Raw genomic sequence first — 230686 nt, 5'->3', positions numbered from 1 at the left:
TCCTGAGTTCACATGTATGGAAATCTATGTAGCGTATAAGGATTACAATTGGATGATGGATTTCACAGAGCAATTATTAGAGCACTGTGCAATTGCAGTAAACGGAACTTCTAATGCAACATTTGGTGAACACGAAATTGACTTTAAAGCGCCATATAAACGTGTAACGATGCGTCAATCAATTATCGATTTTACAGGATTTGATATTGAAGGTAAATCGGAAGACGAATTACGCGAGGCTGCAAAAGGAATGGGCATCGAGGTTGATGAGACAATGGGTAAAGGAAAACTTATTGACGAAATCTTTGGTGAAAAATGTGAAGGAAATTACATCCAACCTACTTTCATTACAGATTATCCAAAAGAGATGTCTCCTTTAACTAAACAACACCGTGATAATCCAAACTTAACGGAGCGTTTTGAATTAATGGTTTGTGGGAAAGAAATTGCTAATTCTTATTCAGAGTTAAATGATCCTATCGATCAACGTGAACGTTTTGAAGAGCAATTAAAATTATCGGAAAAAGGTGATGATGAAGCCATGTTTATCGATCAAGATTTCTTACGTGCTTTAGAGTACGGTATGCCTCCAACGGGTGGTTTAGGAATCGGAATGGACCGTTTAATCATGTATTTAACAAATAATCCTTCGATTCAAGAAGTTTTATTCTTCCCTCAAATGCGTCCAGAGAAAGCTGCTCCGGCATATGAATTAACGGATGAAGAAAATGCAATCATTGCGTTATTAAAAGCCAATAATAATATGGAATTAGCTGAGCTAAAAACGCAATCGGATTTAAGCGGAAAAAAATGGGACAAATCCATGAAAAACTTAGCCAAATACAATTTAACGAAAGTAAATGTAAACGGTGATTCAAAAACTGTTGAATACTTAGGAGAATAAAATAATAGAAAACCCTTTCATCTATTTATATAAAAAGCTACTTTCAGCCTTGTGCTGAAGTAGCTTTTTTGCTTTCATTATTTTTAAGAATTATTCGAATTCAGTACGAGTTACATCGACTGAATTTCGATTCAAACTATCTTCAGAAGGTTGTAAAACGTTTTTATCTATGGCAATTGTATCCTCTTCTATAATCGTATACGTTGCTTTATTTTCTTTGTATTTACAGCTAATGAATGATAAGAATAGTCCTGCGAGTAAGATCTTTTTCATTCTTTTTAATATTTTTATTCAAAAACACAAAGAACGTACCATTATACACGGGGATTCAAATCTTTTTTGTTAAAAGAATAAATGAGATAGAATAAAAATGGTAAAATAAATACACTTCCTAAAAGTAATGCCCACCCTAACAATGCAATGGTTTTTTCAGAATGTTGAATATCCATGACTGATAAGTACGTTCCATCTTTAAACAAAACTAAATTTGGAAAATGTGAATAGGATACAGCAAACAAAATCATCAATACAATAAAACTCGCTAAAATTCGAATGGTAATATCATATCGTTTTTCAATAGCATAGTATAATGCGATAAAACTTAATGTCGCAAGACCAACCGCTACATAACCATACCATTCACTAAATATCCAACGCAATAAAGGTACATCTTTCCAAATCGAAACAGCAAATACAATTCCACCCGTGATAAAAATGGCAACTGAAAATTTCTTTGCTAATCCTCTCAAATGAACGGTATCTTCTTCATTTTCGACTGAATAAATCGAATAAACTGCTGCTAACATTCCACAAATCGCAACTGTAAAAATACCTACTGAAACATTAAACCAGCTTAACCATGAAAAGATATAAGCTGATAAAAAATCTGTTGCATTCGAATCGATTGTACCAGATACAGTGGCAGCCGCAATTATACCTAAAAAGAAAGGCGTAACCATACTCGAAAAGGTAAAAATATGGGCATACAGATTATGCCATTTATCTTTAATAACATCATAATTACGAAACGTAAACGATGTTCCTCGAGCAATAATTCCCAATAGCATAATGGTTAGAGGAATATGAAGGTAATTGGATAAATCAGCATAAATTTTAGGAAATCCAACAAATAAGATGACAATCGCAATGATTAACCACATATGGTTCGCTTCCCAAATTGGTCCAATCGAATTATACATAATACGTTGCGTCTTTTCCTTAAAATCGCGTGAAGAGAAAAATTCAACAATACCTGCTCCAAAATCTGCACCTCCAAAAATCACATACATTCCTAGAGCAGTCCATAAAAATGCAATTACTACAAAAATCATAATTAGTGTTTTTCAGGGTTATAATTAGGATCGTTGGGATCATATAATTGAGCGACCATCTGAATTTGTCGATTCATTAAGAAAACCAAAACAATGGATAATGATACAAATACCAAGGTAAATATATAAAATGAGTATTGGATTCCTGGCATTGGAGTAATCGCATCTACAGTACGCATAATTCCGTATATTATCCACGGTTGACGTCCAACTTCTGTAACCGTCCATCCAGCTTCTAAAGCGATATATCCAAATGGTGTTGCAATCATAAACAATTGATACATCCATCTTTTATTCAGCCATTCTTTTTTAAAGAATCGAGCAAATAAATATACAACTGCTATTCCCATCATCAGCATTCCAAAAGTAATCATGATTTGAAAAGCATAGTGAACAATAGGTACAGGTGGCCATTCGTCTTTAGGAAATTCATTCAATCCAAGCACTTCTTGATTAAAATCAGAATGAACCAAGAAACTCAATACTCCAGGAATTTTTATGGCATACTTTACGGTTTCATTCGCTTGATCAACAATTCCACCCAATACAAAAGGAGCACTTTTTTCTGTTTCAAAATGCGCTTCCATAGCAGCCAATTTAATAGGCTGACGTTGAGCAACATCTTTTGCAGAAATATCTCCACTTAGTGGAGCAAGCAAAGCAGCAATAACTGCCATCGACGCACTAATCTTAAAAGCTTTTTTATGAAAGGCTATATTTTTTCCTTTTAAAATCAAATAAGCATGCAATCCCGCAACAGCAAAACCCGTTGCACAAAATGCAGCGATGGTCATATGTAAAGCTTGGGAAAACCATGCTTCATTAAACATAGCTTTTATAGGGTCAATATTCAGATATTCTCCATTAATATAATCAAATCCTGCAGGCGAATTCATCCATGCATTAGCAGCAACAACTAAAATTCCAGAGGATAATCCTGAGATTCCTACAATTACACCACAAATCCAGTGAAACCATTTATTGAATCGATCCCAGCCGTAAAGAAAAAACCCCAAAGCAATAGCTTCGATAAAAAAAGCTGTTCCTTCCAAAGAAAAAGGCATTCCGAAAATTGGCCCAGCATGTTCCATGAATTTTGGGAACAATAGCCCTAGCTCAAATGAAAGCATTGTTCCTGATACAGCTCCTGTCGCAAATAGAATTGCAACACCTTTACTCCATGCTTTAGTGAGTCCTTTATACAAGGCATCATTTGTTTTTAAATACTTATAATGGGCAATAGCCATCATAAAAGGCATAACCATTCCAACGCATGAAAATACAATGTGAAAGGCGAGCGAAAGTGCCATCTGACTTCGCGCCGCTATAAAATCGTCCATAGTTTAAAACGTTTTTTGTTGTTATTTGTGTTGCTTAAAGTTAGAAATAAAAAAGGCATCTCGTTTCCGAAATGCCTTTTAAAAAATATGATTTTAATTATTTTTTTCCTGTCGCTGGGATTAACCATTTGAAATCATAGCTTTCTTCTGGAATAACAATTCGAGAAGAAATACGTTCCATTCGTGCTGGGAACTTTAAAATATAATCTCTTGCTTTTTCTGCTTCATCATTTAAACCAGTGATATTTTCAATATCCCAAATTTCAATTAATTTTTTCATGATGTCCACATAATCCTGAGCGGTATATACTCCAATTCGTTGTGCAGCATCCGAATAAGGTTCAAATAAATTTCCTTTGGTTTGTCCTGCTTCTCTTAAGAAGTGTGCAGGCATCACAATTTTTAATTTGAACATATATTGCACCGCTAACATCATTTCTGATGGATCCACTTCAAAAATACGTCGTACAAACTCAGAATAAGCTAAGTGGTGACGCATTTCATCACCAGCGATAATTTTACACATACGTGCTAATTTTTTCGCACCATAGTCTTTTGCAATTTTTGACACATTATTATGTGAAATATAGGTCGCTAATTCTTGAAAACTTGTATATACAAAGTTACGGTAAGGATCATGAGATGTCCCAATATCAAACCCATCATTGATTAAATGCTGTGTTGAAATTTCAACTTCACGCATATTTACTCGCCCTGATAAGTAAAGGAATTTATTTAATACATCTCCGTGGCGATTTTCCTCACCCGTCCAATGTCTAATCCATTTTGCCCAACCATTTTCTAAATACTTCCCCTCTTCGTCAACAACACCTTGCATATTTAATAACCAAGATTCATAAGTTGGTAATGCTTCTTCTGTAACAGCATCTCCGATTAAGGTAACCCAAAAATCGTTTGGTAAGTCTTTAGAAACCTCTTGTAATTCTTTGATCTCATCAAAAAATGAATCAGTCTGAGAATTAGGTAAGAAATCCGTTGGCTGCCAAATTTTTTCAACTGGAACCAAGAATTTATCCATGAAAGAATCAACATCTTTTTCAAGAAGTTGCATTACTTCTAAACGGATATTTTGTATTGACATAATTTATTATTAATAGATTATTTTAGATTTTACTGCACGCTCTGTCAATTCAAACAGCTCGTCAAATTTATAATCACTTACCTTTAATGGTTGGTGATACTCTATGGTAACATTTGTTCCAATATGCAATGGAAAAACACCCCATTTGGTAATTTCCCATGTATTATTTAACGTTACTGGAACAACATAAGCTCCTTTAGCATATTTTGCTAATACTTTTAACCCACTTTCTTTAAATGGAATTGGGGTTCCATCTTTACTTCGCGTTCCTTCAGGAAATATAATTGCAGAGTAATTATTTTCTTGAATATATAACGCTAATTTTTTAATGGCATCTATTGATTGTTTACCATTACTACGGTCAATCAAAGCAGACCCTCCTTTTTGTAAATTATACGAAATACTTGGTAAACCTTTACCTAGTTCGATTTTAGAAATAAATTTTGGGTGTAAATCAGCTAAATCATATTCCAATGGCGAAATATCATACATACTTTGATGATTCACCACAAAAATGATCGGAACACCCTTAGGTAAATTTTCTCTTCCCGTGTATTTATAGGTTGTAAATAACACTTTGGTACAAGCTACTAATAGACCATTCATCACTTTTACGGATTGATGATGAGCACTGTAGCCTCCTAAATTATACGCTAACCATTGCACTACGTGCATGATTAATAACGTTAAACCATATAAAACATAAAAAATGATCGTGAATGGTATTGCAATTATCTTTTTCAATGTTAATTTTTCCTCAAAGTTAAGTAAAATATAATCTTTTCAAATGATGAATTTCAGAAGGTTTTCCTAATTTTTATCCAAAATTAATAAGCTCTGATTTTCGGCATTATAAAAGGCAATTTGATTTTTTGTAACCTGCTTAATAATAATTGTTTGCTTTAGCAAATCCTCTAACGATAGCGTTACCCCTTCACATGATTGATGTGTTGCTATAATGTTAAAAAAGTGAATCGCAGGATCAATTCGTTTATAATTTGCAGAAACCACTTGACAACCATCGGTAAGAACAACTTTTTCAAGCGCTTCTTCAAAATAAATTTTTGTCGCATTTTTTGGATGACTCCATTTCCCATCCAAAACATCTACTCGTGTGGATACAGCCGGAGAAGTTGGAATTGTAACTGATGAAGTACAAGCTGCAAATGCAAACAAAAGTGCTAAAACAAAAAATTTCATGGAATTAATGTATTCTGAAACGAAAATATAAAAATTTGATATTAAACCCTAATATCCACGATCAATTATCCACCGATTCTTTATTTTTGCACACAAAGCAAAGAAAATGGCAAATACTAGAAAAGCTGAAGTATACACGGATATGAATGGAAATCGAAAGGTAAAAATTGAGCGCAAACCCACCTTTTATAAAATTTATGATTTAATAGAAACGGACTGGGACATTCAAGATGGCTTATATGAATTAGACTTTTTCGAAACTCCAAGTGTTGAAATTCAATTAGAAAAACCTGTCATCAACTATAAGCAATTAAGCGAGAAAGGGCGCAAAGCATTACAATAAAAAACACCTGTTAATGGTGTTTTTTTTATCAATACAATATAAAACAAAAAACCCACACTTAAAAAGTATGGGTTTTAATTTTGATCAGTGATCCAGTCAGGATTCGAACCTGAGACCTACTGCTTAGAAGGCAGTTGCTCTATCCAGCTGAGCTACTGGACCAATCCAAAATTCTATTACTAAAATTCGTCGGGGTGGCAGGATTCGAACCTGCGACCTCCTGCTCCCAAAGCAGGCGCGATGACCGGGCTACGCTACACCCCGAGGTGTAAAAAATTCAAAAAAAGCGGAGAGACAGGGACTCGAACCCTGGCATCGGTTTCCCGATGACAGATTAGCAATCTGCTCCATTACCGCTCTGGCACCTCTCCTAACTCTTTCGAATTATATGTTTATCTACGTTAGATTGTGATCCAGTCAGGATTCGAACCTGAGACCTACTGCTTAGAAGGCAGTTGCTCTATCCAGCTGAGCTACTGGACCAATCCAAAATTCTATTACTAAAATTCGTCGGGGTGGCAGGATTCGAACCTGCGACCTCCTGCTCCCAAAGCAGGCGCGATGACCGGGCTACGCTACACCCCGAATTCTCGTAGATAAATAAACTTATTTTTTAATGAACTACTGCGGAGAGACAGGGACTCGAACCCTGGCATCGGTTTCCCGATGACAGATTAGCAATCTGCTCCATTACCGCTCTGGCACCTCTCCTAACTTAGCTTCAAATAACAAGCGTTACTTGTTGTAAGCGGTTGCAAATATAGAACGGCTTTTCAGTTTACGCAAGTCTTTTTGAAAAAAAATTTAAAAATTTTGGCGTAATTTTGGCCCTACATTAGCTAAATTACAAGTAAAGAAATGAATGTTAAAGGATTAGTGTTTTTAGGAATTTTATCAATTTTTTCACTTTCCAGCTGCGGAAGTTCGAAAAACATTCCTCAAAAAGTCATTACGAAGATAATTCGTGATACAGTTATCGTAAATTCTAAAACTGACCAGTACGAAATGACTCGTGCGGCAAAACTAGAAAATTACAAAATCAATAGTGATAATTATCCTGCTGTGGGGCAAGACGAGCGTACAAGATTCCTTGTGTTGCATTATACAGCCTTAGATAACGAAACATCGATGCGCGTTTTAACGCAACAAGAAGTCAGTGCTCATTACCTAATCAATGACATCGACGATGATCAAATCCATTTATTAGTGGATGAAACAAAAAGAGCTTGGCATGCTGGAGTAAGCAAATGGAAAAATTTAGACAATTTAAATTTCACTTCTATTGGTATTGAAATAGTCAATCAAGGTTATACTACAAATGCTGGAGTAAAAACACACTATCCTTACCCTGAACATCAGTTTAAAAAAGTGGGTGCATTAACGCAAAACATTGTTAAACGCTACAATATCTTACCAATCAATGTGGTTGGACATTCTGATATTGCGCCTGGTCGTAAACACGATCCAGGTCCACTTTTCCCTTGGAAACGCTTATATGATGAATATGGCGTAGGTGCTTGGTACGAAGAAGCCGATAAACAAAACTTTATCACAACTGCTCCCTTTATTTTTGATGGCGAAATTATAATTAAAGAATTTCAGACAGAATTAAAAAAGTATGGATATGATGTACAACCAACCGGAATTTGGGATGAGCAAACTAAAAAAGTGACACAAGCTTTTCAATATCACTTTAATCCGATCAAATATGATGGAATGTTGGATGTTGAAACATGGGCTATAATTAAAGCTTTAAACAAAAAATATAATCCGTAAATTTGAGGCTCCTATTCTTAGGAGCTTTTTTTATACAAACAACACAACAACAAAAAATGTCAAGTTACATTTACATCAAAAATTTTTATCTTGAAGAGATCCAAACAATCGCTCAAGAATATTTTAACGCCAATTACAACGAAGATTCTCAACTGACAGCTGAGATTTTAATGAAAAATTCAAGAACGCACTTTATTCAATTCAATGAAGACTTAGCCATTGAAGAATTGCTCGATTGGATCAATACTTTTCATTTAAACACTCCAACCAATGAACGTACTACCATCATAGAAGGTTACCTTACCATGCCTTCTGTCGAATATAAGTTTTATTATATCGAAAATGATCTATACGCCATCACATCGAACAAACAAACGTATAAAATTGAAGAGTTGGAAGAATTAATACCTGTTGAACCACATGGTATAGCCTTCGCAAAGACCAATATTCCCGCTAAGAATATGCATTCTATGGGAAAAGTACAGTTTTGCGTACCAAAAAAGAAATGGTGGAAATTATGGTAAAGCAAATGAATTAACACAGGATATATATGAAAAATGCGTTGACTTTAATGTTGCTCCTTTGCATGATTTCATTCACACGAGCACAATTAAGCCACACAACTTATGAAAATAATGCAACTGGATCGAAATTGATTTTATCTGCTAACGGCTATTTCCAATACAAAACTTTTGATGGTATGTTCTATCAATATTTAAGAGGAAAATGGTCAATGGAAAACCAAAACTTAATTCTTTCCGAATCCTATTTTGGTGAACAATCTGAAAATAAGCATTTTATTTACAAAGCACCAAAATTTGAATATACCATTGGAAAAAGAAGAACAACTTTAAAAATCAATGAAAATCAATTAATTTTAACCCATCAAGAAATAATGCCTCCAAATGCTGGCTTTCAAGCCAATTTGGATGAACAATTTCTTTTGATTAAAGAATAATTTAAGATGAAAATAAACCAATTAGTACCAATTATTTGGACAAAAGATATTCACGCGACAACGACTTTCTACAAAAAGTTAGGATTCAAAATCAATGATGAAAACGATGAATTAGTGTGGACAAACATGACAAATGGGGATATCGAAATCAATATCGCTAATCCAGAAGCGGCGGCTGATTTCAAAAAACCTCAATTTACAGGAACATTATATTTTAATGTTGAAAATGCGGATGAAGCGTGGGAAGAATTAAAACACAACAAAGTCGTTTACGAAATCGAAACGTTTGATTGGGGAATGCGCGAATTTGCCATCGAAGACAATAATGGTTACATCTTACAATTCGGGGAAGCCATCGAATTTGACTACGGAGACGAAGATTAATTCAAGATAAAAAATTAAATTCATCGTATTCTTTCCTACATTTGGAGAGAATACGATTTTTTTATGCAGAAGAATTACACTGCCGACCAACGATTTGATAAAATAGATTTTACAACTTCTCCTCTATCTTTCGGTGATTTTGAGCAATGCCACTTTATACAATGTAATTTCAACGGAGTTGATTTAAATGATTTTAATTTCATTAATTGTGAATTTGTTGAATGTAATTTGAGTTTAGCTCAAATCAATGGGACTACCTTTCAAGAGGTGAATTTTACCAATTGTAAAATGATGGGTTTCAATCTGGAAACGAGTAATAAATTTGGTTTAAAAGTCAAGTTCAATCAGTGTATACTAAATGATTCTTCCTTTTACGAAGTTCAACTTCCTAAAACTCATTTTAAAGATTGTGCGTTAGAACATGTCGATTTCGCTTACGCTGATTTTTCACAAACCTTCTTTGAAAATTGCAACTTGAAGAATGCGATTTTTGAGCAAACCAATTTAGAAAAAGCGAATCTAATCTCGTCTTTCAACTTTTCTATCAATCCAACGCAAAACAAAATCAAAAATGCTAAATTTTCTAAAGAAAATTGTTTGGGTCTATTGGATATTTTTAACGTAAAAATCGAATAATATTCTTGTTTATAAGTCTTTTTATTTTAACGGTTTCTAGGTTTTAAAAAACGATTATAAAAACTTAAATTGCCCGTCTATCCTCTATTTTAGCATGTATACGCTAAGATTTTAATTATTAATCATTTATATGTTAGACGGTTCAAAAATTTCATCCATTTTACAACGTTCACCAAGTGTGGATTTGCTAAAAATGCGAAATAGAGAATTGATTTTAGTCTTTTTGGCGGATCAATTCGCAGAGAAACATCGCATTTTATCTTCAGAGATTATACATTCTCGTTTAACGGATTATTTGGAATATCGTCAAGTTGAAAATGACGAAGAAACAGACATTCAGGTTTTTGATTCATACGAATTAAAGGCTAAAAAATACATTACCGATTGGACCAATCGTGGCTTTTTATCCAACTTTCAAACCGAAAATGGAGAAGTTTTTTACGAACTTTCTTCCCATACAAGTAAAACGTTGGATTGGATCAACAGTTTAGATAAAGACGAATATGTCGGAACGGAATCGAAATTCAAAACCATAGTAACCCAACTGAAGGAATTGGTCGAATTATCAAACGATAACAAAGAACAACGTTTAGAAATTCTTGAAAATCGTAAGAAAGAAATCGAACAAGAAATGATGCATTTACGTTTGGGTGAATCGTTAAAAGTATACGAAGATTTCGAGATAATTCCACGTGTTAATCAAATTACACAAGCAGCAAAGGAATTACTTTCTGACTTTAAAGAAGTGGAAGATAATTTTAAAACCATTACAAAAGAAATTTACCAACGTCATAATGAAGGAACGTTATCAAAATCTGAAATTTTAGATTTTACGTTTAACGCTTTGGATAGTTTAAAAGAAAGTCCACAAGGAAAAAGTTTTTATGCCTTTTGGAATTTCTTATTGAATCCTTCGCTTCAAACCGAATGGGATAAATTAACGCAAGAGTTGTACGCTACCCTATCGCAAAAAGAAATTGAAATTCAGGATGCTTATCTAAAAAATATGAAAAAGCATCTGCACGCGGCTGGACAAAAAGTGTACAAAGCCAACGATAAAATGGCGGATAAACTGAGTAAAGTAATTCGAGAAACGCAAGTTTCCAATGCAAAAGCCACGAAGAAAACGATTCAGGACATCAAAAAATCATTGATTAAAATTAGTCAACATAAAGAATCGCCAGATATTTCGTTAATCGTGGACGATGGCATTAATATCCATTTGCCTTTTGACCGTAAGTTAACGATGGAACAAACCCAAGAAGTAATTTATGATGCGCGTCCAAAAGTTGCTGAATCAGATATTTCAAAATCAGAACATTTAGAAAAGATTTTCAATAAATACGCAATTGATAAACAAGTGATTCGTGAACGTATTAACGAACAATTAGCGACGTATTCTGAATTAGATTTAAATCAAATCATTGAAAATTCAGGTGGTTTACAAAAAGGTTTACCCGAACTTTTTGCTTTTATCGCATTAAGTAACGAGTACAATCACGACAAAAACGATGCAGAATTACAAGAAATTGTATTCAACAAAACAGAACAAAAATCAATACAAATTCCTACAATTACCTTAAAGCATGAGTAATTTAGAACAACATATCAAACCCTATTCTAAAGCGATTGTAAAGCTTTTAAAACAGCCGATAGAGAATCATCAATCCCTTTGGCAAGATGTTTTAAACTACCAAGTGGAGATTCAAAATTACTTGAATTTAATTGGATTAGAATTGGTGGTAAAAAAAGACGAAGGATTTGCTTATTTACGCGAATTAGAAGACCGTGAAGGCAATACTTTAGGTCTGGTTTCGAAACGTAAAATTGGATTCGAAGCTTCGATTATCTTAGTGGTTTTACGCCAAAGTTTAGAAGAGTTCGATCAAAATCCTACGCAATTTGATGTAAGTGAGAAATTCATTACGCATCAAGAAATCAAAGAAGAAGTCGAATTATTCTTACCCGAAACATACAACAAAGTCAAACTTTTAAAAGATTTAGATCTTAACATTCGTCGAATTGTGGATTTAGGTTATTTAAAAGAAATTGATAAAAACGAATTTGAAACTAAATACCAAATTCATCGTATCATCAAAGAAAAAGTGTCTCTGGACCAATTACAAGAATTTAAAAACAAATTAGAGGAATATGTTGAATCTATTTAGTACAACTTCCGAAGAATCGGGATACAGACTGCAATATATGGAAGTTTTCAACTGGGGAACTTTCACCGATCGCATATTCCGAATTCAGCCCGAAGGGAATAATTCGTTGTTAACGGGAGCCAATGCTTCTGGAAAAAGTACGTTTATCGATGCACTTTTAACCTTGTTGGTTCCGGCAAAAAAAGACCGTTTTTATAACCAATCTTCTGGTGTCGATAAAAAAGGTGACCGTACGGAAGAGACCTATGTGTTAGGGAATTATGCCCACATTCAGCGTGAAGGTGATTTGGGTACGATGACGAAATCGTTGCGTGATAAAAATACGTACTCGATCATTTTAGCACATTTTGATAACAAAGACGGAAAGAAAATTACGATTTTCCAAGTGCGTTGGTTTTCAGGTGATGAGTTAAAACGTACGTTTGGAATTGCGCACGTTCCTTTATTAATCGAAAACGACTTTTCTCATTTCGATCAAAAAGGAAACTGGAAAAAGACACTAGATAAAAAATACAATTCAAATTCGACAAAGAAAAAAATCGAATTGATGGACGGTCCGATTGCCTATGGTGATCGAATCTCCGATTTATTTGGAATGAAATCTTCCAAATCATTAACGCTTTTCAATCAAGTGGTTGGTGTAAAGGTTTTGGAAGATTTAGACGAATTTATTCGTACCAATATGTTGGAAGAATGGAACGCTGAAGCTGAATTTTTACAGCTGAAAGAAAGTTTCAATACGTTGATGGAAGCCAAAATTAATATTGAAAAGGTCAAGGACCAAATCAAATATTTAGAGCCGATTAACGAACACGCCAACAAAATCATTGAATTAAACGGAAAGCTGGAAACCTTAAATCATTCCAAAGAAACTGCCGTTTATTGGTTTGCACAAAAAGGGTTACACTTAGCACAAGAAGAATTAACAAAAGCCAATACTTCTTTCCAAGGATTTCAGCAAGAGTTGGATAAATTAAAAGAAAAAGAAACATCGTTAAAAAATCAAGAAACGAATTTAACCGTTCAGATTAAATCAGATGATATTGGGAAACAATTGGAACAAATCAAAATTGATTTGGCTCAATTGGAAAAATCAAAAGCTGTGATTGAAGAAAAACGTCAATCATATAATACTTTGATTCAGATTTTAGGTTTAATTGAGAATCCAACTGCGGAAGAATTTAATCAAAACATCTCGCGAATTGCAGAAATCAAAAATGAAAGCAATACAAATGTTGAAGTTTTACACGAAGAAATTCGTCAATTAAAGAATCAGGCGGATCAAATCAAAGCGGAAGTTACGCAAGCTCAAGAAACCATTGATTTTTTAACGAAACATCAAAATAATATTACTGGAACAATTGCGACGGTTCGTGATGAAATTGTACAACTTACCAATGCGACACAAGCTGAAATTCCTTTTGTTGCTGAATTAATTAAAGTTAAAAATCCAAGTTGGGAAACAGCAATTGAACAAATATTAAATCAATTTGCACATCAAATTGTAGTTCCTGAAAAATATTTGACAGAGGTCGAAAAATACATTCAATCCAATCAATTAGAAGCATTTGTTCAGATTTTAGCGTACAAAGGATTTACCTCGATGGAAGGTTTGAAACCTGCTGTTGCAGATAATCATTTGGTGAATCAGTTAGAGTTTAAAACGGAAAGTATTTACGCCAAATGGATCAAAGAAACGATCGAAGAACAATTTGATTTTGTTTGTTCTGATGAAATCATTTCCAATGTAAATACCGTTTTAAAAGAGGGAACGATCGTTTTTGCGAATGGAAATATCCAAAAAGATGGACGAACTGAAACCAAGCGTAAGGAAAACTTTGTTTTAGGTTGGGAAAATACCTCTAAAATTCAAGCGATTTATCAAGAATTAAAAGAGTTTGAAGCAGAATTTGAAGCGAATGAATTGTTGATCCATGAAACGCAAAAGAAGATTCAATTCATTGAGAAGATCAAAGAAACGATTTCGAAAGTAGAAAATACTTTCACTTCTTACGCGATTATCGAAACCAAAGAAATCGAGGAAGAAATTGCTCAAAAACAACATTTAATTGATGTTTTAAATTCAGGTTCCAATCGTACGGAAGGTTTACAAAACGAATTAGAGAAAGTTCAAGCAACGTTGAAATTATTGTCTGAAAAGGAAATTCATAATCTAAACCGTGAAACCTTTAAAGTGGAGACTCAAATTCAGCAGATCCAAAAAGAAATCAAACGTAACGAAGAGATCTTAAAAGCGTTGGATGTAGTTTCAATTGATGAATTCGAAGAAAAACATCAGGATTTACTAGCGATTGATTATTTCTCGATTAAGCTGAAACAAACGGAATTCCAGAAAGAATTAGAAACGCAAATCAAAAGTTTTGAGTATTCGAAACGATTAGCGGAAGATAAAATCAAACAGAAAATCAACGAATTCAAAAATCCAAAAGAAGATATCATCTTAAAATACAAGGATTGGCGTTCGGACGCTTCTGCTCTACCCGATTCGACGCATTTGGAATTGGTTTCGGAATACCAAGAATTCTATCAGCGATTAAGCGAAGATAATTTACCACGTTTCGAAACGAAATTTGAATCGTATTTACAAGAAACGATCATCAATAAAATTGGAGATTTCCGAATGTTCTTTGAGAATTGGGCTGAAAATATACAGGAAAACATTGGTTTATTAAACGAATCACTTGCTGAAATTGATTACAACACAAAAGAATATACAACCTATATTCAATTGGTTGCGAATCCACATTATGTAGCCGAAATTCAAGATTTCAAAGCATTATTGAATCGTGCGATTGCCAATGGAAATGATGCGTTGATGTTATTTGAAGAAAAACGTGACCATTTTAACGATCATATCGCGCCTTTAATCAAGAAATTAAATAAAGAAGAATGGCGTTCGAAAGTGATGGATGTACGTTATTGGTTTAATTACAAAGCCGAAGAATTCCGTCGTGATACGAACGAAAAAGTAAAAACCCACGAACATATGGGAGCGCTTTCTGGTGGAGAAAAAGCCCAATTAACATATACGATTTTAGGTTCGGCAATAGCCTATCAATTTGGATTAATGCGAAAAGACAAAGCAAATACGTTCCGTTTTATTGCGATTGATGAAGCATTTAAAGCTCAAGATGAAGATAAAGCGAAGTATCTATTGCGTCTATGTGAGCAATTGAACTTACAATTATTGGTGGTTACGCCTGCAGATAACATCCATATTGTAGAAGATCATATTTCGTTTGTGCATTATGTGGAAAGAAAAGAAGAAAAATATTCGTGGTTATACGATATGCCCATTACGCAATACAAAGCCCAAAAAGAATTGTTTGATGTGATGGCATAAATACAACACCAAATCAATTCATATTGATAACATTAAAGCTACCACACAGGTAGCTTTTTTTATTGGAATTGATGATAAAATATTCATCCTAATATCAATCAAATTTTAACGAATTTCGTTAATTTTACAACAACACTAATTAATTATTCTAATATTAAAACTTATGGATCCAATTTTACTGATTAACAACTACTCTCAACTCCTAAAAAATAAAAAATCAAAAGAATTAAAAGACGTATTGAATCAATCGTTAGCCGCAAATTTTGATGACATCACTTATGATTCGAAGATTGCAGGTGAATTAGCACGTGTTTTTTTGGGTTATAATGCACAGCAACTGTATGCTATACTCGTTTTAGGAAAAGGTGAATTTAATGCAACAACTGCTAAGACAATGAAATACTTCATTGCGCCGTTTGCCTCATTTAAAGTAGAAGCAAAAAACACTTTACGATTAGTTGATTTTTCTAATCCCAATGAAATTAGTTTCGAAGCGTATCAAAAACGTGTTGAAATGTATTTAAAAAATTGCAATCAATTTATTGATGAACAATTAGACGCTGGGACGATGGTGCAGTATTTTGAAGTAAATATTCACAATTTTAAAAAGAATGCAAAAAACAAATGTGTCTTAGGATTATACAACGAAACGGAGAAAAATAATAAAAATCGTATTGATTTAGTTACCATAAATGATGCCTATATGGATGTGACTCGACCTGTTCCTCCATTCAAACCCTCATTTTAATGGAATACTTTTATTTTTTCGTGAGTTATTTTAGCTTATTATCTCCATTGATTTTAAGTTTAGGAATAATTTCATGCTTATATTTCAAATTTAAACCCCTTGAGATAAGAACAGTTGGAATATTTTTCATCTTTTCCTTGATCATTGATATTTGCAGTCGATATTTTGGTTTCAAAGTAGGAAACAACTTATTCTTTATCAATTGTTATAACACCATCGAATTAATTTTTCTGTTTTTAATCATTAGACAAAACAGCCAGAAAATTCATCCGATAATTTATGGGGTATTCATTTTTATTTTAGGATTTAATAGCTATGAATTTTTCACGACAGAATACCTTGATCATACCCAATATCAAAATTATTCCAATACTGTAAACTCCATATTTTTATTAATATTATCCTTGTCCCAAATGGTTCAGGAATTAAAATCGGATAAAATTGAATTTTCGAAGAACATATTTGTATACCTCAGCATATACTTAGTTTTTAGAACCTTTCTAAACCTTCCGATTAATTTCATCATTAATTACGATGATTTTTTAATTTTATTGATTTGGTTGATTAACATACTTAATATCTCTTGTTTTTACGGTTATTTATTATCATACATATGGAAAAATGGCAAAACCCTCAAGTAATTTTACTTTGGATTATTATAACGCTATTCTTACTGATTATCCTAGTCGTATTTATCAGTTATTTAATCAAACTTAATTTTAAAAAGACAATTGAAAAAAATGAAATTGTTTTTCAAGAACGATTAAAAACCGAAAAGCAATTAAAAGAAGCAATTATTATTACCCAAGAGAATGAACGAAAAATGATTGCATCCGAGTTACATGATCAGATCAGTAATAAACTGAATTTGATTGTATTAAAATTAAACACTTTAGAACCTGAATCTTATCCGACAGAATTAAAGATTATTCGGGATGACCTTAAAAATTTAATTAAAAAAAATCGGGATTTGACCCATTATTTATTTCCAGTGGAGATTGATAATTTAGGCTTAATGCTTTGCTTAAAAGAAATGTGCTATACGAGCAACGAATTTTCTATCCGTTTATATGCTTCTGAAGAAATTCATTTCCCTTCAAAATTAGTGGAACATCAATTATATCGTGTGATTCAAGAATTTATAACCAATTCAATAAAACATTCCCAAGGAAGTGAAATCACTATACATCTTAAATCCATAAAGGAGAAACTGTATCTTAGAATTGCGGATAATGGGGTTGGTATTGATTTAACGAAAATAAATCATGGGTTGGGTATTAATAACACTGAAACACGTTTAAGTGCTATTGATGCACATTATAAATATAAATCAGCTCCAGGTCAAGGGACACGTTTAATCATCAGCTTATGAATGAAGTCATAAAAATTGGAATTTTAGACGATGAAAAATTGTTGGTAGATGCGATTAGTACTCTTTTATCTCTTAATCCAACTTTTCAAGTATGTATGAAGAATACTAATCCAATTGAATTTTTAGAAGAATTAGAAAAACTAGAACAAATCCCTGATCTTCTTTTATTGGATTTAAACATGTCTCCTATTAATGGATTAGAAGTATTAGATCGTATACAAGAAAAAGGAATAGAAATTAAAATTTTAGTGCTTTCATCCATGTATAATCCATCCATGTATGGGTATATGATTAAATATGGTATTTCTGGTTTTTTACCGAAGTATACCGATAAAGAAGAACTATTTGAAGCCATCGAACAAATACATATGAATCGATTTTATTTTAATGAAGGAAATCAAAAACTCATCAATGAATTTCTTCATTTAAAAAATAAAAAAGATAATCCGTGGAGTATGATTTCTTTAAGTGAACGAGAAATCGAAGTCTTGCAATTAATTTGTAAAGAATATTCAACTAAAGAAATCGCAGAAAAATTATTTATCAGCACAAAAACTGTTGAAGCGCACCGTGCTAAAATTATGGAAAAAATAGGATGTAAAAATGTGGTCGGGATGGTTACTTATGCGATTCTAAATGGGATTTACGTTATAACAAATACTTAAAACCACTACTAAGGGTTTTCCCTAATTAACAAAATGGTTGTTTTCCCTCAAACATTTCAATAAACCTTTTCCTAACTTTGAAATAGAATAAAAGAATGAGAAAAAACAAACCTAAACCTAACGACACAATTTATCCTACTTAAACCTATTCCTTATAAAAAACACATGCGCTGTGTTAAAGAAATTAAAAACCTAGGATTTGTTCAAATCCTAGGTTTCCCCATCCGATCTAAACCAAAAATATTATCCTAACTTACTTATTGAGCCATTCGTTCCGGAATGGCTTTTTCATTTTCTTTTGGTTTACTTTTTGTTACTTCACTACACAAAACACTAAACCTTATGGATTTACATTCAGGATTACCTTTTTGGGTGATTAAAAATGAATTTTTCAATCTATACCATCCCCTACGCAAAAACATAAAGGTCGATGTAGCCATTATCGGTTCAGGTATCACAGGTTCTCTCGTAGCACACGAATTGTGTGAAGCCGGTATCGAATGTGCCATTTTTGATAAACGTACGATTGGCACAGGAAGTTCAGGAGCATCTACAGCCCAATTACAATACGAAATTGATGTGCCATTATCCGAATTGGTGAAGAAAGTCCCTGAAAAAATTGCCATCGATGCCTATTTTAATTGCTTACAATCCATTACAGATATCGAAAATGTATTCAAAAAAACAAAAGTGGATGCGGATTTTGTTCGTGTGCCAACAGTTTTGCTAGCCAGTAATAAAAAAGGAGTTGAACTTTTAGACCGTGAATATGAAATCCGTACAGAAGTAGGTTTACCGGTCAACTATTTGGATGCAAAAGAATTAAAGGAATACCAAAATATTGATGGAATTGCTGCTTTACAGAACGATACTTCTGCGATGATGGATGCCTATAAAGGGGCAATCGGTTTACTTCAATACCATCAGAAAAAACATGATTTAAAATTATTCACCCATACTAAAATAGAAGAGATTCAAGAATCTAAAAATGGCTGTGAATTAACCACAGAACACGGACATAAAATTTCGTGTCAATATGTAATTGTAGCTAGTGGTTTTGAAGCGGGTCAATTTCTTCCTAAAAAAGTCATGGATTTACTTTCAACCTATGCAATTATTTCTCAACCCATGGACGAAAAAATGATTTGGCCACACAAAAGTTTGATTTGGGAAACAGCCGAACCTTATTTGTACATGCGAACGACAACGGATAATCGTTTGATTGTCGGTGGGGAAGATGAAGAATTTTATAATCCAGAAAAACGAGATGAGCTATTGCGAGATAAAATTAAAATCTTAGAACGTAAATTTAAAAACCTATACCCTGATATTGATTTCATTACCGAAATGGCGTGGTGTGGAACATTTAGTGCAACAGCAGATGGTTTACCTTATATGGGACCGTATAAAAAAGGTGATCGCAAACTATTTGCATTAGGTTACGGCGGTAATGGAATCACCTTTTCTATGATTGCGGCTCAAGTTTTGACCAATATAATTTTAGGGAAAAAAGACCAACGATTAACAACCTTCGGTTTCGATCGACCTTCTAAATAAATGCTTATGCCATTGATCTCAACCAACGAAAATGGAATCTACTGTGCCCAAGGTGATTTTTACATCGATCCTTGGCGACCAGTCAACAAAGCGTTAATTACTCACGCCCACGCCGATCACGCACATTGGGGCAATAAAAAATATTTATGTCATCGCTATACCGAACCAGTGATGCGCCATCGTTTGGGAGCCGACATTGTGGTAGAAACGGTGGATTACAACCAAGAAATCACAATCAATGGGGTAAAAATCTCGTTTCATCCTGCTGGTCATGTCATTGGTTCTTCTCAAATTCGATTAGAATACAAAGGAGAAATTTGGGTGATTACAGGCGATTACAAATTGTACGATGATGGAATATCAACCCCTTACGAACCGGTGAAATGTCATCATTTTATTACGGAATCCACGTTTGGTTTACCCATTTATCAATTTGAATCTCCATTAAAAGTATTCAAAGAAATTGAAGAATGGTGGAAAGAAAATCAAACCAAAGACCTCAACACGATTGTCATGTGTTATTCTTTAGGAAAAGCACAATCGATCTTAAATTCAATTGATAAAGAAATTGGACCAATCTATGTTCATCCTGCGGTATATAATATTAACCAAGCATTTGAACAAGTAGGTTTTCATTTTGAGGCATTACCCATTGTTCAAGAAACCGATAAAAACCAAATCAAAAATAGTTTAATCATATGTCCACCTGCAACCGATGGTTCAGCTTGGCAAAAGAAGTTGGGTCCAGCACGCAAATCATTTTGCAGCGGTTGGATGCAAGTACGTGGCGCTCGCCGTCGTCGTGGCGTAGATAAAGGATTTGTTTTTTCCGATCATTGCGATTTTAAAAGTTTAAATGAAGCCATCAAAAATTGTGAGGCTGAAAATATTTATGTAACCCACGGTTACGAATTACAGTTTACCAAATGGGTGAATGAAGAATTAGGCTTAAATGGTCAAGTGTTGCATACGTTGTTTAATGAAAACGAAGAAGAATGAGAAAATTTGCCGAATTATTTGATGCATTAGACAGCACAACTAAAACCAATCAAAAAGTGGAGGCATTGGTCCATTATTTCAAAACGGTCGATCCAGATGAATTGCTTTTCGCAGTCGCTTTATTAATTGGAAATAAACCCAAACGTGCATTTAAAACTACCATTTTAAGGGAATGGTGTTCCGAAATTTCAGGGATTCCGCTATGGATGGTGGAAGATTCGTATTATGTGGTCGGCGATTTAGGAGAAACCTTAGCGTTATTAATACCAAAACACGAAAATACATCATCGAATAAATCCCTGCGTGACTATTTTAATGATTTAACGGAAGCGAAAAACTGGGATGAAGCAGAACAGAAAGACTATGTCTTAACCCATTGGAATCAATTAAGCGATACCGATTTATTCATCTTCAATAAATTGATTACGGGTAATTTCCGCGTTGGAGTTTCAAAAACATTAGTTGTTCGTGCATTGGCGCAATATCTCAACCAAAAAACCTCAACCATTGCGCATTTAATCATCGGGAAATGGGATCCATTGCAAACCTCATTCGACGATTTATTCAATGAAAATGCAGTCGAAAGCAAAGAACATCTGCCCTACCCTTTTTATTTAGCCTATGCTGTGGAAGATTCTTTTTTTGAAACCGAAAAGATTGAGGATTTTATTTTAGAGAAAAAATTAGACGGTATTCGTGGTCAAATCATTGTTCGTAATGAGCAAATTTACATATGGTCGCGCGGGGAAGATATTTTGACCGATAAATTTCCTGAGTTTGATGAACTTAAAAATCAATTACCAAACGGTACAGTAATCGATGGTGAAATAATTCCATGGAAAGAGGGAGAACCTTTGCCATTTAGTGTGATGCAAACGCGAATTGGACGAAAAAACATCACCAAAAAATATTTGGAAGAAGCACCTTTGGTTATGGTTTGTTACGATCTCTTAGAAAAAAACGGTAAAGATATTCGTGAATTACCCCTAACACAACGACGCTCATTTTTGATTGAAATTTTAAAAGAAATTAATTCACCTTATTTGTTGCTGTCCGATGAAATGCATTTTGCCGATTGGGAAGAAGCCAGAGCATTTCGGGATGCTGCACGTGATTACCAATGCGAAGGTTTGATGATTAAACGCAGCCTATCGCCTTACGAAGTGGGGCGAAAAAAAGGAAATTGGTTTAAATTTAAAACCCAACCGTTGAGTATTGATGCGGTTCTATTGTATGCCCAAAGTGGTTCGGGACGACGATCTAATCTGTTTACCGATTATACGTTTGCCGTTTGGGAAGGTGATCAATTGGTGCCTTTCGCGAAAGCCTATTCTGGATTAACCGATAAAGAAATCACCAAAGTCGACCGATGGATCAAACGCAATACCATTGAAAAGTTTGGTCCCGTTCGCAGTGTACAACCCGAATTGGTGTTTGAAATAGCTTTTGAAGGAATTGCAGAAAGTACACGACATAAATCAGGTGTTGCCGTTCGATTTCCACGAATTTTACGATGGAGAGAAGATAAATTAGCCAATGAAGCCAATACCAAAGAAGATTTACTAGAAATGCTTAAACGATACGGATCATGAAAAATAATTTTGCTGATGTTTTTTATTACAACCAAAATTGGAAACCTCATCCGTTTCAGAAACAAACGTGGAATGCCATTCAGAAAGGTGAATCGGGTTTATTGAATGCACCGACGGGTTATGGAAAAACATTTGCCATTTGGTTCGGAATTTTAGATTTCTATTACAATCAAACGCTTAAAAATAATCCCAAAAGAAAAGGTTTACACACGTTATGGATTACGCCTTTGCGTGCCTTATCCAAAGAAATTTATTTGGCGACCAATCGGGTATCTGAAGAACTAGACTTAGATTACCGTATTGAATTAAGAACTGGTGATACTTCTTCTTCGGCTCGTCAAAAACAAGTCAAAAATTCGCCTGAAGCCTTAATCACCACACCCGAAAGTGTTCATTTACTTTTAGCGACGAAACAATGGCGTAAATTCTTTGAACATTTGGAATTTATTGTGGTGGATGAATGGCACGAATTAATTGGTTCCAAACGTGGGGTAATGATGGAATTGGCGATTCAAACGTTGCGAACGATTAATCCAAATTTGAAAGTGTGGGGAATTTCAGCGACCATTGGCAATTTAGAACAAGCCAAAGAAATTTTGATTCCGCATCAAGCATCCACATTAATTAAATCCAACATCAAAAAGAAAATCGAAGTCAATACCATTTATCCAGATAATTTGGAAAAATACCCGTGGTCGGGACACATGGGAATTAAATTAATCGATAAAGTGATTCCAATTATTTTAGAACATCAATCGACGTTATTGTTTACCAATACGCGCTCACAAGCGGAAATTTGGTACCAACAATTGATCACCCATCATCCTGATTTTGCTGGTCAAATTGCATTACATCACGGATCTTTAAGTGATGAATTGCGCCTTTGGGTAGAAGATGCCTTACACGAAGGCATTCTAAAAGCGGTTGTTTGTACGTCGAGTTTAGATTTAGGCGTCGATTTTCGTTCCGTAGATTGCGTGATACAAATTGGTTCTTCAAAAGGAATTGCGCGCTTTTTACAACGTGCAGGACGTTCGGGTCATCGACCAGATGAAACATCAAAAATCTATTTTCTTCCGACTCATTCGCTAGAAATTATGGAAGGTTCATCCATCAAATATGCTTTAGAAAATCAATTCATCGAAGATCGATTGCCCTACATCCGAAGCTTCGATTTATTGATTCAGTATATGATGACGATGGCCGTTGGCGAAGGATTAAATCCTGATTTATTGTATAATATAATTCTTCAAACACACGCGTACAACAGTGTAAGTAAAGATGAATTTATGCAATGTTTACATTTATTGACGCAAGGTGGAAAATCGTTAACAGCTTATGAAGAATTTCATAAATTGGAAAAAGACGAAGAAGATCATTTATACAAACCCACTTCCCGTAAAGTCGCGATGCAACATCGATTATCGGTCGGAGCAATTGTTTCTGATTTGATGATGAAAGTGAAAATGGCGGGTGGTAAATATTTGGGTTCGATTGAGGAAGGATTCATCAGCCGATTAAAAGAAGGGGAAGCTTTTTGGTTTTCGGGACGACCATTAGAGATTCAGCAAATGAAATTCAATGAAGTCATTGTTAAGCCTTCAAAAAAGAGTAAAGGAACGATTCCGTCTTGGCGAGGGGGTCGAATGGGAATTTCGAGTAATTATGGACAAGCAATTCGTCATATGTTTGATGAAATGGATCAACGCATATCAAAAAAATACGAAGAATTACGCTATTTACAACCGTTGTTTCAAGAACAACAGCGCATCTCCTATTTGCCAAAAGAAAATGAATTATTAGTCGAATACATTCATACAAAAAATGGGTATCACTTCTTGTGTTATCCTTACGATGGAAAATTGGTACACGAAGGAATGGCGGCCATTTTAGCTTATCGCATCAGTCAAATCCAACCGATGACGTTTAGTATTTCGTCCAACGATTATGGTTTTGAATTATTAAGTGATCAAGAATTTCCGATTGAAGATTATATTTTCGAATTATTCAGCATAGAAAATCTTTCGGAAGACATTGCCAATGGGGTAAATTTGGAAGAAATGGCACGTCATAAATTTCGAGATATTGCGAGTATTTCTGGTTTAATTTTTAACGGATATCCTGGAAAATCAGTGAAGACCAAACACCTACAAGCCAATGCTTCATTATTCTTTGGAGTATTTCAAGATTATGAGCCTGAAAATTTATTATACAAACAAGCATATGATGAAGTTTACGATTTTCAATTGGAACGTCACCGTATGCAAAAAGCCTTCGAACGTATTGATGCTCACGAGATAATTTTAAGAAAACCTTCTCAATTAACTCCATTTGCATTCCCTATCTTTGCCGAATCTTTCCGCGAACGTTATTCGAACGAGGATTGGGAAACGAGATTAAAACGATTAAAGGACGAAATGATCAATGGTTAATTTTTTTGAATGGAAACACAACCACACTAAACTACACTTTCTTCCCCAAAAATTAGTACATCTACCCGATCACCAGACGTTGGTGATTGCCGATTGGCATTTGGGAAAAATTACGCATTTTCGTAAAAATGGTGCGTTTTTGCCGCCTGTCAATAACTTAAAACAAATCCACGAAATACAAGGTCTGATAGAACAACTTCAAATCAAAACCGTGATTTTGTTGGGTGATGTTTTTCATAGCGAGTTGAATTCGGATTGGTTTGATTTTATTGAATTTTTACAAATCAATCATCACATTCAATTTATCCTAACCAAAGGAAATCACGATATTTTACCCCAAGCTTTCTATCAAATTGAAAATTTGGAAGTCGTGAAATCCTACCCAATCGATGAGGTGATTTTTTCGCACGAAAAAATTAAAATTGCTCCCCATCAAGTGAATGTGATTGGACATCATCATCCTGGAATTTCGATCAGAGGACGTGCCCGACAACATTTCAAATTGCCTTGTTTTTACTTTGAAAAACAAACGCTAATTATTCCTGCATACGGCGAACACACAGGATTATTCTTGTATCAAAAAACGGAAGAAAATCGCATCTACCCTATTTTTGGTAACGAAATCATCGAATATAATCCGTAAATTTACAAGACGAAAACCTTATTGTAATGAAAAAAACAATCGTATTGAGTTCAATCGCCTTAACCAGTTTATTAGCGTCTTGTGCAACTCAAAAAACGGAATCAAATGCTACGAAAGTGGAAACAACTGCAAACGAATTTAAACCGCAATATTACTCTGAATATACATTAACAACCGATTTATCGCATTTATCAGCCAACGAAAAAGAAGTCGTTAAATTAATGATCAAAGCCGCTGATATTATGGATGATTTATTTTGGCAACAAACTTATGGAGCTAAAATCGATATTACCGATGCGGTAAAAGGAGCAGAATTGGATTATGTCAAAATCAATTACGGACCTTGGGATCGTTTGGATAATGACAAACCTTTTTTACCAGGCGTTGGACCGAAACCAGCAGGTGCTATGTTCTATCCACACGATATGACGGCTGAAGAATTTGAAGCTGCGAACTTGGCGGATGGAAAATCGAATTATACGTTAGTAAAACGTAATCGTGAGGGGAAATTATATACGATTCCTTATCACGTGAATTACAAAAATCAATTGCAAAATGCAGCCGGTTATTTGGTGAAAGCTTCTGAACTAGCAGAAGATGCAGGTTTGAAAAAATATTTACAATTGCGCGCAGCTGCTTTATTGAATGATGATTTCTATCCAAGTGATTTAGCGTGGATGGATATGAAAAATTCAAATTTAGACATCGTCATTGGACCAATTGAAACGTACGAAGATCAATTGTTTGGGTACAAAGCGTCATATTCTTCTTATGTGTTGGTAAAAGATGTCGAATGGTCAAATAAATTGGCAAAATTCGTTCAGTATTTACCCGAATTACAACAAAATTTACCGGTTGATGCCCAATACAAAACGGAAAAACCAGGTACAGATTCAGATTTAAATGCCTATGATGTGATTTATTACGCGGGAGATTGTAATGCCGGTGGAAAAACAATTGCGATCAACTTACCGAATGATGAACGCGTACAATTGGAAAAAGGAACACGTCGATTACAATTAAAAAATGCCATGCAAGCGAAATTTGATCAAATCTTAGTACCAATTGCCAATGTTATGATTGATGAATCCCAACAAAAGAACATCAAGTTTGATGCATTTTTCTCGAATGTCATGTTCCACGAAGTAGCACACGGATTAGGTATTAAAAATACCATCAACGGAAAAGGTTCAGTTCGTGAAGCGTTAAAAGAAACGCAATCAGCTTTAGAAGAAGGAAAAGCGGATATTTTAGGCTTATACATGGTGAACCAATTGTTGAAGAAAGGCGAATTAGAAGGAACACAAGAAGATTATTTTGTGACGTTCTTAGCTGGAATTTTACGTTCAGTTCGTTTTGGCGCAAGTTCAGCACACGGACAAGCGAATATGATTTGTTTCAATTACTTTGCGGAGAAAGGTGCCTTTGAAAAGACTGCCAATGGACGTTACAAAGTCAATGTCGCGAAAATGGAACAAGCCATGAACGGCCTTTCTGGATTAATCTTAACGTTACAAGGAAACGGAGATTACGAAGGCGTAAAATCTTTAATGGCAACCAAAGGAAAAATTGGTGCGGATTTACAAAACGATTTAGATAAAATCAATGCATACAACGTTCCGGTCGACATTAAATTCAAACAAGGATTAGAGGTTTTAGGTTTGAAATAAACTAAAATTTATATAAATATAGAAAAAGGCAAACCGTTGGTTTGCCTTTTTTAATGTTTAATTAAATGAGATCCTGAAACGAGTTCAGGATGACTTATTCTTTGTGAAGCTGAACCCGTTTCAGCTTCGCATCATATTAGATTCTTCGACAAGTTCAGAGTTACATCTTATATATTAATTTATAATAAATCACCTTTTTTAAACATTGAAAAAACTAATTTTTCATTTGGTATATAACCTCTATGTTGTGTTGAAAACCACTCGTTATTTTCTTTACTTAAAATAAATTCACCAACAATTCCGAAACGATAATGTACAACAAAAACATAGGACAAATCAATGGAATAATAATGATCTATTGTAGAAGTTTTGAATAGTCTGAAATCAACAGAATCAGTAGGAATATCAATTAAGAACTCTACATTTACCTTTAAAGAATTATGTACAATTTTTGTTACATAAAGTTTGGCCTATTGCTCAAAAATTTGAAATTGAATTAGAATATCAGTCTTCAACAATTAGGAAATATGATTTCGATTTTGTTGGAAATCAATCTATTTTCAAAATAAAACAATTAGTTTGACTAAAGAGGCTTGCGGAAATCCTGTAGCAATCGAAAAAAAGTTTAGAGTAAAAGAAGAAAAATCTTCTTGCTGTACGCCAAATTCTGGTTGTTGTTAAGAATATTTTATTAATAATACACACACAGAAATATCACATTTAATTGTTATAAAACGAATAAAGGCAACCTATTAAGATTGCCTTTATTGCTTAAAATGAATAACGGATCAATAGTTTAAAATTTCTTCCCGGATTAGACATTCTTTGCATTATAGGCAAATCCGCTTGGTTTTTATAATTAAAGTTTAAATGAGATTGATAATAGCGATTTAATACATTATCAATCTTAAACACAACAATTATCGGCTTTGCAATTTGAAAGCTCGAATTAAAATTGATTAAATGATAACTGGTGGATGTTTTTTCACCAAAAGAAGTAGCGATACATTGTTGACGATCGACGTATTGATGTTCTAAACTTGCATTCATCCATTGGTTGCGATAGATTAAATTGATTCGATTTTCGAATGGAGGTGTTAAGGCAATTGCTTCATTCCAATCTTTATTTTTTGTATAAATTGCATTCATCGAGCCGTTTAAAGACCAATGCGTATTGAATGTTAAATTCCAATTGAAATCAAATCCAAATTTATAAGCATGATCTATATTGACAAATTGCTTTACCGAAGTGGTTTGTTGATTTTGAATAATTTGAGTTGATTTTGCAACAATATAATTTTTTAAAAAGGATTGAAAACCATTTACTTCAAATGAAAAATAATCCAACCAAATGGAATTTATTGCAAATGTATTTTTATAATTTAAATCCATTTGATAGTTAATTTCTGGCAATAAATCTGGATTTCCTAAATAGTTGGCTCCATCCATCCCAACAGGGTGTAAATTTATTGTACGTTCAATCATATCACCTGTTCGAACACCTCGTCCAACTTTAAAATTTAATACTTGTTGAGGTTGTATCAAATATTGATAACCAATCGTTCCACTAACTAAATAATCGTTTGGTTTTAGGTTTTTATAATAATGTAGAAATAAATTGGATGGATGCTGAATTTCTAATTGATTTCGATCAATTCGTGCTCCAAAATCAAATTGATGTTTTGCATTTAAACGATAATTTCCTTGTATAAAAAGTCCTAAATTAGTGTTTATACTTTTTTGCCAAATATCGTTATAGCTTATTTGTGTATTCATCACATTTCGAGTTTCTTTTTGTCCATTTCTGGCTAAATAAAACCAATCGAAACCAGTGTATAATTGCAATTGATTCATTTGCCATATTCCTTCAATTTTACCACCTATTGTTTGACTTTCGACATCGGTAATCACTTGCATCATTTTTGCATTTGGACGATTTAAATTATGCATTTGATGCTCTACAAAACTGGCATAGGCACGCGATTGAATCTCTTGTAATTTCGAATCTTTTATAATTGTTTTACCTATAAAATGAATAATCGAAGTATCATCAAAACTCGTATCCATTGGCAAAGTTGGATGAGCGATATCGCGTCCAAATTGTTGCTGAAAACCGATTTCATATCGACTTAAATTTTTAGTACTTAATCCAATTTTCGTAAAATAATCTTGTGAACGATAACTACTTGGTATCGTTGTTCCTTGACCATCTTTATAATGATCAAATGTTTGATAATTATAACCACCTTGAAAATCCCAACGATTATGGGTATAACCTAAGCGCGCATGCGTCGTATTCCCTAAACCATTGCTTTGTAAACCAGTCGCTAATTCACCATTCCAACCATTTTCTGACTTTGATCGATGAGAAATTAAATTAATTATTCCGCCTGAAACTGGTCCAAATCGCATCGAATATGGCCCTTTAATCAATTCCACTTCTTGGATTTGATTTAATGATAAATGGGTAGTAATTGGATCCATACGATTCGGACAAGCATTCATCGCTTTTATTCCACCATCCAATTGTACATTTAATTGTTCGTATTGATTGGCTCTAAAGTTGGGATCAATCGCATATTGACTACGTTTGATTAAATGAATTTCTTGCTGTTTAGAAAAAATTTCATCCGCTGTAATGATGGGATGATCTAAAGTATGAGATGAATTTTTATGAGTAAAAATAGAAACTTCTTCTAAATTTATAGATGTAGAGATACTGTCATTCTGTTGCGCTTTAGCCAATAGCGAAGTGCAACAAAAAAAACTAAGATATATTTTTTTCATTGATATTTGATTTTAAATTTTTGAATTGCATAATGTTAAAACATCACACAATGGGTGGTTTAAAATCAAGTGGTAGAGAAGTTGAAGTATAGAATTCTTGGTAAAAATATTGGGAATACTGCACGAAAGAAAAGGGATGATTCAATGATATTGCTGCAATGTCATCTACAATCCAAAAGATATGGAAATAAACAATTTTGGTTTCTTGTTCGTGATGTTCGTGAGCATAAAAATCACCTATTTTCTTTAATTGACATTTTCCTTCACAATGCAATTCTGGATGAGCTGTATTCACACATAAATATTCCACAAAAACTTCTTTGTCTAGTGTATAAAATAGCAACGTTAATGGTGTAAACGCGCTGCGTACCATCACGGCTAAAAACAATAAGATATAGAAGAATTGACGAATCAAGAAATTAAATTTTGAGCAAAAATAAATTTTGAAAATAGAGTAAAAAATGATTGATATTAGAAAGCCAGAACATATGGTATTTCTGGCTTAATTTATAATCATTCGAGTTAATGCATTGCCTTGATTTCATTTAAAAAATCAACAATGTCTTGCCCTGAATAATCGGCCATACCAAAAGTGGTATGCGCTATATTTCCTTCTTTATCCAAGATAATCGTTGTGGGTAGACTGCCTTTAAACAATTCTGAAGGAATTGCAGAATGCGGATAATAGACGGGCAAATTCAATTTTTTACGCTGCATAAATTGATGCGCTTTCTCTTTTTTGCCTTCTACTTCTAAAGTTAAAATCATCACATCATCATCGGCTTTAAATTTGTCGTGTAACACCTGAATAGATGGCATTTCTGCAATACAAGGCGGACACCACGTCGCCCAAAAATTTAAGAATACGACTTTTCCTTTTAAATCTGCTAACGAAATAACTTCACCTTGATCATTGATCAGCTGAAAATTTAGGTAATTTTTATTCGTTGGTGGAATTTCTACTGTTTCTAAATCAGGTTGAAAAAGCCCCATTTTCATTAAACCTTGTTGAAGAAAAGCTTTTGCATCAGTTGAAAATAGTAAGATCAATGCAAGGGATACAAAAATTAGATTTGATGTATTATTTTTTAAGATTTTCACAATTTTATTCATTTGATTGATTGATTTGATGTTCCCATTCGATACCACTGATATCGATTAAACGGATTGTTTTGACCAATTTCGCCTTATTCGAATTCACTGTAAGGTCGGCTTTCGCACCTAATGGAATGATTATGCTATGTTTTCCTGGTTTAATTTTAGACACATAATGGTTATGGATATTTTTTAATGGAAACTGAGCCAAATCTTCTCCTTTTAGTTCTTCGATGATTTTATTTTTTGCATCCAACAATTGTATGCCAATCAAAAACGAACCATAAACATCAGCACCTTCAGTTCGATAAACTTCAAACGTCACCGTAGTAGACGTTAGGACAACATTAGATAGTTCTAGCTTGGGCTTTACAGATTTGTTGTGTAATGTACCATAAACGCCTCCGTGAAAATATTGATTGGTGTAAAGTGTTAATCCAAAAATAAATAATGCTCCAACTAATACGACTCTTTTGGTAAATATTTCAGGTAAATAACCTGAGCATAACCATTTGAATATTTTTGAATCCATGAGTTGTGGATTTTTATTCAAGAAATAGTGATCCAATGAATAATAACCACTTCCTGATAGAAATAACGCAAATCCTGAAGCGATTCCAAGAACACCAATTTGCCATTCGTCTAAACAAGTAGTACCGATCCATCCCGAACCCAATAAAATTCCCATCGCTAATCCGAAAATTCCAATACTCATTAAACGGGTAAAAAGGCCGAGTATAATGAATAGTCCAACGATAGCTTCCACGATGGTAAAAGAAACCATTGCAAATTGCAATTGATCGGGATGCAATACCAGATGCTCAATCAATGGTTTTATACCTAAAGCATGGGGTAAAAAATGATTGAATTTCTCCCCGATATAACCTGCTTCGTTAGGGATTAATTTATTGTCTAAAATTAATCGGCGCCAAAATGCCGAAAAATAAGTCCAGCCGATCACTAATCGTATCGCTAGCGTGAACAAACCAGCCGATTGATAATGCTGATTTAAATTTTTCATATTGCTTGTTTTTATAGTTGTTAATATTTTTTGATCTCGAAAATATTAAGCAACTACATAAATCTTAAGGCGCTGATAAAGAATGTAAAACGGAGGACTATTATTTTTTACTCCTCCTAAAGGTATGGATTTAAAAACTTGTGTTGAAGTAGAAGTGAAATCGAAAGATGAATAAAATTCAAATGTAGATTTTTTTTGGATTTCTACTGCTGATTGTTGTTTTTCTTGTAATGGCGTAAATTGACAAGATGAAACGGTCTTAGATTTATTTAATGGTTTTTCTACCGTTAAACCCAACTGATCAAATAGCGCATCTTTTACGGTACAAGATGAAAGTGAAAAACACACCAACAGCATCCAAATATACTTTTGGATAGATGGTAAGAAAAGAAATGTTGATGTATTTTTCATGTTCAATCACTTAATAGATAAGTTCTTGTATTAAGATTAAACCCGCGATTACTAAGATAAAATAACCAAAAATTGGTTTTAATTGAGTCGAAGATATGAATTTTGAAAGATAATTCCCAATGATAATTCCTATGACAGATAATCCCGTTAAAATGCCCAATAGATTCCAATTGAATGACGAAAATTGTTGATAATCACTTCCGAAACCTACAAATGAATTAATAGCGACTAAAAATAACGACGTGGCAACAGCATTTTTCATTGGTACTTTGGCTAAAACTACTAAACCTGGGATAATTAAAAATCCACCTCCAGCACCAAATATTCCTGAAATCATTCCTATTATAACACCTTGAATCACCAATAATTTAGTATTCTTCTCCATCTTTTTCCCACAATCAATACAATCTTCTTGCTTGTTTGTTATCATACTATAGGCTGCTAAAATCATTACCACAGCAAATGCAATCATCAACAACAAATCTTTTTCAACAACTCCGACAAATGGGATTTGAAATTGAGCCGGAAGTTGTGGCATCAAAAAGCGTCTTGTAGCAAACATGGAAAACATGGAAGGTATTCCGAAAATAATAGCAATACGATAATTCACTAATTTATTTTTAATCTTAGGATAACTTCCTATTATCGAAGTAATACCTATGATAAACAATGAGTATGAAGTGGCTTGTAAAGGATTAAGTTCAAAAAGATAAACTAAATTAGGTACTGTTAAAATTGAACCTCCACTTCCCATTAATCCTAATGTTATTCCTACAAAAATAGTAATGATATAACCTATAGTTGTTGACATTTTATCTGATTTTATACTTCAAATTTCCGTCTATTTTTTGAGTTGGATTGTTACATTTGTTACAGAAGTAACTAATAAAGAAAAACGGTTATTCGCACGCGAACAACCGTTTTAAAATTAACCAATTATAATATATTTTATCGGGATTAATGAGGTAACTTATCTCTTAATACACCATATAAAAACGTTCCTAAAATTGCACTAGCAATAACAATTAACATAGGGAAAACTCCTGCACCTACCAATACAAAGATTGGCCCTGGACAAGCACCAACTAAAGCCCAACCTAATCCAAATAAAGTACCACCAATTAAATAACGTGGGATGGATTTTGTTTTAGGTGAAATGACAATAGGTTTTCCATCAATATCGTTTGCTTTATTTTTTTTCAATAATTGTGTTCCGATTAAACCTACGACTAATGCAGAACCAATAAATCCATACATATGGAAAGATTGAAAATTAAACATTTCATAAATTCTGAACCAAGAAGCTGTTTCAGCTTTATACATAGTAATTCCGAAAATTGCTCCTAAAAGGATATAAATTATACTTCTCATCGTTCTAAAAAATTAAAGGGAATAAAAGGTGAGTCATAATTAAACCACCAATAAAAAATCCGATGACAGCGATTAATGATGAAATCTGTAAGTCACTTAATCCTGAAATTGCATGTCCAGATGTACATCCACCAGCATAACGTGTTCCAAACCCAACCAATAATCCACCAACAATTAATAATCCAATATTTTTTGCTGTTAGATTTTCAAAAATTTCTGTCGGAGAATAGGCTTTACCAGCACTAGCAAAACCTAATTCATTCAATTGCTGAATCGTTTGTTCTGAAATCGCAGGGATTTGATGATCGGATAATAAATGTGCTGCAATAAATCCACCCAAAACAGCGCCTACCAGAAATAAAAGATTCCATTTTTGTGCTTTCCAATTAAAGGCAAAAAAATCACACGATTTTCCAGCACCCATTGCTGCACATATCGTTCTAAAGTTGGAAGAGAATCCAAAACTTTTTCCTAAATAAATTAACAATAACATAATTATTGCTATTAATGGTCCACCAATATACCATGGCCATGGTTGAAATATAATTTCCATTAGTTTATATATTTTCTAAGTTCATTCATTAAATCTTCAGGGAATAAAACCCCATGATGTTTCCAAATCAATTGATTGTTTTGAAATAACATTAACGTAGGTACACCCATAATTTGATAAGTGGCATCAAAATGGATGGTATTGATTTTATCTTCATCCACATTAATTTTTACCACATCTAGTTGATCACCAAATCCTTTTTTCACTTCCTCCAATGAAATATCCAAAACAGTGCAAATACTACAAGTTGAAGTGTAAAAATCGATAAGTATTAGTTTTTCTTGCCTTATTCGATCAATCATCATTTTTTCTTTGATTTACGAACAAAGGTACTTCGACTTCTGTTCATAGGATGTAACTCTTGTTACGAAGTATTTTTAAAAAAAGCGTTTAAATGTAAATTTAAACACTTGCTTTTCTATTTTTCTAAAGGTAAGTTTTTCGCTTTCCAATCGTTAATATTTTCTCTGTAATTTAGGATATTGGTATAACCTAATTTTTCTAAGTTGGAGTAGGCTATAGCACTACCTGCATTACCTTGACAATGAATAATAACAGGAATATCTTTTCTAATTTTCGCTAATGTTTTTAATGGAATATTTCAAAATCTATTTTACGGTTGAACCGCGGCTTTTACTTCATTAACATTTTGCCATGTACCACCATTTAAGACATGGGTAAAACCATTGTTTTCTAAGATCACTTTTGCTTGTCCACTTCTATTGCCACTTCTACAGAATACAACAATTTCTGCGTGATTTTTTAATTTTTCTAATTGATTTTCCACCTGGTCTAAAGGGATATTGGTAGAACCTACGACATGACCTTCTGCAAATTCTTCAGGAGTACGCACATCGACTAAAAATGCATTATTTTTTATAGAAGCAACTAATTCTTCTTTATTATATCCTAATAACATATTGATTATTTTTTGAAACATGATTATTTTAAAACTTTACTTTGACATACAAAATCTGTTTTCGGAACAGCTGTTTGTGCTATTGCACCAAATCCACCTTCTATTTCTGTGAAGTTTCGGTAACCTCTCGCTTGTAAGATACTTGCAGCAATCATACTTCGATATCCTCCTGCACAATGAATATAAAAATGCTGACTTGGATCAATCGTATTTATCCATTCGTTGATGTACGCTAATGGTTTGCTATACGCATCGTAGACATGTTCTGCAGCATACTCCGATTCTTTACGAACATCGATTACTGTGACTTCTTTACCTTCGATTTCTTCTGCAAATTGTGTCGCTGGAATACGATTTACAGTATCAATTTCTTTTCCAGCATTCACCCATGCTTGGAAACCTCCCGCTAAATGTCCTAAAACATGATCAAATCCTACACGACTCAAACGAGTAACAGCTTCTTCCCCTTCACCTAAATCGGTAACTAATAAAATAGGTTGATTGACATCCACAATCATAGCGCCTACCCAAGGTGCAAAATCGCCTTTTAAACCAATATTCACCGACTGTGGGATAAATCCTTTTGCGAAATCACTATTCGAACGTGTATCTAAAATTAAAGCTCCACTTTGTTCTGCCAAATGCTCAAATGCTTCTGCATTTAAAGCTTTCATCCCATGAGATAATACATTGTCGAAACTTTCATATCCTTTCTTATTCATCGCTACATTCATTCCGAAATAAGCAGGTGGTGGTAATAAACCATCAGTAACAGCTTCAATAAATGCTTCTTTAGAAGGTTGGTTCAAGGCATAGTTTATCTTCTTTTGATTCCCTAAGGTATCAACCGTTTCTTTCATCATGTTTTTACCACAAGCAGATCCTGCACCATGCGCTGGATAAACTGTAATATCATCGGCTAGAGGAAGTATTTTCGTATATAAACTATCATACAATAGACCTGCTAAATCTTCTTGCGTCATGTTTGCTGCTTTCTGAGCCAAGTCAGGACGTCCCACATCTCCTAAAAATAAAGTATCACCACTGAAAATTGCAGTTTCTTTTCCCTTTTCGTCAATTAATAAATACGTTGTACTCTCTAAGGTATGACCTGGGGTGTGTAAGACTTTGATTTTTACGTTTCCGATTTCAAAGATTTGATTATCTTTTGCTATGATCGCATCAAATTCAGGTTTTGCTGTAGGACCATAAACGATAGGGGCATTCGTTTTTTGACTTAAGTCTAAATGTCCACTCACAAAGTCAGCATGAAAGTGTGTTTCGAAAATATATTTCAAAGTCACATTATCTTTTTCTAAACGATCGATGTATGGTTGAGTTTCACGAAGTGGATCTATAATTACCGCTTCACCATGACTTTCAATGTAATAAGCGCCTTGTGCTAAGCATCCTGTATATATTTGTTCTATTTTCATCATAATTTCTTTTGTATTTTGATAGAACAAATTTCATCTAATATCCTCGATTGGATTGTTACAATTGTTACAGATAAATTTTGAGGATTTCAATTTACTTAACAATTTTATCGTACTAACCTCTCCAAATTTTAGCTAAGTAAATCAATATAAAAACGATAGATTTCGTAACTTGTGTAACACAATTAAAATGTTCATTCATAAAGTATGGTGTCCAAACAGATGCCATCGCAAAATAAGATTCATCAATCACCTTGATATAAAAGAATACGAGATGAGGTTCGATTTAAGTTTCTACTTCGAGGCTTTTTTTATTCCCTTAATTTTATAAAGTTATAGACAATCACTTCGCATTTATCACCAAATCAAAAAACATTACAACAAGCAACCCCATCAAGTGATTACTTGGGAAGAGTTGGGAGAGTATTTGGGAGTGAGTGTAAAATAAAATATTAGTGTCAATATACTACGTTATTGATGCGTTTATTGCTAAAAGAAAAATACAAGCTATTTTATAAAACAATAAGACCAACTCAATCGAGTTGGTCTTTTTTATGTATTGTCAGTCACGGTTTACAAATCCGCGTCATCGGGTTAATTAATTAGCTCTTACTAAATATACCTTATTATATCAAAAAACAAACCCTACAAATTTAGACTGCACCCAAAAGTTTTGACACAAAAATTAATTATTATAAAAAATGAGTTCGATATTCAATCGGGCTCATTTTGTTTAAATTCGATTTAATTCTTTCGTTGTTGTAATAGTAAATATATTGTTTAAATTGACATAATTACTTACTTATGTAATTATGAAAACTTTTTTAATTTATATATTAAGCATCATATAGCCTATAATTTATAATTTTATTAACTAGTTCTTCATTATTTAATTTAGGCAATTCTAATAAAAACTCTTCAACAACATCTTGGAGCATATATAATGGAAATAAATTAATATATTTTTGATTATTTATTTCTATTTCAATTTTTTCAGGGATTTCATCACAATCAAAAAAATATAATTCAGATTCCGCTGAAATTTCGTCTTTCATATAAATTTCTATATATTCTAAATCTACATTTGGTAAATTTTGATTAAAAAACTTCAATAAATTTTCTAAATCTTTAATAATTGGTATAAATTCTTTTAATATCATTTTTATTTTATTTTAAAATATTACTTATTCCAGATATTCATTCCACCAACACCATTTGGATGTAACACTTTCCAAAAAATACTTCCAGGTGTATGTTGTGATTTAGGAACTAATTGCATAATACCAGATGTTACATCATGATGCCATACCCAATTTGATGGTGATTTTGGAGAAATACCACCTCTTGGGCCTATACTTGGTTTAGCTATTCCTAGTTGAGTCATCATAGATGAAAATTCTGCACTATTATCCATTGCATCAGCTAATGATTTATTAGCAGCTTTAAAATGATTTCTATAAGAACCATTAGGATATAAATTATCTGCTAATTTCATTTCATAAGCAACAGAATATTGATTTGGAGCTTTAGATGTCATACCCTTTGTTAATAACAAAGGGGTCATGGCTAAAGAAGCTCCAGGAACTTCAGAGTCTAACATCGTAAAAAAGAATTGTCCCAAACCGAATATATCTCCAGGACCTCCCATTGGATCAACTCTACCTGAATGAATAGTTCTATACCAAGGTATATAGGAATTTATTATACTACCACCTGTAGTTTCAATAGCATTTCCCCCATGATATTTTCCATTTACAGTTCCATTAGAGGCTAAATAATATGAATAACGACCATCAGGTTCATCATATATATCTGCGCTTAATATATAATAATTATCAACGTAGCCATTATATCCTTTACTTATATAATTATCATTTGTTAAATTTGGATCGTATGTATATGATATTCTCCCATCTTCTAAATTTTTTATTCCCCATCCTTCTGCTTCCATCCCAGTAGGGTCAATTAACATAACAGGATTATTATTCACTTCCTCCTGTCATTTTGATCGTTCTTTCTCCTGATGCATCGTACCAATAGTTACTGATATATCCATTGTCATCAACGAGCTGTTTTGTATTCTTAAAACACCAAATCCACTCATTGAGTGGATTTGGTGTTTAGTTTGTATTATGAAAAATATACATTAATGACTAGAAAATGTAAACCATCTCTTGGTTTTTAATTCTAATTCTTTAATAGAATCACGTTTATTAATTATAACACCTAAGGAATCTTCTTTATAATTAATAAACAAATCTAAATCGCCTAAATATTTTTTTGAAATTTTATATGTAGATACTTTATTCATATAAGGTGATTCTTCTATTACTGATTCCAATTTTTCTTTTGTTTTACTTTTATATAATTCAAAATGTATGTTTTTTTGAATATTTTTCTCTAAACCATTTATATTTATCTCTATCGAATTTTCTTCGGTACTATACGAGGGAAACATTTGAATTTCTAATATAAACTCTTTAGTACTTACATAATATTCATTTTCAATATTTGAATAATAATAAGCTTTTTTTTGACAACCTACATTAAAGAAAACAAAAAATAGTATTAGAATAATTAGTTTACTTTTTATCATTAGATATAGTTTTAATTACTTCTGTTGTTTTTTTTCTGAGCACTATTTGCTTCTGGTTGATTCATAATCGGTTGCATTGACTCATAAAAATCTGGATGATCAGAACTATGTCCTAATTGTTTAGCTTCTTCTTTATGTTCATCAACCCATCTTCCTCCTTTATGAATTTCAGCATCCTGTATAGTATGAAGAGCAAGTCCCAACATTTGCTCTTCTTTCCTAGAAAGTTTTTCGATACTTTTTCCTTTTAACATGTCCACAACTTCATATGCTCCTAAAATTCTGACTTGATCACCATTTTTTTCAGTATAAACTCCTCCATACAAAGCTCTATTTACTGCTTCTTGTTCTGAAATACCTTCCCAATAGGTTCTCATAGCATGAATAGATACTGATACAACATATTTATCTGATTGAGAATTTTTAGTAGCATCATAACTTCCATATTTATTAACATCATATGATAGTCTAGAAGGATTAAATCCTTTTGCTACTGCCAATGATTTATTAATTCTCATAAAAGTTTTATTTGGATGATCTGCAAAAGTTGAAGCATAGTGAGCTATTCGATTTGATACTCTTTCACTATATCCCAATGCTTTAAGTGCTCTATATGTCATTAAATAATGTGTAAATACCGGAAATCGTCCATCCGGATCAATAAATTTTACTGGATTTTGATAAGCATACTGATAAGGTGTCATCGTTTCCTCCATCAACGGATCCACACTCAACCAAAACGAAATTCTAGGATCATAGAAACGAGCACCATAATAGTATAGACCAGTTTCTGGATCTAATTCAAAACTGCGTTTGCTATGTTCACGCTAATTTTCTTAAAATTAGCGTTCCATAATCATTAAATTGATACACGTTGTCAAAAGAACCGCTTATTTATTAACGTAATATTTTTACGTTTATTCTTTTATAGCTCAGGAAAGCAACAACAATCTTCTCCGTTATTGATGTTTTTTTCGCCAAAAAAAATACAAAGCATTTTAAAACAACTAGAAAAACTTACACTTATAAAACCAACCCCGCAAAGCAAAAGCTTGGCGGGGTTTAGTTTTTAACTAATACTTCCCTCATAAACAAATTAATATATCTATTTGATTTATTATTTCTCTTTATTATAAGGAATAAATTTCAATTGAAAAATTTTAATTTAAAGAAAACTTTGAGGCTCTGTATTATCTACTTCAAAACCAATATATTTCTTCTTAACAAATTTATCTAATCGTTTTACATCAATTGACTCAAGAACCATAATACTATCATTAATAAATTTTATTTTAGATTCCCATGGAAGATTTATTACACTGTCATTATCTTGTACATTCCATTTACCCCTACTTGCATTACCAAATCTATAGGCTATCTTTTTCCTTTCATCAGTTAATATACGATAATAAGTATATTCACCTTTCTTATCGATTCGATAACCATATTTTTCAGTAGATTGTTTAAAACGATTATCTATTATTACCCAATATTCATCTTCATTTGTTATTAATTGCTTTCTTAAAGGACTATTTTTAATACATCCTGATAAAATTAAAGCAAAGAAAAATATAATTATTCTCATTATTTTAAGTCTTTTTTACCTCTATCTGTCACTCTTTTTTCTCCTTTGGGATCAATTATCGTAATAGTCGTTCTTCCTATAACATTTTCTTTCATAGTATAGCCTGTTTTCAATTCATTAAATCTATTCACCAGATTTTTCAAAGTATTATAATCATTTGTAGATTCTGAAGCTTGAATCATATGTTGAGCAGCACTAGTTATTACAGCTAATTTAAATTCTTCAGAAGTATTAGAAAATGTTTTATCCCCCATATGATGTAAATACACATCTACATGATTCAATAAATCCATACGTATTTGTTTATTATAATCACTTTTATGTTTATTCTCATGTACTATAGCATTCATTAAATTATATTTGTTATCAAAAAAGTGAGAAGCTTTTCCATTTTTTCCGTGAGATATATATATCGTATTATCTTTTGGCCTATAATAAGCTAAACTTTCTTCACTTGATTTCACTTCTACACCAATAGTTGCTTTTATACCCAATTTATTTGCATAAAAGGCACTTACATTAGCTACTATTGCTCTATTCTTATTATTATTAGAAAACCAACTTTTATGTGGACCTAAATCATAACTAGACAAACTACTTTTATTTCCTTGATCATCTATAATAGTTATATGTGCTTTTTTATTATCTACAACTCTATTTATACTTCCATCAGCATTTAAATAAATTATATCATCCGCCATCATCCCCGTCGGGTCAGTGTAACGAATTGGGTTGTTGTAAACATATCCATACGGATCCATCGTCTTCTCCGCCAACGGATCCACACTCAACCAAACCGAAATCCTAGGATCATAGAAACGAGCACCATAATAGTATAGACCAGTTTCTGCATCCAATACAAAACTACGTTTGCTATGTTCACGCTAATTTTCTTAAAATTAGCGTTCCATAATCATTAAATTGATACACGTTGTCAAAAGAACCGCTTCGTTTTATTAACGTAATATTTTTACGTTTATTCTTTTATTGCTTAGCAAAAAATATCTTCTCCGTTATTAACGCTTTTATCGCTAAAATGAAAATATGATCTATTTTATAAAACAAAAGACCAACTCGATTGAGTTGGTCTTTTTTATGTATTATCAGTCACGGATTACAAATCCGCGTCATCGGGGTTTATAACCTGCACATTTTATTTTTAAAAATTTACAACTATAAAATAACAAACCCTAATTTTTTTTAGGATTGATTTATTGTTACTTGCCACACGATACAATCGTTCGGGAGCGGGGATGTTTGTTATAAACTTTTATTATTGGAAAGTGAAGAAATAGAAATACTATCTGTTAAATTACCCTTCATAAACTTATATTCCTTTTTAGACTCATCTGTTATCACATAAAATTCGTCTACATCTATCTGAAAATCATATAAAATTCCAATGTTTTGATATGGAAAACTATAATAACATTGAGTTATAGTAATTAATCTAAATCTTTTTTTAGGCATAATATGATTTCTTTTGAGTAGAGAAATAGCATATTTTAATTCTTTAGAATTATCTACATTAGTTTTATCATCTATAAAAGTATCTAGTGTAGTCTTAATCGTTAAAGATAACGAATCTTTATCAATAGAATATGTTCGATTGTTTTTAATATTATCTTCTTGTTTTAATATAGATAAAGTATCTATTAACCATTCCTTATAACTATTGACAGAAATATTTTCTTTAGTAGGATACAAATCACTTTTACAGTTTATAAAAAAAACAATAAACATTAAAAAAAGTAATATATTATATAATCTCATATTTATTTAGTTCTATAATTAAACCTTGTTTTATTTTGTATTCTCTCTCCTCTACCTCCTTTTATATTTTCATATAAAGTACCTCCTATAATTTTTGTTGCTGAGATATCATAATTAGTAGAACTATACTTAAACTTCGAAACATCTACAGCTCCACCATTATCATTTTTAAATTTAGTCAATAAATCTAGAGAAGAAGTACTCCAAGTATAATTTCTATGAGAATTTGACCAAGTCGAAAAAATTAAATCTGTTCCGTCCCATGCATTAGCTCCGTTACTATAATCTTGAAAACCAATCATTCCTTGAGAGTACCCAATCGCATTAATTGCCGATTCTATCGCATACTTTGAATTTCTATCACTAAAACTTAATTTTAAAAAATTAGAAAAATCTTTTTGGGTAGCTCCTTGAGCAAAACTGTTATCATACATAACGACATCTTCAAGAGTTTTTAACTCTCTAGATCCTCCATTACCTAAGTAATTCATTGTAACATTACCTATTGCTAATGATTCTATCCTATCCCCTTTAGATTCTCTATGTATTGCGGAGGCAAATCCTAAAAACACTTCACTTGTGATACCTTTTAATTCTCTCAAATCTTTTTTTGCAAAATGATTTACTCCTTTTGAATCTGTTCGATATTTATTATCATCTATTACATAGACCTTCTGATCGTTTTTACGATCCCAACCCAAATATTTACCAGACTTTGAATAAATATCTCCTTCAGGAGCCATTCCCGTCGGGTCAGTGTAACAAATTGGGTTGTTGTAAACATATCCATACGGATCTCTCGTTTTCTCCACTAAGGGGTCAACACTCAACCATACCGAAACCCTAGGATCATAGAAACGAGCACCATAATAGTATAGACCAGTTTCTGCATCTAATTCTTTTCCGTTAAACTTATACACGTTGTCAAAAGAACCGCTTCGTTTTTGTTCGGCCATTGTTTCACCGAATGGTAAATTTAAGAAAAATTGGTAAGCATTACCATTATAGTCGGTAATATAACTCGATGTGCCTAAATGATCCGGATGGTAAAAATAAAATGATGGGATAAGTAACTCTCCAGGATTAGTTGGAACTGCACGTTCTACAATATCTACATTCCCCATTTCCATTGCAGATGCAACTTCTATTACATCATTTATTTGCTTTTCTTGCAATAGAGATATTGAAATATCATCATCCACTAATTGGAAATGATTATAAATATTGGCAGAACCTTCGATACGACTCATTACACGTTGCGTTCCTGCATAGTAGTGCTTACTGTAAATACTATTGGCTCCTATTGTTAAAAATGCACTAGGATACGTTGTATAGCTTTCCAATGAAACGCCTCCATCTGTTGGTGTTCCATTTTCGTATAACATTTGGAAACGACTTTCAGCTTTTAACACACGCTCACCACTTGCATCAAAAATATTATGGTACAACATTTCACCATCTCGTACAGAAGATCGTAAACGATTGGCTTCATCCCAAAAGTAATTCCATTTTCCTTCTGGTGTAGTATGCAATGTGATATTCCCATTGGCATCGTATTTAAATTCGTCTGTTATAACCCCATTATTTTCAATTGATTTTAAGCGATGTGAATTTGCAGATTGATAAACATATTGATTTTCATAACTGTTATTTTCTTGTTGAATATAACGATCGTAATGATTTTGTTTTTTTCTAACGATATTATGTAAATGATTATATGTCATTTCAAGAGAAAAATCTGCTGCATTAGGAGTTTCAAGCCTAGAAACTGGTTTACCACTCCATTCACCTGTTGATTGACTTAATCGATTTAGATCATCGTATTGATAATTAAAATTAAATGTTCCTCCTAAGCCATTCGTTAAATGAGTTGCTGAATTCGCAATTTGTGTAATATTTCCTACTTTATCAAAAGTATAGGTATTATCAAACATTGCTTCGCCATTGCCTTGTTTAGCATTCATTGCACTTAAACGACGTAAACTAGGAGAGTAGGTATAATTATTCACTGTACCATTACCATGAACTACTTGTGTTCGTTGTTCGTATTCATCATATTGAATCGATTGGATGTAATTATACGGTTGGTTGTTTAAATTAACACCTTCCATTCGTGTTAAATTCCCACCTAAATCGTAGAAATATTTTACCACTTCGCCATCAGGATAAGTCATCGTTTGTAAACGATTCCAACTATCGTAAGAATACTGTTGTACAAATTGTCGTAAAGGTAAATTTGGAGCAACAATTTGGCGTGTATGTTTTACCAATTCGCCCATATTACCATACTCAAATTTCTGAGTACCTGTCCCGTCTTGCTGGTAAATTAATTTACCCTTAGAATTCGCTGCTAGAGAATTCGCTGCTCCATATTTAAAGCTGACATTGTTTAGGTTATCAACCAATGTGTTATTAGCCACTACAGGTGGATAAGTTATCGATACATTTCGATTGGCTGTATCATAATCGTATTTGATAAAACGATGCTCAGCTGGTAGATCTGTTCGATTATTAATATTAGGCGTCAGCATTTTTACTAAATTCCCAACCTCATCGTACCAATATTCATTTGTCCCTGCATCAGGATGGGTCATTTTTGTACGACGTCCTAATTGGTCATAATAACTATACGTAATATTATTTCCTGCATCAATCACCTGTGTAACTTGTCCAATTGCATCGTATCGATACTTAGTCCAAATTGGTGTTCCGTTCGTAATTTGTTTTGTAGACGTTGTTCTACCATTAATGTCGGTATAACTCGCATTAATTAAATTAATCGATGATGTTTGTGCAATGGTAAACAATGTTTCCATTTGACGTTGATTAAATCCATCGTTCGCTAATGTATATGCAGTAGTACTTTCGTTTCCATCAGCATCTATACTACGTATTGGACGGTCTAATTCATCATATATCACACGCGATGAATAGGCAGTAACCAATGGATTAACAGCTACATTGACAATAGAGTCTTTTTCTTCAACAAAAGGATGAAATTGCTGGATACTACGTCCGTATTTATCGTATACAACTTTACCCGAAACAGACATCATTTCTTGCTGTCCATTGTAAAAAATATCTTTCTTAACTTGAATTGGTCGTGCTAAACCATCTACTATAGTTATGGTTTCTATACGATTTTCACCATTAGCCTCATCCAAATGTTTAGTAATTGCAAAAGGTCTTTTATGCTCTCCTAAATTAAATGGATAATAAGAAAACTCTATTGTATTTTTATTACTTCCAACTTCTTTTGGACCACGAATAGTTGTAACACGTGCATTATCATCATAAGTATAGATCATTTTATTCCCATTCAAGAGTTTAAAGACAAGGAAGGAAAAATAATTCTGAAACGTATAAATATTAAAAGTAAAGCTGATTTTCCTAAGAATTCAAAAGGTGATCACGATACTTATTATGTATATGATATTTATGGCAATTTAACCTATGTTTTACCTCCACAATTAGTGAAAAGTGCGGGAGTTAGTCTTTCAAATTATATCAATCATTTACCTGAATTAGGATATCAATACCAATACGATGAAAAGAATCGTTTAGTCGAAAAACAACTTCCTGGTAAAGGCCGTGAATTTATGGTTTATGATAAAGAAGATCGTTTAGTATTATACCAAGATATCAATATGAGAAATGGTAGTGTAAATACGACTTCAGAAAATACTACACTTAATAAAGGTTGGACATTTACCAAATATGATAAATTTGGTCGTATACTTTATACAGGGTATTTTAAAAATACAGCTGATCGCAAAGCGATGGAAGCAGCTCTAAAAAATAAAACAACCCCTAATAATGAAGTAAAATCTTCTACAGGTTTTACAAATAATGGATTACGAATTTATTATACCACTAACGAATTTCCTAAAAGTAGTTTAATTGTTCATACTGTAAATTACTACGATAATTATGAATTTCTTGAATTAAAACCTTCGGATTTAAACGAGCAAAATTTGGTTAATGAAATTGATCAAGAATTAAAAGGTATTTCAGTTGCAACATTTTCTAATATACTTGGAACTAATACTTGGAACAAGAATTTCACTTTCTATGAAAATCAATATTTACGTCCTGTTATTGCTTATCAATTAAACCATCATTACGAAGGAAAAACAGTAATAAAAACCGAATACGAATCTTTTAGAGGAAAAGTAGTATCGACTACAACCACTCATCAGTTAAGTTTAGATACAGAACCTATTATTGTTAAAGAAAGATTCAAGTATAATCCAGATGAAAGCATACAATACCAAACGCATCAAATTAATGATGGTCCAGAAGAATATATTGTAAGAAATGAATACAATGAGATTAAACAATTGGTTCGTAAAAAAATTGGAAACTCAAGTTTAAACTCACCCTTAGAACAAGTAGATTACAAATTTAACATTCGTGGTTGGTTAACGGATATAAATTCTATTGAAAATACTTCGGATAGATTATTCAGTTTTAAGATTAAATATCATGATTCTGAAAGAGGTGATAATCCTTACAATGGGAATATCGGAGAAACATTATGGAAAATAAACAATGGTGCTACGAAATCATATGCTTATCATTACGATGGTTTAAATCGTTTACTATTAGGTAAATCTAATGGAGTATCAAATAGTAATTTTTCTACGAATCACTATGATGAACGTATTTATGGGTATGATTTTAATGGAAATATTTTAGGATTATCACGTAATACTCAAAATTATGCTTTATCGTTAAATGGAATTCAAAGTATAGATCAATTAGAATATCAATATAAACCTAATTCTAATCAACTTAAAAGTGTGAATGATCTTACTGGAAATGAAGAAGGTTTTAACGATAAAAATACAACAGGTGCAGATTACGAATATGATTTAAATGGAAATCTAAAAAAGGATTTAAATAAAAACATTACGAATATTGCATATAATCACTTAAATTTACCAATAGAAGTTCTTTTTAATAATAATGGTGAATTAAGTAAAATTCAATACTTATATGATGCTTCTGGTGTTAAGGTTTCAAAATTTGTAAATGAAAATTTATTAATTCCTTATTCAGAAAATACTTTTTACGATAATGGGTTCCAATACAAACAATCAGCTGGAAGAGGTAATAATTTATCTTTACAATTCTTCCCAACAGCTGAAGGCTATGTAAATGTAAATGAAGGTATTTTTGAATATGTCTACAATTATACCGATCATTTAGGAAATGTACGCGTAAGTTATACAAAAGGCGAAGATGGAAACCGTAAAATTGTAGATGAAAACAGTTATTACCCTTTTGGATTAAAGCACAACAACCAAAGTATTGTTAATACAGCTAATCCAAACTATAAGTACAAATACAACGGCAAAGAACTGCAAGAGGAATTAAACTTAAACCTTTACGACTATGGCGCACGAAACTATGACCCTGCTATTGGTCGTTGGATGAATGTAGATCCACTAGCAGAAAAGATGAAACGTCATTCTCCTTACAACTACGCTTTTAATAATCCTATCTTCTTTATAGATCCTGATGGGATGGAGGCGGAACCGCCAAAAGATTTTAATGGAGAAAAATTTACAGATAATACAGGAACATATGTAAAATGGGGTGCTGAAAGCGGAGTTCAGAACTCTTATGTAAAAGAAGGAGGTGACCCTTCAAAAATATATGATACTACGATGGAGATTTATCAAACTCCCGCTGAAGTAGTTGGAGAAAAAGATAATCGTCCGTATGAAGATCATCTAGATCCTTCAACAATTGGTAGAAATTTATTTGGTTTATCTTATGCAGGAGCTAATAATCCTAAGACATATGGAGGTTCTGATAGTTTTGAATATATTCCTAAATTTCTTAGTGAGTATCCTGCAATAGGACACGATAGAAGATACGCAAATTTAAATATTGAAGGCGCTTCAGGTTTATTTTTAAACACAAGAGCTATAGGTGCTGATTGGAAATTTGTTTCAGAAGAATTAAAAATAGCAATTAATCCTTTCAATGGAGCAAGTCCTAATGATAGACTTACTTCATCTCTATTAGGTATCGGTTTAGGTGTTGCCGCAATACCTAAAACTATATTCAAATTTTCTTATAGCGATAACCCTATAGGAGACATACTTAAGGATTATAAAGAATCTAATGTAGGCGTGTCAAATAAACCAAGTAAATAAAATTATGAAAAAAATTAGCTTAATATTATTAATGTTTTTTTTAACTATTTTATCCTGTAAAGATCTTAATAAAATCTTTGGTGCGGGTTCTTATTCATATGCGGAAAAATATACAATCAATAATAAAGAAATTAATGTTATTGAACAAATTGAGAGCATAAAATTAAATAACAAATTAATTGTTCCTAAATTTCAATGGTCTGGAGAAGATATAATTTTAGTTGATAAAAGAAAATCTCATTGGTATGAATTTTACATTTATTTAAGAGAAAAAGATCAAATACTTCATTTTTATACAAGATCTAATGACTCTTCTAATTCTACCATATTAGCTTTAATTGGTGTAAGAAATGGATTGGGTTTAGGTAATTGGCAAATAGTAAACAAAGATTTATCAGAAGATAAAAACAAAGCAATAATAAAGGTTTTTGAAGAGCAAATCGTATCTAAAATAAGATGATGTAATTTTCAGTAGTGTTGTTTTCATACAACGTATAATCCACAATAAAATAAAAGGCAAACAAACATTTGCCTTTTGTTATTTTATAAATAATGCCCAAAAGAAGAAGGGATACTCTGCCTCATAATTTTTAACGATACATTACCAAATTTTGGCTAAGTAAATCACCATAAAAACATTAGAATTTTTATCTTTGTATAAGAATAAAGAAGTTCAAAACAAGACATTACTTGTTTAGCGACTAAATGACGACTTATTTTTGCTCACCCTTCGGGAAGCTACTAAAATAGAGGAACACGAGATGAGGTTCGAATCCCTCACTCTCCGCTAAAAGCCTTAAAATTTATTCTTCAACGCTTTTTTATGGATTAATACTTACTTCAATTCATCATCATTAAAATGACCTCTCACCGAAATTAGTGTTTAAAGATCTATATATCATTGTAAATGTAAGGATTGAGAATTATAAGTTTAAATAGTACACTTCCATTCGGTTTAAAAAACAATACCTAAGTAGTATTAATAGAGCTACCCCAACCTATAAATACAAAACCGTGCAGAAATCAGTTCCTTTTTTGATTCTTTCTAAAAGGATAAAATCTAATTATATCATCTTAGAATATTCAATCAATTTTAAATCATTCATTCAAAATCAAAATAAAAATTGGAATAAAAATTGATTTCACTCAAAATCAATCTTTTAAGTCTCTAATAAAATATCATCACTTCCTATTCTCAATTCTCATTTTATATTCATGTTCAACAAATGATGATTTTAAAGAAGAAATCATCTACAATGATTTTCAAACTGAAAATGTAATTATACTTGTTATTGATGGAGCACGAATGTCTGAAACTTGGTTTGAACCATATCAAATTTACCTTCCCTATCGAATGGATTAAAAAAAAGAAGGAGTTATAATAGATAATTTTAAAAATCGAGGGACAACTTTAACGATGTCGGGGCATAGTAGTATTTTGAATGGAACGTATGAGAATTTAAGAAATGATGGTTCAGAAATACCAATTAATCCATCTATGCTTCAATTATGGTTAAAACAATCTAATCAAGCGAAAGAAAAAGCTTGGATCATCACTTCTAAAGTTAAATTAAAAACAATCGCAAATTGTATTAATCCAATTTGGAGAGATCAATTTATTCCATCCACAGATTGTGGAGATCCCAATACAGGTACAACCGATAGAACAGATACACAAACTGTAGAAAGTTTTAAAAATATTCTGACTACCCACCACCCCAAATTAATTATGGTGAATCTTAAAGAGGTTGATGCTGCTGGTCATAATAATGATTGGAATGGATATATCTCTGCGATTAAAAGTACCGATGCTCAAATTAAAGAAATATGGGATTTTATACAATCTTCTAATGATTATAAAAATAAAACTGCACTAATCGTAACTAATGATCATGGAAGACACGATGATAACCATGGAGGCTTCCAAAATCATGGAGATCAATGTGGAGGATGCGAAAGCATCGAATTTCTTGCTTTAGGTCCTGATTTTAAAAAAAATACAACCATTCATTCAAGTAATTACGAGCAAAAAGATATCGCTAAAACCATTGGAATGATTATGGGATTTGAAATGCCCTTTTCTGATGGAAAAGTCATTACGGATATTTTTTCGATTCCTATTCGCGTCCAGTAAATACTTATTAAACTGAATGTAATAATTTCTCGAAAGCCAAGCGTTCACTTCCTCTAAAGTAAACTTTACCACAATATTGATAACCTAATTTTTCAAAGACACGTAACATCCCTACATTATCAAAATTAGTATCAACTTTAATAGAACGAATCCCCTGATCTAATACCAATTGTTCTACTTCTTTTAAAATCCAAGTCGCTAATCCTTTGATCGGATGCTTTAAATTTACAATCAAGCGATGAAAAACCACATAATTTTCTCCTGCAGGAGACATCCATTTTCCTTCGATTTCTTCATATGCAGGTTCAACATCCGCAATCATCGCCAGATAACCTACCATTTCCTGATTCTCATTTTCAACCACTAAACCATAGTGGTGGGTGATATCATTTAAAACCACATTTCGGTTCGGATAACCATCTTGCCATTGGTTACTCCCCTCTATCTTGCGCTTCTCTATACCTTGTTGAAGCAAATTCCAAATAGCATCACAATCGGCTAAAGTCGCCTTTCGAATGGAACAGTTCATCTTTAATCAATTTTAAGCTAAAAGTAGTGGAAATAAAAAACAGTGCAAAATTGCACTGTTGAATAAAATGGTTAATTGATGAATTATAAAGTTCCAAATTTCCCAGCTTTAAATTCTTCAAAAGCTTTCACCAATTGTTCTTGGGTATTCATCACAAATGGTCCATAATGGGCTATCGATTCATTTATAGGTTCTCCACTTAAAACCAAAACGATCGTATCTTCACTCATAGCTTCTAAATTAAATGTATCTCCTTTATCGTTTTCGAACAGGGCAAATGAGTCTTTTTCTAAGACTTCTTCTCCATTCACTTTGACACTTCCTTCAATAATTAGAATCGCTGTATTGTAATGATTTGGAAATTCGAAATTTGCGTTTACTCCATTTTGTAAATAAGCATTGTACATATGGATGGGTGAATAAGTTGTTGCTTTACCTTGATGCCCTTTATATTCGCCTGCAATCACATGGATAGAGCTGACCTCATCATCCAACATCACTTTTGTCATTTGATCAAACAACAAATCTTGGTAATGGGGTGTCGTTTCACGATCCTTAGCAGGCAAATTCATCCAAATCTGAACCATCTGAAATAAACCACCTTTTTTCGACCATTCTTCTTCGTGGTATTCTTGGTGTAAAATTCCAGCACCAGCCGTCATCCATTGCACATCGCCTTCTCCAATGACGCCGTGATTGCCACGACTATCCTTGTGTGCAATTTTACCTTTATAAGCCAATGTAACCGTTTCAAAGCCTTTGTGCGGATGAGCCCCCACTCCTCTTGGAATTTCTTCGGCTTCAAATTCGATGTCGGCATTATAACCTAACGCAAAAAATGGATCCATTCGTCTTCGGGATATTTGTCCACCAATAAAGGAAGTCGTATAAAACGCATCTCCTACCCAATTAAATGTTCCGGGATGCAATATTTTTTCGATATGTCTTGTTTTCATTTGTTTATGATTTTAATTTGTTCTACAAAGTTATGAGGGGATATCCTGACAACCAACCCTCTTACTTTTTGGTAACCACTAACTTAAAGGTTACCCAACGATGATGAGAGTATATCTTTCACCGCACGTTCAATGGTTGGAAATTTGAATTGAAAACCTGCTTCTTGTATTTTTTTCGCAACCAAATGTTGGCCTTCAAATGGCTCAATGATTGATAAGGATTTAAATTCAATTCGTTCGATATCGCTTTATAAATATCTTGTTGTGAAGCAGGGTGTGGCGCCACAGAATTATATACACCATCCAAATGATGTGTTACTGCAAATGCAAAGATTCTAGCCATATCTTCCACATGATTCCACGGAACCGAAGCTTGATTCGATAGAGTAACAAGCGTAGGATTATGTTCGACAATCGTTTGATACACCGGGAAAATTCCACCTTCTTTTCCTAAAACCAAGGATACTCGAATTTTAGCAACATATTCGGCTACATGATCCTTTTTAAATTGATCCGCTGCTATCTCCCAATCGGCAGACAAATCTGCCGCAAAGCCTATTCCTCGTTTCCCACTTTCATCAATATCTAACGTCTGGTCTTGAAAGCCATAATAACCAATAGCAGAAGCCGAAATAAAACTGGTGATCGTTTGCTGACGGTCCAGAAGTTTTTTACGAATAAAATTCGCAGCACCAATTCGACTTTCATACACCAATTGTTTACGTTCTTCCGTTAGAGGGGTTCCATCATTTAATTTAGAACCCGCCAAATGCACAATATAATCCACATCATCCAATGCGCTTTCATCCATTTGCTTTGTAGAAACATCCCAATAAAATTCATTTTCCGCCTCAGGAGTTCAGGTTAATAATTTAAGAGTATAATGAGGTTCCAATAATGGAATAATATGTTGTGCAATAAAACTATGGGCACCGGTAATTAAAACTGTTTTCTTCATCATTTGTAATTTAGTCTCTCAAAATTAGGTGTAATAATTGCAATCTTTCCTATGTGTTACCTTAGGGTAACTACTAACCAAAACGTAACCATAATGATTAAAAAACCTATCTCAGACCCTGCTCCTTGTACAGGAAATTTATTGGCAATGACCGATACTTTAGATATTTTAGGAGGAAAATGGAAATTACTCATCTTACATTATTTGATGCTTCGAGAAGATATTACCAATACCTTTAATAAAATTGAACGAGATATCGAAGGGATATCCGCTAAAGTGCTATCCAAAGAGTTGAAAGATTTAGAATTTCATCAATTGATTAAAAGAGAAGAACAAAAGACGAAACCGATTACCGTCGCCTATTCGATTACAGATTATGGTAAATCCACCAAAGAAATTATTGATGTATTAGTGCAATGGGGACAAAATCATCGCCTCCACATTCTCTCTCAAGAATAATTTTAATCCGATGGTATAGGTACAAATTACATTAAATAGAACATTCCCTAAAATTTAAACTGTAAGAACGGTGCTCACCTATCGATTTATTGTATTGATTTTGTTGGGTTTAATCAATGTCTTAATTTAATAATTATTAAAGTTTATTATTTATTAAAGAAAGTGTTTTCACCTATTGCAATAGTGTGATGAATACGTTATTTTTAAACCACAAACAAAAACAAAAAAACTAAATGTCTCAAAATCTATTAAATGACGCTGGGCGTAGCATCAAAAAATTGATGGTCGCGAACAGGGGAGAAATTGCTATACGTGTACTTCGTGCAGCATCTGAAATGCATATTCGTACGGTCGCTATCTATACATTCGAAGACCGATTTTCAATGCACCGCTACAAAGCCGATGAATCTTACCAAATCGGTACAGACGATCAACCTTTAAAACCCTACTTAGACATTGAAGAAATCATTCGTGTCGCCAAAGAAAACCAAGTAGACGCCATTCATCCGGGGTATGGTTTCTTAAGCGAAAATGTTCAATTTGTACGTCGATGCAACGAAGAAGGAATCATTTTCGTCGGGCCAAAAGCAGAAGTGATGGACCAATTAGGGGATAAAATTGCAGCCAAAAAAATTGCAAAATCCATCCAAGTGCCCGTGATCGAAGATGCGATTTTAACACCGGAAGATTATGATCAAGTAGATCAAATTGCTGCAACTATCGGTTTCCCGATCATTTTAAAAGCGGCAGCTGGTGGTGGTGGTCGTGGAATGCGCGTCGTACGCTCGAAAGAAGATGTAAAAAGTGCTTTCCAAGAAGCATCAAACGAAGCTTTAAAAGCGTTTGGGGATGGGACTATTTTTATTGAAAAATTTATTGATCAACCCAAACACATCGAAGTCCAATTATTAGCTGATAATGCAGGTAATATTGTTCACCTTCACGAAAGGGATTGTTCGGTGCAACGTCGTTTCCAAAAAGTAGTGGAAATTGCCCCTGCTCCAAACTTACCGCAACAGACAAAAGATGAAGTGCACCAATACGCTTTACAAATTGCGAAAGCGGTAAATTATAACAATGCGGGAACAGTCGAATTCTTAGTCGATCAAAACAATGCCGTTTATTTCATTGAGGTTAATCCGCGTATTCAAGTAGAACATACAGTAACAGAAGAAGTAACAGGAATTGATATTGTACGCAGTCAAATTTTAATTGCGCAAGGGGTTACATTAGACGATCCTCGTATCCATATCCAATCACAAGAAGACATCAAAGTAAACGGTTTTGCCATCCAATGCCGTATCACAACAGAAGATCCTGAACATGATTTTAAACCGGATTATGGGACATTAATCGCCTACAGAAATGCAGCCGGTTTTGGAATTCGTTTAGATGAAGGTAGTGCATACCAAGGGATGAAAATTTCGCCATTCTTCGATTCGATGATTGTAAAAGTAACTGCTAGTGGTCGTACCTTATCTGGAACAACTCAACGAATGTTACGTGCGTTATCCGAATTCCGTGTGCGTGGGGTTTCAACCAACATTTTATTCTTAGAAAATGTATTAGAACACGACATCTTTAAAAAAGGAAAGTGTACTGTTAATTTCATTGGTGATCATCCCGAATTATTCCAAATCAAAAAGATGAAGGATAGTTCGACAAAAGTCTTAAAATATTTAGCGGATATAAAAGTCAATCGTCATCCAGATGTTAAAATCTATGATGATGCGAAAGTTTTCCGTAAACCGATTGTTCCTCCATTCGATGCATTAGCTCCTTACCCAAAAGGTTCGAAAGATTTACTGAATGAGTTAGGGCGCGAAGCTTTTATGCAACAAATTCGCCACGATAAACACATTCATTTTACTGATACCACTTATCGTGATGCGCATCAATCCTTGGTAGCCACACGTGTACGTTCGAAAGATATATTAGCAGCTGCTGGTGGTTTTGCCCAATCTAATCCTGGACTATTCTCTGCAGAAGTTTGGGGAGGAGCTACATTTGATGTGGCCCTACGCTTCTTACACGAATGTCCGTGGGAACGTTTACAAAACTTGAGAAAAGCCATGCCGAATGTGCTATTACAAATGCTGTTCAGAGGAAGTAATGCCGTTGGATATTCCGCTTATCCAAGAAATATTGTGCAACAATTCATTGAAAAATCGTGGGAAAATGGAATCGATATTTTCCGAATTTTCGATTCATTAAACAATTTAGAATCAATGTTGCCTGCGATTGAATTTGTTTCTAAAAATACGCAAGCCATTGCGCAACCTTCCCTTTGTTACACAGGGGATGTCTTACGCAAAGACAATAACAAATACAACTTAACCTATTATACCGATTTAGCCAAACGCTTAGAAGATGCGGGTGCTCATATGCTTGCGATTAAGGATATGGCAGGTTTACTAAAACCTCAGGCTGCTGAAGTTTTAATTCCAGCGTTAAGAGAAGCTGTTGCTGTTCCGATTGCTTTGCATACGCACGATACAGCAGCTACTCAAATCGCAACCTATTTGAAAGCTTTAGATGCAGGAATCGATTCGATTGATTGTTCGTTAGCATCATTCAGTGGAACAACAGCTCAACCGAACTTAAATTCGATGGTGGCTTTATTAAAAGGTGCTGAACGTGAAAACACAACCATGAATTTAGACGCCTTAAACGAACACAGCAATTATTGGGAAATAGTACGCGAAATGTATTATCCGTTCGAATCCGATTTAAAATCAGCAACGGCCGAAGTTTACGAAAATGAAATTCCAGGGGGACAATATTCTAACCTTAGACAACAAGCCGAAGGTGTTGGTTTAGGTGACAAAATCGCAACCATTAAGAAGAATTATGCCAATGTCAATACGCTTTTTGGTGACATCGTAAAAGTTACGCCAAGTAGTAAAGTGGTTGGAGATATGGCGTTATTTATGACCGCCAATGATTTGACGCCAGAAGACGTTTTAGATGAAACAAAAAATCATTCCTTCCCTGCTTCAGTCATCGGATTCTTTAAAGGGGATTTAGGCGTTCCATACGGTGGATTCCCTGAAAAATTAAGAAACATTGTCCTGAAAAATGAGAAGGAAATTGGTGAAGCCAAAGCACAAATTTTACCAGATGTCGATTTAGAACAAGCAACTGCTGAATTCTATGAAAAATATCCGAACAGTACGTTCTTGGATTTCTTATCCTACCAAATGTTTCCGAAAGTATACGACGAATATTTTAATCACATCAACGAATTTGGTGACGTTTCGCAATTGCCAACGCCTGCTTTCTTCTATCCGATGAAAAAAGGTGAAGAAATTCAAATTAAATTACGTCAAGGGAAAGTCATTCACGTGAAATTAATCTATGTTTCTAAAGCAGACGACGAAGGAAATCGAACAGTAACTTTTGAATTGAATGGAGGGCAACGTACTGTTCGCATCAACGATAAAAATGTCAAATCAACAAAAGCTGTTCACGAAAAAGTGACCAATCCTGCTACTCAAATTGGTGCACCTCTACAAGGGAGCTTATCTCAAGTACTGGTAAAACCGGGAGATCAAGTGGAAGCCGGAGCGCCATTATTCTTCGTAGAAGCGATGAAAATGGAAAGTACAGTGACTTCACCGAAAACAGCAAAAGTAAAACGTATCGTTTTAACCGCTGGAACCTTAGTGGATCAAAACGATTTGGTGGTGGAATTAGAAGATTAATCCCAATGCATAAATACAAAAAAGGATGTTCAAATTGAACATCCTTTTTTTATGATTTAAAATCCTGTTTTAGATCGTGTTTTTAACCAACCGGTAATGCTGTAACGGGGTTGCTTAACAGGTAATACTTCGTGTGGAATGGTTTTACTATCAAAAATAGCCAATCGGCCAGCAACGGGTAAAACATTTAAAGTTTCTTCTGTTCCATCTTCTTTCGGAAGATATAACGCCAATTGTCCACCAAATTCATCTTTCCAATCTTCATCATTCAAATAGAAAACCATCGATAATGTACGACGATCATCGTTTTTAAAAGCATCGACGTGACGTTGGTAGAAAGTACCTTCCGGATATATCGCATAATGAAATTCTTTTTCTTCTATCCCCATATAACACGTACGGTTCAAGTAGTGGACAAAATCATTCACTTTAGCGAAAAACATAGCTTCTACTTCATTCGGATGAGCTTCATCAATCCAACGGATTTTATCCCCCCGTATCGAACGAATAATCTTTTCATTGGTCGCATTTCCAATCGCAGCTTGATGAAAATCATGAAGATCATTTTGATGTATTGCGTATTCGCGTAATGCGGTCGTCTCTTCTGTAGAGAAAAAACTTTCTGAAATGGAATACTTCTGATTTAACAAATCATCAATAATACATTCGTAGGATGGATTTAATACTAATTCGCTCATTAATTATTTATGAAAACTGCAGTAAAAATAATTTTTATTAGCAAAAATGAAATGATAACTTTTAAAATTTTATTCTCATACGGGATAAAATAACGTATTTTTTAATTTCATTTTAATGAATGAACAGTTTAAATAGAATATCGACAATCTATATTTCTATTTTTTATGAATTCGAAAATTAATTTTAATCATTTTCATCACTACGAGCAATAAAATTGGACATTCAATTAAATGATTATTAAAAAATAGACTAAAAATATAAATAATCAATAAATCAATTCACTTGATAAACAAACCGATTCAAATCCAATAACAAATAATTGATCAATTGATTGATTGTACGCGTCGCCGATTGCATTTGATTCAACATTAAGATCCGGTTATGCAAATCATCTGCACGATAATAACCTCCATGATTAAAATTCACTGAAGAATTGGCCATTGCGATATTATTATCAAAATTAAATTGTAACCAACGTTTTTTTATATTCCCAATAATGGACAACCCTTCAGTATAGTTTGCAAATTTTCGCTCATTGTACATGTACCAAACAAAAGGAGGAAAATTTTCCGATTGCAATTCTTCTTGCCATATATCGCGTAAAATATTCCGTTGATGGATAAACTCCACCTTACGCCCTTTTGGATTAAGCGTAGCAAATCCCAATACAGCCCCTAATCCTCCTCCTGCAATATCTACAATATTTCCTGCTTTATCATCCGCAATAATAGCACTCGCCACAGAAGTTAATGCTCCAGCTACAATAGAATAATACACCAAACGATTGTTATGATTGTTATTGATATTATCCACATAATAAGCCATCTGGGCTACACGCTCCCCTTCACAATCAAATTCTGCAGCAACCGCATCCAATTCGGTGAGAGCGATGGTAATTTTACTCTGAATGGCCGATTTTAACTGCAAAACATTCAATTGTGCTTCCACCGACTTTTGTTGTTTTAAACGTTCTATTTGATGAACGTCATCCAATGATTCCAAAGCATTGAGAATTAAAATACTTTGATCTGAGAATGTTTCGGATAAACTTCGATTAGCATAAAGAATAGAATCTGAATTAAAGGATGGTATTTGCTTGCTGTAATTGTAATGAAATGGGGCTTTACAATAACTATTACGAAGCGAAAGAATATTATCATTCATATTTCTCTGCCGTTGAGAAACACAAGATGTAAAAAACAGGATAAGAATTAAAAACCTCATAATCAGAATTTAAACTACAATAAGTTATGAATTTTAGGCGGATATTTGGATAATGCACAATATAATTTTTACCTTGAAGCTTGGAAAAACAAGAAAAGAATGAGTATTTCAATTAAAGAAACCCAAGAAATTGTAAATCAATTACTGCAATTAGATGTAAACAAACAACCAGAATGGGGAATCATGACCCCTCAACACATGGTAGAACATTTAATTGTATCAATGAAAATGTCGAACGGCGGATTTATTATTCCATGCCGTACACCAAAGGAAATGATTCCGAAATACAAAGAAATCGTTCTAAATCCAGCGATTGAGATGGAACGTGGAATTAAAGCAGGTGGAATGGACGGTTTATTGGATTTAAGATATCCTTCAATACAAGCTGCCATCGAAAAATTAGCTTCCGAAATTGAGAAATTCCATACCTATTTCCAAGAAAATCCGGGCGCATTAGTGATGAATCCTGTCGTAGATGAAATTGGCTACGAAGATTGGATCATCTTCCATAACAAACATTTTAAACACCATTTTACTCAATTTGGTTTAGCATAATATGTAAATCCGAAAGTGAATCTTTCGGATTTTTTAATGCGTTACTTTAATTGAAAAGACAGTCATTGCAATTAATAATGCGAAAAAACAAACGGTCGATAAGGTTAAAATCAATGTTCCTTTTGCAAAAACGATAAACCAACTTTCTTGGTAAACACGTTTCAAAGCCAACCAGAAGTAAATAATGATATAAGCGATGGCGATATAATCGACAATATCAAAGACAAACATCCATACATCTCCTACAGGAGTTTTCATAATGGAATCATTAAAATAACTCTCGAGGGTTGAAAACATACTAACCAATAAAATCATGGAAAAAAAATGCAATGTAAATATCCCATGCGCATAATAATACCATCGCTGTTTCGAATGAAATAGCCATAGGATAAAAGCAAATAAAGGAAGAAAAATAAATATAGCGCGCGGTAAATTATGAATAAATGAATCGATTATACGATCTGCGATTTGTTCTTTATTAAAGCCTCTATCATGCATTTCGATGTATTTTTCAGCCAATGGCTTATAAATCAATCGATCGCTAAACGTCAGATGACGTGTTTTAGAATCTACTTGGTACAATTCCTCTTTCAAAAATGTTGCAAAATCCTCCTCCTCCTCATTCGTTCCCGAAAAATTGATACTGATGGATTCCTTATGATGCACAAAAGAACCTACAAGGGGAGGAATAAAAAATGCTAAAAAACTAATAAAGATATAGAGTTTAACAGGCGAAACATATCGCATCCTTTGGCCCTTCAAATAAATGTTCGTGAGCTGTCCCGGAGAGCAAATCAATATTTTGAAGGTATCCCAAAACTGACCGTCATAATGGGTAAAATCCTCAATAAAATGTTGGATCAAATAATGATAAGGTGCATTATTTTCGATGTTTTCTTGACCACAATGCGAACAAAATCGGTCCGGAACAGTTTCACCACAATTCAAGCAGTCCTTTGCTGCTCTTAATTTTGGATGACTCATAAGCTCGTGCGTTAATTCATGCTACGAATTTATACATTTTTATGCGGAATTGCGAATACTTAAATATTTTAATTAATTAAATATCAATATTTTACTTGTTCACCTGCAAATTTCACAATTATCGAGGATAATAATTGGGAGACATGAATTAATTTTGACTAATCAATAAAATAAAACAAATGAAAAATTTTAAACTAAATAACGGAATGGAAATTCCAGCCATTGGATTTGGGACTTGGCAAATTGAAGAAGGAGAAAATGCTTACAATGCAGTAAAAACTGCAATCGAAAAAGGATATACCCACATTGATACAGCAGCTGTCTATGGAAATGAAGTAAGCGTTGGGAAAGCCATTAAAGATTCGGGTGTGGCACGTGAAGATCTATTTGTAACAACGAAGTTATGGAATGATATGCGTGGTGAAGAAAATGCAAAAAAAGCATTTGAAGAATCCATCACAAAATTAGGATTGGAATATGTTGATTTATACCTTTTACATTGGCCTGCGAATGCAACACAATTCCCTGAAAATTGGAAAGATATCAATGCTGCCTCTTGGAAAGCTTTAGAAGAATTACAAGCGGAAGGAAAAATCAAAGCCATTGGAGTAAGTAACTTTATGGTAAAACATTTAGAAGCATTATTAGAAACGGCGAAGGTAATTCCTGCGGTCAATCAAATTGAATTCCACCCAGGATATACACAAGCAGAAGTGGTTGAATTATGTAAAGCCAACAATATCTTAGTGCAAGCATGGTCTCCACTTGGTTCTGGTCGTATCTTACAAGATGAAACTGTAAAAGCGATTGCAGCAAATCATGAAGTTTCTGTAGGTCAAGTGTGTATCCAATTTGCCATTCAACAAGGGGTTTTACCATTACCAAAATCGGAGAATCCAATAAATATTGAAAATAATTTAAACACTAATATTGAATTAAGTTCAGAAGAAATGGAGCAATTAACGACATTAAAAGAAAATGGATTTTCTGGGCTTGTTCCAGATGAAGTGGCATTTTAATGAAAATAAAACGCTTCTAAAATGAAGCGTTTTTTCTTTAAAATCCTATATTTGCAATCATTTTAGCCCCATAGTTTAATTGAATAAAATGTCAGATTCCGGTTCTGTTGATACGGGTTTGAATCCCGTTGGGGTTATTTTTTTTACCATTTTTTTATTTTTTTAATCTTCTTATTGTGTTGATTAATAATTTTTTAATTAATTTTAGATTATTAACACAATAATTAATATGAAGAAAAAATTACTTTCGCTTTTTGCTGTAGTAACTATGGCAACATCTTTTGGTCAAGTTTATCAAACTCAAAATGCAGGAATTCCAATGGCTTCAGCTGGTGTTCGTGATTTCTCAATCGTAGATGCACAAACAAGTTGGGTGACATTTTATGATGGATCAGGTGGTGGAACTTATCCACGTTATGTTGGTGTCACTTCAAATGGTGGTTCAAACTGGTCTACAAATTTAGTTTCTGCATTACCTACAACAGCATTAATTTCTGATGTGCAAGGAATTAACAGCACAACTGCTTATATTGTTACTGCACCAACAGGATCTAATGGAGCAGCAAACGGTTTATGGAAAACTGAAAATGGTGGACAAGCATGGACAAAAGTTCAAGGAGTGTTCGGAAATCAATCCTTTGGAAATATTGTATACATGTGGCCTAATGGAACTGGATTAGCCATTGGTGATCCAGTAAACAACCGTTATGAAATGTATAAAACGACAGATGGAGGTGCAACTTGGAGCACTTTAACAACTGCACCAACTCCATTAACATCAAGTGAATATGGATATGTTGGAGGTAAAGTTGTGTATGAGAATCATATTTGGTTAACTTCAAATACGGGTCGTATCTTACAATCATCTGACTATGGTGTAACTTGGAATTCTTATTCTGCTCCAATTGATGATTTCGCAGGAGAAGGTTCAAGTGGTTCAATGAGTTTCTCAAGTCCAACCTATGGTTTATTGGTAGATAGTTTCTCTTTATTATGGTATACTGAAGATTCTGGTAGAAACTGGGATATTAAAGATGCAGTAAACTATTTTGATGGAGACATTAAATATGTACCTGGAACTGAAAATACGTTCGTTTCAACAGGGATCTCTCAAACATCTAGTTTAGGTTTTGGTACAGCATATAGCCATGATGGTGGTAATACTTGGACGATATTAGATTCAGATGAACAACGTGGTACAATCGGTGTAAAAGATTGTTCTACAATGTACGTTGGACAATTTACAAGTAGTGCACAAGGTGCTGGTGGAATTTTAAAACTAGCGAATCCAATCCCTGGGTGTGAAAACTTAGGTTTAAATCCAGTAGCAACAAATAAAGTGGAATTAAAAGCTGTTGTTTCGAATCAAACATTAAATGTTGTTTCTAACAAAGAAATTAAAGAAGTTTTAGTTGTTGATATGACAGGTAAATCAGTAACAAAATCAGATAAAGTTTCTGTAAATGTTGCTCAATTAACTCCAGGTACTTATGTGGCACGTGTTGCTTATACAGATGGTGCTTTTGGTACAGTTAAATTTGTTGTAAAATAATTACACATTCATTTTATATAAGAGGGCAAAGTAAAACTTTGCCCTTTTTTTATTCAAAATCGAATTTTCCGTTGAATTAATAAATACATTTGCACAAAAATTAATCCATTGGAAATCGAAATTATTGCTCTGCTCTGCTCTATCGCATTCTGTGCAGGCTTTGTAGATTCTATTGTAGGTGGTGGTGGACTTATCCAAACCCCTCTATCCCTTGCAACACTTCCACAACTTCCCGTATCCACGGTAATTGGAACATTAAAAATACCCGCTTTCTCCGGTACAGCATTAGCTACATCTCAATATTTAAAGTCCATTAAAATTCAATGGAAATTATTCGGGATTATGGCTATCGTTGCTTTTATTTCAGCTTATTTGGGATCCAAATTATTAACCATAATGGATAATGATTTTATGAAACCCTTATTATTCGTTGTTTTAATTCTCCTTTTTATCTATACGGTATTTAAAAAAGATTTTGGACAAGCTAAATCAAGATCCATTACCTTCAAAAACAGCGTTATCAAAGGAATTCTTATTGCATTTGCTGTCGGCATGTATGATGGATTTATTGGTCCAGCTACAGGAACATTTTTTATTGTTGCATTTGTGTCCATGTTGCGAATGGATTTCCTACAGGCATCTGCTACTGCCAAATTAGTCAATTTAGCGACGAATTTTGGATCCATTTGTTTGTTTCTTGTCACAGGTAAAATCATTTGGGCAATTGCTATTCCAATGGCAATTTTTAATGGGCTTGGTGGTTATATCGGAGCTAAATTTGCGATAAATAAAGGAAATCAGTTTATTCGTTATATCTTTATGGGGATTATTTTATTATCCATAGCACGATTTGGTTATGAAGTGTTTACCTCTTAATTTTTTTATTTTTATCCTCCTTCAGAGTCATTTTATATTTGCTCAATATGTACTGAGTGACTCTATTGCATTAAAAGGATCCCATTTTTCTCATCTTCAATCCAATGCCATAGGGGATGTTTTTTTAATTGCAGACGATCAGCAGCTGTTAAAAATTGACCAGCATAAAAAATTAAAAACCTATCCGCTAAAAAAATTAGTCAGTCAATTGGATACACATCTAAGTTTACGAACGGCGGTAGGGTACAATTTTCAAGAAATAGAATTTTTGGATGATCAATTAAATCCAATCCAAGATCGAATTTACTTTAACCAATATCAAATCTATCCATCGGCTGTAATAATTGCTGATAGCCAACTCTTATGGTATTTTGATCCGATTGAACAACGTTTAATTCAGTGGAATTATCAATTGAAAACAACCATCAGTAAATCAAACATGCTATTTTTTAAAGATGGAGATACGACCATAACAGATATCTACGCCATCAAAAATAGCATCTTTTTAAAAAGCCAAAATTGGATGTATGAATATGATGTCTTTGGAAATTTTAAATCCGAAATTCCATTAAAACCTCATTTAAAACATGTATTTAGAGATGATTTCATTCATCTTTTAGATGAACAAAATTTAACGTCTATCAATTTGTTAACGAAAAATATTTCCACTATGGATAATTTTTTTAATGGAAAAGATTTTACTATGAGTAATGACCAACTTTTTGTGATAAAGAATAAGGGGTTGTATATTTACACCCGAATAAAGAAATAGAAAAAATGCATATCGCCATCGCCGGAAATATTGGAGCAGGTAAAACTACTCTTACGAAACTTTTAGCAAAGCAATATAACTGGACAGCTCAGTTTGAAGAAGTTGATCACAACCCTTATCTTGATGATTTTTATAATGATATGGAGAAATGGGCGTTTAACCTACAGATTTACTTCTTAGGAAGCCGTTTCAACCAAGTAAAAGAAATTAGAGAAAGTGGGAAAGACATTATTCAGGATCGTACGATTTATGAAGATGCACACATTTTCGCGAGCAATCTGAACGATATGGGACTATTGTCTACTCGTGATTACAACAACTATTTACGTGTATTCAATTTAATGACAACATTCGTAGAAGCTCCAGATTTATTAATTTATTTAAAAGCATCTATTCCTACACTTGTAAAACAAATCCAAAAACGTGGACGTGATTATGAGAATTCAATCAGTATTGATTATTTAAGCCGTTTAAATGATAAATACGATAAATGGACTTCTAACTATACAGAAGGTCGTATCCTTGTGATTGATGTAGATGAATTAGACTTTGTAGAAAATAAAGAAGACTTAGGTTACATCTTTGATCGCATCGAAGGTGAAATCAACGGTTTATTCAAAGGATAAAAGATACAATTAATTACTATATCTTTGTAGGCTTGTTTCTTCGGAAACAAGCCTTTTTTTCGGGAAACTATTTAACTATTTATATTTACTATTTATTATGCAGAATAAAAGTCTTTTGAAGGGCGTCTTATTCGTAGGTTTAGGGGCAAGTTTTTATGGAATGCTTGCCACGTTTGTAAAATTAGCTTACGATGAAGGATACTCTACCGCAGAAGTTACAGCCTCTCAATTTATATTGGGAATTTTAATGCTTTTAATCATCAACGGAATCATGTATGCCAGAGGAAAAAACAACATCGCATTCCAAGGTAATGATAAGATTAAATTAATGGTTGCAGGAAGTTCATTAGGACTAACCAGTTTATTTTATTATATCGCTGTGCAGTACATCAATGTATCCATTGCCATTGTTTTATTGATGCAAACCGTTTGGATTAGTATTTTAGTCGAAGCCATTTCGACGCGTACATTTCCCGTCGTAAAAAAGCTTGTAGCAATGTTGATTGTGCTATTAGGTACTGCAATGGCAACGAATCTTATTGGACAAAAAGTGGAGTTGGATTGGCGTGGTATATTTTGGGGATTTTTAGCCGCATGTTCATTTACAACGACGATGTTCACAGCGAATCGTATTGCCAACTATTTGCCGCCTTACAAAAAGACGCTTTTTATGGTTTTAGGGGGAAGTGTTTTGGTGACCATCTTTTGTTTTCTAACCCAAATAGGTCCACACTATTTTCCTCAATTCATGGATTTCAAAGGGGTATTGGGTCCTGATTTTATTGTCGATAAAGCATTTGATGCCTCAATTTTACTAAAATGGGGATTAGCACTTTCATTATTTGGGACAGTGTTACCTCCTATCTTATTAAACTTAGGATTTCCGCATACAGGACTAGGGTTAGGAAGTATTGTTTCTTCAATGGAACTACCCGTATCTGTGATGATGGCCTTTATATTATTGGGAGAGCAAGTATTATTCATCCAATGGTCTGGGATTGCCATTATCTTATTTGCCATTGTATTTATGAATTACGAACAAGTATTTCCAAAGAAAAAATAACGATACAAACATAAAAAGCCGAGCATTGCTCGGCTTTTTTTAGGCGACATTATTAATAAATTCTTTTTCTAGAATTCCGTCGACCACACGATCGACTTGCTCAATATGTTCTTTCAAATAAATTGTATTTTCGATTTCATCTAGTTCATAAAAATGAAGTTGCTTTTTGATATCATTCAGTTTGGTATAAAAACGCTTTAATTCATTACGGTTATAATTCGAATCATTTTTAACCGATATGATGTGAATCTTAGACTTAATATATTGTGCCACTTCAAGTAACCCTTCTCTTCCACGACTTATATCGATGCTATAAAACAAGGATTTTAAAAATTCATTTTTAGCTATAGGCTCTTTGACCAACCAATGATCTGTTTTAGGCGATGAAGCTATTGGAATTAAATTTTGTACGCGTTTCGGAAATAACGTTGTCATTTCCCAAGCAATACCGCCACCAAGATCCGCCCCGATGATTGCAAAAAGTTCATTGACTTCAAGTTCAAATAACGTTAACCAAAACAATACCGCCACATCGCGAGCTGTGACTTTTTCAAATGGAATGTAGGAATAGTTAATTTCTTTTACCACTTCATTCCCTGGAATATCAATACAGAATACCGTATATTCTGTTAAATCAATGGCTTTGTTTTTCCCAATGACTCCGTCCCAATGAAACATACAATCCGAATCACTGTTTAAGGAGTGATTAATCAAAATAACAGGAGCCGTACCTAAAGGTAAACCAAATTGACGGTATGTTACCGAAACATTGTTTACGATTGTATTGTCTTCAAGAGGCCATACTGGAATTGTGATTTGTTGTAACGTTTGCATTTTATATTTATTTTTAAGGTTGTTCTTACAGTAAAAAAAATTTCCCCGGCGAAAAAATTCGACGGGGAAATTCAAAGTATCATTTATAAAGCTAAAGATTATATATACGAATTTTCCACGTCTGGATTTGGCGTCCACACCTGTTTGCAAATTGACATATATAAGACATTAAATTTCATAATTGCTGTACTTTCTTATTCAAATGTAAAAATTAATTTTCTATAAAAACAATAAAAACCTCATTATTTTTTGAATATCGCGATTAAAAGACGTCAAAATCGTGATTTTTTTAATCAAATCATTCTCATCATTACAATAAGTTTAGAATAAAATTCGGTTAGTTTTTTGAATGCATTCATCTGTTCATTAAAACGTTTAATTTCTTGAACAATCTTTAGGACAAAAAAAATGCTGATTGGAACCAATCAGCATTTCATTCTATGACAAAAATTCTATTTATTTTTTAAAATTTCGTGGAAAACCGTTTGAGCAGAATAAATTCGATTCGTTGCTTCATCAATTACAATCGAAACATCTGAATCCAATACCTCATCTGAAACGACAACATTACGACGAACAGGTAAACAGTGCATGAATTTACCATTATTTGTTAAATTCATTTTCTCCATTGTTACTTGCCAATCTTTATCCCCTTCATTCGCTTGACCATAATTTTCATAAGATGACCAGTTTTTAGCATACACAAAATCAGCATCTTTTAACGCCTCATCTTGATCGTACATGATTGTAGCACCTTCAGTATATTTAGGATCTAATTCCATTCCCTTAGGTTGCACAACTGTAAAATCAACCCAATCTACTTTAGAAAACCATTCAGCAAATGAATTTGGAACCGCTTGTGGCAAACGACGTGGATGTGGTGCCCAAGTCATCACTACTTTTACTTTCTTTTCTGGTTTTGCATCGGGATTGTATTCAATTTTCTCTGCTATTGTAATTAAATCAGCAAAAGATTGTAAAGGATGTAAAGTTGCACTTTCTAAAGAAACAACTGGAACCGACGATAATGATTTTACTTTATTGAACATAATTTCGTGGTAATCTTCATCACGATCAACTAATTTTGGAAAGGTACGAACCCCTAAAACATCACAATACGCACTCATGACCTGAATTGCTTCTGTGATATGCTCTTGAGAATCTCCATCCATAACAGTACCATCCCCCATTTCTAAGGTCCAAGAATCAGCACCAGCATTTAAAACCCAAGCATTAGCTCCTAAATTATATGCTGCTTTAATTGAACTTAAACGGGTACGTAAACTAGGATTAAAGAAGATTAAACCTACTGTTTTATTTTTACCTACCGCTTGTTGTCCAAATGGATTAGCTTTAATCTCTAATGCCGTTTTTAATAACTCGTCGATGTTTTCCACATCATTTACCGACGTAAATTGTTTCATACCTGTAATTCGTTATGTTTTATTTGTACCGCAAATTTACTCTAAACGAATGATGAATATCGATTTTTTGCGATTTATTTTTAAATTTAAGCAAAATTAATACGAGACATTCCATTCGGAAAGATAGGCTTAATCCCATGAAAAAAACAATTCTGATTACTCTTCTTTTATACCTTCCACTCGCGCTTCTAGCTCAAGGAAAAAATGAAGCATTAAAAGATTCTGAAATTAAAAAACTGAAAATAGTTCATGCCAAATACCGAAAATTTGAATCGAAAGTTCAAAGAGATATCTATGATGAACATTTCTCTGAAATCGAACGGAAAATTTCAAAAGGATATACGCAAGGCTTTATAGCTTTTGATCGTGAATATAATCAATTCATTCAAAAAATTTTTCAAGATTATACCACTACAAACCAAACGTATCAATTGGGTACACCTCATGTATATGTGATCAATGACAATTCACCAAATGCATTTACAACTGGATTTGATTATTATTTTATCCATACCGGATTGTTCCAATTGTTGGATAATGAATATCAATTGGCAGCCGTAATCGGTCATGAATTAGCACATAATTATTTAAAACACACCGATCAATCCATAACGCAACAAGCTGAATTTGCTCAGGATTTTCAAAAAAAAATGAAATCCATAAAACGTTCAGAAATGATCAAATTGATTCAATCTCAAGATAAAATTATTCAACAAAAATATGATTTGGCCAATCAATCCCGAAAAAAAGAGATTGCATCAGACAGCTTAGGATATGTATTCTATAGTCAATTAAATTATCCCAAAGAAGAATATTTAAATCTATTGCAAAAATTAAACGAATGGGATGAAGAAGAATTCGATACCATTCATGATGAGACCTATCAAACCATTTTTAATGTCAATGGCGTATCATTCAAAAGCAGTTGGCTGAACCTTAAAAAAGATGATGTATTTGCTGGATTAACGTTTACCGAACACATCGACAAAGACTCTATTCGGTCTCATCCCAACACCGTGGATCGAATGAATTGGTTTTCAAAAACATTCAACATTGAATCTAAACTAGAAAATGCAGCAGCTCCTTCTAATGAATTTTTAGATTTAAAACGAAAGGCAAAACAAGATTTTTATGAGCATTTGATTTTACACCAAACGTATGATTACGCTTTATATCATATCATTCATCAAATACAAAAAGACCGTACTAGACAAGATTTGAATAAATATTTGGTAAAGATCTTCAATGATTTACATCAGGCCCGTATGAATCATCGTTTCAATCAATATGTAAGTGTAGCCAATGCCAATCACAAAGATCAAGATTATCATCGTTTTCTCCATTTATTATGGAATATCCCGACTCCCGATTACCAAAAACTAGCAGACTATTATAATGAAAAAGCAGCCCTTTAGGCTGCTTTTTCATTATAAATTAATGCGTTCTAATCGCATAGAAACTGGAATTTCTTTTTCATCATATGCTGTAATTAAAATATGACCGAATTTCGCGTTATTAAATTGCAAATAATTGTTCTCTGTTTTGTATGGAATTTTCTCTTGTGTAAGTTGGCCATGTGAAAATTTATTCACCACTAAATTTCTGGATTTAACCTTTAATAACCCCAGATCTAGGTCTTCATAATAGATGATCAATGCATTGTTTTCGACGTCGGATTGTGCAAAAAGAAAACGATCATACCCTTGCCCAATCTTAGATTTTTCTAATACATAATGACCCAGAACCTCTGATTTTTCATTTAAATGAATTAAAATGTAATCTTCCGTTTTACTTTTATTATTCCCGAATCGATCCATTCTTAACTTCTTTTTCTCCAATAAAATTACCGATGAAAAATCATTGAAATTAAATACTTCAACGAAATCCAAACGAAATCCATCCTCAAATTTTTTACTTCCAAAACCTAAAGTTGCTAAAGCCTCTTTGAATTGAATGGTCTGATCAACTAATTTGGCACCTTTATCATCATAAACTGTTCTTCTGAATCCACGCATATTAAACGCCGCATCCACTAATGATGTGGTAATAACCATTTTATCATCTAAAAACTGTCCCCAATAGCCTTGAGGCATTCCTTTATCAAGTGTTTCCAAATGGTGATTTATTTTTAAAACGTTTTTCTTAGCATTTAAATCTTTTACATAGATGCTATCAACTTCTGTCACAGCTTTTAACCCTTTCATCTTCAAAATAATTTTTGAAGATAATAGTTTACCATCTTTAATATCCAATACAAAAGATTCCTTCATATTAAAAAAACCTTCCCTCTCCAATTTATACTGATAAACCAATTCTGAATTCGTATTGAAGATGCCTAATTCTTTAATTTTATTCTCGAAGGTCACGGTAGTCGTATTATGGGTATAAACATGGAAGATGTTTTTTCCTTCTCCTTTGGTTACCAAACGATCAAAAGTATCATAAGTAAACACATTTCTTTCCTTTCCCAATTCTTTTCCTGTAGGCATTGGAGTAACTTCAAAATCGCGAATAAATTGAGTATCAATTACGGTCTTATTCTTGGCATCTAAGGCCACATGCATATAGCCCAGATATTTCTTTTTACCAGCATGATATACACGATAGTTCGTATATAAATTCCCTTCCGAAAAATGATTATCAGCTAATCGGTATTCTAATTTCTTATGAAAAGGCAAAACAAAATCGGCATTCGCAAGTTGATTTAATGATTTATCCAAGATGATATACTCATAGGTAATCATCGATTCATCTGCAGTAAGTCCTTTATTAAAATAAAGAATGTAACCTGTAACATTTTTGTTGGCATCTAAAATTGAAGTCTTGTATTCCATTTTTCCGGTAGAAAGTTCACCCAATTTCTGCAACTGAGCATTCAACCCTATGCACATAAATAGGGATAAGATGTAAAAATAATATTTCATAATAAGTGTTAATCGGCACGAAAATAAAGTAATTTTTTTAAATGTTATTCCATGGAATATAACCTTCGAATAACCTATAAAAAAAATCGAGCATGTACGCTCGATTTTTTGATGTTATAGATTTAATTTTTCTAATCGTATAGAAACTTCTTTATCTTCTTGATTATATTCTGTTATTAGAATGCTACCATATTCAGCTTTCGAAAAACGCAAGGACGTAGATTCAGTTTTAAAGGGCATTTTAAGCTGCGATAATTGGCCATCTTTTAATTTATTAACGACGAGATAATAATTTCTTTTCCCATCTTCTTTTAGTTTTTCTTGATAGAAGAATAACACTTCATTCTCTTCTTTATTTTCCTGAGAGAATAGGTAGGTATCAAAATATTCTTTTGATTTTTCTAATACCAAATGATGGGTATAATTTCCTTGTGGATCAAAATTGACAAGGATGTAATCGGTCGTTTTTGTAGCTACAAAATTCCCATCACCTTTTTCTTTTGCCAATAGGATTGTAAAGGAATGATCGTTAAAGTTAAAATGTTCCGTCATCAAAAATTTATAGCCCTTCGAATCTCGACCATTTTTAAATTTAAGTTCAGCAAAAATATCTTGGTAATAAACCTTGTTATCCACCAATACTTCCCCTTTTTCATCATAGATCGTACGTTTAATGCCTAACGAAGGTTTTGATTGATATTTCCCTACATATTGCTCTGGAGCCATTTTTATTTCACCAACCACAAACATTTTTTGATCAAAAACTTCAACATTGGGGTCATAATATTCTTGACCATTTACTAAATTAGAGTTGTAAACAATATTACTTAGCAATTCACTGGTATTGATATCATAAGTCAATAAGCGATCAACGCCCATCTTTAACCCATCTTTAAAGGTATTTTTTCGTTGCCAAATGACAGTTTGATGATTCTTAATACTCTTTCCTAGAAACGAATAGTAATTTTTTCTTTTCTCACCATCTAAATAATATTCATATTTTTTATTAAAATCTGAATCATAAAAAGTGATGTAATATAAGGGGATCTCCTCGGGGTTTATGCGGTTAAATTGGGTCGCAACATAATACACTTGATCTTTTTCTGCATGAATAAAGACATAATCTGAAATTCCATAATTCCCTCTGAAATCCATTTTAGCCAATTCATTGAAATTAATTTCTTCAGGTTTGTAAATTGTACCATATGTATAAAGAAAATGCTTAAATTGATTTGATTTCAAATCAATCGAAGTGACTAATTGCCCTGAAGATATCCCATATTTTTGATCAATAATTCGAGTAACAACATACACCTGTTGGTTGTTAAAAATAACAGATTGAACACGAGGAACTAATTTTTGAGTATATGGTATTTGATAGGTTCCGTTGGTTACTTTATGTAATTTTTTATCTAAAATTACATATTCAAATTCTTGTTCTTTAGAATCATGAACTAAACCTTTATTGTAAAGAATAGAATAACCAATAACATTTTTATCTGAATCAGTTAAAATTGAGGTAGTTTCGATAACACCTGTGGATAATTCTTCCAAATTCTGATATTGAGCAAATAAGACACATTCAAACAGAAAAAAAAGAATAACAAAAATTGCTTTTTTCATTGTATTGTTTAAGAACTACGAAAGTATTAATTAAATTCTAATAGTATTTGCTGGAGAGAATTTAAAATAATAAACCATCCCTATATTTCGTTGGAATACGAACATTTAAACCCAACACTTGATTTAATTTTTCTACAAAATAAGTCGCATATAGTTCTTCCTCCCCTTGTAAACCTTGGTGTATAAAGAAATTTACGGATTGTAATCCTTCTTCTTTGAATACTTTTATACGTTCTATCCATGCATCCAATCGAGTGTAGTCCACAGGATCATATGCACTTACAAATCGAACGAATAAGTGAGGAGTTGTTAATCGCATATGCAAAATATCTCGACGTCCAGGTGTATCAACAATCACATTCGTTATAAAATTTTGTTCCAGTAAATCCGCATATTCATTGAATATTGAGTCATTCTGAAACCATTCTTCATTTCTTATTTCGATGGCTAAAGGATAACCTTTCGGAAAATCTTCAACAAAGCCTTTTAAACGTTCAAAATCTTTGGGTTTATAATTGTCGTGCATTTGTAGAAACGCCATGCCTAATTGCTCTTCAAAAAGAGTTATGGCATCTAAAAATGTCCACAATTTTTCTTTGACATTTATTAAACGACTGTAATGACTAATACTTTGAGGAACTTTAGGAAAAAATTTGAAATCTGCAGGCGTTTTCTTCTTCCAAGTTAAGATTTGCTCTTTTTGAGGTGAGCTATAAAATGTACCATTCATTTCAATGGCATTAAATTGCGTCGAATAATAGGTTAACTCGTCTTTTGTTTTGGGTGGATAAAAACCTTTAAGCTCCGACTTTCCCCAACGTGCTCCACCAACGTAAACCTCAAAGGATGAATGCTCCTCCTTATATTTTGCTAAAATGACCATCGTAGCGGGAGGAATTTCCGGAAGACTAAAATCAATTCCCTTGATACTATCTACTTTTCCAAACTTCATGCTGACTAATTTTTCATAAAAATACAGATTTTAGAATTGGGGATAAGACATTATGTCAGAATTCGTCGAATGGTATTGGATTTGAAAATAAATAGACAACTATTTATTTAATAAAAAAACAAAATATAATGAACAAAGGAAGCATTAATGTATCGGTGGAAAATATCTTTCCATTAATCAAAAAATTCTTATACTCTGATCACGAAATCTTTTTACGCGAATTAGTTTCAAATGCAACGGATGCGACTTTAAAATTAAAACACTTATGCAACATTGGTGAAGCTAAAGTGGAATACGGTGAACCTAAAATTGAAGTCAAAATCAACAAAGAAAATTCAACGTTACACATTATCGACCAAGGGTTGGGGATGACTGCGGAAGAGGTTGAAAAATACATCAATCAAGTGGCGTTCTCTGGTGCAGAAGAATTCATCAACCAACACAAAGATGCAGACGGAATCATTGGACATTTTGGATTAGGGTTCTACTCTGCTTTTATGGTTGCCGATAAAGTAGAAATTATCACGAAATCGTATAAAGATGCCCCTGCAGCCCATTGGACGTGTGATGGATCACCAGAATTCACCTTAGATGTAGCGGATAAAACAGAACGCGGAACAGAAATCATCTTACATATCGCTGAAGATTCGAAAGAATTTTTAGACGAGTGGAAAATCCGTGAGTTATTAACGAAATACAACAAGTTTATGCCTGTTCCAATTAAATTCGGAACACGCAAAGAAACTTTACCATTACCAGAAGGTGCTGCAGAAGATGCAAAACCTGAAGAAATTGAAGTGGATGATATCATCAATAATCCAACTCCAGCATGGACTAAAGCACCATCCGATTTAAAAGAAGAGGATTATGCCAATTTCTACCGCGAATTGTACCCAATGCAATTTGAGGATCCGTTATTCCACATTCATTTAAATGTTGACTATCCGTTTAATTTAACTGGAATTTTATTCTTCCCTAAGTTAGGAAACAACATCAACATTGATAAAGATAAAATTCAGTTATACCAAAACCAAGTATTCGTTACAGACGAAGTCAAAGGAATTGTGCCTGATTTCTTAATGTTATTACGCGGGGTAATTGACTCTCCAGATATTCCATTAAACGTTTCTCGTTCGTACTTACAAGCGGATGGTGCTGTGAAGAAAATTTCAGCACACATCACGAAAAAAGTAGCAGATAAAATGGCTTCATTAATGAACCAAAACCGTGAAGATTACGAACAAAAATGGAACGACATCAAAGTTGTAATTGAATACGGAATGATTACAGAAGAGAAATTCTTCGAAAAATCAGACAAATTTGCTTTATACCCTACAACAGATGGAAAATATTTCACGTGGTCTGAATTAGAGGCTGAAATCAAAGACATCCAAACGGATAAAAATGGTAAGATGGTGGTGTTGTACGCAACAGATAAAGATGCACAAGACCAATACATCCAAATTGCAAATGAGAAAGGATACAAAGTGTTATTCTTAGATTCGCCAATTGTTCCACACCTGATCCAAAAATTAGAAGGAACGAAAGAGAACGTTACTTTTGCACGTGTGGATGCCGACCACATCAACAACTTAATCGATAAAGATGAAGTAAAAATTTCAAAATTGTCGGAGGAAGACAAAGAGAAATTAAAAACGCAGATTACAGAAGGTATCAATGATAAAGCCTATACCGTTCAACTAGAAGATTTATCGGCTTCGGATGCGCCATTCATCATCACGCAATCTGAATTTATGCGTCGTATGAAAGATATGCAAGCGACTGGAGGTGCCGGAATGTTCGGAATGGGGAATTTCCCAGACATGTACAATTTAGTGGTAAATACCAACTCTGAATTAGCAAGTCAAATCTTAGCCAAAGATAACGATGAAGATAAAAAAGCTACAATTGCTCATGCCTTAGATTTAGCGAAATTATCGCAAGGGTTATTAAAAGGAAAAGAATTAACGAACTTCATCAACAAAAGTTTTGAAGCATTGAAATAAGCTAAACAGTCTATCAATAATAGAAATCTCAGCAAAATTTGCTGAGATTTTTTTTATCATTAAACATTTATTGATGTGTTAAAGTTTTGATTTAATGATGATTATATTTTGTAAATATGATTTTTATCATTAATTTTACTACAAGAAATAAAAATAATCGTTCTCTTCTTTAAAATTAGTGAGGTTTTGAAACAGAACAATTAAGATTATTTTATTCTTGTACAACGAAATTTAATTTATAGTAAGATGATTTCGTTACATGAAATTATTTTCATTATCAAATTTCGGGAAGGATGTTAAGCAATTGACATCCTTTTTTCCCCCAGAAATTCTTTGATGATTACATACGATATTCCATTTGAACGGAACTATTATGTAAAGAAATAATAGAGATAATCATCATGATTATATAAAGAACATTTTAAGTAAAATCAATTTATGATTTTATTTAGGGATTTCAATTTTTAGGAATTGAAATCCTTTTAAAATGGTTCAGTTTAGAATTGTAGGAATTTAACAAAAGCCGATTATTTACAATGTGTATCACATTATTTTTGGTATGAATGTAAAGCGATATTTCATTCAAACGTATTATTCAATTAGTATTAACCCGTTATATTCCATTAAAACACAATTCAATCATATATTGAACACGTACAAAAAATAAGATCATTCCATGATCATAATATTTTTTGTTGAGGATTTCATTCAAACGAATGAAATCCTTTTTTTTTGCACAAAAAAAAAGGTGTCAAATCAATGACACCTTTTTTAAAATATAATCGTTTATGATTAAGCAATCTCTTCAGAAGTTAATTTAGCTGATAAGAACTCACGGTTCATACGAGCGATGTTCTCTAAAGAAATACCTTTAGGACATTCAACTTCACAAGCACCTGTATTTGTACAGTTACCAAAACCTTCTAAGTCCATTTGAGCTACCATTTTCTGAGCACGACGTGCAGCTTCAACTTGACCTTGTGGTAATAAAGCAAATTGAGAAACTTTAGCACCTACGAATAACATCGCAGATCCATTTTTACACGTTGCAACACAAGCTCCACAACCAATACATGTTGCAGCATCAAATGCATCATCAGCCGCTTTTTTGTTGATTGGAATAGCATTTGCATCTACTGTACGTCCTGATGTATTTACAGAAACATAAGCACCTGCTTGTTGGATACGGTCAAAAGATGAACGGTCAACAATTAAATCCTTGATCACTGGGAAAGCCGCAGATCTCCAAGGTTCGATGTAGATTGTTTCACCATCTTTGAACATACGCATGTGTAACTGACATGTTGTAACTCCAGAATCTGGTCCATGAGCTTGTCCATTAATGAATAAAGAACACATACCACAGATCCCTTCACGACAGTCGTGGTCAAAAGCAACTGGCTCTTTTCCTTCCTCGATTAATTGCTCGTTTAATAAGTCAAGCATTTCTAAGAATGAAGAATCAGTCGAAACATCTTTAAGAGAATATGTTTCCATTTTCCCTTGAGCATTAGCGTTTTTTTGACGCCAAATTTTCAGTGTAATACTGATTGTTTTTGATGATGCCATATTAATTTTTGATATTATGACATTCAGTTGAGCTCCAAGATGAGCCCAACCAAATGATTTTATTATTTATAACTACGAGCTTTTAACTCAATAAATTTATACTCTAACATTTCCTTGTGTAACACCTCTTGGTTGATGTCAGCACCTTTGTATTCCCAAGCAGCAACGTAAGCGAAGTTTTCGTCATCACGTAATGCCTCACCTTCTGGAGTTTGGTACTCTTCACGGAAGTGTCCACCACAAGATTCGTTACGGTGTAAAGCATCAATTGCCATTAATTGTCCTAACTCTAAGAAGTCAGCAACACGCATCGCTTTTTCTAACTCAGTATTTAATTCATCTGCAGATCCAGGAACTTTAACGTCACGATAGAATTCTTCACGTAATGCTGCAATTTCAGCAATCGCTTCTTTTAATCCTTTTTCGTTACGAGCCATACCTACTTTGTTCCACATGATCACACCTAAACGTTTGTGGAAGTGGTCAACAGATTTCGTACCTTTATTGTTAATGAAGAAGTTTAATTGATCTTTAACCGATTTTTCAGCTTCGTCGAATTCTGGTGTATTTGTAGGAATTTTACCTGTACGGATATCTGATGCTAAGTAATCAGCAATAGTATAAGGTAATACGAAGTAACCATCCGCTAAACCTTGCATTAATGCAGATGCACCTAAACGGTTAGCACCGTGGTCAGAGAAGTTAGCCTCACCTGCTACGAAACATCCAGGGATTGTAGACATTAAGTTGTAATCTACCCATACACCACCCATTGTGTAGTGGATCGCTGGATAAATACGCATTGGGTTTTCATATGGATTCTCATCTGTAATTTTCCAGTACATTTGGAATAAGTTACCATATTTCTCCTCAATCCATTTTTTACCTAATTCCTCGATACGAGCATCAGATGGATGAGTTTCACCGTTTGCGAATGCAACCTCTTTACCTTTCTTTCTAATTTCTTCTGTAAAGTCTAAGTATACTCCTTCTCCTGTTTCGTTCGCTTCGATTCCGTAACCAGCATCACAACGCTCTTTCGCAGCACGAGAAGCAACGTCACGAGGTACTAAGTTACCGAATGCTGGGTAACGACGCTCTAAGTAGTAATCTCTATCTTCTTCTTTAATGTCTCTTGCTTTTAACTTACCTGCACGGATTGCTTCAGCATCTTCTTTCTTTTTAGGAACCCAGATACGTCCTGAGTTACGTAAAGATTCAGACATTAACGTTAATTTCGATTGATTTGTTCCGTGGATTGGAATACATGTTGGGTGAATTTGTACGTAACATGGGTTAGCGAATAAAGCACCTTTTTTGTGAATTTTCCAAGCTGAAGTTACGTTAGATCCCATCGCATTCGATGATAAGAAATAAACGTTACCATAACCACCTGTAGCAATTACTACAGCGTGAGCTGAATGTCTTTCAATCTCACCTGTAATCATGTTACGTGCGATAATACCACGAGCTTTTCCATCAACAATTACAATATCCAACATTTCGTGACGGTTGTACATCTCGATTTTTCCTAAGTGGATTTGGTGATTCATTGCTGAATAAGCACCTAATAATAATTGTTGACCTGTTTGTCCTTTCGCATAGAACGTACGAGATACTTGTACCCCACCGAAAGAACGGTTATCTAATAACCCACCGTATTCACGTGCAAAAGGAACACCTTGAGCAACACATTGGTCGATGATGTTACCAGAAACCTCAGCTAAACGATAAACGTTAGACTCACGAGCACGGTAGTCACCCCCTTTGATTGTATCGTAGAATAAACGGTAGATCGAGTCATTATCCCCTTTATAATTTTTAGCAGCATTTACCCCCCCTTGAGCAGCAATAGAGTGTGCACGACGTGGAGAATCTTGGTAACAAAATGCTTTAACTTTGTATCCTTGCTCAGCTAAAGTAGCTGCAGCAGATCCACCTGCTAAACCTGTACCAACAACTATAACATCAATTTTATCACGGTTGTTTGGAGCAACTAAGTTTAAGTGAGCTTTGTGCTCGCTCCATTGATTTGCGATATCTCCTTTTGGAGTCTTTGAATTTAAAATACTCATTTTCTTTTGATATTATAAGTTATTAACAAAATGGTAGATAGCGATAATAATAAATAACGCTGGAACTAAAATAGAATACCATTTACCGAAAGCAACAATAATTGGTGTATATCTCGCGTGACGAGCTCCAATTGATTGGAATGCTGATGCAAAACCATGTTGTAAGTGTAATGATAAGAATACGAAAGCCACTACATATAATACTAATGTTACTGCATTAGTAAATACGTGGTTTACGTGATCCATAAAAAAGTTCCCTTCTCCAAAGTTAGGATCTACATTAACGTAATGAGCGTTAATTGTTGGAACCCAAAATTGCCATAAGTGCACTAATAAGAATAATAAGATCACTGCTCCTGAGATAATCATGTTTCTTGACATCCAAGTGGAGTTAGCAGCACCATTATACTTCGCATAAGCAACTGGTCCACGAGCTTTTTTGTTTTGAATTTCTAATACAAATCCCATCACAAAGTGGTATACGACACCAAATAATAAGACAGGTTGCATTACGAATTGAATAATTGGGTTCGCACTCATGAAAGCTGATACTTCATTGAACCCGTTAGGATTAATTACTGATAGTAAATTAATCACTAAATGCTGTAGTAAGAACACTAATAAAAATAAGGCTGACAAAGCCATAGCGAACTTCCTACCAATAGAAGACTTTAGTAATGATTCATTTGCCATAAAGCAATACGTTTAATTTTTTAGATATTGCTACAAATTTAATCAACACAAACCGCTATTCACAATGAATTTTATCATTTATAGACGGAATCTAACTAGTTTAGAACGATTCTTATTAAGAAGTTAAAATTTTTAATTTTTTATAAAATTACTCAATTAAATTGTTGTTAATATCAAAATATTCCTATATTTGTTGCTGATAAAGCCGTAGCTTTTTCATAGGTTTAAGTTAGTTAGGAAATCTCCATATCTTTATGATATGGAGATTATTTTTTTTTGTAACATTTTTTTACTTTAGACTACTAATAGTACAAACAACATTAAATTGTCTGATAAAGCGCTAAATTTCACCCACTTAATCGAAGAAAATCAAGGAATTATTCATAAAATATGTCGTATCTATACCGACGATGAATTTTCTCATGAGGATCTTTTTCAAGAAATTGTTTTACAATTGTGGCGTTCATTTGATAGTTTCAAAGGCGATTCAAAATTCTCCACATGGATGTACCGTGTAAGCCTTAATACAGCAATTATCCTTATTCGAAAAAAAAATCGAACCATCACCACCTCCTCTATTGAACATCAAATTATACCTTTCGACAACAATGATTACGACACCGAATCGGAAGAACGTTTACAACTGCTCTATGCCGCAATTAAACTCTTAAATGATGTAGAAAGAGCATTGGTATTAATGTACCTGGAGGATTTACCTTATAAAGATATTGCAGAAACACTCGGAATCTCTGAAGTCAACGCACGAGTAAAAATGAATCGCGTGAAAATTAAATTAAAAGATATCATAACTAAAATGGAACAATAAAATGGAATTAGACGATTTTAAATCTGCTTGGAAAACTGTTCCAAATGAAAAAAAATACAACCAGAAAGCCATCTTTGAAATGTTGAAGAAAAAATCTTCTTCGACCATCAAATGGTTATTCCTATTTACGTTAATCGAATTTTTAATGGTATTAACGTTTACAGTAACATCCTTAATAAAAGGCCGAATGTTTACCGGTGAAAATTTATCCTTTGAAAATTCAACAGCCTATTTCAATTTTACCATTGGTACATTATTCACCTTAGTATTTACCTTATTCTTCTTATGGTATAATTATAAAACCTATAGAAAAATGAACATCAACACCTCTACGAAAGCGTTGATTGTTCAAATTTCAAAATTCAGAAAATTCGTCAATCTTTTTATTCTTTTTATTCTTATTGCGCTTATCGCTGTTTCGGTACCTTATTATTATGAATTAGGAATTAATATCTATACAGAAAAGGTCGGTAGCCACTATGACGCATCTAAAGCACAAACCATTGGAATCGTATCCGTTACACTATCCATCATATTCCTAATGATAATAACAACCATCTATTATGGTTTTATTCACTGGTTCTTTTTAAGAAAATTATCTCAAAACTTAAACGATTTAAATGAAATAAATTAGATAAATCGTTTATTTTTGTATCCTCAATGAATAAATTTCTAAAAAATATCATCTATATGCTTATGCTCCTGATATCAACCTATCAGGCAATACATGCTATTGGACATTTTTTAGATCACCAAGACAATAACACAAAAGAATACACCCATTTTAGCGAACACAAGTGTTCGTTATGTCATATCAATAGTACACCTTTATTACCAGAAGTCAACGTCCTATCCTTTGAGTGGAATGAAATTCATGTTCCCCAAGAAGAGACAAATTTGGTATTATCACGATACCAAAGTACGATTTTCGGAATCACACAACTTCGAGCACCACCAGTAGAAATGTAATCTTCACGAAATATTTTTTATATTTTTTTACATTTAATACTATGTCATTTACTACTAAAAGCGCTGTAATTGCTGCATTATTCTGCAGTAACGCATTTGCACAACATTATATTTCTGGTCAAGTCACAGACCAGAACCAAAAACCTATTCCTTTTGCTTCCATTGAATTCAATAGTGAGGTCATGGAAGCGGATGCTCAAGGTAAATTCATCATTAAAAATTTACCAATTGGAACATATGAAATTTATATTCATGAGCAGGGCTATACCCCTATTCATCAGAAAATGATTCTGAATCAATCACAACATTATCAATTTGTGTTGATTCATGATCACAGTTATAATCTAAATCAAGTTGATGTCATTGCCCATAAGCATGATTTTACAACTGGAAATTCTGAACATGTAGGTCAAAATTATGTTCGCGAAAATTACGCCGGTTCATTAGCAAAGTCATTGGAAAATATGGCGGGAGTGAATGCCTCCGGTATTGGTTCTTCTGCTTCTAAACCGATTATTCGAGGCTTAGGATTTAACCGATTATTGGTTGCTGAAAATGGAATCAAACAAGAAGGACAGCAATGGGGAGCGGATCATGGCTTAGAAATTGACGCCTTAAACATTGAAGATGTTGAAGTCATTAAAGGGCCTGCTACTCTTGAATATGGAAATGAAGCCATTGCAGGGGTTATTAAAATTAAGAACAATCAACTTCCTCAAAAGAATTCATCTTCAACCCATGTATCCTTGATGTATCAATCCGTTAATGCCAATTACATCGGATCCATTAATCATCAATGGAGACGAGACCGCTTTTTTTATAAAGTCAAAGGTACGTATTCTGATTTTGGGGATTATCGCACCACGACAGATCGCATTAAATATTTGGATCGATGGATGCCTATATACGACCAACGCGTCAAAAACACGGCTGGAAATGAGTTAAATCTTATGGGCCAACTGGGATATGTAGACCAAAATTTTAGAAGCATTTTAACCGTTTCCAATGTGCAACAAAAAATGGGATTCTTTCCAGGTTCCCATGGTATTCCTTTATTATCGCGATTAGAACCGGATGGAAGCAACAGAAATGTTGAATTTCCTTATCAACAAGTGAATCATTTTAAAGTGATCAGCGAAAATGAATTGAAAATCAATTCAAAAAATAGCATTAAGTTTAATTTTGCGTATCAGAATAATTTACGTCAAGAAATAAGTGCTTTCCATACCCATTACGGAAATCAAACTCCTCCAGCGAATAATCCGGATACGGAACTTGAATTTAATTTATCGACGTATGATACGCATATCAAATATGAGCATACCCATAATCAAAATTTCAAAACGATTATTGGAGCTCAAACACAAATGCAAAACAATCGTATTGCTGGATACAATTACTTATTACCAAAATATCAGCGCAACATTTACAGCGGATATTTAATTGAAGAATTTCAGAAAGATAAGACATGGAAAGTAACAGCTGGGATTCGTTGGGATTATTCAGATTTTAAATCCGAAGGATATTTTGACGGTTTATTATATGACTATCTTACGGCAGAAAATTATGCTCCTGCAATAGCAAACTATTATGCCCAGCGCAGTGAAAACATTTCTCGTCATTTTTCGAATCTGAATGGGATGATTGGAGCCACATACCAACCCAATGATTTTTGGGATTTCAATGTAAATATTGGAACAAATTTCAGATTACCGACAGCAATTGAATTAGGGGCAAATGGAATTCATCATGGTTCTTTCCGACACGAACGTGGGGATGCTACACTTGATTCAGAAAAAGGATATGCTTTTGATTTTAAAGCGACTTACCACAAAAACAATTGGGAAGTCGCTGTAAGTCCTTATGTGTATTATTTTGACAATTATATATTCTTAAAACCTTCTGGACAGTTCTCTATTTTACCGCATGGTGGTCAAATTTATCAGTACATGCAGAGTAAAGCCCTATTGACAGGATTTGAAGTGGCCCTACAAAAACAATTCAATCATCAGTGGGATGGGCAAATCATTTATGAGTACATCTACAATCGACAATTAACTTCAAATCACAAGTTAGGCCATTTTTTACCTTTCTCTCCTCCGAATACTTTATTTGGAAAAATGAATTATCGCCTAGCACAACCTTTGAAAGGATTTGAAAATTTAACGCTTCAAATTAACGGGAAATACGCCTTCGAACAGGCCCATATTGCGCAAAACGAAGATATTACCAAAGATTATTTTATTTTGGGAGCGGGGATTTCGACGGAATTGCATTGGGGACAATTCGAAGCTAAACTTTCCATTCAAGGAGGAAATTTATTCAACAAGAAATACTTTAATCATACTAGTTTTTATAGACCGTTACAATTACCTGAACAGGCCCGTAATATTCAAGTCATCTTAAATATTCCGTTGGGTTAATCGCCATTCTATGAATCTATACATTAAACACAAAATCATCATTTTCTTTAGTAGCCTTATTTTAGCGCTACCTATTGCCAATGCGCTGCATTTTGTTTTAATTGATCATACCATAAATTTAGAAAATGAAAACGCAAAGAAAATAGTCCATCAATGTGATGATTATATTTTTCATTCGGTGTTTGATATTCATCATCCTTCGGTAGAAATTCAATCACCCCAATGGTTTTCCTTTTTTAAACAATACATTCCATATTATTCCAATCATTATCATGTTCAAGTTTTGCATGGGATTAATAATAGAGGTCCCCCGATGTTTGCTTTTGCCAAAGCACTATCTTAAACCATTCTATCATTAAACAAATAAAAAAACTTAACAATGAAAAAATTATTCAAAACAACATTATTCGCCGCTTCATCATTATTTTTATTAACTGCTTGTTCAGATGATGATGCCGTATTAGACACGACAAAACCAACAATTACATTAGCAAAACCTTCTGATCATCAAGCCTTCGAATTTGGAGATGTGATTGAATTACAAGCCATCTTAAATGATGATACGGAATTAGGATCATATAAGATTGATATTCATTCGGCAGGAGATGGACACCAACACCGTTCAGCCCAAGCCACAACAGCTGAAGGGTGGTCTTATAGTGACATAGCAGACATCTCAGGAAAAAAAGAACATCTATTAAATAAAAGTATTCCAATTCCAACGGGTGAATACGCAGAAGGACATTATCATTTAGGGCTTATCGTAGTCGATAAAGCGGGGAATGAATCACAAACATTTATCGAAATCGTTATAGGTGAAGATCACCACCATTAATCGATAAAAATATACACCAATGGCTCGGAAATTCCGAGCCATTTTTAGTTTAAAATCAAGAGAATTGTTACTTTAGCATTCATCAAATAAAATACAATGATAATTATCGCAGATAGTGGTTCTACTAAGACAGATTGGGTTGTTTTAGATGACACCATACAAGAAGTTTTTAGAACAAATTCGATCGGATTTAATCCCTATTTTGTTACAAGTGTAGATATAACAACAGAAATTGCTAAAAATGAAGAATTAGCAGCCATTGCAAGTGAAGTCAAAAAAGTGTTCTTTTATGGTGCTGGAACTTCAACGGATGCCAATCGTGAAATTGTTCGCATCGGACTAAATGGAATATTTACCAATGCTGAATTTGTTGTCGATCATGATTTACTTGCAGCATGTTATGCAACTTATATGGGTAAACCTGCTATGGTATGTATTTTAGGAACGGGGTCTAACTCTTGTTACTTTGATGGAAAAGAAATGAGAGAAGAAACAAAATCTTTAGCTTATATTTTAGGGGATGAAGGTTCAGGGAATGATTTAGGTAAACGATTGTTACGTGCATATTTTACCAAAAAACTACCTCCACATTTAGCCAAAGCTTTTGATGACTACTATAAATTAAGCATCGAAGAATTAAATAAGAATGTGTATCAAAATAAATTTGCAAACGCTTATTTGGCATCTTTTAACAAATTTGTGGTTGAACACAAAGACGATCCTTACATTCAAAAAATCATTTATGATGCCATGACGGGATTCATCGAGTATCAAATTTTACCTTATGAGGAAGCTCGCCATTCAGAATTAAATTTTATTGGTTCAATTGCACACATTTATGAGCCGATTATCCGTTCAGTGGCCGCTCAATATCACTTAACTGTGGGGCACATTATCCGCAAACCGATTGATAATTTAGTGGAATACCACAAAAACTATTTAATTACGGAGTAACTATGGACGGTGTACAACCACAAATTGCTGTAATTACTTACAACACACCCCATCGTAAAACACAAGATGTATTACATGGGTTAAAAGCCAAAGGCTATCAAAAGGTCAAAATTTACGCTTTACCTTTCGTTAAAAGAGAAAATCCATTTCAACCAATTTATCAACATCGCCCGAGCAAAGCCATCCCTGTGCCGATTGAAGTTTATGCGGATCATTTTGGTTATGCCTTCGATCGAACAACAGCTGACACATTGCATGAGCAACTGACCAAGGATAAAGCGGACTTTGTAATTATTGCGGGTGCTGGATTATTACCCGATGAATTGGTCATCAATCATAAAATCATCAATACTCATCCTGGTTTTTTACCAAAAACAAGAGGATTAGATTCTCTGAAATGGGCGATTACGAAAGGAGTTGAAATTGGAGTGACTACTCATTTTGTAGATACAGAAGCTGATGCTGGATTTTTAATCGAGCAACAAGTGGTTCCCATCTACAGCAACGATACATTTCATTCAGTAGCCCAACGCCAATATGAAATGGAAATTGAGATGTTGGTGAATTCAATTGAATTAATTCCTACGCTTACAGAATTTCCATCTTTAGCAACTACAGCATACGAAGCGACACGACGTATGCCAAAAAGTGTTGAAGTACATTTGATGGAAGCGTTTAAAACGTACAAAGAGCAATTCAAAATGGATTAACTCCATTGGTATTTAACATAATAAAAAAGCGATTCCCCTTAAGGAATCGCTTTTTACATTTAGAACGCTAAAGCTCTAATTTATAAATGGAAAGGATCTAAAAGTTAACATTCTTTTTTTTGACAAAAATTCGTTTAATCGGATGATAAATTAAAATGAAAACTACGGTCAATAATCCAAAAACAAACAATGTTCTAAAAATCTCCATATTCGAGATTAATAACGATTGATTAAATAGATTAGCTTTTAAAACACGAGTCGTTAAATCAACCGACTCATTGTAAAGATGAGTGGAGTCATGCTTCTGGAAAATATTATCCCACTGATCTTGAAAATATGTTTTAGTACGATCTAAATTCTCCGTCATATAAAATTGATGCTTCGTTGTTAAATACAAAATCAAATTTTGCATTAACGAAAATCCAATCGTAGAAGTCCAATAACGTGCACCTACGGCAGCTTGCATAGTATTCATCGAATAATTGGCATGGACTGAGCCTACCATATATTGTAATAAAGGTGAAAACAGTAACCCCTGCCCTAGTCCTTCCACAATAAGTGGAGGTATCACTTCTGCTGGTTTCGCATCAGGTACTAACAAATAACTAAACCACAACATACTGATGGAAAGGCAAAGAAATCCTAAAACAAAAACGGTTTTATAATTTACATTTTTTACAATCATCACATAAGATACAAATGCACCGAAAATGATTCCATAACAGTTGTAATATTGAATATCTAATACATATTCCCAATGCCACTTCCAAACTACATTCATCACTTGATAAATATTACTCATTGTAGACTTGAACATATAAAATACAAAGAAGAATAACACTCCTAAGATTACTCGTTCAGAACGTAAAATACTGAAATGGAAAATTGGTTTTTTTGAAGTCAATTGTTGCAATACAAAAATCCCTGTAAAAACACAGAATCCCGTAAAGGCTGCAATAATATAAGGCGATTCGAACCAATAATAACGTTTACCGTAAATCAAAACATAAGCTCCCGAAATTAATGAAAACATCAGTAATATATATCCCGGGAGATTAAGTTGATACAATGGTTTCTTTGGGTACAGACGACCATGGCTAAACAAGAAAACATATATCGATAGAGCAATGATGTGAAAGAACACCACTGTATAAATCATGTAATTATAATTGTAATTTTCTATGGCGAATTTTACAATGGACGTTGCAAATGTAGCACCCGTCATAATAAAGCAGTACAAGAATGAGTTTCCTAATAATCGGCTGTGTGGATTGTTAAGACGAGACATGATTAAGGGAACTGTAATACAACTTTCCAAATAACCAGAGGTTCCTTGAATGGCTCTTAAAATATACACTAACTCTTTGTTTGAAGTCACTGACAATAATAACAACACGACAATGTTGATAATGGTCATGATCAACAAATACGAACGAATATTAAAAAAATGGAATAAACGTTCGTTGACACATAATCCACAAACAATGGTTGCGTACGCTAGGGTAAAAATAAATTGCAGATCATCAACATCAACATCCAAAAAAGAGGCGGTAAATGTACTGTTCATATTAAAGAACGGAATAATCATAGCATAGGGGATCATTGTAATGATTAATAGTGGTATAATCAATTTTTCTGGAACCCACTTTCGGAAAATCGAGTGGTTATTATGCATCTCTTTGCTTACGTATTTTTCGTCTTAATATTCTAGTAAAATCTGAAATCAAAAAAAGGATATGGTATTGATAAGATTCCTAAAGAATGACAATACACGATATCCAAATTTAACAACAACTCTTTGGTACTTTACACGTATCATTGTGTTAAAAGAGTGAGCAAACTTACATTCAAGTCACGCAAATTGATTTTTTATTTATGATTTTTATTTTGTTCATTTACGCCAATTTTTAACACCTAGTGGGGCTGAATTCTAGGAGCCATTTTAGCTTATTTTTCCATCGAATCGTCTAAAAATCGATCTTACAAATATTTTTAATCCTTCACCCATTTAAAAACGGATATATTTCCTAATATGAGCGAAAAAAAAGGAGAATCTTTTTCATGATTCTCCTAAAAACTACTAATTTAAAAATCTTAATTTACTTCTTATGGAAGGATAAATTAAAACCACTAGTGCTAATATTAGCGCTAGCACAAATAAAGATCTAAATATTTCGATGTTTGAAACTAACAGAGCTTGCTGATAGAGTTTGGATTTTAAAGTCCCAACTGCTAACTGCATACTGTCATTCGTTAAATGGGACACATCAAATTTATGGTATAATTCATCCCATTCCTTCTGGAAAATGGGATGGGTTAAATCCAGATTTTTGGTCATCAAAAATTGATGCTTGGTGGTTAAACGCAAAATTACATTTTGCATAATGGAAAATCCAATTGTATTGGTCCAAAAACGGATGGCTGTTCCGCCTTGAGAAGCACTTCCTGATATGGATGGATGAACCGATCCTGTAATAAAGAAAACCAAAGGACAAAATAAAAGTCCTTGTCCAAGACCTTGCATGATTAATCCATATACCACGACTTCTACTCGTGTGTCGGGTAAAAATATATGACTAAAATAAAGCATGGTTGCCGACAAAAGCGCAAAACCTATAAAAAAGATAATTTTATAATTGACTTTATTTTTCATCAAAAGATATGCGCTAAAAACTCCAATGAAAGAACCTGCAACGTTAAAATATTGGATTTTTAGCACATATTCCCATGGCCATTTCCATACCTGGCTCATGACTTGGTAAATATTACTCATACTTGATCTTAAAATATAGAAAAAGAAAAAAAGTATGATTCCTGCCACCACGCGTTTTGATTTAAATATCTCGAAATGAAATAATGGTCTTTTGGATGTGATTTCTCTCCATAAAAACAAAGCACCTGCAACCAAGCTTAAGGTAAAGGCCAATGTAATTTTTGGGGATTCAAACCAATAAAATTGTTTTCCATAAATCAAGAAATAAGCTCCTGATACCAAACAAATTACCATTAAAAATATCCCGCCTAAATTCAGCTGATATAATGGCTTTCTGGGAAATAATCGGTTCTGATTGAAGATAAAGATGAAAATCAATAACGTCACAATATGATAAGCGATAATTGCATAATAAATCATATGATGCGTATAGTTTTCAATCGCAAACTTTACCAAAGTTGTTCCGAATTTATCTCCTGTCAGCATAAATGCATATAAAAACGAAAACGAAATTAAACGAGCGTTTTCCCCCTTTATCAAAGCCATAATAACTGGAAGAAGAATACATCCTTCAAACAACACAAGGGGTCCTTGAATAATTCGCAAAACAATTAATAATTGAATGTTGGTCGTTAAACTCATGATATATAGAATCACAATGTTTAACATCGTCATCGTCAATGCAAAAGAACGGACATTAAAAAATTGAAAAAATCTTACATGAAAAAACAATCCACAGACAATTGTTGCATAAGCAATTGAAAACAGAAATTGGATATCATCTACTTCTACGTCTAAAAATGATGCTGTAAACGTACTATTCATACTGAATAGACTTAAAAGCAAAATATGTGGGAGTAATGCCACTAATAACAGAGGCAAAAGCAATTTCTCTGGTAACCAAGATTTAAATACGGATTGTGGTTTTTGCATTGATTATTTTAATTTTTCTGTCGTTACCAAAACATTCATCCCTGAACGCAATTTATCGTTATGTTTTGTATTTTTAATTAATATTTTAATCGGGAAACGTTGTTCAATTTTAACGAAGTTTCCTGTTGCATTATCCGGTTTAATCAAAGAGAACTCCGATCCAGATGCTGGCGATAGTGATTCGATATAACCTTCAAATTCAATATCAGGATACGCATCTGCTGTAAAGTGAACAGGTTGTGAAATATCAATTTGTCCAATTTGGGTTTCTTTAAAGTTGGCAATGATCCATTTCTCTTTCGATACGACCTGTACTAATGCTTGACCTTCTTTAATTAATTGTCCTTCTTGAATATTTTTAACCCCTACCCATCCATCATAAGGCGCAATCACATAAGTATACGATAATTTTAATTTCGCATTACTTAATTCGGCTTTACGGTGTGAGATTTGTGTCTTCGCTGGTGCTACTTTGGTTTTCTCTTCCGAAGTACTGACATTAATTAAATGAATTTGTTGTTCTAGTGCTAATAAATTTGCTTTCGCTTGTTTGTATTTCGCTTCAACTTCTTCAAATTGTTGTACGGTTGCGGCATCTTGTTGAACTAAATTTTTGAAACGAACATAATCTTTCTCAGTTCGCCAAACTTCAATCTTTGCGGCTTCGATGTTGGCATGAATCACATTCGCGTTGGTTGCTTTTGTGTTTACAGCGCTTTCATACGTCGCTACCGATTCTGCTGTACTTTCTAAATTTGCTGCGGCTATATTTACTTCGTTGATGTATTCTCTATTATCAATTACGACCAATGTATCCCCTTTATGTACATATTGATTTTCTTCGAAATTAATTTTATCGATAAAACCAGGAACACGACTCGAAACTGGAGTAATATATTGTCTTACCTGAGCATCATTCGTATTAACGTGTGTACTCGAAAAGAAATAAAACCAAATCATTGCTCCAGCTCCTATGATAATAAAAACCCAAGCAATTATCGACAATGTACGATTTAATCTTTTTTCTCCTTTTGTCAAATGTTTTGCTGCCATAGAGTTATAAGTTTCCTAAAATGTATTGTAATTGATAGTATTTTAATTGTTTATTAATTTGTAATGAAATCATTTGCGATTCCGCTTCCAGATAAGCATTATCCGCATCGATTAACTCTGTAATCAAACTCAATTGATTCGCATATTTAAGTTTTACGATACGGTAGTTTTCTTTGGCTTGCTCCATAGCTTCTTTCGCAATTTCTATTTTTTCAATGGCCTCTTGATAAAGACGAGTCGCACGATACACATCATTTCTGATCTGCTCTTCTTTTTCCTCCACTTCTAATTTGGCAATATTAATTTTTTCCGAAGCAATTGCCATTTTCTCACGGTTTTTGTAAAAATTAAACAACGGAACTTTTACACTAAAACCAACGGCACCGAAGCGATACAAATGGGCCACCGGAGGAAAGAACATAAAGTTGGGATAGTTGTACCCGTATTCTCCACCACCTGTAATTATTGGTAACTGATTAGCACGAACAATTTTTTTCTCGATATTTTTAATATGGATGTCTTTTTTCGCAATCTCTAACGCTTCATTTTTTTCATAAGCTTCTTCTACCAATTGCTCCTCGAATCCTAAAAGTTCAGTGTCCGAAATTAATCCTTGTGTGGTCACATGAAATTCTTCATGCTCAGGGAAAGAAATTAACGTTTTAATTTGGTGTTCTACAATTGCGATTTGATTATCCAATTCGGTATACGCCATCTTGTGATTAGACAATTGAAGTTTAGCTCTCAAAACCTCATTATTCGTTACCACCCCATTTTTTCTTAAGGCATCAATGTGATGAATATTCACCGAATCTTCGTGCATTTTTTCACGCAATAATTCTTGTTGATCTTCAATGTGACGTACTTGTAAATAACCCGTCACGATTTGCAAACGCAAATCTTTTCCTGTTTTCTTTGTTTTTAATTCAGAAATCTCTGTTTCAATTTCTGCTTTTAATTCATCGTTTTTAAGGCGTCCTCCCAAATAAATTGGAATTTCGGCTGATAATGTAAAATTGTATTGTTCCCTCGGAACTTCATATTTCGTTGCTGGGTTGAAGAAACCGTTCTCAAATTGTCGAATATTACCTAATACTTTAAAACCTGTTTTAAAGTCGATATCAGGTAATTTTTCCATTTTAAGGTCTTTTTCTTTTGTATGAGCAATTGTTTCGTTGATAGAACTGATCTGAATGATTTTATTATTATTCATCCCAATTTCTATCGCCTCATCGAGTGAGAATATACCATTCTTGGATTGCGCAAAACTTACTACTGAAAAGAAAAGTGCACAAAACAGCACGTGATATCTAAAAAAGTTAAATACCATATAAGTGATTTGTATAAAAAATTATATTTGGAAATTGTTATGCAAAATTACATCAGGGACGCTGTCATTAGTTGACAATAAAAGAAAACAATTTGTTTATTTACGCCATTTTTTAGAAATTTGCCTCTCCGTTTTAATCGTGATGTATGAGTATATTTGAACCTAAATTTGAAGAGATAAATGAACAAAATGTTGATTTTTATATCAACCATTTTAGAATAGAAAAAATCGAATCACTTGAACATCAACATAACAAAGCACAGTTGCTATATGCAGAGGGTGGAATCGTCCATATTTTCACCAATGAAAAACATTGGTACTTACCCGCACGTTGCTTTATGATTATCCCTGCCAATGTCCAACATTCTTTACTAAGTTTTAGCACTAATATTCAGTTATATAACTTTTATTTCGATGTCAAAGAGGAAGACGATGATTTTTATCGCAAAAAAAACATCTACTTCGCGAATGATCTCCTGCGAGAAATGATCATATTTACGAAACAATGGAATGGAAAACTAGAACCGAACACCACTGCTTATGATTTTTTAAAAGCGGTTAAATCTATTTTACCGGAAATCAACAAGAAAGAAATCCCATTCCCAATTCAACATCCTTTTCCAAGAGATGAAAAATTAATCGAAATTGCCTTATTTCTTACCCGTAATATCGAAAAGAATTATACCCTCGAAGAAATCGCCCACGAATTTGGAATGAGTTCCCGTACCTTATCCCGAAAATTTAAAAATGATTTAGGAATGAATTATATTCGATTTTTACGTTCATTACGAATTACCAAATCGTTGGAATTAATTGCGGAAAATAAATACAACATGTATGAAATCGCTATGTTAGTCGGTTATAACAGCTTATCTACATTCAGTAATATTTTCTTTAAAGTGCTAAATATGCGTCCTACGGAATACCAACAAAAGATTAAAAATAAGTAAGTAATTTATTTTGTGTAGATTTATGCTTATTCTATTAACACTTAAGGTATGAATCTTTTTAAATCTTACCCCCACCACTCCATACCAATTGCGATTGGTTTTATCCTATTAACGATTGGTGTTAAATATTTCGAATCGTATGGGATTGCTCTATTTTTATTCTTGCCCATTTTTATAGGATTAATCTCTTCCTTACTTTATAAGAAAAATCGCCCTGAACACTATAGTTTTAAAAAATCTATCGTTTTATCTTTTATCAACATCTGCATCCTATCCTTAAGCATTTTAATGGTGGGAATTGAAGGGTTAATATGCCTATTTATGGCAAGTCCAATTCTCTTTTTATTTGGAGCAATTGGCGCTGGCATCGCTTATCTTTATACAGACAAAGGCATTCGAAACACCAATGCGATTATCTTTCTTTTCTCTACATTTATTTTAGGATTTTCTTTTGCGGAAAAAGATAAAGCCCCTTCTGTATCTGAAGTCCGAACAGCAATTATTATTGACGCTCCGATTGAAAAAGTATGGGAAAATGTGGTGACATTTCCACCATTAGACGAACCCACTGAAATTTTATTTAAGGCAGGAATTGCTTATCCCATCAAGGCCACTATTGAGGGAAAAGGGGTTGGAGCCATTCGATATTGTCATTTCACAACCGGAAGTTTTGTTGAACCCATCACCACTTGGAATGCTCCCACCCATTTAGCATTTGATGTTTTACAACAACCTGCTCCTATGAAAGAAATTTCGTATTGGAATTTTGATGCCGCTCATTTGCACGACTATTTTGTTTCGAAAAATGGAGAATTTAGGTTAAATAAAATCGACGAACAAACAACAGCATTAATTGGAACCACTTGGTACACGCATAAAATTTATCCCGAACTCTATTGGCGCATTTGGAGCAATGAAATTATTCATCAAATCCATCATCGCGTGTTAAATCATATTAAAAAAGAAGCTGAAAAATAATGCCTCACGAATTTTGCATTTATACTCCTAAAGAAAAATCAAATCTAACGGATATCAATTTAAAACCATTGGCCTTTTTAGGGTTTGTTTTCTGTTTGTTTATATTGAATGAGTTAATTGACTTACCACAAGAAGAAAAATTTAGAACCCTACTTTTAAATGGTCTGTGGATTACTTTTGCACTTGTCGGATTATACTATTACAGTTTAATGCGAAAGGATGGTGACTTAAGTTCAGATGAATTAAATAAGAAACTTATCTTTCAGCACGAGAATATTCTCATTGATCATCAAACCATTGATTTAAAGGATATTCAAAAGATAACACTTCAAGCTTTTGATACCAAAAGAAATCAACGTCAATTCATTATGCGACAAAATAGAAGTAGCTATTCTTTAGGAATAAGTAACTTTTTGGAAATAAAACTTAATTCAGGTCAAAATATCAATGTGCAATTTCAGATAACGACCGAAAAAGAATTATTGAAAGCAAAAGATGAATTGATCCACTATTATCAAGAGGGAAAAATTTCGTTGCTGAATGTAACCGAAGCTTTACATATTACCTCTTACGAGGATATCCAACAATTCATAGAAGATTACCCTACAAAATACTAAGCATCCATTGTATTTCAACATCTTAAACAATACTAAAATAGCGTTAAGTCAAAAAATGTAAATGATAATTTTCGTAAATTGTAAAGAAAACCTATGCGTACCATTGCCTTTGCCGGAAGTAACAGTTCTACTTCTATCAACCAACAACTTGTCACTTATGCTGCTTCGCTATACGGAAATGTAGAAGTATTGGACTTGAATGATTTTAATATTCCAATTTATGATATCGACACCGAGAAAAAAGAAGGTTTCCCAAAGGATGTCCATCGCTTTTTTGAACAATTGAAAAATGCCGATGTAATCTTGATATCATTTTCAGAACACAATGCTTGCTTTACTGCAGTTTTTAAAAGTTATATGGACTGGTGTTCGCGCATCGAATATCAATTTTTTAAGGATAAGAAAATTTTTGCTTTAAGCACATCACCCGGTGGATATGGGGGAAGAAACGCGCTAGAAGCTGGAGTAAAATTAGTCACAAAATTTGGAGGAATTGTATTAGAAGAATTCGCCTTACCGAAATTCAATGAAAATTTTGCGGATGGAAAAATTATGGATCCTACCCTCGATCTTGCGCTAAAAGAAAAAATAAAATCCTTTAAAAATAAAATTCAATAAATTGTTCAAATCCGGAAAATCCTAACATAAATCAAGAGAGGAAAGTAAATTTGTATTCTATATTTGCGGTATAAAACTGAATTAAATACAAATCAATATGAAAATTTTAGCTTTCGCTGGTTCAAATAGCACAACATCTATTAACAAAGAATTAGTAAACTATGCAGCAGCACAATTAACGGCACATGAAGTAAAAATCGTCGATTTAAATGATTACGAAATGCCAATTTACTCACCAGAGCGCCAAGCAGCAGGATTTCCTCAACAAGCTGTAGATTTCCACCAAGCAATTAAAGATGCAGATGGTTTAATTATTTCTTTAGCGGAGCATAACGGGAACTTTTCTGTTGCTTTAAAAAATATTTTAGATTGGGTTTCTCGTATCGAAATGCCCTACTTAAAAGATAAAAAAATCTTATTGTTAGCGACTTCTCCAGGAGGATACGGTGGAGGAAATGTATTAGAAGTTGGATTAAAAACATTTGTACACTTCGCAAGCGGTGAAGTGGTAGCCTCTTCTACTTTCCCATCTTTCTATGATAATTTCAAAAAAGGAACAATCGTAAATGAAGAATTAAAAGCATCAATCGACGAAAAAATTAAAGCATTCGAAGCTGCTTTAGTTGCAGTTGAAGCATAAAATAAATCCATAGTTTAAAAAAGGCCATCATCTTTGATGGCTTTTTTCTTTTATATAAAGTTGTATTATACATCAATTCGTATGATATCAAGGTTTTGCTAATGAATATCATTTGAAAACTAAAAGGATTTTTATATCTTAGTCCAAGATAAGTAAAGATTTTAAAATTTATTCTGTTGTACAAAAAAAGATTCAAACACGTTAAACTACTAATTTTCAATACCTATAGATAAATTAAATGTATACTTATAAAAAATATTTATACTTTAATCTAAAATTGAAATTGAAATTAGTTTGAACGCGTGATAAACAGGTCTACATTTGCATCAGAAAAAGTAACAAAACACAAGCTTTACTTTTAAAAAAGAATATTTAATAAATATAAAAACATTAGAATTATGTCATTAGTAGGAAAAAAAGCGCCTTTATTCACAGCGCCAGCAGTAATTGATGGAGATGAAATTGTTGAAAACTTTTCAATGCCAATCGGAGAGAAAAACATTGTTTTATTTTTCTACCCAAAAGATTTTACTTTCGTATGTCCAACAGAATTACACGCATTCCAAGCTAAATTAGCTGAATTCGAAAAAAGAGATGCTGTTGTAATCGCTGCTTCTTGTGATTCAGAAGAAACACACTTAGCATGGTTAAACACTGCAAAAGATAACGGAGGTATCGAAGGTGTAACTTACCCAATCGTTGCTGACTTAGCAAAAACTATTGCAATGGACTATGGAGTTTTAGCGGGTGAGTACGTTTACAACGAAGAAAACGATTCATTAAAATTCGAAGGTGCTCCAGTAGCTTACCGTGGTACATTCATCATCGATAAAAATGGTGTTGTTCGTCACGAAACAATCAACGACTTACCATTAGGACGTAACATCGACGAGTACGTACGTTTATTAGACGCAATTTTACACGTTGAGAAATACGGAGAAGTTTGTCCAGCAAACTGGGAAGAAGGAAAAGATGCAATGTCTGCAACAAAAGACGGTGTAGCTTCTTACTTAGCTTCTCACTAAAATAAGTTGGACATCTAAGGATATCCAAAATTCACGAAGAGGCTGTCTAAATTCATTGACAGGAGATTTTTAACGAATTCATTTTCAATCGAAAATCACTAAGTTCAAACCTTAGACAGCCTTTTTTATACCCAATTTTTAACATTTAAAAACGAACAAAATGTTTGCAGAATTAGAACAAGATAACTTAGCACAAGTAGTTGCTGAAAATAATATCGTTATTGTACAATATGGTGCTGGATGGTGCGGAAACTGCCGTTTAGTAAAACCTAAATTCAAAAAATTAGCAGCTGAATACGAAGGACAAGCTGAATTCTTATACGTTGATGCTGAAAAATTAGTAGAATCAAGAAAATTAGCAGAAGTTCCTAACTTACCAACTTTTGCTGTTTTCAAAGGAGGAGTTAATGTAGGACAAGTGACTGCATCTAAAATTGATGCTGTAAAAGAATTGATCAATGAAGCTGCCGGTATTTAAAAATTTAGCAAAAACTGTTTCTGTAGAAGCTATGGAAACGGCTTTAGAGGTTCTAGAAGCTTATGCTGATTCTCCAGCAGTAAAAGAACCAGAACAAGAAGTCATCGGAGAAATGATTTCTAACATTTGTGGAGCTATGGAAATGAAACAAATGATGGACGAAGGCATGGACGAGCGTACTGCTGCTAACACATTTATGCAGCGTGTCATGGGTTCAATCGATAAATAGTCTTTTCGAATTAACTAAGCATAACTTCAAAAGTCAACTGAGCAATTGGTTGACTTTTTTTATGGTCTTATTTGTATATTTTTTACATTAAAATCAATACAGATAAAATAGCATTTCCATCCATTTTTATCTGACTTCTTACAGGTAACTTAAGTAAAAATAATCTGAATTATAACGCAAATTTAAATGCTAATCCATCTAAAAATCAATAAGTGTTATTATTGAAATTCAATAATTTACACAAAGAATTTAAACATCAAAAAATCAAATTATTGCGTAATTTTACATTTCCAATTTAAAATTTTTTGGATTTCAATGAAAATAATTCATCCAACGCTTCAACCTATTCTACTCCTATCTTTTTTTTCTGCGGGTCCAAATTTAATGGCTCAAGACAACGATACCATCAAAATTTCGAAAACTGAACTTCGTCAATTGATTCAAGAAGAAGTGCAAAAAGAATTAAAACGCTTACAACTGGAAACATCCCGAGACAGTTTATACCTTACACAAAAAAGTGAAGCCCCAGAAAAACCGAAAGCGGAAGCACCAAAATTAATCGGTGATCGTTTTAAATTCAGTGGAACAGCTTTATTGCGTGTTGGCGAATGGGATTTTGATCAGAATGAAATTAATCCTTCGTCCGGTGATGTGAAAAGTACCCACAAACGATTTTGGACGCGTACCAATTTTTATTTGAATATGGATGCCCATTTGATCGATGGCTTGGATTTTCATGCCCGAATTCGAACAGGTCAAAAGCAATATTCGTTTGTCACATTTGGTGAAAATGTGGATGAGCGCTTCAACATTATCCTGGATCAAATTTGGTTGAACTATAAGTTAGGGAAGTATGAATTTCGTGCAGGTCGACAAGATGCGGGACGCATTTGGACCAATCAGAAAGGCGCACAATTTGATATACCCATGCACGATGGGATTACCATTGTAGCCGATTATCAATTGGGGAAAGTGAACCTTTCACCCCGCATTGCTTATTTTATTGAAAATTATCAAAATAATGCACCTTATCGCCAACAAGGAAAAGTATTTGGTGCATCAATACGCGCTAATCAAACGACTGATCAACTGAGTTGGAAAGCCGAAACAGGTTTAATTAAAGCTGAAAAACTTCCGACACGATATGTGAACGATTTGGCCCAACGTGGGAACGAAATCAAATACCACGATGGGGATTTAGCACCGGATTATGCCATTTGGACCAATCAAGTTTCATTGACCATTCCGCAATGGAGAAACTTAAACTTTACGGTAGATTATTACCATAATTTTAAACATTATAGCCAAAATCCAACCTCATCCTTGATCTATGATGGACAAGGCCATAATTCTTTTAGTCATCCCAACGAATTTGATGTACAATCTTCACCTGATTTTAAAAATCAAAATACCGGATTTATTGCCAGTATTTCGACAGGAAATCTGAATGTTCCCAAAAACATTTGGGCCTCAGTGTCTTATTTGTACATGGAAAAATATGCGGCCATGGATTATTTTGCCCAATACGATAATGCCCGATGGGCTTCTACCAATATACAGGGACCCGAATTTAGTGCAGGATATCGTTTCAATAAATACCTGCAAATGCGTGGACGATTTTTCATCACCAAAGACATTAAAGGGTATTATGGGACCAACACGCACTATACACGATCAGCCGATCGATTCCGATTGGATTTTAACGTGAGTTTTTAACTCTCCATCACTTTACAGCAAGGATATTTAGAACAACTACAACAGAAAAAAGGATAAAGTAGGCAAGTAGAAGCCCATTTTATCCTTTTTTTATTTAAACCAATGTAATCAAATGATAACGGTACAAATGATAAGGCACTGCAAAAACAGAACTTTGGTTCACGACATTTAGGCTGATCACCGGAAAGGTTAAACAGGATTCCGGAACTTCAGCAGTGGGAAAAGAAAGACTTGTAGAGGCTAACTGTTCAACCCCATCCTCCAGGGACAAAAATTCAGTGGTTAAACCTTTTAATTCCATCTCTAAATCCGTGTTTAGCGTAAGCCAAGCCATATTGACTTCGAGGTATCCTTTGGGGTATTTCGCTTGACAAGCTTTTATTAAAAAAGCATCCAAATGCAACGTATGCGTTTCCCGGTTCAAAACACAATCTTGCCCTTTTAAAACGGAATGTTTGTTCAGGGAAATGTGTTGGAGATAATGCAGGGCAATTCCCTCTTTAAAAGCCGTGTACAACTTTCGATCGGGCGTATTTTTCTGAATCTTGCAAAACATTCCGACCAATTGATTATGAAAAGTACCGTCTTTGTGCTTGGCCAGCAAAGGGGTTAATACTTCCTTGAATTGTTTGACAAAAGCCGCCACTTCCCCAAAATTTTTCTGCACGGCTTTAGTGTGAGGATGTTCATTGGATTTCCCATTGACAAAACCACCCGATTTTCTTTTTACAAATGATTTCCCATTTCTGGTGAAGAATACAAGGTCTCCGATTTTACCTCTCAAATTAAATAGATTATTCGATTGAGCCATATCATCAACTGTTTTAACCATTCATTTTCAGTAGATTAAATATAAAAATATTTTGCTAATTTTATCTGCCGATGACCTGCACTTGTGTGCTTCTTTTTATTCTCATCTTCCCTATTCTACTACTTCTATGCCACCTCTATGCCGCCTTTATGCTACCTCTATGCCGCATTTGATTCGCCTTTAAACTCCCTTAACCCTGCCTCAACAATAAGGTTTGTGTTGGCTATCTTCGGTCATTCTTCGGTCATCCTCCCTACGTCCTTTCTGCTCTCATTGCCTCAACATCTTGCGGTAAGAATCATTACGGCAATTTCGACTCTTGCCTTTTACCGAATAGCTCTTTATAATTAATCGATTTTCGTCTCCATTTTTTGATGCTCCATTTCCTCAACTCTCTTATTATGCGCATCAACAATGGCGTTAAATTCCTGCTGAGAAATGATTTTACCTTTGGTCGGTTTCGCTACTTTCAAACCAGGTACGATTGAAATTTTATCCGCACTAAATGTTCGTTTATGCTTTCCTTTATTATAATTAAAATACTGTGTAAACTTAACAATCAATCCTGGTAATTCGCCGTATCCGTTTGGTCCAAATTTTAGTGGCAAGGAAGGAACAAACCAAGCTTCATATTCTAAATCATCATTCTTATAAGTTGCTTTTCTAGTCTCATAACCTAAATGCTTACCTCGTTCACGTTCGATCTTCCAATCCACTACATTAACTGAATCTTTGATGATGTATTTTCCGAAATAATCTACCTCATCTAATCGTTCTCTCGTTTGAAGATTAAAATAACTCTTCCCAATTGGTCCTGAAATAGCAGGTTTATCCTTTTCTTGCGCATTATCGACACGAGGAACATCCACAAACACTGCTTCGTGGTTATCGATGGATAAGGTATAGTAAAAAATCTTTTCGTTTGAATTCTGGTACAAATTCAGCGTATGTGCATCGGTTACATTAGAGGTATCAAATGTATTACGGTAGCTGTATTCTACAACTATTTTATCTTGTGCTAAAATCTGTATTTGTATCAATAGAAATACAAACCATGCTATATATTTATTCATTCTTAGTGATTTAATTATTTTAATTAAAACGAAAAAGTCCAACATTTCGTATTGCACTTTACCTTAATCTATTTTTGTCTCTACTTTATTCATATACATTTCTTCAAACTTTCGGGTTTCTTCTTTTATCATTTCAGTAAATTCTGCTTCCGAAATAACTTTTCCCTTTGTTGGTCGTGTAATCTTCGCTTTCGGATCTATTTTTATATCAGTGGCATTGTATATACGTTTATTCTCTCCTCCTCTTTCATCCGTTTCTACAATTTCTAATTTTAAAATTAAACCAGGTAAACCTGCATACTCTACTGGTCCATTTTTAAGGGCTAATTTAGGCGCAAACCAAGCCGTATATACTAAATTATCTTTGTCGGTATAAGTTGCCTTTTTTATATCATAACCTAAATAAGTTGATTTATCTTTTTGAATTTTCCAAGGCTGAACTTTAAGTGTATCTTTAATGATTAACTTAGTACCATTATAGTCCATAAAAGTTAACGATATATTTTCTTTAAAACTTTTGTAGAAATCTTCTCCTGGTCCACCAAAAGAAATCATCATTCCTTTCTTTGATTGCGAATTATCAATTCGATCAATCTTTTTAAATTGTGATTCTTCTTCTGAGGTTATTAATTCGTAATATGTTTTATTCTCATTACTATTTTTATAGATTTCGAGCATTTTTGGATTGGTTTCCTTTGATAAATCAAAGACATTGTAAAATTCATATTCTACCACCACTTTTTCTTGGGCACTAGAAAATAATGATGTTGCAAGTAATACAACAGCTAAAAGTTTTTTCATCATCATTATTGTATAATTAAAATAAATACTAGCAAATCTTAGTCGATTTTACGATTTACTCGATTTTTTATTAGTTTTTACTGATTCCTTCATCTTCAGATAATCGACGCTCGTAATCCTTTTCGATCGCTTTAAATTCTTGTGCTGATATTTCTTTTGCTTTGAATAAGGAATTTAAATTTTGATCATCTTTAAACTCAATGGATGTTGCATTCAGCGTAAAACGAGGTTCATCTTCCTCTTTATACGTAGAAACCACTTTTTAAACTAAACCAGGCAAATTCGTATAAGTAGATGGCCCAAATTTTGAGGGTAAGGCTGGAGCATACCATACTTCTGTCTTCATTGCTTCAGAATTGATTATTGCTTTTTTGACTTCATACCCTAACATCATCCCTTTTTCTCGTGTTAATTCATAATGATGTGCCACAATAGTATCCGTTACGATGTATTTTTTATGATTAACCTCCCACTCTCTTTTCGAAAGATTTTGATTAAAATCTAATAATAAATTTCGTGCGAAAATTCCACTCGCATATACCACTTTCAAACCCTGAGAATTGTCAATGCGATCAATTTTTGAATAAAAACTTTGTTGATCTTTTACCTTTAATTCGTAAAAAGTAGGACGAGCAAGCGCTTGTTTTAATTGTGCATCAATTTGTGCACCTCCAGCACCTTCTGATTTTGGAAAGGTTGGAATTGAAACTTGTTCGTATTGAATTGTGATTCCGCTTTGGGCGAATGCAAATTGAAAGAGCAGTAAGAATGTAAAAGTTATATTTATTTTCATCTATCCTATGTTATATTATCTAATATACATTATATCATTTCGAACAATGGAATAATTATATAATATTTAGAATACATTTAACTAAAAAGACCAATCTGTTACGATTGGTCTTTTTAATTTATTTTATATCTACTCCAACACTAAAAGATTCTAACATCTTTTTACGAGAATCATCTTGTAATTGTTTAAATTCTTCAGGCGTAATTTCCTTCCCTTTTAACGATTTTTGTTTGGGTAGTTTCTTCGGATTTAAAGTGATTTTTTCTGCATTAACCGTCAAAATTGTTCCTAATTTACTACCCGTTTCACTGACAGTTTTTAAGATAACTCCTGGTAAACCATTAATTTGACCTGGACCAGCATCAATTTTTAATTCAGGTGCATACCAAGCGGCAATTTTTTTCCCATCAATTTCAGCTACAGCTTTAATAGTCTTATATCCCAAAATCGTTTCTTCAATATCCGTAATTTTCCATTGGTAATTTTTAAACGGTGATTTTAATATATAATTTACTTTATCAAGAACCACTTCTTGATTAAACATTTTAGAAAGTGGATCACTTACTAATGTCTTAAATTCTCCTCCAACACTGATCGAAAATGTTGTGGTTGCAGCGTCTTGGTTGTTGTTGACTAATTCTAATTTTGAGTAAGATGTACTTCCTTGATTATAAATCAACTCGTATTTTTGATCTGGACCTCCACTAATACTTATAAATCCTTTAGAATCACCACTTCTCTCTCTTTCGAATTCTTTCACCTTCTCAGGATCCATTTCATTTTTTTGACGGTACTCAATAATAAAACGATCTTGTCCAAAAAGTGAAGCGGAAACAAGCAATAGTGTTGTCAATAATAAATTCTTCATATTAATATGTGTAATAATTTTTTATGAAGATAATATTATTATTTAATTCTACAAATATAGAACTAAATTAATTTATAATATTTTAACGCCTTCCAAATCCCATCATCATCTGCCGAAGTTGTCACATAATCTGCGATTTCTTTTACGTCATCTTTGGCATTTCCCATGGCCACTCCAATTGTACATCCTTGCAACATTGGAACATCGTTTCCACCATCGCCAAAAGCCATGGTTTTGGATAAATCCAAATGGTATCGTTGGGCCATACGTTGGATACCTTTCATTTTATTGATTCCTTTTGGATTTACATCGGCGAAATAGGGCATCCAACGAGAGGATTCACTGTTTTTAAAAACTTCTTGCATCAATAATTTTTCTTGTTCTTCATTGACAAAAATATTCATCTGCATCACTTGATTGACTGTCACCGTTTCAAAATCGATCAATTCTGGTACATTCATTCCAAAATATTCAAAAGCTTTTTCTACATATTCGTTGATGCGATTGATGGCAAAGCCTTTTTCTGTCATAAAAGAAAAAGCAAATGGATGCACTTGATCATACGCCAAGAGTGCATTTACATCCTCTTCTGCAATATACGTTGTATGAAAAGGAATCATTTTAGCATCTGAACACATTCCACCATTATTATTGATAAAACCATCGAACTCAAATTCTCTAAGCTCGTGGGGCATATCCAACAAATTACGGCCGGTAGCGATGTAAATTTTGAAATTATTTTGTTTTAATACTCTTAAAGCTTCTTTAGTGGAATCACTTATCGTATGATTTTCGAACCCTTGTAATGTTCCGTCAAAATCAAAAAAAATACTTTCAATAGGCATAAAAAAATCGTGAGGTATAGTTCTACCTCACGAAGTAATGAATTAATAAATTATAATTAAAAGAAATGAAATAATTTAAAGTTAAATTAATGCTTTCTTTACGACTTCTAACGCTTGATTTACTTCAGAAAAAGAAACATTAAGGTGAGGACGGAAACGTACAGAAGTTTCTCCACACGGTAAGAGAATTAACTTTTGTTCGAAGCACTTCGTAATGAAATCTGTACGAGATTGGTCGTTATCAAAATCAAAAGCGATAAACAAACCTTTGCCTCTGATATTTTTTATTTTGTTGGTGTGTTTTTCAATGTCATTTAATCGATCTAGGATGTACGCTCCTTTTTCAGCGGCATTTTCTACTAATTTTTCTTGTTCAATAACCTCTAAAATTAGTTTGAAACGCAGCATATCGATGTAATTTCCACCAAATGTAGAGTTGATACGACTAGATTCTTTAAAAACATTGTTCGGCACGATGTCTAACTTTTCTTTGTTCGCTAAAATTCCACATACTTGTGTTTTCTTCCCGAAAGAAATAATATCTGGAATCACATCATAATGTTGAAAAGCCCACATTTTTCCTGTCATTCCCATACCTGTTTGCACCTCATCAAAAATTAATAAGATTTCTTCTTGATCACAAATGTCACGTAACATTTGTAAAAATTCAGGACGGAAATAATTATCACCACCTTCTCCTTGTATCGTTTCGATGATAATACAAGCGACTTTATTTTGGCGTTCCGTTAAAGCAGCTTTGATTTGATCAATAGCAATTTGTTCTGTTTGTTTTGTTTGCGCGATGTTTTCGTCTGTTTCTGGGAAATTGATCTTTGGGTTCTCGATACGAGGCCAATCAAATTTTGGAAAGTATTCGTATTTACGTGGATCCTTTGTATTGGTTAAAGATAATGTATATCCTGAACGTCCGTGAAATGCTTGTTTAAAGTGAATAACATCACTTGCTTCAGTATCAATCCCTTTTGATAAATTTAATTTAGTTTTCCAGTCAAAAGCTGCTTTCAATGCATTTTCTACCGCTAAGGCGCCTCCTGAAATGAAGAAACAATATTGTAATTCCTTCGGCATTGCCACGCGTGAAAAGGTTTCTACAAACTCGGCATAATCTTTTGTATAGATATCGGACATGGCCGGTTTATTGATGGCATTTTTGCCTAAAAATTCCAAATGCTTTACAATATGAGGGTGATTGTATCCAATTGCTGTAGAGGCAAACATTGAGAACATATCCAAATATTCATCCCCTTTATCATCAACAAGGTACGATCCATGTGATTTTTCAATATCCATAACAATAGGATAACCATCGGCAAGGATATGTTGACCTAATCTTTCGTGAACTGTCATAGTCGTTGTGGTTGTATTCATTGTGTGTTAATTATTTTAGAAGTTAAATTGAATGCCTTGTGCCAAAGGTAATTCTGTCGAATAGTTAATGGTATTGGTTTGACGACGCATGTATATTTTCCAAGCATCAGATCCGGATTCGCGACCTCCACCCGTTTCTTTTTCTCCACCGAAAGCTCCACCGATTTCTGCTCCAGAAGTACCGATATTAACATTAGCAATACCACAATCTGATCCTTGGTGAGATAAGAATAATTCGGCTTCACGTAAATTTGTGGTCATGATGGCTGAAGAAAGTCCTTGTTTTACGCCATTTTGAATTTCAATAGCATTTAAGACATCACCTGAATATTTAATTAAATATAATATTGGAGCGAACGTTTCCGTTTGTACAATTTCTAAATCATTGGTAACCTCTGCAATCACCGGTTTTACATAGCATCCACTTGCATATTCTTCGGTTTCTAAAACACCACCTTCCACAATGATATTGCCCCCTTGATCTTTAATTTTTTCTAAAGCCATCAAATAATTTCTTACGGCATCTTGATCGATTAGTGGTCCGATATGATTTGAGGCGTCTAATGGATTTCCAATTTTTAATTGTCCATACGCATTTACTAAACCTTCTTTCACTTGATCATAAACTGATTCGTGAACAATTAATCGACGAGTTGTTGTACAACGTTGACCAGCAGTACCGACAGCTCCAAAAACAGCACCTGTTAAAGTAATTTTCAAATCGGCATCTGGTGTAACAATAATGGCGTTGTTTCCTCCTAATTCTAATAAAGTTTTTCCTAATCGACGTGCTACAACTTCGTTGACTTCACGTCCCATTCGCGTAGAACCTGTCGCAGAAATTAATGGAACTCTTTCGTCTTCTGCTAACCATTCCCCTACTTCTCTTCCGCCTGATACTACATTTGAAATTCCTTCCGGTAAATTATTTGCTTTTAAAACTTCTGCTAAAATATTTTGACAAGCAATAGCACATAAAGGTGTTTTTTCACTTGGTTTCCACACCATTACATCTCCACATACCAATGCTAAGCAAGTATTCCATGACCAAACGGCTACGGGGAAATTAAACGCAGTAATTACACCTACAATTCCAAGTGGATGATATTGTTCGTACATGCGGTGTGAAGGACGCTCTGAATGAATGGTTAAACCATATAATTGACGTGATAATCCTACAGCAAAATCACAGATATCGATCATTTCTTGTACTTCACCATATCCTTCCTGTAAGGATTTTCCCATCTCGTAAGAAACTAATTTTCCTAAGTCTTCTTTATATTGACGTAATTTCTCTCCCAATTGTCTTACAATTTCTCCACGTTTAGGAGCTGGAATTAAACGCCATTCTTTAAATGCTTGTTCAGCTTTTGTAATTACTTTTTCATACTCTTCACGAGTTGTAGAAGAAACTTCCCCGATTACTTTTCCATCGACTGGCGAATATGAAGTGATATATTCCCCGTTTCCAAACCATTCTTGGCCTGTTGATGATCCTAAATTTTTATCTAATAATCCAAGGGTCTTTTTCTCGTTTACTAACATATTTTCAATTAATTTGTGGTTTGAAATGTTCGACAATTTAATTAAAAGTTAGAAAAAATAAAATATTTTATAAATTTTATTCAGAATACTTTTAGTTTTTCTGAATATTATTTAGTTTTATACAAATATCACTGCATAAAATGAATAACACAACTGATTACTTTAAAATAGACGATCTATTATCTGAAGAGCATTTAATCATTCGTCAATCGGTACGCGATTTTGTAGACAAAGAAATTAAGCCTATTATCGATGAGTGTGCGCACGAACATAAAGATGTTCCCGATTTAATGAAAAAACTAGGTGCGATTGGCGCACTTGGACCATATATCCCAGAAGAATATGGAGGAGCAGGCCTTGATCAAATGTCTTATGGTATCATCATGCAAGAATTGGAACGAGGAGATTCTGCAGTTCGTTCTGCTGCTTCGGTACAATCTTCTTTAGTGATGTATCCTATTTTCACATATGGATCAGAAGAACAAAAGCAAAAATTTTTACCTCTATTAGCTTCTGGAGAATTTATTGGTTCTTTTGGATTAACTGAGCCGAATCATGGTTCAAACCCAGGGGGAATGGAAACACGATTAACTAAGGATGGTGAGCATTACCGTTTAAATGGTGCTAAAATGTGGATTACCAATGCTCCTGTATGTGACATTGCTGTTGTATGGGCAAAAGATGATGAAGGAAAAATTCGTGGAGTAATTGTAGAACGTGCAATGGAGGGATTATCTACTCCAGAAACAATGAATAAATGGTCGTTGCGTGCCTCTAAAACAGGAGAATTAGTCTTTGATAATATTTTAATCAAAGAAGAAAATATTTTACCAGGTGTACAGAGTTTACGTGGCCCATTATCATGTTTAAATTCTGCTCGATACGGAATATCATGGGGTGTAGTTGGAGCAGCCATTGATTGTTATGAAACGACTTTAAAATACAGTTTAGAGCGTACACAATTTGGTAAACCAATTGCATCTTATCAATTACAGCAAAAAAAATTAGCCGAATTTATAACGGAAATTACAAAAGCACAATTGATGGTTTGGCGTTTAGGAATGCTTAAAAATGAAAACAAAGCTACACCCGAACAAATATCGATGGCGAAACGTAATAATGTCCGAATGGCCATTGATATTGCACGAGAATCGCGTCAAATTATTGGTGCAATGGGTATTATTGGAGATTTCCCAAACATGCGACATGCTGCTAATTTAGAGTCAGTCATTACTTATGAAGGGACACATGATGTGCATCTGCTAATCACTGGAGCTGACATCACGGGCATCAATGCATTTGTTTAGTAGAATTTAATTTGATAAAATCCGCATAAAGTTATAGGTTTACATGAATAGAAATGTAAACCTATTTTGATTTTATGAAGCCGATATTTTCATTTTTTATTTTCTTAATCGTACACTTGCCCTTAATTGCACAAGAAACTTATCAAATTACCTATGAAAAACTAAGTAATCATAAAAAAGTAACCGATTCTAATCCAATCCGTGTTATTGCTAATGCGGAAGAAACAGTCATCGGCACTGAAAATTCATTTGTTACTGATCGTTTCTATCCCAATGAAATTCATTATTATCACGGACAAGAACCTGAATTGATTTATTCCATTATGGAATTAGACGAGAATCGAGTGCTAAAAACGGTTGATTCAATAGGATTTAAAAAAATAGGATTTAAAAAATTAAATCAAACCAAACGAATTTTAGGTCTACGCGCAAAACATGCTCAAATCATTATTAATTCGAATACTATTGACTTATGGTATGTCGATCATTTAGGAATACATGCTTCACCTGTACCTTTAGGATTAAAATTAGGATTTGTTTTAGAATTTACGCGTAATAATAATTATACCATACGCGCTTCAAAAATTGAATATCTTGATCAAGTACAACCTTCCGGATTCTACCAAAAACATATGGCTTTAGATCCTTTAGACCCACTTACTTATTCCCATTTGGTTTGGAAAAATAAATTCAAAACAATTCCACTCTTAGCCCGACAACAAATACATTATGACCCGCAATCCATTGTTGCTTCTAATAACGATTCTATCTTTCGATATGCCCATGGAACAGTAGTTGTTCGCAAAGTGAAAATGCCCTATATCGATCACGGTTCACAATTGTTTTTGGATGTTACGCAAGTTTCAAATGGAGATGCCTATGACCGAACAGGCTCGGTATTTATTATTCCTCAACGCTCAAAAACCAATTTAAAAGATGCGCTTGAGAAGGGATTGAATATATTACCCGTCTATGAAAATGGCAATGGAAAAAAATACCAAGGTGTCGTTTTAACGAAAGATTACGAACCTGTAATTGAATTGATGCGGTTTTTCACCCCCTTTGGTATTGGCCAATTTAATCACGTTCAGTTGAAAGATAAAACATGGCATCTCGAAAATCCATACCGCCAAGATATCTCAGAGTTTCGAGATTTATTATCGGACCAAGAGGTATATATTGGATTCTTTATTGGAAATTATGACCAAGGCGGCCATATGATCGATGCTAATTTAACCATCCATAATTCCGAAAAGCAATTGTTTTCAAATGGTAAATCCTTAGCTTTATTTAACACCTTAAATGTGATGGAAATGGCTGGACAAGAATATCCAACCCTGTTCAATTCTGATCGTGGAATTCACCTTGAATTTGAGTTAAAAGAAGATTGGAAAAACGCCAAATTACGATTGATTACTACTGGTCATGGGGGTTGGGGAAATGGAGATGAATTTGTTCCAAAATTAAATTCGGTGTTTATCGACGATAAATTGGTCTTTTCATTAACGCCATGGCGTCAAGATTGTGGATCCTATCGTTTATATAATCCTGCCTCAGGAAATTTTGACAATGGATTATCCTCATCCGATTATTCCCGATCAAATTGGTGTCCAGGTACAGTTACTACGCCCTATTTTATCCAATTAGGGGATTTAAAGGCAGGAAAACACACGGTACAAGTCAAAATTCCTCAAGGTGAACCCGAAGGAAATAGTTTTAGTTCTTGGGCCGTATCAGGAGTTTTGTTAGGAGAATAATAAAATTCGGTTAAATCCATGGTTCGAATGGATTTCGTATGAGAATATCAAATATAAATTAGTAAGTTTGTAGACTTTAATTGTAGAAAAAATCGATGGAATATAACACGCTACGTTCTAAATTGATCATCCCAGAATATGGTCGACATATCCAACAAATGGTTGATCATTGTTTAACAATCCAAGATGAACAAGAAAGAAACGAATTCGCTGAGATTATCATTGAAGTGATGGGTGAACTGAACCCGCATTTACGTGATGTTCCAGACTTTCAACATAAATTATGGGATCAATTGTTTATTATGTCTGACTTTCAGTTGGACGTAAAATCACCTTATCCGATTCCCACTAAAAAAGATACGATCGATAGCAAACCCAATAAAGTGGAATATCCACAATCCATTTACAAATACCGTTATTACGGAAATAATATTCGTAAAATGATTGATGTGGCTGTCACTTGGGAAGAAGGAGATAAAAGAGAAGGCTTATTCTTTGCCATTGCCAATCACATGAAGAAAAGTTATTTAAAATGGAACAAAGATACGGTGGAAGACAGCGTTATTTTTGATCATTTGTATGAGCTTTCTAATGGTAAGATTGATTTGAGAGCGGTGGATGATAACTTGGTGCAACCAGACCGTCAGAATAATTATAGCCAACAAAATCAAAGTCGTTCCAATAATTATCAAAATCGTTCGACGAATAATCATAACAATCGTCAGAATAACCAAAACAATCAACGATCGAATCATTCGAACAATAACAACAATCGAACAAATAATAACAACAATAATCGTAACCAAAACGTTAGAAATAACAACAAAGGTTAAATAAATATAAGTTATCATTTACAATGGCAACATTTCAAATAAAGGGAGGAAAGAAATTAAGTGGAGAGATTACTCCACAAGGTGCTAAGAATGAAGTTTTACAGATTTTATGTGCCGTTTTATTAACAAGTGAACAGGTTCGTGTAAAAAATATTCCTGATATCCGTGACGTCAATCGTTTGATTGAAATCTTAGGAGATTTAGGGGTAAAAACTCAAAAGAATGGTAAAGGTGATTATACTTTCCAAGCGGACGAGTTACGATTAGATTATTTAAAATCAAAAGCATTTAAAAAAGACGGAGCATCATTGCGTGGATCAATCATGTTAATGGGTCCTTTATTGGCTCGTTTTGGTGAAGCTTACATGCCAAAACCAGGAGGAGATAAAATTGGACGTCGTCGCTTAGATACACACTTTGAAGGATTTTTCGCTTTAGGAGCAAAATACCGCTTTAATCCCGATGAAGATTTCTATGGTGTAGAAGTGGACGAAAATGGATTACAAGGAGCATACATGTTATTGGATGAGGCTTCTGTTACCGGAACAGCAAACATTATTATGGCTGCCGTTTTAGCGCATGGTACAACAACCATTTATAATGCGGCATGTGAACCATACATTCAACAATTGTGTAAAATGTTGAATCGTATGGGAGCGAAAATCACAGGAATTGGTTCTAATTTACTTACGATTGAAGGCGTAAGCGAATTAAGAGGTACTGAACATACTTGTTTACCGGATATGATTGAGATCGGTTCTTGGATTGGTTTAGCTGCAATGACGAAGTCAGAAATTACCATCAAAAATGTCTCTTGGGATAACTTAGGAATTATTCCAAACGTATTTCAAAAGTTAGGAATTAAATTAGAACGTCGCGACGATGATATTTACATTCCTGCACAAGAAAATTATGAAATTGAGCGTTTTATTGATGGATCAATTTTAACCATTTCTGATGCCCCTTGGCCAGGTTTTACTCCAGATTTATTATCGATTATTTTAGTGATTGCTACCCAAGCCAAAGGAAGTGTTTTAGTTCACCAAAAAATGTTTGAATCGCGATTATTCTTCGTGGACAAATTAATTGAAATGGGAGCTCAAATCATTTTATGTGATCCACACCGTGCAACAGTGATTGGATTAAATCATGAAAACCCATTAAAAGGTGCACAATTAACATCTCCAGATATCCGTGCCGGAATGTCTCTATTAATTGCAGCATTATCGGCTAAGGGAACTACCGTGATTCATAACATTGATCAAATCGATCGTGGATATGAAGATATCGATACCCGTTTACGAGCTTTAGGAGCAGATATTATTCGAACAGCATAATCTATTACCATGCAATCAATCATTGAATTTTTTAGCAATTTTGTTCAACGTCCAGATAAAGTCATCATGCAGATGATTGAAACCTATGGATATTGGATCTATGCTATATTATTCACTATTATTTTTGCTGAAACAGGATTAATCATCATGACATTCTTGATGCCATTTTTACCTGGTGATGCTTTAATATTTTCTATCGGAATGATTGCAGCCAACGATGAGCAAAACCATTTACACATCGAATTCGTCATTCCGTTGTTAATGTTTGCCGCTATATTAGGTGACAACGTCAATTACTTTGTCGGGAAGAAATTTGGACATTGGATTTTAAACCAAGAAGATTCCTTCTTCTTAAAGAAGAAACACTTAGAAAAAGCGACTGACTTTTTTAATGAGAATGGTAAAAAGGCCATTATTATTGCACGTTTTATGCCGGTAGTACGTACGATCATTCCCTTTATTTGTGGAACGACAAATCTGAATTACCGTATTTTTTTAACGTACAGTATGATTGGTGCATTTCTTTGGGTAGGTGTCATTTCATTATTAGGTTATTTCCTCGGTGGATTTGATATAGTTCAACATCATCTGGAAAAATTTATATTCGGAATAATTATCGCAGCGAATATGCCTTTGATTACCCGTTTAATTAAAGCGCAATTCAATAAAAATAAAAAAGACGCTATATGAAACAATTGGGATTAATCGGGAGAAATATCTCTTACTCTTTTTCCAAGGGTTACTTTGCTGAAAAATTTAAAAACGAAAACATCGTAGGTTTCACCTATGATGTTTTTGATTTACAGCAAATCCAAGACGTTGAAAAAGTCTTCGAAATTGATCATTTAAGAGGATTTAACGTCACTATTCCATACAAACAAGAGATTATCTCCTATTTGGATGAATTATCACCAGAGGCGAAAGCTATCGGTGCAGTCAATACCGTTCTGATAACGGATGGAAAAAGGATTGGATTTAATACAGACTTTTATGGGTTTAAACATTCCATTACACCCTTATTGCAACCTCATCATTCGAAAGCCTTAATTTTAGGATTTGGAGGTGCCGCAAAAGCTGTTGTGTATGCTTTAGAACAATTAAAGATCGCATATCGTATTGTTTCAAGAAATCCAGCTGAAAATGATTTGGGATATGATGACTTAACGGAAGAAATTATGAACGAGTATTCGGTGATTATTAATTGCTCACCTGTGGGTACATTTCCTCATGTAACACAAGCTCCACAAATTCCTTACCACTTACTTACTCCAAACCATCTTTTGTATGATTTAATCTATAATCCTGAGGTTACTCAATTCTTACAAAATGGATTAGAACGAGGGGCTATTATTAAAAACGGATACGAAATGTTGGTTTTACAAGCTGAAAAATCATGGGAAATTTGGAATAAACCCACTTTTTAGTCTTGATTTTATAGATTAGATTCATTAGATTTGTTAGGAACTAAACTTTCTATATATGAATATTGAAATGGATAACCTGCAACCAGCAGACGGAAACAACTTATCTTCTAACGCTGCTAATCAATCGACTAACGAATCTTACGTCTTAAATGAAAACCAAGATTACAAATCTGAAGATGTAATCGAAAGAAAAGATTATGAGTCTTTTGGATTTGAAGTACTCATTGACGAAGCTAAAAATTTAATTAATAAATATCCGGCTCATCAAATCAAAAATCACATCGAGCAAATTCGAGATGTTTTTAAACAAAAGATCGAAGCAGAGGAGCAATCAAAAAAAGAAGCCTTTGTTGAAGAAGGTGGAGATCCTTTGGATTTTCGATTTAATAGTGTGTACAAAAGTCAATTCCAAACCGTTTACAACGATTTTAGAAATCAGTTATCCATTTATCATAAAGAAAATGAAAAACAAGAGAAACAAAATCTTGCAGAACGTTTAGCCATTATCGAGGAATTAAAAGCTCTTTATACGGAACAAAATGTATCCACATCACAGATGTTTAAAACGTTCCGCGAATTAAAAACAAGATGGCATAATGCGGGGCGCATTCCAGCCGCTCAGGCAGAGAATGTTTTTAAGAATTATTTCTTTCATTTGGACAACTTCTACAAGTATCTTGATTTAAATAAAGAATTACAAACGCTAGACTATCAGCATAATTTAGAAGTTCGTTATTCTATTATCAAACGTGCTGAAGAATTAGTTCAAGAAGAGAATGTACAAAAAGCCTTAAACGAATTACAATATCTTCACCGATTATGGAAAGAAGAAGCCGTTCCGGTTATGGAAGAAATGCGTGAAGTGACTTGGTTAAAATTTAAAGAATTAACCAATAAAATTCACGATCGAAAATCGATTTTAAATGAGAAATTGAAGCAAGAACAAGCTTTAAATTACGAGAAAAAAATTGCTGTTATTGAGAAAATAAAAACCATTACAGCAAATACAAAATCTAAGTCGCACGCCGAATGGCAAAAAGCCATCAAAGAAGTCAACAGCTTAAGGGATGAATTTATGTCGATTGGACGTGTTCCGAAAGATAAAAACAACAAAACATGGGATGCTTTAAAAGAAGCCTCTCGAGAGTTTAATCAAATTAAAAATGATTTTTACAAATCATTAAAAAATGAACAGCAGGAAAATTTAAAGCGTAAATTGGCTTTATTGGACATTGCGAAAGAACACCAAGACAGTACGGATTGGAACAATTCAGTAAAAGTGATTAAACGCATCCAAAACGAATGGAAAAGTATTGGTCATGTGCCTCGAAAAAATTCAGATAAAATTTGGAAAGATTTTAAACAAGCATGTAATCAATTTTTTGATCGATACAAAAATCGTCAGAATGAGCACAATGAACAATACGAGCAAAATTTAGAAATCAAACATCAACTTTTTGCAGAATTTAGTGCGCTACAGCTTCCTGAAGATAAACATGAAGCTTTAGATGTTTTAAATGCTTTCCATTCCAAGTGGAATGCTGTTGGAAAGTTACCAGCGAATAAAGGAGAGATCAACCAAGAATTTTCGAAAGCTTATCAAGAAAAGTTAAAATCATTAAACTTATCAAATTCAGAAGTTCAAGATTTTAAATTACAAGCTTTTATTGGACAAGTCATTGCCAATAAAGATAATCGTACACTAGACGAAGAAATTCGTAAAACGCGTAAAATCATTGAAGATCTTGAAAAAGAAATTAACCAATTGGATAATAACGTTCATTTCTTTGCCAACGCAGATGCGAACAATCCTTTATTGAAAGATGTTTATCGTCAAATTGAAGAAAAACGTTCGAAATTAGTCGAAGCTGAAATCAAATTAAGAACACTAAATCATGTAGAGTTTTAAAATCTACTTCATTTCAATGACACAACAACTTATCGATGAGCGCTATATGGCTCGTTGTATACAAATAGCTCAAAACGGGTTAGGATCTACATATCCTAATCCGTTTGTTGGTTCTATAATTGTCCATAACCAAAAAATTATAGCAGAAGGTTACACTTCGGCATATGGAGGTCCACATGCAGAAGTGAATGCCATTCGTCAAATTAAAGATGATTCGATATTAAAAGAATGCACTTTGTATGTCACTTTAGAACCTTGTTCACATTACGGGAAAACACCACCATGCTGTGATTTGGTCATTGCAAAAGAATTTAAACGTGTGGTGATCGGAACATTAGACCCATTTGCTGAAGTTAATGGACAAGGATATCTTCGTCTATTAGAAAATGGAATCGATGTCACATTAGGGGTTTTGGAAGAAGAATGCAAAGAATTGAACCGTCGTTTCATTACCTTTCATCAAGAAAAACGTCCATATATCATCTTAAAATGGGCTCAAACACAAGATGGATATATGGGGCACGATGATGTGCAAAAATGGATTACTAATCGTTATTCAAGGCAATTGGTCCATGAATGGCGTACAGAAGAACAAGCCATTTTGGTCGGAAAAAAAACAGCATTAGTCGATAATCCGCAACTGAATACTCGATTTTGGGAAGGTAAAAACCCTCTTCGCATTTCTATTGATAAATTTTTAGCCATTCCACGGTATTTTCATTTGTATGATCAATCCATTCCAACGGTTATTTTCAATGCCATAGAGGATCGTGAAGATAAAAATTTGAAATTGGTTAAAATTGATTTTGATTCCAACATCATCCCTCCTATTCTCGATTATTTATATCAAAACAATTTTCAAACATTAATTGTAGAAGGCGGTAGTGATACCATTCAAAAATTTATTGATATGAATTTGTGGGATGAAGCAAGAGTCTTATCTTCGAACGCTTTTTGGAATGAGGGGATTTTAGCTCCTATTGTACGCGGAAAACGAGTGTCTCAACAAAAAATAATTAATGATCACGTAACGGTGATTCGAAATCAAAAAAATGACTGATTCATTTAAAACCATTAAAGCTCCTGTAGAGGATGTTATTTTTAAAGAGTTAGGGAGTAAATTTATCAACTATGCTTATCCCGTGGATTCGGAAGAAGAAGTAGAATTTTACTTGAACCAATTGTACGAACGTTGGCCGGATGCAACCCATCATTGTTATGCCTATGCCATTGGAATAGATGGAAAAACATTTCGAGCAAATGACGATGGGGAACCAAGTGGTTCGGCTGGGTTACCGATTTATAATCAAATATTATCGCATGAGATAACAAATGTATTAATTGTATCGGTTCGTTATTTTGGTGGAACTAAGCTTGGGGTTCCTGGTTTAGTCAAAGCATATAAATACGCGGCCCAAGTGGCTTTGGAAGAAGCTGAAATTGTAGAGAAATTCATTACGCAACGGGTAAAAATGATTTTTAATTACGATCAACAAGGAATTGTTGAACGAAATGTCGATCGAATGAATGGTGAAATAAAAGATAAACATTTTAGTGACAAATGCATGTTTACCATTGCAGTTCGTGCCAGTAAAATGGAAGAATTTATCCGTCAGTTCGATGAATATTATCAAATGGAAATTAAAATTTTAGATTAATGTTAAACAGCTTAACTTCATTGCGTTTCTTCTTCGCATTCGCTGTGTTTCTTTCCCATTTAACCTTTGTACAAACTGATTTGAAGTGGTACAATTGGCTAAAAAATGTGGTCTTCTTTGAAGGATATGTAGGGGTTGGATTTTTCTTTATCTTAAGTGGTTTTGTGTTGGCACTTAATTACAAACACAAGATTATCGATCAGCCTCATTTTTCCTATAAGAATTTTTACATTGCCCGCATGGCAAGAATTTATCCTTTGCATGTCTTAACATTTGCAGTGATGATTCCATTGGTCATTGTTCAAGGATTATTTGGATGGGATAAAGCTCTATTGAATATCAGTTTGCTTCATACCTACATTCCGATTAAAGATTATAATTTCTCAATCAACAATGTTTCTTGGAGTATATCAACAGAATTTTTCTTCTATTTGATGTTTCCCATGTATGTCATAGGATTGCATCGCTACAAATGGCTGAAATATGTATTGTTTATCATAGCCATACCGTTGTTAATTTATTTTGAACCCTTTGTTACCGGAAATAAAGATCTTGAAAAAGGAATTTATTATGTCAATCCTCTTGTAAGAAGTTTGGACTTTATCATTGGAATACTGTTGTGTGATGTATTCCAAAAAATTAAAGACACTAAAATTTCAGTTGCCAAAGGCACCTTATTTGAAATAGGAGCTTTAGTCATATTTGTGTTATTTTTTAGCTTTTATGATGAGGTCGTTAGAACATTTCGATACAATATTTACTATTGGATTCCAATGATTCTCATTACGCTTGTGTTTGCTTTACAACGCGGAATGTTATCCAAAATCTTACAAAATAAAACTTTGATATATTTAGGTGAAATCAGCTTTGGATTTTATATGATTCATATGATTGTCATCAAATATGGTAACTATTTCTTCCCTGAAGGAAATGATTTTATCAAAATTGGTGCTTATTTTATTCTTGCCATTATGTTGAGCATTATTTGCTTTGAATATTTTGAAAAACCATTGGCTAAAAAAATCAAAACTTATTTTTCGAAATAATAAAAAAGCTGAATCTAAAGATTCAGCTTTTTTTATTTTCCTCTTATATTCCAATTTCAACTTGTAGACGAGCATACCAATTGTTCTTGGAAGTTTGATCAAAGAACTTTTGATTTTCATAGGTAACTTCCGCTTGAAGTTTAAACGCATGTTCCCAAATGTATTTCGTTAAACCTAAACTATACTGATCTGTATTGGGTGTAAATTGAAAAATAGAATTTTTAACCCTTTGATTCGAATATCTTCCAATCACTTCGTAATTTTTTGGAAAAGTATATGAAGCTTGGAAATCATGTCCTCGACCTGCATAGACATATCTAAAATCAGTGATATCCTCTGGATTATAAGATAAAATTCGATCTGCATTACGATTCATATAGGCATACATCAATGCCCAACCTCGATATTTAAACATTGCATCTAAAAATAAGGATTGAATATTTGTCGGATTAAATAATTCATCACCTAATTGACCTTGTGTACGATGCGCATGATGATTGAATGAGTAGGCCGCAGAAACCATTAATTTTGGTTTACTTTCTTTAAAAAGGTCGCCTTCGAAGTTGGTCCCGTCATTTGTGAATGATCCCAAAGGAAATAATTCGACTTTTCCTGTATAGGCTAACCCAGTATCATTAAATTCTGTCCAGTTTCGACCTTCTCCACTAGAAACAGCCCCTCTCACATGATATGAAAATTTATCTTTTCTTTTCTTGCTATGCTGCACTTGAAATCCAAAATCACGATCAATATTAAAATCAGCGTTATTGATCGAACGATCTGTAAGTTGTAAAGCTCCAGAAGAGTTGATGCGTTGTCTATTTCCTGGTAATTTGGTTTGACCAAATCCAAATGACCAATTCTTAGTTGGTTTATAGAAAATCATGGCATCACGAATGATATTGGTATTCTTCCCTTCCTCAGCTTTTCCCACATCTCCTGATGCAAAAGATAATTGAATTGAATATTCAAATTTTGGATCTCCAATAAACCCATCAAAGCGAAGTCTTAAACGGCGAATTTGTGCATCGATCGCATCTTCTTCATCTTGATTATCAAAATAGGTAACACGATTCTGCATTCGGAAACGAATATTGACTTGATAGATACTATCTGCTGATGTTATTCCTAAGCCATCACCGTAGCTATAATACGGCAACATATTCATTTTATAATCTTCATCTGCAGCCTCTTTTTTAGGTTTTATTGTATCTACCTGTCCAAAAGTTAGGGTACAGCAACATAGTGTAAATAGTGATAAGAAAAGGTTCTTCATGTTTGCAAAATTGTGTAGCAAAATTACTTAAATCTACGTTAGATCAAATTTAAGTTAAGGTTAAATCTACATCAACTATTTACAAATCTACCATTTAGATCATGGGCATTACTTCACTAAAATTGCTAATTCGATGATCATCTTTTACCAAAATAATTTCCACATTCCCTGGATGATTGAAATCGTACATTTCAAAATGTGCTCTGGTTTGATTGGCATTTAGTACCTCATCTTGTAAACCAATAATTACTTTGGTACGAATAAAATGATTCATTGGTTTTAAATATTGAAGTAAATGTTTCGGAAAATTATCTTCGTATTTGTACATTATTTCTACAAATGGATTGATTAAAATTAAATCACAAGAAATCCCCACTTCTAGCAACATGTGTTGAATTTGCCATGCAAAATTACCTCCTTCTGAACTACCGATTAAGGTAATAGGCTCTTGCACCATTTCTAACATATGAAATGTATTTTCAATGAAATGCGTTAGATTATCATTAAATTTCCATTCCAAACAAATGGCTGTTGGGTATTTTTCTTTGATTAAATTATACTTTCTAGAACTTCTTGATCCATACAATCCATGAATGTAAAACACTTTATTTCCCTCGTCTATCATCCTTATTTTCATTTTTAAGCGAAATGCAAAAATAATAAAAATGCTAAAAATTATTTATTAATACATTATAATTAAATGCAATACATCCATAGAAATACTTTTATTGAATAAAAAAAACCCGCATGTAGCGGGCTTTTAATTATTGATTAGTCGTTGGATTTTCTTCATAATCGAATCCCCAATCAACTCCTTTTAAAGTGGCTGGAACTCCAGTTGTCATCCATTTTGGAGCTGGAGCATCTTTTAAGTAATGATCAAAGAATTGTTGTTGACGTTTTTGAATATCGTTTCGATTGGCACGATTCATTAAGTTATGATCATCGTTATTGTAATTCAATAACCAAGCAGGTTTCCCTAAACGACGAAGAGACATAAACATTTCAATTCCTTGGTACCATGGCACAGCTCCGTCTTCATCGTTATGCATAATGGCTACCGGTGTATTGACATTTGGGGTGAAAAATAAAGGAGAATTTTCAATGTATAAGTCTTTGGCTTCCCATAAATTTTTACCAATTCGACTTTGTGTACGTTCGTATTGAAATTGTCTCGACATTCCTGTTCCCCAACGAATTCCACCATAGGCAGAAGTCATATTCCATACTGGTGCTCCTGCCCATGCAGCAGCATACATATTGGTGCGTGTAATTAAATGTGCGACTTGATAACCTCCCCAACTTTGACCTTGGATACCGATTTTATCTCCTTTCACCCATTTATTTTTCTTTAAATGTTCTACACCAGAATTGATATAGTCTTCTGCAGATTTCCCTGGTTGTCCATCAATATACGAGATATCAGGAGTAAATACGAGATATCCATTGGATACAAAATAAGAATGATTTAGACGTGATCGTGTAGGCGCTGGCTCTTGGTAACGATGTAAATTATCTGACATTTTCTCGTAAAAATACACAATCATAGGGTATTGTTTATTCTCGTCAAAATTTTCAGGTTTATATAAAACTCCTGTAGCTTTTTTTCCTGAATAGGTTTTCCATTCTACCAGTTCTGATGTTTCCCAAATGTAATCTTTTTGTTGAGGATTCAAGTTAGACACTTTTGTTTCTTGAATAAAATCTTTTGAAACATAAACATCTGCAGGGTTAATCACAGATTCTTTGGAATACACATACACATCAGCATCTTTAGCCTTACGCATATTTTGTGCAGCATACATATTGGTCATGGTAACCATTTCAGGATTTTTTGATTTTTCAATTATCGTTTTAAATACTCCTGTTGCTTTCGTTTTGTTATCAAATGCTGTAAGGTAAATGGTCTGCTGACGATCTAAAGTTTTTATTTCATCATTCAAACGTTGGATGTTAAACGTCATATTATTTTTACGCCCAAATCCATTTGTAATATTGTCTGGTTTTTTCTTTCCAGCTAAGTCAAATTCCCAAATGTCATAACGGTCTTTGATTAATACCGTTTGATCATCTGTTGTAAAATAAGCGATTCCATATTCTCTCGCTTCCGTAGGCATATCATTTTCCTCATCTTCGAAAGAAACTTTTAACTTTTTATTTAATTCTACCGTTTGTTTAGTGAATGGGTTATAAGAATACCACAAATGCGTTTCACGATTATAGTAAACAATATATTTACCCGATGGAGAAGCTACTAATCGACCTACTAAACCGATAACAATTGGCTCACGTTTTCCTGTGGCAATATCCACCATATAATAATCTCTACGTCCCGAAGCATCCCATTGAGAAGATAGACGGTACATATTATCTGAAATACCAATAGCATATGGTGCATCCCCTTCATTTACTAAATCAATTTGATTCATTGAAGCATCCGCTAATTGAACAAACTGATTGGGTTGAGTAGGATTAATATAAGCTAAATACGATCGTTTCTTTTCTCGCTCAAGATTTTTTAATTGCATTGGTTGCGTATAATCTTCATTCCAATGCCAAATATCTACTTTAGCATGATCTTCCGCTATCAATGTCGTATCTTTTTCGATCGGTTTTGGTGCAATTCCTATAAACAAATTTTTACCCGATTTACTGAAATTTGGTTTACGGTGTTCAGAGACTACCCAATCCACTGGCATAGAATTCAAGGAAATTGAATCAATTTGACCATTTAATGGTAATTTCGCATGATAAAATTGATAGGTTTTTGATTTCACTTTATCGCCTTCTCTCGTACCTACGAAAGCAATTTGAGATCCATTTTCATCAAAAGAAAATTGTTTAAAATCCCCCTTCCCTTCTACGATTAATTGTTTGGTAAAAGTAGAAGTATTGACCAAATAAACTCCGTATTTCGTTTTATCTGTAGAATCCTTTTTTTCTGGCTTTGTCGTAAATACTAAATGTTTTCCATTATCCGAAAAATCATAATTCACTACATTTTTAAATGTTTCTTTCTTTCCAGAAACTAAATTTCTTAGGACCAAATCCAGGGGTTGATCCTTCTTTCCATCTTTTTTAGGTTCAGCTTTTTTATCTTTACCTTTTACGGAATCCTTTTTCTCTTCTTTATGCAATAGGTAAGCAACAAAAGAACCTTCTTTTTCTGGAACTTTAAATGATTTTAAATTAGGTAATTTTTCAACTTTTTGGGTCGATAGATTTACAATACCAATCGAATCTTTAACAATTTCATGCTCTTTTTTCTTTTTGATTCGAACTTCTTTTAAATCTTTATAAAAAGGTTTGATATTAAATATAGCGAATTTAGAATCTGCCGTAAATTTAACTTGGTCACCACGGTGAAATTCTAGACTTTTTTGAGAAGGAATTCCAAAAACAGCTAACGTATTGTCACTTTCTTGGGTTTTTACTTGATAAGCTACCCAATTTCCATCATTCGATAACATCGAATATCCAATCGATTGCCATTCGTCATAAACGGTATGATCTAAAGGCTTTTTTTGAGCATCAACCTGTGTTGTAATAAATGTAACAGCGGCAAGAACTAATGCCTTTTTTTTAATAAAATCTTGTGCGTAGTCCAGAACGACATGCGCTTTCGATTTAGACATAAAATGTTGTATCATGTGTTGTTTTATTTCATTATTAGACCAAAATAATCATTTAAAGTTTAATCATCCCTTTAAAAAAGATGGAAATTCAGTGAAAGAAAGTAATTTTATCAAAAATTTAAACGTGAAAAATATCCTTTTTGCAGCAGCATGTCTAATGGGTTCTTGGTCCTTTGCTCAATCCATTGAAATTGTACCTTTAGGTGTATATGGTGGTTCAGATGAAAGTAATCTTTCCTCTTATTTGGTCGGTATTGAGCATCAAAATCAATACCTTGCGATGGATGCTGGGACAATCAATCGTGGAATTCAATCTGCCATCCTTCAAAAGACTTTTACTACTGATGGGACTGATGTTTTACAAAACTACATTAAAGGTTATTTTATATCCCATGGACACTTGGATCATTTAAGTGGAATGATTATTAATTCACCTGAAGACAGTAAAAAACCGATTTATGGAACAGCTGAAATGATTGAGGTCTTAAAAATTAATTATTTTACCAATGCGTCATGGGCTAATTTTGGTAGCGAAGGTGAATCGCCTATTTTGAATAAGTATCAATATGTAATTAAACAAAACTTAGAACAATTTGAACTTTTAGAAACCGGATTGAAAGGTCAACTCTTTGAATTAAGCCATGTGAATCCCTGGAAAAGTTCGGCGTTAAAAGTCTCGACCGCAACACAATCATTAATGTATTTTGGAGATACGGGAGCGGATCGAATTGAAAAAACCAATCATTTAAGAAACATTTGGAAAACAATTGCTCCTGAGATTAAATCTGGAAAATTAAAAACCCTGATGTTAGAAGTTTCATTCCCGAATCATCAACCTGAGCATTTATTATTTGGTCATTTAACACCCCGACTTTTGATGGAAGAAATGCATCACTTATCCAAGTACACAGGAAAAGAGGCATTAAAAAATCTGAACATCGTTGTTACGCATATTAAACCAAAAGACCAATATGAAGAGATTATTAAAAAAGAACTTCAGGAAGCAAATGATTTGGAATTAAATTTCATCTATCCAAAACAAGGAAAGCGAATTGTTATTCAATAATAAATTACACATTTATTAATTTAAGACTCAATAAATTCAATATATTTTATTATAATCCGTCAATTTTCAATTAATTGTTAAAATTATGGAATTTTATTGCTGTTATTAGGAAGTTGCTTTTATATATTTGGGGTAAACCACACATCAGATGACGCCACAAATAGGGGAAGTTTTCCTAATGGAAAATGAACAGTATTTTATAGATGAACAACCATTACACCAGTATTTTTTAACATTAAATCATCCACCCTATTTTACACCGCCTTCACCTACATGTTGGAGAGGCTATTATGGAAAATGGGCCTTAATTGGAGATGAATTGTATTTGATTCATTTTAGAGGATATTTGGAAGGGTTTGATGAAGTTGATATTAATTATCTGTTCCCATTACAAGAACAGGTATTTGCCGACTGGTACTCAGGAACCATACAAGTACCACAAGGCAAAGTTGTACAATGGAATGATACTTTGAATGCTTCCATTTACGAAGAATATTTGCATTTGACCTTTGAAAATGGAATTTTAATTCATTACGAATGTAAAGATTCAAATTACGGAAAAGCGACAGAAACGGAACTTTCCCATTAATTTACAAACAACTTATTGCACACATTTTGGCGGTAAACTATTAAGCATAAGAAGATTCGATATAAAGCTTGATAGCTATATCGCCAAATTTAAAGGATAACCCCTTAAGAAATTTTCTTAAGGGGTTATATCATGGGAATTATTATTGTTTTAAAAAGGGATAATCGGTATAACCTTTTGCTCCTGCCGTGTAAAATGTTTTGGAATCCGCTTCATTTAATTCAGCATTTTGTTTATAGCGTTCAATTAAATCGGGGTTGGCAATAAATGGAACACCAAATGAAACCAAATCTGGATTACCATCAGTTAAAAATTTGCATACAAATTTCTTTTCTATACTGAAATAACGCTTTTAGATGATTTAAAACTAACGGTTGATGAAATAATTCACCTAACCAACCTAATGGCAATTCGTAAACAATTTCATCTTTCATCAAAACACCTTCACCTTTTTGAATAAATGTATGTTTGTGTTTCCATGATCGAAAGGGACCTTTTCTCTGAATATCAATAAAATAAGATTGATGTACGACTTTCAAAATTTCGGTTTCCCAATACACTGGTATTCTGAATAAAGGAGAAATGGTATAAACAATACGCATTCCTTCAAACAATTGTGTTTTCGGAAGATTTGATCGAACAATCATTTTCATATGATCTGGTGTCAAAACTTTTAATTTTTTTGCATCCGAGAAAAAAGCCCAGACTTCTTCAATTGGGGCATCAATATATTGTTCGTATTCTAGATGATGTTTCATCAATTAAATTTATACAAAAAAATCGCCTTAGTAACCTAAGACGATTCTTTCAAGATTATGTTATGATTAACACGTTTCAATCACGCTTTTTACAATTTTAATTACGTTTGGCATTGCAGTATTCGCTGCATTTAACACCTCTTCGTGTGAAACTGGGAAAGCAATTTCTGGTCCCCCTAAATCTGTAATAACTGAAACACAGAATACACGCATGCTCATGTGTTTAGCAACAATTACCTCAGGAACTGTTGACATCCCAACTGCATCACCACCAATAAAACGAACTAAACCATACTCTGAAGGTGTTTCGAATGTTGGTCCTTGTAATCCTACGTAAACCCCTGTATGCACTAAAATATCATTTGCTTTCGCAAAATCTAATGCAGCATTTAACATTGGTTTATCGTAAGCCTGTGACATATCCACAAAACGAGGTCCTAATTCATCGATATTTTTACCACGTAATGGATGTTCTGGCATCATGTTGATGTGATCTTTTAAGATCATTACATCTCCCACTTTAAAGTTAGGATTTACACCACCTGATGCATTTGATAAGATAACTTTTTCGATTCCTAACCCTTTGAAAACTCGCATAGGGAAAGTTACTTCCTGCATTGAGTATCCTTCATAAAAGTGGAAACGTCCAGCCATCATTAACACATTTTTCCCTAAAATCTTTCCAAATACTAAATGTCCTTTATGACCTTCTACCGTAACTTGTGGGAAACCTGGAATATCTTGATAGTTAATTACAATCGGATCTTCAACTTCATCTTCTAATTTTCCTAAACCAGATCCTAATACAATTACGAATTCAGGAGTTGTAGGAATAATATTATTGATGTATTTTACAGCCTCATTAATGCGTTCTAACATACTCTAAAATAGTTTGATTAAATTTTTCTTTATCGTTTAATTCGATTCGGATAGGAAGATAATATAAGTCATCATTTAACGAATGTTCTTCAAACAACCTCATATAATCCTTTTCTGTCGTCACAATGATCTTATCGCCTTCCGTTTCTACAAATCTTTTGCGAATATAGTCAATTTCTACGTCTTTAAAATTATGATGATCGGGATACTTTAAATGCAATACATTCTTAAAGTTGGCTTCCGCAAACTTTACCAAACCATCAGGGTTTGCAATACCTGTCACTAAAATTACATTTTTATTCATCCATTCGTTACGTGAAATCTGATGATTGGCACCAATCAACACCTCATCATATATAATTTTAGAGAAAAATAATTGCTGATGATCTTTTAATTTGATTTTTTCTTGAAAAACCTTGTATCGATCGGCCGGAATTTGATCTGGGCATTTTGTTACTACAATAATATCTGCACGTTTTACTCCGCTTCTCCCCTCTCTTAGATCACCTCCAGGAAGTACATAATCTTCAAAATAAGGCTGATTATAATCGGTTAAAAGAATATTGAAACCTGCTTTAATTTGTCGGTGCTGAAACGCATCATCCAAAATAATCACTTCAGGATAATAATGTTTTTTTAATTTTTCGACGCCTAAAACACGACTTTCGCAAACAGAAATTAAAATTCGATTCTTAAAACGTCTAAAGAATTGCATCGGTTCATCTCCAATGTCATATACTTTTGAATCGTAGTTAGCAATACGAAATCCTGACGTTTTACGACCATAACCACGACTTAATGTACACGTCATTTTTTCATCTTTCAATAACTCGATCAAATACATCACATGAGGAGATTTCCCCGTACCACCAACCGACAGATTACCTACATTAATAATTGGTAAATCAAAAGAAGTGGTACGCATTAAACCCCAATCATAAAATACATTTCTAATCGCTGTAATTCCCCAGTATAATCCAGAAAAAGGTAGTAAAAGTCTACGCCAATTCATATCATTTAAAATATTAAGCGAAAATAAAACTTATTCAGTGGACCAAAAAAAAAGAAGACCATTAATTTTTAAGAATTATTATAAAAAAATCCATCACGGATGTGATGGATTATGGTCAATCGAATAGTTGTTTCAACTCATTTGCGTAAGTCGTTCGGTCTTCAATTTCCCAACCGTAAATTTTTGCAATTTGATAAATATCGCTTAAGTTTTGAATCAATTGCTGATGTGCTTCTTTTTTTATTTTCTCGCGATCAATTTTCTTTTCTACTTGTGCGACCCCTCTGTTTTTGATTTCGTTTAATTCATTTTTTTCAAACTTATTAAAGATGCTTTGATCCATATCGAAGAAATCCACATCTGGATAAACTTTTAAATCAACAGGAGGAATAGAAGCAATGACAATTTTTTTATTCACAGAATCCAATTCAACTTCCATTTGAGTTAAATCATAGCTCGCTTGAACTTTTGCATTAATCATCATTGTTACTTTTTTATCAGAACTATAAATACTTCCTAGACCAGGTAACGATTTTTTGGATGTATGGGTATAAATCTCGGCTAAAGATTGTTCTGCAACAACCATCTTATTCATTTTTTGAATTTGATAGGCAATGACACGAGAATCTTCGCTCATGGATTTTTTCTCAAGCGATTTAATCCCCCATAGGGCTATAAGCATTCCTAAAATAAATGTAATTAGGGCTATGAATACTGTTTTTTTCAATCTTCTGCGTAGTTTGGAGTTAATGGTGTACCTTTAATAATCATGGCCATATCTTCTTCAAGATATCCTGATACAGGAGATTCAACAATTCGGCCAACTTCCTTTCCTTTTAAATAAAAAATTATCGTCGGAACGTGTGAAATGTCTTTCCCAATTTCTTCTCCATAAAAGCTTTTCTTATTTCGGTTAACGCCATACACTTTCATACGTGCTTCCGTAGGAAATTTCATTGCATTTAAGATTTTATACAATCGAGGTAATTCGCGTTGAGAATCACTACACCAAGTTCCTACAAAAACTTCGATTTTATATTTTTTAATGTCTTTTTTAATGTCTTTCAGTTTACCTTCTTCAACTTCGTAATCATTATACTCTGGTTGGTACCACGTCGAATAATATTTTTCATTCAGTGTTTTTTGCTCAAATTCACCGGTTAAAATTCGTTCTCCGGATTCTGTCTTAATGTGACGGTTTAAAACTTTTGTTTGCTCACAGCTTGTAAAAACGACTGCAACTAAGACTAAAAAAGATAATTTTATAAAATATTTCATGGCTTATTTCTTCGGTTAAATATACAGTTTTTATCGGATTAATTGACCATTCACAACATCAATATCCCCGATACGAAAGGTTGCGATTTGTCCAATATTAGGAAAAGTAGATGCTTTACCTACAAATAATTCACCTTGGGCATCCCATTCTAAATGTCCAATGAATTTTCTTAAATCTCCTAATTCTTGAATTTTTCCTACTACATTCACTTGGTTGGTCTCTGCATCATAAATCTCTTCATAATAAATCCCTAGATCAACGCATGAAACGTGATTTTGGTGAACAACTTTTACATTACGAATCATCACATCTAAGAATCGTTGTCCATTTTGTGGAATAGATTCGTAAGCATCAAATGCCAATTTATCTTGGGATGTTATCGCGAATAATCCCGAAATCAAAGCCAATGCATTGTATTTACGCGTTTGGTTTCGTTGGTAATCATTTGGGTAATGTCCAGCTTCAAATAAAACACATGGGTAACCCATTTTTGTGAAATTATCTCCCGTAGACATCGGATAAAATTCAGAAGTATATCGACCTATTTTTCCGGGAATAACTTTTTGCAATTCCATATTCATGGCTTGTATGATTCCCATTGTCTTTTCACGAACTTCGTTTACATCTTCTTCTTGATTATAAGAAGGTGCTAAAAACGATAAAGTTGCCGGCTCAGCCGTTTGCCCAACATTAAAAATGGTACGCTGATCATGCAAGTTAAATAAGACTTCGTAATTTCCAGCTTCCACTTGTTTTAATAATACATGAATTTCTGTAGATTCTTGAGCCAAAAAATCACGATTAATATCAATTCCAATCGCATTACGACGGGTATTGATATTAGCTCCATCAGGATTTAACATGGGAATAAAATCAAATGTGATTTCTGAAAGGATATGATGAGCTATTGGATGATTGCTTTGCATAAATTTCAGTACATCAAACATGGCACGAGTTCCTGAAGACTCATTCCCATGCATCTGCGACCATATTAATACCCGTTTCGCTCCGGTTCCCATAGATAATTTATAAATGGGTAAACCTAAAAACGAATGCCCAATTATTGTTTTATCAAAAGAAACTGTTTCAAAATAGCGCTGTAAACCTTCAAAATTCAACCATTTTTCATCAAATCCTTCTTGTCTGAACTGGTGATAATCTTTCTCTAATTCTTGAATATTGAACATTAGGCGATATTTTTTCTAAAGGTTTTACGTCTTTTATGATTTACAGGGTTATAAGCTTTCCAAAGTACTTGAATACTCTCATTCTCCACTAATTCAGGATTTGTTTCTAAATATTTGATTCCATTTCGTTTAAAGGTTTCAAACATGGCTTTAAAAATTAAAGCTGTTACTCCTTTTCCTTGGTATTTAGGATCAATTCCGATCAGATAAAATGCCGCTGAATCATTCTTTTTATTGGCTTTCATCAAATGATACCATCCAAAAGGTAATAATTTTCCATTGGCTTTTTGCATGGCTTTCGAATATGAAGGCATCGTAATCGCAAAAGCCACCATTTTATCTTGCTCATCTACAATGATATTCACATAATCCGGGTTAATAAAAGGAACATATTTCTCCTTATAATGCGTCACTTGATAATCTGCAATCGGCACATATGTTTCTAATGGACTATAAGTTTTATCCAATAAATCAAACATTTCGTCAACATAAGGAAACAAGTCCTTTGTTTTAGAAAACTTTAACTCACGCAATTTATAACGTTCTTGAACGATTCGATTGAATTTGATGACTTTCTCGGGCAATACTGTAGGAGCGTCCAATTCAAATTCAACCCATTCATTGGCTGTTTCAAAACCTAAGGTTTCAAAATGTTCTGCATAATGGGGAGAATTGTACAATCCAACCATAGTCGCTAATTTGTCGAAACCTTGTGTTAATAAGCCAGCCTTATCTAAATTTGAAAAACCTACAGGACCTTCCATGTATTGTAATCCTTTTTCTTTTCCGATAGATTGCACCACTTCAAGTAAAGCTTTTGTCACTTCGATATCATCGATGGTATCAAACCATCCAAAGCGCATTTTTTGTTTTCCCTGTTCTTTTACTTCTTTCCAATTGATGATTGCCGCAATACGACCGACAATTTCTTTTCCTTTAAACGCAAGAAAATATCTTGCTTCAGCGTCTTTGAATATCGGATTTTTATCTTTATCCATCGCTTGCTTTTCGTCATTGATAAATGGCGGTACGTAGTAAGGGTTGTCTTTATATAATTTCATTGGAAACTTTACAAAAGCATCCAAATCTTTTGAATTCTGAACTTCTTTTATTTGAATTTTCATAGCGTACAAATGTAAGTAAATCCAATATTTAATTGAATTGATTTTTTACAAAGAAAGGGTAAAATTGTCACATAGAAACCTTATACAATGCCGTTTTAGAGAAATTTTAGCATCGATTCACTACTTTTGGCAGTCGTTTGATGAGTTGGAATAGTTATTGTATTATTGTATAAAACTAATTTATATAAAAAATGGGTGGATATTACGTAATTATTGGATTATTCATGATAATTAGTATGGGGGTTTCTACCATGCTGAAAAGAAAATTTGCTCAGTACTCGAAAACGTTTTTAGCAAACGGAATGAGTGGTAAAGAAATTGCTGAAAAAATGTTAGCGGATCATGGTATTCATGATGTTCGAGTAATTTCAACGCCAGGACAACTTACCGATCATTATAATCCTATGGATAAAACCGTTAATTTATCTGAAGTGGTCTATCATGAACGTAATGCAGCAGCAGCAGCGGTTTCAGCGCACGAAGTAGGGCATGCCGTACAACATGCTGTTGGTTATAGTATGTTACAATTCCGTTCGCGCATGGTACCAATGGTAAACATTGCTTCAAATCTTAACCAATGGATATTGATGTTAGGTTTAATTGTGGCAGCTTCTTCAGGGAGTACACTATTATTATGGATTGGTATTGCTTTATTTGCAGTCACAACCTTATTTGCTTTTGTCACTTTACCCGTAGAATACGACGCATCTAATCGAGCATTAGCTTGGTTAAAAAATAAAAATATGGTTCTACCGAATGAATATGAGGGAGCAAAAGATTCATTAAAATGGGCCGCACGTACCTATGTCGTTGCAGCGATTGGATCTTTGGCACAATTAATTTACTTTGTAATGATGGCCATGGGTGGAAGAAACAACGATTAATATTTAATTTATACATTTTTAAAAGAGAGTCTTCATGGGCTCTCTTTTTTTATACCAAATCAGATCCATTCCAATGAAAAATCCTTATTTTTAGAACATGAGAAACCTATTTTTTGGATTAACTATCCTTTCTTCTATTTCATTGCTCCATGCTCAAGAGAAAGTGCCATCACAAGTTTTTTGGGAAAATCTGCAAAAACATTGTGGAAAAGCCTATTCTGGACAATTAGCTGACCATTCAAAGAACGATGATTTTATGGGTAAAGAATTAAAAATGCATGTCATTTCATGCCAACCCCACGAAATTAAAATTCCTTTTCATGTGGGAGACGATCATTCCAGAACTTGGGTGCTCACTTTACAAGATCAAGTGATTCAATTAAAACATGATCATCGCCACAAAGATGGTAGCGAAGATAAAATCACACAATATGGTGGAACGAATCCAAATCCAGGATTTGAAAACTTTCAAATGTTCCCTGCAGATTTAGAGACTCATCAACGTATTCCCTATGCTTCTACTAATGTTTGGTGGATCACATTGGATGATACAAAGTTTACCTATAATCTTCAACGCGCAGGATCGGATAAAAAATTTACTGTTGCATTCGATTTATCGAAAGAAGTTCCAAAACCGCAAGATCCTTGGGGTTGGAAAAGCGAATAAATGGAATAAACATAACCTTTGGGTAAATTACATTTCCTCTTTTTACAGAACCGCTAAAAATGATTGAAAAGATGAGCCGTTAAATGCCATTTAATGCATGAAATTATGGGGAATTTGAGTAGTTACATTGACTTATCACATCAGTTAAAAAAATAAAAAACCTGAGGATTTCACTCAGGTTTTTAAATTCTAGGATTGACGATCGTATAAACGATCATATACTTCTTTATATTTTGCTAAAACTGCTTTTCGTTTTAATTTAAGGGTTGGCGTTAAAAGACCTTCTTCGATGGTCCATTCATCTGGGACTAATTCAAATTTTTTGATTTGTTCCCAATGCCCTAATTTTTGATTAAAACCTTCGATTTCTTTTTCCAATTCAGCTTTTAATTCTGGCACTTTCACCAAGTCTTCTGCATTAGCAGGTATTGAAACACCCTTTGAATGTAAAAAATCTTTTGTGACTTCAAAATTTGGTTTAATGATAGCACAAGGCATTTTTTCACCTTCTCCAACTACCATAACTTGTTCTATAAAACGAGATTGTTTGAAAATATTTTCAATAACTTGTGGAGCAATGTATTTTCCTCCTGAAGTCTTAAACATTTCTTTTTTACGATCTGTAATGCGTAAAAGTCCATTTTCTATTACACCAATATCACCTGTTTTGAAATATCCATCTTCAGTAAAGGTTTCTTTGGTTTTTTCTTCGTCTTTATAATATCCTGAAAATACAGAAGGTCCTTTCACAATAATTTCACCATCATCTGCAATTTTAACATCTAATCCTTTTAACGGTGCTCCGATGGTACCAATACCAAACATACCTTTTTCCATTTTATTCACCGAGATCACAGGAGAAGTTTCTGTTAATCCATAACCTTCCAAAATTGGGATACCTGCTCCCCAAAATAAATGATTTAAACGTGGTGCTAAAGGTGCTGAACCAGATACCATACAAACTAATTCACCTCCTACACCTTCTCTCCATTTGCTGAATACTAATTTAGAAGCAATGGCGTGTTTAATTTTAAATAAGAAGCCTTGTTCTTTGTAGGGATCATAATCCTCCACTAAACGTAAAGCCCACATGAAAATTTTTGTTTTCAATCCTCCAGCGGTAGAACCAGTATTATAAATTTTATCGTACACTTTTTCTACTAATCGAGGAACAACCGTCATCACATGAGGTTTTACTTCTTTCATGTTTTCACCTAAAGTTTCGATGCTTTCTGCATAATAAATTCCAATCCCCATGTATTGGTAGAGATAAATCAGCATACGTTCGAATACGTGATTGATAGGTAAGAATGATAATGCTCTTGATCCTGAAGGGAAATGAGGAACACGTTCATGACTACCAAAAACGTTACTCACAATATTTTCGTGGGTTAATACTACGCCTTTAGGTCGACCTGTCGTACCAGAAGTATAGATTAAAGTGGTAATATCATTGGGTTTAATCAAATTTTTAAGACTTTCAACCTCGTGCTGAGTTGAATCATCTTTTCCTAAATCAAGAATTTCTTGCCAATTGGGAGCTCCAGAAACTTGTTCAAAGGAGTAAATTCCAATCAGAGTAGGTACTTGGTCTTTCACCGCATTGATTTTCTTAAACAAATCAGCATCAGAAACAATGCAAAATTTTGCTTCAGAATTATTTAAAATATATACAAAATCTTCAGGAGATAACGTGGGATACATTGGAACCGAAATTGCTCCGACTTGTTGCATACCAATATCTGCAATATTCCATTCCGTACGATTGTTCGAAGTGACAATCGCTATTTTATCTTGAGGTTTGATCCCTAATTTGATTAATCCACGACTGAATGCATTAGCTTGAGAAACATATGATGAGGTCGACGTTTTAATCCATTCACCATTCACTTTGCTCACTAATGCATCCGCTCGGGGATTCTTCTCTAACTGATAATAAGGGAAGTCAAATAGTCTTTTAATTTCCATTGATGTTTTCTCGTTTTTTTGTTAGTGCCAAAATAGAAATATTTTTAAAAAAAACAATAACAATTATCGAGAAATAACGTACTTAATACACTAATACTAAATACATTTATCAATATTAGACAAGATTACTCTTCTCCTTCTAATTCAGCCATTTCCTTGTCATAAAAATCTAATGCAAGTTCAATTAAGTTTGCTACTTCTGTATCAAACTCCTCTCCTTCTTCCTCTTCTGATAAATCTTCGAACCATTCCACTTCATCTGTTTCGACGTCTAATAAAAAACGAGGATATTCCGTATGTAAAATGAAGATTTTTTCAGGTAAATCTGAATTGTCAGCAATTAAAAATTTAGGTAATTCCATTGTATTTAAATATTTGAATTTTCAATAATTAATTTTTTAGTTTGTTGGTGATAACGAATGATTAACATCACTGCACTCAGTGTTAATCCGATCCCTAAACCAATCCACATTCCGAAAGCACGCATTTCGAAATAAACAGCTAATAATAACCCAATAGGAATTGCGATGACCCAGTAAGCGATAAACGTTAAGATCGATGGCACACGTACATCAGTCATACCACGAAGAGCACCTAAGACTACCAATTGCACACCATCTGATAATTGAAATAAAGAGGCTACAATAAGTAATTTAGCTGCCAATGCAATTACTGCAGATTCTTCTGAATAAAATGTTGGTAGTTGGTAACGCAATAAAATAAAACTCACACCACAAATAAACATAAAGAGGATAACCATAACGATACACGACCACCCTGCATCACGTAATGTTTTATAATCTTTTAGACCTAACTGATTCCCTATTCGAACTGTTGCAGCAACTCCAAGACCTGTACACATCATAAAGGTTGTAGAAGCTAAATTTATCGCAATTTGATGAGCCGCTAAATTGACTTTAGCTAATTCCTGATCCATTAAACTGTCTGAAAATGTGTATCCACAGATAAAAGCTGCCGTAGAAAAAGCTGTCATTTCAAAGAAAGATGTTAAAGCTGTAGGAATTCCAATATTGGAAATTTTCTTAAAGTATTCCATTTTTATTTTCTTGAAATCCACCAACTGTAAAATGCTTTTTGTTTTTTGAAAATTATATAAAACAATTATCAAGAAAATCATCATAACCACACGAGAGCTAAATGTACCCCAAGCAGCTCCTGCTACTTCTAATCGTGGAAATCCCCAATTCCCATAAATCCAACCATAATTTAAGGCTACATTCACCACATTTCCTATAATCGTGGCTATGGTTACAGGAATGGTAAGGGATAAACCTTCTGAAAATTGGCGAAACGATTGGAAAATCATCAAAGGAACCATAGAGAAAGTCATAATCGTTAAATAGGGTATACATAAATCAATTACATCTGCTGGTTGCTTTAGATAATATAAAACTGGACGAGCAAACAATAACAGTAAACACAATAAAACTGCCAATGTCCCATTCAAGATTAAACTGTGTGTAAAATAATCCGCTACATTTTGCTTATTGTTTTTGGAATCTTCTGCTGCAACTAAAGGTGACAAAGCGAAACTAAATCCAAAAGCAAACACCAAAAATGCAAAAAAAATGGAATTTCCCAATGATGTCGCTGCTAAGGCCATTTTACTCAAATTATCATCTTTGATAACATCAAATTTTCCTCCAAGTCCTCCAACCATAATGGTATCGATGATGTTCACAGAAATTTGACCTGCTTGAGTAATCATAACCGGTAATGCAAGCGTTATATTTCGTCTTAAATGTTCTTTTAAAGTCACGTTAAATTGATTTATTTCACAAAGATAATTTGATTGATTGATTATGCCTTCATCTTTCATTTAAAATGTAATTGAAATCAAGTTTTCACCTGATATTTTTTTAATATCTTGCAAATTCAAAACTCACAAAAAATATTTAAAATGACAATAAACGAATTCAAATCGCGATTAGACATTCCTGTTATTTCATCTCCTATGTTTTTGGTTTCAAGAACAGCATTAGTCATTGAAGCATGTAAAAATGGAATATGTGGAACTTTTCCATCTCTTAATGGAAGAACCTCTGAAGATTTTGAACAAATGCTGATTGAAATCACGACAGAGCTTAAAAAATTTGAAGAAGAAACAGGGAAAAAAGCTGCTCCATTTGGGGTGAACATTATTGTAAATCATACGAATCCACGTATTCAGCCTGATTTGGAATTATGTGCAAAATATAAAGTGCCTTTAATTATCACCTCATTAGGTGCAGTTAAAGAAATAGTAGATGAAGTTCATCGATATGGAGGTTTAGTCTTTCATGATGTCATCAAAAAACGTCATGCCGAAAAAGCTGCAGAAGCTGGCGTTGATGGTATAATTGCAGTCGCAGCAGGTGCTGGAGGACATGCAGGAACTTCATCACCATTTGCCTTATTGGCTGATATCAAATCGGTATTTGATGGTCCAGTTTTATTAGCAGGATGTATCAATACTGGAAGCGATGTAGCTGCAGCTTTAGCTATGGGTGCTGATTTCGCGTATATGGGAACACGATTTATTGCGACAAAAGAAGGATATGCAGATGATGCTTACAAAGATATGATTGTAGATTCGACGTTGGAAGATATTATTTACACCCCTCATGTTTCAGGAGTAAATGCAAACTTTTTAGTAAAAAGTTTAGAATTGGCTGGAGTAGATATGACGGAAGAAAAAGAAGAAGATTTTTCAAAGTTAAATGGAGATGGACAAAAAGCATGGAAAGATATTTGGTCTGCCGGTCATGGTGTTTCAGGTATTCATGATATTCCTACCACAAAAGAATTAATTAATCAAATTAAAGCCGAATATAAAGCAGTTCTTCTAAAAAATAAAACCATTTTAGAACAATTGAATTTTTAGAAAAATGAACACAACATCTGAACTAATCAACCTACTAACACTACAAAAAATAGGTGAAAACCTTTTTGAAGGAAATAGTTCATACATGGGAAGTCCAAACGTTTTTGGCGGACAAGTTGTTGCACAGGCATTACATGCAGCCTATCAAACAGTTCCTAAAGATCGTTTTTGCCACTCATTGCATTCTTATTTTATTCTGCCAGGAAATCTAGAAATTCCGATTCAGTATGAGGTAACTATTCTTAGAGATGGAGGAAGCTTTACAACACGTTCAGTCACGGCAAAACAAGAAGGAAAAGCAATTTTTATGATGGCTTGTTCTTTCCAATTGGATCAGGAAGGATTAAATCATCAAATCGATATGCCTGAAGTAAAAGCACCAGAAGACTTGATGAGTTGGAACGACATTGGTAAAATGTTTGGACCTATGCTCCCGAAACAAATTCAAAAATTTGTAACTGCCGATCGTCCGTTGGATTTTAAACCCGTAGAAATTCCTAACCCCTTTGAGAAAAAGGATTATGAACCTGTGAGTAATGTTTGGATGAAATTTCTAGATGTAGAAGAATCTTCCTATGACTTACCTCTTCTGCATCAATTAATTGCGTATAGTTCGGATTATAATGTGTTATCTACTGCATTAATGCCACATGCATCAAAAGCACATTTTGGAAATATGCAATTGGCCAGTTTAGATCATTCGTTATGGTTTCATCGCAAACCCAATCTGACGGATTGGATGTTGTTAAATGTAGAATCCCCAAGCGCTTCAAACACAAGGGGATTTACAAAAGGTAATATCTTCAATCGCTCTGGCGAATTGGTATGCTCGTTGACACAAGAAGGACTAATTCGTCCTATCCAGCGTTAGTATAGGCATTTTGCATCGCATCAGATGCACGTTTTTTTACGCGTTTAAGCACTTTAAAAACACCAAATAAAAGTATTACAGTAATTAAGAAAGCTAATGGAGCAAGTACGATTGCTGTAATACTTAAAAATAAAGCTCCAATGGTTTCTCCTGTATTAACCAAGAAGTTTCCAACTCCTCCAGTGGTCGTTGTAGAAATTGCACGTGCCGTAGCTGTGGTTGAACTAATAACTGCTGCTGTTCCTCCACCAGCTATTATTGCTAATGCCCAAGTTGCCACTTCATTCATATCCACTAATGTTGCGCTAACAGCTAATGTCCCTGCGACTCCAGCCAATGGTACTGAAATTGTATCCAACATGTTATCAATCACTGGTAAAAAATAAGCTCCAATTTCGATCATCATGGCTACTCCTAAAGTAATTAAAGCTGGCCAGCTACCTACCCATTGCAGACTTTCGTCTATCTCTACGAAATTCCCTGCAAAATGAGCAGATAAACTCAATATAAATAATGGGAGAAAAACTCTGAAACCAGATGCCGCGGCTAACCCGATTCCGAGAAATAAGGATAATAAGGTTGATCCTGATAAAATATCCATAATTAATAATTGTTTTTTGTGGTTTTATAATATAAATATATGATAAAAATCTATTTTTATATGAGTTAATTTTGTTTTTTCTTTGCAGACGGTTTGATTTTGAAATACAAGATTTTGTAGGAAGCGATATGTTTTCGATCATCTAATCGTATCACTTTCATCACAATGATCTTAAATACACACACTTCAATCCAATCATAACTGGTTTGCACCCTTCATTAGCATTTTTCGATAAGTTTTCATTATCTTTAGAATGCTGAATGTAAAACGTGCACGGTTATCTCAATGGATCATAATAATAAAAATATACGTTCAAAAATGTTAGTTATAGGAATTGCAGGAGGGACAGGTTCTGGAAAAACAACCGTAGTAAATAATATCTTAAGAGATTTAAACACAGAAAGTGTCATTGTAATTTCGCAAGATAATTATTACAGAGATAATCACGATATGCCACTTGAAGAACGTTCAAAAATCAATTTCGATCACCCGAGATCTATTGATTTTGATTTATTAAAAGAACACGTTCGTCAATTAAAAGAAGGAAAATCAATCGAACAACCTGTATATTCTTTTATTACACATACAAGAACAGGAGAAACTATTTTAACTCATCCACAATCGGTAATTATTGTAGAAGGAATCTTAGTGCTTACGGATGCTGAATTACGTGATTTATATGATGTTAAGATTTTTGTTCATGCTGATTCAGATGAGCGATTAATTCGTCGTGTACGTCGTGATATTCAAGAAAGAGGACGCGATTTAGATGAAGTTTTATCACGTTATCAAGATACATTAAAACCTATGCATCAGCAATTTATTGAACCATCTAAAAACTACGCAGATATTATTATCCCGAATATGAAAAAAGGACATTCTGTTGCGGTGAAAATATTATCTTCTGTGATTAAAGAAAAACTGAATTCTCAAGTCTAATGAATAAATTAATCGAAAAAATTCTAACTTCGGAGAAGTATATAAAATTCGCTCCTTATCTCAAATGGTTAAACTATGTTTTTAACCGTTATGTAATTATGGGTGTATGTTTTATCATCTGGATGATTTTTTTCGATCAAAACTCTTTATTCACCCATTTAGAATTAGATAAGCAAATCAAAAATCTTGAAGCAGATGAGAGCTACTTCAGAGAAAATTTAGAAGCGGAGAATAAAAAACTGAAAATCTTAACTGAAAATCCAGCAGAAATTGAACGTATCGCTCGTGAAAAATTCTTTTTGAAAAAAGATAACGAAGATATTTTTATCATTCAGCAGGAAATTCAAAAAAAACCACAAGAAAATAAGACGAATGAGTAATTTATTTGAGAATTTTGATTCTATTTCAGAAAAAGAATGGAAAACTAAAGTTCAAGTTGAATTAAAAGGATTAGAATATAATGAAACATTAGTTTGGGGGACCAGTGATCAAATTAATGTTAAACCATTGTATACTAAGAATGATATCTCCTATCAAGAAGTTCAACCATTACCTAGAACAACAACTGATTGGAAAATCATTTCCAAGTATACTGGTAATCCTAAACAAGACTATTCTTTCTTGTATGGTTTCGAAATTTCTTCTCATCAATTGAAAGAAGCTCTACCTACGTTACCTCAATATTTAGATTTATTTATTTCAGTTGATGATTTAGCAGATATCCATGCATTTGATAGTGTTAAAAATTTAAAATATCTTGATTTCGATATTTTTGGTTATTATGCCCAAAATGGTTTATGGTCTACTGAAACTAAAGAAGAATCCTTTGCGCTTGTATCCGATGTTTTAAAAAATGAGTCATTCGAAAAAGCAATTGCAATCCAAGGAGATGTATATCAAAATGCTGGAGCAAATCATGTACAGCAATTGGCAATTACTTTAGCACATGCGGTTGAATATTTAGAAACATTTGGTCCTGAAGCTACTCATAAAATGTGGTTTAAATTTGCCACAGGTAACAATTATTTCTTTGAAATTGCAAAATTTAGAGCTTTTCGCTTTTTATGGAAACTAATTTTAGAACAATATGCTATTGATGCTGAGGCTATAATTTATGCAACAAATTCGCTACGTAACAAGTCGAAATTAGACCAATATAATAATGTTATTCGATCTTCAATCGAAGCCAATGCAATGGTTTTAGGAGGATGTGATATCATTAACATCCAATCCTATGATCAATTGTATGAAACGACTGATTTTGGATTAGAATTAGCAGCGAAACAGCAATTATTATTGCAAAAAGAATCGAATTTAGATCAATTTTCAGATCCTGTTGCAGGTTCATATTACATCGAAAGTTTAACCAATCAATTGGCTGAAAAAGCATTAGAGCTCTTCAAAACCATTCAAACGGTTGGGGGATTTGTAAAAGCTTTAGAAAATGAAACCATTCAAGATTACATTTATACGAGTGCTCGTAAAGAACAGAAGGAATTTGACACACAAGGCATTCATTTAATTGGAGTCAACAAGTATAAAAATCCAAACGAAAAATTACCTGCAGTGAGAAAAGAAAAAGTGGTAAAACCTGCTTTATTCTTACCTATCGTCCCTTCTCGTTTAGCCGAAAAAATTGAAAGACAATCTTAATAACGCCCGTGCGATTTTATGATAAACAATACCATTTTAACTCCTGAATTTCAGGAGTTTTTAGTTTCTATCGAAAAAGAAGACATTCGAACTATAGGTTTAAAAAAATCACCTTTTTTAGATGTTACTTCTGCAGAAATTGCCCAACAATTAAAAGGGCTTCAAGTGGCAAAACATAAATTTCCTACGTTATATCAAACAAAAGGAATTTATTTCCCGCCTTCGATTAATCTTGAACAAGCGAGTTCTGAAGCTACTGCTAATTACAAAGCTAGTCTTGTAAAAGGTAAAAAAATGGTCGATTTAACGGCAGGCTTAGGTATTGATTCGATTGCTTTCTCATCCACTTTCGATTCGGTTATTCATATTGAACAAAATGAACAATTGAGTGAAATTGTAGCACGAAATGTAAAAACTCTAAACCGTAACATTAATTGCTTTCATGGAAGTTTTAATGCCTATTTCCAACAGAATCCGCATGAAACTTTTGATTTGATTTACTTAGATCCAGCACGTCGTGATGGGTCTAGCCGTAAATTTATTTTAGAAGATTTAGAACCAAATATTCTAGAATATCTTGATCTTTTCTTTGAAAAAGCAAATCAAGTGATGGTTAAATTATCTCCCCTATTGGATTTATCTTTAACCATTCAGCAAATCCCTTGTATCAAAGAAATTCATATCGTTGCCTTAAAAAATGAAGTCAAAGATTTTTTAATTGTCTTAGAAAAAGGATTAGTAACCACTAACCCTACTATATTTTGTGTCAACTTAGAATCTAATCAAGAACACTATTCCTACGCTTTTGAATCAGAGGCCACTAAAATTCCTGCTTTCAGCGGTGTAAGAAAATACATCTATGAACCTAATGTTTCGATTTTAAAAGCAGGTGGATTCAAAGGAATTTGTGCTTCATTTGGAGTTTATAAACTTCATCAAAACACGCATTTGTACACATCCGATCAATATAAAGCGAACTTTCCGGGTCGTATTTTTCAAGTGGAGGAAATCATTAAAAATCCTAAAAAAGAAATTGCTAAGACGAAAGCTAATTTATTGGTAAAAAACTATCCTGAAAATATTGATTTGATCAAGAAAAAACTAAAAATTACTGATGGTGGATCTATTACCATAATCTTTACGCAAAGTATAGAAGGTATTCATATTTTAAAAACTTCAAAAGTATAAGCTTACCATTTCAATAAAAGTTTCTAATTTTATAAGGAAATTCAACCAAATTGCACTACCAAACGAAATTAGAAAACTTTATTAATAGTGAGATGTTTTCAGATGGACTGAAAACTGCATTTTCAATCATTATCCCTCCCATTATTTTGGGGTATTTTGGGATGATTGATATAGGTGTAAACATTTCATTAGGCGTTATCTTAACGCATATATGTGATATCCCTGGCGTTTTAAAGGATCGAAGAAATTTTATGCTTCTATCGATGCTGTCTACATTTATCATCTCCTATGTCACCCGTACATTTGCAAGTCACGAGTTGTTTGTTTTTATTGGTCTTCCCATCATTACATTCACAATGTCGATGCTTACCATTTATGGGCAACGCTCAACAAATCTTGGAATGTCTGTCATGTTAAGTTTTGTGATGAGTCTTTCCACAACAAATACCCATGACTTTAATCCACTCGAAAATTCACTTTTAATTCTAATAGGCGGAATATGGTATATTATTATTGCATTGACCATTTCCCAATTCAGACCCTACAAAATGGCTCAGCAATCCTTAGCCGATTGCATGACTCATGTCGCCGATTATATTATAATTAAAAGTAAATATTACGATACTACGATCGATACGGAACGCATTACACGTCAGTTACTAGAGGAACAAATTGTAATCCACGAAAAACAAGATTTGGTCCGTGAATTGGTGTTTAACAATAAAAAACTGATTAAAGATACTACTGTAATTGGACGATCATTGGTTTTTATCTTTTCAGACTTAAATGATATTTTCGAAAGCATTAATGCAACACATTATGAATACGATAAATTAAATGAACGATTCGGTAAAGATGAATCTTTCAGACAAATTAATCGCATTTCGAATAAAATAGGAAATGAACTTCATTCTATTGCTTATCACATCAACACAGGACGTAAACCAAAATCCAAATTTGATTTTGCTTACGAATTGAATAAATTAAAGGAGCAGATTAATTTATACGATCATCCTGAAGATCATTTGCTTTTGCATAATGTATATTTAAACTTAAAGCACATTATTCAGAAAATAGGGTTTATTCATCGTTTCTTTTATGAAGATAAGGTCAAAGAAAAGAAAAAGAATCCATACGATCACTTAAACAAATTTACAGCGACTAAGAGTTATGATCTTAAGAAACTGAGAGATCATTTAAACTTACAATCATCTATTTTTAGACATGCACTACGATTAAGTATCGTTATTACTTTTGGATATTCCATAACTTTTCTCGTTCCTTATACCGAACATAGTCATTGGATTATTTTAACCATTCTGGTGATTATGAAACCAGGTTTTAGTGTAACTAAAAGAAGAAATTATCAGCGATTATTGGGAACGGTATTTGGCGGATTTATTGGAATTTTTGTGGTTTATTTTATTGAATCTACAGAAATTAAATTTGCCATTATGTTGACCTTAATGATATTTGCTTACACCTATTTAAGACATAAATACGTTATTGGAACGTTATTCTTAACCGCTTATATTCTGATATCATTTAGTTTTCTTACCCAATACAATACGTTTGAAGTCATTGGAGAACGATTAACGGATACCTTGATTGGAGGTACTTTGGCCTTTGTTTCGAGTTATATCATCTTTCCTTCTTGGGAGAGCAAAAACATTAAACAAAGCATACAAAAAACGTTAATCGCTAATTATGATTTCTTGTATTATATCTTTCATTATGTGATCTACCGTGATGTGAATATGACATCTTATAAATTAGCACGTAAGAGTGTATACGTCAATATGGCTTCTGTTACTTCTATTTTTCAGCGTGTCATTTCAGAACCTAAAAAGACGCAAATAAATGCGAAAGAATTAAACCGATTTACCATATTCAATCATTCTTTTGTGTCCTATTCCTTAGGATTATTACAATTGATGCAGCGCAAAAAAGATTTAACTGTCCGATTGGAACATGTGGATTTGATGATTAAAATTCTGCAGCAATTGCATAGTGTAATTTTAATCTACGGTGATTTTAAACCTAAACATCATCACAAGGATTTAATGAAAGATTTCCAGACCCCTATCTTATTTGAAGAAACAGAATTAAACCCGGATTTAATAACTGAAGTGTTAGAACTTTTGGAAGAAATTGTCTATGATTTAAGAAAAGTATCGACCAAATTGAATTAATATTGAAATTTCGTTAAATTTATAGAAATCAAACCATCACTATGAATTTAATCGAACTTTTCAACAACATTAAACCCTACGTTAAACCATATCGTACACTGGTAATTGCCACTTTAACGCTTACACTCATAGGATCATTTACTGCCCAAGTGAATGCTTTGATATTGCAATATACAGTGGATTCCATAAATGAGTTAGTAGAAGCTGGTAAAGGTTTAAGTGATGGAATGCAGATTTTATTGTTTATCTCTGCAATTTTATTGACAAAAGAAGTTTTGAATCTATTCATCACTTTTGGACAAAAATACTTTGGTGAGAAATTAAGAATTTATGTCTCTCGTGACTTAGCTCAAGCCATTATCGAAAAGATTCTTACCTATCGGATGGCTTTTTATACCAATCAAGACAATCAATCGGGAAAACTTCAAACTCGTATTGACCGTGGAATTGAAAGTTTAACACGATTAGTCCAAAATTTCTTTATTGATATCTTACCACTATTTGCCAATTCGATTGTCGCTTTATTTTTTATGTTTAATGCCAATTTTTATGTCGGATTAGTTGGGCTTTGTATTATACCGATTTATTTTTGGATTACTCAACGTCAAGCCTTAAAATTGGGCGGATGGCGTCGAAACCTTAGAACGTATCGTGAACAAAAATCGCAAGGTATTATTGGTATTATTGATTCTATCACCGTTATTAAATCTTTTAATCGTGAAAATATTGAAGCACAAAAACAATTGGATCTGCAACATCAATTGACCGAAAATCAATTGCAAACCCGCAAAACCAGTTTTTATTATGATGGTATCAAGACATTTATTGAACAAATTGGAGTGGTATTAATCATCATACTAACAGCATATTTGGTACTAGGACAGCAAATGACCATTGGTGCTATTATGTTTCATATTCTATTATTCAATAATGTTTCAGCTCCTATTCGACAATTGCATCGTATTTATGATGAGATGAATGATGCCATGATCTATTCAGAAAGCTTCTTTTCGATCATCAATGCAGAAGAAGAAACAGAATCATCTGGAAAATATATTCCAAAAGAATTAAAAGGTGAATTCAGAATCGAAAATGTAGATTTTTATTATCCGAATGGATTACATGCTTTAAAAAGCATAAACATGACCATTGAACCCAACAAAATCACAGCATTAGTAGGATTATCGGGCGCTGGTAAAAGTACAGTTATCAATTTATTGGATAAGTTTTATCAACCCAATCGAGGTAAAATCTATTTGGACGGCATCGATTTAGAAGAATATGATACTCAATTTTTGCGCGAAAACGTAGGTCTTGTCTTACAAAAGAATCATATTTTTAACGGAAGTATCGAAGAAAATATTCGATACGGAAATATTCAAGCGACGCACGAAGAAATAGTAGATGCAGCGAAACGAGCTTATATTCATGATCAAATTATGGATTTACCTGATGGTTATGATTCTAAAGCACTATTACTTTCAGGAGGTCAACAGCAACGCATTGCTATAGCCCGTTTATTTTTAAAAAATCCTCCTATTATCTTCTTGGATGAACCTACAGCGAGTTTAGATGCCATTGCCACTGAACAAATTAAAAACAGTTTAGATGCGATTAAAAAAGATCGTACAGTCATTATTATTTCTCATAGCATATCTCAAATTATAGACTCGGATTATACCTATGTTATGAAACAAGGTGAAGTTGTGGAACATGGGGTTCATGAAGACGTTTACCATCAAGGTGGAACATACAAGGAAATTTTCGATGCGATGGCAAAAAGCCTAAATATCGATAAGATTGCTAAGACTTTTGATGATGAAGAAGAAACTTTTTAAAAAATATTGATTTTTAATAAATTAATGTTAAATTTAAGAGGAATAAAGATTGAACGATATGATCAGTAGAATAATTATATTATCGCTGTTTTTGATGCTCCTAGTGGGATGTGAATCAAAAAAATCTGAACCTCTTTCAGATGACCTTTCAGAAAATATATTGGACATTCCTGTAGGTAAAGTTGGTGTGGTGATTTATGTTGACTCTTTGCATTGTTTTAATAAACATTCTTCGAATCAAATCATCCATAATCGATTGGATAACATTTTATCAGATCTAAAGAATAACAATGAAATTAAATCATTTGTCGAATCCAAAGCAGTAGAATTTTTAAAAAATAACCATTATCAATTTGAACTTTTAAAACATTACGACCCGAGAGATTTCCTTAACAGTACTGAACCTATGAATGAGTACGTTAATTTTGATTTTAAGCAATTGAAATCAAAATATAACTATGATGATTTACTTTTTATTAAAGTAACCACAGGATTAGATGAAGAATCCAATGAAATGAAAAATTTAGTAGCAAAAACCTACATTAACATTCAGATTCTTGATTTGATTCAAAAAAATGTGAAGTATACGGAGTCGATTGGTGGAAGCAAATACATCGACCAACCTCTTGATCAATTGACTCCGTCGTACGCACACGCCATGATTTCGAATTCTGTTGTCGAAACCATTAACATTATCGACCAAAAATTTAAACATTGAACTATGCTGTCAATTCGTTGACAAAATTATTGGAAGTCCTGTATCTCTATTAGATTCAGGATTTTTTTTTATGTGGTGAATTACTATTTCGAAAACCTTATCTTTGAAAACTATTATTATAAAAGTCAACTCAACGGTTGATTTCATCAGCATAAAATCAATACAATAATGAATTTTCTAACAGTTGAAAATCTTACAAAATCATACGGAATACGAACATTATTCAAAGATGTAAACTTTCACGTCAATGAAGGAGATCAAATTGCCTTTGTTGCAAAAAACGGAAGTGGTAAATCGACTTTATTACGCATTTTAGCCGGGAAAGATTCTCCTGATTCTGGAGTAGTTCAAGTAGGTAAAGGGGTTAAAATCTTAATGTTTGAACAATCAGATGATTTCGATAACGAATTAAAAGCAGAAGAATATATTTTCAACCATTCCAATGAAGTGTTGGATGTGGTGCATCAATATGATTCGATGATTGAAAACGATCCAACCAATCCCGCATTAATTGATTTGATGGCTAAAATGGACATGTTAGATGCATGGAAAGTGGAACCAACGATTAAAGAAATCTTATCCAAATTAAAAATTGACTTTTTGGATCAAAAAATTGGAAAACTTTCAGGAGGACAACGTAAACGAATTTCATTGGCTAAATTTTTAATTGATTTAAGCTTCGAAACAGGTTATGTTTTATTGATTTTAGATGAGCCTACCAACCATTTAGACATCGAAATGGTCGAATGGTTAGAATATTTCTTAAACAAAGAAAATAAAACATTAATCCTTGTTACCCACGATCGTTACTTCTTAGATGCAATTTGTACTAAGATTTTGGAAATGGAAGACAAGACATTATACGTGCATTCTGGTAATTACGAAACCTATATTACCAATAAAGCCCTTCGTATCGAAAATCAAAATGCAACTATTGATAAAGCGAAGAACCTATACCGTAAAGAAATTGAGTGGATGCGTCGCCAACCAAAAGCTAGAACGACAAAATCAAAATCAAGAATTGATGCATTTTATGGAACTGAAGAAGTTGCTAAGCGTAAGATTGTTGATCAGAAGGTTAAATTAGAGATGGTTATGACTCGTTTGGGTCAAAAAATCATCGAAATGGAACATGTCTCAAAAGCATTTGGTGAAAAGAAGATTTTAGATGATTTTTCATACATTTTTGCCCGCGGAGGTAAAATTGGTTTAGTTGGAAAGAATGGAGTTGGTAAAACAACATTCTTGAAAATGCTTGAAGGAATCGAAGAAGCTGACAGTGGAATCATCGAACGTGGAGAAACTTTAAATATTGGACACTTTAAACAAGAAGGTATAAAATTTAATGAAGATTTACGTGTCATTGAATTTGTAAAAGACATTGCTGATTTCTTCCCATTAGCCAATGGGAAAGAAATGCGTGCAGAACAATTCTTGGAAACATTTTTATTCTCCCCAGAACAACAGCATACTCATATTGCAAAATTAAGCGGTGGAGAAAAAAAGCGCTTACAATTGTTGGCTATTCTATACCGAAACCCAAACTTCCTTATTTTGGATGAGCCTACCAATGATTTAGACTTGCCGACATTAACCGTTCTAGAAAATTTCTTAAGCGATTATCAGGGATGTTTATTGGTTGTATCTCACGACCGTTATTTTATGGACAAAGTGGTTGACGAATTAATGATCTTCGAAGGAGAAGGTAAAATTTCACGCTATATGGGTACTTATACGGAATATTATATCGAAAATAAAAATAGACCTGAAACAGAAGACATTAAAGAAGTAAAAGAAGTTGTTCCAAAAGAGGAAATTAAAGCTCCCAAACCAGTTGAAAATAAACCTCGAAAGCTTTCTTATAAAGAACAAAGGGAATTGGAACAAATTAATAAAGATTTGCCTCTGTTAGAAGCGAAAAAGGAAGAACTAACAATGTTATTATCAGACCCTAATTTACCCTACGATAAAATTGCTAGTATTGGTGAAGAATTACAAAATGTTGTGGATGAAATCGAAGAAAAAGAATTCCGTTGGCTAGAATTATCAGAAGAATAGCATCAAATCATTTAAAATACAAATGCCTTGATTCATTTTGAATCAAGGTATTTATTTTATTTTTAGAATTGAAACGAAATAAAAAAGGCTGGTCAATGACCAGCCTTTTTCTATTGATTAATACAAATTACTCTTTGTTTTTTAAGGTGATGCTACCTGTATATTTGATTGCTTGTACCACACCTTCACCTTGAATGTCGATTGTGAACCAGTAATCAGTTGTTGGTAGAGGTTTACCTGCGACTTTACCATCCCAAAGAATATCTTGGCTACCGCTTTGTTCGAACAAGATTTTACCAAAACGATCGAATATTTTTAAGTCTACCGATTGATTTAATTGGATTGGTCTAATTCTCCAAACGTCATTGTAACCATCATTATTTGGTGAGAAGAACGTAGGAATATCAATTACCTGAACTTCTTGAATTTCGAAAATACAATTTGCGATCTTCACATAAATTGTATAGCTCATTCCTCTTTGTGGAACAACTAATACATTCGATGATTGGAAGTTAATTCCATCTAAAGAATATTGAACATCGATGTAATCTCTATTTGGAACAATGTTTACTGTAATTGTATTTTGTCCTACAATGATTTCTCTAACTGCTGGAGGATCAAAAGTTGCTAACTCAAATGCATATTCAGAAGTACATCCAAATTCATTTTCAACAACAACATTATATACTCCTAATTGAGATAATCTAAATTTATTGTTTCCTAAGTTCATCACTCCTGCTCCAATGACTTGGATATTTGTTGTGTAGTTTGATAAGTCTAATACATACTCATCACCTTCACAAATGTAATATTTATCTTCTATTTCAATCGCTGGTAAAGGATTAGCGATGTAATCGAAGCTAGAATATCCAGGGCATAATCCAGCAGCTTCAAACTTCACATAGATAGTTCCACGCGCTGTGGTAGTCGTCCATACTGTAGGATTTAAAATCTCATTTGTTCCATTTTGTAGATCTGTCAATGTTGGATAGTATGATAAAATATATCCTGCAGGAACGTTAAATTGAGAACGAACTGATGTTAAATCAAATTCTGCAACTCCGTTTTGGTCCATACAAACTTCTAATGGTGTAGTTGCTGGAGTCACAACAATTGAATCTCCTTGTACCAATTCGATTGATTTATGTACGAAACATCCTGATGCAGTTGTAGCTTTAACCCAAATTTGAGCTGGTAAGCGCATTAAATATTCGCTTCCCGTAATCTCGTTTCTATTGGCTAATAAATCAGCCTCTGTACGGAAATAAGTTAATGTTATTCCATTTGAATTCACTAAAACTACTTGAGATAAAGCATCTAAGTTTAATTCATATTCACCATCTACATTAGAATCACAAACTCCAAATGAATTAACATCTGTAAATTCTGGTAAAGCATTGACAACTAAAGTAAATGTAAAGTTCGATGTACATCCTTTGTCTGATGTTACTGCTATCGCATATGTTCCTGCAGTATTTAATTCAAATTTATTGTTTCCTAAAGCTACAACATTTGTACCTGTCAATTCAATTGTATAAGCAGTGTAAGCTGATAAATCTAAAACGTATGTTTCTGTATCACATATTTCTGCTGTTGTTTCAAATGTAATTTCTGGTAATGGATTTACGACATATTGGAATGATGAAATCGTAGAACATAAGTCAGCTTGATCAAAACGAACATAAATTGTACCTTCTGTTGTAGGAGTTGTCCATGCATTAGGTGTTTGAATAGCATTTGTATTGTTCTTCGCATCTTCTTCTGATGTAAAGTATGTAATTGTTGCTGACGTATTAAATAAAGGTGCCATTGAAGTTAAATCAAATGTAACCTCTGATGCGTTAGGAACTTCACAAGTTTCTAATACTTGAGCAATAGGAGTAAATGTAATGGCATTTGCTGGGACAACATCTAATGAAGTCACTGCAAAACATACAGACTCGTCATTCGCTGAAGCTCTAAACCAAACTTTTGCAGGTAAAGCATCAACTTCAAACGTCGTTCCTGTCAATTCGTTTGTATTGGCAATGGCATCAGCTTCTGTCGCAAATGCTTTCACTAGATAAGTAAAAGCGGCCGTATTCACTTGAGCAGCTGCTAAGGCTTTTACTTGCTCTAAGTTGATTTCATAAATACCGTCCAAGTTCTCATCACAAATTTCAACATTTGCAATTGGAGCAAATACTGGCTGAGGCGCTACCGTTAAGTTTAATTCGAATGTTGATTGACATCCTGAAGCTGTTGAAATCGTAATCGTATACGAACCTGCTTCTGTGAATTGGTAAACTTTTGTCGAAACTTCAGTATAATTTCCTGTTATTGCAAAAGAATAATTTTCGTAACCTGATAAATCTAATGTATAGACTTCTCCTTCACAAATAACACCATTAGAGGAAACATCAATTGAAGGTGCTTCAATTGTTGTAAATTGAATTGGTACCAATGCATCACATTTACCTTCTTGTTGTAATAAAATAAACACAGTTCCTTCTGTTAAAGCTGTTTGCCAAGCATTAGGCGTTGTTATCTCATTTGTATTTGCTATCGCATCTTCTCTCGAAGGGAAATATTTATATGTTACACCATCTTCTAAAGCTAAAGTTGGTAAAACCATTGTTAAATCAAATGTAGTAACTCCTTCTGGACCAACACATTCCTCTAATGCATTTGTAGGAGCAGTAAAAGCAATTGTCTCACCTACAGCTAAAGGTACTTCTCCAATTGAGAAACATCTGGCTTCAGAATTTGTTCGAACAAATAATTTTTCACCTGGAGCGATTATTGCCACATCTCCTTGAATTGGATTTGTTTCATTTTGTGCATCTTCTAAAGTTTTGTAGAATGTATACACATAATCTCCGGTATTATCTCTTAAGAAATCTCGAATAGGAACTAAATTAACTTCATAATTTCCGTCAAAGTCACTATCACACATTGTAAAATCAGACCAGAATTCAATGTATGGTGCTTCCGTCATATTTAAATTAATGACACCTTCACTGATACAGCTTCCATTTCCAATCTTAACTGTAATTTGAGCTGATTCAGTTACTGTAAATTCAGCTGGGTTAGTAATTTCAACATCTCCATAATAATATGTATATGTGTAATTATTTTCTTCTGGTACAAATTGATTTTGGAATTGAGTTAAATTAACCACTTCTTCGAAACATACATCCACATTAATAGTAGATTCTGCTAAAACAACACGAACAATTTCTAAGGTTACAGGAATTATTTTAACACATTTTGTTTCTTCCCCTAAATCATATTCTAAACGTACATAATAAGTTCCTGCAACAGCACCATGGTTGGTCCACGCACTTTCTGCAATTAGACCTGTAGTACCATTTGCTTCTGCTTGTGCACGTGTTCTAAATACTTTACGGCTAATTAAAGCATCAGCAGCATATTCTGGAGGGAAGATCTCATTTAAATTAAATGTCCCTAAAACTGCTCCCGTTTGTGGATTTGTTCCAGCGTAACATCCGTAAATAGTATCTGTTAATAGATTTAGTGGTTTTAAAGGTTTTAATTTTAAGCCAATAATATCTAAATTACCATTTGGAACAACAAAAGTTAAGAAAACATCTCTTCCTTCATCAGAATATGGTAAAGTAATAATTCTATCCGTGATTCTATTTTCTGGTAAATTTGTACTAGCGTGTTCCTCTGTATTATAAAAATGGTATTCGTAATTTGTATTTGGAACGCGTAATTCATCTACATAACTATCTAAATCGAAAGTAGCTAAATTAGTTTCTTCATCAATACATTCGTAAAAATCTACAGCACAATTAAGCTCAGCATCACCTCCAAAGTTAATACCTGCAAAATCACCGTCTCCAAAATTATCAATACCAATAATGATGATGTCACCTACTTGTGCATCGTAATGTCTTTCTAATCCATCACCTTCTACACCGCGACATAATGTTGGAGCATTAAGTCTTAGACCTACTGTTCTACCTTGCCCTCCGGTATTTCTATTTCCTCTATCAGCTGGCGGTAAACGATTGTATGTTGCAATGTTAATTGAACTAACATCATTAACATCAAAATCAGCATAATTTGGATGACCTGGTGATAATTTCCATGATAAGAAATCATAATCAACATTACCAGTTGCTGGTGTAATTTGGAAAGTAAATGTTCCTGCTCTTCTAATTTTAACAATACGAAACTGAATTCTTTCCGTATAACCAGTGGAACATATAGATCTAACATCTAAATTTGGAACTTCTTCAATAACAACTCCTTCAATATCCTCTTGTGTACAGACACTAAAAGCGAATGGATTGCTATCTGAGTTTTGACTAAATACAGGAATAGTGCTTATACAAGTAATGAGTATAAGCACTACCCTAAAGTAGAGTAATTTTATCATATTAGTGTATTAGTTGTTAATTATACATTCTTACGAATTAATCGTTTAAATATATTTAACAATTTTAACACTTATTTTGTTAAAATCCAAAATTTAGTCCAAAAACAATTCGCCCTGGATCAGAGCCTTTAAAATAAGAAATTGATGCAGTTAACATTTGGGCTCCGTTCAACCAAATCCCTCCTCCAGCTGAAGAATGCCATTTGTCTGAACCTTCGTTATTTAGCCAAACGCGACCATAATCAAATCCACCAAAAATACCTAAACGCATCGGGATTCCAGCCTTAAACTTCACCATATCAAGACGTAAGTCCGTAGTCTGTAAAAATGATTTATCACCTGAAAAACGTCCAAAACGATATCCTCTTAAATCTTGATCACCACCCAATGTTATGGCTTGGTAAAATTCATAACCATTTCCAAAAATAGCCTTTCCTTTTACCATAGATGCAATGGTCAATTTTCCGTTAGCAGATAATTTATGTGTAAAACCTAAGTTCGCTTCTGTAGAAACAAAATTATTTTCTAATCGTTCGTTATTCGTAACCCATTTTGCATGAGCGAAAAACGTCATTCCTAAAGTTGGTAACGACTCATTATCATAATTTCTATACAGATAATTTGCTCCAACTTCAGTGAAATTCTGACCCCTAAATACCTGAGGATTAACATCAGGAGAATCAAAGACAACACGATCATGATTTTCTTCAACTTTAATAAACTTATAATTAGCGAAGAAATCCAATCGACCTGTATTTCTAAAGATTTTATATACCGAAGGTCCTACTTCATAACTTTGTTGACGTACTCGGTTATAATCCATTCCTAAATCTTTTTGATTATTGATGGATTCATTACCTAATCCAAAGAAATTCGTACTGAACGCCGGAGTGGTATAACGACCATTAATATCCAAATGCCATTTACCAATTGCTTTGATAAAAGTTCCTTTATACGTTGCTTCTACCCCTTGTGTGGCGAAAAAGTAGTTTAATTTTAAAGTATGTCGTTGCGAAAATGGTTTACGATCAAAACCATTAATTGTATAAGTTGGTGATAAACCTAATTTAACTCCATCATCTGGGTTATATCCAACATTCGGTAACATAGTAAATACATCATATATTGGTGCAGTATAATCATACGTATTGATTTCGTAATCATTTACAAATTTTTTCTGTGTTAAAAATGAAGAAGCTTCAGCTGAATTCCCATTCTTATAATCATATACACGCACATTTTTCGAACGCTTTACTTCATATACATCATCATCAATACCACCAATTAAGCGTAATAAAATTGGATTACGTCCTTTTCCATCAACTACAAATGTATCAGTATCATTTAAACCATATAAACGAATTTCTTTGGTTTCTTTACGGTCGAAAGTACGATCCAATAAAACCTCATCTGTATTTTTTGATATAATTTTAATGTGAGTTTTTCCTTTCGGTAAACGTGTAATATGGAAATCTTCTGGATCATTTGTACCTCTAATTATCACCAATTTCGATAAAACCTTATGATATTCTTTGGCAAAATTAACCAACTTCGTTTTTCGTTCAAGTAAACGATCTATGACCACTTGATCATAATTATTTTTAACTTCTTTTGGGAGTTTTTCGAATGATTTTGTTATAATTTCCTCGGTTAAATTTTGTTGAATAAATTCAGCTTGTGTCGTCCATTGCTCTAAATCCGAAGCTTCTAATAAAGCCAAATCAAGGTTATAAGGCTCTCGATTGAACCATTTTAAACTTTTTATATCATCTTTAAAATCTTGCATGTGACGCAATAATGGAATCCCCATGATGACATCAAATAAGAAACCATCATAACGTGGAAATACTTGGTCACGATCTCTTGGTATAGGGCGATAAATGGTTGTATTTCCTTCTTTAAATTCAGCCCAACGCCATTGATCAGCATGACGATCCCAATCTCCTACCAACATATCAAAAAGACGCACACGCATATACATTTCCTTATCCACAATTGTAGATGGTGATTTCTGTATATTGGCTAACATTTCATCTGTACTTACAATATCCAATGGATTTCCGAATCGTTCAACCGCATCATGTTCTACTGTTGGACGTTCTTCTATAAAATATAATTCATCTCCAAATCGTTCATTATACTCTTTTAATTGTGTCTGTTTTGGAACATAATATAATTTGGGATCCGCATGGAATATTCCTAATGCTTTTTGCATATCTGGAATAACCATTGGATAATACGGATGAGTTGTGGTATAAAAATCCAATAAGAATTTTTCTGTAAAAGTATTTTCAAACTCTTCAGCAACATATTCATTTTTGAATGCAACAGATTGAATAAAACGTGTTGCACTTTTCTTTACAGCACGCATATTATACTCTCTATTTTTATCATCTACTAAACGAAGAGAATTCGTTTGATGCCCACCTCCAGCTCGAATTGGCGTTAAACCACCATATAATTTCGATAAATCAACCGATGGCACACTTACTTCAGTTCCATACGTTTTACGGTAATGACGGCCAAAGAAAAATTTATAGATATCATTTTTTCGAGTAGCTTCTTTATCGTATACTGTTGACTTAACCAATCCAACGTCTGGATTTTGATAGCCTGGATCTTTATATTCTTTTTTTTCTTCCGTCAGTTGTTGAGAAAATAATAATTCGACATCCTCTTCTCTAAAACCATAATATTTAATTCGAGAGGCGCCATTGTCCATAATTTCTAAAACTGCATATCCTTTTCGTCCATACGAAAAATCATTTGGTCCCGATTTTTTTGCAGCTTGTTGTTTAGATGCCGATCCACTAATAATTTGTTTTAAATTATTTTGCTCTAAATATTGAAGATTATGATCATGTCCTGATACCACGATGACATTTGATCGATCTTGTATTAATGTTGAAATACGCGAAGCAAAATCACGATAAAAAGAATTCTGTAAATCTTGAGGACTTAATCCTGAAGTTGCACGGATTAAGTTTAATAAACTCCCCACAACCGGTAAAGGAAAGTAGTTATCAAACGGAAACAATTGTTGCTTTACACTATACTTTCCGCCATGAGAACCATTGGTAATTAATGGATGATGTGTAACAAGAACAGTTGTACGATTTTGAAATTTATTTAATTGGGATTCGATCTCTTCGAAAAAAGCTTCTCGAGTTTTGACATCACATTTCTCATTCAAATTCGGATGTTTATCCCAATCCTCTAGATACCATTGTGAATCTAACGTTATGACACCAATACTATCATTAACTTTTATCTTATCAATTCCACAACCATCTTTTGGGAGAAAGATCTTTTTTTGATCAATATGCTTTTTAATGTACTTTTCTTGTGCCTTTAAGCCCTCCAAACCATTATACCAATCATGATTTCCAGGAACAAACAATGTTTTTCCTTTAAAATTTTTCGCTAAGTTAATCTGAACATCCAATCGATTTTTACCTTCTCGATTTTCATCGGAATCTTTCTCAGGATTTAAACCTTTAGGATAGACATTATCCCCTAAAAAGACTAAATAGGATGAAGAATCTGCTTTTTCTAATTGAGCTTGTAAGAGTTTTAAATTGGACTGATTTTTTTCCAACGCTAATTCACCACCATCACCCAACAAGTAAAAGGATTGTATCACTTTTCCTTTAACTTGTACTTCTGTTTGATTTTTTACATTTTTACCAAATTGTGCATGATGAGTCGCACAAGATGTTAAGTAAAAAGATGATCCAACCAATAGATAGAGTGGATAATTTTTCTTAAAGTTGCAAAAAGTTGGCAGAATTTTCATAAATTAACTATTAAATATTAGCGTCATGCTTGATCCTTTAAATACGATCGAAAACTACATTTTTTCGTTGTTCAAAGATAACCTTTCTTTCGACTACACTTACCATAATTTTATGCATACAGTAATGGTAGTTGAAGCGGTTAAAAAACTGAGCAGACTTTCCGATGTATCACCTGAAGATGAATTTAATCTTTTGGTTGCCGCGTGGTTTCATGATACTGGTTATACCAAATCTTTGGAACAACATGAAAAACATAGTGCTACGATTGCAGCAGACTATTTGCGAGAACATCAATTTTCAGACCTAATTATTCAAGAAGTTGAAAAATTAATTCTTTCTACTGCAATTCATACAACTCCACAATCCTTACCAGAATTTATTATACGAGATGCAGATGGATTCCATCTGGGTCATGAAGAATACCCAAAATTTGCGGAATTACTTCGTAATGAAATTGCAAAAACCCATCATAAAGAGTTTACAGATTACGAATGGCATTTAGAAAATCGTAGTTTCTTTTTGAATTACCACCGATATTACAGTGATGCTGCCAAACAATTATGGCAAAATCAAAAAGATATGAATTTGATTTGGATTCAAAATAAAATCACTGAAATTGAAAAGATTGGTGAATCACTGAATAAATATGAATTAAAGAAAAAGAAAAATGATAAGATCCAACAAATGGATCGTGGAGTGGATACGTTATTTCGTGTAACTCTAAGTAACCACACCCGTTTAAGTGACATTGCGGACTCTAAAGCTAATATTTTACTTTCAGTTAATGCCATTATTATATCCATTGCGCTATCGACTTTAATTCCAAAATTAGGTTCACCTAAAAATGAATATTTACTGATCCCTTCCATTGTATTATTGGTCTCTAGCGTCGTTTCTATTGTATTTGCCATTCTTTCCACTAAACCAAAAGTGACCTATTCCAAGTTCACAGAAGAAGACATTAAAATGAGAAAAGTAAATTTATTATTCTTTGGAAACTTTTATCAAATGGCAATTGATTCTTATGAAGAAGCAATGGACGAATTAATCAAAGATCGAGATTATGTCTATAATTCTTTAACCCGAGATTTATATTTTTTAGGTAAAGTATTAGAACGTAAGTATCGTTTATTAAACATTACTTACACTCTATTTATGATTGGAATTATTTTATCTGTTTCGGCTTTTGCGATTGCATTATTCATCAACAATTAATGATATACGATAGGAACTCGTATTGCTCGTAACCCTCCTAAGCTTTGGAGTTCCTCTACTTCTAAATATTCAATCGTATGATGTAAAAAACCTTGTGCAATCAATTGATTTATACAATAGGTATACTCCTCACGTAAAATATCTTCTGTGTAAATCACGCAGATATGTCCAGGAATATTAATACGTTCATTACTTCCTTTGACATAAGCTTTGTTGATTCGTTTTTTAATGATTTCATATTTGGCATTATTATACCCATCCACATCAAATCGTTTTTCATCCAATTTAAACGTGATATCTAACGTTAAATTAGAACTTAAGATTAGACTTGCAATTTCCAAAGGCATTGGCAATGTTGTTTTAATGGCATGATAGCTTTGCTCTAATAAAATCATTGTTTTAATTTGCCAAAAGCGCAACTGACGAACAATTGAATAATCAAATGTATATTTAGGCGAAATACTGCGACCAACATACAAATTAAAATCAATACCATCGGTTTTAAATCGTTCGTAATAATGTGGTATAATGGTTTGTGCCTCTACCTGATATTGATCAAGCCCTGTAGATATTGTTTTATTTAATATTTGTATGGATTCATCAAACTTCTTACGTTCCACATAAAATAATCCTGTATAAGCATCTAATTTTCCTAAATAATCTGCAATGATGGATTCTTCATTTTCAAGAGTATAATTGGGAATTTCAGGATGTATATTCAACGAAATAAATTCAAAGATTTCACGTTCAAAATAGATTTTTTCTACTTGATCGATTCGGCTCAGAAACTTATTTAATTGTTCAATATCTTCTAAAAATTTTGTTTTACCTGAACGTCGGTACATTTCTTCACATACTTTGATCAAGAAATTCATTTGGTTCTGATAATCCATTTTCATGCATTGATTGCGTAGCATTGATGAACTTCGAACATCCAATTCGCCATAAAAAGGATAAACATCATTAAATGAAATTTCAGATTTCTTTTCCGCTGAATCAGGATTTAAAATAATTTCAATCGCTTTATTTTTAAACTTCCATTCGACACTAGGATGTAAAGAAGTGTATTCGGTCTGAATAAAGGAATTCACTTGATGCATAAATTCGATCGAATAACGATGAATCGAGTCTTCAATTAAAGGCAATAAATCTTTTAATAACGATGCATTGATTCGGTTGAAAGCTCCTGGAATTGAAGAGGCTATTTCCAAAATCCCTAAATTTTCATCACCTTTTCTTAAAGGATAGAGGATTATACTTTTTATGCCTTGCGCTAATAAATTATCAATCATTATATCACTTGAAAAACGTTCTTTATGTTTTTCAATATTAGAGATGACATAATAATTGGATGAAACAATTTGATCAATAAAATTGGTACAGAATAAATCGTCTCGTTTCATGGTTTTACCATGATTAAGGATTAAACTTTCTTTAATGGATTTATTTTGTAAACCTTCAATGGTGTTATTTTCGTCATTTAAACTTGAGAATCCAATGATTAAATCACTAATTCGAAAGATAGATTTCAAAGACTTTACAGCTTCATCATTGATATTATCCAAAATTTCGTTAATGGAAATCAAATTGGTTTTCAGATTCGATAACGCAATCTCAGTGGTGTTATCAAATAATGAAGCTATCGCTATTCCTTTTGCAACCCAAGAATTAGGAGGCATGTATTCGTACCAAAGTGATGTATTTTCATAATTATTTAATAAATCATCAATTTGATCTTTTGTTAATTCATATGATGGATCAATAGGATAAACATCAAAATAATCGATATCATAATGCACAGTATAAAAACTACTGTAACCTAAACCTTGATCAACTTCTATGGTATTGGTTTGGTTGGACTCTAAATTTATACCATAATAACGACTTAAAATAAAGCAACACGCCAATTTATAATAGTCATAAGCATTTAAATCTTGATATTTTGTTTTAATCACAACATGGTGACCATCGATAATCTGGTGCAATGATTCTGTCGGATAAATGTATTTCTCAATCATTGGAAAACATAACGCTTTCAGATTATTTTTCGTCATTGCACTCGGAATAATTTGTTCCAACAGTGGTGAAACATCTTTTAATAACGCCTCAAATTTATCAATTGAATCAACCCCATTAATAAGCTGCTCGACATTGACATGTAAAGAGGTTAAAAAAGTACGGATATCGACCATCTTATCATTTGAATTTTCTAATTCTTTGATAATACTGGCAAAACTATAAATCGGTTGAAACGGTAATTGAAATTGATTCGTTGAGTTATCCATAAGGTTAAAATAAAAAAAGGCTACATCATGCAGCCTTTATAAAATATAATGCCACGACGCTTATCGTGTAAAAATAAGTAAATTTTCTTTTGATAAATTTTCATCAAAACGATATCCATCCACATTAAAAGCTTTCACTTCTTCTAGGGTTTGGACATTATTTTCTGCACAGTAACGCGCCATAGCTCCCCTAGCATGTTTAAAGTACATCATGATTTTCTTTAATTTCCCATCTTTATAATCCTGAAATTCGACCTCAACCATTGGTACTTTCAATGCTTTTTTATCTAAAACTTTAGCATATTCATTACTTGCTAAATTCAAAATAAATTCGTCTTTCTTCAATTTAGAATTAAAGAATGGTGTTAAAATTTCTTTCCAAAAACCATAAAGATTTTTAGAACCATTAACATCTAGTTTAGATCCCATTTCTAAGCGATAAAGCATCACTTTATCTGTCGGTCGAAGCATTCCATACAAACCAGACAATAAAAATACGTTCTGATTCAAATAATTTTGAGCCTCTACTGAAAGTGTTTCTGCATCCAAAGCACGATAGACTTCACCTTTAAAAGCTAAAGCTGCTGAAACCGATTGTTTTGCAGTCGGTTTTATATTCCACGCCTGATTACGTTCCACATTCATCGTAGCAATATCCTTAGAAATTTTCATCAATTGTTCTAAATCGTTTGCACTCATCTCTTTCATTACATTCATAATCTCTTGTGAATGTTCTAAGAATTGAGGAGTTGTCGTTTTCCAATTCGCATTGGTTTCTAAACTCATCATTTTAGCAGGCGAAAGTAATATCTTCATTCTTAATGTATCGTATTATAAATATTGTTCTATATCTCCTTTTCCCTCACGCAGAACTTCAACTCCATCAGTCATGTCCACAATAGTAGATGCCACATTATCACCATAACCACTATCGACTACAGCATCGACCAAATTTTCCCATTTCTCAAAGATCAATTCTGGATCTGTCGTATATTCAATGATTTCATCTTCATCACGAATTGAAGTGGATGCAATTGGATTACCTAATTTTTCAACAATCATCTGTGGCACTAAATGATCTGGGACACGAATACCTACTGTTTTCTTCCCTTTGTATGCTGAGGGTAGATTTTTAGAAGCATTCATTACAAACGTAAAAGGGCCAGGTAAAGCACGTTTTAAAATTCGAAATGTACTGTTATCAATAGGTAAAGTAAAATTAGAAAGATGACTCAAATCATTACAAACAATCGAAAATTGCGATTTGTCCAATTTAACTCCTTTAATTCGAGCTAATTTCTCCATTGCCTTTTGATTGGTAATATCACAACCTAAACCGTAAACGGTATCTGAAGGATAAATTACTAAACCTCCATCACGTAGGATTTTAACGACTTGATCGATTGCTTTTTCTTGAGGATTTTCTGGATGTATTCTGATATATTCTGCCATGGTTGATTATTTATTCAAATATACAAATTATCAAAGAGATGAAGTTTAAACCGAATTGTACTTTCAAATCACACGATAAATTTAAGATATTAAAAAAGGCTATCCTTTAAGATAGCCTTTCGATATTTAATAGTTATGATATTTAAAATTGTGACCCGATTTTATATTTTTTACTGATTGGTAAATTAATTCAATTACGTTTTTTACATCCGATTGATGGACCATTTCAACCGTGGTATGCATATATCGTAAAGGTAATGAAATTAATGCTGAAGGAACACCTCCGTTGCTATAAGCAAATGCATCTGTATCTGTACCTGTTACACGAGAAGCTGCTGCACGTTGAAAAGGAATATTATTTTTTTCTGCTGCATCAATAATTAATTCACGTAAATTATTTTGTACCGCTGGCGCATAATAAATAACTGGTCCATCACCACATTTTTGTTCACCTTCCTTCGATTTTGTAATCATTGGAGTCGTCGTATCATGAGTAACATCTGTAATAATAGCTACATTGGGTTGAATGGTTTGTGTTACCATTTCTGCACCACGCAATCCAACCTCTTCTTGAACAGCATTAACGATATATAATCCGTAATCTAATTGATCTTTGTTTTCAAATAATTTACGAGCTACCTCTGCAATCATAAATCCCCCCATTCGATTATCAATGGCACGACACACAAAATAACGATCGTTCAGAGTAAAGAATTCATCAGGATAAGTAATAACGCACCCTACGTGGATACCTAATTCTAATACTTCATCTTTTGATGTACATCCACAATCAATCCAAATTTTATCTTGTGTAGGAGCTTCTTCTTTCCCTCCTTGACGTAAATGAATCGCTGGCCATCCGAACACTCCTTTTACAATTCCTTTTTTCGTATGGATATTTACAACTTTTGAAGGAGCAATCATATGATCTGATCCCCCATTTCGTACAACATAAATTAAACCATCCTCGGAAATGTAATTCACAAACCAAGATATTTCATCGGCATGAGCTTCAATCACAACTTTATAAGGAGCTTCTGGATTAATAATACCATAAGCTGTCCCATAATTATCGGTTCTAATTTCATCCACATAAGGTTGGATATAATCGATCCAAACTTTTTGTCCTGCTGATTCGAAACCTGTTGGTGATGCCGTATTTAAATATGTAGTTAAAAAATCTAATGATTGTTTATCAAATAAATTATTTGTTGCCATGTTATGTTTTATTTCAAACAAATATACTACATTAGGAACAATTTTTGAAGTTGATTGAATATGAAGTTTTACATTAATTTACTCCTTTGTTTTGTTGGAATGAATATGGTAAATGCTCAAGTTTTTGGGCTTGATTTAGGAGTATCTTCAAGCAATGAAATTAAACAAGATGAATTCCTTGACGAAGATCTTGTGCCCATCGATACCATCTATTTAAAAGATTCTGAATTCTATTCCGTTCAACTCAAAACAGATCTCGAAAAAAAATATTATTATTGGCTTAGAAAAAGAGTCCGTGATGTTTGGCCATACGTTCGTACTGCGGTAAGAGAGTACAATGAAGTGATGGATACGGTAAGTACCATGGATAAGCGTCGAGATCAAAAACGTTACATCAAACAACGACAACGCGCACTAGCAGAACAATTTGAGTCTCAATTAAAGAATATGACCGTTTCTCGAGGTCAAATTCTTACCAAATTAATACATAAAGAAACCAATAAAACAACTTACGATATTATCAAAGAACTTCGTGGAGGAGTTTCTGCGTTTCTATATAACACAGCAGGTGGTGCTTATAATATCAATTTAAAAGAAACTTTCGACCCCAAACGAACACGAGAAGATTTATATATTATTGTCATACTACAACGGGATATCGCTAGTGGTATTCTCAAACCTATTTATGATGACAATGAATAATCATATTTTAGTATCGATTCAACATATTTATTATATTTGAAATAATAAAAGGGAAAAAACGTGACTTCATCTACTATAAAAAAAATTGGTGTCTTGACCTCAGGTGGAGATGCACCAGGAATGAATGCTGCCTTACGTGCAGTCGTTAGAGCGTGTAAATATTATAATGTAACTTCTATTGGTATTAAACAAGGTTACGAAGGTTTAATCCAAAATGATATGGTCGAATTAGGACCACGTTCAGTAAAAAACATTATTAATCAAGGAGGAACTTTCTTAATGACAGCGCGTTCAGAAGAATTCAGAACCAAAGAAGGTCGTCAAAAAGCATATAATCATTTAAAAGAAAATGAAATTGATGCATTAGTGGTTATCGGGGGTGATGGATCTTTTACTGGAGCTAATATTTTTCATCAAGAATTTGGAATTCCATTTATCGGAGTACCTGGTACAATCGACAATGACATTTTCGGTACTGATTTTACCATTGGTTATGATACAGCTTTAAATACAGTGGTAGAAGCCATTGACAAATTACGCGATACAGCAACTTCTCATAACCGAGTATTTTTCGTAGAAGTGATGGGACGTGATGCTGGTTTTATTGCTCTTAATAGTGGTATAGCCTCTGGTGCTCAAGATATCTTAATCCCAGAGGAAAAAGATAGTGTTGAAGAATTGTGCGAATCTTTAGAACGTTCTTCAGAATCGGGCAAAAATTCTTCAATTGTAGTTATTGCTGAAGGGGAACAATTAGGTGGTGTTTATGAAATCGCCAAACAAGTGAAAGAAAGACATCCAGAATATGATATCCGAGTAACAGTATTAGGACATATCCAACGTGGAGGTTCGCCTTCATGTCATGATCGTGTCTTAGCTTCTCGTTTAGGTATTGCTGCCGTAGAAGGTTTACTTGATGGTAAAACTAATTTAATGGCTGGGATCCAATCCAATAAAGTAGTTTTTACACCAATTGAAGAAGCCATTAAAAAACACAATGAAATCGATAAAGAACTAATCAAAGTTTCTAATATTCTAGCGATTTAATTTCAAATAATAAAAGGGAAAAAATATATATCAAAACTATGTCAAAAATTAAAGTTGGAATCAATGGATTCGGACGCATCGGTCGTTTAGTCTTCCGTGTGTTAACTGAAAGAGAAAATGTTGAAGTTGTCGGAATCAACGATTTGGTTGATGCTGATTATTTAGCGTATATGCTAAAATATGATTCAGTTCATGGAGCATTTAAAGGTGAAATTGCTGTTGAAGGAAATACCTTAATTGTTAATGGTAAATCTATTCGTGTAACCGCTGAAAAAGACCCTGCGAACCTTAAATGGAATGAAGTGGGTGCTGAATATATTGTGGAAGCAACAGGAATTTTCATGACAAAAGAAACAGCAGGAAAACATATTGAAGCAGGAGCTAAAAAAGTAATTTTAACTGGACCTTCTAAAGATGACACACCAATGTTTGTTATGGGGGTTAATCATGATCAATTAACAGCAGAAGATACGATTATTTCGAATGCTTCATGTACGACAAATTGTTTAGCACCATTAGCGAAAGTAATTCACGAAAATTTCGGAATCGCTGAAGGGTTGATGACTACAGTGCATGCGACTACTGCAACACAAAAAACGGTGGATGGACCATCTGCAAAAGATTGGAGAGGTGGACGAAGCGCCATGAATAACATTATCCCTTCTTCAACTGGTGCTGCTAAAGCTGTTGGAAAAGTAATTCCAGAATTAAATGGAAAATTAACAGGGATGTCTTTCCGTGTACCTACGGTTGATGTATCAGTCGTTGATTTAACGGTTCGCTTAGAAAAAGAAACCAACTATGATGAAATCAAAAAAGTAATGAAAGATGCAGCAAATGGTTCACTAAAAGGGATCGTTGGTTATACAGAAGATGCTGTAGTCTCTCAAGATTTTATTGGAGATACAAGAACATCGATTTTTGACGCTGGAGCAGGCATCATGTTATCTCCTACTTTTGTAAAGCTTGTAGCATGGTATGATAACGAAATTGGCTACTCTAACAAAGTTGTTGATTTATTAGAGCATTCCGCTAAATTGTAATAAATTAATAATTTTAAACAATATTTATTAAAAGCTCTTCAACAGAAGGGCTTTTTTTGTATTTTTTTATGTTAAAATTATACTTTTAATAAGATTTAATTTTATATTTGATTCAATAATCATAAACAATACTGCTTATCGAAACATATTCTACTTTATAATTTAAACACAACTACTATAATTTAACATCATATGAATAACGTGGATGATTCTCTACTAATCGCTTCGTACCAGCAAGGGAACGAAGGGGCATTACAAACGTTAATAGAAAGATATAAAGGTAGAATATACAGTTTTATTTACTCTAAGGTTCTAGATCGAGATGTAACAGAAGATATCTTTCAAGATACTTTTGTTAAAGTTATTCTTACATTAAAAGGTGGGAAATATAACGATGAAGGAAAATTTTTACCTTGGGTAATGCGAATTGCTCATAACCTAACGATTGATCATTTCCGTTTAAATAAACGCCACAACATTATTAACGAAACTTCTCATTATAACGATGAATATAATATTTTTGATTACATCGGAATAATGGATGAATGTTCTGAAACTAAAATCATCAAAGAACAAATTGACGTGGATTTAAAAAATCTTGTCAAACAATTACCTGACGATCAACGTGAAGTCTTAGAACTACGAATTTTTAAAGACTTAAGTTTTAAAGAAATTGCGGAGGAAACGGATGTAAGCATCAATACTGCATTGGGTCGTATGCGTTATGCATTAATTAATTTAAGAAAAGTTATTGATAACAATAACATTATTTTAACAGTGGAGTGAAAATAAATCAAATCATTTAGCGTTTATTAAAAAATGATTGACAACGATGAATGACCCACAACCAAAATTAGAACCTAAAAACTCAACAATTCAAAAATTGCTATTGTATTCAAAGAGTATTAATTTACTCCAATCAAATATTTTAAAAGATAGAATTTTAATTCATATCAATTAAAGTTGTTTTAAATCAATAAAAAAAATCCGAAGTTACTTCTTCGGATTTTTTTTATCTAGAATATATTAAATTATATATTTTTTGCATTTGCACAGCTATAATCAACAGTATCCATTGGAATTTCTTTTAAAATATCTAACAAGTAATCCCAGAATTTTTGAACAGATGCGATCTCAACTTTCTCATCAGGCGAGTGAGCTCCTGTAATATTTGGTCCGAATGAAATCATATCCAATCCAGGATAATTTGTTCCAATAATTCCACACTCTAATCCTGCATGACATGCAACAACACGAGGTTCAGCTCCGAATTTATTTGCATAGATTCCTTTCATAATTTCTAAAATCTCAGAATGTGGATTTGCTTTCCAACCTGGGTAAGAACCTGAAAATTTTACGTCGTATCCTGCTAATTCAAAACTTGATTTTAAAGTTTCTGCTAATGCCATTTTGTTTGACTCTACAGATGAACGTGTTAAACATAACACTTTTACTTTTCCATCAATTACCTCAACACGAGCTACATTATTAGAGGTTTCAACTAAACCTTCTACATCTGGAGACATTCGATATACTCCATTAAAAGCCGCCATAATTGATTGAACAAATAATTTCGTATCTACTGTAGACATTGCCATATTTGCTTGGTCCGCTTCTTCTAAAGTAATCGTAATATTTTTTTCGATTGTTTGATATTCTTCTAGAATGTCAGCACGTAGCGCTTCATAAATCGTTTTAAAATCAGCTACGTTCGCCGTAGGAACAACAAATTTCACCCATGCTTCACGAGGAATCGCATTACGTAAACTTCCTCCTTCCATATGAACAATTTGTATCCCGTGTGCTAATCCAGCATTCAACAAACGAGCGATCAATTTATTTGAATTTCCTAATCCTTCATGAATTTGCATTCCTGAGTGACCACCATTTAAACCTTTTAAGGTTACAATAAACGTTTGTCCATCCACAGCAACAGGAGTATATTCTTTTTTCGCTGTAATATCAATTCCTCCAGCACAACCGATGTCTAATTCATCATCTTCTTCTGTATCTAAATTCAATAAAATTTTACCGGATAAGAAACCTCCCTTTAATCCTAAAGCTCCTGTCATTCCTGTTTCCTCATCAATCGTAAAGAAAGCTTCAATGGCTGGATGAGGAATATTTTTGGATTCTAAGATAGCCATGATGGTAGCTACTCCGATTCCATTATCTGCCCCTAAAGTCGTTCCATTTGCTGTAACAAAACGTCCGTCTTCAATGTACATTTCGATTCCTTGTGTATCGAAATCAAATTCAACATCATTGTTCTTTTGACAAACCATATCCAAGTGAGATTGCATCACGATGGTTTTACGATCTTCCATTCCAGGATAAGCTGCTTTTTTGATTAAAACATTTCCAACTTCATCCGTTTCCACTTTCAATCCTAAATCCTCACCAAATTTGATGATAAACTCACGTACTTTTTCTTCTTTTTTAGAAGGTCTTGGAACAGCATTTAAAGCCGAAAAATTCTTCCACAATGCCTTTGGTTCCAATAATAATATCTCTGACATTTTATTAAAATTATTTCCTTCAAAATTAAGAAACATAAAGGAAAAAGATGTAACTTCCCCTATTATATTAACACGTTTGAATAACATTTATGAGAAAATTTTTACTCCCTCTTATTTTATTGGGGAATTTTGCGTTTGCCCAAGTGACAGACCAAGGGACGATTTATAGCAAATCATTAGTTCATCATAATGATGTACCAGTTGTAATACTTCCTTCAATCAATATTGATCACTATAAGTCAGAAGATAGAATTAATGATCAAAATCCAACAAAACCATTCCGCTTCGGAGCAGAAATAGACACCAATTTTACAACTTCAAATTCAGGACAATGGGTGACATTGCCGAATGGAGATCGTATTTGGCAAATTACAGTTGAATCAAAAGATGCATTAACTTTAAATTTCTTATTTAATCACTACAATCTTTCTCCAAATGCTAAGCTGTATATGCACAATGAGAAAGGTCAATTTTTAGGATATTATACAGCAAACGAAAACAATAAAACACAGCAAGTAATTTCATGGCCTATTGATGGCTCTAAAATAACTGTTGAATTCTACGAACCAGCAGCCGAAAAAGGTGAATCAACTTTCGAGATTGCTAAAGTGGTTCATGGATACCGTACAATTACAACAAATGACAATGGAACAAAAGGATTAAATTCTTCTGGAAATTGTAATGTTGATGTTGGTTGCGAAGCAGGAAATGCTTGGGAAATGCAAAAAAATTCTGTAGCATTAATTTTAAATGGGACACAAGAATGGTGTTCTGGTACATTGGTAAATAATACGGCACAGGATGGTACACCTTATTTTTTAACAGCCAACCATTGTTATAGTTCAGCAACTCCAAACTGGACTTTCCGTTTCAAATGGATAAGTGAAAACCCAGATTGTGCGACTACTGCTCCAAGTGGTGATGGGCCACGAATTTATAGTATGAGTGGTGCAGAAATTGTTGCGCGTAGTCCTGCTACTGATGTAATGCTTTTACGCTTAAACAATGAAATACCTATTGATTGGCAATTAACTTATGCGGGATGGGATCGTACGGGAGATACGCCAGAGAATGTAACAGGATTACATCATCCTGCTGGAGATATTATGAAAATTGCACAATATTATACGGCACCTTTAAAAACTTCACGTTATAGTATTTCAGGATGGGAAATTCCAGCTTGGGATTTAGGAGTAACGGAAGGAGGATCTTCTGGTTCAGGATTATTTGACCACAATGGTCGTATTATTGGACAATTGTACGGAGGAGAAGCAGCATGTTCTGGACTTACTACGAATGGGAAACACGATAACTATGGACGTTTTGACGTTTCGTGGGAAGGTGGAGGAACTTCAGCTACTCGATTAAAAGATTGGTTAGATCCTACAAATTCTGGCGTAATGACTACAGATCATTTTGTAAAAGAATTACTAGCTACTGACCTATCCGTAAATGCAGTAACAGTAAATGAAGGTTGTGATTCTTCTGTCGCCCCAGTTGTCGTAATAAAAAACTCGGGACAAACTACAGTAAACCAATTCGTTGTTAAATACAAATACAATGATGGAGAAGAAAATACAATGACCATCAATGAATCATTAGCTTCAAATCAAACATACAACTTAACATTACCAGAACAAGAATTAAACGCTGGTGACCATACCATTCAAGTTCAGGCAATATTAGAAGGTGATTTAAATACCAACAATAACAGTAGAACAACTTCATTCCATATATTGGAAGCATTAAACTCAAATAAGGTCATTTTAACCCTTCGAACAGATAACTATGCGCGTGAAACTACTTGGAAATTGCGTAATTCTTCAGGTCAAATTGTTGCTCAAAATGGAACGTTGCAGAATGCTACAAATTACACCCATGAATTTGATAATTTAGCAAACGATTGCTACACGTTTGAAATTTCAGATAGCGCTGGTGATGGAATCTGTTGTAATTATGGTCAAGGTAATTATAGTTTAACGTTACCGGATGGAACAATTTTAAAACAAGGTGGTGATTTTGGATCTAGTGAATCCACTTTATTCAAATTAGATTATATTTTAAATACATCAGATCTTGCATCAAAAGAAATTGCGATTTATCCAAATCCAACGAATGATGCCATTACATTAAGTGTTCCAGAAAAGTTTGGTAAATACTCTTATGAAATCTATTCTACTTTAGGACAAAAGCTAAAAGCAGGTGAAGGGAAAGGTAACCATAAACTGAACTTAAAATCACTTGGTAAAGGTACTTTTGTTATCAAAGTAAAAACTGATAAAGGAATTTCAATCTCCAAAAAAGTTATTGTAAAATAATGATTTAAATAAAAAAAAGCCCTTCTAATCGAAGGGCTTTTTATTTATATTATCGACCAGTAGTCGGCATTGGTGATTCTTTATCCACAACAGGACGATTTTCAGCATTAGCTAATTTCCAAATGGTATTGAAAGCTAATTTTGTACGACGTGTTAATAGATCGTATTCAATTTTATCTGGCGTATCTGACGGACGGTGGTAATCGTCATGTACTCCATTAAAAAAGAAAACCGATGGAATATTATGTTTTGCAAAGTTATAGTGGTCTGAACGATAATAGAAACGATTCGGATCATCTGGCGTATTATAACGCATATCCAAATCAATTCCTAACCCTTCGTTGGCTGCTAATACTGCTTTATGCAAATCAGAAGATAACATTTCAGATCCAATCACATAAACGAAATCTCTTGTTTTCTCATCATGATCTTTATCTACACGACCAATCATATCGATATTCACATTGGCAATGGTATTTGCTAAAGGAAAAATTGGATGCTCTGAATAATATTTAGAACCTAATAATCCTTTCTCTTCTCCAGAAACGTGCAAAAACAAAATTGAGCGTTTTGGACGAATTCCTTTTTTCTCTGCTTCACGGAAAATGCGACCAATTTCCATTACAGCAACCGTTCCTGAACCGTCATCATCAGCACCTGGGTATAATTCTCCATTTTTGATTCCATCATGATCATAATGTGCTGAAATCACAACAATTTCTTCTGGTTTCTCTGATCCTTCAATAAATCCCATCACATTTCGCATCTCCCCTTTTACACGGTTAAATGTTGCTGCTGGAATAATTTGGAAATAATTTCCTTTTGGTCCATTAATTCCTAATTCTTTATAATAATTGGCAATATAGTTACCTGCTCTTACTTCTCCTTCGGTTCCTGCATTACGACCTTCCATTTCTGGACCTGCTATAATATATAGCTGTTTTTTTAACTGTGCTTCAGAAATCTGATCAACGTACTTTGGTAAAATTTTTTCATATTTCTCTGTTGTCAGAGCCGTATGAGTTGAACAACCCGTAGCCGTAAAAAACGTCAACGCAGTTAATGCAATTAAAATCTGTTTCATGTGAATTTTTTAAATTAGTTTGCTGATAATTGTGAATTTTATTCAGTATAACTTGAATTACTTTATAAATAAACAAAAAATAAACGAATTTTTATATCTTGTAATTATATTTGTCCCCTAAATTTTATCCAATATATGTCCCAATTATTCAAGAAAAAATCGGTTGACCAAATTTTATCCGATGCAGAAAAAAACCCCAACTCACTATCAAAGACACTTGGCGTAACAGACCTTGTAAGTTTAGGAATTGCTGCTATTGTAGGAGCTGGAATTTTCAGTACAATTGGATTAGCGGCATTTAATGGAGGTCCTGCAATTTCACTTTTATTTGTATTTGTTGCCTTTGCTTGTGTATTTACAGCACTTTCATATGCACAATTTGCCAGTACTGTTCCCGTATCAGGCTCTGCCTATACTTATGCCTATGTGGCATTTGGTGAATTATTTGCGTGGATTATTGGATGGGCATTAATTCTTGAATATGCGGTTTCTAATATGGTCGTCGCCATTTCATGGTCTCAATATTTTGTATCTATGTGCGAAGGCTTTGGAATACATATTCCTAAATGGTTGACCATGGCACCTCAATATGCGACTGAAGCTTATCAAAAATCAGTTGAACTTGGTGTAGATAAGTTAACTGGAGTTGAAAAAGTGGCGCTAGAAGCATACAATACAGCTCCAAATATTGGTGGATTGCCTGTAATTTTTGATTTACCTGCAGGTATAATTACAGTATTAGTTACACTTTTAGTATATATTGGGATTAAAGAATCCAAACGTGCAAGTAACATAATGGTCATCATTAAAATTGGAATTATTTTAGCGGTAATTATTGGTGGTGCTTTCTTTGTAAAACCGGAAAACTGGACGCCATTTGCACCAAATGGATTAGGAGGTGTGATGGGTGGAGTTGCTGCTGTATTCTTTGCTTTTATTGGATTCGATTCGATTTCAACAACTGCAGAAGAATGTAAAAATCCTCAACGCGATTTACCACGAGCGATGATCGCTTGTTTAATTATATGTGCTTTACTATATGTTTCCATTACGTTAGTTTTAACTGGAATGGTTAACTATACAAATTTAAATGTAAAAGATCCATTGGCTTATGTTTTCCAACACGTTGGATTTGACCACATGGCTGGGATTATTTCTGTTACTTCTGTTGTGGCCATTACAAGTGCTTTATTGGTCTTTCAATTGGCTCAACCTCGTATCTGGATGACAATGTCTCGTGATGGATTAATGCCTAAAAAATTCGCTCAAATTCACCCTAAATATAAAACGCCATCATTCGCGACAATTGTTACAGGTTTTGTAGTAGCAATCCCTGCATTGTTTTTGAAAATGGATTTCTTTGTGGATTTAACTTCCGTTGGAACATTCTTCGCGTTTATCGTCGTTTGTGGAGGAGTTTTATATATGGATCATACTGGATTATCTAAAAAAGCAAAATTTAAAGTACCTTATATTAATGGGAAATACTTAATTGGTTTAGGATTTATCGTTGGATTAATTTTATCATTTAAATATGGACATGAAGAATTAAGCCAATGGAAAGATTTAGGTGCTGATATTTTAATTCACAAATCTTTAGTTATTTTCTTCTGGTTAGTGTGGTTAACGTTAAGCATCTTGGCTTTCAAATACAAATTTTCTGTATTACCTGTAATCGGTATCTTAATTAACTTATACCTAATGAGCGAATTAGGTGCAAGTAACTGGATTATTTTTATCATATGGTTATTGATTGGATTAGTAATCTATTTTATTTATGGTAAAAAACACAGTAAATTAAAAGATCAAAATTCATAAAACATTAAAATATAATTCTAAAGGACTCTAATTAAGAGTCCTTTTTTTATTGCATTTAATCATTCAAAATCGATAAATAGCTTCTTTAATTCACCTCAAAACTTTACATTTGCACTATAAATTTTACGACAGATGTTTAGATCACATACTTGTGGAGAATTAACACAAGCCAACATTAATGAAAAAGTTACGTTAAGCGGATGGGTTTCAACGTTACGTGATAAAGGTTTTATGATGTGGATTGATTTACGTGACCGTTACGGAATCACGCAAATTATCTTAGATGAAGAACGTTCTTCGAAAGAATTATTTGAAACTGCTCGTTCATTAGGACGTGAGTACGTGATTCAAGTAACAGGTACAGTAATCGAAAGAGCTTCTAAAAACCCAAACATTCCGACAGGAGATATCGAGATTTTAGCAGAAAACATTACAATTTTAAATGAATCTGCCTTACCTCCATTCACAATCGAAGACAATACAGATGGTGGTGAAGATATCCGTATGAAATATCGTTACTTAGATATTCGTCGTAATCCTGTAAAAGATAAATTAATCTTCCGTTCAAAAGTTGCTCAGGAAGTCCGTAAATATTTAGACGCACAAGAATTCGTAGAAGTTGAAACACCAGTTTTAATTAAATCTACACCAGAAGGTGCACGCGATTTCGTGGTTCCATCTCGTATGAATCCAGGAGAATTCTATGCATTACCACAATCACCACAAACATTCAAACAATTATTAATGGTCGGTGGTTTAGACCGTTACTTCCAAATTGTAAAATGTTTCCGTGACGAAGATTTACGTGCAGACCGTCAACCAGAGTTTACACAAATTGACTGTGAAATGTCGTTTGTTGAACAAGAAGACATCATGAACGTTTTTGAAGGTTTAGCTAAACACTTATTACACACGTTTAAAGGATTAGAATTTGGAGATTTCCCACGTATGACATTTGCTGATGCAATGCGCCGTTATGGAAATGACAAACCAGATATCCGTTTCGGAATGGAATTCGGAGAGATTACTGATTTAGCGAAAGGTAAAGATTTCAAAATCTTCGACGAGCAAGAATTAATCGTTGGTATCGCTGCAGAAGGATGTAACTCTTATACACGTAAAGAAATCGATAAATTAATCGAATGGGTTCAACGTCCACAAATTGGTGCGACAGGTTTAGTTTGGGCACGTTATAACGAAGACGGAACATTTAAATCTTCTGTAGATAAATTCTACTCTCAAGAAGATTTAGCAGCGTGGGCAGAGCGTATGAACGCAAAACCAGGTGATTTAATGTTAGTAATGTCAGGTAACACAAACAAAGTACGTGCACAATTATCTGCTTTACGTATGGAATTAGCTGAGCGTTTAGGATTACGTAATCCTGAAATTTTTGCTCCATTATGGGTGGTAGATTTCCCTTTATTAGAGTGGGATGAAGAATCTGAAAGATACCACGCAATGCACCACCCATTTACTTCTCCTAAACCAGAAGATATGGAATTAATTGATACTAATCCAGGTGAAGTTCGTGCTAATGCTTACGATTTAGTTTTAAATGGTAATGAAATCGGAGGAGGTTCTATCCGAATTTTTGATAAAAATATTCAAGCAAGAATGTTCGAATTATTAGGATTTACTCCAGAACAAGCTGAAGCGCAATTTGGATTCTTAATGAATGCTTTCAAATATGGTGCGCCACCTCATGGAGGTTTAGCATTCGGATTTGACCGTTTTGTATCCATCTTAGATGGTTCTGAAACGATTCGTGATTACATCGCATTCCCTAAAAACAATTCAGGTCGTGATGTCATGATTGATGCTCCATCTCCAATTGATGACGCACAAAAACAAGAATTATTTATTGCTTCTACTTTCACAGGAAAAGAATAATACTTCAAACTTTATAAATTCTACAAGCCACTCCTTCGAGTGGCTTTTTTCTTGTTTTAACTTTTAATTTATAATTCACATTCTGTATGAATGCCCCCTTTCTAATGATAAGATCTATTTCTTCATAAATAGAATCAAAATTTCATTCACTACAAAATCAACAATAAATTATTCAAATTAGATAATAGTCCAAATAATAATATCTTATGTTTTATTAAAATCAGAAATTTCTTCATTTTAAATGTTAAAATTACCTTAATGATATTTTAATTTTTATAGCTTAGTAAGACCATAAACGAATTAACAATAACATTATGAAGAAAATTTATTTACTCTTACCATTAGTATTTACAGCTTTTGTAAATGCACAAACTACTCAAGACGTTCAAAACCATTTAGAAATTCAGAAGAACGTTATCCTGCAAAAACAGCGAACTTTAAAGACGCCTTCTGTTATTACTTTAAATCATGCAGAAGAAAAAGTAATCAAAGAATATTTAGCTACTAAAGGGATTCAATTATCACCTCAGCAATATGTTGAACAACAAAATAGTTTGCAAAACAAAACACTTTCTGGATTCTTAGGAAATGTTCCTGTATACGACCAATTACATGATTTAAAAGCCAATAAAGCAGCAAATGTTGATTTCTTATACAATGGACTAATCGAAGGACAAGGTGCTCCTATTACAGGAAATGGAATTAACATTACTATTGTTGATGGTGGAAGTATTATCCCACATCAAGAATTTAATAATATCCCAAATCGAATTGAATTAGTAGATTTTGGTGAAAATATTGAAGGTTCGACAAGTACAGTAACCTATCATTCACATGCGTTGAATGTTTCAGGAATTATGGGAGCGAGTGGTATTGATGCTGCAGCTAAAGGTGTTTTGGCCGAGTCAAAATTCAAAAGTTATTCATTTAATACGACGCAAGAATCTGGAAATTATTTCGAAAAAACATTTGCGTCAGATTATAAATTATCTAACCATTCCTATGGTGTAAATACAGGATGGGCAATGGATATTTATAGTTTATTATTAGGTATCATTTCTTATCCGTTACCAATTGAGCCTTTAACTGATGCTACAAAAACATATTCTGGTACTTATTATTCCTCTGATTACAATTGGGATTATATCGTTGATGCAGATCCATCACATATTATCGTAAAAGCGGCAGGAAATAGTTTTGGTGAAAGTGTAGCAACAATAACTTCTAGCCCAAGGTCTTTTATCGGTATCGATGTCGATGGTAACCAATACGAGAAAGCAATTGGTACTGTTAATGACTCTGTTACAATTACTTTGGCAAGTTTACCAAGCGGTAACTGTGAAGGTAACAAACCATGTATTGACTACGGAAGTTTAGCTAAAAATATCATTACAGTAGGAGCAATTGAACAATACATTGACGCAAATGACAACCGCTATGTTGGTCCAAATCAGGTACAATATGCGAATTATTCTTCAGCAGGTCCACGTAAAGATGGTGCAATTAAGCCTGATATTGCAGCTGTTGGTTCTAATCATAGAGTAGCGAATGGTACAAATCCAAACACGATTAACTCATATGGAACTAACTCAGGTACATCATTCTCTTCACCAATGGTTACTGGTGTTATTGGTGCATTAACACAATTACAACGTAACTTATTAAATGATGAAACCTTTGGATTTAGAGGGGATGAAGCAAAAAACTTAATTACGCATACAGCAGATGAATCAGGATTATTCCCAGGACCAGATGTATTTGCAGGTTGGGGTGTAATCAATGCAAAAACAGCAGCAGAAATTTTAATTGATGTAAACAATGAAGAAGCTATTTTCGAAACTTTTGAATTTGAAAATGGAACTACACGAACGTATGAAGTATATGGAAAAGCTGATACCCCATTAAAAGCTTCTATTTCTTGGATTGATCCTGCAGCTGATTTTGTTCCTGATACAGAAACTTTTTGGACAGACTTTGTGAACGACACATCGAACAAATTAGTTAATGATTTTGACTTACGCATAATCGATACAGAGACAAACGAAGTATACTTCCCTTGGAAATTAGATCCTAATGCGCCACGTGCTGCAGCATTAAAAGGTGACAATACGGTTGACAATGTGGAGCAAGTATTACTTGAAAATCCAGTTGCAGATCGCCGTTATGTAGTACAAATTTCACACAAAGGAAATTTAGTAAATCACGAAAGAGCAATTGAAAACAGATTTATCAATGTTTTAGTTTCTGGATACAATGTTGCCCCATTAAGTACTTCGGACGTAAATAATACTCAAGTATCAGTTTACCCTACTAAAACTAAAGGAGCGATCACTATAGCTAATGCAGAAAGTAAAGCTTTAGTAGAAGTGTATTCAATGAATGGACAAAAAGTAAAAACTGAAAAATTATCAAGCACAAATCAAATTGATTTATCGAACTTAGCCCAAGGTATTTACATTATCAAAGTAAAATCAGAAGGAAAAGAAATATCGAAAAAAATCGTAAAATACTAAGAAAAAGAAAGCCACTCAATCGAGTGGCTTTTTTTATTTTATTTTGCTTGTGTCTGTTGAGGTAAATTAATTTTACCTGGCTCTTTTAATTCTAAATCCTCAATTTTCTTAGGTTTAACACTTCCTTGGTGACATGTAAAACAAGAAACTTTTGCTTTATCTGTTTCGTCGTAATTGAAATGTTTTTCATTCAAATCTTTCGTCATCGTAATCATGTGACGCGCAAATTCTTTTTCTTTTTTTGCGTCTGAAGCAAAATCCATTTTTCCTTCAGCATTTGGTGCATGACAGTGATTACATTTTACACCTAAAGCCGCATTATATCCTCGCATCATCCCTTTCAAGTCTTCTTCAGAAATATCTTGAGGTAAAACCTTTAAATTTTCCCATTGCGATTCCACTTTCGCAATTTCTTTTCCTTGATCCACTTTTGCACTTGTAGCTGATGCACAGCTCACTATAACGGCAACAAAAGCACCTAATATTGCTATTTTTTTCATATTCTACAACTTCAATTGGATGTTCAATTTACAGCATATTTTATTTTTTTAGGGAATGATTTTAAAAATATCCTGTAGTTTAAACAAATTCTGAATTATTTTATAGAAATTGCATAGCATTATGGAAAGAAGAGAGAAAATTTTATTATTATTTGATCAGTTTCGTAAGCACAAAAAATGGAATAGTTTTTATTTAAAAAGTATTCAATCATTAATTCATAGCCTACTATTACCTCCTGGCGAAGTGATTGAATGTTCAATTGACGAATTAAGTCAAAACGAAGAATTTTGTTTACCCCTCTTCATTTCTCGAGACGATTTATTTTACCCTTCCATCGTAGAAACATTTAAAAATTCTTTACAAAATCAAACAGTTGCCATTTTGAATTTTAATGCAGAACAAGATGTCGATAACTTAGCCATCTGTTATTTACATAAAAATCAATTGACCTATTTGGAAATATTTAAATTATAAAAGTTGAATTGCTTATACGATTTCATCATTTTTAAAGTTATATAGGTATTATATTTTTAAAAATGAATAAACTAATAATCACTACTTTTCTTTTCTTGTTCTCTATCATTTCTGTATTTGGACAAGAAGAAGAACCAACGAAAATCAACGAAGAAAAAGCGAAAAAAGAAATTGTAAAAGCTTTCGAAACCTATAAAAAAGGGATTCTATCAGGAGATTCAAAAACGGCAATCGCTCAATTGGATAAAAATTCCATCAATTATTATCAAGAAGTATTAGATATCAGTTTACGTGCCGATTCAGCTCAAATTAATCAATTGGAAGTATTGGATAAACTAATTGTATTATCTGTAAAGCATAAAGTTCCAAAAGAGGAATTAATTAAAATGAATGGTTTACAATTATTAAATTATTCAATTGATAATGGCTTAATTGGAAATAAAAATACCATCAATGAAATTGAAATTGGTGAAGTTGATATTAATGGTGAAATTGCTTATGGTCAATTCATTGTAAAAAAACAAAAAACTCCATTATATTTTGGTTTTACATATGATCAATCACAATGGCGTTTAGATATTACTTCCGTTTTCGAACCTACCGGTTTTGCCATTCGAAAATTAGTTGAGATGCAAAACAAATCAGCAAATGAAGTGATCATTACAATGATTGAATCAACTACTCCCGGAAAAAAAGTTTCAAAAGATATTTGGAAACCTTTATTATAACGCACAAAAAAAGAGGATTATAAATAATCCTCTTTTTTTATGCTGCAGCTATTAAATATGTATAGGCTTTTATTGCTCCATCCAAAGCGGATTGTTTTTCCTCTTCTGTGGTTAGTTTTTCATTCATATAAGCAACAAAAGTTTTCCATACCGGACCAATATAGCTTCCATAGTGTCCAAAATAATGAAATCCAGCTTTCTCTAAATCTGGATATTTCTTCAGCTGTTTCGCAATCACCATTCCTCCAAGCATCGATCCTTCAATCACATATAATGCTCCTAAGGCTTCTGCTCGATTCATTAATGGCACAATGGGTGATAATTCATAAGGATTTAATTGTAATTCGATTAAATCTTTTTCGATTAACTCTAATTTATTAAAATTAATTTCATTTAAAAGATTTAAATCCTCTTCATTTAATAAGGTATGAATCTCTCCTTCATAAGCTTTAATGAATTGATGATTCACCAATAGCATTTTATAGTAATTTTCTTGTGTAAACGAACCATCAAACAAACGTTTGGATTCGAGTCTAGCTTCGATCTCGTCGTGGTATTGTGCTGTATTTGTTTTTAATAAATCTGTGACTTGCATTGTATCTGAATTGAAGTATAAATTTATGGAAATATCAATAGTAGACTGCTAAAAAAAGGCCCTTAGTTTCCTAAAGACCTTTAAAATTATGTTATAATCGCGATTATTCTACAATTGTTAATTCATCGATAATATTTGTAGCACCAGCGTATTTATCTACTACCCATAATACGTAACGAATATCTACTGAAATTGTACGTTGTAATTTTGGATCGAAGATTACATCACCAGCCATTGCTTCAATATTACCATCGAATGCTACACCAATTAATTCTCCTTTACCATTTAAAACAGGTGAACCTGAGTTACCACCTGTAATATCATTGTTGGATAAGAAGTTGATTGGCATATATCCATTTTTATCTGCATAACGTCCATAATCTTTTGCTGCAGCTAATTCTAATAAACGTTTTGGATTCTCAAACTCAGCATCACCTGCTTTGTGTTTCGCAACCACACCTTCCATTGTTGTGTAGAAGTTTGCAGGAGCATCTGGTTGACGATTTGGATTTAAGCTTTTTGGTAACGCTTGAATTGAACCATAAGTTAAACGTAATGTAGAGTTCGCATCTGGATATAAAATATCACCGATTTTAGACTCACGTAAACCTTTCACTAATAAACGGAAGTTTTTCGCATATACTTCTTCTAATTGTGCTTGCTCTTCTGTTTTTTGAGCTTGTCTTTCTACTAATGCAGAAGATAAAACGAATAAAGGATCTTTCTTTAACACCTCAACATCTGGAGAAATTAAGAAATTCTTTACTTGTGCAGCATCTGCAAAGAAAGAACGAGATACTGCATCTTCAACGTAAGCATTGAAGTTGTTTCCATTTTGTTTTGCTAAGTCAGCAACATAAGGCGCTAATCCCGCTTCAGCTGCTTTAGAAGCATATAAATTTAATTGAGCAGCTAATACATCTTTCTCTAATGGTAAGTACATTTTACCATAGATCGCTTCGATCATTTCCTCAATTCGTGGCATCATTTCAGCACGTTTCGCCTCGTTTGCAGCTGCATAATTTTCAATTGCTTTACCTAAACGGTAAGGAGCTGAAGCTAAAGCAGCAGAACGCATTAAAATTGCTAAATAATTATTATGACGCGCATCTAAATTCGTTTTTGCATAATAATCATTTAAATTCTTGATGACATCACCATATTCTGCCTTATTGGCTTTTTTATTCGCCCATTTGTTGAATTTAGCTTCTAATTTCGATTTTTTAGCAACAGTTTGGTGCTCTTTTAAAGCTACAATCATTCCGTCACGGTTTTTCCAGTAATTTGCTAAACCTGCATATTTAGAAGCGTAATCAATATTTACTTTTTGAATTTGCTCTTGGTATTTTTTGATTTGATCCATACCAACTTTTGAAGCCTCTACCCATGCTGGGTAAGCATAATCGATGTTTTGAGCAACACCTTGCGCTGGCATCCAACGGTTTGTACGACCTGGGTAACCTAAAATCATTGCAAAATCATTTAACTTATATCCTTTTAAAGAAATTGGTAAATGATGTTTTGGTTTTAACGGAACATTCTCTTTTGAATATTTTGCTGGATTTCCATCTTTATCTGCATATACACGGAACATTGAGAAATCACCTGTATGACGTGGCCATTCCCAGTTGTCTGTATCTCCACCGAAACGTCCAATCATATCTGGAGGTGTACCAACTAAACGTACATCTTCGTAATCTTGGTAAACGAAGTAGTAATATTCATTGCCTTGAAAGAATGAACGTACTGAAACCACATATTTCCCATTTTCGCTATTTTCTTTTTCAATTTTAGCGATTTCTTGGTTGATGATTCTTTCACGTTCAGCTTCTGACATTTTATTGTTTACTTTTCCTAAAATGCGTTGAGACACATCGTCCATACGTACGAAGAAACGTACTTTTAGATTATCAGGCTTTAATTCTTCAGATTTGTTTTTCGCCCAAAATCCGTGCGTTAAATAATCATTTTCAGGTGTAGATAATTGAGCAATATTTCCATATCCACAGTGGTGGTTTGTTAAAACTAGCCCTTGATCAGAAATAATTTCTGCTGTACATCCACCTCCGAATTGAACAATTGCATCTTTCAATGAATTATTGTTGATGCTATAAATTTCTTCAGCCGTTAACTGTAAACCTTGTTTTTGCATATCGCGATGGTTCAAACGTTCAATGAACATTAAAAACCACATTCCCTCATCTGCCTTCAGCTTCATTGGGAATAACAATACTGCAACTAGTGTTGATAGTAATAGTTTTTTCATTTTTTAATTCTTAATTCGGCGCTAAAATACATTAGTATTTATATAAGTCCTAAAAAACCTATTAAAAACCCTTAATTTCTACGGATTTAAATAATTTTAGAACATATTTTTATTAATGATAAATTGATTTTTTAAATTAAATCCAAGAAAAAAGGATTTACGCTATGAGTAAATCCTTTTTTATTACTTATTCTAAATTTTAATAGGTTGTCAAAGAAACAATATCATTTGTAAATGAATTTAACTTCTCTACACCATTTAAAAATTCTAAATTAACGATAAAAGAAAATTGTGTGACTTTACCACCACATTTTTCTACCAATTTAGCACATGCTTCTGCTGTACCTCCTGTGGCTAACACATCATCATGAACTAACACACGCATACCTTCCTTAATATACGTCTCATTTACTTCGATAGTTGCTTGCCCATATTCTAAATCATATGATTGAGAAACTGTTGGAGGAGGTAATTTCCCTGCTTTACGTACTAAAATAAAAGGAACCCCTAATTTTTGTGCAATTTGAATTCCATATAGAAAACCTCTACTTTCTATACCACATACGGCATCAATTTTACCTTTTGCTTCTTCCACAAAAGCATCGACAATGGCGTTGGATAATTTTGCATCCAAAAACAAAGGCGTTATATCTTTATATTGAATTCCTGGCTGAGGAAAGTCAGCTACATTCGCAATGGTTTGGTCTATACGCTCTCTTAGAGTTGACATAAATTTTACTATGTTTTGTTAAAGTTCAAAGTTAAATAAAAATTATGATCCTTATTCTTCAGGAAATCCTAAACTTTCCCACATTTCATTTGGAATTCGAATTGGACGTTTCGTCTTCGCATCGATACAGCATAGAGTCGTATATCCTTCATTAATTAATTTCTCTTGTTCATTATAAATTTTATAATCCACTTTAATTCGAACACCATTCAAACGTTCGTATACAATAGCTTCAATAGTGATTAATTCATCATACAACGCACTCCCTATAAATTTACAATGCATATCCAAAATAGGCATCTGTATCCCTTGTTTCTCTAATTCGGCATAAGGATATCCAACAGAACGCATCATCTCTGCACGTCCGATTTCATAGAATTCAGCATAATTCCCATGGTACACCACTCCCATTTGATCTGTCTTTGCATAAGTCACACGGTGTTTTATACGAAATGTTTTCATGGTTGTAAAAGTATAAACAAAAAAAAGACTATTTCCTCATCTATCATGTAAAGAAATAGTCTATTCTGTAATTTTTTTATAATCCATCCAACTAAATGTCGGAGACGAAGTATCTACTAATGATTCTTTTGCAAAATCGTAGTATATTTGCAATAATGTTGTGAAAGTTGGATTTGCAATTTGATAAATAAATACTCGAACTGTTGATTCGTTTTCTAACTCTTCAATGTTCTTTAATGTAAATTGGTTCTGAATCCCGATATCTTTAATATGCGATTCAATCTTTACTGTAGCTTGGTCTAATTGTTCTTGTGAAAGTATCATAATGACAAATTTAATTCAAGTTTTTTTACTTTTCAAATCAAACTAATTTTAAACGGGATAAAGCTTTAAACAATAACCGTTTTGAGAATTAACATTATACAAACTATTTTCTAATTTATCAATACACAAAGTGTTTTTTTTATTCAAAATTTGTTCACAATTTTGTGTTCTATCGTTAAGTTTCGGTAGTTATTGATAATCAATGTTTTAATTTTTTAAATCATCATTTTTTGGACTCAAGTATGACAATTACTGCTAATTCTGTTTGGGATAACTGTTTAAAATACATCAAAGATAATATTCCTCATGATGCATTTGATACATGGTTTTTACCTATTCGTCCAGCAAAAATTAACGGCAACATCTTAACGATACAAGTGCCAAGTAAATTTTTCTACGAATGGTTGGAAGAACACTATATCAAGATTTTAAAAAGTGCGCTTCAACGTGAGTTAGGTAGTGATGCGAAATTAGTGTATAGTATTTTGATGGATCAGAAGTCTCAAGGACGTGACCCATACACTGTACGTATTCCAAGTTCAGGAAAAGAAAAACCTCAACCCCAAGAGGTTGAAACACCGATGCAAATCGATCGCAGTAAATTGATGAATCCTTTTGTTATCCCGGGGCTTCAGAAATTAAAAATTGATTCTCAATTAAATCCAAATTATACATTCGATAATTTTATTGAAGGTGAATCTAATCGTTTGGCTCGTGCGGCTGGTCGTGCCATTGCAAAACGTCCAGGAGGAACTTCTTTTAACCCACTTTTCATATATGGAAGTGTTGGTTTAGGAAAAACTCACTTAGTGCATGCCATTGGTCTTGAAGTAAAAGAATTACATCCTGATAAAACGGTTTTATATGTTTCAACAGAAAAGTTTACTCAACAATTTATTGAAGCCGTTAAAAACAATAATCAGAATGATTTCATCCATTTCTATCAAATGATCGATGTCTTAATCATGGATGACATTCAATTCTTATCAGGGAAGGCGAAAACACAAGAAGTTTTCTTCCACATCTTCAACCATTTACATCAACGTGGTAACCAGATTATCTTAACTTCAGATAAATCGCCTGCAGATATTCAAGATATGGAACAGCGATTAATTTCTCGTTTCAAATGGGGATTATCAGCCGATTTACAAAATCCGGATTACACGACACGTTTACATATCTTAAAGCAAAAATTAGAAAAAGACGGTATTATTTTTCCAGATGAAGTAATGGATTACATTGCTCAAAATATTGATACCAATGTCCGTGAACTTGAAGGTTCATTGAACTCTATTATTGCACAAGCTACTTTAAATAAAAGAGAAATTACATTAGAATTAACAGCGCGTACTTTATCTAAATTAGTGCAGACAGCGCGTAAAGAGATTTCGATTGATTATATCCAAAAAACAGTATGCGAATACTTTAAAGTTTCTATTGATGATATTCAATCAAAAACTCGTAAACGTGATGTCGTGCAAGCGCGTCAATTAGCAATGTATTTTGCAAAACAATATACAAAAGCATCGTTAGCAAGTATCGGATCTCAAATCGGTAAACGTGACCACGCTACTGTATTACATGCTTGTAAGACTGTGAAAAACTTACAAGAAACGGATAAGACTTTCCGTGGATATATTGAAGATATCTCACGTAAAATCGCCGATTAATCGATTGAATTAAAAACTTTTTCATCATGAAAATTTTAATGGTTTGCTTAGGTAACATTTGTCGTTCACCTCTAGCAGAAGGAATCTTACAATCTAAAGTTGGAGACAAACATTTAGTAGATTCTGCAGGTACAGGTGATTGGCATGTCGGAGAACAACCTGATCGTCGCTCTATTGCAGTGGCAAAAAAACATGGGGTTGATATTTCTGATCAACGTGCCATGCATTTTAATCCTGTATTTTTTGAAGAATTCGACATCATCTTTGCGATGGACAAACAAAATTCGATTGATTTACAACAATTAGCGCGCTCTGAAGAGGAACGAGCTAAAATCAAATTGATTTTAAAAGAAGGTTTAGGTGAGGCATTAAATGTACCTGATCCCTATTATGATAATGATGAGGCCTTTGAGCATGTGTATCAATTATTAGACCGTGCTACAGATGGAATCATTGCCAAATACAATTTATAATCTACAAGATGTCAACTGCTAAAGTATATCTTATTCCTAGCTTATTAGGAACTAGCCCTCATGATCGTGTATTACCCGCGTATAATTTAGAAATTATTCGTTCAATCAATACATTTGTCGTGGAGAATGAAAAATCAGCCCGTAAATTCATCAAACAAGTTTGTCCTGAAAAAGTTCAAGCTGATTTAGAACTTTACATTTTAGATAAAGATACTGATGCTCATGAATTATTTGAGCTGGTTAAATTATTAGATCAAGGAAAAACAATCGGAATTATTTCTGAAGCTGGTTTACCTGCTGTTGCAGATCCAGGTGCTCAACTGGTAAAAGTAGCACAGGAAAAACGTATTCCCGTTGTTCCATTAGTTGGTCCCTCTTCTATTCTTTTGGCATTAATGGCTTCAGGAATGAATGGACAAAATTTTGCTTTCCATGGTTATTTACCTATCGATAAAAATGAGCGAAAAAAACGATTGGGCCAATTAGAAGCCGAAAGTGCTAAAACAGGGATTGCTCAAATCTTTATGGAAACCCCTTACCGAAACAATCAGATGATTGAAGATTTAACCCATATTTTACGTGGAGATACTAAAATCTGTGTTGCTTGTGATATTACATTAGAAACAGAAGATATTCGTACCCGCTCCATTAAGGATTGGAAAAAAGAATCTTACGATTTTCATAAACGACCTGCGATTTATGTAATGCAGGCTTAATGGATGGAATCTTTACTATCAACGAGTACTTCTGGTTGACGATCCTTAGAAAAATCTAGCATCGCTTTTATATTTGCAAAGACCTCTCTGAATTTATGTTCATTGAGGTTTTTATATTTCGAGCGATCCGCATTAAATCCAATACAATCTACCCCCATTAAAAGACCAAGAAAAGTAGCACGCGTCAAATGAAAATTTTGAGTAATGTAAATCACTTCATCAAATTGGAAAATATTCTTTACACGATATACTGTACTATACGTGTCTAAACCTCCTGTATCCAAATAAGTATGTTCAATTGGGACACCATTTGATAAGATGTATTTTTCCATGACATCGATTTCATTAAAATCCTCATTCAATCGTTCGCCTGATAAAATAATGACGTTAATTTTACCTTTAAAATACAAATCTAAAGCCGTATCCAATCGATCTTTTAAATAAACTCCAGGAGATCCATCCTTATTTAATTTTGCACCATATACCACACCTACTCGATATTTAGATGGGATTTTATAGGCATCATGATAAATATGTCGTGCCGTTAACATTTGCACACCATATGCAAATAAAGCAACACTAGCTATTCCAGCAATAAATAAAAGGGTGATACGAGAAATAAAAATTTTACCAATACGCATTGAAGTTTCTTTATACTAAACTCTACCACAAAGATGTAGTTTACACAAGAGATAACAAATTATAATATGCTAATTTTATACTAAATTTAACACATAATACAATTCTATGGAAAAACTTGAATTGAGAACCGTAATGGTTGAACGTTACCTCCTGCCTTTACGAGAAGGTGGTTCTCTTCCAGCTTTAGCAGATGCAGATGATGGATTTAAATATGTTTTAAAATTTAAAGGAGCTGGACATGGTCCACGCATGTTAATTTCTGAATTATTAGGTGGTGAAATAGCACGTCGATTAGGATTTAAAATTCCAGAATTGGTGTTTGCGTTATTGGATGTGGATTTTGGAAGAACGGAAGGTGATGAGGAAATTCAAGATTTATTAAAATTTAGCGAAGGAACCAATCTAGCATTACACTTTTTATCGGGCGCAATTAATTATGATCCTGCTGTAATGCCAGTTGATGATAAATTAGCTTCACAAATCGTTTGGCTTGATGCATTTATAACGAACGTAGACCGAACATACCGCAATACAAATATGCTTATGTGGCACAAAGAATTGTGGTTAATAGACCATGGCGCAGCATACTACTTTCATCATTCTTGGGATAATTGGGAAGCTTCTGCAAAAACAAAATTTCCACAAATCAAAGATCATGTTTTATTAAAAAATGCAACAAAATTAGAAGAAGTAGATACTGAATTTAGAGCCATTTTAACCAACGAATTTATTGATGAATTAGTAAATTTAATCCCTGATGAATGGTACGAAGCTGAAGCTTATCATATGTCTATTGCTGAAATGAGAGAAGCATATAAAGGATTCATTAAACTGAGAAGAGATCATTCTATTAACTTTATAAATGAAGCAAACGATGCCAGAAAAAATCTTATATGAATATTCAATCATACGATTTGTTCCTAAAGTTGAGCGTGAAGAATTTATAAATGTTGGTGTGATTGTTTTCTCGAAAAAAGAGAAATTCCTAAAAGTAAAATATTTTCTAAATGATCGTCGAATGAATGCATTTGCTCACGATTTTGACTTATGTTTTATTGATTCCAATTTAAAAGCGCTCAGTCAAATTGCTGAAGGAAGTAATCCATTTTCTGATGTCTCAAAATTTGAAATTCATGAGCGTTTTCGTTGGTTAACTGCAGTTCGCAGCTCATGCATCCAAACTTCACGCCCACATCCGGGTAAAACTTACAATTTGGAACGAATTTTGGAGCAGTTATATAAAGAATATGTAATTTAAATATTTAAATTACAATATTTTACAATTTATTTCTTAATTTCATGCGAACAAATAACCAATTTATTTATTGCCATGAGTACATTAAGAAACAGAGTTCAATTAGTTGGACGTGTTGGACAAGATCCGGAAATTAAAGTTTTAGAGAGCAACAAGAAATTAGCTCGATTGAGTTTAGCGACAAACGAAAGCTATTCCAATGCTAAAGGGGAAAAAGTAGAACAAACTACTTGGCACAATTTAGTCGTATGGGGTAATTTATCTAACATCGTTGAGCAGCACGTTACGAAAGGGAAGCAAATCGCTGTCGAGGGAAAATTGTCTTATAACGATTTTACAACGAAAGATGGTATTGTGAAACATGTAGCTGAGATAGTCGTCGATGAAATTGTATTGTTGTAATCCTCTAAAAAAGGAAATGGGAACCCAAAGGTTCCCATTTCTTATTTTGTTAATTTATTGTTATCCTAACATACGTATAGCGGTTTTTAAACCTTCAATAAAAATATCCACTTCTTCTTTCGTATTGTAGATTCCAAATGACGCGCGAACTGTTCCAGGAATACCAAAATGATGCATAATTGGTTGCGCACAGTGATGTCCTGTACGAACTGCAATTCCTTTTTTATCTAAGATCATTCCGACATCAGAAGAGTGTACACCTTCTAATTTCAAATTGAATGAAACAGCTCCTGAATGCTTCGCCTCTTTGGCATAAATCTCCACTTCTTCGAATTCAGATAAACGTTGGATCGTATATTCCACTAATTCATCTTCGTAAGCATGTATCGCATCAATTCCAATTGTATTGATAAAATCCACGGCAGCTCCTAAACCAATAATTCCAGCGACATCTGGTGTTCCAGCTTCAAATTTAAAAGGTAAACAAGCGTAGGTTGAGACTTCCATCGTTACATCTTTAATCATCTCTCCTCCTCCGTGGAATGGTGGTAATTGATTTAAGATTTCTTCTTTACCGTATAAAATTCCGATTCCAGTTGGTCCATACATTTTATGTCCTGAAAAGGCTAAGAAATCAGCATCTAATGCTTGTACATCAATTTTAGTATGTGGAACCGATTGTGCACCATCAATTAAAACCCATGCCCCTTTAGCGTGTGCTTTTTCGATAATGGTTTCAATAGGATTCACAACTCCTAATGCATTCGAAACTTGGTTCACACAAACTAATTTCGTTTTATCCGTCAATAAATCATCTAATTGATCAATGTCTAAAACTCCTTCAGCCGTTAATGGAATGTATTTTAATTTTGCTCCTGTTCGTTGCGTTACCAATTGCCAAGGCACAATATTCGAATGATGTTCAATTTCAGTAATGATAATCTCATCATCAACCGTTAACAATTGCCCAATTGTGTTAGCCACTAAGTTGATCGATTCTGTCGTTCCACGTGTGAAAATCACTTCATGGTCATGTTTTGCATTGATAAATGCTTGAATCTTACGACGGGATTCTTCCATTAAATCCGTTGCTTCTTGACTTAGCGTATGAATACCACGGTGAACATTGGCATTGTATTTTTCGTAATATTGATCTAAAATATCCAATACTACTTTTGGTTTTTGAGAAGTTGCTCCATTATCGAAATATACTAATGGTTTCCCATTCACTTCACGATTTAAAATTGGAAATTGACTTCTTATATGTTGAATATCTAATGACATTTCTGTTACTTTTTTAATGGTTCAAAGTTACTCGATTTAGTCTAAATAAAAAAGTAAGTACCCAAGAACTGAATACTTACTTTTAAATATTATAATGTTTAGAAAAAACTTATTCTAAAAACTTTTGGATTAGAATTAATTCAATTCGAAATCAATATCCACACCTAATTTAGCGGCGATCATATGATTCACAACATCTTGTACTTGCTCAATTTCTACACGTTGTAAAGCATCCGATGCAAAAGCGTATAATAATAATGCTTTGGCTTCTTTCTTAGGAATACCACGTTGTTGCATGTAGAATAAAGAATCTTCTGCTAATTGACCAACAGTACATCCGTGAGAACATTTTACGTCATCTGCAAAAATCTCTAACTGAGGTTTTGTGTTGATCGAAGCTGTATCAGATAATAATACGTTGTTATTTTGTTGGAACGCGTTTAATTTCTGTGCTTCTTTATGAACGTAAATTTTTCCGTTGAAAACACCTTCAGATTTACCGTCATAAATTCCTTTGTATAACTCGTGAGATTCACAGTTCGGGAAATTATGCTCAACAAATGTGTGGTGATCCACGTGTTGTTTGTTTTCAATCATTGTAATACCATCCATTACCGAATTACAGTTTTCTCCGTTTTGGAAGAAGTTTAAGTTGTTACGAACCACTTTCCCTCCAAATGCAAATGTAAACACGTGCGCACGAGAATCTCGCTCTTGGTTGATGTAGGTATTATCAATTAAAGAAGCATGATCGGTATCGTTTTGGAATTTGTATAAGTATAAATCAGCGTTTTTACCTACGTTAACTTCTGTTAATGCATTCGTTAAGTTTGCAGTTTCGTTTAAAGTCACGTGTTTTTCGATGATTTGTACTTTTGCTTGATCTCCAATTACCACTAAATTTCTTGGTTGTAATAAAGCTTCTTGCGTATTTCCAGTAGTGATGTATAATACTTCAATTGGTTTTTCTACGATTTTGTTTTTAGCAACTTGCACGAAGAATCCTTCTGTTGCATAAGCGTTATTTAAAGCCACGAAAGCTTCGTTTTTTAACGCAATTTTACCGTAGAATTGCGCTACAACTTCTTGATAAGAAGCATCCACTAAAACCTCGCTTAAAGGCTTAATTGTCACTTCTTCTGAAGCGATAGAAGATAATGCTGCATCAAATTTACCGTTTACGAAAACAACTTTGTTCGAATCTAAGTTGTTTACAAATAAACCATTGATTGTTTCAGCATCAACAGTTGCTTCTTCAGCATTTAAAGTATAATCAACTTTAACTAAAGGTGCAACATTTGTATATTTCCATTCTTCGTCTTTACGTTTTGGGAAACCTTCGTTATTGAAGATTTCAATCGCTTCCTTACGTAATCCATCAACAGTTGAATTCGTTTGGTTAGCTTCTAAAAACGCATGGTGACGAGAAACTAAATTTTCTTTTAAATCAATCATTTTAGATATTGTATTAATGTATTATGTAAGAAGTAAAAAGTACTTTGTACTTAATACATTTTACATTTTACAAAATGTTTAGATTCCTGCCTCTTCTTTAACCCAGTCGTACCCTTTTTCTTCTAATTCTAAAGCTAATTCTTTACCTCCAGATTTGATGATTTTTCCGTCCGCTAAAACGTGAACGAAATCAGGAACGATGTAGTCTAATAAACGTTGGTAGTGCGTAATAACTAAAACTCCGTTGTTTTCGTTTTTGAACGCGTTAACCCCTTCAGCAACGATACGTAAAGCATCGATATCTAATCCAGAATCTGTTTCATCTAAGATCGCTAATTTTGGGTTTAACATTAACATTTGGAAAATTTCATTACGTTTTTTCTCCCCTCCAGAGAAACCTTCGTTTAAAGAACGAGATAAGAAATCTTTTTTGATTCCTAATAAATCTGCTTTTTGACGAATTTCTTTTAACATTTCTGACGCACCCATTTCTTCTAAACCTTGCGCTTTACGCGTTTCGTTAATAGAAGTTTTGATGAAGTTTGTGACAGAAACACCAGGAATTTCGATTGGGTATTGGAAAGACATAAAAATACCTTTTTGTGCTCTTTCTTCTGGAGCTAACTCTAAGATAGATTTGTTGTCTAATTGGATATCACCTTCAGTTACTTCGTAATCTTCTCTACCTGTAATTACGTTAGATAAAGTTGATTTACCAGCACCATTAGGTCCCATGATGGCGTGAACCTCACCTGGATTGATTTGTAAGTTTAATCCTTTTAAAATTTCGCGCTCTTCGATACGAGCGTGTAAGTCTTGTATATTTAATAACATTTTTATTCAGATTTGAGATTTGAGATGTCAGATTTGAGAACTGACTAACTTTCAATCTATATATTATTGTTAAATTCTAACTACTAAGTTCTAATGACTAATCACTAAAGGATTACCCAACAGAACCTTCTAATGAGATTTCTAATAATTTTTTAGCCTCTACAGCAAACTCCATTGGTAATTTATCCAATACCTCGCGGCTGAAACCGTTTACAATTAAAGCAATTGCTTTTTCTGTATCGATACCACGTTGGTTACAATAGAATAATTGATCTTCACCAATTTTTGAAGTTGTCGCTTCGTGTTCTAATTGAGCAGTTTTGTTCTCAATTTCGATGTAAGGGAAAGTATGAGCACCACATTCGTTACCCATTAATAATGAATCACACTGAGAGAAATTACGTGCTCCTTCAGCACCTTTCATTACTTTCACTAAACCACGGTAAGAGTTTTGTGATTTACCAGCAGAAATACCTTTTGAAATAATAGTCGATTTGGTATTCTTACCGATATGAACCATTTTCGTTCCAGTATCTGCTTGTTGGTAATTGTTTGTTACAGCAATTGAGTAGAACTCACCAACTGAATTATCCCCTTTTAAGATACAAGATGGATATTTCCAAGTCACAGCAGAACCTGTTTCAACTTGCGTCCATGAAACTTTTGCGTTTTTCTCACAAACAGCACGTTTTGTTACGAAGTTGAATACACCTCCTTTTCCAGACTCATCACCAGGGAACCAGTTTTGAACTGTAGAATATTTAATTTCAGCGTCATCTAAAATGATCAACTCAACTACCGCAGCGTGTAATTGATTTTCATCACGCATTGGCGCTGTACATCCTTCTAAATAAGACACATAAGAACCTTCATCAGCGATTAATAATGTACGCTCGAATTGTCCTGTACCAGCAGAGTTGATACGGAAATACGTTGATAATTCCATTGGACAACGCACCCCTTTTGGAATATAACAGAACGATCCATCAGAGAAAACCGCTGAATTTAAAGCAGCATAGAAGTTATCTGTTGGTGGAACTACTTTACCGATGTATTTTTTCACTAATTCTGGGTGCTCCTTAATCGCCTCAGAAATTGAACAGAAAATAATTCCTTTTTCTGCTAATGTTTCACGGAAAGTTGTTTTAACGGATACAGAATCAAAAACCACATCGATAGCAACTCCAGTTAAACGTTTTTGTTCGTCTAATGAAATTCCTAATTTTTCGAATGTCTTTAATAATTCAGGATCAACTTCGTCTAAACTTGCTAATTCTTTCTTTGGTTTTGGAGCAGCATAATATTGAATCGCTTGAAAATCTGGTTTTTCGTAATTTACGTTTGCCCATTCAGGCTCTTCCATTTTTTCCCAAGCACGGAATGCTTCTAAACGCCATTCCGTCATCCATTCTGGCTCCTCTTTTTTTGCTGAAATAGCACGTACGATGTCTTCATTTAATCCAACTGGGAATTCTTCATATTCCATTTCAGTCGTCCAACCAAATTCATATTGCTTCTGGCTGGCAAGATCTTCACGTAGATCGTCTTCTGTATATTTTGTGTTACTCATTTTCTAATACATTGTATAGGCAAACTGAAATTCAATAGGCTCTTCTTTTAAAGCCGGATTGCCTAAATAATTGAAACTTTTAATTCGGTTGTTCTTATCTAAAGTCAGATGAAATCGCTCTTTTCCTTGAAGTATGATAGCAAATTTGTTTTCACCAATCGATTTAATCTGAGATTGCTCTCCTTTTAAAAGATTAATTTTCTTCGTATTCACATCCACTTCAGGAACATAATCAGTGATAACCAAAGGAATTTTAAATGAGGCATCATTAAAACACACTTTATTGATATCTTGGCCTATCGAACGCGTAATACGACAATTGTGCATTAAACGATCTTCAGTACTGATTTGATTTTCTGTATAAACTTTCTTTAAAAGAACATCACCTTCTAACCAAACGATTTCAAACTTTTGATTAGGTTTTTGAACATACATTTTATCCTGATCATAATAAAATGTATTAATGGACGCATTTTTATTTTGGTAATGAATGATTTCTTTCTCCACTACACCATCTTTATAATCGTATTTCACTTGCAGTGGATTACCAATCTGTTCTGTAATTTCGAACATATTTAATGTTCCATCTGGATTATAAAGTGCTTTGTATACCGGTGTTTTAATTTTAGGATTGGCATTACTTGTGATCGAAACGGATTGTACTCCTTTATAATTCACATTTAATGCATTAACAAAATGTTTAACCCCAAAAATCCCGAAAAACATATTTTCGGCATACGCCGCATTTAATTTCTTTGAATCTTCCGTTGGTTTGAACGTTTTGAAAGAATCAACATTAATGGTTTTCTGACCGAAAACCATTAATGCGTTTATAAATAAAATTAAAAATGCTATTTTTTTCATACGATTAAACTGCGAAGCTTTCTCCACATCCACAAGTTCTACTTGCATTTGGATTGTTGAAAACAAAACCTTTACCGTTTAAACCTCCTGAATATTCTAATGTCATTCCTACTAAATATAAGAATGATTTCTTATCCACTAAGATGCGAACGCCGTTATCTTCGTATACTTTATCTTCTGGTTTTTGTTCTTTATCAAATTCTAAATTATATGATAAACCTGAACATCCACCACTTGTTACACCTACACGTACAAAAGACTCTTCGATAGATGAACCTTCTTCTTGCATTAACGATGCAATTTTATTCTTAGCTTGTTCTGTTACTTTGATCATTTGAATAAATCTTTTAAAGATTATTATATATTACAAAATTACGATTTAGAAATAGATTAAATAAATTTATAATATAAATTATAACAATTGCTTAACTATTAAAATCTATACCTTTAATCCTAACTGTTTGCGTACTCTGCGTAATACATCTTGCGCGACAATTCTCGCTTTTAATGCACCATTTTCTAAATAAGCATCCAATGTTGCCTTATCTTCCATTAACACATTGAATTTTACGCGGGCATCCGCATATTTTTCTAAAATCAATTCGTATAATGCTTGTTTTGCATGACCATAGCCATAACCACCTTTCAGATAATTCTGACGCATTTCTTCTACCTGCTCTGGAGTCGCTAAAAGTTTATATAACGCAAAAACATTGTCCGTATCTGGATTTTTAGGATCTTCTAAAGGCGTTGAATCCGTTTCAATCGACATGACTTGCTTACGTAATTGTTTTTCTGGCAAGAAAATATTGATGAAGTTATTACGAGATTTACTCATTTTTTGTCCATCAGTACCAGGAATAATCATCACTTGCTCATCAATCTTTGCATCCGGTAAAACAAAAGTTTCACCCATTTGATGGTTAAAACGAGATGCAACATCACGTGTAATTTCTAAATGTTGCAACTGATCTTTTCCTACAGGTACTACATTCGCATCATACAACAAAATATCTGCAGCCATTAAAATTGGATAGGTAAATAATCCCGCATTAACATCCGACAAATAATCTTGTTTATCCTTGAAGGAGTGTGCTAATGTTAAACGTTGAAATGGAAAGAAATTTAATAAATACCACATCAATTCTGTCGTTTCGCAAACATCAGACTGACGATAAAAAGCTACTTTCGAACTATCTAATCCTAATGCTAACCATGTAGCAGCTACTTCGTAAGTATTTTGTTTTAACGTCTCTGCATCTTTAATTTGAGTTAAAGAGTGTAAATCTGCAATAAAGATGAATGAATCATTCCCTTCTTGCTTTGTCATATCGATTGCGGGCTGAATCGCTCCTAAAATATTCCCTAAATGCGGTGTTCCAGTCGCTTGAATTCCCGTAAGTATTCTTGGCATTTCTGTTGATTTTTATAAGTTAGCAAAGATAACTTTTTAGTATCAATCAACGAAATGAAAAATGAAGTTTATATTTATTTTATTTTTAATGAATAAAAATTATTGATTATCGAAAAATGTTTTGCGTATTTTACGATAAGGCCAAGTAATCGTGTGAATTACTCGCTGTTTAAAAGTAGGTTTGTAAATGACTTCTCCAATAATAAAATCCTCATGTTGTTGTAATGGTATACGAACAACTTTGAACAATTCTTCTTCTTTGAATTGAATTTCCGTTTGATACTCGTTATCTTTTGCTACTAAAATATAAGTTTTTAAATCGTTGGGTACTTTTAATTGAAATTCACCATTTTCGTTTGAAAAAGTCTCTATAGCATGTCCTTTTAAAGCGATATGTGAATCCATTACCGGAATTCCATTTCCATCATTGATAATCCCCCTAATGGTTAATGAATCATGTTGACCAAATACAGGAACGACCAAAAGTCCTACTCCCCAGATCCAATATTTCAATTTGTCTTTTACCGAAGAATGATTGTACTCTTTTTGAATCATTCCACATACCTTTTTTTCTACAGTCAATACATGACGGATAGCTTTATCTGATTGTTTATTTAAATTATAGATATTCTTTTGACACAATGCACAGTATTTTTTTTGATCTGATCCTATAAGGCTTGACCAATTTTGAGTACATGGTTTTGGAATCACTATCATATCTTAAGGTTTTGTTAAAAATAATGATTTTTCAAAAAATAATCAAGATTCAACCAACCTTTTTATTTTTCACCGCATCTATTCAATGAATCGATTCAAATCCTTTAAAAATATTATTAATATGGAAAACCAAAAATTCTTGGATATTCTATTCGAAAATAGAAACAAGGCATACGGAGCTTATGAATTAAGAACATCAGAAAACAACCGATTATTGAAAGCTTTATTCACTGGATTTGGAGTTGTAGCATTAGGAATGGGTGGATTTGTCTACTCGACTAAAACTGATACAATTGATTACAAAAAATCTGATAAAAAGGTCATTATCCAATTTACCGAAGTACAACCTTTGCACGAAGAAGATATAGAGGATGTTGTTGAACCACCTGTTAAACAACCTGAACAAGAAAAACGTTTGCAATTAGATACTAAACAAGTGAAAGAAGTTATGCCTAACCCAACGGACAAACCTGCAATACAAGAAACGATTCTTGATCGAGAAGAAACGAAGGATGCAGATTTGGGAGCAGATAATCGTGAAGGGACAACTACTTCTACTAGTCAAGTAGGTGGTGGTGAAGTTTCAGACGGAAAACCTAATACATCTGGAAATCAAAACACTAATCATATCCCGGCTGGTAACACAAATAAACCTGTAACAGCTCCGGAAAAAGCTATAACAACTCGCGATGCAAAATTTATGGCTATATTTCCCGGTTGTGAAAAGGAAGCCAAGAAAGGAAACGATGCATTAACAAAATGTATGAGTGATCGATTATCGAATGAATTATCTTATAATCTAGATGATTTTGCAACAATTGCTGAAAGAGAAAATGTTCAAACTGCAGCGGCTAAAATGCAATTTATTGTGAATCGTCATGGAGAAATTACGCAAGTAAAATCAGCTAATGGAAGTCATGAAACATTAGGGAAAGAAGCCAAAAAAGCATTAGAGCGAATTAATGCTTCGATGAAACGTAAAGGTCAAAAAATTAAACCAGCTCAACGAGCTGATGGTTCGGAAGCAGATTTAATCTTCTCTATTCCTGTACGTTTCCAACAAATGTAATATGCTTTAACTTTTTAATAAAAGTAGAACAAGTAATCTTTGTTCTACTTTTTGACGTTTTAATAACAAAAGTAATCCGCAGATTCCATGAGAAATTTTGTAATTTCGTACCGAATTATGAATAAACATATTGCATACGGATTAATAGGTTTCGGATATTTTTTAATCGGAATCTTCACTTGGAAATATAAATATTTCATCTTTGAATTGGATGAAATCAAAGCGACTTTATTCGGAATATTATTTATTATATATGGTGCCTTTCGAGTGTTTCGTGCCATAAAAGCATTTAGAAATGGTGAAAAATAAATTACTTCTTATTGGATGCTTACTTGCATTGGCTTGTACTCCATTTTCTTGTTCAAAAAAAGAAGAAGTTAAAGCAGAAGAAAGTAAAACAAAAGGGATAGAGAAACCTCTACATACCTACGGGGAATTAAAAGTAACAGCAGATCCATCATACAAAAACGTCTTAAAAGCATTAACTTCAATTTACACCCTTGAATATCCTGAAGTGGAATTTGAATTTGATTATAAAATTGAAGAATTAGCCATCAAAGACTTATATGAAGGTAAAACCAATTTTGCTGTTGTGAGTAAACCACTTACGAAAGAGCAAGAAACATATTTGTTTAACAAAACAAAAATCCTTTTTAAATCATCACCCATCGGTATGGATGCAACGGTATTCATCACGTCGGTTAATAATCCGTTGGACTCAATACATTTAAACGAAATAAAAGAGAATGTTTACAATGAGAATGGAACGATGCGTATGGTTTTCGATTATCCAAATTCGGCCAATTTCAATACATTAAATGACAAATTGGGTATTACTCCCCCCAAAGGTCAATCCATCAATGCTTTAAAATCGGCAGAAAATGTAATTGATTTCGTTCAAAAAGATCAACATGCAATAGGAATTATTGGTTTAAATACGTTATCAGATACAGATAATCCTAAAGTTCAAGAATATTTAAAGAAAGTAAAAATCCTTAAAGTCGTAGATGCGAAAGGAAATGTATACGCACCCACAAATCCAAATTTAAGAAATGGTTTATACCCATTTTATCGTTTAATTTACTTCTTAAAGAATGAAAAAGGATTTGGTATCGCTGCGGGATTTACGCGTTTTACAGGATCTCAACAAGGACAATTGATTATTTTAAAAGAAAACTTGCAACCGTATTATTTATACAAGCGCGAAGTTCAATTGAATAGTCAGTCCCTTCAACCTCAAGAAATCAAAGCAAAATAAATTAAACACTTCTTTTTGAAGTGTTTTTTTATGCTCTTATTTTAGAATTTAAATTAGAAACATGAATTTCTTGAATAATTTTTCGTTTTAAAGCAGGCGAAATACAAATTATTTTTTGAGATTTTATCTTTTTGATCAATTGATGAGGATAAACGACAGGAGTCATTGTTTTCACCTTCAATTGACTTCGATGAGTAAATACCAAAAACGAAAAATAATTTAACGTAGGCAATCTCCGCAAAACAAAATTGAGTGCATAAATATGTCCCAAATTCTGCTTAATGGGGTTATAAAAATTATTTTTGTATTGATAGATGACTTGCTTCCAATAGGTACTATTTTCATCCCCATAAATAATCCCTTTATAATTTTTGGTCTCAATGACAAACAAACCATAATCTGAAACAATGATATGATCTATTTGCGAAACCTTTCCCTTTATCATAAATCGAACATCATTTATAATCGTATATTTCGACCGATCCAACCGACTTAACTGTCGTCTGATTTCTTTTTCTCCTTGCTCTCCTTTACGTTGCGCCTCAGTTATTTTTCGATTAAAATAATATAATCTTATCCCAATATAAACAGCCAAAACGACTCCTATTCCTATCCACATCATATTCACTCTTCACCAAAAGCCTGCAAAGATACTTGGAATATAATGACGTGACATAAAAAAAGGGCTTAAACATGATGTTTAAACCCTTTCTTCTATGATTAAATCTTTTTTTTAATAATAACGATCTCCCCAAGGATTTTGTAAATCAAACCCTAAGCTAAATAAGAAACCTTGTTTGCGTCCATCCACTTGAAAATCAGATAAACCAATGTCATATGAAATTCCAGCTTTAATTGAACCAATTTTAGCTTTTAAGATGGGAGAAACAAATAACGGCTGATTTCCGTTTTTGTCTAATCCTTGTTTGTATCCGACACCAATCGCTACCCCTTGGTCGTTGTCTCCAAATCCAAAATGACCCAATAAATTAACATCTAAATGACGATCTGAATTTGAATTTAAATTATATACTACCGATGGTTGAATTTTTATCCCTTCCGTTACATACCAGTTGTAGGCTAAATTCATATAATACCATGTTGGCAATGGCTCGATGTTATTTAAGAAATATAAGTTTTCTCCCAATGGAATATCCAATACTGAAACTCCAGCAGTGAAATTCATGTACTTTACCGAAATCCCTAAATTTAAGAAAAATGCATTGTAAGAATCGGTTTGTAAAGCAGGATCATTTGGATTTTCAGCAACAACACGCGAAAAATCAAAACGTTGTGAAACATTAGACGCACCTACCCCAAAAGAGAAGGCACTTTCTTCAGCATCTTCTGAATACGAACGATCATCTAAAGGAATATGATACGCTGCCGTTAAATTGAATCCTGTTAATTTTGTTGCTCCATTACGATCGTTAAAAAAGTAAGCTCCAACTGCTAAGCGATCTACAATAGTTCCATGCGCACTGACAGTTTGCGTGCTCGGACTATCAGGTAAATCATCCCATTGATTTCTATGTGTACCGTTTATAGATATTACATTCGGGTCTTGACCTGCATATGCTGGATTTATCAGCATTTTATCTCCAACCAAGTAGTGATTATAAAATGGCAAACCTTGTTGAGCATTTACATTCTTTACTGAACATAATAGTAAACATAGTATTGCAAGTTTTTTCATATAGTGTTTTAATTCTTAACAATAATACTTAATATTTTTAACATAGTTCATTAAAAATGAGATTTTATTGTGATATACCCTTGATATTTAAGTTTTATCACAGCCTTCTGATCAATGTATTCGATGAAATACCAATACGAATCAGATGCCAATGGTTTTCCATGATTCGTACCATCCCATTGTAAGGCATTTGGTCCCTCAGCTTCATAAACTACTTTACCATAACGATTAAAAATCTTAATTCGTACATCCAAAGATGTTTTTGCTCCAATTGGTTCCCAAAAATCATTTTTTCCATCTCCATTTGGAGAGATAAAATTTGGTAAATTAAGATATACAACATCAGGTATAGAAACCGTTGAACAACCATTCTCTCTAACATAAACAGTATATGAAATTCCTTTTTGAATGCCTGTGAATTGATTTGATGTCTGCCAATGACGGCCATCCAATGAATATTCTAATGTGCCTCCATTTCCATCAACAATAACCTCAATAGCATCTTGTTTTAATACAATTTCCGTGATGATAGGAAGCGGAGCATTTACGACTTGAATTGTTTTGGAAATTGTACATCCATATTCATTTGTTACCTCAACTGTATAATTTCCTACCGTTAATCCAAAACGATTCCCTGTGCCAAAAATTTCTTCTCCTGTTTCTTTCCATACACGTACAGTTGTATAATCGCTTAATTCTAATACATACATTTCATCTGTACATACTACTACACGAGAGTCCAGTTCGAGTTGAGGCATTGGGTAAGGGGAGTAAGTAAAACGAACTTCTTTCGTTCCACATTGTAAAGGATCATTAAACACAACGACTACCTCTCCATCATTTGCAATCATTTGATTAGCATAAGATGCAATTGTATCTGCAGTTCTTAAATTTGGATATAAGCCTAAAATTTGATTGATGTAATTTTCTAAATAAATTTCAACATCTATACGTTGAATTGTTCCACAAAAACGATATGGATTCGCTAAAATAGTTTGTTGAATAACAGATACGTCAACATCCAAATCTGCACCTTTTAAGATTACAAGCTCTTTGGTTACTTGACAGCTTTCCTCTTCATAAAATGAAATTGGAAATATCACACGATCAGTTCCATTAAAACTTAATGGATAAGCACGATTCAGTTCAATTGAATATTGATATCTTGTAATATCTGCTCCAAATAAATCTACCAATTGCGCAGTTGTAAACGTAATGGTTTGATCGCAAGAAGCAGTTAATTCGTTTGCTGGTTCAGAAACAACTGGTTGATTGTAGCGTTTTAAAATTAACGAATAAGATGTTGTACATGCCTCATCTATTTTATTTACGATAACTTTTAAACGGCGCTCTGCATTTAAATTTTCAATCGTTGTGATTTGGCTTCCTAATTCATCAAAAAATTTGAATTCATAATTTGATGCCGATTGTGGATTCATTAGATTTTGCAATGCTAATCCGATCAGTTGCTCTTGATTAAAATTGATCGTCGTTTCTATGGCTTGACAAGTTTCTGCATGAATGAAATTTTCTTCATGAATTGAAATTGAACTTTCAGAAATCAAAAAGTTAAAGTATTTCATTCCTTCGCATCCTTCAGCTATTCGTGCTTCGATTCGACCTTCACGTTGCGTTGCAATCAAAGCATATAATTCCTCTTCCGAATACATCTGACCCGAATAGTAGTAATTCAAACGAGCATTGGTCCCATTCTTAAGTTCTTCTATTTTTTGTTGAACCATTTCACGCGACAAATCTTCAAGGCATGAAGTAAGAGAAACATCTACGATAGGTAAAGCGCTTAATTTTACAATTTCAAAAGTTGATCGAGCACTAACACATCCCGTTTCTTGGTGGATAACTTCATATTGAATAACTGTTGTATCGTGAGTTAACAAATAATTTGTTCCATCAACAATTTCTTGACCGTTAGACGCATATAATCGGAAATCGTAATCGACAGGTATAGATAATAGACGCTTTAATTCTTCAAATTGAATTTCGTAAGTTTCTGAACAAGTAGATAAACGCGGTGATTCAGTAGGTTCAAATTCAACATTGATAATCTCAAATGTAAACGTCGTCGTCGTCGGACAAGCATTTCTTCCAATATAAGTTATTTCAGCTGTTGCAATTGAAACTCTTTCACCCAAATAAATGTTTTGACCATTCTCATATTGGCTTCCGTACACCTCTACCCAATTTACTCTGAAGTCCGATGCATTTTCTGATGGACCAATAGCTTTTCGAATAATATCATCAGCATTTACATTAAATGTATACCCACAAATTTTATATTGTATAGGGGTAATTTGAAACGTGTAATTTGGTCGGAAAACAATTGGAATGGTATAGATATAAATAAGTTTACCTGTAGCATCTTTTACTTGTGCATAAATCGTTTGAGGAGTCGTTAAATTTTCTCCTATTCCTATAGGTTCTTGAAACATTGCATCACGATACAAAGTGACCATAGATGATCCACTTGATGCAATTACCCCATTAAGAATCTCATTTGCTGAGTAGCCTTCTTCCTGACAACGCGTGTTAAAAATATCCAATGTGCGTTCTTCTGCTACATTAATCTTAAGGTCAAACGTATCGGTTACTCGATTACCATAAACAGCAATGACAACCGTTTCATCTTTCTTTAATATTTCCTCTTGTGCAAAGGCTCTTACATATCCGTTATTATTCGGTGTTGAATAACTTTCACAAATTTCAGCTTCCGTTTCGGCCATTCCTTTATTCATATGACCATTTTCAACGGTACGGTTCGGACGAATAGTCGAAGTATTTTCAAAAATGCTTTCAGCCGGTTGACCTGCATTTAATTTCCAAATAACAAAACGAAAATCTGGCGTATTGGCAATTAAATCAAATGCAAATACCATATCGAAATTAGCCTTGAAAGAATAATATTTATAATAACGCGTAAAACTAATTGCACAATCCGTAGAGTTGGCGCGAAAAGCAACCGGATGTTCTTCAACAATTTGATTCGGAAATGTAAAACCGCCCGTTAATGGAGTAATTGTTGGACGTTGCTGTGCATAACTGATAGTATTAAATGAGAACCAAAAAATGATTCCCACTAATAAAGTGTATATATTTTTCATTATTTAAGATTGGAAGGTGTAAATTTGTGAAAATTTTATCAAAATATATGTTAAAAGAAATGTTTTCTATTGCTCTTTAATAATCGTTTAGAAAAAATTATCTTTGCAATCTGAAAATTCAAGAGAATGTCTTTAGAAAAAGAAATCAATAAACGTAAGACCTTTGGTATTATTGCCCATCCTGATGCTGGTAAAACTACCTTAACAGAAAAATTATTATTATTTGGTGGTGCCATTCAAGAAGCTGGTGCTGTAAAAAGTAATAAAATCAAAAAAGGGGCTACTTCCGATTTCATGGAGATTGAACGTCAACGTGGAATCTCGGTTGCAACTTCGGTTTTAGCGTTCGAATATAAAGGAAAGAAAATTAACATTTTAGATACGCCTGGTCACAAAGACTTTGCGGAAGATACTTACCGAACATTAACTGCAGTAGACTCAGCAATTGTTGTAATCGATGTTGCAAAAGGGGTCGAAGAACAAACGATCAAATTAGTTGAGGTATGTCGTATGCGTAACATTCCAATGTTGGTTTTCATCAACAAAATGGACCGTGAAGGAAAAGACGCTTTCGACTTAATGGATGAGGTTGAAACAAAATTAGGTTTATCTGTCACTCCATTATCATGGCCAATTGGTATTGGTGCTACTTTCAAAGGAATCTACAACATTTGGGAAAAAAACATTAATATCTTCTCAGGTGATAACAAACAAAAGATTTCTGAAACGACACAAATCGAGGATTTACAAAGTGAAGAATTGGATCAATTAATCGGAAACGATTATGCTGAAAACTTACGCAATGAATTGGATTTAGTCAATGGTGTTTATCCAGCGTTTGATGCAAACGAATATATGGCAGGTAACTTACAACCTGTATTCTTTGGATCAGCATTAAATAACTTTGGAGTTCGCGAATTATTAAATGCTTTCGTTGACATTGCTCCTACTCCTCAAGCCAAAGAAACCGACGTACGCATCGTTGAGCCTTATGAAAATAAATTCTCAGGATTTGTTTTTAAAATTCATGCCAACATGGATCCTAAACACCGTGATCGTTTAGCATTCGTTAAAATTGTATCTGGTAAATTTGAACGTAATACAAACTATTACCATGTTCGTCAAGGAAAATCAATGAAATTTGCTTCACCGAATGCCTTTTTCGCTGATAAAAAAGAAGTGGTTGATGAATCATATGCAGGTGATATCGTCGGTTTACACGATACAGGAAACTTCCGTATCGGAGACACTTTGACATCGGGTGAAAAATTTAACTTCAAAGGAATTCCAGCTTTCTCTCCAGAACATTTCCGATACATTAACAATGCGGATCCAATGAAAGCAAAACAATTGGAGAAAGGTATAGATCAGTTAATGGATGAAGGTGTTGCCCAATTGTTTACATTGGAGATGAACAACCGAAAAGTCATCGGAACGGTAGGAGCATTACAGTACGAAGTTATTCAGTACCGTTTAGAACATGAGTATGGGGCAAAAGCAACTTATGAGCCTTTTTCTGTACACAAAGCATGTTGGGTAGAAGTTGAGAATGAAAATTCTGAAGAGTTTAAAGAATTTAAACGTGTTAAACAACGTTATTTAGCGCGTGATAAATACAATCAATTGGTATTTTTAGCCGATTCTGCTTTTACAATTCAAATGACACAAGAGAAATTTCCATCCATTAAATTACACTTTGTAAGCGAATTTTAATTTTTGGTCAGATAATTGAATACGTCGATTCTCAGAATAAATCGAAAATGAAAAAAACAATTTTGGCTTTGGCATTTCTTTCAGGATTTGCAACCATGTCACAAGCACAAGATTTTAAATCTATACTAGGTGGATTATTAAAAGGTAATACAGCCAATACATCTACAACAACGAATGATACAACGAAAAGTACAGCTGATACTATAGCAACTACTTCTAATGTTGCATCACCTCAATTAAATACAAATTTATCAAACAGTACGATTGCTTCTGGTTTGAAAGAAGCTTTATCGATTGGATTAAATGATGGAATTAAAGCATTAGGACAAAAAAACGGGTTTTATAACAGTAGTGTAGCCAAAATCTTAATGCCAGAAGAACTGCAAAATGTTGAAAAAACTTTACGTTCTGTCGGATTAGGAAGTATTGCCGATAAAGGGGTTAAACTTTTGAATTCTGCGGCTGAAGATGCTGTAACCGAAGCGGCTCCAATTTTTGTAAATGCACTGACGTCTATGTCTTTTACGGATGCTAAAAGTATTCTTTTGGATGGAGATAATGCCGCAACAAATTATCTTAAATCAAAAACGAGTTCTGATTTAGCGACTACATTTCAACCTAAAATTAGCGCATCGTTAAACAAGGTGGGTGCAAACAAAGTCTGGAACCAAATGATTACAAAATACAATGCGATTTCAGGTAAAAATATTACGCCAGATTTAGATCGTTATGTAACTGAACAAGCCATTAATGGCGTTTTTAATATGGTCGCTGAAAAAGAGAAAGGGATTAGAAACAATTCCGTTTTACAAACAACGACTTTGTTACAACAAGTTTTTGGTGGTAAAAATTAAGAATAATAGACCTTAAACATCCCATTATGATGAAAAAAATATATTTCCCTATCATCGCTTCTGGAATATTTTTATTTTCTGGTTGTGCTGAATTACAAACAGCTTCTCAGATATCTGGAATCTTAAATCAAGTCGGAGGTTTAAGCGGATTATCCAATGCGCAAATCTCTTCGGGTTTAAAAGAAGCATTGAATTTAGGCCTATCGGAAGGTATCTTAAAACTAGGACAGAAAGATGGCTTTACGAATAATGCTTTAGCAAAAATTTTATTACCCCAAGAATTACAAGGTGTAGAGAAAACGTTGCGCAGTGTTGGATTAGGAAGTTTAGCCGATCAAGGATTAAAATTATTAAATTCTGCCGCAGAAGATGCTGTTGTAGAAGCGGGTCCTATTTTTAAAAATGCCATTGCGACAATGTCTTTTCAAGATGCTGCCGGAATTTTAATGGGTGGTGATAATGCTGCAACGCAATACTTACAAACAAAAACGACTGCTCAATTAACTGCAGCGTTCCAACCAAAAGTAGCTAATTCATTAGGTAAAGTTGGAGCAGATAAAGTATGGTCGAACATTATTACAAAATATAATGCATTAGCAGGTAAAAATATTAATCCAGACTTAAATGCATATGTCACTGAACAAGCAGTGAAAGGTGTATTTCATATGGTTGCCGAAAAAGAAGCAGGTATTCGTAACAATCCAAATTTACGAACAACGCAATTGTTGCAACAAGTTTTTGCCGTACAAGATAAAAAATAAGAGATTTTACTTCTTATTACTACCAAAAGAAAAGGAATCCTAAATGGATTCCTTTTTTTTTATATCGCTCTTCTAAATTTTAATATAAATTCAGTGCCTTTATTTTCTTCACTCACAAAATCGATTTCACCTTCCAATCGTTGCATTAATCGATAGACAATCGATAATCCTACCCCATTTCCACGATAGTCAGAAGTATTACTCATTCGCGAAAATAATTTAAACATTTTATGTCGGTCGGACGCTTTTATCCCAATGCCATTATCTTTTATGCGATAAATGATATGTTCATCGGTTTGTTCTGAATTTATTTCAACACTAGGAAATTCATGTTTCGAACAATATTTAATGGCATTATTAATGACATTTAAAAAGATTTCATACGCCATGGTACGATCAGCAATAAAATCAAAGGTGTCTTGAATTTTAACTTGAGTATGTTTTGCATCATAATAAAGTAATGATTCTTCAACAATACGATGAATTAAGGAAGAGGCATCAATAATTTGCAGCTTTAAATCTGACTTTTTTGCACGACTTAACGTCAAGATTTCTTGCATCATGGTGGATAAATTATCAATTTGCTGAATGATTTCTGTCATTTTTCCATAATGAAATTCATCCTCTTTCATCGATCGTTGCAACATTTGACAATTTAATTTCATCACCGTCAAAGGTGTTCTTAAATCATGGGAAATGGTATAAGAAAACGTATCCAATTCATCATTGATTTCTTTCAGTTGATCATACAATTCTTGAATTTTAAATGCTTTTACATGAATGGTATCCAAGATTAAATTGATGATCTCACGAATCACTACAATCTCCTTTTCTTTCCAAATATTCGATTTCCCTGTCGCTTCGTTCTTCCAAATCTCAAAGTTTTTTCGTGGGCTATAGGTCACTATTTCCGTTTGATTCTCCGTTTTTGTTGTTATGATTTTCTCAGGCTTACCTGCCCACTCTACTTCTATAACTACTTCTTTTTTAAACCAAATGATAAAATGTTCATAATCTGAATCTAAAAATCGAAAGGCGACACCAGCAGAACGATTGGTTATATTTAATTGATCATGATAATCAATAAAGAATGTATGCGAAAAAAAGAGTTCATTGATTTGATTTGATTTTGCCCAATCTCGAATATTTTTTATTTCTTGTTCAGAAGGCGTATTCGAATAGGTTTGAACTTTGTCATTTTTAACATAGGCTACACCATCGGCTTTGGTAAAATTCAATAAAGGAACATAATTATCGATACTATAATCATCATGATCTTGTACCAAAAGCTCCTCCTTCAATTTGACCATGACTTTTTGAAATTTCTCTTGAAATTTCAATTGTTCATCGAATTTAAAATTGACATAAGAAATACGCGCCATTCGTGTTAAAACCTCGCATTGTTTCCGAATATTAATCGGAATATGCTTTGGAACATTATTATGACAGGATACTAATCCCCATAATTGATTATTCACCACAATAGAGATCGAAAAACTTGATTGAACATTAAAGTTTTCAAGATATTCTAAATGTACGGGTGCCAATGAACGAAATTCGGAATATGTCAAATCCAAAGGTTTAGACGTATAACCAACGATGTTCACAGGGTGTGACTTGACGTTCGAAACTATACGGTTTCTTTTCTTTACATACAATTCACGAGCTTGTACTGGAATATCAAATTCTGGAAAATGCAATCCCAAATAGGAATCGAATCCTTCATCGACTTCTTCATAAACCACATGCCCACTTTTATCTTCTAAAAATTTATAGATAAGCACACGATTATATCCTGTCAATTCTTTGATTTTTTTTAATAAAAATCGCCAATTTTCTGCTTTATCTTTGGCATATAGAATCTGTTCAGAATTATTGTAAAAAGTATTGCTGTTTGACAAGCGGGTATCTTCTTCACATTCGATGTAGATTAAACCATTCAAATGATAAACAACACAAAAAAACTTTCTTGAATCAAATTTGATATAGTCTTTTTGAATATAACCTTCAGCTAAAGATACTACAGCATCAAAATCGATTGAAAAATTGAAAATCTGATCAAATTCTTGGTTTAGAATTTCATGGATTGCTAAAGGAAAAGCTGTTAAATCTGAAATATTCTCTGAAACGTACTGAATTACTCTCGATTCCTTTTCCACAGCAATTAAATATCCAAAATCCTGAATTTGATTTAGGAATTGTATTTGCTCATCTTCGCATTCTTTTACAATTTTTTCAACCATGCTGTTTTAGTAGATTTTAGGAAAATTATTTTGCCTTAAGCTTTAAGATATAATCTTCCAAGTTATTTTCCTCGGTTTGCAACAACTCAAATTCTTCAATATGAGCAATACGATCATGAAGAATCGATTTTACTTTTTCCAATTCTAATGAAGGGTGAATCTTGATACCACCAAATTTGATGCGTTTCATGTACGTATAAAAATCATATTCAAATGTTTCCTCACCTAGATTAACATTGGCTACTTTTCCCTTCCATTTAATATCAAATACCCCAAAATCTTCGGTTTCAATAAATGTAATTTCATGATTCGCTGGTATATCTTTTCCTAACATCGAAATACCAAAAGCAAAATCTTCTTCCGGTTGATTTAAATCAACTGGTAAGGTATCAATATAAAGCGTCTGATTATTTAGTAATTTAAAGTCTAATGGTGCTGCTGTTACGTCAATTGGTATTCCTTTATTACTCCAAAATGTACTTGATAAGACACAATGATCATAATTAATCCAAAGTGATTTTTCCGTTGTTTCATCTGAAACATTATCAATTTCCTCAATAATGTCTTCATATTCTTCTTCTTCATCATATTGATCAGATTCTAAATGAAGATCCATCACAAAATCATAATGTTCATCTAAACGTGCATTCCAAACAAAATCTACCACTTTATGTCCATTTGTAAAAGGGCTATTACTGAAATATATTTTGTTATTTTCTTTACTCATAATATGGATTTAATACCAAGTCTGAATTTACAACGTTTATTACTTAAAACAAAAAAACTTAAGGAGATAATCAAGGATTTAAGCATTAACCTCTAAAAATCAATACAATAAAAAAGCGAATATAAAATATTCGCTTTTAAGGTTTATAATGTTTCTTTTAACCATTTATAAAATTCAGTATGCCAAATCACCGAGTTTTGTGGTTTTAAAATCCAGTGATTTTCTTCTGGAAAGTAAATTAATCGGGATTTTATTCCTTTTAATTGTAAGACTTGGAAGGCTTCTTGTCCTTGTCCCATTGGTACACGATAATCTTTCCCTCCTACATAGACTAACATAGGCGTATTCCATTTGTTTAACAACGCAGGATTACTTGGGTCAAATTGTGTATAGGTTTTTTGCGCTGCTGCATTTTTTGTATCCCAATACGATCCACCAGCGTCCCAATCTGTAAAGAAAATTTCTTCCGTTGTTCCATACATGGACTTTAAATCGAATACACCATTGTGAGAGATAAATGATTTGAAACGACCTTCATGAATACCAGCTAAATAATACACCGAATAACCTCCGTAAGACGCACCTACTGCTCCCAAACGATCTTTATCTACATATGGTTCTTTCGCAATATCATCTATCGCTGCTAAATAATCTTTCATCACTTGTCCACCCCAATCTTTAGAAATTTGTTCGTTCCATTCTACTCCATGTCCTGGCATTCCGCGACGATTAGGTGCTATAACGATATATCCATTAGCTGCCATTAATTGAAAATTCCAACGTTGTGAATACGTTTGTGTTAAAGCAGATTGAGGACCACCTTGGCAATATAATAACGTTGGATATTTTTTGTTCGGATCAAAATCCGGTGGATAGATCACCCACGCTAACATATCTTTTCCATCTGTCGTTTTGATTGTACGTGCTTCAACTTTACTTTTTGTAATCGAATCAAATAAGGCTTTATTTTCATTCGTTAATTGAGTTAAAGCTCCCGTTTTTAAATCCACAGCATAGATTTCTGCAGCATGATTCATATCCGTTTTTGTTACAATGGCTTGATGACCAACAATCGCATATAATCCAGCAATATCAAATTGACCTTGAGTAATTTGTTTGATGGTTGGAAGTTTCTTTGTCTTAAAGTTTACATCCACCTCAAATAATTGAACTGTTCCTTTAACAGGAGCACTAAAATAAATTTTAGACCCATCATTACTCCATTTATAGGTATTGACAGTTCCATCCCAATGCTTCGTTAAATTAATTTCAACATCCCCTTGTCGAACAATAATATCGTTTTTATCCGCCTCATAACCATCACGTTCCATTGATAAGAAAGCCAAATCACCTCTTACGGAAAAACTTGGTGTATTGTCATACCCCATTTTTCCTTCCGTTAAGTTCTTTGTTGTTTTGGTTTGAATATTATATTCATAGATATCGGTATTGGTACTAGTAGCATAGGCTGTTCCAAATTTCTTTTTAGAAACGTATAAAACTTTTTGACCATCTGGAGACCAAACATATTCATTTACCGAATAAGGTTCATCTTTTAGAACATCAATTTTTTCTTGAGAAGCAGTTGTAACAAATAAATGTTCATATTTCCCATCATTCCATGTATCCCAATGTCTATAGTTTAATTCATTATAGATTTGTACATTGGATTGATCCATTTCTGGATAATAATCCGTCCCAAAAACTTTCTGCAGTTGAACCTTTTCTGTTTCTGCTTTTAAGTTAGTCTTTGGAGCTATAGATTGATCTTCTAATAAATCCTTATAATTTTCAATTTCTGAAATTTTACCTCCCGCCAACGAAATCATATAGGTTTTAGAAGTATCTTTTTGTGTCTTTACATCCGTAGAAGTCACTTTATAAATGACATTTTTTTTATCCTTTGTTACGCCGATTGGTGAAACTTTTTTGACTTGCCATAACAATTCTGGCGACATTACTTTTTGAGCCATTGCAGAAGTTGATAATAATAAACTTGCTACTATAATAGAGAATCTGTTCATTGTTAATTCGAAATACTTTCTAGTAAAAGTAATTAACTTTTATGATTTGACCATTGATTACAACAAAAAAGCCATTACTTTTTACGGAAATAAAAAGTAATGGCTTAGTCAAAAATATTAACGTCTAATCGATTGTATAAATATAGTGTAAAATTTACACTAAACAAATTTTTGATTAGAAATTAATTTGTTTTTTGGGTCTAAACATTGGAATAATTGCTCCAAAAACGATATTTTGTTGAGAGTAGAAAAAATCTTGTTGGGCTGTATCCGAAGGTGATTGTGTGGTACGGATATCATCCATATTAATATAACCACCTTTTAACTCAGCTTGAATAAAGAAATAATCCCAAAATGTAAAGTTAATCCCTACCATGGCTCCTACACCAAATCCAGATAAATGGAATTCATCATGGCGAGGTTGTCCCATTAAAGTTGTATTGGTTTTAGGATATAAAATACCACCTCCGATACCTTCAGTTAAATTCACATCAATACCTTTTCCATTTTTTGAAATTGGTAAACGCAATAGATTATCAAAACGACGAACTTCAATATTGGCATAATTTAATCCATCGGTATGTTCAAACATTAAGAAATCTTCCGTTAATTCCATCGGATGATTTTGATAATTTCCATCAAAATCAGATCCATTAGCAATTGATCCATTCATGTTTGCAATTTGATTTTGATCCATTACATATTTCATATGATCAATACCAAATGACACATTCCAATTATCATGAAAGAAATAGCCTAATCGAAAATTATATTGTGGAATAGTCATTTCAACAGGATTGAAATATTTAATTCCAAAATCTGATTGACGATCATGGGCCACAACATTATCTAATGTAAAATCATAGTTATCTCCCTTAAAACGGATGTCCGATTTCGTATATTGCGCATTGTTCCATCCCCAATACACATAGAATTTTCCTTTATTCTCCTTCCCTTGACCAAATGCTAAAACACTGATCATTGTCGCTAAAAGTGCAATATATGTTTTCAAATCCTAAATTTTTCTGCAAAAATACCCCAAATCCCATGTATATTCTATTGATTTATGATAATGTTTGTCATATTTATCAAAATTTTTACTGATTTAAAATACAGGGTTTTACTCTTTTAAATAAGCCGAAAAAGATAAATTTAACCTTATTTTAGGGACTTTTTATTTTGTTTTTACACCTAAAACTTTATTTTTGCCATGCGATGAATTTAAAACTAGGTAAGCATATCTACAGTATTTTCTTTTCTCTGATATTGATCTTTTCGATGAATTTCAGAGGATACGCTGGGTATGTCGATTACTTAGATAAAATGGAAAAGAATTGTATTGAAGCTGAATTATCACAAGATGATGAAGATGAAAGTAACAATTACTATTCGAATACAAATTCATCTGAAGAAAATGAAACACAAGGATCAAATATGTTTGAAATCCTTGAAAAGCTGAACACTGAAGTCAAATATTCTTTTAGTTTCTCTGACTTATATCAAAAGTCAAATAAACAAGAGTTCTTTCACCTTGACTTATACTCACTGTTAAAAGTGAGTCTTTCTACTCCACCTCCTGAGTTTATTTAAAATTTCGTAGACGAATATTTAACGCATTCTATCCATTTATTGGTTTAGAACAGGTTAACCTATTTCAAACATTTTAATTTTAAATAATCTAATTCATTTTTATGGATCTTTTTAAAAACTGGAAAAAAGACATACCAGCGAGTATTGTTGTTTTTTTCGTTGCACTACCATTGTGTCTTGGTGTGGCATTAGCAAGTGGTGCGCCAGTATTTTCTGGAATTATTGCTGGTATCATTGGAGGTATCGTGATTGGTTTTATTTCTAAATCACCAATTGGAGTATCCGGGCCCGCAGCTGGTCTTGTCGTTATCGTATTAAATGCAATTACGGACCTAGGAACGTACGAATTATTCTTAGTGGCTGTAGTTATATCAGGAATTATCCAAATTATATTAGGAATACTTAAAGCAGGTGTCATTGGATATTACTTTCCTTCTTCAGTTATTAAAGGAATGTTATGTGCCATTGGAATCTCAATCTTCTTAAAACAAATTCCTTTAGCCTTAGGATACAACGGAACATTTGAGCCTTTTAATGCAGCAAGTTATGATCTTACCAAAATCACAACGGGTGCAATTGTGATTACAATTATCTCCTTATTTATTTTAATTGTTTGGGATAATATCTTAGGAAAAAAATCATCATTCTTTAAATTACTGCCTGGATCATTGGTTGCAGTATTGGTCGGAATTGCCTATCAAGTTACTGTAGGAGGATCAAACAGTGATGTCTTCTCTATCGATCATAATTTATTAGTAAAAGTGCCAGTTCCTGAATCAGTAACTGATTTTATCGGACAATTTACTTTACCTGATTTTGCTAGTGGTTTAACCAATCCTTTGGTTTGGCAAGTAGCTATAACTATTGCAATTGTTGGTTCCTTAGAAACATTATTATCGGTTGAAGCTACGGATAAATTAGACCCTTTAAAACGTCAAACACCTACCAACCGTGAGTTAATGGCTCAGGGAATTGGTAATTCTTTATCAGGTTTAATCGGAGGATTACCGGTTACTCAAGTAATTGTACGTTCTTCTGCTAATGCTATGAGTGGAGGTTTATCTAAACTTTCTACAATCTTACATGGTGTATTATTATTAGTGAGTGTTATTTCTATTCCGATGTTTTTAAACTTAATTCCAAATGCCGTATTAGCGTCGATTTTATTAGTCATTGGATATAAACTAGGGAATCCAAAACAATTCCTAGATATGAAAAAACTTGGAAAAGATCAATTAATCCCTTTCGCAGTAACTGTTATTGCCATTTTAGCTACAGATTTACTGAAAGGAATCATTATCGGTCTTATTGTTGGAGTAGTAGTTTCATTGATCAAATCATACAATAACTCACACGTAATGCTAGTGAAAGAAGGAAATGTTTTTCACATGAATTTTGCAGAAGAGGTTACATTTGTTAACCGTGGAGCTATTGTTAAAGAATTAGATGGACTTGAACCAGGTTCTTTCTTGGAGTTAGATGTTCGAAAAACGAAAATTTTAGATTACGATATTATCGAATATCTGGACGAATTTAAAGTCAAAGCAAAAAACAATAATATCAACATCAGATTAATTTCTGAACGAGGAACAGTCGACAATCCTCTATCATTTAGAGAATTCTTTGGTTACACTATTGTATCGGGAGCACACTAAAACAAACAAACTTTAAATATTAAATTTTAAATTAAAAAAAATGACAAACGAATATTACAAACAAATATTAGATAACAATAAAGCATGGGTTGAATCAAAATTAGGGCTAGATCCTGATTTCTTTAACAAATTAGCAGAAGGTCAGCAACCACCTTTATTATGGATTGGATGTGCCGATAGCCGTGTTCCGGCAAACGAAATTATCGGTGCTCAACCAGGTGAAGTTTTCGTACATCGTAATATTGCCAATATGGTTGTACATACAGACATGAACATGCTATCGGTTTTAGATTACGCAGTTAATATTTTAAAGGTTAAAGATATTATCGTTTGTGGACACTACGGATGTGGTGGAGTTAAAACAGCCATGGGAAATGCTTCTGTAGGTTTAATTGACAACTGGTTACGTCACATTAAAGATACATACCGTTTCAACAAAGCTGAATTAGATGCAATCGAAGATGAAAATGAAAAATTCAATCGTTTTGTTGAAATTAGCGCCATGGAACAAGTTTTAAACTTAGCAAAAACTTCAATCGTTCAAAACGCTTGGGCAAACGGTCAAGAATTACACTTACACGGATGGGTTTACGGAATTGGAACTGGTCTAGTAAATGACCTTGAAGTTTCGTTAAATTCTAATGATGACTTAGACAAAGTTTTCCAATTGGATATTAAATAATTCTTTTCATAAAGATTTTTATAAATGGATAAAGCCACTTCTTAAGAAGTGGCTTTTTTATGTTTGGGTAATTCTTTTAGAAACTGATAGCGTTTTTGCTCATAATCCATCATACAATAATAATGATGCAATCCATTCGAAACCATTAGAAATTGACTTCCTATCTTTCCATTGTAACGAGCTATTTGATCAAATGTTTGCTGCGTTATCTGAACCGATGGACGTTTACATTCCACCATGATATATGGTTTCGCTTGACGATAAACCACTATATCTGCTCGTTTACGCATTCCGGTTTGGTTCACAGGTACTTCCAATGCAATACTGCTCTGTGAATAGCCCAACGTATCGATTAAGAAAAAAATAATATGTTGTCTTACCCATTCTTCTGGCGTATAAACCATCCAAGATTTTCGAATTCTACAAAAGATATAAGTGGTTTCTTGGTCTTTTTTCAATCGAATTTGGTAATTTGCCGGAAAATTTAACTGAGTTAATTCTGTCATAGTATGAGTGCTGTAGAATCTTTGATCAAAGATATAAAAAACAAAAAGTTTTTACCGATCTACTTTCTTGCAGGAGAAGAACCTTTTTTCATCGACCAAATCACAGACGCTTTAGAGGCGAATGTCTTAACGGAAGAGGAAAAAGGATTTAATCAAACCATTGTATATGGTCAAGACGTAGAAATGAACCAAGTCGTTGGAATTGCTAAACAATATCCAATGGGTGCTGACAAAGCTTTTGTTTTGGTCAAAGAAGCCCAACATTTAACGAAATCCATCGAAGATTTGGATGCTTATGCGAATCAAGTACAAGATTCAACTGTATTGGTCTTTAACTATAAAGGTAAAAAATTAGATAAACGAACAAAAATTTACAAAACATTAAATTCAAAAGGCTACTACTTTGAATTTAAACCTTTATACGCCAATGAAATTCCAACATTCATTGACGAAAGAATTAAAGCTAACCAACAATCCATTGATCCAAAAGCGAAATTTCTATTAGCTGAGTATGTTGGTTCTGATTTGTCTCGTTTATCCAATGAATTAGAAAAATTAAAAACAATTGTTGGAGTCACAAAGACAATTACTGTTGATGATATCGAAAAACATATCGGAATCAGTAAAGAATACAACAATTTTGAACTTCGTTCAGCCATAGAAACTCGAAATATCGAAAAAGCATTTAAAATTGTTAAATACTTTGAAAAGAATCCAAAAGATAACCCGATGGTAGTAACGATGACGGTCATCTATTCGCTTTTCACCAATATTATTCAATATCATATTACCGCAGACAAATCGAAAGCAAATGTGGCTAAAGAAATTGGAATCAATCCTTTTTTCGTACAAGATCTAGTGACTGCAGCCAATAATTATCCCTTGAAGAAAGCAACCCGTATTATTTCTTTGATTCGAGAATATGATATGAAAAGTAAAGGCGTAAACTCATCAGGAAATGTTACATCATCAGAATTAATGGTTGAACTTATTTATAAAATCATCAACTTTTAAAATCAATTAGAAGAATCCTTCGATTACAAATAACGATATACATTTTTAGTAATTAAATAGGATATCACTTAAATTTGTCAAAAATAAAAAATCAATATGAACTCAAATATTTTAGATACAATTATCATCGGTTCAGGACCTGCAGGATATACAGCGGCAATCTATGCTGCACGTGCCAATATGAATCCATTAGTTTTAACAGGAATGGAACCAGGAGGACAATTAACAACGACAACAGATGTTGAGAATTTCCCAGGTTATCCAGAAGGTATTACAGGACCTGAATTAATGGCCGACTTACAAAAACAAGCAGAACGTTTCGGAACTAAAATTCAATACGAATATGTAACAGAAGTTATTTTTGGAGAAAATAATGGTGATGTACATACTGTAAAAACAAATACAGCAGAATATCAAACAAAATCGATCATCATTTCGACGGGTGCTTCTGCGAAGTACTTAGGATTAGACGACGAAAAGAAATATGCAGGTAGTGGTGTTTCAGCTTGTGCAACATGCGACGGTTTCTTTTACCGTGGTAAAGATGTTGCTGTAGTTGGTGGTGGTGATACAGCTGCTGAAGAAGCAACGTATTTAGCAAAACTTTGTAACAAAGTCTATTTATTAGTGCGTAAGAACGAAATGCGCGCGTCTAAAGCGATGCAAGATCGTGTGGCAAATACGCCAAATTTAGAAGTGCTATACAACCACGAATTAATTGGATTAGAAGGTGAGCAAGTGGTTGAAAAAGCAAAAATCATCAATAACGTAACAAATGAAGAAAACGAATTAATCGTAGATGGTGTATTCATTGCAATTGGACACAAACCAAATACAGATTTATTCAAAGGAAAATTAGATATGGACGAAACAGGATATCTAATTACTAAAGGTCGTACATATGCTACAAATATTCCTGGAGTTTTCGCTGCAGGTGATGTTCAAGATTCGGTTTATCGCCAAGCCATTTCTGCCGCTGGTTCAGGATGTGCGGCTGCTTTAGATGCCGAACGCTATGTGGCTGAATTTTTTGAAGGGTAATCCTTTATTACTATAAAATAAAAGCTCAACCTAATCGGTTGAGCTTTTTTTAATCACTAATTTTTAATCACCTTTTTACTTACTTTATTATGATGTGTTTCTACCGTTAAGATGTAAACACCTTTTGGTAAATGACTGGTATTTATTTTTGATGTCTTACAATGAAAAATGACTTGACCTGAAACATTGGAAAAAGTCACCAATTTAATTTCATGTTTTGATTGAATGTTAAGCTCATTTTGAAAATGTGTAGGATAAATATCAATAGATTCCGAAATCATATTTTGTACTCCTAATGGAGGATGATACTCATAAGCGCCTAAATCTATGGTTTCATACCTACGATCATTCAATGCTAAATCTTTGGATGGTGCTTCAAATTGATTCAAATTAGTATAGAAAACATTATTCCCTCTATTATACGCAAAACTATTAGGAGTTAATTTAAAATCTTCATCATGGCCTGGCGCTTGTTGAAAATTATCGGATTGATTAATCCCAGCAATAATATTATTTTTGATGGTTGCATAATTTACGGAACCTGAATTTTTAGAAATACTCGCTCCCGAATTACGAACATGATTATCATAAATAATCGAATTATAGATATGAACCGTTTCTGAACCATCAATACGTATTGCACCTCCATCTGACGCAAAATTTCGTACCAATGTTGAATTTAACAAATGTAATTCGGATGATGAACCTCCTTTGATAAAAACAGCACCACCATCACCATCGTTAGTATGGGCTTGATTATAGGCAAAAAGAACATTATGAAAATAACCTTTTGCTCCATGTTCAATATAAACACCTGCACCACGTTGACGCGTTTTATTGTAACGAATAATTGAATTTTGAACACTTAATTTTGCATTATCCAAATAAATTCCTCCTCCATATTGGTTATTAATACCTTGTCCATTCACGTTATAATCACCCGATGAATATCCATTCGAACCTTGAATAATAACATTATATAGAATTGCACGTCCTAAATCATTAGATCCCACAAATACATGGGTTGCATTATCAGATGAATTTTCGAAATTATGAGATGTTTCCCCAATATTGTACACATCATCGCCTAAAATATCTCCCGATATAATTGATTTTTCACTCGATTCATTTAATTCATCCAATGACGATTCAGTGCCTTTAAAACCACCATAAATTTGAACATTTTTAACTAAAACAAAAGTTCTTAAAGGTGTATTAGATGTATTATAAGATAAATCATTACCCCTGTATTTTGGTACATAATTACCACCTTCTAACAACCAAAGTTGTAATTCATTTGCGGTGTTCCATTCTGATGAGGTTTTTGCCCATTTTAAAGCATCTGCTAGATTTGTTGTCGATTCCCATGATGAACCATCACCATCTCCATTTGGAGACACATAAACCACGTTATTTGTTGGATGAATTTGAGCTGATAAATTGCCTCCTATAAACATAGCTATTGCTACACCTAAAGGTTTTAAAAAATAAATTTTTGAGATTTGAAGTAAATTTAGTCTCATAAGTAATTGTTACATGTTTAATTACTTATAAAATTAATGGGCATCCCTAAAAATTTTCTACCCATTTATGGGTAGTTTATAAAAATATTTTGACTTGCTCTATAAACATGAAAAGTATCTAGTAAAAAGTGTACGTAATACATTATACGTTTTTCATTTTTCACTTTCTATTTACATTACTAAAGTTTACCCGTCACAACAAAAAAAAGACATAAGGCTAATCTTGTCAAGCTGGACTTGTATCAGCTTCTCATCTTCCAAATAAAGTTTATAGTTTGTGAATTGAAGTAACTCATGGTGAATGAAAAAAAGTTATATGTAATAAGTTATACGTTTTTCATTTTTCATTTTTCACTTTCTATTAGCCTACCTAACTTAAACACATCACCACTTAATCACTTAATCACTTAATCACTTAACCACTCTTCATGCACAAGACATACGGTGAAGTTAGGAATTAGGAATGATGAATGTTAAGGCGTAAGACGAAGTTAGAACAAAAGTAATTTTTCACTTTTCACTTTTCACTTTTCACTTTTAGTTATTCACTAATCTTTTTGCTCAAAATCATTTATTCACACACAAAAATCGGTCACTGAGGTTCTCGAAGTGCCGATTTCCTTTGTCTTCGAGAACCTCAGACACCGGAAATCTTTCATTCAGCACGAAACATTAACAAAGTAAAGATTTAGAGCTTATAGCATAAAAAAATCCCCAACCAAATAAATGATTGAGGATTTAAATAAAGACTGGCGGCGACCTACTCTCCCGCAATAGCAGTACCATCGGCGCTGAAAGGCTTAACTTCTCTGTTCGGAATGGGAAGAGGTGAGCCCTTTCGCTATAACCACCCTAATTTCTTAGTTATTTTTAATTAGGTTTGATTCCTAATCTATTTTTGACATTATTAGATAATTGAATACAAATACTCTTGCTTATACAATCCAGTATACAATTCAAATAAGATTAACTAACCTTCTCTATGACGGTTAAATTAATATTTGAAAAAGTTTATGGGTAATTAGTACTACTCGACTTTGACATCACTGCCTTTACATCTATAGCCTATCAACGTGGTAGTCTGCCACGACCCTTTAAAGAAGTCTAATCTTGCGGCGAGTTTCGCACTTATATGCTTTCAGTGCTTATCTCATCCAAACGTAGCTACTCAGCGGTGCACCTGGCGGCACAACTGATACACCAGAGGTTTGTTCAACACGGTCCTCTCGTACTAGAGTCAAGTCCGCTCAAACTTCTAACGATCACAACAGATAGAGACCGAACTGTCTCACGACGTTCTGAACCCAGCTCGCGTGCCACTTTAATGGGCGAACAGCCCAACCCTTGGGACCTTCTCCAGCCCCAGGATGTGACGAGCCGACATCGAGGTGCCGAACCTCCCCGTCGATGTGAGCTCTTGGGGGAGACTAGCCTGTTATCCCCGGAGTACCTTTTATCCTTTGAGCGATGGCCCTTCCATACGGAACCACCGGATCACTATGTCCTGCTTTCGCACCTGCTCGGCTTGTTGGCCTCACAGTCAAGCACCCTTATGCCATTACACTCTACGCACGGTTACCAAGCGTGCTGAGGGTACCTTTGAAAGCCTCCGTTACTCTTTTGGAGGCGACCACCCCAGTCAAACTACCCACCATGCACTGTCCTTCTATCTAGAAGTTAGGCTCCAAGTAAATAAAGGGTGGTATTTCAACAATGACTCCACAAATCCTAGCGAACCTGCTTCATAGTCTCCCACCTATCCTACACATTATTTACCCGAAGTCAATACAAAGCTATAGTAAAGGTTCACAGGGTCTTTTCGTCCCGTTGCGATTAACCGGCATCTTCACCGATACTACAATTTCACCGAGCTCATGGTTGAGACAGTGCCCAGATCGTTACACCATTCGTGCAGGTCGGAACTTACCCGACAAGGAATTTCGCTACCTTAGGACCGTTATAGTTACGGCCGCCGTTTACTGGGGCTTCAGTTAAGAGCTTCGCCAAAGCTAACCCCCTTCCTTAACCTTCCAGCACCGGGCAGGTGTCAGACCCTATACGTCATCTTTCGATTTTGCAGAGTCCTGTGTTTTTGATAAACAGTCGCCTGGGCCTTTTTACTGCGGCTGACTTACGCCAGCGACCTTTCTCCCGAAGTTACAGGTCTATTTTGCCTAATTCCTTAACCATGACTCACTCGAGCGCCTTAGGATACTCTCCTCGACCACCTGTGTCGGTTTACGGTACGGGCTGCACATCTCGCTATTTCTTGGAACAATTTTCAGAGGATTATCACGCCACCCGAAGGATTTGTGTACTATCCCTGCTTTACGCAGGTTCAACGTGCTATTCCGTCAGCACGCACCTCCTACAATCATTCGTCACTTTTATTGAGTGCAGGTACGGGAATATTAACCCGTTTGCCATCCACTACCCCGTTTGGGTTCGTGTTAGGACCCGACTAACCCTAAGCTGATTAGCATAGCTTAGGAAACCTTAGTCTTACGGCGAATAAGTTTCTCACTTATTTTATCGTTACTCATGCCTACATTTTCTTTTCTAAAAGCTCCACCACCCATTACCAGGTGACTTCTGCGCCGTTAGAATGCTCCCCTACCAGTCATACATAAGTATGAATCCATAGCTTCGGTAATATGCTTATGCCCGATTATTATCCATGCCGGATCGCTCGACTAGTGAGCTGTTACGCACTCGTTAAATGAATAGCTGCTTCCAAGCTAACATCCTAGCTGTCAATGCAATCCAACCGCGTTTTTTCAACTTAGCATATATTTGGGGACCTTAGCTGATGGTCTGGGTTCTTTCCCTCTCGGACATGGACCTTAGCACCCATGCCCTCACTGCCTAGAAACATATATTAGCATTCGGAGTTTGTCAGGAATTGGTAGGCGGTGAAGCCCCCGCATCCAATCAGTAGCTCTACCTCTAATATACTTCACTAAACGCTGCACCTAAATGCATTTCGGGGAGTACGAGCTATTTCCCAGTTTGATTGGCCTTTCACCCCTACCCACAGGTCATCCGAAGACTTTTCAACGTCAACCGGTTCGGTCCTCCACTTTGTGTTACCAAAGCTTCAACCTGCCCATGGGTAGATCACAAGGTTTCGCGTCTAATACCACTGACTCTAACGCCCTATTCAGACTCGCTTTCGCTTCGGCTCCGTACCTGAAGTACTTAACCTTGCCAGTGACATTAACTCGTAGGCTCATTATGCAAAAGGCACGCCGTCACTCCGTAGAGCTCCGACCGCTTGTAGGCGTACGGTTTCAGGTTCTATTTCAACTATCTATTCGATATGCTTTTCACCTTTCCTTCACAGTACTAGTTCACTATCGGTCTTTGAGGAGTATTTAGCCTTGGAAGATGGTCCTCCCATATTCGGACAGAATTTCTCGTGTTCCGCCTTACTCGTTATCAACCTTATAACACTTTCGCTTACAGGACTATCACCCTCTTCGGTTAACCTTTCCAGGTTATTCTGCTAGCATTATAAAGTCTTTAGGGCTAATCCGCGTTCGCTCGCCACTACTTACGGAATCTCAATTGATTTCTTTTCCTATTGGTACTTAGATGTTTCAGTTCCCAACGTTCGCTCTGCTTGCGCAGTGACATGTCTTCAACATGCCGGGTTGTCCCATTCGGAAATCTACGGATTAATGCGTATGTGCCGCTCCCCGTAGCTTATCGCAGCTTATCACGTCCTTCATCGCCTCTCAAAGCCTAGGCATCCGCCGTACGCCCTTAGTAACTTTTTTCATAATTTAACCGTCATAATAATGAGCGGTTATGTTAATCTTACTCGTTTTTGTTTAATTGTATACCTTCAATTTGCCGAATTAAATCGTTTATTATTTAATTCTATATTGCTTTGATTAATTTCTTAATCTCTGTTTGATTGTATGTCGTTAACAATTTCTTGTTATCTTTTTCTAATAATGTCAATGAACTCTTCTTGTCCGTTAGGACTTCGTGGAGAATATCGGAGTCGAACCGATGACCTCTTGCGTGCAAGGCAAGCGCTCTAGCCAGCTGAGCTAATCCCCCTCTTTTTACGTATTACGTACAACGTTAAACGTTTTACGTTGTAGTCTCAGGCAGACTCGAACTGCCGACCTCTACATTATCAGTGTAGCGCTCTAACCAGCTGAGCTATGAGACTCTTTAATACTCTTAAAGAGTGGTCTTTGTAATATATGTTTTTGAAATCAATTTTGACAGTAAATAAAACCGAACAAAGGTCAATCTTCTATAAATAGAAGAAAATTCGTCGTTCTCTAAAAATGAGATGTTCCAGCCGCACCTTCCGGTACGGCTACCTTGTTACGACTTAGCCCTAGTTACCAGTTTTACCCTAGGCAGCTCCTGTTACGGTCACCGACTTCAGGTACCCCCAGCTTCCATGGCTTGACGGGCGGTGTGTACAAGGCCCGGGAACGTATTCACCGCATCATGGCTGATATGCGATTACTAGCGATTCCAGCTTCATAGAGTCGAGTTGCAGACTCCAATCCGAACTGAGATAAGTTTTCGAGATTCGCATCCTGTCGCCAGGTAGCTGCCCTCTGTACTTACCATTGTAGCACGTGTGTAGCCCAAGACGTAAGGGCCGTGATGACTTGACGTCGTCCCCACCTTCCTCTCAACTTGCGTTGGCAGTCTCACTAGAGTCCCCGTCTTTAAACGCTGGCAACTAATGATAGGGGTTGCGCTCGTTGCAGGACTTAACCTAACACCTCACGGCACGAGCTGACGACAGCCATGCAGCACCTTGCATTCTGTCCGAAGAAATATCTGTTTCCAAATACGTCATTATGCATTTAAGCCTTGGTAAGGTTCCTCGCGTATCATCGAATTAAACCACATGCTCCACCGCTTGTGCGGGCCCCCGTCAATTCCTTTGAGTTTCATTCTTGCGAACGTACTCCCCAGGTGGGATACTTATAACTTTCGCTTAGCCACTGAACTTACGCCCAACAGCAAGTATCCATCGTTTACGGCGTGGACTACCAGGGTATCTAATCCTGTTCGCTCCCCACGCTTTCGTCCATCAGCGTCAGTTGAGGCTTAGTGACCTGCCTTCGCAATTGGTGTTCTGCGTAATATCTAAGCATTTCACCGCTACACTACACATTCCAGCCACTGCAACCTCACTCAAGACCAACAGTATCAATGGCAGTTCCATCGTTAAGCGATGGGCTTTCACCACTGACTTATTGGTCCGCCTACGGACCCTTTAAACCCAATAAATCCGGATAACGCTTGCACCCTCCGTATTACCGCGGCTGCTGGCACGGAGTTAGCCGGTGCTTATTCATATGGTACCTTCAGCTACTCACACGTGAGTAGGTTTATCCCCATATAAAAGAAGTTTACAACCCATAAGGCCGTCATCCTTCACGCGGGATGGCTGGATCAGGCTTCCACCCATTGTCCAATATTCCTCACTGCTGCCTCCCGTAGGAGTCTGGTCCGTGTCTCAGTACCAGTGTGGGGGTTCACCCTCTCAGGCCCCCTACAGATCATCGCCTTGGTGAGCCGTTACCTCACCAACTAGCTAATCTGACGCATGCCTATCCTACTGCGATAAATCTTTCAAAATCTCATCATGCAATGAAATTTATTATAAGGTATTAATCCAAATTTCTCTGGGCTATCCCTTTCAGTAGGGCAAGTTGCATACGCGTTACGCACCCGTGCGCCGGTCTCAAGATAGCAAGCTATCTCTACCCCTCGGCTTGCATGTGTTAAGCCTCCCGCTAGCGTTCATCCTGAGCCAGGATCAAACTCTCCATTGTAAATAAATATTGTTTGAAGCGTTAGCTTCTATGTTTTACAACTTCGAATTTCCTTATGACTCTATTATTTAAGGATTGACCTAATTTATATTCGGCTTTTATTTCTTCTGTCTATATTGTAATTTCAAATGAACTTCTCTAGTCATGCAAACTTCTTTCGTTGTTTGCGGTTGCAAAGGTAATACTTATTTTTAAACTACAAAATCTTTTTTCAAAAATTTTTGAAGTTTTATTTTTTCAAGATTCTATTAAGAATAATCTTAATTTTCATCTCTCGTTAATAAGTTACTTCTTCGCGATTTCAAGTTTTCAATACTACTCTTCTTTCGTATTGAGAGTGCAAATATAGGGGAAGTTTTTCCGAACTTCCAAATGGTTTTGGGAATTATTTTCACTTTTATCCCTAACTTACTGAACCTCGGTGAAATATTTTTAAAAGTGTTTTATGTTTTGGGTTAATAGTTATGGGATAAAGGTTAGTTAAATACAAATTGATATACTGTCTATACCTTATCCTGCCTTTATCCTGCCTTTATCCTGCCTTTATCTTGCCTATATCTAGGAAGTATCAATTATAAAGACTGCGAGCTTTTATATTAAATGATTTTATTATCGAAATATTGCAGCTTAGAATTTTTGACCAATTTTATGCATCTAGCCACTTATCGTCTTACTTCTCGATAAAATTTTATTCATTTCATTTCGAAAATTACTCGAAGTGACGGATAGGTTAGAAGAAAAGTAAATTTTTCAATTTTAACTTTTAGTTATTCACTAATCATTTTTCATTTTACAAAAACAAAACGTATAACGTAAAACATACCACGTATAACGTAAGGCGTAAGGCGTAAGACGTAAGACGTAAGACGAAATTAGAACAAAAGTAAATTTCTCAATTTTCACTTTTACTTATTCACTATTCTTTTTACTTTTTACATTTTACTTTATACAAAATAAC

Annotated in this window: 203 protein-coding genes, 9 tRNA genes, 3 rRNA genes and 1 pseudogene (1 of these 216 cut by a window edge); 103 read left to right on the top strand and 113 right to left on the bottom strand. The window is 33.6% G+C overall.

The annotated features are described in order from the left end of the window. Positions 1-904: the 3' portion of a lysine--tRNA ligase gene (gene lysS / locus AC1QSP_RS01080; protein WP_484079391.1), read on the top strand. It extends 797 nt beyond the left edge of the window; only the last 904 of its 1701 coding nucleotides appear in the window; its start codon lies off the left edge, out of view; the stop codon is at positions 902-904. Between the two features lie 90 nt (positions 905-994). Here the strand turns inward: lysS and AC1QSP_RS01075 are convergent, their stop codons facing one another. From AC1QSP_RS01075 to AC1QSP_RS01050, 6 genes are all read right to left on the bottom strand, one after another. Beyond that, positions 995-1177 carry a hypothetical protein gene (locus AC1QSP_RS01075; RefSeq protein WP_484079390.1) on the bottom strand — a complete coding sequence of 61 codons (183 nt, stop codon included), beginning with the start codon at positions 1175-1177 and terminating at the stop codon, positions 995-997. A 41-nt stretch (positions 1178-1218) separates the two neighbouring features. Continuing rightward, on the bottom strand, positions 1219-2235 hold the full coding sequence (locus tag AC1QSP_RS01070) for a cytochrome d ubiquinol oxidase subunit II (protein ID WP_484079389.1): 1017 nt from the start codon (positions 2233-2235) through the stop codon (positions 1219-1221). Positions 2236-2237: 2 nt separating this feature from the next. Further along, on the bottom strand, positions 2238-3575 hold the full coding sequence (locus tag AC1QSP_RS01065; protein ID WP_484079388.1) for a cytochrome ubiquinol oxidase subunit I: 1338 nt from the start codon (positions 3573-3575) through the stop codon (positions 2238-2240). A 97-nt stretch (positions 3576-3672) separates the two neighbouring features. Continuing rightward, positions 3673-4677: an acyl-ACP desaturase gene (locus AC1QSP_RS01060; protein WP_322970291.1), complete on the bottom strand. Its 1005-nt coding sequence runs from the start codon at positions 4675-4677 to the stop codon at positions 3673-3675. A 9-nt stretch (positions 4678-4686) separates the two neighbouring features. Continuing rightward, positions 4687-5421: a lysophospholipid acyltransferase family protein gene (locus AC1QSP_RS01055; protein WP_484079387.1), complete on the bottom strand. Its 735-nt coding sequence runs from the start codon at positions 5419-5421 to the stop codon at positions 4687-4689. A 66-nt stretch (positions 5422-5487) separates the two neighbouring features. Then, positions 5488-5877, bottom strand: a complete 390-nt coding sequence (locus tag AC1QSP_RS01050; protein ID WP_484079386.1) for a hypothetical protein — start codon at positions 5875-5877, stop codon at positions 5488-5490. Between the two features lie 106 nt (positions 5878-5983). Here AC1QSP_RS01050 and AC1QSP_RS01045 point away from each other — a divergent pair, with 106 nt between their 5' ends. Next, the gene (locus tag AC1QSP_RS01045; RefSeq protein ID WP_484079385.1) at positions 5984-6220 is read left to right on the top strand and encodes a hypothetical protein; all 237 of its coding nucleotides are present in this window, start codon (positions 5984-5986) and stop codon (positions 6218-6220) included. A gap of 88 nt (positions 6221-6308) precedes the next feature. On the opposite strand, the gene AC1QSP_RS01040 is transcribed toward AC1QSP_RS01045, so the two are convergent. The 6 genes from AC1QSP_RS01040 to AC1QSP_RS01015 all read right to left on the bottom strand — a co-directional run bounded on the left by AC1QSP_RS01040 (position 6309) and on the right by AC1QSP_RS01015 (position 6931). Beyond that, a tRNA-Arg gene (locus AC1QSP_RS01040) sits at positions 6309-6382 on the bottom strand. Positions 6383-6409: 27 nt separating this feature from the next. After that, a tRNA-Pro gene (locus tag AC1QSP_RS01035) sits at positions 6410-6484 on the bottom strand. 23 nt (positions 6485-6507) lie between these two features. After that, positions 6508-6591: transfer RNA gene (locus AC1QSP_RS01030), tRNA-Ser, on the bottom strand. Between the two features lie 38 nt (positions 6592-6629). Continuing rightward, positions 6630-6703: transfer RNA gene (locus AC1QSP_RS01025), tRNA-Arg, on the bottom strand. Between the two features lie 27 nt (positions 6704-6730). Further along, positions 6731-6805, bottom strand: a tRNA-Pro gene (locus AC1QSP_RS01020). Positions 6806-6847: 42 nt separating this feature from the next. Next, a tRNA-Ser gene (locus AC1QSP_RS01015) sits at positions 6848-6931 on the bottom strand. Between the two features lie 147 nt (positions 6932-7078). Between AC1QSP_RS01015 and AC1QSP_RS01010 the strand changes: the two genes are divergently transcribed. From AC1QSP_RS01010 to AC1QSP_RS00930, 17 genes are all read left to right on the top strand, one after another. Continuing rightward, complete coding sequence (locus AC1QSP_RS01010) at positions 7079-7996, top strand: N-acetylmuramoyl-L-alanine amidase (protein ID WP_484079384.1); 918 nt, start codon at positions 7079-7081, stop codon at positions 7994-7996. A 56-nt stretch (positions 7997-8052) separates the two neighbouring features. Continuing rightward, entirely contained in the window at positions 8053-8520 is a 468-nt protein-coding gene (locus tag AC1QSP_RS01005) for a hypothetical protein (RefSeq protein WP_484079383.1), read from the top strand. A 26-nt stretch (positions 8521-8546) separates the two neighbouring features. Then, positions 8547-8954, top strand: coding sequence for a hypothetical protein (locus tag AC1QSP_RS01000; protein WP_484079382.1), 408 nt, complete (start codon positions 8547-8549; stop codon positions 8952-8954). A 6-nt stretch (positions 8955-8960) separates the two neighbouring features. Next, positions 8961-9338, top strand: a complete 378-nt coding sequence (locus AC1QSP_RS00995) for a VOC family protein (protein ID WP_484079381.1) — start codon at positions 8961-8963, stop codon at positions 9336-9338. A 63-nt stretch (positions 9339-9401) separates the two neighbouring features. After that, entirely contained in the window at positions 9402-9974 is a 573-nt protein-coding gene (locus tag AC1QSP_RS00990; protein ID WP_484079380.1) for a pentapeptide repeat-containing protein, read from the top strand. A 130-nt stretch (positions 9975-10104) separates the two neighbouring features. Further along, positions 10105-11568 (top strand): DUF3375 domain-containing protein, encoded by a 1464-nt coding sequence (locus tag AC1QSP_RS00985; RefSeq protein WP_484079379.1) that lies wholly within the window; start codon positions 10105-10107, stop codon positions 11566-11568. Next, entirely contained in the window at positions 11561-12142 is a 582-nt protein-coding gene (locus AC1QSP_RS00980; protein ID WP_484079378.1) for a DUF4194 domain-containing protein, read from the top strand. Before AC1QSP_RS00985 ends, AC1QSP_RS00980 begins: the two co-directional genes overlap by 8 nt. Further along, positions 12126-15506, top strand: coding sequence for an ATP-binding protein (locus AC1QSP_RS00975; protein ID WP_484079377.1), 3381 nt, complete (start codon positions 12126-12128; stop codon positions 15504-15506). Before AC1QSP_RS00980 ends, AC1QSP_RS00975 begins: the two co-directional genes overlap by 17 nt. Before the next feature lie 163 nt (positions 15507-15669). After that, on the top strand, positions 15670-16254 hold the full coding sequence (locus AC1QSP_RS00970; protein WP_484079376.1) for a hypothetical protein: 585 nt from the start codon (positions 15670-15672) through the stop codon (positions 16252-16254). Between the two features lie 613 nt (positions 16255-16867). Then, the gene (locus AC1QSP_RS00965; protein ID WP_484079375.1) at positions 16868-17626 is read left to right on the top strand and encodes a sensor histidine kinase; all 759 of its coding nucleotides are present in this window, start codon (positions 16868-16870) and stop codon (positions 17624-17626) included. Further along, positions 17623-18291: a response regulator transcription factor gene (locus tag AC1QSP_RS00960; RefSeq protein WP_322970368.1), complete on the top strand. Its 669-nt coding sequence runs from the start codon at positions 17623-17625 to the stop codon at positions 18289-18291. The genes AC1QSP_RS00965 and AC1QSP_RS00960 overlap by 4 nt, the downstream gene beginning before the upstream one ends. A gap of 342 nt (positions 18292-18633) precedes the next feature. Beyond that, entirely contained in the window at positions 18634-19848 is a 1215-nt protein-coding gene (locus tag AC1QSP_RS00955) for an NAD(P)/FAD-dependent oxidoreductase (protein ID WP_484079374.1), read from the top strand. Positions 19849-19854: 6 nt separating this feature from the next. Further along, entirely contained in the window at positions 19855-20847 is a 993-nt protein-coding gene (locus AC1QSP_RS00950; protein WP_484079373.1) for a ligase-associated DNA damage response exonuclease, read from the top strand. Next, positions 20844-22439 carry an ATP-dependent DNA ligase gene (locus AC1QSP_RS00945; protein WP_484079372.1) on the top strand — a complete coding sequence of 532 codons (1596 nt, stop codon included), beginning with the start codon at positions 20844-20846 and terminating at the stop codon, positions 22437-22439. The genes AC1QSP_RS00950 and AC1QSP_RS00945 overlap by 4 nt, the downstream gene beginning before the upstream one ends. Beyond that, positions 22436-24871, top strand: coding sequence for a ligase-associated DNA damage response DEXH box helicase (locus tag AC1QSP_RS00940; RefSeq protein WP_484079371.1), 2436 nt, complete (start codon positions 22436-22438; stop codon positions 24869-24871). The genes AC1QSP_RS00945 and AC1QSP_RS00940 overlap by 4 nt, the downstream gene beginning before the upstream one ends. Then, positions 24864-25514, top strand: coding sequence for a ligase-associated DNA damage response endonuclease PdeM (pdeM, locus tag AC1QSP_RS00935; RefSeq protein ID WP_484079370.1), 651 nt, complete (start codon positions 24864-24866; stop codon positions 25512-25514). Before AC1QSP_RS00940 ends, pdeM begins: the two co-directional genes overlap by 8 nt. A 26-nt stretch (positions 25515-25540) precedes the next feature. Then, complete coding sequence (locus AC1QSP_RS00930) at positions 25541-27184, top strand: dipeptidyl-peptidase 3 family protein (RefSeq protein WP_484079369.1); 1644 nt, start codon at positions 25541-25543, stop codon at positions 27182-27184. 771 nt (positions 27185-27955) lie between these two features. Here AC1QSP_RS00930 and AC1QSP_RS00925 read toward each other — a convergent pair. The 22 genes and pseudogenes from AC1QSP_RS00925 to AC1QSP_RS00820 form a co-directional block, all read right to left on the bottom strand. Further along, positions 27956-29971 (bottom strand): TonB-dependent receptor domain-containing protein, encoded by a 2016-nt coding sequence (locus AC1QSP_RS00925; RefSeq protein WP_484079368.1) that lies wholly within the window; start codon positions 29969-29971, stop codon positions 27956-27958. 43 nt (positions 29972-30014) lie between these two features. After that, a complete protein-coding gene (locus AC1QSP_RS00920; protein WP_484079367.1) occupies positions 30015-30386 on the bottom strand; it encodes a hypothetical protein in 372 nt (123 codons plus the stop codon). A gap of 107 nt (positions 30387-30493) precedes the next feature. After that, positions 30494-31084: a redoxin domain-containing protein gene (locus AC1QSP_RS00915; RefSeq protein ID WP_484079366.1), complete on the bottom strand. Its 591-nt coding sequence runs from the start codon at positions 31082-31084 to the stop codon at positions 30494-30496. Further along, positions 31077-32087: a TQO small subunit DoxD gene (locus tag AC1QSP_RS00910; protein WP_484079365.1), complete on the bottom strand. Its 1011-nt coding sequence runs from the start codon at positions 32085-32087 to the stop codon at positions 31077-31079. Before AC1QSP_RS00910 ends, AC1QSP_RS00915 begins: the two co-directional genes overlap by 8 nt. A gap of 45 nt (positions 32088-32132) precedes the next feature. Further along, the gene (locus AC1QSP_RS00905; protein ID WP_484079364.1) at positions 32133-32498 is read right to left on the bottom strand and encodes a hypothetical protein; all 366 of its coding nucleotides are present in this window, start codon (positions 32496-32498) and stop codon (positions 32133-32135) included. Between the two features lie 10 nt (positions 32499-32508). After that, positions 32509-33309, bottom strand: coding sequence for a sulfite exporter TauE/SafE family protein (locus AC1QSP_RS00900; RefSeq protein WP_484079363.1), 801 nt, complete (start codon positions 33307-33309; stop codon positions 32509-32511). 146 nt (positions 33310-33455) lie between these two features. Then, entirely contained in the window at positions 33456-33869 is a 414-nt protein-coding gene (locus AC1QSP_RS00895; RefSeq protein WP_484079362.1) for a YeeE/YedE family protein, read from the bottom strand. A 4-nt stretch (positions 33870-33873) separates the two neighbouring features. Next, the gene (locus AC1QSP_RS00890; RefSeq protein ID WP_177706645.1) at positions 33874-34422 is read right to left on the bottom strand and encodes a YeeE/YedE thiosulfate transporter family protein; all 549 of its coding nucleotides are present in this window, start codon (positions 34420-34422) and stop codon (positions 33874-33876) included. After that, complete coding sequence (locus tag AC1QSP_RS00885; protein WP_484079361.1) at positions 34422-34727, bottom strand: thioredoxin family protein; 306 nt, start codon at positions 34725-34727, stop codon at positions 34422-34424. Before AC1QSP_RS00885 ends, AC1QSP_RS00890 begins: the two co-directional genes overlap by 1 nt. Before the next feature lie 113 nt (positions 34728-34840). Next, positions 34841-34996 (bottom strand): rhodanese-like domain-containing protein, encoded by a 156-nt coding sequence (locus AC1QSP_RS00880; RefSeq protein ID WP_484080374.1) that lies wholly within the window; start codon positions 34994-34996, stop codon positions 34841-34843. A gap of 39 nt (positions 34997-35035) precedes the next feature. After that, the gene (locus AC1QSP_RS00875; RefSeq protein ID WP_484079360.1) at positions 35036-35362 is read right to left on the bottom strand and encodes a rhodanese-like domain-containing protein; all 327 of its coding nucleotides are present in this window, start codon (positions 35360-35362) and stop codon (positions 35036-35038) included. A gap of 2 nt (positions 35363-35364) precedes the next feature. After that, positions 35365-36777: an MBL fold metallo-hydrolase gene (locus AC1QSP_RS00870; RefSeq protein WP_484080373.1), complete on the bottom strand. Its 1413-nt coding sequence runs from the start codon at positions 36775-36777 to the stop codon at positions 35365-35367. Positions 36778-37469: 692 nt separating this feature from the next. Then, the gene (locus AC1QSP_RS00865) at positions 37470-37550 is read right to left on the bottom strand and encodes an IS3 family transposase (RefSeq protein WP_484080372.1); all 81 of its coding nucleotides are present in this window, start codon (positions 37548-37550) and stop codon (positions 37470-37472) included. 63 nt (positions 37551-37613) lie between these two features. Next, positions 37614-37937: a hypothetical protein gene (locus tag AC1QSP_RS00860; RefSeq protein WP_484079359.1), complete on the bottom strand. Its 324-nt coding sequence runs from the start codon at positions 37935-37937 to the stop codon at positions 37614-37616. Between the two features lie 20 nt (positions 37938-37957). Beyond that, on the bottom strand, positions 37958-38767 hold the full coding sequence (locus AC1QSP_RS00855; RefSeq protein ID WP_484079358.1) for an HNH endonuclease: 810 nt from the start codon (positions 38765-38767) through the stop codon (positions 37958-37960). 156 nt (positions 38768-38923) lie between these two features. Then, entirely contained in the window at positions 38924-39373 is a 450-nt protein-coding gene (locus AC1QSP_RS00850; RefSeq protein WP_484079357.1) for a hypothetical protein, read from the bottom strand. A gap of 11 nt (positions 39374-39384) precedes the next feature. Beyond that, a complete protein-coding gene (locus AC1QSP_RS00845; protein ID WP_484079356.1) occupies positions 39385-39993 on the bottom strand; it encodes a hypothetical protein in 609 nt (202 codons plus the stop codon). A 39-nt stretch (positions 39994-40032) separates the two neighbouring features. Beyond that, positions 40033-40164 (bottom strand): annotated as a pseudogene (locus AC1QSP_RS00840) (RHS repeat-associated core domain-containing protein); the annotation flags it as partial. A 374-nt stretch (positions 40165-40538) separates the two neighbouring features. Continuing rightward, positions 40539-40958 carry a hypothetical protein gene (locus AC1QSP_RS00835; protein ID WP_484079355.1) on the bottom strand — a complete coding sequence of 140 codons (420 nt, stop codon included), beginning with the start codon at positions 40956-40958 and terminating at the stop codon, positions 40539-40541. Then, the gene (locus AC1QSP_RS00830; RefSeq protein ID WP_484079354.1) at positions 40958-41815 is read right to left on the bottom strand and encodes an RHS repeat-associated core domain-containing protein; all 858 of its coding nucleotides are present in this window, start codon (positions 41813-41815) and stop codon (positions 40958-40960) included. Before AC1QSP_RS00830 ends, AC1QSP_RS00835 begins: the two co-directional genes overlap by 1 nt. A 403-nt stretch (positions 41816-42218) precedes the next feature. After that, a complete protein-coding gene (locus AC1QSP_RS00825; protein WP_484079353.1) occupies positions 42219-42731 on the bottom strand; it encodes a hypothetical protein in 513 nt (170 codons plus the stop codon). A gap of 2 nt (positions 42732-42733) precedes the next feature. After that, positions 42734-46039, bottom strand: coding sequence for an RHS repeat domain-containing protein (locus AC1QSP_RS00820; RefSeq protein ID WP_484079352.1), 3306 nt, complete (start codon positions 46037-46039; stop codon positions 42734-42736). 165 nt (positions 46040-46204) lie between these two features. Here AC1QSP_RS00820 and AC1QSP_RS00815 point away from each other — a divergent pair, with 165 nt between their 5' ends. From AC1QSP_RS00815 to AC1QSP_RS00805, 3 genes are all read left to right on the top strand, one after another. Continuing rightward, positions 46205-48898 (top strand): RHS repeat domain-containing protein, encoded by a 2694-nt coding sequence (locus AC1QSP_RS00815; protein ID WP_484079351.1) that lies wholly within the window; start codon positions 46205-46207, stop codon positions 48896-48898. A gap of 4 nt (positions 48899-48902) precedes the next feature. Continuing rightward, entirely contained in the window at positions 48903-49358 is a 456-nt protein-coding gene (locus AC1QSP_RS00810) for a hypothetical protein (protein ID WP_484079350.1), read from the top strand. 957 nt (positions 49359-50315) lie between these two features. Beyond that, on the top strand, positions 50316-51032 hold the full coding sequence (locus tag AC1QSP_RS00805; protein WP_484079349.1) for an alkaline phosphatase family protein: 717 nt from the start codon (positions 50316-50318) through the stop codon (positions 51030-51032). Positions 51033-51039: 7 nt separating this feature from the next. Here AC1QSP_RS00805 and AC1QSP_RS00800 read toward each other — a convergent pair whose 3' ends face one another. The 3 genes from AC1QSP_RS00800 to AC1QSP_RS00790 all read right to left on the bottom strand — a co-directional run bounded on the left by AC1QSP_RS00800 (position 51040) and on the right by AC1QSP_RS00790 (position 52702). Beyond that, the gene (locus AC1QSP_RS00800) at positions 51040-51561 is read right to left on the bottom strand and encodes an N-acetyltransferase family protein (protein ID WP_484079348.1); all 522 of its coding nucleotides are present in this window, start codon (positions 51559-51561) and stop codon (positions 51040-51042) included. An 83-nt stretch (positions 51562-51644) separates the two neighbouring features. Continuing rightward, the gene (locus AC1QSP_RS00795) at positions 51645-52517 is read right to left on the bottom strand and encodes a pirin family protein (RefSeq protein WP_484079347.1); all 873 of its coding nucleotides are present in this window, start codon (positions 52515-52517) and stop codon (positions 51645-51647) included. Between the two features lie 83 nt (positions 52518-52600). Continuing rightward, positions 52601-52702: a DUF1731 domain-containing protein gene (locus AC1QSP_RS00790; RefSeq protein WP_484079346.1), complete on the bottom strand. Its 102-nt coding sequence runs from the start codon at positions 52700-52702 to the stop codon at positions 52601-52603. A gap of 866 nt (positions 52703-53568) precedes the next feature. Here AC1QSP_RS00790 and AC1QSP_RS00785 point away from each other — a divergent pair. Continuing rightward, positions 53569-53934 carry a winged helix-turn-helix transcriptional regulator gene (locus tag AC1QSP_RS00785; protein WP_484079345.1) on the top strand — a complete coding sequence of 122 codons (366 nt, stop codon included), beginning with the start codon at positions 53569-53571 and terminating at the stop codon, positions 53932-53934. 233 nt (positions 53935-54167) lie between these two features. Then, the gene (locus tag AC1QSP_RS00780; RefSeq protein WP_484079344.1) at positions 54168-57638 is read left to right on the top strand and encodes a pyruvate carboxylase; all 3471 of its coding nucleotides are present in this window, start codon (positions 54168-54170) and stop codon (positions 57636-57638) included. A 56-nt stretch (positions 57639-57694) separates the two neighbouring features. On the opposite strand, the gene AC1QSP_RS00775 is transcribed toward AC1QSP_RS00780, so the two are convergent. Further along, on the bottom strand, positions 57695-58336 hold the full coding sequence (locus AC1QSP_RS00775; RefSeq protein ID WP_484079343.1) for a 2OG-Fe(II) oxygenase: 642 nt from the start codon (positions 58334-58336) through the stop codon (positions 57695-57697). A 274-nt stretch (positions 58337-58610) separates the two neighbouring features. Beyond that, complete coding sequence (locus AC1QSP_RS00770; protein WP_484079342.1) at positions 58611-59501, bottom strand: hypothetical protein; 891 nt, start codon at positions 59499-59501, stop codon at positions 58611-58613. Positions 59502-59660: 159 nt separating this feature from the next. Here AC1QSP_RS00770 and AC1QSP_RS00765 point away from each other — a divergent pair, with 159 nt between their 5' ends. Then, positions 59661-60116, top strand: coding sequence for a DUF1569 domain-containing protein (locus tag AC1QSP_RS00765; protein ID WP_484079341.1), 456 nt, complete (start codon positions 59661-59663; stop codon positions 60114-60116). 33 nt (positions 60117-60149) lie between these two features. Here the strand turns inward: AC1QSP_RS00765 and AC1QSP_RS00760 are convergent, their stop codons facing one another. Beyond that, a complete protein-coding gene (locus AC1QSP_RS00760; RefSeq protein WP_484079340.1) occupies positions 60150-61100 on the bottom strand; it encodes a DUF3667 domain-containing protein in 951 nt (316 codons plus the stop codon). Between the two features lie 179 nt (positions 61101-61279). Between AC1QSP_RS00760 and AC1QSP_RS00755 the strand changes: the two genes are divergently transcribed. The 7 genes from AC1QSP_RS00755 to AC1QSP_RS00725 all read left to right on the top strand — a co-directional run bounded on the left by AC1QSP_RS00755 (position 61280) and on the right by AC1QSP_RS00725 (position 67008). Continuing rightward, positions 61280-62119, top strand: a complete 840-nt coding sequence (locus AC1QSP_RS00755; protein WP_484079339.1) for an aldo/keto reductase — start codon at positions 61280-61282, stop codon at positions 62117-62119. A 64-nt stretch (positions 62120-62183) separates the two neighbouring features. After that, positions 62184-62256, top strand: a tRNA-Arg gene (locus AC1QSP_RS00750). Positions 62257-62348: 92 nt separating this feature from the next. Then, positions 62349-63671 carry a WD40/YVTN/BNR-like repeat-containing protein gene (locus AC1QSP_RS00745; protein WP_484079338.1) on the top strand — a complete coding sequence of 441 codons (1323 nt, stop codon included), beginning with the start codon at positions 62349-62351 and terminating at the stop codon, positions 63669-63671. Positions 63672-63779: 108 nt separating this feature from the next. Next, entirely contained in the window at positions 63780-64547 is a 768-nt protein-coding gene (locus AC1QSP_RS00740) for a sulfite exporter TauE/SafE family protein (protein ID WP_484079337.1), read from the top strand. Further along, positions 64528-65319 (top strand): hypothetical protein, encoded by a 792-nt coding sequence (locus tag AC1QSP_RS00735; RefSeq protein ID WP_484079336.1) that lies wholly within the window; start codon positions 64528-64530, stop codon positions 65317-65319. The genes AC1QSP_RS00740 and AC1QSP_RS00735 overlap by 20 nt, the downstream gene beginning before the upstream one ends. Positions 65320-65324: 5 nt before the next feature. After that, positions 65325-65945, top strand: coding sequence for a deoxynucleoside kinase (locus AC1QSP_RS00730; RefSeq protein ID WP_322970409.1), 621 nt, complete (start codon positions 65325-65327; stop codon positions 65943-65945). A gap of 97 nt (positions 65946-66042) precedes the next feature. Next, positions 66043-67008: an EamA family transporter gene (locus AC1QSP_RS00725; RefSeq protein ID WP_484079335.1), complete on the top strand. Its 966-nt coding sequence runs from the start codon at positions 66043-66045 to the stop codon at positions 67006-67008. A gap of 39 nt (positions 67009-67047) precedes the next feature. Here the strand turns inward: AC1QSP_RS00725 and AC1QSP_RS00720 are convergent, their stop codons facing one another. Together AC1QSP_RS00720 and AC1QSP_RS00715 are read right to left on the bottom strand one after the other, a co-directional pair. Then, a complete protein-coding gene (locus AC1QSP_RS00720) occupies positions 67048-67842 on the bottom strand; it encodes an alpha/beta fold hydrolase (protein ID WP_322970411.1) in 795 nt (264 codons plus the stop codon). Positions 67843-68294: 452 nt separating this feature from the next. Then, on the bottom strand, positions 68295-69266 hold the full coding sequence (locus tag AC1QSP_RS00715) for an N-acetylornithine carbamoyltransferase (RefSeq protein WP_484079334.1): 972 nt from the start codon (positions 69264-69266) through the stop codon (positions 68295-68297). A 137-nt stretch (positions 69267-69403) separates the two neighbouring features. Between AC1QSP_RS00715 and AC1QSP_RS00710 the strand changes: the two genes are divergently transcribed. Further along, positions 69404-70681 (top strand): M48 family metalloprotease, encoded by a 1278-nt coding sequence (locus AC1QSP_RS00710; RefSeq protein WP_484079333.1) that lies wholly within the window; start codon positions 69404-69406, stop codon positions 70679-70681. 12 nt (positions 70682-70693) lie between these two features. On the opposite strand, the gene AC1QSP_RS00705 is transcribed toward AC1QSP_RS00710, so the two are convergent. The 3 genes from AC1QSP_RS00705 to AC1QSP_RS00695 all read right to left on the bottom strand — a co-directional run bounded on the left by AC1QSP_RS00705 (position 70694) and on the right by AC1QSP_RS00695 (position 74765). Beyond that, positions 70694-72190, bottom strand: coding sequence for a hypothetical protein (locus tag AC1QSP_RS00705; protein WP_484079332.1), 1497 nt, complete (start codon positions 72188-72190; stop codon positions 70694-70696). Between the two features lie 114 nt (positions 72191-72304). Continuing rightward, positions 72305-73813 (bottom strand): DUF6770 family protein, encoded by a 1509-nt coding sequence (locus tag AC1QSP_RS00700; protein ID WP_484079331.1) that lies wholly within the window; start codon positions 73811-73813, stop codon positions 72305-72307. A 61-nt stretch (positions 73814-73874) separates the two neighbouring features. Beyond that, positions 73875-74765, bottom strand: coding sequence for a DUF72 domain-containing protein (locus AC1QSP_RS00695; protein ID WP_484079330.1), 891 nt, complete (start codon positions 74763-74765; stop codon positions 73875-73877). A 128-nt stretch (positions 74766-74893) separates the two neighbouring features. Between AC1QSP_RS00695 and htpG the strand changes: the two genes are divergently transcribed. Beyond that, positions 74894-76771 (top strand): molecular chaperone HtpG, encoded by a 1878-nt coding sequence (gene htpG / locus AC1QSP_RS00690; RefSeq protein ID WP_484079329.1) that lies wholly within the window; start codon positions 74894-74896, stop codon positions 76769-76771. 792 nt (positions 76772-77563) lie between these two features. Here htpG and AC1QSP_RS00685 read toward each other — a convergent pair. The 3 genes from AC1QSP_RS00685 to AC1QSP_RS00675 all read right to left on the bottom strand — a co-directional run bounded on the left by AC1QSP_RS00685 (position 77564) and on the right by AC1QSP_RS00675 (position 81108). Further along, positions 77564-78340, bottom strand: a complete 777-nt coding sequence (locus AC1QSP_RS00685) for a succinate dehydrogenase/fumarate reductase iron-sulfur subunit (RefSeq protein WP_322970418.1) — start codon at positions 78338-78340, stop codon at positions 77564-77566. 62 nt (positions 78341-78402) lie between these two features. After that, a complete protein-coding gene (locus AC1QSP_RS00680) occupies positions 78403-80415 on the bottom strand; it encodes a fumarate reductase/succinate dehydrogenase flavoprotein subunit (protein ID WP_322970419.1) in 2013 nt (670 codons plus the stop codon). A 12-nt stretch (positions 80416-80427) separates the two neighbouring features. Then, positions 80428-81108, bottom strand: a complete 681-nt coding sequence (locus AC1QSP_RS00675) for a succinate dehydrogenase cytochrome b subunit (protein ID WP_484079328.1) — start codon at positions 81106-81108, stop codon at positions 80428-80430. Positions 81109-81433: 325 nt separating this feature from the next. Here AC1QSP_RS00675 and AC1QSP_RS00670 point away from each other — a divergent pair, with 325 nt between their 5' ends. From AC1QSP_RS00670 to AC1QSP_RS00635, 8 genes are all read left to right on the top strand, one after another. Then, positions 81434-81934, top strand: coding sequence for an RNA polymerase sigma factor (locus AC1QSP_RS00670; protein ID WP_484079327.1), 501 nt, complete (start codon positions 81434-81436; stop codon positions 81932-81934). Between the two features lies 1 nt (position 81935). Next, positions 81936-82568 (top strand): hypothetical protein, encoded by a 633-nt coding sequence (locus AC1QSP_RS00665; RefSeq protein WP_484079326.1) that lies wholly within the window; start codon positions 81936-81938, stop codon positions 82566-82568. A 62-nt stretch (positions 82569-82630) separates the two neighbouring features. Continuing rightward, positions 82631-82903, top strand: coding sequence for a hypothetical protein (locus AC1QSP_RS00660; RefSeq protein WP_484079325.1), 273 nt, complete (start codon positions 82631-82633; stop codon positions 82901-82903). A 41-nt stretch (positions 82904-82944) separates the two neighbouring features. Next, the gene (locus AC1QSP_RS00655) at positions 82945-85326 is read left to right on the top strand and encodes a TonB-dependent receptor (protein ID WP_484079324.1); all 2382 of its coding nucleotides are present in this window, start codon (positions 82945-82947) and stop codon (positions 85324-85326) included. A 10-nt stretch (positions 85327-85336) separates the two neighbouring features. After that, a complete protein-coding gene (locus AC1QSP_RS00650) occupies positions 85337-85669 on the top strand; it encodes a hypothetical protein (RefSeq protein ID WP_484079323.1) in 333 nt (110 codons plus the stop codon). Positions 85670-85705: 36 nt separating this feature from the next. After that, entirely contained in the window at positions 85706-86161 is a 456-nt protein-coding gene (locus AC1QSP_RS00645) for a DUF4625 domain-containing protein (RefSeq protein WP_484079322.1), read from the top strand. A gap of 96 nt (positions 86162-86257) precedes the next feature. After that, positions 86258-87115 carry a BadF/BadG/BcrA/BcrD ATPase family protein gene (locus AC1QSP_RS00640; RefSeq protein ID WP_484079321.1) on the top strand — a complete coding sequence of 286 codons (858 nt, stop codon included), beginning with the start codon at positions 86258-86260 and terminating at the stop codon, positions 87113-87115. 2 nt (positions 87116-87117) lie between these two features. Continuing rightward, on the top strand, positions 87118-87825 hold the full coding sequence (locus tag AC1QSP_RS00635) for a formyltransferase family protein (protein ID WP_484079320.1): 708 nt from the start codon (positions 87118-87120) through the stop codon (positions 87823-87825). Between the two features lie 97 nt (positions 87826-87922). Here the strand turns inward: AC1QSP_RS00635 and AC1QSP_RS00630 are convergent, their stop codons facing one another. The 4 genes from AC1QSP_RS00630 to AC1QSP_RS00615 all read right to left on the bottom strand — a co-directional run bounded on the left by AC1QSP_RS00630 (position 87923) and on the right by AC1QSP_RS00615 (position 93854). Further along, positions 87923-89428 carry an MFS transporter gene (locus AC1QSP_RS00630; protein WP_484080371.1) on the bottom strand — a complete coding sequence of 502 codons (1506 nt, stop codon included), beginning with the start codon at positions 89426-89428 and terminating at the stop codon, positions 87923-87925. A gap of 477 nt (positions 89429-89905) precedes the next feature. Then, positions 89906-91471 carry an MFS transporter gene (locus AC1QSP_RS00625; RefSeq protein ID WP_484079319.1) on the bottom strand — a complete coding sequence of 522 codons (1566 nt, stop codon included), beginning with the start codon at positions 91469-91471 and terminating at the stop codon, positions 89906-89908. A gap of 3 nt (positions 91472-91474) precedes the next feature. Next, entirely contained in the window at positions 91475-92524 is a 1050-nt protein-coding gene (locus AC1QSP_RS00620; RefSeq protein WP_484079318.1) for an HlyD family secretion protein, read from the bottom strand. Between the two features lie 4 nt (positions 92525-92528). Continuing rightward, the gene (locus AC1QSP_RS00615) at positions 92529-93854 is read right to left on the bottom strand and encodes a TolC family protein (protein WP_484079317.1); all 1326 of its coding nucleotides are present in this window, start codon (positions 93852-93854) and stop codon (positions 92529-92531) included. 146 nt (positions 93855-94000) lie between these two features. Between AC1QSP_RS00615 and AC1QSP_RS00610 the strand changes: the two genes are divergently transcribed. The 9 genes from AC1QSP_RS00610 (at position 94001) to AC1QSP_RS00570 (ending at position 101105) form a co-directional block, all read left to right on the top strand. Next, complete coding sequence (locus AC1QSP_RS00610; protein WP_484079316.1) at positions 94001-94804, top strand: AraC family transcriptional regulator; 804 nt, start codon at positions 94001-94003, stop codon at positions 94802-94804. Positions 94805-94852: 48 nt separating this feature from the next. After that, positions 94853-95782, top strand: a complete 930-nt coding sequence (locus AC1QSP_RS00605; RefSeq protein WP_484079315.1) for an SRPBCC family protein — start codon at positions 94853-94855, stop codon at positions 95780-95782. Beyond that, on the top strand, positions 95782-96399 hold the full coding sequence (locus AC1QSP_RS00600) for a hypothetical protein (RefSeq protein ID WP_484079314.1): 618 nt from the start codon (positions 95782-95784) through the stop codon (positions 96397-96399). The genes AC1QSP_RS00605 and AC1QSP_RS00600 overlap by 1 nt, the downstream gene beginning before the upstream one ends. A 93-nt stretch (positions 96400-96492) precedes the next feature. Then, a complete protein-coding gene (locus AC1QSP_RS00595) occupies positions 96493-97017 on the top strand; it encodes an NADPH-dependent FMN reductase (RefSeq protein ID WP_484079313.1) in 525 nt (174 codons plus the stop codon). Between the two features lie 97 nt (positions 97018-97114). Continuing rightward, the gene (locus AC1QSP_RS00590; protein ID WP_484079312.1) at positions 97115-97657 is read left to right on the top strand and encodes an NADPH-dependent FMN reductase; all 543 of its coding nucleotides are present in this window, start codon (positions 97115-97117) and stop codon (positions 97655-97657) included. Positions 97658-98055: 398 nt separating this feature from the next. Continuing rightward, positions 98056-98682, top strand: a complete 627-nt coding sequence (locus AC1QSP_RS00585; RefSeq protein WP_484079311.1) for a peroxiredoxin — start codon at positions 98056-98058, stop codon at positions 98680-98682. A gap of 160 nt (positions 98683-98842) precedes the next feature. Then, positions 98843-99160, top strand: coding sequence for a thioredoxin family protein (locus tag AC1QSP_RS00580; RefSeq protein WP_484079310.1), 318 nt, complete (start codon positions 98843-98845; stop codon positions 99158-99160). Next, positions 99141-99389, top strand: a complete 249-nt coding sequence (locus AC1QSP_RS00575) for a DUF6952 family protein (protein WP_484079309.1) — start codon at positions 99141-99143, stop codon at positions 99387-99389. Before AC1QSP_RS00580 ends, AC1QSP_RS00575 begins: the two co-directional genes overlap by 20 nt. A gap of 315 nt (positions 99390-99704) precedes the next feature. Beyond that, positions 99705-101105 (top strand): hypothetical protein, encoded by a 1401-nt coding sequence (locus tag AC1QSP_RS00570; protein WP_484079308.1) that lies wholly within the window; start codon positions 99705-99707, stop codon positions 101103-101105. A 94-nt stretch (positions 101106-101199) separates the two neighbouring features. Here the strand turns inward: AC1QSP_RS00570 and AC1QSP_RS00565 are convergent, their stop codons facing one another. From AC1QSP_RS00565 to amaB, 9 genes are all read right to left on the bottom strand, one after another. After that, entirely contained in the window at positions 101200-101937 is a 738-nt protein-coding gene (locus AC1QSP_RS00565) for a hypothetical protein (protein WP_484079307.1), read from the bottom strand. 326 nt (positions 101938-102263) lie between these two features. Continuing rightward, the gene (locus tag AC1QSP_RS00560) at positions 102264-102989 is read right to left on the bottom strand and encodes a GLPGLI family protein (protein WP_484079306.1); all 726 of its coding nucleotides are present in this window, start codon (positions 102987-102989) and stop codon (positions 102264-102266) included. Positions 102990-103052: 63 nt separating this feature from the next. Continuing rightward, positions 103053-103790 (bottom strand): GLPGLI family protein, encoded by a 738-nt coding sequence (locus AC1QSP_RS00555; RefSeq protein ID WP_484079305.1) that lies wholly within the window; start codon positions 103788-103790, stop codon positions 103053-103055. A 70-nt stretch (positions 103791-103860) separates the two neighbouring features. Then, positions 103861-104049, bottom strand: coding sequence for a hypothetical protein (locus AC1QSP_RS00550; protein WP_484079304.1), 189 nt, complete (start codon positions 104047-104049; stop codon positions 103861-103863). A gap of 3 nt (positions 104050-104052) precedes the next feature. Continuing rightward, positions 104053-104583, bottom strand: a complete 531-nt coding sequence (locus AC1QSP_RS00545) for a GLPGLI family protein (protein WP_484079303.1) — start codon at positions 104581-104583, stop codon at positions 104053-104055. Between the two features lie 118 nt (positions 104584-104701). After that, entirely contained in the window at positions 104702-105451 is a 750-nt protein-coding gene (locus AC1QSP_RS00540) for a GLPGLI family protein (RefSeq protein ID WP_484079302.1), read from the bottom strand. Between the two features lie 62 nt (positions 105452-105513). After that, a complete protein-coding gene (locus AC1QSP_RS00535; RefSeq protein WP_484079301.1) occupies positions 105514-106296 on the bottom strand; it encodes an HAD family hydrolase in 783 nt (260 codons plus the stop codon). A gap of 81 nt (positions 106297-106377) precedes the next feature. Next, positions 106378-107685, bottom strand: coding sequence for an L-lysine 6-transaminase (gene lat, locus AC1QSP_RS00530; protein ID WP_484079300.1), 1308 nt, complete (start codon positions 107683-107685; stop codon positions 106378-106380). 15 nt (positions 107686-107700) lie between these two features. Further along, on the bottom strand, positions 107701-109230 hold the full coding sequence (gene amaB, locus AC1QSP_RS00525; protein ID WP_484079299.1) for an L-piperidine-6-carboxylate dehydrogenase: 1530 nt from the start codon (positions 109228-109230) through the stop codon (positions 107701-107703). 140 nt (positions 109231-109370) lie between these two features. On the opposite strand from amaB, the gene AC1QSP_RS00520 reads away from it, so the two are divergent. The 10 genes from AC1QSP_RS00520 to AC1QSP_RS00475 all read left to right on the top strand — a co-directional run bounded on the left by AC1QSP_RS00520 (position 109371) and on the right by AC1QSP_RS00475 (position 120501). Continuing rightward, positions 109371-110537 (top strand): acyl-CoA dehydrogenase family protein, encoded by a 1167-nt coding sequence (locus AC1QSP_RS00520; protein ID WP_484079298.1) that lies wholly within the window; start codon positions 109371-109373, stop codon positions 110535-110537. A 74-nt stretch (positions 110538-110611) separates the two neighbouring features. Continuing rightward, on the top strand, positions 110612-112294 hold the full coding sequence (locus tag AC1QSP_RS00515; RefSeq protein ID WP_484079297.1) for a PNGase F N-terminal domain-containing protein: 1683 nt from the start codon (positions 110612-110614) through the stop codon (positions 112292-112294). Between the two features lie 95 nt (positions 112295-112389). Continuing rightward, the gene (locus AC1QSP_RS00510; protein WP_484079296.1) at positions 112390-113127 is read left to right on the top strand and encodes a DUF4290 domain-containing protein; all 738 of its coding nucleotides are present in this window, start codon (positions 112390-112392) and stop codon (positions 113125-113127) included. A gap of 23 nt (positions 113128-113150) precedes the next feature. Then, positions 113151-114464, top strand: a complete 1314-nt coding sequence (gene murA, locus AC1QSP_RS00505; protein WP_484079295.1) for a UDP-N-acetylglucosamine 1-carboxyvinyltransferase — start codon at positions 113151-113153, stop codon at positions 114462-114464. Between the two features lie 9 nt (positions 114465-114473). Next, complete coding sequence (locus AC1QSP_RS00500; RefSeq protein WP_484079294.1) at positions 114474-115154, top strand: DedA family protein; 681 nt, start codon at positions 114474-114476, stop codon at positions 115152-115154. After that, positions 115151-115888 (top strand): shikimate dehydrogenase family protein, encoded by a 738-nt coding sequence (locus AC1QSP_RS00495; protein ID WP_484079293.1) that lies wholly within the window; start codon positions 115151-115153, stop codon positions 115886-115888. Before AC1QSP_RS00500 ends, AC1QSP_RS00495 begins: the two co-directional genes overlap by 4 nt. A 55-nt stretch (positions 115889-115943) precedes the next feature. After that, entirely contained in the window at positions 115944-117797 is a 1854-nt protein-coding gene (locus tag AC1QSP_RS00490; RefSeq protein ID WP_484079292.1) for a DUF349 domain-containing protein, read from the top strand. Between the two features lie 16 nt (positions 117798-117813). Beyond that, entirely contained in the window at positions 117814-118857 is a 1044-nt protein-coding gene (gene ribD / locus AC1QSP_RS00485; RefSeq protein ID WP_484079291.1) for a bifunctional diaminohydroxyphosphoribosylaminopyrimidine deaminase/5-amino-6-(5-phosphoribosylamino)uracil reductase RibD, read from the top strand. Then, the gene (locus AC1QSP_RS00480) at positions 118850-119455 is read left to right on the top strand and encodes an IMPACT family protein (protein ID WP_484079290.1); all 606 of its coding nucleotides are present in this window, start codon (positions 118850-118852) and stop codon (positions 119453-119455) included. The genes ribD and AC1QSP_RS00480 overlap by 8 nt, the downstream gene beginning before the upstream one ends. After that, the gene (locus tag AC1QSP_RS00475) at positions 119455-120501 is read left to right on the top strand and encodes an acyltransferase family protein (RefSeq protein WP_484079289.1); all 1047 of its coding nucleotides are present in this window, start codon (positions 119455-119457) and stop codon (positions 120499-120501) included. The genes AC1QSP_RS00480 and AC1QSP_RS00475 overlap by 1 nt, the downstream gene beginning before the upstream one ends. 43 nt (positions 120502-120544) lie before the next feature. On the opposite strand, the gene AC1QSP_RS00470 is transcribed toward AC1QSP_RS00475, so the two are convergent. From AC1QSP_RS00470 to AC1QSP_RS00460, 3 genes are all read right to left on the bottom strand, one after another. Then, complete coding sequence (locus tag AC1QSP_RS00470) at positions 120545-121777, bottom strand: porin (protein WP_484079288.1); 1233 nt, start codon at positions 121775-121777, stop codon at positions 120545-120547. Positions 121778-121871: 94 nt separating this feature from the next. Continuing rightward, positions 121872-122402: a YqiA/YcfP family alpha/beta fold hydrolase gene (locus tag AC1QSP_RS00465; protein WP_484079287.1), complete on the bottom strand. Its 531-nt coding sequence runs from the start codon at positions 122400-122402 to the stop codon at positions 121872-121874. A 139-nt stretch (positions 122403-122541) separates the two neighbouring features. After that, entirely contained in the window at positions 122542-125427 is a 2886-nt protein-coding gene (locus AC1QSP_RS00460; protein ID WP_484079286.1) for a S9 family peptidase, read from the bottom strand. On the opposite strand from AC1QSP_RS00460, the gene AC1QSP_RS00455 reads away from it, so the two are divergent. Continuing rightward, on the top strand, positions 125426-126478 hold the full coding sequence (locus AC1QSP_RS00455; RefSeq protein ID WP_484079285.1) for a 3',5'-cyclic-nucleotide phosphodiesterase: 1053 nt from the start codon (positions 125426-125428) through the stop codon (positions 126476-126478). The genes AC1QSP_RS00460 and AC1QSP_RS00455 overlap by 2 nt on opposite strands. 148 nt (positions 126479-126626) lie before the next feature. Continuing rightward, complete coding sequence (locus AC1QSP_RS00450; RefSeq protein WP_322970480.1) at positions 126627-127067, top strand: hypothetical protein; 441 nt, start codon at positions 126627-126629, stop codon at positions 127065-127067. 142 nt (positions 127068-127209) lie between these two features. On the opposite strand, the gene AC1QSP_RS00445 is transcribed toward AC1QSP_RS00450, so the two are convergent. The 8 genes from AC1QSP_RS00445 to AC1QSP_RS00410 all read right to left on the bottom strand — a co-directional run bounded on the left by AC1QSP_RS00445 (position 127210) and on the right by AC1QSP_RS00410 (position 133306). Further along, positions 127210-127356, bottom strand: coding sequence for a hypothetical protein (locus AC1QSP_RS00445; protein ID WP_484079284.1), 147 nt, complete (start codon positions 127354-127356; stop codon positions 127210-127212). A gap of 13 nt (positions 127357-127369) precedes the next feature. Beyond that, entirely contained in the window at positions 127370-127825 is a 456-nt protein-coding gene (locus AC1QSP_RS00440; protein WP_484079283.1) for an SRPBCC family protein, read from the bottom strand. Positions 127826-127891: 66 nt separating this feature from the next. Next, complete coding sequence (locus AC1QSP_RS00435; RefSeq protein WP_322970483.1) at positions 127892-128704, bottom strand: purine-nucleoside phosphorylase; 813 nt, start codon at positions 128702-128704, stop codon at positions 127892-127894. Beyond that, positions 128688-129716: a tetraacyldisaccharide 4'-kinase gene (lpxK, locus tag AC1QSP_RS00430; RefSeq protein WP_484079282.1), complete on the bottom strand. Its 1029-nt coding sequence runs from the start codon at positions 129714-129716 to the stop codon at positions 128688-128690. Before lpxK ends, AC1QSP_RS00435 begins: the two co-directional genes overlap by 17 nt. Before the next feature lie 115 nt (positions 129717-129831). After that, the gene (locus tag AC1QSP_RS00425) at positions 129832-130443 is read right to left on the bottom strand and encodes a DUF4230 domain-containing protein (RefSeq protein WP_484079281.1); all 612 of its coding nucleotides are present in this window, start codon (positions 130441-130443) and stop codon (positions 129832-129834) included. Then, on the bottom strand, positions 130440-130994 hold the full coding sequence (locus AC1QSP_RS00420) for a hypothetical protein (protein WP_484079280.1): 555 nt from the start codon (positions 130992-130994) through the stop codon (positions 130440-130442). The genes AC1QSP_RS00425 and AC1QSP_RS00420 overlap by 4 nt, the downstream gene beginning before the upstream one ends. A 30-nt stretch (positions 130995-131024) precedes the next feature. Then, a complete protein-coding gene (locus tag AC1QSP_RS00415) occupies positions 131025-132182 on the bottom strand; it encodes a M14 family zinc carboxypeptidase (RefSeq protein WP_484079279.1) in 1158 nt (385 codons plus the stop codon). Next, complete coding sequence (locus AC1QSP_RS00410; RefSeq protein WP_484079278.1) at positions 132182-133306, bottom strand: GNAT family N-acetyltransferase; 1125 nt, start codon at positions 133304-133306, stop codon at positions 132182-132184. Before AC1QSP_RS00410 ends, AC1QSP_RS00415 begins: the two co-directional genes overlap by 1 nt. A 191-nt stretch (positions 133307-133497) precedes the next feature. Here AC1QSP_RS00410 and AC1QSP_RS00405 point away from each other — a divergent pair, with 191 nt between their 5' ends. Together AC1QSP_RS00405 and AC1QSP_RS00400 are read left to right on the top strand one after the other, a co-directional pair. Continuing rightward, the gene (locus AC1QSP_RS00405; protein WP_484079277.1) at positions 133498-134190 is read left to right on the top strand and encodes a zinc metallopeptidase; all 693 of its coding nucleotides are present in this window, start codon (positions 133498-133500) and stop codon (positions 134188-134190) included. A 97-nt stretch (positions 134191-134287) separates the two neighbouring features. After that, entirely contained in the window at positions 134288-134857 is a 570-nt protein-coding gene (locus tag AC1QSP_RS00400) for a hypothetical protein (RefSeq protein WP_484079276.1), read from the top strand. Positions 134858-135046: 189 nt separating this feature from the next. On the opposite strand, the gene AC1QSP_RS00395 is transcribed toward AC1QSP_RS00400, so the two are convergent. The 3 genes from AC1QSP_RS00395 to AC1QSP_RS00385 all read right to left on the bottom strand — a co-directional run bounded on the left by AC1QSP_RS00395 (position 135047) and on the right by AC1QSP_RS00385 (position 138665). Then, positions 135047-136825 (bottom strand): AMP-dependent synthetase/ligase, encoded by a 1779-nt coding sequence (locus AC1QSP_RS00395; protein WP_484079275.1) that lies wholly within the window; start codon positions 136823-136825, stop codon positions 135047-135049. A 125-nt stretch (positions 136826-136950) separates the two neighbouring features. After that, positions 136951-137187, bottom strand: a complete 237-nt coding sequence (locus AC1QSP_RS00390) for a hypothetical protein (protein WP_484079274.1) — start codon at positions 137185-137187, stop codon at positions 136951-136953. A 5-nt stretch (positions 137188-137192) separates the two neighbouring features. Continuing rightward, positions 137193-138665, bottom strand: coding sequence for an MATE family efflux transporter (locus tag AC1QSP_RS00385; RefSeq protein ID WP_484079273.1), 1473 nt, complete (start codon positions 138663-138665; stop codon positions 137193-137195). Between the two features lie 81 nt (positions 138666-138746). Between AC1QSP_RS00385 and AC1QSP_RS00380 the strand changes: the two genes are divergently transcribed. Both AC1QSP_RS00380 and AC1QSP_RS00375 read left to right on the top strand, forming a co-directional pair. Next, positions 138747-139709, top strand: a complete 963-nt coding sequence (locus AC1QSP_RS00380; RefSeq protein ID WP_484079272.1) for an NAD(P)H-dependent flavin oxidoreductase — start codon at positions 138747-138749, stop codon at positions 139707-139709. 4 nt (positions 139710-139713) lie between these two features. Further along, entirely contained in the window at positions 139714-140580 is an 867-nt protein-coding gene (locus AC1QSP_RS00375; protein WP_484079271.1) for an acyl-CoA thioesterase, read from the top strand. On the opposite strand, the gene AC1QSP_RS00370 is transcribed toward AC1QSP_RS00375, so the two are convergent. Continuing rightward, on the bottom strand, positions 140567-141181 hold the full coding sequence (locus AC1QSP_RS00370) for a DUF4126 domain-containing protein (RefSeq protein WP_484079270.1): 615 nt from the start codon (positions 141179-141181) through the stop codon (positions 140567-140569). The genes AC1QSP_RS00375 and AC1QSP_RS00370 overlap by 14 nt on opposite strands. 318 nt (positions 141182-141499) lie before the next feature. Here AC1QSP_RS00370 and udk point away from each other — a divergent pair, with 318 nt between their 5' ends. From udk to AC1QSP_RS00330, 8 genes are all read left to right on the top strand, one after another. Beyond that, positions 141500-142120: a uridine kinase gene (gene udk, locus AC1QSP_RS00365; RefSeq protein ID WP_322970497.1), complete on the top strand. Its 621-nt coding sequence runs from the start codon at positions 141500-141502 to the stop codon at positions 142118-142120. Then, a complete protein-coding gene (locus AC1QSP_RS00360; protein WP_484079269.1) occupies positions 142120-142500 on the top strand; it encodes an FtsB family cell division protein in 381 nt (126 codons plus the stop codon). Before udk ends, AC1QSP_RS00360 begins: the two co-directional genes overlap by 1 nt. Further along, positions 142493-143773 (top strand): methylmalonyl-CoA mutase family protein, encoded by a 1281-nt coding sequence (locus AC1QSP_RS00355; RefSeq protein WP_484079268.1) that lies wholly within the window; start codon positions 142493-142495, stop codon positions 143771-143773. The genes AC1QSP_RS00360 and AC1QSP_RS00355 overlap by 8 nt, the downstream gene beginning before the upstream one ends. A gap of 18 nt (positions 143774-143791) precedes the next feature. Beyond that, positions 143792-144961 (top strand): THUMP-like domain-containing protein, encoded by a 1170-nt coding sequence (locus AC1QSP_RS00350; protein WP_484079267.1) that lies wholly within the window; start codon positions 143792-143794, stop codon positions 144959-144961. Positions 144962-145011: 50 nt separating this feature from the next. Beyond that, positions 145012-147153 carry an FUSC family protein gene (locus AC1QSP_RS00345; protein WP_484079266.1) on the top strand — a complete coding sequence of 714 codons (2142 nt, stop codon included), beginning with the start codon at positions 145012-145014 and terminating at the stop codon, positions 147151-147153. Positions 147154-147194: 41 nt separating this feature from the next. After that, positions 147195-148991, top strand: a complete 1797-nt coding sequence (locus AC1QSP_RS00340; protein ID WP_484079265.1) for an ABC transporter ATP-binding protein — start codon at positions 147195-147197, stop codon at positions 148989-148991. 58 nt (positions 148992-149049) lie between these two features. Continuing rightward, complete coding sequence (locus AC1QSP_RS00335; protein WP_484079264.1) at positions 149050-149709, top strand: hypothetical protein; 660 nt, start codon at positions 149050-149052, stop codon at positions 149707-149709. 168 nt (positions 149710-149877) lie between these two features. Then, positions 149878-151767: an ABC-F family ATP-binding cassette domain-containing protein gene (locus AC1QSP_RS00330; protein ID WP_484079263.1), complete on the top strand. Its 1890-nt coding sequence runs from the start codon at positions 149878-149880 to the stop codon at positions 151765-151767. A gap of 127 nt (positions 151768-151894) precedes the next feature. Here AC1QSP_RS00330 and AC1QSP_RS00325 read toward each other — a convergent pair whose 3' ends face one another. Beyond that, positions 151895-156154 (bottom strand): T9SS type B sorting domain-containing protein, encoded by a 4260-nt coding sequence (locus AC1QSP_RS00325; protein ID WP_484079262.1) that lies wholly within the window; start codon positions 156152-156154, stop codon positions 151895-151897. 79 nt (positions 156155-156233) lie between these two features. Next, positions 156234-159950, bottom strand: a complete 3717-nt coding sequence (locus AC1QSP_RS00320; protein WP_484079261.1) for a metallophosphoesterase — start codon at positions 159948-159950, stop codon at positions 156234-156236. A gap of 25 nt (positions 159951-159975) precedes the next feature. Here AC1QSP_RS00320 and AC1QSP_RS00315 point away from each other — a divergent pair, with 25 nt between their 5' ends. Continuing rightward, the gene (locus AC1QSP_RS00315) at positions 159976-161166 is read left to right on the top strand and encodes a Pycsar system effector family protein (RefSeq protein WP_484079260.1); all 1191 of its coding nucleotides are present in this window, start codon (positions 159976-159978) and stop codon (positions 161164-161166) included. On the opposite strand, the gene AC1QSP_RS00310 is transcribed toward AC1QSP_RS00315, so the two are convergent. From AC1QSP_RS00310 to AC1QSP_RS00295, 4 genes are all read right to left on the bottom strand, one after another. Next, entirely contained in the window at positions 161163-163451 is a 2289-nt protein-coding gene (locus AC1QSP_RS00310; RefSeq protein ID WP_484079259.1) for a GAF domain-containing protein, read from the bottom strand. The genes AC1QSP_RS00315 and AC1QSP_RS00310 overlap by 4 nt on opposite strands. Positions 163452-163511: 60 nt before the next feature. Beyond that, complete coding sequence (yaaA, locus tag AC1QSP_RS00305; RefSeq protein ID WP_322970512.1) at positions 163512-164267, bottom strand: peroxide stress protein YaaA; 756 nt, start codon at positions 164265-164267, stop codon at positions 163512-163514. Between the two features lie 15 nt (positions 164268-164282). Then, positions 164283-164903: an L-threonylcarbamoyladenylate synthase gene (locus tag AC1QSP_RS00300; RefSeq protein ID WP_322970513.1), complete on the bottom strand. Its 621-nt coding sequence runs from the start codon at positions 164901-164903 to the stop codon at positions 164283-164285. 126 nt (positions 164904-165029) lie between these two features. Then, a complete protein-coding gene (locus AC1QSP_RS00295) occupies positions 165030-166121 on the bottom strand; it encodes a M42 family metallopeptidase (protein ID WP_322970514.1) in 1092 nt (363 codons plus the stop codon). A gap of 60 nt (positions 166122-166181) precedes the next feature. On the opposite strand from AC1QSP_RS00295, the gene AC1QSP_RS00290 reads away from it, so the two are divergent. From AC1QSP_RS00290 to AC1QSP_RS00275, 4 genes are all read left to right on the top strand, one after another. Further along, complete coding sequence (locus tag AC1QSP_RS00290; RefSeq protein ID WP_484079258.1) at positions 166182-166823, top strand: DUF4294 domain-containing protein; 642 nt, start codon at positions 166182-166184, stop codon at positions 166821-166823. A gap of 60 nt (positions 166824-166883) precedes the next feature. After that, complete coding sequence (pfkA, locus tag AC1QSP_RS00285; RefSeq protein ID WP_484079257.1) at positions 166884-167870, top strand: 6-phosphofructokinase; 987 nt, start codon at positions 166884-166886, stop codon at positions 167868-167870. Positions 167871-167908: 38 nt separating this feature from the next. Next, positions 167909-168913, top strand: coding sequence for a type I glyceraldehyde-3-phosphate dehydrogenase (gap, locus tag AC1QSP_RS00280; RefSeq protein ID WP_484079256.1), 1005 nt, complete (start codon positions 167909-167911; stop codon positions 168911-168913). Between the two features lie 192 nt (positions 168914-169105). After that, positions 169106-169699, top strand: coding sequence for an RNA polymerase sigma factor (locus AC1QSP_RS00275; RefSeq protein ID WP_484079255.1), 594 nt, complete (start codon positions 169106-169108; stop codon positions 169697-169699). Between the two features lie 245 nt (positions 169700-169944). Here the strand turns inward: AC1QSP_RS00275 and AC1QSP_RS00270 are convergent, their stop codons facing one another. Further along, positions 169945-171432 carry an aminoacyl-histidine dipeptidase gene (locus AC1QSP_RS00270; RefSeq protein WP_484079254.1) on the bottom strand — a complete coding sequence of 496 codons (1488 nt, stop codon included), beginning with the start codon at positions 171430-171432 and terminating at the stop codon, positions 169945-169947. Between the two features lie 89 nt (positions 171433-171521). On the opposite strand from AC1QSP_RS00270, the gene AC1QSP_RS00265 reads away from it, so the two are divergent. After that, entirely contained in the window at positions 171522-173750 is a 2229-nt protein-coding gene (locus tag AC1QSP_RS00265) for a T9SS type A sorting domain-containing protein (protein ID WP_484079253.1), read from the top strand. A gap of 49 nt (positions 173751-173799) precedes the next feature. On the opposite strand, the gene AC1QSP_RS00260 is transcribed toward AC1QSP_RS00265, so the two are convergent. Next, positions 173800-174834, bottom strand: a complete 1035-nt coding sequence (locus AC1QSP_RS00260; RefSeq protein ID WP_322970520.1) for a M28 family metallopeptidase — start codon at positions 174832-174834, stop codon at positions 173800-173802. A gap of 135 nt (positions 174835-174969) precedes the next feature. On the opposite strand from AC1QSP_RS00260, the gene AC1QSP_RS00255 reads away from it, so the two are divergent. The 3 genes from AC1QSP_RS00255 to AC1QSP_RS00245 all read left to right on the top strand — a co-directional run bounded on the left by AC1QSP_RS00255 (position 174970) and on the right by AC1QSP_RS00245 (position 181058). Then, complete coding sequence (locus AC1QSP_RS00255) at positions 174970-176652, top strand: amino acid permease (protein ID WP_484079252.1); 1683 nt, start codon at positions 174970-174972, stop codon at positions 176650-176652. Between the two features lie 132 nt (positions 176653-176784). Continuing rightward, positions 176785-178545 carry an aspartate--tRNA ligase gene (aspS, locus tag AC1QSP_RS00250; protein WP_484079251.1) on the top strand — a complete coding sequence of 587 codons (1761 nt, stop codon included), beginning with the start codon at positions 176785-176787 and terminating at the stop codon, positions 178543-178545. A gap of 314 nt (positions 178546-178859) precedes the next feature. After that, entirely contained in the window at positions 178860-181058 is a 2199-nt protein-coding gene (locus AC1QSP_RS00245; RefSeq protein ID WP_484079250.1) for a S8 family peptidase, read from the top strand. A 38-nt stretch (positions 181059-181096) separates the two neighbouring features. Here the strand turns inward: AC1QSP_RS00245 and AC1QSP_RS00240 are convergent, their stop codons facing one another. Next, on the bottom strand, positions 181097-181558 hold the full coding sequence (locus AC1QSP_RS00240) for a c-type cytochrome (protein WP_484079249.1): 462 nt from the start codon (positions 181556-181558) through the stop codon (positions 181097-181099). Between the two features lie 121 nt (positions 181559-181679). Here AC1QSP_RS00240 and AC1QSP_RS00235 point away from each other — a divergent pair, with 121 nt between their 5' ends. Next, positions 181680-182033 (top strand): hypothetical protein, encoded by a 354-nt coding sequence (locus AC1QSP_RS00235; protein ID WP_484079248.1) that lies wholly within the window; start codon positions 181680-181682, stop codon positions 182031-182033. Between the two features lie 62 nt (positions 182034-182095). Beyond that, positions 182096-182761, top strand: a complete 666-nt coding sequence (locus AC1QSP_RS00230; RefSeq protein ID WP_484079247.1) for a hypothetical protein — start codon at positions 182096-182098, stop codon at positions 182759-182761. 37 nt (positions 182762-182798) lie between these two features. On the opposite strand, the gene AC1QSP_RS00225 is transcribed toward AC1QSP_RS00230, so the two are convergent. From AC1QSP_RS00225 to AC1QSP_RS00205, 5 genes are all read right to left on the bottom strand, one after another. Continuing rightward, positions 182799-183356, bottom strand: coding sequence for a biliverdin-producing heme oxygenase (locus tag AC1QSP_RS00225; RefSeq protein ID WP_484079246.1), 558 nt, complete (start codon positions 183354-183356; stop codon positions 182799-182801). A 103-nt stretch (positions 183357-183459) separates the two neighbouring features. After that, positions 183460-185622, bottom strand: a complete 2163-nt coding sequence (locus AC1QSP_RS00220; RefSeq protein ID WP_484079245.1) for a S46 family peptidase — start codon at positions 185620-185622, stop codon at positions 183460-183462. A 199-nt stretch (positions 185623-185821) separates the two neighbouring features. Further along, on the bottom strand, positions 185822-186352 hold the full coding sequence (locus tag AC1QSP_RS00215) for an adenine phosphoribosyltransferase (RefSeq protein ID WP_322970529.1): 531 nt from the start codon (positions 186350-186352) through the stop codon (positions 185822-185824). Positions 186353-186403: 51 nt separating this feature from the next. Further along, positions 186404-186814, bottom strand: coding sequence for an acyl-CoA thioesterase (locus tag AC1QSP_RS00210; protein WP_322970530.1), 411 nt, complete (start codon positions 186812-186814; stop codon positions 186404-186406). Positions 186815-186874: 60 nt separating this feature from the next. After that, on the bottom strand, positions 186875-187138 hold the full coding sequence (locus AC1QSP_RS00205; RefSeq protein WP_322970531.1) for a hypothetical protein: 264 nt from the start codon (positions 187136-187138) through the stop codon (positions 186875-186877). A gap of 242 nt (positions 187139-187380) precedes the next feature. Between AC1QSP_RS00205 and dnaA the strand changes: the two genes are divergently transcribed. From dnaA to AC1QSP_RS00190, 3 genes are read left to right on the top strand one after another with little or no spacing between them, the layout of a single operon-like run. Continuing rightward, entirely contained in the window at positions 187381-188808 is a 1428-nt protein-coding gene (dnaA, locus tag AC1QSP_RS00200; protein WP_323674060.1) for a chromosomal replication initiator protein DnaA, read from the top strand. A gap of 26 nt (positions 188809-188834) precedes the next feature. Continuing rightward, positions 188835-189281, top strand: a complete 447-nt coding sequence (locus AC1QSP_RS00195) for a low molecular weight protein-tyrosine-phosphatase (protein ID WP_322970533.1) — start codon at positions 188835-188837, stop codon at positions 189279-189281. A gap of 8 nt (positions 189282-189289) precedes the next feature. Then, positions 189290-189997, top strand: a complete 708-nt coding sequence (locus AC1QSP_RS00190) for an SAM-dependent methyltransferase (RefSeq protein ID WP_484079244.1) — start codon at positions 189290-189292, stop codon at positions 189995-189997. Here the strand turns inward: AC1QSP_RS00190 and AC1QSP_RS00185 are convergent. Next, positions 189994-190638 (bottom strand): SanA/YdcF family protein, encoded by a 645-nt coding sequence (locus AC1QSP_RS00185; RefSeq protein ID WP_484079243.1) that lies wholly within the window; start codon positions 190636-190638, stop codon positions 189994-189996. The genes AC1QSP_RS00190 and AC1QSP_RS00185 overlap by 4 nt on opposite strands. 106 nt (positions 190639-190744) lie before the next feature. On the opposite strand from AC1QSP_RS00185, the gene AC1QSP_RS00180 reads away from it, so the two are divergent. The 3 genes from AC1QSP_RS00180 to AC1QSP_RS00170 all read left to right on the top strand — a co-directional run bounded on the left by AC1QSP_RS00180 (position 190745) and on the right by AC1QSP_RS00170 (position 192296). Further along, on the top strand, positions 190745-191536 hold the full coding sequence (locus AC1QSP_RS00180; RefSeq protein ID WP_484079242.1) for a HipA family kinase: 792 nt from the start codon (positions 190745-190747) through the stop codon (positions 191534-191536). Next, entirely contained in the window at positions 191514-191897 is a 384-nt protein-coding gene (locus tag AC1QSP_RS00175; protein ID WP_322970538.1) for a DUF3037 domain-containing protein, read from the top strand. The genes AC1QSP_RS00180 and AC1QSP_RS00175 overlap by 23 nt, the downstream gene beginning before the upstream one ends. 72 nt (positions 191898-191969) lie before the next feature. Further along, positions 191970-192296 carry a single-stranded DNA-binding protein gene (locus tag AC1QSP_RS00170; RefSeq protein WP_484079241.1) on the top strand — a complete coding sequence of 109 codons (327 nt, stop codon included), beginning with the start codon at positions 191970-191972 and terminating at the stop codon, positions 192294-192296. A 60-nt stretch (positions 192297-192356) separates the two neighbouring features. Here AC1QSP_RS00170 and AC1QSP_RS00165 read toward each other — a convergent pair whose 3' ends face one another. The 8 genes from AC1QSP_RS00165 to AC1QSP_RS00130 all read right to left on the bottom strand — a co-directional run bounded on the left by AC1QSP_RS00165 (position 192357) and on the right by AC1QSP_RS00130 (position 200434). Further along, positions 192357-193580: an aminotransferase class V-fold PLP-dependent enzyme gene (locus AC1QSP_RS00165; protein ID WP_484079240.1), complete on the bottom strand. Its 1224-nt coding sequence runs from the start codon at positions 193578-193580 to the stop codon at positions 192357-192359. Positions 193581-193715: 135 nt separating this feature from the next. Then, the gene (sufD, locus tag AC1QSP_RS00160; protein ID WP_484079239.1) at positions 193716-195035 is read right to left on the bottom strand and encodes a Fe-S cluster assembly protein SufD; all 1320 of its coding nucleotides are present in this window, start codon (positions 195033-195035) and stop codon (positions 193716-193718) included. 78 nt (positions 195036-195113) lie between these two features. Then, complete coding sequence (gene sufC, locus AC1QSP_RS00155) at positions 195114-195869, bottom strand: Fe-S cluster assembly ATPase SufC (protein ID WP_484079238.1); 756 nt, start codon at positions 195867-195869, stop codon at positions 195114-195116. A 112-nt stretch (positions 195870-195981) separates the two neighbouring features. After that, positions 195982-197439 carry a Fe-S cluster assembly protein SufB gene (gene sufB, locus AC1QSP_RS00150; protein WP_322970543.1) on the bottom strand — a complete coding sequence of 486 codons (1458 nt, stop codon included), beginning with the start codon at positions 197437-197439 and terminating at the stop codon, positions 195982-195984. A gap of 3 nt (positions 197440-197442) precedes the next feature. Then, positions 197443-198351: a hypothetical protein gene (locus AC1QSP_RS00145; protein WP_484079237.1), complete on the bottom strand. Its 909-nt coding sequence runs from the start codon at positions 198349-198351 to the stop codon at positions 197443-197445. After that, positions 198308-198637, bottom strand: a complete 330-nt coding sequence (locus AC1QSP_RS00140; RefSeq protein WP_322970545.1) for a HesB/IscA family protein — start codon at positions 198635-198637, stop codon at positions 198308-198310. The genes AC1QSP_RS00145 and AC1QSP_RS00140 overlap by 44 nt, the downstream gene beginning before the upstream one ends. Positions 198638-198742: 105 nt before the next feature. After that, positions 198743-199717 carry a tryptophan--tRNA ligase gene (trpS, locus tag AC1QSP_RS00135; protein ID WP_484079236.1) on the bottom strand — a complete coding sequence of 325 codons (975 nt, stop codon included), beginning with the start codon at positions 199715-199717 and terminating at the stop codon, positions 198743-198745. Positions 199718-199816: 99 nt separating this feature from the next. Then, entirely contained in the window at positions 199817-200434 is a 618-nt protein-coding gene (locus AC1QSP_RS00130) for a hypothetical protein (protein WP_484079235.1), read from the bottom strand. 121 nt (positions 200435-200555) lie between these two features. Between AC1QSP_RS00130 and AC1QSP_RS00125 the strand changes: the two genes are divergently transcribed. The 3 genes from AC1QSP_RS00125 (at position 200556) to AC1QSP_RS00115 (ending at position 202761) form a co-directional block, all read left to right on the top strand. Next, complete coding sequence (locus AC1QSP_RS00125) at positions 200556-201503, top strand: hypothetical protein (RefSeq protein ID WP_484079234.1); 948 nt, start codon at positions 200556-200558, stop codon at positions 201501-201503. 117 nt (positions 201504-201620) lie between these two features. Next, positions 201621-201812 (top strand): hypothetical protein, encoded by a 192-nt coding sequence (locus AC1QSP_RS00120; protein ID WP_322970549.1) that lies wholly within the window; start codon positions 201621-201623, stop codon positions 201810-201812. Continuing rightward, positions 201799-202761 (top strand): PstS family phosphate ABC transporter substrate-binding protein, encoded by a 963-nt coding sequence (locus AC1QSP_RS00115; RefSeq protein WP_484079233.1) that lies wholly within the window; start codon positions 201799-201801, stop codon positions 202759-202761. The genes AC1QSP_RS00120 and AC1QSP_RS00115 overlap by 14 nt, the downstream gene beginning before the upstream one ends. Positions 202762-202789: 28 nt before the next feature. Here the strand turns inward: AC1QSP_RS00115 and AC1QSP_RS00110 are convergent, their stop codons facing one another. From AC1QSP_RS00110 to AC1QSP_RS00100, 3 genes are all read right to left on the bottom strand, one after another. Further along, a complete protein-coding gene (locus AC1QSP_RS00110) occupies positions 202790-203383 on the bottom strand; it encodes a nuclease-related domain-containing protein (protein ID WP_484079232.1) in 594 nt (197 codons plus the stop codon). A 111-nt stretch (positions 203384-203494) separates the two neighbouring features. After that, positions 203495-204457 (bottom strand): PorP/SprF family type IX secretion system membrane protein, encoded by a 963-nt coding sequence (locus tag AC1QSP_RS00105; RefSeq protein ID WP_484079231.1) that lies wholly within the window; start codon positions 204455-204457, stop codon positions 203495-203497. Positions 204458-204507: 50 nt separating this feature from the next. Continuing rightward, positions 204508-207576, bottom strand: a complete 3069-nt coding sequence (locus AC1QSP_RS00100; protein WP_484079230.1) for a T9SS type B sorting domain-containing protein — start codon at positions 207574-207576, stop codon at positions 204508-204510. A 126-nt stretch (positions 207577-207702) separates the two neighbouring features. On the opposite strand from AC1QSP_RS00100, the gene AC1QSP_RS00095 reads away from it, so the two are divergent. The 3 genes from AC1QSP_RS00095 to AC1QSP_RS00085 are packed head-to-tail and all read left to right on the top strand — an operon-like array spanning position 207703 to position 210904. After that, a complete protein-coding gene (locus tag AC1QSP_RS00095) occupies positions 207703-209289 on the top strand; it encodes a peptide chain release factor 3 (protein ID WP_484079229.1) in 1587 nt (528 codons plus the stop codon). A gap of 47 nt (positions 209290-209336) precedes the next feature. Further along, the gene (locus AC1QSP_RS00090) at positions 209337-210143 is read left to right on the top strand and encodes a DUF4197 domain-containing protein (protein WP_322970555.1); all 807 of its coding nucleotides are present in this window, start codon (positions 209337-209339) and stop codon (positions 210141-210143) included. 29 nt (positions 210144-210172) lie between these two features. After that, on the top strand, positions 210173-210904 hold the full coding sequence (locus AC1QSP_RS00085) for a DUF4197 domain-containing protein (protein ID WP_484080370.1): 732 nt from the start codon (positions 210173-210175) through the stop codon (positions 210902-210904). Positions 210905-210963: 59 nt separating this feature from the next. Here AC1QSP_RS00085 and AC1QSP_RS00080 read toward each other — a convergent pair whose 3' ends face one another. The 4 genes from AC1QSP_RS00080 to AC1QSP_RS00065 all read right to left on the bottom strand — a co-directional run bounded on the left by AC1QSP_RS00080 (position 210964) and on the right by AC1QSP_RS00065 (position 216880). Beyond that, positions 210964-213147 carry an ATP-binding protein gene (locus AC1QSP_RS00080; RefSeq protein ID WP_322970557.1) on the bottom strand — a complete coding sequence of 728 codons (2184 nt, stop codon included), beginning with the start codon at positions 213145-213147 and terminating at the stop codon, positions 210964-210966. A 25-nt stretch (positions 213148-213172) separates the two neighbouring features. Next, positions 213173-213874 carry a hypothetical protein gene (locus AC1QSP_RS00075; protein ID WP_484079228.1) on the bottom strand — a complete coding sequence of 234 codons (702 nt, stop codon included), beginning with the start codon at positions 213872-213874 and terminating at the stop codon, positions 213173-213175. 143 nt (positions 213875-214017) lie between these two features. Further along, on the bottom strand, positions 214018-215898 hold the full coding sequence (locus AC1QSP_RS00070; protein WP_484079227.1) for a S9 family peptidase: 1881 nt from the start codon (positions 215896-215898) through the stop codon (positions 214018-214020). Positions 215899-216073: 175 nt separating this feature from the next. After that, complete coding sequence (locus tag AC1QSP_RS00065; RefSeq protein WP_484080369.1) at positions 216074-216880, bottom strand: hypothetical protein; 807 nt, start codon at positions 216878-216880, stop codon at positions 216074-216076. A gap of 296 nt (positions 216881-217176) precedes the next feature. On the opposite strand from AC1QSP_RS00065, the gene AC1QSP_RS00060 reads away from it, so the two are divergent. From AC1QSP_RS00060 to AC1QSP_RS00050, 3 genes are all read left to right on the top strand, one after another. After that, positions 217177-217488: a hypothetical protein gene (locus AC1QSP_RS00060; protein ID WP_484079226.1), complete on the top strand. Its 312-nt coding sequence runs from the start codon at positions 217177-217179 to the stop codon at positions 217486-217488. Between the two features lie 101 nt (positions 217489-217589). Then, positions 217590-219143, top strand: coding sequence for a SulP family inorganic anion transporter (locus AC1QSP_RS00055; RefSeq protein ID WP_484079225.1), 1554 nt, complete (start codon positions 217590-217592; stop codon positions 219141-219143). Positions 219144-219183: 40 nt separating this feature from the next. Then, positions 219184-219825: a carbonic anhydrase gene (locus tag AC1QSP_RS00050; RefSeq protein ID WP_484079224.1), complete on the top strand. Its 642-nt coding sequence runs from the start codon at positions 219184-219186 to the stop codon at positions 219823-219825. Positions 219826-219866: 41 nt separating this feature from the next. Here AC1QSP_RS00050 and AC1QSP_RS00045 read toward each other — a convergent pair whose 3' ends face one another. Next, positions 219867-220331, bottom strand: a complete 465-nt coding sequence (locus AC1QSP_RS00045) for a type I restriction enzyme HsdR N-terminal domain-containing protein (RefSeq protein ID WP_484079223.1) — start codon at positions 220329-220331, stop codon at positions 219867-219869. Positions 220332-220334: 3 nt separating this feature from the next. Between AC1QSP_RS00045 and holA the strand changes: the two genes are divergently transcribed. Further along, the gene (gene holA / locus AC1QSP_RS00040) at positions 220335-221345 is read left to right on the top strand and encodes a DNA polymerase III subunit delta (RefSeq protein ID WP_484079222.1); all 1011 of its coding nucleotides are present in this window, start codon (positions 220335-220337) and stop codon (positions 221343-221345) included. A gap of 96 nt (positions 221346-221441) precedes the next feature. Continuing rightward, positions 221442-222386 carry a thioredoxin-disulfide reductase gene (trxB, locus tag AC1QSP_RS00035; protein WP_484079221.1) on the top strand — a complete coding sequence of 315 codons (945 nt, stop codon included), beginning with the start codon at positions 221442-221444 and terminating at the stop codon, positions 222384-222386. A gap of 56 nt (positions 222387-222442) precedes the next feature. Here the strand turns inward: trxB and AC1QSP_RS00030 are convergent, their stop codons facing one another. From AC1QSP_RS00030 to AC1QSP_RS00005, 6 genes are all read right to left on the bottom strand, one after another. After that, the gene (locus tag AC1QSP_RS00030) at positions 222443-223909 is read right to left on the bottom strand and encodes a T9SS type A sorting domain-containing protein (RefSeq protein WP_484079220.1); all 1467 of its coding nucleotides are present in this window, start codon (positions 223907-223909) and stop codon (positions 222443-222445) included. Positions 223910-224656: 747 nt separating this feature from the next. Beyond that, positions 224657-224764, bottom strand: a 5S ribosomal RNA gene (rrf, locus tag AC1QSP_RS00025). A gap of 146 nt (positions 224765-224910) precedes the next feature. Then, positions 224911-227688, bottom strand: a 23S ribosomal RNA gene (locus tag AC1QSP_RS00020). Positions 227689-227903: 215 nt separating this feature from the next. After that, positions 227904-227977: transfer RNA gene (locus AC1QSP_RS00015), tRNA-Ala, on the bottom strand. Positions 227978-228018: 41 nt separating this feature from the next. Next, a tRNA-Ile gene (locus tag AC1QSP_RS00010) sits at positions 228019-228092 on the bottom strand. 119 nt (positions 228093-228211) lie between these two features. Then, positions 228212-229728, bottom strand: a 16S ribosomal RNA gene (locus AC1QSP_RS00005). Together the 16S, 23S and 5S rRNA genes with 2 tRNA genes alongside form the textbook arrangement of a ribosomal RNA operon. Positions 229729-230686: the final 958 nt, after the last annotated feature.

Source organism: Faecalibacter sp., from assembly GCF_057177045.1.
The sequence above is the reverse complement of the archived record's forward strand: the minus strand, read 5'-3'. Positions and strand labels throughout refer to the sequence as shown.

Excerpts from the sequence above, each read along its gene's own strand:
- ribD (WP_484079291.1), top strand. The coding sequence starts at position 117,814 with ATGACACAACAACTTATCGATGAGCGCTATATGGCTCGTTGTATACAA.
- AC1QSP_RS00405 (WP_484079277.1), top strand. The coding sequence starts at position 133,498 with ATGGGTGGATATTACGTAATTATTGGATTATTCATGATAATTAGTATG.
- AC1QSP_RS00220 (WP_484079245.1), bottom strand. The coding sequence starts at position 185,622 with ATGAAAAAACTATTACTATCAACACTAGTTGCAGTATTGTTATTCCCA.
- AC1QSP_RS00470 (WP_484079288.1), bottom strand. The coding sequence starts at position 121,777 with ATGAAGAACCTTTTCTTATCACTATTTACACTATGTTGCTGTACCCTA.
- AC1QSP_RS00390 (WP_484079274.1), bottom strand. The coding sequence starts at position 137,187 with ATGGAATTACCTAAATTTTTAATTGCTGACAATTCAGATTTACCTGAA.
- AC1QSP_RS00765 (WP_484079341.1), top strand. The coding sequence starts at position 59,661 with ATGAGTATTTCAATTAAAGAAACCCAAGAAATTGTAAATCAATTACTG.
- AC1QSP_RS00965 (WP_484079375.1), top strand. The coding sequence starts at position 16,868 with ATGGAAAAATGGCAAAACCCTCAAGTAATTTTACTTTGGATTATTATA.
- AC1QSP_RS00210 (WP_322970530.1), bottom strand. The coding sequence starts at position 186,814 with ATGAAAACATTTCGTATAAAACACCGTGTGACTTATGCAAAGACAGAT.
- trxB (WP_484079221.1), top strand. The coding sequence starts at position 221,442 with ATGAACTCAAATATTTTAGATACAATTATCATCGGTTCAGGACCTGCA.
- pdeM (WP_484079370.1), top strand. The coding sequence starts at position 24,864 with ATGGTTAATTTTTTTGAATGGAAACACAACCACACTAAACTACACTTT.
- AC1QSP_RS00215 (WP_322970529.1), bottom strand. The coding sequence starts at position 186,352 with ATGTCAACTCTAAGAGAGCGTATAGACCAAACCATTGCGAATGTAGCT.
- AC1QSP_RS00110 (WP_484079232.1), bottom strand. The coding sequence starts at position 203,383 with ATGATGTGGATAGGAATAGGAGTCGTTTTGGCTGTTTATATTGGGATA.
- AC1QSP_RS00725 (WP_484079335.1), top strand. The coding sequence starts at position 66,043 with ATGCAGAATAAAAGTCTTTTGAAGGGCGTCTTATTCGTAGGTTTAGGG.
- AC1QSP_RS00375 (WP_484079271.1), top strand. The coding sequence starts at position 139,714 with ATGAACACAACATCTGAACTAATCAACCTACTAACACTACAAAAAATA.
- AC1QSP_RS00910 (WP_484079365.1), bottom strand. The coding sequence starts at position 32,087 with ATGAAAAATTTAAATCAGCATTATCAATCGGCTGGTTTGTTCACGCTA.
- AC1QSP_RS00510 (WP_484079296.1), top strand. The coding sequence starts at position 112,390 with ATGGAATATAACACGCTACGTTCTAAATTGATCATCCCAGAATATGGT.
- AC1QSP_RS00640 (WP_484079321.1), top strand. The coding sequence starts at position 86,258 with ATGATAATTATCGCAGATAGTGGTTCTACTAAGACAGATTGGGTTGTT.
- AC1QSP_RS00930 (WP_484079369.1), top strand. The coding sequence starts at position 25,541 with ATGAAAAAAACAATCGTATTGAGTTCAATCGCCTTAACCAGTTTATTA.
- AC1QSP_RS00575 (WP_484079309.1), top strand. The coding sequence starts at position 99,141 with ATGAAGCTGCCGGTATTTAAAAATTTAGCAAAAACTGTTTCTGTAGAA.
- AC1QSP_RS00780 (WP_484079344.1), top strand. The coding sequence starts at position 54,168 with ATGTCTCAAAATCTATTAAATGACGCTGGGCGTAGCATCAAAAAATTG.
- AC1QSP_RS00080 (WP_322970557.1), bottom strand. The coding sequence starts at position 213,147 with ATGGTTGAAAAAATTGTAAAAGAATGCGAAGATGAGCAAATACAATTC.
- AC1QSP_RS00500 (WP_484079294.1), top strand. The coding sequence starts at position 114,474 with ATGCAATCAATCATTGAATTTTTTAGCAATTTTGTTCAACGTCCAGAT.
- murA (WP_484079295.1), top strand. The coding sequence starts at position 113,151 with ATGGCAACATTTCAAATAAAGGGAGGAAAGAAATTAAGTGGAGAGATT.
- AC1QSP_RS00170 (WP_484079241.1), top strand. The coding sequence starts at position 191,970 with ATGAGTACATTAAGAAACAGAGTTCAATTAGTTGGACGTGTTGGACAA.
- AC1QSP_RS00605 (WP_484079315.1), top strand. The coding sequence starts at position 94,853 with ATGAATCTTTTTAAATCTTACCCCCACCACTCCATACCAATTGCGATT.
- AC1QSP_RS00755 (WP_484079339.1), top strand. The coding sequence starts at position 61,280 with ATGAAAAATTTTAAACTAAATAACGGAATGGAAATTCCAGCCATTGGA.
- AC1QSP_RS00895 (WP_484079362.1), bottom strand. The coding sequence starts at position 33,869 with ATGAGAAGTATAATTTATATCCTTTTAGGAGCAATTTTCGGAATTACT.
- AC1QSP_RS00380 (WP_484079272.1), top strand. The coding sequence starts at position 138,747 with ATGACAATAAACGAATTCAAATCGCGATTAGACATTCCTGTTATTTCA.
- AC1QSP_RS00450 (WP_322970480.1), top strand. The coding sequence starts at position 126,627 with ATGACGCCACAAATAGGGGAAGTTTTCCTAATGGAAAATGAACAGTAT.
- AC1QSP_RS00795 (WP_484079347.1), bottom strand. The coding sequence starts at position 52,517 with ATGAAAACAAGACATATCGAAAAAATATTGCATCCCGGAACATTTAAT.
- AC1QSP_RS00190 (WP_484079244.1), top strand. The coding sequence starts at position 189,290 with ATGTCAACTGCTAAAGTATATCTTATTCCTAGCTTATTAGGAACTAGC.
- AC1QSP_RS00090 (WP_322970555.1), top strand. The coding sequence starts at position 209,337 with ATGAAAAAAACAATTTTGGCTTTGGCATTTCTTTCAGGATTTGCAACC.
- AC1QSP_RS00045 (WP_484079223.1), bottom strand. The coding sequence starts at position 220,331 with ATGACAGAATTAACTCAGTTAAATTTTCCGGCAAATTACCAAATTCGA.
- AC1QSP_RS00735 (WP_484079336.1), top strand. The coding sequence starts at position 64,528 with ATGAAGTGTTTACCTCTTAATTTTTTTATTTTTATCCTCCTTCAGAGT.
- AC1QSP_RS01045 (WP_484079385.1), top strand. The coding sequence starts at position 5,984 with ATGGCAAATACTAGAAAAGCTGAAGTATACACGGATATGAATGGAAAT.
- AC1QSP_RS01050 (WP_484079386.1), bottom strand. The coding sequence starts at position 5,877 with ATGAAATTTTTTGTTTTAGCACTTTTGTTTGCATTTGCAGCTTGTACT.
- AC1QSP_RS00195 (WP_322970533.1), top strand. The coding sequence starts at position 188,835 with ATGAAAATTTTAATGGTTTGCTTAGGTAACATTTGTCGTTCACCTCTA.
- AC1QSP_RS00720 (WP_322970411.1), bottom strand. The coding sequence starts at position 67,842 with ATGCAAACGTTACAACAAATCACAATTCCAGTATGGCCTCTTGAAGAC.
- AC1QSP_RS00665 (WP_484079326.1), top strand. The coding sequence starts at position 81,936 with ATGGAATTAGACGATTTTAAATCTGCTTGGAAAACTGTTCCAAATGAA.
- AC1QSP_RS00590 (WP_484079312.1), top strand. The coding sequence starts at position 97,115 with ATGAAAATTTTAGCTTTCGCTGGTTCAAATAGCACAACATCTATTAAC.
- AC1QSP_RS00480 (WP_484079290.1), top strand. The coding sequence starts at position 118,850 with ATGACTGATTCATTTAAAACCATTAAAGCTCCTGTAGAGGATGTTATT.
- AC1QSP_RS00315 (WP_484079260.1), top strand. The coding sequence starts at position 159,976 with ATGCTTGATCCTTTAAATACGATCGAAAACTACATTTTTTCGTTGTTC.
- AC1QSP_RS00540 (WP_484079302.1), bottom strand. The coding sequence starts at position 105,451 with ATGAAGAATTTATTATTGACAACACTATTGCTTGTTTCCGCTTCACTT.
- AC1QSP_RS00585 (WP_484079311.1), top strand. The coding sequence starts at position 98,056 with ATGTCATTAGTAGGAAAAAAAGCGCCTTTATTCACAGCGCCAGCAGTA.
- AC1QSP_RS00145 (WP_484079237.1), bottom strand. The coding sequence starts at position 198,351 with ATGCAAGTAGAACTTGTGGATGTGGAGAAAGCTTCGCAGTTTAATCGT.
- AC1QSP_RS00100 (WP_484079230.1), bottom strand. The coding sequence starts at position 207,576 with ATGAAAAATATATACACTTTATTAGTGGGAATCATTTTTTGGTTCTCA.
- AC1QSP_RS00545 (WP_484079303.1), bottom strand. The coding sequence starts at position 104,583 with ATGAAAATAAATATAACTTTTACATTCTTACTGCTCTTTCAATTTGCA.
- AC1QSP_RS00225 (WP_484079246.1), bottom strand. The coding sequence starts at position 183,356 with ATGCAAGTCACAGATTTATTAAAAACAAATACAGCACAATACCACGAC.
- AC1QSP_RS00140 (WP_322970545.1), bottom strand. The coding sequence starts at position 198,637 with ATGATCAAAGTAACAGAACAAGCTAAGAATAAAATTGCATCGTTAATG.
- AC1QSP_RS00310 (WP_484079259.1), bottom strand. The coding sequence starts at position 163,451 with ATGGATAACTCAACGAATCAATTTCAATTACCGTTTCAACCGATTTAT.
- AC1QSP_RS00875 (WP_484079360.1), bottom strand. The coding sequence starts at position 35,362 with ATGTTTCAAAAAATAATCAATATGTTATTAGGATATAATAAAGAAGAA.
- AC1QSP_RS00955 (WP_484079374.1), top strand. The coding sequence starts at position 18,634 with ATGGATTTACATTCAGGATTACCTTTTTGGGTGATTAAAAATGAATTT.
- AC1QSP_RS00760 (WP_484079340.1), bottom strand. The coding sequence starts at position 61,100 with ATGAGTCATCCAAAATTAAGAGCAGCAAAGGACTGCTTGAATTGTGGT.
- AC1QSP_RS00820 (WP_484079352.1), bottom strand. The coding sequence starts at position 46,039 with ATGATCTATACTTATGATGATAATGCACGTGTTACAACTATTCGTGGT.
- trpS (WP_484079236.1), bottom strand. The coding sequence starts at position 199,717 with ATGCCAAGAATACTTACGGGAATTCAAGCGACTGGAACACCGCATTTA.
- AC1QSP_RS00595 (WP_484079313.1), top strand. The coding sequence starts at position 96,493 with ATGCGTACCATTGCCTTTGCCGGAAGTAACAGTTCTACTTCTATCAAC.
- AC1QSP_RS00030 (WP_484079220.1), bottom strand. The coding sequence starts at position 223,909 with ATGAGACTAAATTTACTTCAAATCTCAAAAATTTATTTTTTAAAACCT.
- AC1QSP_RS00355 (WP_484079268.1), top strand. The coding sequence starts at position 142,493 with ATGAGTAATTTATTTGAGAATTTTGATTCTATTTCAGAAAAAGAATGG.
- AC1QSP_RS00435 (WP_322970483.1), bottom strand. The coding sequence starts at position 128,704 with ATGTTAGAACGCATTAATGAGGCTGTAAAATACATCAATAATATTATT.
- AC1QSP_RS01010 (WP_484079384.1), top strand. The coding sequence starts at position 7,079 with ATGAATGTTAAAGGATTAGTGTTTTTAGGAATTTTATCAATTTTTTCA.
- AC1QSP_RS00320 (WP_484079261.1), bottom strand. The coding sequence starts at position 159,950 with ATGAAAATTCTGCCAACTTTTTGCAACTTTAAGAAAAATTATCCACTC.
- AC1QSP_RS01005 (WP_484079383.1), top strand. The coding sequence starts at position 8,053 with ATGTCAAGTTACATTTACATCAAAAATTTTTATCTTGAAGAGATCCAA.
- AC1QSP_RS00465 (WP_484079287.1), bottom strand. The coding sequence starts at position 122,402 with ATGATAGACGAGGGAAATAAAGTGTTTTACATTCATGGATTGTATGGA.
- AC1QSP_RS00560 (WP_484079306.1), bottom strand. The coding sequence starts at position 102,989 with ATGAATAAATATATAGCATGGTTTGTATTTCTATTGATACAAATACAG.
- gap (WP_484079256.1), top strand. The coding sequence starts at position 167,909 with ATGTCAAAAATTAAAGTTGGAATCAATGGATTCGGACGCATCGGTCGT.
- AC1QSP_RS00970 (WP_484079376.1), top strand. The coding sequence starts at position 15,670 with ATGGATCCAATTTTACTGATTAACAACTACTCTCAACTCCTAAAAAAT.
- sufD (WP_484079239.1), bottom strand. The coding sequence starts at position 195,035 with ATGATTGATTTAAAAGAAAATTTAGTTTCTCGTCACCATGCGTTTTTA.
- amaB (WP_484079299.1), bottom strand. The coding sequence starts at position 109,230 with ATGTTAGTAAACGAGAAAAAGACCCTTGGATTATTAGATAAAAATTTA.
- AC1QSP_RS00420 (WP_484079280.1), bottom strand. The coding sequence starts at position 130,994 with ATGAAATATTTTATAAAATTATCTTTTTTAGTCTTAGTTGCAGTCGTT.
- AC1QSP_RS00870 (WP_484080373.1), bottom strand. The coding sequence starts at position 36,777 with ATGAAAATAGAACAAATATATACAGGATGCTTAGCACAAGGCGCTTAT.
- AC1QSP_RS00700 (WP_484079331.1), bottom strand. The coding sequence starts at position 73,813 with ATGAAAAAAGCAATTTTTGTTATTCTTTTTTTTCTGTTTGAATGTGTC.
- AC1QSP_RS00370 (WP_484079270.1), bottom strand. The coding sequence starts at position 141,181 with ATGGATATTTTATCAGGATCAACCTTATTATCCTTATTTCTCGGAATC.
- AC1QSP_RS00395 (WP_484079275.1), bottom strand. The coding sequence starts at position 136,825 with ATGGAAATTAAAAGACTATTTGACTTCCCTTATTATCAGTTAGAGAAG.
- AC1QSP_RS00240 (WP_484079249.1), bottom strand. The coding sequence starts at position 181,558 with ATGAAAAAAATAGCAATATTAGGTGCTTTTGTTGCCGTTATAGTGAGC.
- AC1QSP_RS00085 (WP_484080370.1), top strand. The coding sequence starts at position 210,173 with ATGAAAAAAATATATTTCCCTATCATCGCTTCTGGAATATTTTTATTT.
- dnaA (WP_323674060.1), top strand. The coding sequence starts at position 187,381 with ATGACAATTACTGCTAATTCTGTTTGGGATAACTGTTTAAAATACATC.
- AC1QSP_RS01065 (WP_484079388.1), bottom strand. The coding sequence starts at position 3,575 with ATGGACGATTTTATAGCGGCGCGAAGTCAGATGGCACTTTCGCTCGCC.
- AC1QSP_RS00655 (WP_484079324.1), top strand. The coding sequence starts at position 82,945 with ATGTCATTTACTACTAAAAGCGCTGTAATTGCTGCATTATTCTGCAGT.
- AC1QSP_RS00770 (WP_484079342.1), bottom strand. The coding sequence starts at position 59,501 with ATGAATGATAATATTCTTTCGCTTCGTAATAGTTATTGTAAAGCCCCA.
- sufB (WP_322970543.1), bottom strand. The coding sequence starts at position 197,439 with ATGAGTAACACAAAATATACAGAAGACGATCTACGTGAAGATCTTGCC.
- AC1QSP_RS00625 (WP_484079319.1), bottom strand. The coding sequence starts at position 91,471 with ATGCAAAAACCACAATCCGTATTTAAATCTTGGTTACCAGAGAAATTG.
- AC1QSP_RS00650 (WP_484079323.1), top strand. The coding sequence starts at position 85,337 with ATGAATCTATACATTAAACACAAAATCATCATTTTCTTTAGTAGCCTT.
- udk (WP_322970497.1), top strand. The coding sequence starts at position 141,500 with ATGTTAGTTATAGGAATTGCAGGAGGGACAGGTTCTGGAAAAACAACC.
- AC1QSP_RS00555 (WP_484079305.1), bottom strand. The coding sequence starts at position 103,790 with ATGAAAAAACTTTTAGCTGTTGTATTACTTGCAACATCATTATTTTCT.
- AC1QSP_RS00620 (WP_484079318.1), bottom strand. The coding sequence starts at position 92,524 with ATGGCAGCAAAACATTTGACAAAAGGAGAAAAAAGATTAAATCGTACA.
- AC1QSP_RS00295 (WP_322970514.1), bottom strand. The coding sequence starts at position 166,121 with ATGGCAACAAATAATTTATTTGATAAACAATCATTAGATTTTTTAACT.
- yaaA (WP_322970512.1), bottom strand. The coding sequence starts at position 164,267 with ATGAAGATATTACTTTCGCCTGCTAAAATGATGAGTTTAGAAACCAAT.
- AC1QSP_RS00460 (WP_484079286.1), bottom strand. The coding sequence starts at position 125,427 with ATGATACAACATTTTATGTCTAAATCGAAAGCGCATGTCGTTCTGGAC.
- AC1QSP_RS00185 (WP_484079243.1), bottom strand. The coding sequence starts at position 190,638 with ATGCGTATTGGTAAAATTTTTATTTCTCGTATCACCCTTTTATTTATT.
- AC1QSP_RS00290 (WP_484079258.1), top strand. The coding sequence starts at position 166,182 with ATGAAGTTTTACATTAATTTACTCCTTTGTTTTGTTGGAATGAATATG.
- AC1QSP_RS00095 (WP_484079229.1), top strand. The coding sequence starts at position 207,703 with ATGTCTTTAGAAAAAGAAATCAATAAACGTAAGACCTTTGGTATTATT.
- AC1QSP_RS00940 (WP_484079371.1), top strand. The coding sequence starts at position 22,436 with ATGAAAAATAATTTTGCTGATGTTTTTTATTACAACCAAAATTGGAAA.
- AC1QSP_RS00440 (WP_484079283.1), bottom strand. The coding sequence starts at position 127,825 with ATGAAACATCATCTAGAATACGAACAATATATTGATGCCCCAATTGAA.
- AC1QSP_RS00260 (WP_322970520.1), bottom strand. The coding sequence starts at position 174,834 with ATGAAACAGATTTTAATTGCATTAACTGCGTTGACGTTTTTTACGGCT.
- AC1QSP_RS00835 (WP_484079355.1), bottom strand. The coding sequence starts at position 40,958 with ATGAGAATAATTATATTTTTCTTTGCTTTAATTTTATCAGGATGTATT.
- AC1QSP_RS00520 (WP_484079298.1), top strand. The coding sequence starts at position 109,371 with ATGAATAACACAACTGATTACTTTAAAATAGACGATCTATTATCTGAA.
- AC1QSP_RS00125 (WP_484079234.1), top strand. The coding sequence starts at position 200,556 with ATGGAAAACCAAAAATTCTTGGATATTCTATTCGAAAATAGAAACAAG.
- AC1QSP_RS00105 (WP_484079231.1), bottom strand. The coding sequence starts at position 204,457 with ATGAAAAAACTTGCAATACTATGTTTACTATTATGTTCAGTAAAGAAT.
- AC1QSP_RS01000 (WP_484079382.1), top strand. The coding sequence starts at position 8,547 with ATGAAAAATGCGTTGACTTTAATGTTGCTCCTTTGCATGATTTCATTC.
- AC1QSP_RS00245 (WP_484079250.1), top strand. The coding sequence starts at position 178,860 with ATGAAGAAAATTTATTTACTCTTACCATTAGTATTTACAGCTTTTGTA.
- AC1QSP_RS01060 (WP_322970291.1), bottom strand. The coding sequence starts at position 4,677 with ATGTCAATACAAAATATCCGTTTAGAAGTAATGCAACTTCTTGAAAAA.
- AC1QSP_RS00905 (WP_484079364.1), bottom strand. The coding sequence starts at position 32,498 with ATGAAAAATACATCAACATTTCTTTTCTTACCATCTATCCAAAAGTAT.
- AC1QSP_RS00330 (WP_484079263.1), top strand. The coding sequence starts at position 149,878 with ATGAATTTTCTAACAGTTGAAAATCTTACAAAATCATACGGAATACGA.
- AC1QSP_RS00325 (WP_484079262.1), bottom strand. The coding sequence starts at position 156,154 with ATGATAAAATTACTCTACTTTAGGGTAGTGCTTATACTCATTACTTGT.
- AC1QSP_RS00805 (WP_484079349.1), top strand. The coding sequence starts at position 50,316 with ATGTCGGGGCATAGTAGTATTTTGAATGGAACGTATGAGAATTTAAGA.
- AC1QSP_RS00580 (WP_484079310.1), top strand. The coding sequence starts at position 98,843 with ATGTTTGCAGAATTAGAACAAGATAACTTAGCACAAGTAGTTGCTGAA.
- AC1QSP_RS00565 (WP_484079307.1), bottom strand. The coding sequence starts at position 101,937 with ATGGTTAAAACAGTTGATGATATGGCTCAATCGAATAATCTATTTAAT.
- AC1QSP_RS00630 (WP_484080371.1), bottom strand. The coding sequence starts at position 89,428 with ATGATCCCCTATGCTATGATTATTCCGTTCTTTAATATGAACAGTACA.
- AC1QSP_RS00415 (WP_484079279.1), bottom strand. The coding sequence starts at position 132,182 with ATGTTCAATATTCAAGAATTAGAGAAAGATTATCACCAGTTCAGACAA.
- AC1QSP_RS00995 (WP_484079381.1), top strand. The coding sequence starts at position 8,961 with ATGAAAATAAACCAATTAGTACCAATTATTTGGACAAAAGATATTCAC.
- AC1QSP_RS00710 (WP_484079333.1), top strand. The coding sequence starts at position 69,404 with ATGAAAAAAACAATTCTGATTACTCTTCTTTTATACCTTCCACTCGCG.
- AC1QSP_RS00255 (WP_484079252.1), top strand. The coding sequence starts at position 174,970 with ATGTCCCAATTATTCAAGAAAAAATCGGTTGACCAAATTTTATCCGAT.
- AC1QSP_RS00635 (WP_484079320.1), top strand. The coding sequence starts at position 87,118 with ATGGACGGTGTACAACCACAAATTGCTGTAATTACTTACAACACACCC.
- AC1QSP_RS00980 (WP_484079378.1), top strand. The coding sequence starts at position 11,561 with ATGAGTAATTTAGAACAACATATCAAACCCTATTCTAAAGCGATTGTA.
- aspS (WP_484079251.1), top strand. The coding sequence starts at position 176,785 with ATGTTTAGATCACATACTTGTGGAGAATTAACACAAGCCAACATTAAT.
- AC1QSP_RS00535 (WP_484079301.1), bottom strand. The coding sequence starts at position 106,296 with ATGCCTATTGAAAGTATTTTTTTTGATTTTGACGGAACATTACAAGGG.
- AC1QSP_RS00270 (WP_484079254.1), bottom strand. The coding sequence starts at position 171,432 with ATGTCAGAGATATTATTATTGGAACCAAAGGCATTGTGGAAGAATTTT.
- sufC (WP_484079238.1), bottom strand. The coding sequence starts at position 195,869 with ATGTTATTAAATATACAAGACTTACACGCTCGTATCGAAGAGCGCGAA.
- AC1QSP_RS00615 (WP_484079317.1), bottom strand. The coding sequence starts at position 93,854 with ATGGTATTTAACTTTTTTAGATATCACGTGCTGTTTTGTGCACTTTTC.
- AC1QSP_RS00455 (WP_484079285.1), top strand. The coding sequence starts at position 125,426 with ATGTGTTGTTTTATTTCATTATTAGACCAAAATAATCATTTAAAGTTT.
- AC1QSP_RS00050 (WP_484079224.1), top strand. The coding sequence starts at position 219,184 with ATGACAAACGAATATTACAAACAAATATTAGATAACAATAAAGCATGG.
- AC1QSP_RS00165 (WP_484079240.1), bottom strand. The coding sequence starts at position 193,580 with ATGTCATTAGATATTCAACATATAAGAAGTCAATTTCCAATTTTAAAT.
- AC1QSP_RS00410 (WP_484079278.1), bottom strand. The coding sequence starts at position 133,306 with ATGAAAATTCAAATAAAAGAAGTTCAGAATTCAAAAGATTTGGATGCT.
- AC1QSP_RS00130 (WP_484079235.1), bottom strand. The coding sequence starts at position 200,434 with ATGATAGTGATTCCAAAACCATGTACTCAAAATTGGTCAAGCCTTATA.
- AC1QSP_RS01075 (WP_484079390.1), bottom strand. The coding sequence starts at position 1,177 with ATGAAAAAGATCTTACTCGCAGGACTATTCTTATCATTCATTAGCTGT.
- AC1QSP_RS00705 (WP_484079332.1), bottom strand. The coding sequence starts at position 72,190 with ATGAAATATTATTTTTACATCTTATCCCTATTTATGTGCATAGGGTTG.
- AC1QSP_RS00680 (WP_322970419.1), bottom strand. The coding sequence starts at position 80,415 with ATGAGTATTTTAAATTCAAAGACTCCAAAAGGAGATATCGCAAATCAA.
- AC1QSP_RS00610 (WP_484079316.1), top strand. The coding sequence starts at position 94,001 with ATGAGTATATTTGAACCTAAATTTGAAGAGATAAATGAACAAAATGTT.
- htpG (WP_484079329.1), top strand. The coding sequence starts at position 74,894 with ATGAACAAAGGAAGCATTAATGTATCGGTGGAAAATATCTTTCCATTA.
- AC1QSP_RS00885 (WP_484079361.1), bottom strand. The coding sequence starts at position 34,727 with ATGATGATTGATCGAATAAGGCAAGAAAAACTAATACTTATCGATTTT.
- AC1QSP_RS00205 (WP_322970531.1), bottom strand. The coding sequence starts at position 187,138 with ATGATACTTTCACAAGAACAATTAGACCAAGCTACAGTAAAGATTGAA.
- AC1QSP_RS00775 (WP_484079343.1), bottom strand. The coding sequence starts at position 58,336 with ATGAGCGAATTAGTATTAAATCCATCCTACGAATGTATTATTGATGAT.
- AC1QSP_RS00060 (WP_484079226.1), top strand. The coding sequence starts at position 217,177 with ATGAATTTCAGAGGATACGCTGGGTATGTCGATTACTTAGATAAAATG.
- AC1QSP_RS00235 (WP_484079248.1), top strand. The coding sequence starts at position 181,680 with ATGGAAAGAAGAGAGAAAATTTTATTATTATTTGATCAGTTTCGTAAG.
- AC1QSP_RS00745 (WP_484079338.1), top strand. The coding sequence starts at position 62,349 with ATGAAGAAAAAATTACTTTCGCTTTTTGCTGTAGTAACTATGGCAACA.
- AC1QSP_RS00385 (WP_484079273.1), bottom strand. The coding sequence starts at position 138,665 with ATGAAAGATGAAGGCATAATCAATCAATCAAATTATCTTTGTGAAATA.
- AC1QSP_RS00600 (WP_484079314.1), top strand. The coding sequence starts at position 95,782 with ATGCCTCACGAATTTTGCATTTATACTCCTAAAGAAAAATCAAATCTA.
- AC1QSP_RS00660 (WP_484079325.1), top strand. The coding sequence starts at position 82,631 with ATGCTCCTGATATCAACCTATCAGGCAATACATGCTATTGGACATTTT.
- AC1QSP_RS00180 (WP_484079242.1), top strand. The coding sequence starts at position 190,745 with ATGGAAAAACTTGAATTGAGAACCGTAATGGTTGAACGTTACCTCCTG.
- AC1QSP_RS00075 (WP_484079228.1), bottom strand. The coding sequence starts at position 213,874 with ATGAGTAAAGAAAATAACAAAATATATTTCAGTAATAGCCCTTTTACA.
- AC1QSP_RS00825 (WP_484079353.1), bottom strand. The coding sequence starts at position 42,731 with ATGAGATTATATAATATATTACTTTTTTTAATGTTTATTGTTTTTTTT.
- AC1QSP_RS00475 (WP_484079289.1), top strand. The coding sequence starts at position 119,455 with ATGTTAAACAGCTTAACTTCATTGCGTTTCTTCTTCGCATTCGCTGTG.
- AC1QSP_RS00675 (WP_484079328.1), bottom strand. The coding sequence starts at position 81,108 with ATGGCAAATGAATCATTACTAAAGTCTTCTATTGGTAGGAAGTTCGCT.
- AC1QSP_RS00490 (WP_484079292.1), top strand. The coding sequence starts at position 115,944 with ATGAATATTGAAATGGATAACCTGCAACCAGCAGACGGAAACAACTTA.
- AC1QSP_RS00845 (WP_484079356.1), bottom strand. The coding sequence starts at position 39,993 with ATGACATATAGAGCACTTAAAGCATTGGGATATAGTGAAAGAGTATCA.
- AC1QSP_RS00785 (WP_484079345.1), top strand. The coding sequence starts at position 53,569 with ATGATTAAAAAACCTATCTCAGACCCTGCTCCTTGTACAGGAAATTTA.
- AC1QSP_RS00115 (WP_484079233.1), top strand. The coding sequence starts at position 201,799 with ATGGTGAAAAATAAATTACTTCTTATTGGATGCTTACTTGCATTGGCT.
- AC1QSP_RS00055 (WP_484079225.1), top strand. The coding sequence starts at position 217,590 with ATGGATCTTTTTAAAAACTGGAAAAAAGACATACCAGCGAGTATTGTT.
- AC1QSP_RS00950 (WP_484079373.1), top strand. The coding sequence starts at position 19,855 with ATGCCATTGATCTCAACCAACGAAAATGGAATCTACTGTGCCCAAGGT.
- AC1QSP_RS00065 (WP_484080369.1), bottom strand. The coding sequence starts at position 216,880 with ATGATCAGTGTTTTAGCATTTGGTCAAGGGAAGGAGAATAAAGGAAAA.
- AC1QSP_RS00230 (WP_484079247.1), top strand. The coding sequence starts at position 182,096 with ATGAATAAACTAATAATCACTACTTTTCTTTTCTTGTTCTCTATCATT.
- AC1QSP_RS00945 (WP_484079372.1), top strand. The coding sequence starts at position 20,844 with ATGAGAAAATTTGCCGAATTATTTGATGCATTAGACAGCACAACTAAA.
- AC1QSP_RS00715 (WP_484079334.1), bottom strand. The coding sequence starts at position 69,266 with ATGAAACAATTTACGTCGGTAAATGATGTGGAAAACATCGACGAGTTA.
- AC1QSP_RS01070 (WP_484079389.1), bottom strand. The coding sequence starts at position 2,235 with ATGATTTTTGTAGTAATTGCATTTTTATGGACTGCTCTAGGAATGTAT.
- AC1QSP_RS00730 (WP_322970409.1), top strand. The coding sequence starts at position 65,325 with ATGCATATCGCCATCGCCGGAAATATTGGAGCAGGTAAAACTACTCTT.
- AC1QSP_RS00175 (WP_322970538.1), top strand. The coding sequence starts at position 191,514 with ATGCCAGAAAAAATCTTATATGAATATTCAATCATACGATTTGTTCCT.
- AC1QSP_RS00570 (WP_484079308.1), top strand. The coding sequence starts at position 99,705 with ATGAAAATAATTCATCCAACGCTTCAACCTATTCTACTCCTATCTTTT.
- lat (WP_484079300.1), bottom strand. The coding sequence starts at position 107,685 with ATGAATACAACCACAACGACTATGACAGTTCACGAAAGATTAGGTCAA.
- AC1QSP_RS00860 (WP_484079359.1), bottom strand. The coding sequence starts at position 37,937 with ATGATATTAAAAGAATTTATACCAATTATTAAAGATTTAGAAAATTTA.
- AC1QSP_RS00335 (WP_484079264.1), top strand. The coding sequence starts at position 149,050 with ATGATCAGTAGAATAATTATATTATCGCTGTTTTTGATGCTCCTAGTG.
- AC1QSP_RS00275 (WP_484079255.1), top strand. The coding sequence starts at position 169,106 with ATGAATAACGTGGATGATTCTCTACTAATCGCTTCGTACCAGCAAGGG.
- AC1QSP_RS00400 (WP_484079276.1), top strand. The coding sequence starts at position 134,288 with ATGAGAAACCTATTTTTTGGATTAACTATCCTTTCTTCTATTTCATTG.
- AC1QSP_RS00890 (WP_177706645.1), bottom strand. The coding sequence starts at position 34,422 with ATGGAAATTATATTTCAACCATGGCCATGGTATATTGGTGGACCATTA.
- AC1QSP_RS00990 (WP_484079380.1), top strand. The coding sequence starts at position 9,402 with ATGCAGAAGAATTACACTGCCGACCAACGATTTGATAAAATAGATTTT.
- AC1QSP_RS00120 (WP_322970549.1), top strand. The coding sequence starts at position 201,621 with ATGAATAAACATATTGCATACGGATTAATAGGTTTCGGATATTTTTTA.
- AC1QSP_RS00810 (WP_484079350.1), top strand. The coding sequence starts at position 48,903 with ATGAAAAAAATTAGCTTAATATTATTAATGTTTTTTTTAACTATTTTA.
- AC1QSP_RS00960 (WP_322970368.1), top strand. The coding sequence starts at position 17,623 with ATGAATGAAGTCATAAAAATTGGAATTTTAGACGATGAAAAATTGTTG.
- AC1QSP_RS00495 (WP_484079293.1), top strand. The coding sequence starts at position 115,151 with ATGAAACAATTGGGATTAATCGGGAGAAATATCTCTTACTCTTTTTCC.
- AC1QSP_RS00900 (WP_484079363.1), bottom strand. The coding sequence starts at position 33,309 with ATGTCAACAACTATAGGTTATATCATTACTATTTTTGTAGGAATAACA.
- AC1QSP_RS00975 (WP_484079377.1), top strand. The coding sequence starts at position 12,126 with ATGTTGAATCTATTTAGTACAACTTCCGAAGAATCGGGATACAGACTG.
- AC1QSP_RS00800 (WP_484079348.1), bottom strand. The coding sequence starts at position 51,561 with ATGAACTGTTCCATTCGAAAGGCGACTTTAGCCGATTGTGATGCTATT.
- holA (WP_484079222.1), top strand. The coding sequence starts at position 220,335 with ATGAGTGCTGTAGAATCTTTGATCAAAGATATAAAAAACAAAAAGTTT.
- AC1QSP_RS00070 (WP_484079227.1), bottom strand. The coding sequence starts at position 215,898 with ATGAACAGATTCTCTATTATAGTAGCAAGTTTATTATTATCAACTTCT.
- AC1QSP_RS00515 (WP_484079297.1), top strand. The coding sequence starts at position 110,612 with ATGAAGCCGATATTTTCATTTTTTATTTTCTTAATCGTACACTTGCCC.
- AC1QSP_RS00350 (WP_484079267.1), top strand. The coding sequence starts at position 143,792 with ATGATAAACAATACCATTTTAACTCCTGAATTTCAGGAGTTTTTAGTT.
- AC1QSP_RS00695 (WP_484079330.1), bottom strand. The coding sequence starts at position 74,765 with ATGAAGTTTGGAAAAGTAGATAGTATCAAGGGAATTGATTTTAGTCTT.
- AC1QSP_RS00645 (WP_484079322.1), top strand. The coding sequence starts at position 85,706 with ATGAAAAAATTATTCAAAACAACATTATTCGCCGCTTCATCATTATTT.
- AC1QSP_RS00340 (WP_484079265.1), top strand. The coding sequence starts at position 147,195 with ATGAATTTAATCGAACTTTTCAACAACATTAAACCCTACGTTAAACCA.
- AC1QSP_RS00850 (WP_484079357.1), bottom strand. The coding sequence starts at position 39,373 with ATGATAAAAAGTAAACTAATTATTCTAATACTATTTTTTGTTTTCTTT.
- AC1QSP_RS00985 (WP_484079379.1), top strand. The coding sequence starts at position 10,105 with ATGTTAGACGGTTCAAAAATTTCATCCATTTTACAACGTTCACCAAGT.
- AC1QSP_RS00265 (WP_484079253.1), top strand. The coding sequence starts at position 171,522 with ATGAGAAAATTTTTACTCCCTCTTATTTTATTGGGGAATTTTGCGTTT.
- AC1QSP_RS00925 (WP_484079368.1), bottom strand. The coding sequence starts at position 29,971 with ATGAAAAAAATATATCTTAGTTTTTTTTGTTGCACTTCGCTATTGGCT.
- AC1QSP_RS00915 (WP_484079366.1), bottom strand. The coding sequence starts at position 31,084 with ATGAATAAAATTGTGAAAATCTTAAAAAATAATACATCAAATCTAATT.
- AC1QSP_RS00360 (WP_484079269.1), top strand. The coding sequence starts at position 142,120 with ATGAATAAATTAATCGAAAAAATTCTAACTTCGGAGAAGTATATAAAA.
- lpxK (WP_484079282.1), bottom strand. The coding sequence starts at position 129,716 with ATGAATTGGCGTAGACTTTTACTACCTTTTTCTGGATTATACTGGGGA.
- AC1QSP_RS00300 (WP_322970513.1), bottom strand. The coding sequence starts at position 164,903 with ATGGCAGAATATATCAGAATACATCCAGAAAATCCTCAAGAAAAAGCA.
- AC1QSP_RS00685 (WP_322970418.1), bottom strand. The coding sequence starts at position 78,340 with ATGGCATCATCAAAAACAATCAGTATTACACTGAAAATTTGGCGTCAA.